The sequence below is a fragment of the Capnocytophaga stomatis genome (genome assembly GCF_002302635.1).
Classification (GTDB): domain Bacteria; phylum Bacteroidota; class Bacteroidia; order Flavobacteriales; family Flavobacteriaceae; genus Capnocytophaga; species Capnocytophaga stomatis.
Genome location: NZ_CP022387.1, coordinates 807,400 through 1,038,085, shown reverse-complemented (window position 1 = coordinate 1,038,085; position 230,686 = coordinate 807,400). Strand labels below are relative to the sequence as shown.

189 protein-coding genes, 5 tRNA genes and 2 other RNA genes (2 of these 196 running past the window's edge) are annotated in these 230,686 nt (G+C 36.6%); 110 read left to right on the top strand and 86 right to left on the bottom strand.

The features are described 5' to 3' along the window. From CGC58_RS04540 to rpoN, 4 genes are all read left to right on the top strand, one after another. Positions 1 to 539, top strand: partial view of an SLC13 family permease gene (locus CGC58_RS04540; protein WP_095895365.1) — the 3' portion only. The gene continues 826 nt to the left of window position 1, outside the view; the window shows 539 of its 1,365 coding nt (coding positions 827-1,365); its start codon lies off the left edge, out of view; its stop codon occupies positions 537 to 539. A 60-nt stretch (positions 540 to 599) separates the two neighbouring features. Beyond that, a complete protein-coding gene (locus CGC58_RS04535) occupies positions 600 to 1,088 on the top strand; it encodes a metallophosphoesterase family protein (RefSeq protein ID WP_095895363.1) in 489 nt (162 codons plus the stop codon). A gap of 106 nt (positions 1,089 to 1,194) precedes the next feature. After that, entirely contained in the window at positions 1,195 to 7,089 is a 5,895-nt protein-coding gene (locus tag CGC58_RS04530) for a T9SS type B sorting domain-containing protein (RefSeq protein WP_095895361.1), read from the top strand. Positions 7,090 to 7,250: 161 nt separating this feature from the next. Beyond that, positions 7,251 to 8,717 carry an RNA polymerase factor sigma-54 gene (gene rpoN / locus CGC58_RS04525; protein WP_095895359.1) on the top strand — a complete coding sequence of 489 codons (1,467 nt, stop codon included), beginning with the start codon at positions 7,251 to 7,253 and terminating at the stop codon, positions 8,715 to 8,717. A gap of 7 nt (positions 8,718 to 8,724) precedes the next feature. Here the strand turns inward: rpoN and CGC58_RS04520 are convergent, their stop codons facing one another. Next, complete coding sequence (locus tag CGC58_RS04520; RefSeq protein WP_095895357.1) at positions 8,725 to 9,246, bottom strand: response regulator transcription factor; 522 nt, start codon at positions 9,244 to 9,246, stop codon at positions 8,725 to 8,727. A gap of 799 nt (positions 9,247 to 10,045) precedes the next feature. Here CGC58_RS04520 and CGC58_RS04510 point away from each other — a divergent pair. Next, complete coding sequence (locus CGC58_RS04510) at positions 10,046 to 10,510, top strand: PH domain-containing protein (RefSeq protein WP_095895354.1); 465 nt, start codon at positions 10,046 to 10,048, stop codon at positions 10,508 to 10,510. A gap of 133 nt (positions 10,511 to 10,643) precedes the next feature. Continuing rightward, positions 10,644 to 11,399 carry a lysophospholipid acyltransferase family protein gene (locus tag CGC58_RS04505; protein WP_095895352.1) on the top strand — a complete coding sequence of 252 codons (756 nt, stop codon included), beginning with the start codon at positions 10,644 to 10,646 and terminating at the stop codon, positions 11,397 to 11,399. On the opposite strand, the gene CGC58_RS04500 is transcribed toward CGC58_RS04505, so the two are convergent. Both CGC58_RS04500 and CGC58_RS04495 read right to left on the bottom strand, forming a co-directional pair. After that, a complete protein-coding gene (locus CGC58_RS04500; protein WP_095895351.1) occupies positions 11,396 to 11,773 on the bottom strand; it encodes a hypothetical protein in 378 nt (125 codons plus the stop codon). The genes CGC58_RS04505 and CGC58_RS04500 overlap by 4 nt on opposite strands. Positions 11,774 to 11,783: 10 nt before the next feature. Beyond that, a complete protein-coding gene (locus tag CGC58_RS04495) occupies positions 11,784 to 12,905 on the bottom strand; it encodes a DNA polymerase III subunit (RefSeq protein WP_095895349.1) in 1,122 nt (373 codons plus the stop codon). Between the two features lie 245 nt (positions 12,906 to 13,150). On the opposite strand from CGC58_RS04495, the gene kbl reads away from it, so the two are divergent. The 7 genes from kbl to CGC58_RS04460 all read left to right on the top strand — a co-directional run bounded on the left by kbl (position 13,151) and on the right by CGC58_RS04460 (position 23,220). After that, a complete protein-coding gene (kbl, locus tag CGC58_RS04490) occupies positions 13,151 to 14,347 on the top strand; it encodes a glycine C-acetyltransferase (RefSeq protein WP_095897114.1) in 1,197 nt (398 codons plus the stop codon). A gap of 102 nt (positions 14,348 to 14,449) precedes the next feature. Next, positions 14,450 to 15,817 (top strand): OmpA family protein, encoded by a 1,368-nt coding sequence (locus CGC58_RS04485; RefSeq protein ID WP_095895348.1) that lies wholly within the window; start codon positions 14,450 to 14,452, stop codon positions 15,815 to 15,817. A 259-nt stretch (positions 15,818 to 16,076) separates the two neighbouring features. Next, positions 16,077 to 19,085, top strand: coding sequence for a tetratricopeptide repeat protein (locus CGC58_RS04480; RefSeq protein ID WP_095895346.1), 3,009 nt, complete (start codon positions 16,077 to 16,079; stop codon positions 19,083 to 19,085). 23 nt (positions 19,086 to 19,108) lie between these two features. Next, on the top strand, positions 19,109 to 20,872 hold the full coding sequence (locus CGC58_RS04475; protein ID WP_095895345.1) for a TonB-dependent receptor: 1,764 nt from the start codon (positions 19,109 to 19,111) through the stop codon (positions 20,870 to 20,872). 72 nt (positions 20,873 to 20,944) lie between these two features. Then, a complete protein-coding gene (locus tag CGC58_RS04470) occupies positions 20,945 to 21,361 on the top strand; it encodes a hypothetical protein (protein WP_095895343.1) in 417 nt (138 codons plus the stop codon). Positions 21,362 to 21,432: 71 nt separating this feature from the next. Then, positions 21,433 to 22,110: a response regulator transcription factor gene (locus CGC58_RS04465; RefSeq protein WP_095895341.1), complete on the top strand. Its 678-nt coding sequence runs from the start codon at positions 21,433 to 21,435 to the stop codon at positions 22,108 to 22,110. A gap of 60 nt (positions 22,111 to 22,170) precedes the next feature. Then, a complete protein-coding gene (locus tag CGC58_RS04460; protein ID WP_095895339.1) occupies positions 22,171 to 23,220 on the top strand; it encodes a sensor histidine kinase in 1,050 nt (349 codons plus the stop codon). A 21-nt stretch (positions 23,221 to 23,241) separates the two neighbouring features. Here the strand turns inward: CGC58_RS04460 and CGC58_RS04455 are convergent, their stop codons facing one another. From CGC58_RS04455 to bioB, 5 genes are all read right to left on the bottom strand, one after another. Continuing rightward, positions 23,242 to 24,486 carry a mechanosensitive ion channel family protein gene (locus tag CGC58_RS04455; RefSeq protein WP_095895337.1) on the bottom strand — a complete coding sequence of 415 codons (1,245 nt, stop codon included), beginning with the start codon at positions 24,484 to 24,486 and terminating at the stop codon, positions 23,242 to 23,244. 30 nt (positions 24,487 to 24,516) lie between these two features. Continuing rightward, entirely contained in the window at positions 24,517 to 24,990 is a 474-nt protein-coding gene (locus CGC58_RS04450) for a regulatory protein RecX (protein ID WP_095895335.1), read from the bottom strand. Between the two features lie 133 nt (positions 24,991 to 25,123). Continuing rightward, a tRNA-Arg gene (locus CGC58_RS04445) sits at positions 25,124 to 25,197 on the bottom strand. A gap of 15 nt (positions 25,198 to 25,212) precedes the next feature. Next, positions 25,213 to 25,662, bottom strand: a complete 450-nt coding sequence (locus CGC58_RS04440) for a GatB/YqeY domain-containing protein (protein WP_095895333.1) — start codon at positions 25,660 to 25,662, stop codon at positions 25,213 to 25,215. Between the two features lie 145 nt (positions 25,663 to 25,807). Continuing rightward, positions 25,808 to 26,899 (bottom strand): biotin synthase BioB, encoded by a 1,092-nt coding sequence (gene bioB, locus CGC58_RS04435; protein ID WP_095895331.1) that lies wholly within the window; start codon positions 26,897 to 26,899, stop codon positions 25,808 to 25,810. A 334-nt stretch (positions 26,900 to 27,233) separates the two neighbouring features. Between bioB and CGC58_RS04430 the strand changes: the two genes are divergently transcribed. After that, a complete protein-coding gene (locus tag CGC58_RS04430) occupies positions 27,234 to 29,042 on the top strand; it encodes a GNAT family N-acyltransferase (protein WP_373309462.1) in 1,809 nt (602 codons plus the stop codon). Positions 29,043 to 29,055: 13 nt separating this feature from the next. Further along, positions 29,056 to 30,444: a leucine-rich repeat domain-containing protein gene (locus tag CGC58_RS04425; protein WP_095895328.1), complete on the top strand. Its 1,389-nt coding sequence runs from the start codon at positions 29,056 to 29,058 to the stop codon at positions 30,442 to 30,444. Positions 30,445 to 30,513: 69 nt separating this feature from the next. On the opposite strand, the gene CGC58_RS04420 is transcribed toward CGC58_RS04425, so the two are convergent. The 6 genes from CGC58_RS04420 to CGC58_RS04390 all read right to left on the bottom strand — a co-directional run bounded on the left by CGC58_RS04420 (position 30,514) and on the right by CGC58_RS04390 (position 38,989). Further along, positions 30,514 to 31,374: a DMT family transporter gene (locus CGC58_RS04420; RefSeq protein WP_095895325.1), complete on the bottom strand. Its 861-nt coding sequence runs from the start codon at positions 31,372 to 31,374 to the stop codon at positions 30,514 to 30,516. An 85-nt stretch (positions 31,375 to 31,459) separates the two neighbouring features. After that, positions 31,460 to 32,608 (bottom strand): gliding motility-associated C-terminal domain-containing protein, encoded by a 1,149-nt coding sequence (locus tag CGC58_RS04415; RefSeq protein ID WP_232748865.1) that lies wholly within the window; start codon positions 32,606 to 32,608, stop codon positions 31,460 to 31,462. Between the two features lie 11 nt (positions 32,609 to 32,619). Then, entirely contained in the window at positions 32,620 to 33,651 is a 1,032-nt protein-coding gene (locus tag CGC58_RS04410) for a hypothetical protein (protein WP_157909190.1), read from the bottom strand. Between the two features lie 40 nt (positions 33,652 to 33,691). After that, positions 33,692 to 35,848, bottom strand: coding sequence for a hypothetical protein (locus tag CGC58_RS04405; RefSeq protein ID WP_095895320.1), 2,157 nt, complete (start codon positions 35,846 to 35,848; stop codon positions 33,692 to 33,694). A 143-nt stretch (positions 35,849 to 35,991) separates the two neighbouring features. After that, entirely contained in the window at positions 35,992 to 37,563 is a 1,572-nt protein-coding gene (locus CGC58_RS04400; protein ID WP_095895319.1) for a sialidase family protein, read from the bottom strand. 265 nt (positions 37,564 to 37,828) lie between these two features. After that, positions 37,829 to 38,989, bottom strand: coding sequence for an AGE family epimerase/isomerase (locus CGC58_RS04390; RefSeq protein WP_095895317.1), 1,161 nt, complete (start codon positions 38,987 to 38,989; stop codon positions 37,829 to 37,831). 242 nt (positions 38,990 to 39,231) lie between these two features. On the opposite strand from CGC58_RS04390, the gene CGC58_RS04385 reads away from it, so the two are divergent. The 7 genes from CGC58_RS04385 (at position 39,232) to CGC58_RS04355 (ending at position 49,039) form a co-directional block, all read left to right on the top strand. After that, positions 39,232 to 39,942: a FadR/GntR family transcriptional regulator gene (locus CGC58_RS04385; protein ID WP_095895315.1), complete on the top strand. Its 711-nt coding sequence runs from the start codon at positions 39,232 to 39,234 to the stop codon at positions 39,940 to 39,942. Positions 39,943 to 40,083: 141 nt separating this feature from the next. Next, positions 40,084 to 42,852 (top strand): outer membrane beta-barrel protein, encoded by a 2,769-nt coding sequence (locus CGC58_RS04380; protein ID WP_095897113.1) that lies wholly within the window; start codon positions 40,084 to 40,086, stop codon positions 42,850 to 42,852. Between the two features lie 100 nt (positions 42,853 to 42,952). Then, positions 42,953 to 43,492 carry a DUF3575 domain-containing protein gene (locus CGC58_RS04375; RefSeq protein ID WP_111970134.1) on the top strand — a complete coding sequence of 180 codons (540 nt, stop codon included), beginning with the start codon at positions 42,953 to 42,955 and terminating at the stop codon, positions 43,490 to 43,492. Between the two features lie 95 nt (positions 43,493 to 43,587). Beyond that, on the top strand, positions 43,588 to 44,814 hold the full coding sequence (locus CGC58_RS04370) for a 3-phosphoshikimate 1-carboxyvinyltransferase (RefSeq protein ID WP_095895311.1): 1,227 nt from the start codon (positions 43,588 to 43,590) through the stop codon (positions 44,812 to 44,814). Between the two features lie 196 nt (positions 44,815 to 45,010). Continuing rightward, the gene (locus CGC58_RS04365; RefSeq protein ID WP_095895310.1) at positions 45,011 to 45,316 is read left to right on the top strand and encodes an HU family DNA-binding protein; all 306 of its coding nucleotides are present in this window, start codon (positions 45,011 to 45,013) and stop codon (positions 45,314 to 45,316) included. Between the two features lie 222 nt (positions 45,317 to 45,538). Next, positions 45,539 to 47,080: an Rne/Rng family ribonuclease gene (locus tag CGC58_RS04360; protein ID WP_095895308.1), complete on the top strand. Its 1,542-nt coding sequence runs from the start codon at positions 45,539 to 45,541 to the stop codon at positions 47,078 to 47,080. A gap of 189 nt (positions 47,081 to 47,269) precedes the next feature. Beyond that, positions 47,270 to 49,039 carry an aminopeptidase P family protein gene (locus CGC58_RS04355; RefSeq protein ID WP_095895306.1) on the top strand — a complete coding sequence of 590 codons (1,770 nt, stop codon included), beginning with the start codon at positions 47,270 to 47,272 and terminating at the stop codon, positions 49,037 to 49,039. Between the two features lie 66 nt (positions 49,040 to 49,105). Here CGC58_RS04355 and CGC58_RS04350 read toward each other — a convergent pair whose 3' ends face one another. The 3 genes from CGC58_RS04350 to CGC58_RS04340 form a co-directional block, all read right to left on the bottom strand. Further along, positions 49,106 to 49,951 (bottom strand): hypothetical protein, encoded by an 846-nt coding sequence (locus CGC58_RS04350; RefSeq protein ID WP_095895305.1) that lies wholly within the window; start codon positions 49,949 to 49,951, stop codon positions 49,106 to 49,108. Positions 49,952 to 50,068: 117 nt separating this feature from the next. After that, complete coding sequence (locus CGC58_RS04345; RefSeq protein ID WP_198540755.1) at positions 50,069 to 52,054, bottom strand: DUF5689 domain-containing protein; 1,986 nt, start codon at positions 52,052 to 52,054, stop codon at positions 50,069 to 50,071. A 48-nt stretch (positions 52,055 to 52,102) separates the two neighbouring features. Further along, a complete protein-coding gene (locus CGC58_RS04340) occupies positions 52,103 to 54,817 on the bottom strand; it encodes a carboxypeptidase-like regulatory domain-containing protein (protein ID WP_095895303.1) in 2,715 nt (904 codons plus the stop codon). Between the two features lie 485 nt (positions 54,818 to 55,302). Here CGC58_RS04340 and CGC58_RS04335 point away from each other — a divergent pair, with 485 nt between their 5' ends. Continuing rightward, positions 55,303 to 55,554 carry a type B 50S ribosomal protein L31 gene (locus CGC58_RS04335; protein WP_095895301.1) on the top strand — a complete coding sequence of 84 codons (252 nt, stop codon included), beginning with the start codon at positions 55,303 to 55,305 and terminating at the stop codon, positions 55,552 to 55,554. 50 nt (positions 55,555 to 55,604) lie between these two features. Here CGC58_RS04335 and CGC58_RS04330 read toward each other — a convergent pair whose 3' ends face one another. The 3 genes from CGC58_RS04330 to CGC58_RS04320 are packed head-to-tail and all read right to left on the bottom strand — an operon-like array spanning position 55,605 to position 57,437. Then, on the bottom strand, positions 55,605 to 56,420 hold the full coding sequence (locus CGC58_RS04330) for a 2,3,4,5-tetrahydropyridine-2,6-dicarboxylate N-succinyltransferase (RefSeq protein ID WP_095895299.1): 816 nt from the start codon (positions 56,418 to 56,420) through the stop codon (positions 55,605 to 55,607). A 37-nt stretch (positions 56,421 to 56,457) separates the two neighbouring features. Continuing rightward, positions 56,458 to 56,982, bottom strand: coding sequence for an adenine phosphoribosyltransferase (locus CGC58_RS04325; RefSeq protein WP_095895297.1), 525 nt, complete (start codon positions 56,980 to 56,982; stop codon positions 56,458 to 56,460). A 35-nt stretch (positions 56,983 to 57,017) separates the two neighbouring features. Beyond that, positions 57,018 to 57,437, bottom strand: coding sequence for a nucleoside-diphosphate kinase (locus tag CGC58_RS04320; RefSeq protein ID WP_095895296.1), 420 nt, complete (start codon positions 57,435 to 57,437; stop codon positions 57,018 to 57,020). A gap of 166 nt (positions 57,438 to 57,603) precedes the next feature. On the opposite strand from CGC58_RS04320, the gene ffs reads away from it, so the two are divergent. After that, an RNA gene (gene ffs / locus CGC58_RS04315) (signal recognition particle sRNA small type) lies at positions 57,604 to 57,702 on the top strand. A gap of 9 nt (positions 57,703 to 57,711) precedes the next feature. On the opposite strand, the gene CGC58_RS04310 is transcribed toward ffs, so the two are convergent. Next, a complete protein-coding gene (locus CGC58_RS04310; protein WP_095895294.1) occupies positions 57,712 to 58,461 on the bottom strand; it encodes a tellurite resistance TerB family protein in 750 nt (249 codons plus the stop codon). Positions 58,462 to 58,510: 49 nt separating this feature from the next. Further along, entirely contained in the window at positions 58,511 to 59,416 is a 906-nt protein-coding gene (locus CGC58_RS04305) for a helix-turn-helix domain-containing protein (protein WP_095895293.1), read from the bottom strand. A gap of 101 nt (positions 59,417 to 59,517) precedes the next feature. On the opposite strand from CGC58_RS04305, the gene rhaD reads away from it, so the two are divergent. The 8 genes from rhaD (at position 59,518) to CGC58_RS04265 (ending at position 72,312) form a co-directional block, all read left to right on the top strand. Further along, positions 59,518 to 60,324, top strand: coding sequence for a rhamnulose-1-phosphate aldolase (rhaD, locus tag CGC58_RS04300; RefSeq protein WP_095895291.1), 807 nt, complete (start codon positions 59,518 to 59,520; stop codon positions 60,322 to 60,324). A 65-nt stretch (positions 60,325 to 60,389) separates the two neighbouring features. Next, a complete protein-coding gene (gene fucK / locus CGC58_RS04295) occupies positions 60,390 to 61,796 on the top strand; it encodes an L-fuculokinase (RefSeq protein WP_095895289.1) in 1,407 nt (468 codons plus the stop codon). 27 nt (positions 61,797 to 61,823) lie between these two features. Next, complete coding sequence (locus tag CGC58_RS04290; protein WP_095895287.1) at positions 61,824 to 63,608, top strand: L-fucose isomerase; 1,785 nt, start codon at positions 61,824 to 61,826, stop codon at positions 63,606 to 63,608. Positions 63,609 to 64,002: 394 nt separating this feature from the next. Further along, positions 64,003 to 67,152, top strand: a complete 3,150-nt coding sequence (locus CGC58_RS04285) for a SusC/RagA family TonB-linked outer membrane protein (protein WP_198540754.1) — start codon at positions 64,003 to 64,005, stop codon at positions 67,150 to 67,152. Positions 67,153 to 67,174: 22 nt separating this feature from the next. Beyond that, positions 67,175 to 68,854, top strand: coding sequence for a RagB/SusD family nutrient uptake outer membrane protein (locus tag CGC58_RS04280; protein WP_095897111.1), 1,680 nt, complete (start codon positions 67,175 to 67,177; stop codon positions 68,852 to 68,854). Positions 68,855 to 68,986: 132 nt separating this feature from the next. Next, positions 68,987 to 70,282, top strand: coding sequence for an L-fucose:H+ symporter permease (gene fucP, locus CGC58_RS04275; protein WP_095895285.1), 1,296 nt, complete (start codon positions 68,987 to 68,989; stop codon positions 70,280 to 70,282). A gap of 189 nt (positions 70,283 to 70,471) precedes the next feature. Continuing rightward, complete coding sequence (locus CGC58_RS04270; RefSeq protein WP_095895283.1) at positions 70,472 to 70,831, top strand: SPOR domain-containing protein; 360 nt, start codon at positions 70,472 to 70,474, stop codon at positions 70,829 to 70,831. A 29-nt stretch (positions 70,832 to 70,860) separates the two neighbouring features. Next, positions 70,861 to 72,312: a sensor histidine kinase gene (locus CGC58_RS04265; protein WP_095895282.1), complete on the top strand. Its 1,452-nt coding sequence runs from the start codon at positions 70,861 to 70,863 to the stop codon at positions 72,310 to 72,312. 29 nt (positions 72,313 to 72,341) lie between these two features. Here the strand turns inward: CGC58_RS04265 and CGC58_RS04260 are convergent, their stop codons facing one another. Continuing rightward, on the bottom strand, positions 72,342 to 73,466 hold the full coding sequence (locus tag CGC58_RS04260; RefSeq protein ID WP_095895280.1) for a formimidoylglutamase: 1,125 nt from the start codon (positions 73,464 to 73,466) through the stop codon (positions 72,342 to 72,344). Positions 73,467 to 73,658: 192 nt separating this feature from the next. Between CGC58_RS04260 and CGC58_RS04255 the strand changes: the two genes are divergently transcribed. The 3 genes from CGC58_RS04255 (at position 73,659) to porW (ending at position 78,262) form a co-directional block, all read left to right on the top strand. Continuing rightward, positions 73,659 to 74,879, top strand: coding sequence for an aminotransferase class V-fold PLP-dependent enzyme (locus CGC58_RS04255; protein ID WP_095895278.1), 1,221 nt, complete (start codon positions 73,659 to 73,661; stop codon positions 74,877 to 74,879). Positions 74,880 to 75,104: 225 nt separating this feature from the next. Then, the gene (locus CGC58_RS04250) at positions 75,105 to 75,662 is read left to right on the top strand and encodes a M15 family metallopeptidase (protein WP_095897110.1); all 558 of its coding nucleotides are present in this window, start codon (positions 75,105 to 75,107) and stop codon (positions 75,660 to 75,662) included. Between the two features lie 92 nt (positions 75,663 to 75,754). Beyond that, the gene (gene porW / locus CGC58_RS04245) at positions 75,755 to 78,262 is read left to right on the top strand and encodes a type IX secretion system periplasmic lipoprotein PorW/SprE (protein WP_095895277.1); all 2,508 of its coding nucleotides are present in this window, start codon (positions 75,755 to 75,757) and stop codon (positions 78,260 to 78,262) included. A gap of 50 nt (positions 78,263 to 78,312) precedes the next feature. Here the strand turns inward: porW and ilvA are convergent, their stop codons facing one another. From ilvA to CGC58_RS04180, 13 genes are all read right to left on the bottom strand, one after another. Next, on the bottom strand, positions 78,313 to 79,575 hold the full coding sequence (ilvA, locus tag CGC58_RS04240) for a threonine ammonia-lyase IlvA (protein WP_095895275.1): 1,263 nt from the start codon (positions 79,573 to 79,575) through the stop codon (positions 78,313 to 78,315). Between the two features lies 1 nt (position 79,576). Next, on the bottom strand, positions 79,577 to 81,046 hold the full coding sequence (gene ilvC, locus CGC58_RS04235) for a ketol-acid reductoisomerase (protein WP_095895273.1): 1,470 nt from the start codon (positions 81,044 to 81,046) through the stop codon (positions 79,577 to 79,579). Between the two features lie 30 nt (positions 81,047 to 81,076). Further along, a complete protein-coding gene (gene ilvN / locus CGC58_RS04230) occupies positions 81,077 to 81,613 on the bottom strand; it encodes an acetolactate synthase small subunit (RefSeq protein ID WP_095895271.1) in 537 nt (178 codons plus the stop codon). Between the two features lie 224 nt (positions 81,614 to 81,837). Further along, positions 81,838 to 83,520 carry a biosynthetic-type acetolactate synthase large subunit gene (gene ilvB, locus CGC58_RS04225; RefSeq protein ID WP_095895269.1) on the bottom strand — a complete coding sequence of 561 codons (1,683 nt, stop codon included), beginning with the start codon at positions 83,518 to 83,520 and terminating at the stop codon, positions 81,838 to 81,840. A 286-nt stretch (positions 83,521 to 83,806) separates the two neighbouring features. Beyond that, positions 83,807 to 84,250: a DUF1016 N-terminal domain-containing protein gene (locus CGC58_RS04220; protein ID WP_232748864.1), complete on the bottom strand. Its 444-nt coding sequence runs from the start codon at positions 84,248 to 84,250 to the stop codon at positions 83,807 to 83,809. Then, complete coding sequence (locus CGC58_RS04215) at positions 84,247 to 84,435, bottom strand: YdeI/OmpD-associated family protein (protein WP_095895268.1); 189 nt, start codon at positions 84,433 to 84,435, stop codon at positions 84,247 to 84,249. Before CGC58_RS04215 ends, CGC58_RS04220 begins: the two co-directional genes overlap by 4 nt. A 12-nt stretch (positions 84,436 to 84,447) precedes the next feature. Beyond that, the gene (locus CGC58_RS04210; RefSeq protein WP_095895267.1) at positions 84,448 to 84,789 is read right to left on the bottom strand and encodes an SMI1/KNR4 family protein; all 342 of its coding nucleotides are present in this window, start codon (positions 84,787 to 84,789) and stop codon (positions 84,448 to 84,450) included. A 152-nt stretch (positions 84,790 to 84,941) separates the two neighbouring features. Further along, the gene (gene ilvD, locus CGC58_RS04205; RefSeq protein ID WP_095895265.1) at positions 84,942 to 86,624 is read right to left on the bottom strand and encodes a dihydroxy-acid dehydratase; all 1,683 of its coding nucleotides are present in this window, start codon (positions 86,622 to 86,624) and stop codon (positions 84,942 to 84,944) included. A 435-nt stretch (positions 86,625 to 87,059) separates the two neighbouring features. Continuing rightward, a tRNA-Leu gene (locus tag CGC58_RS04200) sits at positions 87,060 to 87,145 on the bottom strand. A 23-nt stretch (positions 87,146 to 87,168) separates the two neighbouring features. After that, a tRNA-Gly gene (locus CGC58_RS04195) sits at positions 87,169 to 87,241 on the bottom strand. Between the two features lie 121 nt (positions 87,242 to 87,362). After that, positions 87,363 to 89,150 carry an arginine--tRNA ligase gene (gene argS, locus CGC58_RS04190; RefSeq protein WP_095895263.1) on the bottom strand — a complete coding sequence of 596 codons (1,788 nt, stop codon included), beginning with the start codon at positions 89,148 to 89,150 and terminating at the stop codon, positions 87,363 to 87,365. Between the two features lie 126 nt (positions 89,151 to 89,276). Beyond that, complete coding sequence (locus CGC58_RS04185) at positions 89,277 to 89,711, bottom strand: DUF4268 domain-containing protein (protein ID WP_095895261.1); 435 nt, start codon at positions 89,709 to 89,711, stop codon at positions 89,277 to 89,279. Positions 89,712 to 89,735: 24 nt separating this feature from the next. Further along, positions 89,736 to 90,455: a hypothetical protein gene (locus tag CGC58_RS04180; RefSeq protein WP_095895260.1), complete on the bottom strand. Its 720-nt coding sequence runs from the start codon at positions 90,453 to 90,455 to the stop codon at positions 89,736 to 89,738. 192 nt (positions 90,456 to 90,647) lie between these two features. On the opposite strand from CGC58_RS04180, the gene CGC58_RS04175 reads away from it, so the two are divergent. The 4 genes from CGC58_RS04175 (at position 90,648) to CGC58_RS04160 (ending at position 96,073) form a co-directional block, all read left to right on the top strand. After that, positions 90,648 to 93,005: a hypothetical protein gene (locus CGC58_RS04175; RefSeq protein WP_232748863.1), complete on the top strand. Its 2,358-nt coding sequence runs from the start codon at positions 90,648 to 90,650 to the stop codon at positions 93,003 to 93,005. Positions 93,006 to 93,041: 36 nt separating this feature from the next. Then, positions 93,042 to 93,452, top strand: a complete 411-nt coding sequence (gene ruvX, locus CGC58_RS04170) for a Holliday junction resolvase RuvX (RefSeq protein WP_095895258.1) — start codon at positions 93,042 to 93,044, stop codon at positions 93,450 to 93,452. 51 nt (positions 93,453 to 93,503) lie between these two features. Beyond that, positions 93,504 to 94,799, top strand: a complete 1,296-nt coding sequence (tyrS, locus tag CGC58_RS04165) for a tyrosine--tRNA ligase (protein WP_095895256.1) — start codon at positions 93,504 to 93,506, stop codon at positions 94,797 to 94,799. Positions 94,800 to 94,873: 74 nt separating this feature from the next. Further along, on the top strand, positions 94,874 to 96,073 hold the full coding sequence (locus tag CGC58_RS04160) for an OFA family MFS transporter (protein WP_095895254.1): 1,200 nt from the start codon (positions 94,874 to 94,876) through the stop codon (positions 96,071 to 96,073). Between the two features lie 58 nt (positions 96,074 to 96,131). Here CGC58_RS04160 and CGC58_RS04155 read toward each other — a convergent pair whose 3' ends face one another. The 4 genes from CGC58_RS04155 to CGC58_RS04140 all read right to left on the bottom strand — a co-directional run bounded on the left by CGC58_RS04155 (position 96,132) and on the right by CGC58_RS04140 (position 100,686). Continuing rightward, entirely contained in the window at positions 96,132 to 97,397 is a 1,266-nt protein-coding gene (locus CGC58_RS04155) for a PepSY-like domain-containing protein (RefSeq protein WP_095895253.1), read from the bottom strand. Positions 97,398 to 97,436: 39 nt separating this feature from the next. Then, positions 97,437 to 97,874, bottom strand: coding sequence for a PepSY-like domain-containing protein (locus tag CGC58_RS04150; protein ID WP_095895251.1), 438 nt, complete (start codon positions 97,872 to 97,874; stop codon positions 97,437 to 97,439). 19 nt (positions 97,875 to 97,893) lie between these two features. Beyond that, on the bottom strand, positions 97,894 to 98,340 hold the full coding sequence (locus CGC58_RS04145; RefSeq protein WP_095895250.1) for a PepSY-like domain-containing protein: 447 nt from the start codon (positions 98,338 to 98,340) through the stop codon (positions 97,894 to 97,896). Between the two features lie 159 nt (positions 98,341 to 98,499). Further along, positions 98,500 to 100,686, bottom strand: coding sequence for a glutamine synthetase III family protein (locus CGC58_RS04140; RefSeq protein WP_095895249.1), 2,187 nt, complete (start codon positions 100,684 to 100,686; stop codon positions 98,500 to 98,502). A 269-nt stretch (positions 100,687 to 100,955) separates the two neighbouring features. Between CGC58_RS04140 and serS the strand changes: the two genes are divergently transcribed. The 3 genes from serS (at position 100,956) to CGC58_RS04125 (ending at position 106,616) form a co-directional block, all read left to right on the top strand. Then, positions 100,956 to 102,236: a serine--tRNA ligase gene (serS, locus tag CGC58_RS04135; RefSeq protein WP_095895248.1), complete on the top strand. Its 1,281-nt coding sequence runs from the start codon at positions 100,956 to 100,958 to the stop codon at positions 102,234 to 102,236. Positions 102,237 to 102,441: 205 nt separating this feature from the next. Beyond that, complete coding sequence (ileS, locus tag CGC58_RS04130) at positions 102,442 to 105,948, top strand: isoleucine--tRNA ligase (RefSeq protein ID WP_095895247.1); 3,507 nt, start codon at positions 102,442 to 102,444, stop codon at positions 105,946 to 105,948. 287 nt (positions 105,949 to 106,235) lie between these two features. Next, positions 106,236 to 106,616, top strand: coding sequence for a TraR/DksA family transcriptional regulator (locus tag CGC58_RS04125; RefSeq protein WP_095897107.1), 381 nt, complete (start codon positions 106,236 to 106,238; stop codon positions 106,614 to 106,616). A gap of 65 nt (positions 106,617 to 106,681) precedes the next feature. On the opposite strand, the gene CGC58_RS04120 is transcribed toward CGC58_RS04125, so the two are convergent. Next, positions 106,682 to 107,446, bottom strand: coding sequence for an exodeoxyribonuclease III (locus CGC58_RS04120; protein WP_095895246.1), 765 nt, complete (start codon positions 107,444 to 107,446; stop codon positions 106,682 to 106,684). A 128-nt stretch (positions 107,447 to 107,574) separates the two neighbouring features. Continuing rightward, positions 107,575 to 109,692, bottom strand: coding sequence for a peptidylprolyl isomerase (locus tag CGC58_RS04115; protein ID WP_095895244.1), 2,118 nt, complete (start codon positions 109,690 to 109,692; stop codon positions 107,575 to 107,577). Between the two features lie 302 nt (positions 109,693 to 109,994). On the opposite strand from CGC58_RS04115, the gene CGC58_RS04110 reads away from it, so the two are divergent. The 11 genes from CGC58_RS04110 (at position 109,995) to CGC58_RS04055 (ending at position 120,210) form a co-directional block, all read left to right on the top strand. Further along, entirely contained in the window at positions 109,995 to 110,558 is a 564-nt protein-coding gene (locus tag CGC58_RS04110; RefSeq protein ID WP_095895243.1) for a hypothetical protein, read from the top strand. A gap of 22 nt (positions 110,559 to 110,580) precedes the next feature. Next, positions 110,581 to 111,270: an LOG family protein gene (locus CGC58_RS04105; protein WP_095895241.1), complete on the top strand. Its 690-nt coding sequence runs from the start codon at positions 110,581 to 110,583 to the stop codon at positions 111,268 to 111,270. Between the two features lie 8 nt (positions 111,271 to 111,278). Next, positions 111,279 to 111,695, top strand: a complete 417-nt coding sequence (locus tag CGC58_RS04100) for a hypothetical protein (protein WP_095895239.1) — start codon at positions 111,279 to 111,281, stop codon at positions 111,693 to 111,695. A gap of 66 nt (positions 111,696 to 111,761) precedes the next feature. After that, positions 111,762 to 113,945 carry a S46 family peptidase gene (locus tag CGC58_RS04095; RefSeq protein ID WP_095895237.1) on the top strand — a complete coding sequence of 728 codons (2,184 nt, stop codon included), beginning with the start codon at positions 111,762 to 111,764 and terminating at the stop codon, positions 113,943 to 113,945. Between the two features lie 51 nt (positions 113,946 to 113,996). After that, on the top strand, positions 113,997 to 114,491 hold the full coding sequence (locus CGC58_RS04090; RefSeq protein ID WP_095895236.1) for a hypothetical protein: 495 nt from the start codon (positions 113,997 to 113,999) through the stop codon (positions 114,489 to 114,491). A gap of 147 nt (positions 114,492 to 114,638) precedes the next feature. Next, positions 114,639 to 115,298: a deoxyribose-phosphate aldolase gene (deoC, locus tag CGC58_RS04085; RefSeq protein ID WP_095895235.1), complete on the top strand. Its 660-nt coding sequence runs from the start codon at positions 114,639 to 114,641 to the stop codon at positions 115,296 to 115,298. A gap of 88 nt (positions 115,299 to 115,386) precedes the next feature. Next, positions 115,387 to 115,863, top strand: coding sequence for a CvpA family protein (locus CGC58_RS04080; RefSeq protein WP_095895234.1), 477 nt, complete (start codon positions 115,387 to 115,389; stop codon positions 115,861 to 115,863). A 492-nt stretch (positions 115,864 to 116,355) separates the two neighbouring features. After that, complete coding sequence (locus CGC58_RS04070; protein ID WP_095895232.1) at positions 116,356 to 117,408, top strand: NAD(P)/FAD-dependent oxidoreductase; 1,053 nt, start codon at positions 116,356 to 116,358, stop codon at positions 117,406 to 117,408. Between the two features lie 45 nt (positions 117,409 to 117,453). Then, positions 117,454 to 118,560 carry a sugar-binding protein gene (locus tag CGC58_RS04065; protein WP_232748862.1) on the top strand — a complete coding sequence of 369 codons (1,107 nt, stop codon included), beginning with the start codon at positions 117,454 to 117,456 and terminating at the stop codon, positions 118,558 to 118,560. A 2-nt stretch (positions 118,561 to 118,562) separates the two neighbouring features. Next, positions 118,563 to 118,892 carry a 2Fe-2S iron-sulfur cluster-binding family protein gene (locus CGC58_RS04060; RefSeq protein ID WP_095895231.1) on the top strand — a complete coding sequence of 110 codons (330 nt, stop codon included), beginning with the start codon at positions 118,563 to 118,565 and terminating at the stop codon, positions 118,890 to 118,892. An 88-nt stretch (positions 118,893 to 118,980) separates the two neighbouring features. Next, positions 118,981 to 120,210: a BaiN/RdsA family NAD(P)/FAD-dependent oxidoreductase gene (locus CGC58_RS04055; RefSeq protein WP_095895230.1), complete on the top strand. Its 1,230-nt coding sequence runs from the start codon at positions 118,981 to 118,983 to the stop codon at positions 120,208 to 120,210. 72 nt (positions 120,211 to 120,282) lie between these two features. Here the strand turns inward: CGC58_RS04055 and rny are convergent, their stop codons facing one another. The 5 genes from rny to mfd all read right to left on the bottom strand — a co-directional run bounded on the left by rny (position 120,283) and on the right by mfd (position 126,057). After that, the gene (gene rny / locus CGC58_RS04050; protein WP_095895229.1) at positions 120,283 to 121,851 is read right to left on the bottom strand and encodes a ribonuclease Y; all 1,569 of its coding nucleotides are present in this window, start codon (positions 121,849 to 121,851) and stop codon (positions 120,283 to 120,285) included. 50 nt (positions 121,852 to 121,901) lie between these two features. Continuing rightward, positions 121,902 to 122,007, bottom strand: a non-coding RNA gene (ssrS, locus tag CGC58_RS04045) — 6S RNA. A 61-nt stretch (positions 122,008 to 122,068) separates the two neighbouring features. Further along, positions 122,069 to 122,356, bottom strand: coding sequence for a cell division protein ZapA (locus CGC58_RS04040; protein WP_095895228.1), 288 nt, complete (start codon positions 122,354 to 122,356; stop codon positions 122,069 to 122,071). A gap of 9 nt (positions 122,357 to 122,365) precedes the next feature. Further along, on the bottom strand, positions 122,366 to 122,656 hold the full coding sequence (locus CGC58_RS04035; RefSeq protein WP_095895227.1) for a hypothetical protein: 291 nt from the start codon (positions 122,654 to 122,656) through the stop codon (positions 122,366 to 122,368). Between the two features lie 113 nt (positions 122,657 to 122,769). After that, the gene (mfd, locus tag CGC58_RS04030) at positions 122,770 to 126,057 is read right to left on the bottom strand and encodes a transcription-repair coupling factor (RefSeq protein ID WP_394336610.1); all 3,288 of its coding nucleotides are present in this window, start codon (positions 126,055 to 126,057) and stop codon (positions 122,770 to 122,772) included. Positions 126,058 to 126,394: 337 nt separating this feature from the next. Between mfd and pruA the strand changes: the two genes are divergently transcribed. Beyond that, a complete protein-coding gene (pruA, locus tag CGC58_RS04025; protein ID WP_095895226.1) occupies positions 126,395 to 128,020 on the top strand; it encodes an L-glutamate gamma-semialdehyde dehydrogenase in 1,626 nt (541 codons plus the stop codon). A gap of 521 nt (positions 128,021 to 128,541) precedes the next feature. Beyond that, entirely contained in the window at positions 128,542 to 129,306 is a 765-nt protein-coding gene (locus CGC58_RS04020; protein WP_095895225.1) for a DUF6261 family protein, read from the top strand. 548 nt (positions 129,307 to 129,854) lie between these two features. Here CGC58_RS04020 and CGC58_RS04015 read toward each other — a convergent pair. The 5 genes from CGC58_RS04015 to CGC58_RS03995 are packed head-to-tail and all read right to left on the bottom strand — an operon-like array spanning position 129,855 to position 133,794. Further along, positions 129,855 to 130,547 carry a 5'-methylthioadenosine/adenosylhomocysteine nucleosidase gene (locus CGC58_RS04015; protein WP_095895224.1) on the bottom strand — a complete coding sequence of 231 codons (693 nt, stop codon included), beginning with the start codon at positions 130,545 to 130,547 and terminating at the stop codon, positions 129,855 to 129,857. A 30-nt stretch (positions 130,548 to 130,577) separates the two neighbouring features. Beyond that, on the bottom strand, positions 130,578 to 131,576 hold the full coding sequence (locus tag CGC58_RS04010) for an FAD:protein FMN transferase (RefSeq protein WP_095895223.1): 999 nt from the start codon (positions 131,574 to 131,576) through the stop codon (positions 130,578 to 130,580). 23 nt (positions 131,577 to 131,599) lie between these two features. After that, positions 131,600 to 131,971, bottom strand: coding sequence for a Na(+)-translocating NADH-quinone reductase subunit F (locus CGC58_RS04005; RefSeq protein ID WP_095895222.1), 372 nt, complete (start codon positions 131,969 to 131,971; stop codon positions 131,600 to 131,602). Positions 131,972 to 131,973: 2 nt separating this feature from the next. Further along, positions 131,974 to 132,849: a nucleoside phosphorylase gene (locus tag CGC58_RS04000; protein WP_095895221.1), complete on the bottom strand. Its 876-nt coding sequence runs from the start codon at positions 132,847 to 132,849 to the stop codon at positions 131,974 to 131,976. Between the two features lie 45 nt (positions 132,850 to 132,894). After that, entirely contained in the window at positions 132,895 to 133,794 is a 900-nt protein-coding gene (locus tag CGC58_RS03995) for a DUF1835 domain-containing protein (RefSeq protein ID WP_095895220.1), read from the bottom strand. A gap of 336 nt (positions 133,795 to 134,130) precedes the next feature. Here CGC58_RS03995 and CGC58_RS03990 point away from each other — a divergent pair, with 336 nt between their 5' ends. From CGC58_RS03990 to CGC58_RS03965, 6 genes are all read left to right on the top strand, one after another. Then, positions 134,131 to 134,430, top strand: coding sequence for a thioredoxin family protein (locus tag CGC58_RS03990; protein ID WP_095895219.1), 300 nt, complete (start codon positions 134,131 to 134,133; stop codon positions 134,428 to 134,430). Between the two features lie 167 nt (positions 134,431 to 134,597). Further along, entirely contained in the window at positions 134,598 to 135,548 is a 951-nt protein-coding gene (locus CGC58_RS03985; protein ID WP_095897104.1) for a phosphoribosylaminoimidazolesuccinocarboxamide synthase, read from the top strand. Between the two features lie 79 nt (positions 135,549 to 135,627). After that, on the top strand, positions 135,628 to 136,587 hold the full coding sequence (locus CGC58_RS03980) for an NAD(P)H-dependent flavin oxidoreductase (RefSeq protein WP_095895218.1): 960 nt from the start codon (positions 135,628 to 135,630) through the stop codon (positions 136,585 to 136,587). Positions 136,588 to 136,689: 102 nt separating this feature from the next. Next, entirely contained in the window at positions 136,690 to 138,366 is a 1,677-nt protein-coding gene (locus CGC58_RS03975; protein WP_095895217.1) for a formate--tetrahydrofolate ligase, read from the top strand. Between the two features lie 281 nt (positions 138,367 to 138,647). After that, entirely contained in the window at positions 138,648 to 139,277 is a 630-nt protein-coding gene (locus CGC58_RS03970; RefSeq protein WP_095895216.1) for a hypothetical protein, read from the top strand. 239 nt (positions 139,278 to 139,516) lie between these two features. After that, positions 139,517 to 139,825 (top strand): membrane-binding protein, encoded by a 309-nt coding sequence (locus CGC58_RS03965; protein WP_095895215.1) that lies wholly within the window; start codon positions 139,517 to 139,519, stop codon positions 139,823 to 139,825. A gap of 126 nt (positions 139,826 to 139,951) precedes the next feature. Here the strand turns inward: CGC58_RS03965 and CGC58_RS03960 are convergent, their stop codons facing one another. The 5 genes from CGC58_RS03960 to CGC58_RS03940 all read right to left on the bottom strand — a co-directional run bounded on the left by CGC58_RS03960 (position 139,952) and on the right by CGC58_RS03940 (position 150,229). Next, positions 139,952 to 141,610: an MBOAT family O-acyltransferase gene (locus tag CGC58_RS03960; protein WP_095895214.1), complete on the bottom strand. Its 1,659-nt coding sequence runs from the start codon at positions 141,608 to 141,610 to the stop codon at positions 139,952 to 139,954. Positions 141,611 to 141,612: 2 nt separating this feature from the next. Next, positions 141,613 to 143,070 (bottom strand): SGNH/GDSL hydrolase family protein, encoded by a 1,458-nt coding sequence (locus CGC58_RS03955; protein ID WP_095895213.1) that lies wholly within the window; start codon positions 143,068 to 143,070, stop codon positions 141,613 to 141,615. A 125-nt stretch (positions 143,071 to 143,195) separates the two neighbouring features. Then, the gene (locus tag CGC58_RS03950) at positions 143,196 to 145,082 is read right to left on the bottom strand and encodes an ABC-F family ATP-binding cassette domain-containing protein (protein ID WP_095895212.1); all 1,887 of its coding nucleotides are present in this window, start codon (positions 145,080 to 145,082) and stop codon (positions 143,196 to 143,198) included. Positions 145,083 to 145,172: 90 nt separating this feature from the next. After that, positions 145,173 to 148,400, bottom strand: a complete 3,228-nt coding sequence (locus tag CGC58_RS03945) for a UvrD-helicase domain-containing protein (protein WP_095895211.1) — start codon at positions 148,398 to 148,400, stop codon at positions 145,173 to 145,175. Positions 148,401 to 149,122: 722 nt separating this feature from the next. Beyond that, entirely contained in the window at positions 149,123 to 150,229 is a 1,107-nt protein-coding gene (locus tag CGC58_RS03940; protein WP_095895210.1) for an ISAs1 family transposase, read from the bottom strand. A 271-nt stretch (positions 150,230 to 150,500) separates the two neighbouring features. Between CGC58_RS03940 and CGC58_RS03935 the strand changes: the two genes are divergently transcribed. Beyond that, the gene (locus tag CGC58_RS03935) at positions 150,501 to 151,229 is read left to right on the top strand and encodes a DUF6261 family protein (RefSeq protein ID WP_157909189.1); all 729 of its coding nucleotides are present in this window, start codon (positions 150,501 to 150,503) and stop codon (positions 151,227 to 151,229) included. 169 nt (positions 151,230 to 151,398) lie between these two features. Here CGC58_RS03935 and CGC58_RS03930 read toward each other — a convergent pair whose 3' ends face one another. From CGC58_RS03930 to CGC58_RS03905, 6 genes are all read right to left on the bottom strand, one after another. Beyond that, positions 151,399 to 152,796, bottom strand: a complete 1,398-nt coding sequence (locus CGC58_RS03930) for a TlpA family protein disulfide reductase (protein WP_095895208.1) — start codon at positions 152,794 to 152,796, stop codon at positions 151,399 to 151,401. Between the two features lie 220 nt (positions 152,797 to 153,016). After that, on the bottom strand, positions 153,017 to 153,217 hold the full coding sequence (locus CGC58_RS03925; RefSeq protein ID WP_157909188.1) for a hypothetical protein: 201 nt from the start codon (positions 153,215 to 153,217) through the stop codon (positions 153,017 to 153,019). A gap of 349 nt (positions 153,218 to 153,566) precedes the next feature. Further along, positions 153,567 to 154,316 (bottom strand): uroporphyrinogen-III synthase, encoded by a 750-nt coding sequence (locus CGC58_RS03920; protein WP_095895206.1) that lies wholly within the window; start codon positions 154,314 to 154,316, stop codon positions 153,567 to 153,569. Positions 154,317 to 154,385: 69 nt separating this feature from the next. Continuing rightward, positions 154,386 to 155,045 carry a DUF4271 domain-containing protein gene (locus CGC58_RS03915; RefSeq protein ID WP_095895205.1) on the bottom strand — a complete coding sequence of 220 codons (660 nt, stop codon included), beginning with the start codon at positions 155,043 to 155,045 and terminating at the stop codon, positions 154,386 to 154,388. An 8-nt stretch (positions 155,046 to 155,053) separates the two neighbouring features. After that, on the bottom strand, positions 155,054 to 155,470 hold the full coding sequence (locus tag CGC58_RS03910; protein ID WP_095895204.1) for a DUF4296 domain-containing protein: 417 nt from the start codon (positions 155,468 to 155,470) through the stop codon (positions 155,054 to 155,056). 5 nt (positions 155,471 to 155,475) lie between these two features. After that, the gene (locus CGC58_RS03905; RefSeq protein ID WP_095895203.1) at positions 155,476 to 156,813 is read right to left on the bottom strand and encodes a dihydroorotase; all 1,338 of its coding nucleotides are present in this window, start codon (positions 156,811 to 156,813) and stop codon (positions 155,476 to 155,478) included. 281 nt (positions 156,814 to 157,094) lie between these two features. Between CGC58_RS03905 and CGC58_RS03900 the strand changes: the two genes are divergently transcribed. After that, on the top strand, positions 157,095 to 157,664 hold the full coding sequence (locus CGC58_RS03900) for a hypothetical protein (RefSeq protein ID WP_095895202.1): 570 nt from the start codon (positions 157,095 to 157,097) through the stop codon (positions 157,662 to 157,664). A 49-nt stretch (positions 157,665 to 157,713) separates the two neighbouring features. Here CGC58_RS03900 and CGC58_RS03895 read toward each other — a convergent pair whose 3' ends face one another. Beyond that, positions 157,714 to 158,379, bottom strand: coding sequence for a uracil-DNA glycosylase (locus CGC58_RS03895; protein ID WP_095895201.1), 666 nt, complete (start codon positions 158,377 to 158,379; stop codon positions 157,714 to 157,716). 83 nt (positions 158,380 to 158,462) lie between these two features. Here CGC58_RS03895 and CGC58_RS03890 point away from each other — a divergent pair, with 83 nt between their 5' ends. The 3 genes from CGC58_RS03890 to CGC58_RS03880 all read left to right on the top strand — a co-directional run bounded on the left by CGC58_RS03890 (position 158,463) and on the right by CGC58_RS03880 (position 161,770). Then, the gene (locus tag CGC58_RS03890; protein WP_449384845.1) at positions 158,463 to 160,637 is read left to right on the top strand and encodes an endonuclease MutS2; all 2,175 of its coding nucleotides are present in this window, start codon (positions 158,463 to 158,465) and stop codon (positions 160,635 to 160,637) included. A 452-nt stretch (positions 160,638 to 161,089) separates the two neighbouring features. Next, positions 161,090 to 161,290: a hypothetical protein gene (locus tag CGC58_RS03885; RefSeq protein ID WP_157909187.1), complete on the top strand. Its 201-nt coding sequence runs from the start codon at positions 161,090 to 161,092 to the stop codon at positions 161,288 to 161,290. 171 nt (positions 161,291 to 161,461) lie between these two features. After that, complete coding sequence (locus CGC58_RS03880) at positions 161,462 to 161,770, top strand: hypothetical protein (protein ID WP_157909186.1); 309 nt, start codon at positions 161,462 to 161,464, stop codon at positions 161,768 to 161,770. A gap of 106 nt (positions 161,771 to 161,876) precedes the next feature. On the opposite strand, the gene CGC58_RS03875 is transcribed toward CGC58_RS03880, so the two are convergent. Next, positions 161,877 to 164,099 (bottom strand): NADP-dependent isocitrate dehydrogenase, encoded by a 2,223-nt coding sequence (locus CGC58_RS03875; protein ID WP_095895198.1) that lies wholly within the window; start codon positions 164,097 to 164,099, stop codon positions 161,877 to 161,879. 94 nt (positions 164,100 to 164,193) lie between these two features. Further along, positions 164,194 to 164,835 (bottom strand): O-methyltransferase, encoded by a 642-nt coding sequence (locus tag CGC58_RS03870; protein ID WP_095897102.1) that lies wholly within the window; start codon positions 164,833 to 164,835, stop codon positions 164,194 to 164,196. Between the two features lie 145 nt (positions 164,836 to 164,980). Between CGC58_RS03870 and CGC58_RS03865 the strand changes: the two genes are divergently transcribed. Beyond that, complete coding sequence (locus tag CGC58_RS03865; protein ID WP_095895197.1) at positions 164,981 to 165,916, top strand: peptidylprolyl isomerase; 936 nt, start codon at positions 164,981 to 164,983, stop codon at positions 165,914 to 165,916. Between the two features lie 87 nt (positions 165,917 to 166,003). On the opposite strand, the gene CGC58_RS03860 is transcribed toward CGC58_RS03865, so the two are convergent. From CGC58_RS03860 to CGC58_RS03850, 3 genes are all read right to left on the bottom strand, one after another. Continuing rightward, positions 166,004 to 167,077 carry a hypothetical protein gene (locus CGC58_RS03860; protein ID WP_157909185.1) on the bottom strand — a complete coding sequence of 358 codons (1,074 nt, stop codon included), beginning with the start codon at positions 167,075 to 167,077 and terminating at the stop codon, positions 166,004 to 166,006. A gap of 167 nt (positions 167,078 to 167,244) precedes the next feature. Next, the gene (rsgA, locus tag CGC58_RS03855; protein ID WP_095895195.1) at positions 167,245 to 168,177 is read right to left on the bottom strand and encodes a ribosome small subunit-dependent GTPase A; all 933 of its coding nucleotides are present in this window, start codon (positions 168,175 to 168,177) and stop codon (positions 167,245 to 167,247) included. A 5-nt stretch (positions 168,178 to 168,182) separates the two neighbouring features. Then, positions 168,183 to 169,703 (bottom strand): GH3 auxin-responsive promoter family protein, encoded by a 1,521-nt coding sequence (locus CGC58_RS03850; protein WP_095895194.1) that lies wholly within the window; start codon positions 169,701 to 169,703, stop codon positions 168,183 to 168,185. Positions 169,704 to 169,791: 88 nt separating this feature from the next. On the opposite strand from CGC58_RS03850, the gene CGC58_RS03845 reads away from it, so the two are divergent. From CGC58_RS03845 to CGC58_RS03775, 15 genes are all read left to right on the top strand, one after another. Beyond that, entirely contained in the window at positions 169,792 to 170,586 is a 795-nt protein-coding gene (locus tag CGC58_RS03845; protein ID WP_095897101.1) for a DUF2797 domain-containing protein, read from the top strand. A 3-nt stretch (positions 170,587 to 170,589) separates the two neighbouring features. Further along, positions 170,590 to 171,624, top strand: a complete 1,035-nt coding sequence (locus tag CGC58_RS03840; protein ID WP_095895193.1) for a Gfo/Idh/MocA family protein — start codon at positions 170,590 to 170,592, stop codon at positions 171,622 to 171,624. A 123-nt stretch (positions 171,625 to 171,747) separates the two neighbouring features. Then, entirely contained in the window at positions 171,748 to 173,031 is a 1,284-nt protein-coding gene (locus CGC58_RS03835) for a citrate synthase (RefSeq protein WP_095895192.1), read from the top strand. A gap of 316 nt (positions 173,032 to 173,347) precedes the next feature. Next, positions 173,348 to 174,790 (top strand): WG repeat-containing protein, encoded by a 1,443-nt coding sequence (locus CGC58_RS03830; RefSeq protein WP_232748861.1) that lies wholly within the window; start codon positions 173,348 to 173,350, stop codon positions 174,788 to 174,790. A gap of 77 nt (positions 174,791 to 174,867) precedes the next feature. Next, positions 174,868 to 175,782, top strand: a complete 915-nt coding sequence (locus CGC58_RS03825; protein WP_095895190.1) for a dimethylarginine dimethylaminohydrolase family protein — start codon at positions 174,868 to 174,870, stop codon at positions 175,780 to 175,782. Positions 175,783 to 176,045: 263 nt separating this feature from the next. Next, positions 176,046 to 176,981: a citrulline utilization hydrolase CtlX gene (ctlX, locus tag CGC58_RS03820; RefSeq protein WP_095895189.1), complete on the top strand. Its 936-nt coding sequence runs from the start codon at positions 176,046 to 176,048 to the stop codon at positions 176,979 to 176,981. Between the two features lie 87 nt (positions 176,982 to 177,068). Then, positions 177,069 to 179,561 (top strand): O-antigen ligase family protein, encoded by a 2,493-nt coding sequence (locus CGC58_RS03815; RefSeq protein WP_095895188.1) that lies wholly within the window; start codon positions 177,069 to 177,071, stop codon positions 179,559 to 179,561. A gap of 62 nt (positions 179,562 to 179,623) precedes the next feature. Then, entirely contained in the window at positions 179,624 to 180,181 is a 558-nt protein-coding gene (pyrR, locus tag CGC58_RS03810; protein WP_095895187.1) for a bifunctional pyr operon transcriptional regulator/uracil phosphoribosyltransferase PyrR, read from the top strand. A gap of 46 nt (positions 180,182 to 180,227) precedes the next feature. Then, positions 180,228 to 181,157 (top strand): aspartate carbamoyltransferase catalytic subunit, encoded by a 930-nt coding sequence (locus CGC58_RS03805; RefSeq protein ID WP_095895186.1) that lies wholly within the window; start codon positions 180,228 to 180,230, stop codon positions 181,155 to 181,157. A 4-nt stretch (positions 181,158 to 181,161) separates the two neighbouring features. Next, on the top strand, positions 181,162 to 181,488 hold the full coding sequence (locus CGC58_RS03800; RefSeq protein WP_095895185.1) for a ribonuclease Z: 327 nt from the start codon (positions 181,162 to 181,164) through the stop codon (positions 181,486 to 181,488). A gap of 18 nt (positions 181,489 to 181,506) precedes the next feature. Then, positions 181,507 to 182,220 carry an outer membrane beta-barrel protein gene (locus tag CGC58_RS03795; protein WP_095895184.1) on the top strand — a complete coding sequence of 238 codons (714 nt, stop codon included), beginning with the start codon at positions 181,507 to 181,509 and terminating at the stop codon, positions 182,218 to 182,220. A 5-nt stretch (positions 182,221 to 182,225) separates the two neighbouring features. Continuing rightward, complete coding sequence (locus CGC58_RS03790) at positions 182,226 to 183,137, top strand: ribonuclease Z (protein ID WP_095895183.1); 912 nt, start codon at positions 182,226 to 182,228, stop codon at positions 183,135 to 183,137. A gap of 12 nt (positions 183,138 to 183,149) precedes the next feature. Further along, positions 183,150 to 183,794, top strand: coding sequence for a pyridoxamine 5'-phosphate oxidase (gene pdxH / locus CGC58_RS03785; RefSeq protein WP_095895182.1), 645 nt, complete (start codon positions 183,150 to 183,152; stop codon positions 183,792 to 183,794). A gap of 118 nt (positions 183,795 to 183,912) precedes the next feature. Continuing rightward, positions 183,913 to 183,986, top strand: a tRNA-Met gene (locus CGC58_RS03780). Positions 183,987 to 184,032: 46 nt separating this feature from the next. Further along, the gene (locus CGC58_RS03775) at positions 184,033 to 185,298 is read left to right on the top strand and encodes a tyrosine-type recombinase/integrase (RefSeq protein ID WP_095895181.1); all 1,266 of its coding nucleotides are present in this window, start codon (positions 184,033 to 184,035) and stop codon (positions 185,296 to 185,298) included. Between the two features lie 85 nt (positions 185,299 to 185,383). On the opposite strand, the gene CGC58_RS12800 is transcribed toward CGC58_RS03775, so the two are convergent. Then, entirely contained in the window at positions 185,384 to 185,785 is a 402-nt protein-coding gene (locus CGC58_RS12800; protein ID WP_198540752.1) for a type II toxin-antitoxin system HicB family antitoxin, read from the bottom strand. 41 nt (positions 185,786 to 185,826) lie between these two features. Beyond that, complete coding sequence (locus CGC58_RS03765; RefSeq protein WP_042001797.1) at positions 185,827 to 186,012, bottom strand: type II toxin-antitoxin system HicA family toxin; 186 nt, start codon at positions 186,010 to 186,012, stop codon at positions 185,827 to 185,829. Between the two features lie 281 nt (positions 186,013 to 186,293). On the opposite strand from CGC58_RS03765, the gene CGC58_RS03760 reads away from it, so the two are divergent. Beyond that, positions 186,294 to 187,139, top strand: coding sequence for a GH25 family lysozyme (locus CGC58_RS03760; RefSeq protein ID WP_095895180.1), 846 nt, complete (start codon positions 186,294 to 186,296; stop codon positions 187,137 to 187,139). A 7-nt stretch (positions 187,140 to 187,146) separates the two neighbouring features. After that, complete coding sequence (locus CGC58_RS03755; RefSeq protein WP_095895179.1) at positions 187,147 to 187,710, top strand: 5-formyltetrahydrofolate cyclo-ligase; 564 nt, start codon at positions 187,147 to 187,149, stop codon at positions 187,708 to 187,710. A gap of 15 nt (positions 187,711 to 187,725) precedes the next feature. Here CGC58_RS03755 and CGC58_RS03750 read toward each other — a convergent pair whose 3' ends face one another. Together CGC58_RS03750 and CGC58_RS03745 are read right to left on the bottom strand one after the other, a co-directional pair. Continuing rightward, positions 187,726 to 188,322 carry a lipoprotein signal peptidase gene (locus CGC58_RS03750; RefSeq protein WP_095895178.1) on the bottom strand — a complete coding sequence of 199 codons (597 nt, stop codon included), beginning with the start codon at positions 188,320 to 188,322 and terminating at the stop codon, positions 187,726 to 187,728. Between the two features lie 144 nt (positions 188,323 to 188,466). Beyond that, positions 188,467 to 188,546 (bottom strand) — tRNA-Leu (locus CGC58_RS03745). A gap of 146 nt (positions 188,547 to 188,692) precedes the next feature. Here CGC58_RS03745 and CGC58_RS03740 point away from each other — a divergent pair. The 13 genes from CGC58_RS03740 to CGC58_RS03680 all read left to right on the top strand — a co-directional run bounded on the left by CGC58_RS03740 (position 188,693) and on the right by CGC58_RS03680 (position 200,769). After that, on the top strand, positions 188,693 to 189,634 hold the full coding sequence (locus tag CGC58_RS03740) for a ribose-phosphate pyrophosphokinase (RefSeq protein WP_095897100.1): 942 nt from the start codon (positions 188,693 to 188,695) through the stop codon (positions 189,632 to 189,634). Positions 189,635 to 189,751: 117 nt separating this feature from the next. Next, positions 189,752 to 190,354 (top strand): 50S ribosomal protein L25/general stress protein Ctc, encoded by a 603-nt coding sequence (locus CGC58_RS03735; protein WP_095895177.1) that lies wholly within the window; start codon positions 189,752 to 189,754, stop codon positions 190,352 to 190,354. A 123-nt stretch (positions 190,355 to 190,477) separates the two neighbouring features. Then, positions 190,478 to 190,993: a DUF6452 family protein gene (locus CGC58_RS03730; RefSeq protein WP_095895176.1), complete on the top strand. Its 516-nt coding sequence runs from the start codon at positions 190,478 to 190,480 to the stop codon at positions 190,991 to 190,993. Continuing rightward, positions 190,959 to 191,702, top strand: a complete 744-nt coding sequence (locus tag CGC58_RS03725) for a DUF6048 family protein (RefSeq protein ID WP_095895175.1) — start codon at positions 190,959 to 190,961, stop codon at positions 191,700 to 191,702. The genes CGC58_RS03730 and CGC58_RS03725 overlap by 35 nt, the downstream gene beginning before the upstream one ends. 104 nt (positions 191,703 to 191,806) lie before the next feature. Continuing rightward, positions 191,807 to 193,747, top strand: a complete 1,941-nt coding sequence (gene thrS / locus CGC58_RS03720) for a threonine--tRNA ligase (RefSeq protein WP_095895174.1) — start codon at positions 191,807 to 191,809, stop codon at positions 193,745 to 193,747. A gap of 131 nt (positions 193,748 to 193,878) precedes the next feature. Beyond that, complete coding sequence (gene infC / locus CGC58_RS03715; RefSeq protein WP_111970133.1) at positions 193,879 to 194,376, top strand: translation initiation factor IF-3; 498 nt, start codon at positions 193,879 to 193,881, stop codon at positions 194,374 to 194,376. A gap of 76 nt (positions 194,377 to 194,452) precedes the next feature. Further along, the gene (gene rpmI, locus CGC58_RS03710) at positions 194,453 to 194,650 is read left to right on the top strand and encodes a 50S ribosomal protein L35 (RefSeq protein ID WP_095895172.1); all 198 of its coding nucleotides are present in this window, start codon (positions 194,453 to 194,455) and stop codon (positions 194,648 to 194,650) included. A gap of 134 nt (positions 194,651 to 194,784) precedes the next feature. Continuing rightward, positions 194,785 to 195,129, top strand: a complete 345-nt coding sequence (gene rplT, locus CGC58_RS03705; RefSeq protein ID WP_095895171.1) for a 50S ribosomal protein L20 — start codon at positions 194,785 to 194,787, stop codon at positions 195,127 to 195,129. 119 nt (positions 195,130 to 195,248) lie between these two features. Further along, complete coding sequence (locus tag CGC58_RS03700) at positions 195,249 to 196,037, top strand: tetratricopeptide repeat protein (RefSeq protein ID WP_095895170.1); 789 nt, start codon at positions 195,249 to 195,251, stop codon at positions 196,035 to 196,037. Between the two features lie 4 nt (positions 196,038 to 196,041). Beyond that, positions 196,042 to 196,401 (top strand): hypothetical protein, encoded by a 360-nt coding sequence (locus tag CGC58_RS03695; RefSeq protein WP_232748860.1) that lies wholly within the window; start codon positions 196,042 to 196,044, stop codon positions 196,399 to 196,401. 104 nt (positions 196,402 to 196,505) lie between these two features. Further along, positions 196,506 to 198,791, top strand: coding sequence for a TonB-dependent receptor (locus CGC58_RS03690; RefSeq protein WP_095895168.1), 2,286 nt, complete (start codon positions 196,506 to 196,508; stop codon positions 198,789 to 198,791). 386 nt (positions 198,792 to 199,177) lie between these two features. Continuing rightward, entirely contained in the window at positions 199,178 to 199,891 is a 714-nt protein-coding gene (locus CGC58_RS03685) for a hypothetical protein (RefSeq protein WP_095895167.1), read from the top strand. Between the two features lie 26 nt (positions 199,892 to 199,917). Continuing rightward, on the top strand, positions 199,918 to 200,769 hold the full coding sequence (locus tag CGC58_RS03680; RefSeq protein WP_095895166.1) for a hypothetical protein: 852 nt from the start codon (positions 199,918 to 199,920) through the stop codon (positions 200,767 to 200,769). 346 nt (positions 200,770 to 201,115) lie between these two features. Here CGC58_RS03680 and CGC58_RS03675 read toward each other — a convergent pair whose 3' ends face one another. The 5 genes from CGC58_RS03675 to CGC58_RS03655 all read right to left on the bottom strand — a co-directional run bounded on the left by CGC58_RS03675 (position 201,116) and on the right by CGC58_RS03655 (position 209,303). Further along, the gene (locus tag CGC58_RS03675; RefSeq protein WP_095895165.1) at positions 201,116 to 203,971 is read right to left on the bottom strand and encodes a M16 family metallopeptidase; all 2,856 of its coding nucleotides are present in this window, start codon (positions 203,969 to 203,971) and stop codon (positions 201,116 to 201,118) included. Between the two features lie 156 nt (positions 203,972 to 204,127). Then, positions 204,128 to 206,257 carry a TonB-dependent receptor gene (locus CGC58_RS03670; RefSeq protein WP_095895164.1) on the bottom strand — a complete coding sequence of 710 codons (2,130 nt, stop codon included), beginning with the start codon at positions 206,255 to 206,257 and terminating at the stop codon, positions 204,128 to 204,130. Positions 206,258 to 206,498: 241 nt separating this feature from the next. Continuing rightward, the gene (locus CGC58_RS03665) at positions 206,499 to 207,215 is read right to left on the bottom strand and encodes a ZIP family metal transporter (protein ID WP_198540751.1); all 717 of its coding nucleotides are present in this window, start codon (positions 207,213 to 207,215) and stop codon (positions 206,499 to 206,501) included. 34 nt (positions 207,216 to 207,249) lie between these two features. Beyond that, positions 207,250 to 208,371: a GTP cyclohydrolase gene (locus CGC58_RS03660; protein WP_095895162.1), complete on the bottom strand. Its 1,122-nt coding sequence runs from the start codon at positions 208,369 to 208,371 to the stop codon at positions 207,250 to 207,252. Beyond that, on the bottom strand, positions 208,356 to 209,303 hold the full coding sequence (locus CGC58_RS03655; protein ID WP_095895161.1) for a transporter: 948 nt from the start codon (positions 209,301 to 209,303) through the stop codon (positions 208,356 to 208,358). Before CGC58_RS03655 ends, CGC58_RS03660 begins: the two co-directional genes overlap by 16 nt. Before the next feature lie 267 nt (positions 209,304 to 209,570). Here CGC58_RS03655 and CGC58_RS03650 point away from each other — a divergent pair, with 267 nt between their 5' ends. After that, positions 209,571 to 209,855: a DUF4834 family protein gene (locus CGC58_RS03650; protein ID WP_095897099.1), complete on the top strand. Its 285-nt coding sequence runs from the start codon at positions 209,571 to 209,573 to the stop codon at positions 209,853 to 209,855. Here the strand turns inward: CGC58_RS03650 and lipB are convergent. From lipB to ruvB, 3 genes are read right to left on the bottom strand one after another with little or no spacing between them, the layout of a single operon-like run. After that, the gene (lipB, locus tag CGC58_RS03645; RefSeq protein ID WP_095897098.1) at positions 209,852 to 210,562 is read right to left on the bottom strand and encodes a lipoyl(octanoyl) transferase LipB; all 711 of its coding nucleotides are present in this window, start codon (positions 210,560 to 210,562) and stop codon (positions 209,852 to 209,854) included. The two genes, CGC58_RS03650 and lipB, sit on opposite strands and share 4 nt — an antisense overlap. A gap of 11 nt (positions 210,563 to 210,573) precedes the next feature. Further along, complete coding sequence (locus CGC58_RS03640; RefSeq protein WP_095895160.1) at positions 210,574 to 212,550, bottom strand: putative porin; 1,977 nt, start codon at positions 212,548 to 212,550, stop codon at positions 210,574 to 210,576. Positions 212,551 to 212,601: 51 nt separating this feature from the next. Beyond that, positions 212,602 to 213,624, bottom strand: a complete 1,023-nt coding sequence (gene ruvB / locus CGC58_RS03635) for a Holliday junction branch migration DNA helicase RuvB (protein WP_095897097.1) — start codon at positions 213,622 to 213,624, stop codon at positions 212,602 to 212,604. Between the two features lie 130 nt (positions 213,625 to 213,754). On the opposite strand from ruvB, the gene CGC58_RS03630 reads away from it, so the two are divergent. After that, entirely contained in the window at positions 213,755 to 214,216 is a 462-nt protein-coding gene (locus CGC58_RS03630) for a GAF domain-containing protein (RefSeq protein WP_095897096.1), read from the top strand. Positions 214,217 to 214,279: 63 nt separating this feature from the next. Here CGC58_RS03630 and CGC58_RS03625 read toward each other — a convergent pair whose 3' ends face one another. The 3 genes from CGC58_RS03625 to CGC58_RS03615 all read right to left on the bottom strand — a co-directional run bounded on the left by CGC58_RS03625 (position 214,280) and on the right by CGC58_RS03615 (position 216,964). After that, a complete protein-coding gene (locus CGC58_RS03625; protein WP_095895159.1) occupies positions 214,280 to 214,645 on the bottom strand; it encodes a CCC motif membrane protein in 366 nt (121 codons plus the stop codon). A gap of 167 nt (positions 214,646 to 214,812) precedes the next feature. Then, complete coding sequence (locus CGC58_RS03620) at positions 214,813 to 215,373, bottom strand: anthranilate synthase component II (protein ID WP_095895158.1); 561 nt, start codon at positions 215,371 to 215,373, stop codon at positions 214,813 to 214,815. A 106-nt stretch (positions 215,374 to 215,479) separates the two neighbouring features. After that, positions 215,480 to 216,964: a cellulose synthase family protein gene (locus CGC58_RS03615; RefSeq protein WP_095895157.1), complete on the bottom strand. Its 1,485-nt coding sequence runs from the start codon at positions 216,962 to 216,964 to the stop codon at positions 215,480 to 215,482. A 276-nt stretch (positions 216,965 to 217,240) separates the two neighbouring features. Between CGC58_RS03615 and CGC58_RS03610 the strand changes: the two genes are divergently transcribed. The 11 genes from CGC58_RS03610 (at position 217,241) to CGC58_RS03560 (ending at position 229,304) form a co-directional block, all read left to right on the top strand. Then, the gene (locus CGC58_RS03610) at positions 217,241 to 218,737 is read left to right on the top strand and encodes an SGNH/GDSL hydrolase family protein (RefSeq protein WP_095895156.1); all 1,497 of its coding nucleotides are present in this window, start codon (positions 217,241 to 217,243) and stop codon (positions 218,735 to 218,737) included. Positions 218,738 to 218,797: 60 nt separating this feature from the next. Continuing rightward, complete coding sequence (locus tag CGC58_RS03605) at positions 218,798 to 220,324, top strand: LysM peptidoglycan-binding domain-containing protein (protein ID WP_198540750.1); 1,527 nt, start codon at positions 218,798 to 218,800, stop codon at positions 220,322 to 220,324. Between the two features lie 43 nt (positions 220,325 to 220,367). Continuing rightward, positions 220,368 to 222,053: an MBOAT family O-acyltransferase gene (locus tag CGC58_RS03600; protein WP_095895155.1), complete on the top strand. Its 1,686-nt coding sequence runs from the start codon at positions 220,368 to 220,370 to the stop codon at positions 222,051 to 222,053. 93 nt (positions 222,054 to 222,146) lie between these two features. After that, entirely contained in the window at positions 222,147 to 222,638 is a 492-nt protein-coding gene (locus tag CGC58_RS03595; protein WP_095895154.1) for a lipocalin family protein, read from the top strand. Between the two features lie 123 nt (positions 222,639 to 222,761). Then, a complete protein-coding gene (locus CGC58_RS03590; RefSeq protein ID WP_198540749.1) occupies positions 222,762 to 222,968 on the top strand; it encodes a Sec-independent protein translocase subunit TatA/TatB in 207 nt (68 codons plus the stop codon). A 91-nt stretch (positions 222,969 to 223,059) separates the two neighbouring features. Next, positions 223,060 to 224,100, top strand: a complete 1,041-nt coding sequence (gene mutY / locus CGC58_RS03585; protein ID WP_095895153.1) for an A/G-specific adenine glycosylase — start codon at positions 223,060 to 223,062, stop codon at positions 224,098 to 224,100. Positions 224,101 to 224,144: 44 nt separating this feature from the next. After that, the gene (locus tag CGC58_RS03580; RefSeq protein ID WP_095895152.1) at positions 224,145 to 224,555 is read left to right on the top strand and encodes a single-stranded DNA-binding protein; all 411 of its coding nucleotides are present in this window, start codon (positions 224,145 to 224,147) and stop codon (positions 224,553 to 224,555) included. A 126-nt stretch (positions 224,556 to 224,681) separates the two neighbouring features. After that, complete coding sequence (locus CGC58_RS03575) at positions 224,682 to 225,977, top strand: gliding motility-associated protein GldE (RefSeq protein WP_198540768.1); 1,296 nt, start codon at positions 224,682 to 224,684, stop codon at positions 225,975 to 225,977. 19 nt (positions 225,978 to 225,996) lie between these two features. After that, positions 225,997 to 226,563, top strand: coding sequence for a gliding motility lipoprotein GldD (gene gldD, locus CGC58_RS03570; RefSeq protein WP_095895150.1), 567 nt, complete (start codon positions 225,997 to 225,999; stop codon positions 226,561 to 226,563). 81 nt (positions 226,564 to 226,644) lie between these two features. Continuing rightward, positions 226,645 to 228,834, top strand: coding sequence for a glycoside hydrolase family 97 protein (locus CGC58_RS03565; RefSeq protein ID WP_095895149.1), 2,190 nt, complete (start codon positions 226,645 to 226,647; stop codon positions 228,832 to 228,834). Positions 228,835 to 229,028: 194 nt separating this feature from the next. Beyond that, positions 229,029 to 229,304 (top strand): GlsB/YeaQ/YmgE family stress response membrane protein, encoded by a 276-nt coding sequence (locus tag CGC58_RS03560; protein WP_095895148.1) that lies wholly within the window; start codon positions 229,029 to 229,031, stop codon positions 229,302 to 229,304. On the opposite strand, the gene CGC58_RS03555 is transcribed toward CGC58_RS03560, so the two are convergent. Together CGC58_RS03555 and CGC58_RS03550 are read right to left on the bottom strand one after the other, a co-directional pair. Further along, positions 229,288 to 230,082, bottom strand: coding sequence for an IS5 family transposase (locus CGC58_RS03555; RefSeq protein WP_095894916.1), 795 nt, complete (start codon positions 230,080 to 230,082; stop codon positions 229,288 to 229,290). The genes CGC58_RS03560 and CGC58_RS03555 overlap by 17 nt on opposite strands. 39 nt (positions 230,083 to 230,121) lie before the next feature. Then, positions 230,122 to 230,686 carry the 3' portion of an acyltransferase family protein gene (locus CGC58_RS03550; protein WP_095895147.1) on the bottom strand. The gene runs 341 nt beyond the window's last position, so 565 of the gene's 906 nt are visible here — the last part of the coding sequence; the start codon falls outside the window, past its right edge; it ends in the stop codon at positions 230,122 to 230,124.

Below are 230,686 nucleotides of genomic sequence, written 5' to 3'. Positions count from 1 at the left end.
GGATTGATAAAATAGGTTCTTTTGATGCTGTTGTGGCAATAGCGGCTTCGGTATTGGTTTGTTTGTCAGGAGTTGCAAGCTGGAAACAAGTGCAAGAAAATACCGATTGGGGAGTTCTGATGCTTTTTGGTGGGGGACTTACGTTAAGTGCTATTTTGACCAACTCAGGTGCTAATAAAGCAATGGTAGATGCCGTTGTTTTTCTTGTAGAAGGCAAGCACTTTTTCCTAATTGGGTTACTTGTGGCTGCATTCATAATTTTCCTTACGGAATTTACATCAAACACAGCCAGTGCAGCCTTATTGGTACCTATTTTTATTTCAATTGCCGAGGCTTTGAATATGAATCCGTTAGGGCTTTCTTTGCTTATTGGTTTGGGAGCTTCTTGTGCTTTTATGCTACCTGTTGCAACTCCTCCAAATGCAATTGCATACGGAACGGGAATGGTGGGGCAACAAGATATGATAAAAGCAGGATTTGTGCTTAATATATTGAGTATAATATTCTTATCGGTAATAGCTTACTTGTTCTGGTTCTGATAATTAATGGTTGAAGGAAAGCGTTACGTTTTTTTGAGCCATTTATTTTTATGATTTTATATGAAAATTCTTCTTCTTTCTGATACGCATTCTTACATAGATGACAAAATTTTGAATTACGCCCAACAAGTTGATGAAATTTGGCATTGTGGCGATTTCGGTTCTTTTGAAGTTGTTGAAGCTTTGGAGAAAATAAAACCGGTCAGGGGCGTGTATGGCAACATTGACGGAACAGAAATAAGAAGCAAATTTCCGGAAGTAAATAGGTTTCATTGTGAGGGAGTTGAGGTTTTGATGATTCACATTGGCGGATATCCTGAAAAATATACACCCTTGGCGAAAAAAGAAATTATTTCAAAAACGCCAAAGATTTTCATTTCGGGGCATTCGCATATATTAAAAGTGATATATGACAAAAAATTTCAGCTATTGCATTTGAATCCGGGAGCGGTTGGCAAACACGGCTGGCAAACTGTCCGAACGATGATTCGTTTTGAGATTGATGGGGAAGAAATCAAAAATGTTGAAGTAATTGAATTTGAAAGATAGTTTTTGATTTTTTGCAGAAGAGAGCTTTTGATAAAATATAAATTTTGAGAAAATTTTGTTTTTGAAAGTAAAATGTTATTTTTGAAGATGTTATAATGAAGTTTAGATGAGATTAGTTATTTCCTTTTTGTTGAATATTTCGGTTTGGTTTGTGGCAAACGCCCAAGTTACTCCCACGGTTAATATTTCCGACCATAACGGAAACACAAACACTATTGAAATTGATTGTGATTATAATTTTGTTCAGAATAAAAGTATCACATTAACAGCTAATTATCCTACTATTTATCAAACGCAGGATTACGATGTGGTATCCATAACGTATGCTCCCGTAGCTCCGTTTTCAGCGGGAACGGTGGTGAAGATTGAAAGTGATTTGGGAAAAAAAGACGATGTTTTCAGTAAGGCTTTGTCGCTTCCTTTTGAATTTTGTTTCTATGGGAATCAATTTCAGGAAGTTGTGATAAGTGACAACGGTGTTGTTAGTTTTGGGGCAGGAAACAGTAACGGAGATAGCCCTTATACCATAGCTGGGCAAAATCCGAATTTGGGATTGACCAAAAATGCCATTTTCGGGGTTTATCACGATTTGCAAAATGTGGATAAAGTGCGTACACTTACACAAGGCACGGCTCCTTATCGTCAGTTCATTATTAATTATGATGATATTCCGCAGTATGGCAGTCTTCGCAGGAGTACAACTCAAATTGTGCTATATGAAACTACAGGTGTTATTGAGGTGTATGTGAAGGATAAGCCTCAGAATGATGCTACAAACATTACTGAATTCAGGAAACAAGCACTTATTGGTATTATCAACGCTGACGGAACAAAAGGCGTGACTCCTCCAAATCGCAATACAGGGATTTGGTCGGCAACGCAAGAGGCGTGGCGTTTTGTGCCTTCGGGGACTACAACTATCAATGTGGAATGGTATAATGCAGATAATCAAACATATTTAGGCTCTGGAAATACAATTACTCGAGCACCGACTATTAATACCCGATATGAGGTTCGTGTGACTTATAATTTGTGTTCGCCTATCACGGTTAAAGATGTTGTACAGGTTTCATTCTCAACAGATTTCCCCACAGCAAAAGACGTGGAACGGACATATTGTTTAGATTTGGGCAGTACGCAAATGGTTAATTTAACATCTTTCCAAACGGCAATCAATAGTGACACAACACTTACTTTTTCATATCACGAAACTGAAACACAAGCACATAATAATCAATCTCCTATAGCTAATCCGAATAATTATTCACTAACATCGGACAAAACCATTTATGTTCGTACTTTGCGAAGTGGTATCTGTTACACTGTATCTCGGATAAATCTTCGAACTAATATTCGTCCTAAAATTACAACTCCCACAACACCATTTGATTTTTGTGATGAGAGGAATGATTTGCGAGAAAATATCAATTTGAATAATGTCAACATTCCGGGAGTTAATTACTTGCATAATAGGGCTTTCTTTGAGAATTTAGCAGATGCACAAAACAACGCTAATGCCATTGTTGCGGTGAGTAACTACCAGCTGAATGTTTCCTTGCCAAACAGAGAGAAAACACTTTACGTTCGTGTGTGGAATCGAAACTTTAACGATGCATCGTGTGGGACGGTTTTCCCTATACGGTTGCGTTTAAAACCTTATGTTGAGGTTACTCCGCACGAGGCTTTAATATGTTACGTTTTGGAAGGGCAAGCGATTAATGTTGATTTAACCCAATATGTAGCCAATTTGGTTTCCGGTACTTTAACTTATAATTTGAATAATGTTAAGGCTACTTTTTACAGAAATTCAAGTTACACTAATCCTATTGCCAATCCCACAAATGCTTCGATTGTGATGAACGCTACCTTGTACGTAAAACTTGAATATCCTGACTTTTGCGAGTCACGAACTGTACTGAAACTTACCGCTGATACCGATTGCGATGGAGCTGGCGGAGGCGGTGGAGGCGGCGGTGGAGCTGGCGGCGGTGGTGGAGGACCTATACTTTGCGGTATTACATTCCCAATTAATGTAAATCTGCAAACAGATTATCTTCCGCACTATTTGCCTACTGGGCTTACACCTGCAAATGTTACAATTCTTGGGTTCTATGATGATGCAGCGATGACTTCTTCCATAGCAACTCCAACGCATTACGAACTTACTGAAGATAACACGCCCAAAACCGTATATGTCAAATATCGAATCAATGCCAATGGCACTGAAGCATCGATAAACTTTATAGTAAATGCTTCTGAAGAAGGGACTTTGCCAAAAGATACCTTTACAATTTGTGATGTACAGAACGATGGCAGGGAAGAAGTGCCATTGGTGCCGGAATATCGTAAAATACTTGAAGATTTATATCCGTTTAGCAATCCATCAGTGAGATTTTTCTTGACGAGTGTAAATCGTGGTCTTTACATAACCTCAAGCCCGAAAGACGAAAGTCTTGCAACAGAGTCCGTTGAAGTTAGCGGAACACAAACCACCACCGTTTATGCTTTGGTTTCATTGGAAGGATGTCATTATGAATATGACCTTCGTTTTCTGTTGGAAAAAATTAATGTTCCGGAAGTTCCACTTACGATATGTGATTTTAATGACGATAAACAGGAAATTGTTGATTTGGTTCGTTATAAATCAGATATTGATGCTAAACTCACAGCCGACCAACGCTCATCAACTACAACTGTAAGTTATTATTATTCAGAAAGAGATGCTCATACGGCAACGAATCCTATTGCTGATGAAACGCAAGCTCAGGTAAAAACAGGGCAAATGTCCGTTTTTGCCCGGGTGGAGTTTACGGAAGGCTGCTTCGTTATTGTTCATTTGCGATTTGGTTTTACCACAGCGGTGGATTTACCCACAGTAACAACATTGAATGTTTGTGATATTCTCAATGACGGAACTGAATCGGTGGATTTAAGCAAATCCATAAGCGGAGCCAATGCAAGTTCAACTATTAGTTTCTTCAATAATGAAGCCGCCGCCGATGCAAATGACAGTAACTTCTTATATGGGGTTTATAGCCCGTCTCAAACGGTTTCCATAACGCTTACAACAGCTTCAACCACGGTGTATGTGAGGGTTTTAGACGCGGTTACTAACTGTAAGAAGGTATTGCCTTTGTCCGTTAATCTTATTTCATTCCCCAAAATAGCAAACAATCAGGTTGCGGTTTGTGATTTTGCCAATGACGGAAAAGAGGAAGTTTTGCTTACCGAAGTTAAAGCCCAGTTGGTGGCAAATAATTCAACAACACTTGATGATAGTATGGATTTTTCTCTGTATTTTTCGCAAGCGGACGCTCTGTCGGCAACAGCCTCACAAACCACTGTTACTGCTACACAGAACTTTACGGCTTGGGTGCGTATTACTCCCGCCGGAACGGATTGTTTTTACGTGAAAGATGTTGAATTTAGTTTGGTTTCTTCTCCAAAAGTGCAAAATTTAAACAAAACAATCTGTAATAATAGTAGCCGAAATCTGTCAGGAAATACTTCTGAAACAGTTAATTTGAATGCTTACAGAGAAGAAATTATAGGAAGAACGCTAACTTTGGATGATAATTTCCGTTTCTTTACAAATGAAAACGATGCTTTGAGCGGAACTAATGAAATCGGAACGAATTATACCATTACGAGTTTTCCGATTGTTATTTATGTCCGAACAGAAAACAACACCACGAAATGTTATTCAGTTTCATCAATAACATTTAATGAGCATCCACAATTAGCAGTTTCCGACACGAGTATTGCTTTTTGTGCCGATGGGCAACTTAACGGAAACATCAATTTAACGGAATATCCTGCTAAAATGGTTTCAGACACAACGATTTACGAAGTTACCTATCACGAGTCGCACGCCAATGCAGTGAATGACATTCCAATTACTTCCGATATTACGAATTATTATGTGATTCCAACATCGGTGGTTTGGATGAAATTTGTTAGCAAAGATACGGGATGCTTTGTAATCAAGCGATTAGCAGTGTCAATTTATCCGTCGCCCAAGGTAAATCCTGTGTTTCAAAGTCGTTGTGATACTGATTTGTCTGGAACTTTTACAGAAGATTTAACACAATACGTAACGCAAATCATTACGGGTGAGCCAAATGTGGATTTGTTGTACACATTTACCTATCATACAACTTTGGTTGATGCTCAAAACGGAACAAATGCAGTGGTTTCGCCTACGGCTTACAAATTTTCGTATAACAACTTTCGACCGAATCTTTCCGCTCCGAACCAACTTCGGCATAGTGTTTTCGTGCGAGTTGTAGCCAACGGAGGTATTGGATGTGCTTCCCAATCAGTCATCAATTTTGATGCTTTTCTGAAACCTACTACCAACACCCGAACCACAACGCTCACACTTTGCGATGATAACTCAAATGACGGATTGCAAACGTTCGACTTGACCCAAGCTCAGAACGCTATTTCTACACAAACAGGAGTTGCATTTACGTTCTACCCAACATACGTTGATGCTCAAAATCAGACAAATGCAATTGCTGACCCAACTGCGTACACAAATACAAAACCATATTCCGAAACTGTCTTTGCACGATTTGGAGCAAGTGGCTTCTGTGATGATTGGGCTGCGATAAATCTTGTTGTTTATCCTTATATTCAGGCTGCTGATAGAGTGGTTAATACAGTTTGTGAATTTGACAATAACGGAAATCGAATTACAATAAATCTTCCGCAAGAAGCTGATGCAATGCTACTTACGCAACATTCGGCTCAAAGTTCAATTACGATTACATTCCACGATTCACAGGCTGATGCCGAAAACGGAAATTCGCCTATTACAAATAATCTTGCAAATTATGATTTTCCGGTAGGGCAAAAAGTGGTCTGGGTTCGTTTTACGAATATTGAAGGCTGTTCGGAAGTTCGTTCGCTTAAGCTGGAAAAAGTTGCAAATCCTGCTGTAACTGACGTGAATTTAACTCTTTGTGATGATGATGCGGATGGTGTTTATCCTCTGGATTTGAATACGTTGGATAATCAAGTTACAACTTCGGTTGGGGTGACAGTCACATATTATCAAAGTGAAAATGAAGCTCGAACAGGAACAAATTTGATGAGCAAAACAGGAGTTTACAACGTTCCTCCACATCGTTCAAGTCGTTTGTATGCCCGAATTGAAAACGCGAATGGCTGTATCAGTATTGCTAAAATTTCACTTGTGACCATTCCTTCTTTGAAAGGAAGCATTTCTATTTTAGAGAGTTGCGAAAATAATGTGGGAAGCAGTTTGGTTGCGATTTCATTTGAAAACAGATTGAATTTCGCAAACATTCGTTATGCCGTGAACAGTACGGATATTGCTCAAAGTATGGCTTTTGACCGATTTGAAGACAAAATTGGCTATATCGAAACGAGTCGTTTGCCTGAGAAAACGGCAATTTCACTCACTATTTTCTATGAAACTTGCCAATACACGCTTCCTGAAACGTTCAATATAAGTCACTTACAGCCACTTTCCGTAGTTGAGGTTCCTCAGCAGGATATCGCTTTGGTTGCGGTCGAAGCAAGTGGAGGTCGTACGCCTTATGAGTACATTTTTAACGGAAAATCCTATGATACACCAACTTACGTGATGAAATATTCCGACCCGGGATATGTTGACGCACAGGGCAGAACCGTTAAACAGGTCAATGTTGTGGTGCGTGACGCTTTGGGTTGTGAAGTTACTTTGGATATAGAAAAAGTATTCGTTGATTTTAATGTTCCGAATTTCTTTACTCCTGATAATGACGGAAATAATGACCGATGGAGCCCGAAAAATACCAAATCTTATCCACGAATGATTACACAAATATTTGACCGACACGGACGACTTATCAAAACGCTACGCGAAGGTGAATCGTGGGACGGAACTTACAACGGAACTTCACTTCCGTCAGGAGATTATTGGTATTCCATCGAAACTAACGAACCTCGTGATGGTCGTAAATTTGTAGGAAATTTCACATTGATGCGATAATTTCTTTTTCAAGAAAATTGATTTTTTTAGGACGAGAAACCTGAATCTGTTTGGGTTTTTCGTTTTTTATTGTTTCAAAAACAATCAAATGACCAACTTTATTTTTTTGTCACTTTCTTCTTTTTTATGTATTTTTGCCAACATAATTCAGTTATTAGCAAATGTTAAAACAAAATTTACAACTCAAACTTTCACAAAAACTTTCGCCTCAGCAAATTCAATTAATGAAATTGGTGCAGTTGCCTACGTTGGCTTTCGAGCAGCGTATTAAGCAAGAATTGGAGGAAAATCCGGCTCTGGAATCGGGGCGTGAGGAAGATGAATTTGATGAGTTTGCAGATGAATTTGATAATTCCACAGACGAATATAATGATAGTGAAGTGATTGATATGGAGGATATTAACATTGATGAATATCTCAGTGATGATGAAATTCCCGAGTATCGATTGCAGGCAAATAATTATAGTGATGACGATGAAGAAAAAGAAATTCCGTTCAGTGCCGAAGTGTCGTTCCATCAATCGCTTTTAAATCAGTTGAATACGTTTACACTTTCGGACGAAGATTATTTTATAGCTGAGTTTTTGGTTGGTAGCATTGACGATAGCGGTTACATTCGCCGAACAATTCAAGACTTAACCGATGACTTGGCTTTTACGCAAAATATTTATACAGAGGAAGATAAGGTAAAACAAATTCGTGAGCAGGTTATTTTCAAGTTAGACCCAGCCGGAGTAGGTGCTTTTGATTTGCAAGAATGCCTATTGGTTCAATTGCAACGAAAAAAAGCAACCCCGGCGACAAGTTTGGCTATTGAGATTATAGAAAAAGGATTTGAGCAATTTTCAAAGAAACACTATGCGAAATTACAGCAAAAATTTTCCGTGTCAGAAGATGAGCTCAAAGAGGCTATACAAGAGATAGAGAAACTTAATCCCAAACCCGGAAATTCGTACTCGGGAAGCAGTGTGCAGGTGGAACAAATCATTCCCGATTTTACAATTCGTGTGAATGACAATGATTTAGAACTTAGCCTTAACGGACGAAATGCTCCTGAATTGCACGTGTCGAAAGAATATTCCACAATGTTGGATACATATAAAAGGTCAAAAGAGAAAAGTGCTTCACAAAAAGAAGCAGTCTTTTTTATAAAACAGAAACTTGATTCTGCCAAGTGGTTCATTGATGCCATTAAGCAACGCCAACAAACGCTTTTGGTTACGATGGGAGCCATTATGGAGCATCAGCGTGAATATTTCTTGACAGGAGATGAATTGAAAATAAAGCCTTTGATTCTGAAGGATATAGCTGATAAAGTAGGGATGGATATTTCCACCATTTCTCGCGTGGCAAGCAGCAAATATGTTACAACACCTTATGGCACGAAGTTGATTAAAGATTTCTTTTCCGAATCAATGAAAAATGACCAAGGTGAGGACGTTTCAACACACGAAATAAAGCAAATTTTACAAAAAATCATCGCCACTGAAGATAAAGGCAAACCCTATCCTGATGATGAATTGGCTCAACTTCTTAAAGATGAGGGTTATCCGATTGCTCGCAGAACCGTTGCAAAATATCGTGAACAGCTGGATATTCCCGTAGCAAGACTTAGAAAGGAGTTGTAATTCTGTCTTAAAACACTCTGTTGTCAATTAGATAATTTAGTATTTCAGTAATATTATTCGTTCCTGTTTTTTCGAAAATATTTTTCCGGTGAAATTTCACAGTGTTGGGAGCTATGAATAACAATTTAGCAACTTCTTTTACATTATACCCTTGTGCAGACAGGTATATTACCTCCTTTTCTCGGTCTGATAATGTTATTTTTTGTTTTTTTTTCCAAAAGAGTTTATTCGAGTCAAATTCCCAAGCATCATTTTCATTATAAATAGAAATCTTGTTGTGTTCTCGCTTACCCGATAGCGAAAGTACACAAAGAACCTTATGTATGTGTCCTTTGTCATCTATTAGTATTGGAGTGATTTTGTGATGTATAAGAAAACTATGTATAGGTCTTTTGTTTTGTAATCTTATTGTATAACACATAGTGTAGCAACATTTATCGTGTTCTGCTGGTATTCTATCTAAAAAACTAGAAAATGCAATTTTTACTTTTTTAAACAACTCAATATCTTCTTTTTTTATGCTTTTCAAATAAAAAGAAAAGCATAAGTTACGAAATTTATCAATAGCGTCTTCACAAAAAAAAAGAGAGATTTTTGGATATGTATTCTATTTCTTTTGTTTGATAATTAAATATAACAATACTTTTGTGTGTTGTTCTATCAAATGCTTTTATAGCACCAAAATAAATGAGATTGTCCATATTTATTCCTATTTTTTGGTGCAATATTACGTATAAATATGTGATTTTTATGTTTTTTTAATTTAAAAACTATCCTAAAGGGTAGCTTTAATTTGTCTATGAGTGAATAATTTTGCGGGAGAATGATATATACTTAATTAGTGATATAAGTTAACTGTTTATGATTTTTTAATTTAACAAAAATTAGTTTTATGTAAAGAGAGTTAGAAAAATTTCAGAAAATCAATTAGTTATAGCATTTATGGCAGGTTACAATTTTTCACGATCTATTTTTTCGCTTCTGTGTGTAAATTTGATGTTCTTGAGTGGAAAAGTGGGACGGCTTTGTGTTATTGGTTTTCCGATTCTGTGTTTGAACTGAATGACACGTTGCGACCAGTTGTATAGTTGTATTTCCTTTGTTGAAAAATCCATACATTGTAACTTTTTCTACTTGGGGAGTTTTGCTTCTAGAATTGTTAATAGCAATTTCTGTATTTTTATCTTCACAAAGATACAAACAAATGATTTTCTTGGCGGCAGGGTTTTTTCATTTGTTTATTGGGGTATTTTTTGGTTTGTGGAGCTTTTACTTTGCTATGTTGGGGCTTTTGATTTATATTTTATTTAATTCTTTTGAATTTAATTATGGAACGAAAATTTTTACCAAAATTTGACCTGATTTCAACAATAATAACGATCGTTTTATCATTGGTTATTATCGTGTCTGCAAGTATTTTATTTCAGAATATGGATTTTGGAAGAGCAGTCGTGGTAGGTATTTTACTTGTAGTAACAATTGTTGTCGTTGGTTGTTTTCCTGTGTTTTATGTGGTTACGGAACAAGAAATTGTTATAAAAAGATTGTTCTCTAAGAAAATCATCAAGATAAGCAATATAAAAAATCTTTATAAAATCAAAAATACGGTTTCATATACATTTAGTACAAAGGGATTTTTCGGATATTTGGGAAAAACGATGGACGGTGCTACATCGTATTCTACAAGTTTGAAGCATAATTTGCTTATAGAAACAACTGATAATGAAAAGATTATTGTTAGTCCTTCAAATATTGAATTGTTTGAGAATGAAGTAAAGAAAAATCAACGATGAAATCTCTGTGTATTTCCGAATATATGTATGTTGTTCTGAGAAATACAATCGTTAAATAATGCTTTTCAGTAAAAACGAAAACATCATTCCAGCAAATTTGTATATTTGTGCCCTCAAAATTTTTAATTAAGGAATGACTTTTCTGAAATATGCCTTTTGGTTCATTTGGAAAATATGGTTTTACGTGCTGGTAACCACTATTATACTACTATTGGCTCCCGTTTTATTCGTTTTTACATTGCGAGAAAAATGGTATCCGCAATTTTATTGGGTGGCTCGAAATCTTTGGGCAAAACCAATTCTTTATGGGATGGGTTTCTATCCTGAAATATCTAAAAACCAATCGATTGATGAGAATGGAAGTTATGTGTTAGTTGCAAATCATACCAGCGTAACGGACGTAATGCTGATGTACGTTTGTAGCAAAAATCCATTTGTTTTTGTGGGGAAGAAGGAACTCGCCCGAACTCCCGTTTTTGGCTATTTTTACAAGAGATTTGCTATTTTGGTGGATAGGTCAAGTGCGGAAAGCAGGAAACAAGTGTATGCTTCTGCTAAAAAACGACTTAATTCAGGGCTGAGTATCTGTATTTTCCCTGAAGGAGGTGTGCCGGATGAATCTGTAATGTTGGACAAATTCAAAGACGGAGCTTTTAGCTTGGCTATTGATTTTCAGATTCCTATTGTTCCGATGACGTTTTTTGATAACAAAAGGCTTTATCCCTTCCGCTTTTTTGCCGGAAGTCCGGGGAAGATGCGTGTAAAAGTACATTCATTTGTTCCTACAAAAGGGCTCACCTTTAACGATAAAAATGCACTAAAAGAAGATGTTAGAAACACGATTCTTCAAGAATTGCAAGCAGACGCCAAATCAGTAAATAGTTTTTAGCAAATTAAAAATCCTATTAGGCAGATAATGAAATAAATAGCTATTCCTCTGGCTCCTTCGTAATCTTTTGCTAAACGTTGCCCAAACAGAAAACAAAGCAGAGTAGAGGAGGTAATAACAAGTCCGTAAAATCCGTAATAGACTGATTTTAAACTAAACACTTCAAATATCCCGATTAAAAATAAAATTGTAGAAATTACTTCGGCTACAATGACAAAAAATAGAATCAAGGTAATGTATTTCTCTAAAAAAGTTTCTGAAAGATAATTTTTGTAATAAATTACTGATTCTTTGAAGTTTATGATTTTTTCAAAAGCACTATATCCAAATGTTATAATCAGAAAAAGAAATACGAAAAGCAAGGCAAAATCCATAAAAATCAAATTATTTTGTGTGTAACAATCGTGTTAATTTTATTGATAAATCGGTGAAAATAATTTTTGCATTTCCGTTGCGTTCAACGTGAAAGAGAGCTTCTTCCAGCTGTTCGTGTATTTGTTGTATGTTATTTCCGTGAACAAACGGAGCGAATTTCTTCAGGTCAAACGTAGGGTCATTAAATTCTGAATACACCAAACTTCCTGAATTATAGTTCAGTAACAATGCTTGACGGAAAACTTCAATGCAATACATCAAAAATTGCTTTTGTTTTTCACGTCCTGTGGCTGCAATTTCTTCGCTCCATTGCAATAATCCGTGAATGGAAGATTTGTTTCCTTTGGCTCTGTAAGCGGAACGCACCCAAGTGATAAACCATTTTTCAAAAATATTTTCTTCGTCCGTTTCTTCGAAAAAACGCAAGGCTTTGTTGAAATTTCCTTGAGCCCGAACGGCTAATTTGGTTGCTTCTCCTTCGGAAATTCCTTTTTGGATAAGTCCTTGTTTTATAGCGTTTTCGCTCAAAGGCGGAAATCGTAAAATTTGGCAACGTGAACGAATAGTATCCAAGATAGAAGCCTCGTCTTCAGTTACTAACAGGAAGATGGTTTGTTGAGGCGGTTCTTCCAATAATTTTAGTAATTTGTTGGCAGATTCAGTATTCATTTTTTCTGCCATCCAGATAATCATTACCTTGTATCCGCCTTCGAAAGCTTTCAATGATAATTTTGAAGTAATATCTTTGGCTTCGTTTACTCCGATATTTCCTTGTTTATTTTCAATTCCGAGTTGTAAATACCAGTCGAAAAGGCTTCCGTAAGGTTGTTCTTTCACAAATTTTCGCCATTCGTCCAAAAAAAGCGAGCTAATTGGGTCTTTTTTTACTTTTGTGGTGATTGCCGTTGGAAAAACGAAATGCAAATCAGGATGAGATAAATTGTTGCATTTCAACAGGCAAGAGTCATTGTCTTTACATAAAATGTGAGCTGCGTACGCAATAGCCATTGGCAAAGTTCCGCATCCTTCATTCCCTACGAAAAGCTGTGCGTGCGGAATTCGTTCAGCTTCCACGCTGTCTTTCAAGTACTTTTTTATAGAATCGTATCCTAATATATTGTTAAATGTCATAAAATTCTGCTCGGTTCTTCACTTAAATCAAGCCTCAAAGGTAAGAATAATAGCTGAAAAGATAAAATTTGTGTCTTGTTTGAAATTTTTAAAGAGCTTTTGAAACGTGAAAGATAATCAAGAAGCGAAGAAATATCTTGGTTTTTACAGAAGAATTAAGAATAAAAGTGCATATTTTTTTGAAGTTCTGTCAGAAATTAGCTACATTTGTGCTTTCAAAAACAATCAAAATTAAATTTGGCGTTATGTATGGAAAAATAAAACAACATTTACAAGCTGAATTAGAAGCTATTAAAGAAGCAGGACTTTACAAAAAAGAAAGAATCATAACCTCGAAACAGGGAGCTGAAATCAAGATTTCTTCCGGTGAGGAGGTGATAAATTTCTGTGCGAATAACTATTTGGGGCTTTCTGCTCATCCTGAGGTAATTCAGGCGGCAAAAGATACGCTTGATACACACGGTTTTGGAATGTCATCGGTTCGTTTCATTTGCGGAACGCAGGATATTCATAAGGAATTAGAGAAAAAAATCGCTGACTTTTATGGTACTGAAGATACAATACTGTACGCGGCGGCTTTTGATGCAAACGGAGGGGTTTTTGAACCGCTTTTTACTGATGAAGATGCAATTATCTCTGATTCATTGAATCACGCTTCTATCATTGATGGAGTCCGACTCTGTAAAGCAAAGCGTTTTCGTTATGAAAACAGCAATATGGTAGATTTGGAAGAGAAACTAAAAGAAGCTGATGCTGCGGGAGCTCGTTTTAAAATAATTGTCACGGATGGTGTTTTTTCAATGGACGGATTAGTCGCTCCGCTTGATAAAATCTGTGATTTAGCTGAAAAATATGATGCTATGGTAATGGTAGATGAGTGCCACGCAGCAGGTTTTATCGGTGCCACAGGAAAAGGAACGCTCGAAGCTAAAAAAGTAATGGGGCGTGTTGATATCGTTACAGGTACTTTAGGAAAAGCTCTTGGAGGTGCGATGGGAGGCTATACAACAGGTAAAAAAGAAATTATTGAAATGTTGCGTCAGCGTTCACGTCCGTATTTGTTCTCAAACTCGTTAGCTCCTGCTATTGTTGGGGCTTCTATAAAGGTTTTTGACTTGATATCGAAAGATACTTCGCTTCGTGATAAATTAGAATGGAATGCTGAGTATTTCAAAAAAGGAATGAAAGCAGCTGGTTTTGATATTATTGAGGGTGATAGTGCAATTGTTCCGGTAATGCTTTATGATGCTAAAGTGTCGCAAATAATGGCAGATAAGCTCCTTGAAAAGGGAATTTACGTTATAGGTTTCTTCTATCCTGTTGTTCCTAAGGGGAAAGCTCGCATTCGTGTTCAATTGTCGGCTGCACACTCTAAAGAGCACTTAGACAAGGCAATACGAGCGTTTACCGAAGTGGGTAAGGAGTTGGGAGTTATTAAGTGAAGTTAAAAAAGTAAAAAAAAAGAAGGGGATTTTGTAAATATATCAAAATAATATTTATATTTGTCCCAAAAATAAAGTAGTAATCAAAATTCATTTTTAAGTATGAAGAAAATCAAAGTAACTTTTATTGCTTTGGCTTCAGCTCTTACAGTTGGAGCTTATGCACAGGATGCAAATAATCCTTGGAAGATAGGATTTGGAGTTAACTCTGTTGACGTCCGTACACCAAGCGAGGGGTTTGGTGAACTTATGAAAGACTGGGCAGGACCTAGCGACCTTAACATTCTTCCGGCTGTTTCTCGCCTTTCTGTAGGTAGATATATCGGAAGCGGTTTCTCTGCTGAACTTTCAGGGTCTTTAAACAAAATTGAAAAAGGCTATGGGTACACTGATGGTGTAGCAAAAGTAGACCAATCTTTCTGGGGAGTTGATTTAAGAGCTAAATATCACTTAAATTCTCTTTGGACAGGTGCAAGATGGTTTGATCCGTACCTACAATTAGGTGGAGGATATGCAGCTATCGAAGATGAAGGAAAATTCAGAGCCTTAGGAGGTGGAGGATTAAACTTCTGGTTTACAGAAAATATCGGTTTGAACTTACAAACTGCGTTTAATTCTGCTTTCCAAAAAGATCAGAAAAACCACGATTTCTTCCAACACTCAGTAGGTGTAGCTATCAAATTTGGTGGCAAAGACACTGACGGAGATGGAGTTTTCGATAAAGACGATGAGTGCCCAGAAGTTGCTGGTTTAAAAGAATTCAACGGATGTCCTGATACAGACGGAGACGGAATCGCTGATAAAAACGATGCTTGTCCTGAAGAAGCAGGTTTGAAAGAATTCAACGGATGTCCTGACACAGACGGAGACGGAATCGCTGACAAAGATGATGCTTGTCCTGAAGTAGCCGGTCCAAAAGAACTTAACGGATGTCCTGATACAGACGGAGACGGTGTTGCTGATAAAGATGACAAATGTCCTGAAGTAGCTGGTCCAAAAGAAAATGCAGGATGCCCTTGGCCAGATACAGACAAAGATGGTGTTCTTGACAAAGATGATGAGTGTCCTGAAGTAGCTGGTCCAGCTTCTAACAAAGGTTGTCCTGAAGTTACTGAGGAAGTTCAAAAAACTTTGAATGAGTACGCTAAAACTATCTTGTTCGATACAGGTAAAGCTACAATCAAACCTCAATCAGCTGCAGTATTGGAGCAAATCGTTAGTGTGTTAAATCAGTATCCTAACTCTAGATTTACTATCGAAGGACACACTGACAGCACAGGAAACAAAGCTAAAAACCTTACACTTTCACAAGAAAGAGCTGATTCAGTAAGACTTTACTTAGTTCAAAGAGGTGTTTCTGACACTCGTTTATCTGCAAAAGGATATGGAGTTGAGAAACCAATTGCAAGTAACAAAAATGCAAAAGGAAGAGCTTTGAACCGTCGTGTTGAAATCAACTTGGTAAAATAATTTTATCAGATAAAGAAATTTAGATGAAAATAAAAGAGGTCACCACAAGGGCGACCTCTTTTATTTTTCTACGATGATGAAAATAAAATATTTAGCGTTTTTTTAACTTCTCGAGAAATTATTCTATAAGTAGATGATAATTAGGGTTTTGTTGTGGGATAATTCTTGAAGAAGCCTTTCGTCTATTTCCAAATACAGATGTAAAAAATTGGTTTACAAAACAAAAATCCATAAATTTGGGCGTTAAAAACATTTCTTTATGAAACAAACAATTTTTTCAATTTCTTTTTTCTTGTTCTTTACTCAGATTTTGCTTGGGCAAGAAACAGAAATCCACACAAATTCTTCAGCCAATTTTGAGAAGGCAATGTCTTTGTACAATCGGAAAATGTACAAACCTGCACAGCATTTGTTCAGAACGGAGCAGACCGCATCACTTGATGAAGAAAAACGAATAAAATCTCAGTATTATGTTGCTTCAATTGCAGCTATTTTAGGTGAAACGGGGGCAGATGTTCTGATGAAAAAGTTTATTGAACAACATCCTGAATCTCCATTAAGTACGGGAGCTTTTATGCGAATGGCTGATTATTATTTTCAAAAAGGAAATTATAAAGAGGCTTTGGTTTGGTACAAGCAGGTGAATGATGCAAGTGTAAGTAGGGAGGAAAGAACCAAGTTCTACTTCCAGAAGGGATATTCTTTGTTTACCACTGGCAATCGGAAAGAATCTGAAAAGTATTTGAATTTGGTGAAAAACACCAAAGAATACGGAGCAGATGCAAATTATTATTTAGGATATATTGCCTATGACTCAGACGATTATAAAAAGGCGGAAAGCTACTTTGAAAAAGTACAAGGAGATGAAAGCCTTGACAAAAATGTTTCATATTTTCAGGCAAATATGAAGTTTAAACAAGGACATTTTGAAGAAGCTATCCGTGAAGGACTTAAACAAAAAGACAAAAATAAAAACGCACAGGAGCTTTCGGAACTTAATAAAATTATAGGCGAAAGTTACTTTAATTTAGAAAAATACAATCAGGCAATTCCTTATTTGAAAGAGTACAAAGGAAAAAGAGGAAAATTCTCAAATACAGACTTTTACTACTTGGGATATGCGTATTATAAAAATAAAGATTATACAAATGCCATTGAGCAATTTAACCAAATTATAAGTGGAAATGACGCAGTAGCTCAGAATGCATATTATCATTTGGCTGAATGTTATCTGAATACAGGGCAAAAACAACAAGCCTTGAATGCTTTCCGTAATGCGTATCAGATGAATTTTGATGCTCAAATAAAGAAAGATGCACATTTGAATTACGCTCGTTTAAGTTACGAAATTGGAAATCCGTATGAGAGTGTTCCAGCCGTATTGCTTTCTTATTCAAAGACATATCCTAATGATAAAAAAGAAGAAATTCAATCGTTATTGATTGATTCTTATATTTCTTCAGGAAATTATCAAGCGGCTATTAATTTGTTAGAAAAATCAACAGACTCTAAAGATCAAGAGGTTTACAGAAAAGTGTCTTTCTACCGAGGATTAGAATTATTCAATGAAATTCAATATGAAGAGGCACTCAAATATTTGCAGAAATCTACCGAAAGTTCAGATGCAAATATCTCAGTAAGAGCCTTGTACTGGTTGGGAGAGACTTCATATCTGTTGAAAGATTTTCAAAATGCTAAAAAATATTACACACAATTTTTAAATAAGCCAAATTCTTCAAAAACAAGCGAATATAAAAATATTTATTACAGCTTGGCATATGCTGATTTCAACTTGAAAGATTACAAATCGGCTATTGAAAATTTTGAAAGATATTTGAAAGAAAATCCGAAATCGAATGCTTGGACAAATGATGCTTTGTTGCGTTTGGCAGATTCTTATTTCGTTGAAGGGAAGTATTGGCCTGCAATGGAAAGATACAACAAACTTATTGCAAGTAACACATCAGATGAGGATTACGCTGCTTATCAGAAAGCAATAAGCTACGGATTTGTTGATAGAGCTTCTAAAAAAATAGAGGAATTGGAGAAATTCGTCAAAAAATATAAAAGTTCGAATCTTCGTCCTAATGCGTTATTTGAATTAGGAAATACATACGTTTCGGAAGGAAATACAGCAAAAGGAGTACAATATTACAAACAAATTCAAACAGAATACAAAGGTAACAATTTTGTGCCTCGAGCAATGTTGCGTGAAGGATTGGTTTATTATAATAAAAATCAGAACCAGAATGCTTTACAGGTTTTCAAAACCATAGCCAGAGATTATCCAAAAACGAACGAATCGGCTCAGGCGGTGGCTACAGCCAAGCTGATTTATATCGATATGGGGAAAGTGAGCGAATACGCTTCTTGGGCGAAAGGACTTGGTTATGTGGAGGTTTCTGATTTGGAATTGGAAAGTGCAACTTATGAGGCTGCCGAACGTCAGTATATCCAACAGAATGAAAAAGAAGCAATTGAAGGTTTCGAGAAATACATCAAAGAGTTTCCTAACGGAATGCGCCATACTAACGCACAGTTTTATTTGGCTCAATTGTATTATGCTTCAAATCAGAAATCTAAAGCAGTTTCTCTGTACGAAAGTGTTATCAAAAGCGGAGCTAACGAGTTTACAGAGCAATCTTTAACGAAACTTACGCAAATTCTGCTTGATGCAGGAAGTTATTTGAAAGCCAAACCTTATTTGGAAGAATTGGAGAAAACCGCTACTATCGCTCAAAATAAAGTATATGCACAATCCAACTTGATGCGAGTTTGCTACAATGAAAAATTATATGACAAAGCTATCGAATATGCTAATAAAGTGCTGACGGAGAAAACAATAGATACACGAATTAAGAATGATGCTTACAATGTTTTGGCTCGTTCGCATATTCAGTTAGGAAATGAATTGGAAGCGAGAAAAGCTTATCAGGAAGTAGCGAAAACAGCCACAGGAAGTTTGGCTGCCGAAGCGATGTACTACGATGCGTACTTCAAGCACAAGGACGGAAAATTCAAACAATCAAATGAAGTTATTCAGAAGTTGGCAAAAGACTACGGAGGTTATAAAGAGTTTGCAGCCAAAGGTTTAGTGGTAATGGCGAAAAACTTCTACGGATTAAAAGATTCGTACCAAGCAACGTATATTCTTGAAAGTGTGATTAATAACTTTAAAGATTATCCTGATGTGGTTACTGAAGCTAAAAAAGAGCTTGAAATGGTAAAAGCCGAAGCAGCAAAAAGTAACTCTTCAGTTAAAATGTAATTTATAACCAAAAAATGACAAAGATGAATAGAAATATATTACAGTTTAAAGTATTGTTAATCATTCTTTTAGTGTCTTCTTCAATATCGACGGCACAAAATAAAAAAGATAGTTTAACAACCAAAGTGATTGATGTGGTGAAATCCTACGCACCAACCATTGCAGATGCTTACAAAAAAAGAGAAGATGCAAACATCAAAAAAGATTCCTTGGCTTTGACTAAGAAGCAAATTACCTACTCAATTTATTCAGTTCCAGTGGCATCTACTTTCGTTCCAGAAAAAGGAAAGGCTACAACGATGAAAAAAACTATCAAAAGGGAATATTATCCGGATTCGTATGTGGGAGGAGCTTTCGGTAATTTGAATACATTGTACGGCGATGCTTCAATCAATTTTCCTGTTACTGACGAAAGTAATTTTGCTTTTTTGTTCAATCATTTGTCTTCTAACGGAGAGGTAAAAGATGTTATTTTGGACAATAATTATGCAAAAACTACGGCAGGTTTGCGTTATGATTATCTGGATAAGGACGTAAATTGGGGAGTTAATGCTGATTTTGGAAGACGTGCTTATAACTTTTACGGAGTTCAGAAGGATTTGTATACGGAAGACCAGCTCAAGCAGTTATCAAGCTTGAAACAAGTGTATATCGATTACGGATTAGGCGGATACGCAAAGCTTTCCGATTCTTATTTTGAAGGGGTAGATGTTTCATTTAGAGGTCTTTCTGATAAATTTAATACCAGTGAAATGAATCTCAGGTTAGCTCCGTCATTTCAACTGCCTATCAGCAAGGGAGAACATAAAATTCACTTGAATCTTCTTTTGGATTATTACTCAGGCACTTTTGAAAGAGGATACTTAACAACTGCCGAGCAAAAAAACAAATGGTTATTGATGGGAGTAAATCCGTCATATCACTTCACTACTAATGAGTTGGAGTTGAAATTAGGAGCTACGGTAGCCTATGCGGGAGCCAACCCAACGCAAGAAAGTAATTTCAAAGCCTTTCCTGATGTGGAAGTATTGTACAAATTTTCGGGAGGAAATACGATTCTGCACGGGGCTATTCGCGGGATGTTTCAGCAAAATACATTTGAGAAGTTAACGAAAGTTAATCCGTATTTGGCTCCAACACAGGTGATTAATCCTACAAATGTTAATGTAGATATTTCTGCTTCTATCAAAGGAGAATTAGCAACAGGATTGTACTATAAATTGCAGGGAATTTATAAGCAATATGAAAATCTTCCGTTATTTACAAGCAATTCGGAGGTGGGAACAGCTTCATTAACATTGGCTTATCAGCATAATAATTCGTTCAAATTAGTGTATGATGAGGTAAAAGAATTCGGATTTTTGGCAGAAATAGGCGGAAATATCAACGATGTCTTTTTCTTTGATTTGGAAGGAAGGATTAATGGATATTCAGCTAAAAATCAGGAAGAAGCGTGGAACTTGCCTCGAACAAGAGTTTCCTTGTTTACGGACGTGAAAATTACGGAAGGGCTTTTTGCAGGGGTCGATTTATTTTATGTGGGAGACCGATATGAAATGGATTACGTTTCCTCATTAATCACATTACCGAGCAAATTAAAATTGGACGGATACTTTGACCTGAACCTACACGCAGACTATACAATTAACAAAAAATGGATGATTTTTGCAAAAGCAAATAATTTAACATCAAATAGTTATAATCGTTGGGCGTATTATCCTGTTCAAGGACTTCAGATATTTGCCGGAGTGAAGTATTTATTTGGTTTGAGTAAAAAATCAAAGTAAAATCAAAAAAATGTCATTTTTAATTTTTTGAGTAAAAAAAGTTTCTATTTTTGCCGAAAAAATTAATTACAGATGAATGCACTAGAATTACAAAAAATGTTGGATGACCATTGTAAGGAAATGAAGGACAATATGCCGGGTTTCTTGTTTTATGGTATTTTGAGTACCTCAGATGGTACTACACTTTCTAAAGCCCAAGTTGAAGACAATCCGTTGGCAGATAACATTGAAAGTGGGTCAGCGTTTCATTTAACCATTCTGAATCAAGTAAAAATGGTGGTTGATAGTAATGCAGAAGCCAATTTGGAAATTGATGATATCATCATCGAAACTAATAAAATAGTGTTTATTATTATGGTTTCAGCCTTAGGTAAATTTTTCTCGGTTACTGCACTTGAGCGTGAACACTCAAATTTGGGGATAACGCGGGCATTACTTTATCGTTGTAAGGCAGAGTTCGGAACAATGTTGGACGATTACTTTGATTAGACAGTATTTGTCTGATTTAGGGGTAAAAGCCTATAGTTTTGTTGTAGATTGCTAATTTTTGGAGGGATATTATGAAGAGTTTGAAGATTTTGTTGGTTGATGACGAGCCTGATGTTTTGGAAATTGTAGGATACAATTTGGAAAGAGAGGGTTTTCGCGTATTTACGGCAAAAAACGGATTGGAAGCAGTCAAAAAGGCGGAAAAAGAGCAACCTCACCTTATCATTATGGATGTGATGATGCCAGAGATGGACGGAATAGAGGCTTGTGAGCGTATCCGCAAGCAACCTGAATTATCAAAAACCGTAATTGCTTTTTTGACAGCTAGAGGCGAAGATTATTCTCAACTTGCTGGTTTTGAAGCAGGAGCTGATGATTACATAACAAAACCAATAAAACCTAAAGTACTTGTAAGCAAGGTAAAAGCCTTGTTGCGTCGCTTTAATACTGATGAGGAAAACGGCTCAATCCTGAAAATAAATAATCTTGTTATTAATAGGGATGAATACAAGGTAACTTATAAAGAGGAAGAAATGGTTTTACCGCGTAAAGAATTTGAACTTTTGTGGTTATTAGCCTCACAACCGGGGAAAGTCTTTAAACGAGAAGATATTTTAGATAAAGTTTGGGGTAGTGAAGTAGTTGTTGGGGACAGAACAATTGATGTTCATATCCGCAAGCTGCGAGAGAAGATAGGAGATGATTACTTCAAAACAGTTAAAGGTGTGGGTTACAAGTTTGTAGCATAATTAATAGGATTTTAAATTGGGGATTAGTGAAAAGAGCTAATCCCCTATCTTTTTTAGAATATGTGGAAATTAAAAAAATCGTACCGATTTGCGTTAAGGTCATCTTTCTTTGTTACAATTTTTTCCGTCTTTTTGCTCGGAATTGTAATTTTTGTATTTAAAAATATTCCCGTTTGGATTGTAATTCCTTATGCTTTAACCTTGTACGTGATTTGCTTTTTCATATTGCAGTACCGTGTGGAAAAATTTATGTACAAGCGAATTAAGAGAATATACCAAGACGTTTCTCTTCTGGAAAGTTCCAATATCGGAAATAAGCCTATTACCGCAGATGTCGCTTCCTTAAGTAAAGAAATTAACAGATTTGCACGTAGGAAAAAACTTGAAATAGAGAGCCTTAAAGTTCAGGAAAAATATCGGAAAGAATATATAGGAAATATTTCGCACGAGCTAAATACGCCTCTTTTCACGGTACAGAGTTACATTTTGACTCTTTTGGAAGGAGCTGTGGAAGACAAATCCATACGGAAAAAGTATCTTTCGCGTGCTGCAAAGGGAGTTGAACGCTTGATTTATGTGGTTAAGGATTTGGAAATGATTTCAAAATTAGAAACAGGAAAGCTCAACCTTGATTTTGAAGAGTTTGATATTGTTGAACTTATCCAAAACGTATTTGAAATGCTGGAAATGCGTGCCGCCAAAAGAGAAATTTCACTTATTTTTGATAAAAAATATCCCCCGATGTATGTATATGCCGACCGTGAACGAATACAGCAAGTGGCTGCAAATCTGGTAGTTAATTCTATTAAATATGGGAAATACAACGGAACAACGGAAGTGAGTATTGAAGTTTTGCCAAAGCGAAAACTAATGGTACGCATTATGGACAATGGAGAAGGCGTTACGGAAGAGAATTTGTCGCGTTTGTTCGAGCGTTTTTACCGTGTTGATAAAAGCGGAAGCCGTAAAGAGGGTGGCTCGGGATTAGGGCTTTCCATTGTAAAGCACATCATTGAGGCTCACAAACAGAAAGTTTATGCGGATAGCGTTTACGGTGTAGGCTCTGAATTTTCTTTTACGCTGGATATGCCCAAAAATGAAAAGCAATAACAAAACCGCTTGATTGCGAAATTAATTCTGTTCTGATTTTCCATATTTTGAAAAATTATGTCCAGAAGGTTCTTGAAATACTCGCAGGTTAAACGTGGGGACAATGGCAAGGATATGGTCAAAAATATCTGCTTGTATTTGTTCGTAAGTAACAAACTCTTTTACCTTTGAGAACATATAAATCTCAATCGGGATACCCTTTTCTGTGGGTTGTAATTGTCTGACAACAAACATCATATCCAGATTTACAAAGCCCGATTCCCGAAGGTAATTTTCTACATATTTCCGAAAGGTTCCGATGTTGGTTAGCCGTATTTGGTTAAAATATTCCGTTTCATTGGTGTTTACCTCATTAATCGTTTTGATTTTTTCTTCGATATATTCCGCAATCAGTCGTATTTTTTTGAACGTTTCAATTTCCTGTTCCGACAGAAAGTGAACTGATTCAATATCAATGCTTACGTGGCGTTTTATGCGTCTGCCTCCTGAGAGTTCCATTCCTCGCCAATTGGTAAAAGACTCGGAGGTAAGTTTGTAAGTGGGAATAGTGGTAATGGTTCTGTCCCAATTTTGTACCTTTACGGTGGTCAGCCCTATGTCAATTACGGTTCCATCGGCTCCATCTTTTGGGGAAGCAATCCAGTCGCCTACAAAGAGCATTTTGTTGGCAGAGAGTTGAATACCAGCAACAAATCCCATAATCATATCTTTGTAAACGATTAATAAAATCGTAATCATAGCCCCCAACCCCGTGAGAATGTCAATAAAGTTTTTGTTGGCAAAGATTGAAATTATGGCAACCGCACCTAAGGAATAAAGGATTACTTTGGCAAGCTGTATGTAGATTTTGATAGCTATTTCCGTGCCTTTCACGTGAATATATAGCTGTTCCAGAGCGTTGAGTACAGCATTCAAAAATAAAACCAGAACAATGATGAAATAAGTGCTTATTAAGGTTTGGATGAGCCATCGTATTGCTTCTGAGGCTATTATGTTGTGAAGATAAAGTAATAAAAGTCCTGGCAAAAAATGGGCAAACTTGGCAAAGACCATATTTTCCATAAAGATATCGTCCCATTGTGTGGCTGTATGCCCAACCAATTTCGGAATGGTTCGTCTCATCACATAAGTTGCAAGTTTGTCTACAAACCAAGCTACAATCAATATAGCAACGAGCGTAACAACGGATTGTGTAATAACAGCCCAAAAGTTACTAAAACCGTAATTTTCAAGTAAATGAATGCTCTGTGTCCTAAATTTTTCCATAGTATTGAAGCAAGAAATCAACTAACCAATTTAATCGTACAATTCATTTATTTTACTGTACACCAAGTCCGATTCCCACCCGCGATAAAGTAGGTAATCGGCAAGTTTTCGTTTGGCTTTGTAAATATTTTTCTCCTTTATTTCGGCTTGTTTTTTTTCTGATAAGATTTCAAAAGTTTCCATATACTCCTCATCATCAATCTCTTTTAGGGCAGATTGAATGATGTACTGAGAAAGCCCTCGGCGTTTGAGTTCTTGCCCAATACGAACACGTCCCCATTTTTTGTACCGAAATTTCCCCCGTGCAAAACTCTTGGCAAAACGTTCTTCATTCAAGAAATTGTTCTGAATTAAATGCACTACAATTTCATCAATGGCAATAGGAATCATACGCATCTTTTGGAGTTTATCGATTACTTCTTTGTGGTAACGTTCTTGATAAGCACAAAAAGCTTCTAATTTTCGTTTTGCTTCTTCAACGGTATAAGTTTTGACTGTATCCATAGAAAGCAAAGGTAAGAAAATTTTGAATAGATTTACGAAGAAAAAATTTTTGGTAATAATTGAACTGTTACAATAATGAAGATGTTATAAGAAAACAAAAAACAACCCATTGTAAAACAATGAGTTGTCTTTGTGACCGCGAGAGGATTCGAACCCCTAACCCTCAGAGCCGAAATCTGATATTCTATCCAGTTGAACTACGCGGCCTCCTAAAATAGTATGCTATGACAATAAATTTTTTACAATAGTTGAAATGAGCTTTCCGTCGGCTTTTCCTGCTAATTTTTGTGTGGCAACTCCCATAACTTTGCCCATATCTTTCATTCCCGAAGCTCCAACGCTTGATATAATCGCTGAAATTTCCGCAATAACTTCTTGTTCAGAGAGTTGTTTCGGTAAGAATTTCTCAATAACAGCAGCTTGTGCTAATTCAGGCTCTGCTAAATCGTTACGTCCTTGCGAGGTGTACAAAGCAGCACTGTCATTTCTCTGTTTTACTAACTTTTGCAGAATTTTTAATTCTTCTGCCTCTGAAAGTTCTGCTGAGGCTCCTGCTTCTGTTTTAGCCAGTAAAATTGCCGATTTAATAGCACGCAAAGACTCCAAAGCTACGGTGTCCTTAGCTTTCATCGCTTCTTTCAAAGCATCCATTACCTTTGTTTGTAAACTCATCAGACTTAATCTTAAAAGATGTGCAAAAGTAATATGTTTTAAGGTAAATAACAAGTCATTTTACAAAAAAAACTCGGAAAAAAGAAAGATTGAAAGCTTTTGAGATTTTTCTACCTTTTTTACAATCAAATAAATGAGAGCTTTTCTACTCCTTAATTCTTGTTTTTCGCTTGTTTTCGTTGCGTTCAATTTTGTGAGCAGGGCGTGTCCATTTCGGATTTTCACCCAAATCAGCGTACTCTGAATCTTCCGCTTCCACTGTTGTGGGTTGTGCGTGTTTTTCAAAAGGCTTCTGCGGACGCATTCCTAACATTTCAAACATCATCATATCTTCGTTGATGTTAGGGTTAGGAGTTGTTAAAAGCTTGTCTCCCGCGAAGATGGAATTCGCCCCTGCAAAGAAACACATTGCTTGTCCTTCTCTGCTCATTTGCGTTCTTCCTGCTGAAAGACGTACCTGAGTTTCAGGCATTACGATTCGTGTGGTGGCAATCATTCGCACCATATCCCAGATTTCAACAGGTTTTTGGTCTTCCATCGGTGTTCCCTCCACAGCAACCAAAGCATTTATCGGAACAGACTCAGGTTGAGGATAAAGCGATGAGAGAGCTACAAGCATTCCGGCACGGTCTTCCAGAGATTCTCCCATACCGATGATTCCCCCGCTACATACTGTGATGTTTGTTTTTCGCACGTTTTCAATGGTTTGTAGTCGGTCTTCATAACCTCTTGTCGAGATTACTTCTTTGTAATATTCTTCCGATGTGTCCAAGTTGTGATTATAGGCGTACAAGCCGGCTTCGGAAAGTCTTTTTGCTTGATTTTCAGTAATCATACCCAAAGTACAACAAACTTCCATATTTAGTTTGTTGATGGTACGTACCATTTCCAAGACTTGGTCAAATTCTGGTCCGTCTTTTACGTTACGCCAAGCGGCACCCATACATACTCGTGAAGCTCCGGAAGATTTTGCTCGCAAGGCTTGTGCTTTTACGTGTGAAACGCTCATCATTTCTTCAACTTCTACTCCTGTATGGTAGCGGGCTGCTTGTGGGCAATATCCGCAATCTTCGGAGCATCCACCTGTTTTTATTGAAAGTAAGGTTGATACTTGTACAATGTTGGGGTCGTGATGTTTACGATGTACTGTGGCTGCTTCATAAAGCAAATCCATCAGGGGTTTTTTGTAAATAGCAATAATTTCGTCTTTTGTCCAATTATGTCGAGTTTCACACATATTCTTAATGAATTTATTTTTTTATTATACAATGAAAAATATCAAAGACAGAATGAATTTCTGATAAAACTTTTTCGAGTTGCAAAAATAATAAATATAATGAGTTGTTAATTCTTTTTGATAAGTTTTATGCAAAAAAGTGAAGAATCTTGAAAAATCAATTTAAAATAATTTTCATTCTGTTTTTGTTTAAAAGTTTAATAATCAATATTTTGTTTTTGATTTTGTTGGTCTAAGCAATAGCCTAACAGTAAAACTTTTTATTTTTAAAATTAAATTCTCTACCTTTGTAGCTCGTTAAATTGTTAATAAAAACATAAGAATATTCAAAAATATGGGGCTTGTAAGTGCAAAAGAGGTGGCTAAGGCTATAAACCTTGACAAATATGGCTTTATGGGAACTTTTGGAGGCTGGGTATTGATGAAATTACTTCGGCTTTCAAAACTTAATGCTATTTACGACAGAAACAAACACTTACAAGGACTTGATTTTTTAAATACGATTTTGGATGAGTTTGAAATTCAGTTTCAAATTCCTGAAGAAGATTTACGAAATATTCCTAAAGACGGGGCTTTTATCACCATATCAAATCATCCGTTGGGAGGAATTGACGGAATATTATTATTGAAGTTGCTTTTGGAAAAACGTCCTGATTTCAAGATTATGGCGAACTTTTTACTGCAACGCATTGAACCTTTGGCTCCGTACGTGATGCCGGTAAATCCGTTTGAAAATCACAAAGATGCAAAATCAAGCGTAATCGGATTTAAGCAAACAATCAAGCATTTGCAAGAAGGAATGCCTTTGGGGCTTTTTCCGGCGGGTGAGGTTTCCGTTAGTCGTGAAGGCAAACTTGTGGTTGATAAACCTTGGGAGGAAGCAGCGATGAAACTTGCGAAAAAAGCTCAAGTGCCTGTTATTCCTATTTATTTTCACGCCAAAAACAGCCAATTGTTTTATTCGCTTTCAAAAATTAGCGACACATTACGTACCGCAAAATTGCCTTCGGAGTTGCTAACTCAAAGAAAAAGAACGATTTATATCCGAATTGGAAAACCAATATCTGTCAGCGTACAAGAAGAATACAAGGATATTGAATCATACACAGAATTTTTACGCAAGAAAACTTACATCTTAGCAAATACATTTGAACAAGACAGAAAGTTCATTCCTTTGGCAGCCGTATTAAAGGCGAACAGAGTTCCGAAAACTCCTGAGGAAATTATTAAGCCTGTTGGTACGGAGTTGATAGAGAGGGAGATAGATTCTATTACTCAGAAAGGACATCGTTTGTTAAAATCCAATAATTATGAGGTTTTTTTAGCTCCTTACAAGGATATTCCAAACATAATAAAGGAAATAGGAAGGCTTCGGGAGATTACATTCCGTGAAGTAGGGGAGGGAACAAATGCTTCTATCGATTTGGATTCGTTCGATGAATATTATCATCATTTGTTTTTGTGGGATGTGGAAGCTAAAAGAGTTGCGGGAGCTTATCGTATGGGATTGGGAGCTGAAATTTTTCCAAAATATGGAATAGAAGGCTTTTACACACACGATTTATTCCGCTTTGAACCAGAGCTTTACGATATGATGAGCAAAACCATTGAAATGGGACGAGCGTTCATCATTCCTGAATATCAGCAAAAACCGATGCCGTTATTCCTTTTGTGGAAAGGGATAGCACACACTACATTACGTTACCCTGAACATCATTATTTGTTGGGAGGAGTGAGCATAAGTAATCAGTTTTCAAACTTTTCAAAATCTTTGATGATTGAGTTTATGAAGTCGAATTTTTATGACCCTTATATAGCTCAGTATGTGCGTCCTAAGAAAGAATTTAAGGTGAAAATTAAAGATGCCGACAAAGATTTCATTTTTGACGAAACTCAAGCCGACCTTAATAAATTTGATAAAATTATCGATGAATTAGAACCCGGAAATTTACGCTTGCCGGTTTTGATTAAGAAGTATATTAAACAAAATGCTAAAGTAATAGCTTTTAATGTGGACCCGATGTTCAATAACGCAATTGATGGTTTGATGTATATCCGCATTGCTGACCTTCCTGAAAGCACAATGAAGCCGGTTATGGAAGAATTTCAGGCAGAATTGGAAGCAAAAATGAAAGCCAATTAACGGAAATTTTACTATGCATAGAAATTACAAACTCAAAATATTTCTCGTTTTTGCTTTAATATTATTTGCAAATACTGCTAATGCTCAGCAATATACAGAGCTTTTTCTCATTGAGAATAACATTTTGAAAGGCTGCAATTTTGAGAAAATTCCTACTAACGGGAAGATAAAAATCCCTTATTTTGTTAAGAAAATTGAGAAAGAAGTTTTTAAAGATTGCAATCGGTTGCAATTGGTTGAAATTCCAAATACGGTAGAATTTATTGAAGAAAAGGCTTTTTTCAATTGTACCAATTTGGCTTCGATAGATATTCCGGATTCAGTTACCCGAATAGGAAAAAATGCATTTGATTCCTGCGTGAATTTAACTTCTGTAAAATTCGCAGAATCTTTGCAAATTATTGAAGATGAGGCTTTCAAATCCTGCTACAATATAGAAAATATCAAACTTCCGAAATCTGTTACTTCATTAGGAAAGGGAGTTTTTACAGAATGTTCCAATCTGAAAAATGTGGTACTTTCAGACAAAATTTCTGAAATTCCTCAAAAAGCATTTTATCAGTGTAAAGGGCTCAAAACCATTCAAATACCGTCAGGAGTTACTCATATTAGAGCAAGTGCATTTGCTTTTTGTGAGTCGCTGAATTCTGTTAAAATTTCAGGGAATTTGGAATACGTTGGTAATGACGCTTTTGAGCATTGCAAGTCATTAAAAGAGGTGTATTTGCCTGATTCTGTGACGTATATTGGTGTGAGTGCTTTTTACAATTGCTCACGATTGGAGTCAGTTATTCTTCCAAAAAATCTGACACATATCAAAAATGATACTTTTTTGGATTGTCATCGTTTGAAAACTGTGATTTTACCGGAAAAATTGGAAAAAATAGGAATGCATTCTTTTCGTAATTGTTACAGTATCACACATATAGAATTTCCTCAAACTGTTACGGATATCCTTTTCGGAGCTTTCAATGATTGCAGAAATTTGCAAGAGGTAAAACTATCCAAATCATTGAGCCATATTGGTTCTTTTGCGTTTGCTAATTGCGTAAATTTGAGGAAGATAGAAATTCCTAATTTGGTTACTGAAATCGGAGATAAAGCTTTTTACGATTGTAAAAGTTTGACTTCGGTGAAGTTGTCAAATCAAACTCAAGTTGTTGGTGTTCAGTCGTTTTATGGCTGTTCTTCTCTCAAAAAAATAAAACTTCCTGCTACTGTTACAAAAATTGGTTTAGAAGCTTTCCGAGATTGTTCTTCCTTACTTGAAATGCGTTTAGATGCCACAACGCCACCCGAAGTAACACGAACAATAGGCTACAAAGGAATTATAATCGTTCCCAAGAAAAGCAAAGAAATTTATCAGGAAAATCCACTTTGGAAAGATAATATTTTTAAGTGAGAAATTCGTAGATTTTATTTCAATAAGTGTATGTTGTTTGTAGTCAGATGTTTGAGTTCTGTTGTTTGATTATTTCCGTCTTGCTTTAATAATTCCGTTGAGGGCAATAGCCAAAATCATCACGGCAGAAGCCACATAAAAAATGGGATTCATATGCTCTGATTCGCCAAAGATGAGATAAGCGAAAACAATTCCGTAAACGGGTTCCAGATTTACCGCCAAAACCAAAGTAAAGGGAGAAATATAACGCATCAAACGAATAGATTCAAACATCGGATAGGCAGTGAAAACACTTGCCAGAAGCAAAACCCACCAAAAATCATTTGATGAGATTTCTGAAATTCCGTTTAAATCTCCCGTAAATAGAAAATAAATGGTAAGAACCAAAAAACCGCCAAAAATTTCATATGTAATGATATTTCCTGAAGACGTCTGTCCGTGCAGTTTTCCGTTGAAAACGCTGAATAACGCCCCGAAGGCTGCACACACAATTCCGTAAAAAATCCCTTCCTTGTAGCGAATTTCTGTTTTGAAAATGAGTAACATACAGATGGTTATGATAATTCCCAACACAATTTCAGACCAGTCAATACGTCTTCGGAACACCAAAGGCTCAATAAGGGCAACAAACAGTGTGGCAGTGGAAATACAAGCCAGCGTAATGGATACATTTGAAACTTTTATGGAATGGAAAAAGAATAGCCAATGGATAGCCATCAAGCAGCCAACACCAATGAGTTTGATAGCCAATGATTTATTTATGAAGATGTTTCCTTTTTGAAAGATACTTACAAAAGCAATCAAAAAACAGGAAGTTAATAACATTCTGTGCCACACAAGGTGATTTGCTTCTAAGGAGATTAATTTTCCCAAAATAGCTGTAAATCCCCATAAAAAAACGATGAAGTGTAAACGTAATTGAGTTAACATTTATTTTTATGTTTTTGTTTAAGCTTAATTTCTGTAATAATTAAACGAAATCGCGAAAATACAAAAACTTTGGAAAAAAGATTGATTATAGGTCAAATTCAGTATCTTTTCTCATATAGAGATATCCTGATTTTTGTTTTCCGTCTTCAAAGGTAATGATAAAGAAATAAGTGCCGTTAGGTAATGGTTTTTTGCTTACGGTTCTTTCGTGTTGAGAAAATCCTTGAAAACGTTGATCATCCAACATATAATTTTCTTTTTCATACACTTTTGCTCCCCAACGGTTAAAGATACGGACGGTATTTTTCTGGTTACAATTTATGTAGTATTTTTTGAGGTCTTCAACTTCCCACGTGTCATTAACGCCATCGTTGTTTGGAGAGAATCCATTCGGTATGAACATATTTTCAAACAAAGTTGCACAGGAATCCTTAGCTACTACTTCAAGAAGAAGGCTTACTGCTTCACTTTGACATCCGTTAGAAGTTTTACAAACTACGTAATAGGTTGTATTTTCGGTAGGATTTATTTCAGAAGTTGTGATTTCTTGTGTAAGTGCTACATCGGCGAACCATTGTACTTTGTCAGTACCGCAAGAAACGCTTGCCAAACTTACTGACTCTCCAATATAAATTCGTGTAGGGAAAGCCGAAGTATTTGGTGTGTTGGGCTTGGTGTTTCGCTCAATAGTTACCTCAGTACGTGAGCTTTGTACTCCGCCAACGGTTTGTTGTACCCAATACGGCACAGCATTTCCTTCAGGAATGTTCTGAGTATCAACCATAATTGTGGCAGCAGTTTCGCCTGTGCTCCACAGTAGTGAACCACTAAAATCGGAGGCTTGCAATGTAGCAGTGCCTTTGTGGCAATCATACGTGATATGTATTTTAGGAGGCGTAATTTCACCGGTTACGGTAATCATTCCCACCTTGCTATTGGTAGAACAGCCATTGCTTACACTTACTTTGTAATAATAAGTGCCTGCTTCAAGCCACTGTACTTGCACTTGTGAGCTGTTGCTCGTGCCTACAAAACGAGCTTTTGAGGGCGGACAATTACCTGAGGTTTTGGCAAAATCTACTGCGGAATCATATAGTTCCCAAACATATCTATCACCTGCCTTAGGCAATACGGAAAGCGTGATAGCCTCACCAACTTTGGAAGTTTGTGAAAACGCAACCACGCTCGCCATAAAGCAAACGCTAAATAAGATATGTTTGAGAAATTTATACACAGTTTATTTTTTTATGGTTTTGGAGAAATAAATTGCAAACCTGTACCAGCTGTAACAGTTGCTCTCGCTTTTAAAGTTTGGATAGCTTTGTCGGCAAAATCATTTTCCTCAGAGCAATCAGTTACTTTAACATCTTTAATGTTCTTATTAATCCCTGTTGTGGCATCTGCAAGTAAGGTTATAGGTTGGTCAACAAGACCTTCTTCTTTACCATTGTTGATAACTAACTCTAGGTAAATAGAAACACCTTCAGAAGGATCAATTAGTTCATCTGCTACAATTTCAGGGAAATCAATTGGCTGATTTATGTCAGCTACATTTATGGTCTTTAGTACTTGACTTATATTGTCTCTATTGTATCCCCACTTTAGGGTGGCAGTTTGACCTGTCTTAAGCCCTTCTAGTTTTATTTGAGGCACGAAAGACTTGTCGTAATTTACAGCAGTTAATTCATAAAATAAGGATTGTTCACCATAGTTATATGCTACTTGATCGCCCTCAATTTCAGCAGATTTTATTGTTCCTAAACAAACCTCTACATTACTTAACGCACTTGATGCTTGGGTTTGTTTACCATTATTCATATTACGTAATTCAATAAAAAAAGCGTTTTTAGGTTGAATTTTCAGAACCTTTAGGTTGTTTGCTGTTGTACAATTCGCCTTAGGGGTGTGGTTAACTACTAAGTAAGATGTTCCTGCAACATTTGTCCACGCGAGCTCAATACTTTTGCTTTCTGAGTTAGCATCATTGTAACTTCCTGTAGTCACTTTTATTTGTCCGCCACCCTCTGTGTATGCTCCTGTGGTCAATAAGTTTCCATCGTTGATGAAAGTAGTATTATTTGTAGCAAAGAAGTGATATTTTCCTTCCGGTCCATCAACTGTATATGTGTATTTTTTTCCTACTATAGGATTTTGAGCATTATCAACACAATTGACGTTTTGTGTAGGAGCTGTTCCCTTTGTAGCTCTATCTTGTGCTTGTGCATAAGCACCTGTTGATACAATGGCTAAAGCCATACTTAAGATTAACTTTCTCATAAATAAAAAATTAAAAAATGTTCAATATATGTTTTTATAATTAGTTACTAAAATTGATTTGCGGTCGGGGAATAATCCGTACTTCTCGGGTTACGTAGTTGTATTTTTGTCCGTTACATTCCAGCCAATAGGTAATATTATACGTTTTGTCGGTGGAAGTATCGTTTTCAAAAGAAATACCCGTGTGAGTAGAGGGTTGCCCCGTTCGTACGTTGCTCAAATTGTTATTGATAGTCCATTTCAAAACGGGGTTTGGGCAACAAGGTACGGGGTTTATGGTTACGTCGAGCGTTGTGTCCCCTGAGGGCAACACGTAACTATTTTCTGATACATTTGTATGTCCGCTACCCTCATCGTAAACCGCTGAAACGATTTCGGGCAAACACCACGTAATGTTTTCGGGCGTTGTGAGGGTTATAGAGGGTTTTACCACATTAACCACTACCTTTTGGTTGGTAAAAAATGTTTTACAACCGTTTTTATCACTAACCCATAAGAGTTCGTAAGTAAACTCGCCTTCATCGTTGGGGGGATGGTTTATGGTTAAACTATTTTCATTTTCTGCCAATGTTTCGTCAATTTCTATGGGAGGATTTCCTGTTTTGGCAGCTTTTATTTTTACGGTAAAGGGAAGTTCCCCCGTAAAGGTAACCCACGGAATTTGTGCTGCTGGAGTGTTTAAGCACAAGGTAGTGTCCTGTCCTGAAAATACGGCAGTGGGTAGCGGTTTTATGGTGATAATATCGGACTGGTTCAGTTGGTTAGTACAGCCGTTGCCGTCAGTAATGGATACGTATTGGTAATGGAATTCCCCCGCTTGGTTAGTGTTGATGGGAATTTCAAAAATATTACTATTACTTTGATATTGTTGCGTAACGCCATCAATTGTATAATTTAAAGTAAAAGGTGGTTGCCCACCGCTACCATTATTTACCGTTATCGTAATTTTAGCGTTATTTTCGTCTTGGCAAAATGATTTTTTACTGGGTTTTGTTTTGGCTGTTGGTTGGTTTCGTACGATTATCTTTATAGGATTGGAGGTAACACTTTCCGTTTGTTGGGACATTCCTATGTTTTTGAAAGTAACTGAAGCCCGTCGATATAAATAATATGTACCTGTTTGGTTAAAGGGGGCAGTTTGGGGATTAGGGGTAAAATCTTTTTGTGTTGCTCCATTGATGTCGGTAGGTACTCCACCGATGCTGGTTGTGTAATACCACTGGAAGGCAAAGGTTGGGGTAAAACCGTACTGGTTTCTTCGGTTGAAATCATCTCCCGTTACAGGCGTTCCGTTACTTCCCCCCGCACAAAGGGTTTGTTCTCCCGAAATGGTGTTTTCGATGATTTTGTCAGAATCGCTGGTTTCAAACAAATACCAAAGAGGCAAACCTCCGTTATAAAATTCGTAAAACATTAGGCTATTGCCCGAAAGGTTAATAATCTGATTGTTTACGGGATTCCATTTAGGTTGTGATATATTATTCCAATTATCATAAACTAATGTATTGTCTATTTTTAGTCTTGTTCCATCATCGGCTCCTAAATTCACATAATACAATCCCTTGCGGGTTGAACGCATCAAAGCCCGAGTCAAAAAAAAATCGGGACTGGCAAACATTCTAACATCGGTACTCTCTTGTGAATAAATTTCAAACGTTCCAGAACTTTTTTTAATATTAAAGGACTCAGGCAAATCAAAGTACCCCAAATATTTATAAGAGGAAGGAGGTGCGTTGGTATTATCTGTACCCTTATAAAAATGCGTACGCCATTTGTTGTTTATGGCAGGTGGAACATCTTGGGAGTCAGCGGTATTTTGTCCGCTTACAACTGAAATGGTTAATGTTGTATTATTAAACCATCCATCATAATAAATACGTACTTGTCCCGATTGATTGGGTGTGAAGTTATTCCCACTAAGATTCAGTAATTGTTGATTAAAGCAGACTCTTATATGCGGGCTATTAACACTGTAAGTGATGCCTCCTATCACATTAACCAAAATGTAATTTTCATAGTGCCGCTTTACCCCACTAATAGTAACGGGAGAGGGTAGTCCATTAGAGGTGTCCCAAACAAATGTAACTGTTCCCCCTACCTGAGGTACATTGCTGTTACACTGTGCATACAAAAAGTCCGCTCCCAAAAGGAAGAATATACAAAGTAGGTATGTAGTTATTTTGGTTGAGTTAGCCATTTTTGGATTGCAGTACAATACACAATCAGGGGCAAAGGTAAGTCAAAAAAATAAAATGACAAAATACAAATAGTGGAGAAAAGAAAAAATGTTCTTCGTACTACTTCATACGAAGAACATTTTTTAAAAGGTTTAGCTTAAAATTACTTCATAGGGATTAACTCCGCAATCGGTATCTTCTGGAAAAGCAAATCGCCTGCACCTTCGTACAAAATCCCGATGTATTTATCTTCGATTAATGACATACACGAATATCCAAAGCCTCCGTTAGCGTACAGCTTGATTTGAGGTAGCTTATTCCACGTGTTTCCCTCATCATCGCTGGCTTTGATGGTCATATTCACACGGCTTTTGGCGTCTGCTGGGTTGGAAAAAAACAGATATTTTTTACCGTTTTTATCAAACGAAATGATACTTGCCATACAATTCGGTTCGGTAAGTGCGATGCGTGAAGTGCTGTGTTCCACCCAAGTTTTTCCAAAATCGCGAGTGATGGCAACCGAACGTCCGTGAAATTCATCGGAGAGCGTGTAATTCTGACGATTGCGGTCGTCACGCATATTGAGCATAATACTTCCGTCAGAGAGCTGAACTACTTGAGCCTCTGTGGTGTGCGATTTTGCTCCCGTTCCGCAGTGCCACGTTTTTCCGTGGTCTTCACTGTATATTAAGGTAGAATGCGGAACTTGGTTTTCGTCTTTGTATTGTGCGGCGAACATTATTTTTCCGTCTTTAAGAGTAATTCCGCTACCGGGACCATTAAAGAAAAGATACCATTTCGGGTCTTTGGTTTGCGGAGTGATGCTGATGGGGTCGCTCCACGTAACGCCATCGTCTTCACTTTTTACGAGCATCAGCTGACCAGTTTCGTGAGGCGTCATTCCGGGACGAGAAGCCCACCACGCCATTTTGTCTTTGTCGTGCCCGTGTAGCCAAAGTGCCGCTACCCAAATGGTGCCTGTGGTTTTATCGACCAATACGGCAGGGTCGCCAATTCCGTTAAGCTGATTTGACAATCCGCCCCATTCGCCCAAATCCATAATTTCCTTCATCGGTTCCCACGTTTGTCCGCCATCGGTGCTGCGGCTCATTCCTACGTTTACGTCTTCCTGCAAGTCTTTACAATTGTTATAACGATTGTCATACACGGCGATGAGCGTACCTTTGTTGGTCGTTGCCAGTCCAGGAATACGATAGCACTCAATGCCATCTTGTTTTTTACTTCGGAGCGTAATCCCGAAGCGTTGTGAAGGACTTTTCGGATTTACATACACATATCGTGAGCCGTTTGATAAAAATTCAATCTGAAAAACCTTTATTTTATTCAGAAGATTCGGATTTTCCGTGGTTTTTGCTGTTATCCAAACGTAAATATCTTTCATTTTAGGTAAATAACTGCCTTTCAGAAGGGATTCCGATTTGATTACGTTTGTAGATGCAAACAATTCTGCTTCTTTAAAGTTTTCTTTATCACTTAAATAGACGGATATTTCACTTAAGTCGAAAGATTTTAATTCTGATTTAAGCAAAACTTTTACTTCTGTGATGGAGTTTAGATTTTTGGTGGCTAACTTAAACGAAGTCAGCAAATTGTCTTTGCCTGTTGTTAAAGGCATTTCGGGTTGTGTAAATTCGCCTCCGCCGATTACGTTTTTTTGGCTTCCGCAAGCCGACAAAAGAACAAAAGCGAATAAAAGATAAAAAATTCGATTCATTATGATAGTTTTTATTTGTTTTCATATTTGTACTTTTGTCTTGAAACAAAAGTACCAAAAATTCAAGTCTGTGGATACTTTGCTAAAAATCAATTTATTCCACTGAAAATCTCCGAACTTGCTCCCTACGGTCGCTTCGAACAGCGGATATTTTCTGCGTTCCATTCATTGATTTTCTTAACGCTTCGTCTCCAATGCCAATAAAAGTGCAAAAAACACTGAAAATCAATACTTAAATCATAAAAATATGTGTTAAGTACTGAACTCAATATTGTTTTTCAATCTGTTCAAAGGTTTTCCAGCATTGGAACATCGCTCTTGGCACATGGAAACAGCCTTTCCATTTTCCGCCTTTAAGCGTGAGTAGCGGTTTGCCTTCCCGATTCAAATAACCGAACCATTCGCCGTGCTTAGGGTCAGAAAAATGCGACCAAGCGTACGCGTGTACCTTTTCATACCACGCCCAGATTTCGGCATTTTGGGTGTGCAAATAAGCCTTTGAAAGTGCTACCAAAGTTTCCAAATGCACCCACCAAAGTTTTTGGTCCCATTCCAATTGCTGAGGCGGATTTCCTTTGGCATCCATAAAATACAAAATACCTCCGTGTTCCTCGTCCCAACTGTAATTCAATATATTAAGAATGGTTTGTGTAGCTTTTTCGATAAGCGATTTGTCGCCACGACGCACGGCAATATCAATCATAAACCACATTGCTTCGATGCCGTGACCAGGGTTAAGCAATCGTCCGTTGAAACTGTCTTCTTTGCTTCCGTCAGGGCGAACGTTTTCAAAAATGATACCCGTTTCAGCATCTAAAAATACATTCATTACTTCATTGATGCTGAAATCTATCGTTTTGTTGATTTCTTCTTCCGAAAGAACGCTTTCCAGTTCCAGTACCAAATTCGACAGAATCATCGGGAGCGAAAATCCTTTCAGAGGACGAACGTCAGTAGTTTTTTCGTACTTTCCTTTCGGGTTGTTTTGTTTTTTTAAGATATTGTGATAAGTACTGACTGCCAGTTTTTTATAAGTTTCGTCACCCGAAGCCTTCGCGTATTGGCTGAACGCCATTGCAGCGAAACAATCCGAGAAAATATTGTAAGGTTGCACCAAAGGTTTGCCGTCACGAGTAAGGGCAAAGTAAAAATTTCCGTCGGCGTCCATTGCGTGATTTTTCAGAAATTCAACTCCCGATTTTGAAATTTCAAGCCATTTTTGGTTTTTCTCCACCTGATTGTAAAGCATCGCGAAAGTCCACGCTTGTCGTCCTTGCAGCCAGATGAACTTATCCGTATCAAAAACCTTTCCTTCACGGTCAAGACAGGTGAAATATCCTCCGAATTCCTTGTCCAATGAGTGTTTTTCCCAGAAAGGAACCACATCTTCCAATAATGTTTTTTTATAAAGTTCGCTGTATTTCATATGCTAATAAAAAGTTTCTATTTTCTAAAAAATGGATAAAAAGAGATTTTTATTCTGTTTTTGTTAAAAAATTTTGTTCATTAAACAGAAAATATTAATTTAGCCTTGTCGTTTTAACGTAAAATAAAAATCACTTTTCAAACAAGGCAAAGGTAAGAATTTTTTTTTGATAATTATTTAATTTTTAATGTTTGAATTTTTGAATTATCAGAAGAATTTCTTATTTTTTGTTTTTTTTAATTATGAATATGAAACTCCAACCACTTGAAAGTATAACATTAGTTGACCGAATCGAACAACGTATTACTGAGTATATTAGGGAAAATAACTTGAAGCCGGGCGATTCTCTGCCTAAGGAAATGGAACTCGCCGAATGGCTCGGGGTAAGCCGAACTGCTGTTCGCGAAGCCTTGTTGCGAATGCGTACTATGGGGCTTGTTGAGTCAAAAAAACATCGGGGAATGGTTTTGAAAGAGCCTGATTTGATTTTCAATATTCAAAGGACGATTGAGTCTAAAATGCTGGACGAAAGTACGTTGCAGGATTTGTTTGAATTTCGTTTGATGTTTGAAATCGGTATGGTGGATTTTGTTTTTGCTCGAAAGACGGAAGAGCAGGTTCAGGAGCTGGAAGCACTGGCAAAACGTGCTAATTACGAGTATATTGATAATTATTTTTCGTTGCAAGATGAATTTGCCTTCCACAGTACGCTTTACAAAATGGCGAGTAATCAAACATTATTACGTTTTCAGGAATTGTTACTTCCTGTTTTTCAGTATGTTCACGATTTGCAAGAGAAGGAAATTTGTAATCTGAATAAGGAAAATAATTTGATAACACACATAGATTTGGTAGAAGAACTTAAAAATGGCACTCCACAATCGTTCAGAGAAGCGATGCGTATGCACTTAAATCCTCATTTTGAAAGAATGAGCACACGAAGAGTGATTTAGCATTTTATTAAAGATATATGGATGAGGATGGGTGAAATTTGCTTAAAATTTCACTTTTTTTGTTTTTCTTCCAATAAATATGCTTTGGAGTTAATAAAAATGAATTATATTTGCCCTGAACTTCAAGTTAAAACAACCAAAATGAATAAGAATTACGCATTGCTATTGTTGCTGTTGATGAGTTTTTCTGCATTTTCTCAGCAATTTACTATTACAGGAAAGGTTTACGACAAATCTACTCAAAAGCCACTTGAGGCTTCTACCGTGTTTTTAAAATCGGTAAAAGATTCTACTTTAGTGAATTACACCATTTCCGATGCCAAAGGTATTTTCAACCTAAAAGGTAAAAGCCAAGAACAAGAGCTGGATTTGTTCATTACCCACGTCGGGAATGCTCCTTATAAAAAACGCATTACCACCCCGAAAGGCGCGCTTGATTTGGGTCTTATTCAAATGGAAACACAAGCCGAAGAATTAGAAGGAGTTACAGTGCTTTCCGAGGCTATTCCCATCACAGTAAAAAAAGATACGCTTGAATTTAATGCCGATGCTTTCAAACTTCGTCCCGATGCCACGGTGGAAGAATTACTCAAAAACCTGCCGGGAGTAGAGGTCGATTCCAAAGGGAAAATCACTGTAAACGGAACTCCCGTAAATGAAATTTTGGTTAACGGAAAGCCTTTTTTTGATGACCCCAAAATCGCTACAAAGAATCTCACCAAAGAAATCGTTAAGAAAATTCAGGTGAGCGACACCAAAACTAAGGAACAGAAATTCACCAAAGAAGAAGGCGACCCGAATAACAAATCGATAAACATCGTACTGAAAGAGGACAAAAACAAAGGCTATTTCGGGCGGGCAACAGTAGGTTATGGCAGTAAAGACCGTTACGAAATCAATGGTTTCGGGAATTATTTTAAAGATAAAACTCGGGTTTCGGTGCTTGGTAGTTCCAATAATATCAATACTTTAGGTTTTGAATTTGATGAAATTTTCGGGATGATGGGCAGTGTGGAAACTTTTTCTGTTTCGGGAAGTAGCATATCTGCGAACGGAATGAATTTCGGCGGAAGCGACGGTTTCAACAAATCGCACGTGGCAGGAATCAGTTATGTAGATGAGTACGGAAAAGATTTGGAAGTTGATGGCAATTATTTTTACACCCGCAATGATGGCGAAACTTACTCGCGAAACGACCGTGAAACCACGTTACCCGACCGCCATTATTTTTCACGCAACGAACAGTGGGGCAATTCGTGGGGAGACACGCACAATTTCCGAGGGGAATTGGAGTACAAAATTGATTCATTGACACAAATTTCCGTGCGTCCGCGAATTTCCGTAAGCAGAAGCAACAGCGACAACAAAAGCGAAGAAGCGTCGTACGACAGCAACAGAAATCCTGTAAATCAGAGTCTTTCCAAAAGTAATTCGCACAACCATAATGTGAATTTTGAAAATAGAGTTTCTTTTAATCGGCGTTTTAAAGGCACGAGAGGTTCGTGGGGAATTTCAGTAGGAAACAATAACAGTCGTTCGGAACGGGAGCAAGAATTGTACAACACACGCGAAATTTTCGGAATTCATCCGTTTACGCAAATTCGTGACCAACATCAAAATACTGACAACCAAAATGATAGCTATAATCTTTCGGCGAAGGTTCGTTATCCGATTTTTAAAGATTTTCTGTTGCGAGCAGGATATGATTTTTCAAAATCCGATACAAAAAACAATGTAAATACTTATGATGCTGATGCTTACGGAAATTACATCAATTTTAATACGGTATTAAGTTCTGATTTTCTGACGGAAAACACACGACACAAACCTCAATTGGGAGTGGAATGGCGAAGCGGAAAAATTCGTATAAGTGGCGAAGTGGGAATGGTTTACAACAGACTTGAAAATCACGACTATTTGCGAAATTTGGAGCTGGATAAAACATTCCAAAACCCGGATTTCCGATTTCGGGTGAATTATGAAGTTAAAAAAGGTGCAAGTATCAATTTTAATTACGATACCAGCACGCGTGTGCCGAGTGTAAATCAGTTGCAACCTATTGAAAACGTGAATAATCCGCTTCATACGTTTGTCGGAAATCCGGATTTGAAACCTACTTTTTCACATCAATACCAGCTCTATTACAGCAATTATAATTGGGAAACACGTAGCGGATGGTTTGCTAATTTTAGTGCTGATTTTCAAAAAGATAAAATCACTTCTGTAACGCTAACCAATGATGATTTAACCCGAAAAACTACCTATACCAACATTGATGGCGATTTTTCGATATATGGAGGAATCAATTTTAACAAGTCGTACAAGGTAGAGAAAAATAAAATCGGCTATCGGTTAGGTAGTTGGGGAAATATCAACAAAAATAACCTTTTTAGTAACGGAACACGTTATGCTATAACTAATTACAGTTTAACGCCATCGGTAAGTTTGGAATACAATTACGATGAAAAAGTAGATTTGAATTTGAGCTACTCGCCTTCATTTACCAAAGCGACGTATGATTTGGATGTATTTAAAAATCAGGATTATTCAAGACAAAGCGCTTCTTTCAAGATAACGACTTATGTACCTAAAAATGTGATTTTTGGAAGTGATATTGAGTTTTCCTACCTGCCGTATATGGGCGAAGGTTTTAGAAAATCGTACCTTTATTGGAATATGAGCTTGGGATACAAGTTTTTAGGGGAGAAAGCTACCTTACAATTCAAAGCTTTCGACTTGCTGAACCAAACCGTAGATGCTTGGCGAACCATCACGCAAGATTACGTACAAGATTCGCAAAAATTGATGTTAAAACAGTATTTTATGCTTAGTTTCTCGTACAAATTCAATAAAGTAGGTGGTAAAGGCGACCAAAGCAGACGACGAAGCAGCATACGAGTTCTTAGGTAGTATCACAATATTAATTGTTATTTAAAAAGAATATAAATAATTTTGTTTTTGTTTTTAATTTGATACTTTTGCACTGATAATTTTAACAGAAACTTTATTTATGAAAAGATGTTTTATTTTTCTGCTACTGATTTCTTCCTTAGCGATGTATTCGCAGGAAACTTCGGCTAAATTAAGTCCGGAATTTAAAAGGAATGAACTTAAGTTGAATGCTCTTTTCTTACTTTTTGAAGGAGTGGAATTTTCATACGAACGTGCTTTGAATTATGACTGTTCAATAGGAGGTTCTTCTTTAATTTTTACATACAAAGATTCCGATTTAGACTCAGGAATGAATTACAATGTAACTGCCTTCGGAAGATATTATTTCGGTAAGAAACCCGTGTCGGGCTTCTTTGGGGAGGTCTTTACGACGTTTCTTAATAGGGATTACTTTGTAGATGACCATCCGAGAGCATACCGCTCAAGAAGACAGACAGAAACAAACATAGCCTTCGGTTTAAGCCTCGGTGTGAAATGGATAAGAAATCGATTTACTTTTGAGTTGAGTTCCGGAATGGGACGTATTCCTCGCTCAGCTTCTGACGATTATACTCCTTTCATAGGTCGGGGAGCTTTGGCTATTGGTTATCGATTTTAATTTGAAATATAAATTTTATAAATTGCCTGAAGAACAATAATATATTTTGTTGTTTTTCAGGTATTTTTTATTTTTGTGATGAATTCAAGCAAATTATGGACAGAAAACTGCAAAAATCTGAATTAATTTCCGGAAAGAAAATTGAAATTTCGGGTTCAAAATCGGAAACAAATCGTTTGTTGTTGTTGCAAGCTATTTATCCTGAGCTTGTTATAAAAAATGCTTCCGATTCAGACGATTCCGAAGTAATGAAAAAAGCACTTCAGAAACAATCCGGCGAAATTGACATTCACCACGCGGGAACTGCGATGCGTTTTTTGACTGCTTTTTTTGCCTCTCAAAAGGGGAAAGAGGTGGTTTTGACAGGTTCGGCTCGAATGAAACAACGCCCGATTCACATTTTGGTGAAAGCTCTTCGAGATTTGGGAGCAGAGATTTCGTATTTGGAAAATGAAGGTTGTCCACCATTATATATAAAAGGAGGGGAATTGAAGGTCAGCGAGGTGTGTATGTCAGCCGATGTAAGCAGCCAGTACATTTCGGCTTTGTTGTTGATTGCTTCTTCTCTTTCTAAAGGGTTGAAAATTAACTTAATAGGGGAGGTGGCGTCAGCTCCTTACATTAAAATGACATTGGCTTTACTTTCTGAAATTGGCGTAAGTTCTGATTTTGAAGGAAATACGATAAGTGTCCGACCTCTGGAAAATCTCCATAAGAAAGAAATTACTGTAGAATCGGATTGGAGTTCTGCTTCGTATTGGTATTCTTTTGTAGCTTTGTCGGAGATTGGAACATCTTTAAAATTAAGTAGTTATAAGAAAAATAGTTTGCAGGGCGACAGTATTTTGTCTGAAATTTATGCTTTTTTTGGTGTGGAAACCGTTTTTTTGAATGATGAAATTGAACTTCGTAAAATTCAATCGGTTGAAAATGTGATTTTTAAGTACGATTTGCGGAATGCACCCGATATAGCTCAAACCATTGCCGTAACTTGTTTCGGGTTGGGAATAGCTTGCGAGCTTACGGGGCTTCATACGTTGAAAATCAAGGAAACTGACCGTTTGGAGGCTCTAAAATCCGAATTAGCGAAATTGGGTGCAAGTATAGAAGTTTCTGATAAGGCTCTGTTCCTAAAATCGGGAGGAACAATTAATGAAAATGTATCTATCGAAACTTACAATGACCATCGTATGGCAATGGCTTTTGCTCCACTGATGCTCAAAACAAATATAATAATTTCTGATTCTGAGGTAGTTTCAAAATCTTATCCTGATTTTTGGAAAGATGTAGAAAGCGTAGTAATCCAGAAAAAAGAGCATTAAGGAAAGTAATTTTTGATGTTAAATCTTTATTTTTAAGTCGCTTAAAATCAGTAATTTAAATTGTGTGTTTATTTAAAACTGCTAAAAATGAGGGTTTAAATGAAAAAAAAATGCTAACCTTGTGTTTTTTAAATAATTAATTTGTATCTTTGCACTCCGATTTTATTTAAAAATATTAATATAAAAAATATATAAAATGACAAAAGCAGAAATCGTATCAAAGATCGCTGATAAGTTAGGTCTTGATAAAAATGACGTTCAAGCAACAGTAGAAAATTTTATGGAAGAAGTAAAAGCTTCTTTGGAAAGTGGTAACAACGTGTATTTAAGAGGTTTTGGTAGCTTCATCATCAAAACAAGAGCAGAGAAAACAGGAAGAAATATCTCTAAAAACACAACATTGAAAATTCCTGCACACAACATACCTGCTTTTAAACCAGCAAAAGTATTTGTTGATGGAGTAAAAACTAAAGTTAAAGTAAAATCAAGCAAAAAGAAATAATTAAAAAAGGATAAGCTATGCCAAGCGGAAAAAAAAGAAAAAGACATAAAGTAGCAAATCACAAACGTAAAAAAAGAGCGAGAGCTAATCGCCATAAGAAGAAAAAGTAGTTTTTAACTACTTTTTTCTTCTTTTTGAGGAATGTTCTTTGAAAAAAAACTGATATGAATGAAAAAATGTTCATAATCAGTTAAATAGTGTTTAACAAAAATCCAAAAAAGAGTGAATAAAGAATTAATCATTCGTTCTGGTTCCTCTTATGTAGATTTTGCTTTATTGAAAGAAGGAAGGCTAATTGAGCTTCACAAAGAAGAAGGTTCAAACGGATTGGGAGTAGGCGATATTATGCTTGCCAAGATACGTAAACCTATTCAGGGGCTTAATGCTGCTTTTGTAGATGTAGGTCACGAAAAAGATGCTTTCTTGCATTATCACGACTTGGGTCCGCAACTTGCCTCATTATTAAAATTTGTGAAGCAGGTAATTTCAGGGAAACAGAAAGATTATTCTTTAAAAGACTTTCCCTTGGAACCAGACATCAACAAAGATGGCAGTGTGGTTGATGTTCTGAAGGCAAATCAGCCTATTTTAGTTCAAATTGTGAAAGAACCGATATCGACCAAAGGTCCGAGGATAAGTTCGGAGCTGTCCATCGCAGGAAGATATTTGGTTTTGGTTCCTTTTTCGGACAGAATTTCCATCTCTCAAAAAATAGAAAGCAAAGCTGAGAAAGAGAGACTTCGACGACTTCTGCAGAGCATAAAACCCAAAGGATTTGGGGTGATTGTTCGCACTGTTGCAGAGGGTAAGAAAGTTGCAGAGTTAGATAAGGACTTGCAAGTTTTATTCGAACGTTGGGTTTTGATGTGTAGGAAAATACATAAGGCGGTGTTTCCGTCGAAGGTGATGAGTGAAATTAACCGAACGGGAGCTATTCTCCGTGATATGTTCAATGACACTTTCACTGGGATTCACGTAGATAATGACCTATTGTATGAACAGGTTGTAAAATATGTTCAGAATATTGCACCAGGTAAGGAAAATATCGTTAAACATTACCGCTCATCGGTTCCGATTTTTGAAAAATTCCATATCGAGCGACAAATAAAAACAGCCTTCGGACGCACCGTTTCGATGACAAAGGGAGCTTATTTGGTTATAGAACACACAGAGGCTCTGCACGTTATTGATGTAAACAGCGGAAATCATTCAAACAAGGCTAACGACCAAGAGTCCACGGCTTTGGCTGTAAATTTGATTGCTGCCACAGAGATTGCAAGGCAACTCAGGTTGAGAGATATGGGAGGAATTATCGTGGTGGATTTCATCGATATGTCAAATACGGATAATCGAAGAATTCTTTTTGACCATCTTCGTAAAGAAATGGAGGAAGATAGAGCAAAACATAAGGTGTTGCCTCCGAGTAAGTTCGGGCTGATTCAGATTACACGTCAGCGGGTACGCCAAGAACTAAACATCAAAACTAAAGAAGAAAATCCAAGTAAAGAAGGTGAAGTAGAAGCACCTATCGTTCTGATTGATAAAATTAATACAGAACTTGAAGGCATTATTAAAGAGGGAACTTACAAAGGAAGAATAGTGCTTAATGCACATCCTTTTATTGCGGCATATTTGACCAAGGGATGTAATTCCATTCGTTTTAAGTGGTTCTTAAAATACAAGCGATGGATTCAGATTATGCCACGCGACGCGTATTCTTATTTGGAATATCGTTTCAAAACAAAAGCAGGAACACCTCTTTAAAAAGATATAAAAAGGCTTTGCGAGAAATCGCAGAGCCTTTTTTAGTTTTTGTGAGTTTGTTGGCACTTCGTTCTTTATTAAAATAAAAAACAAAAACGGCATAAAAAGTGAGAAATAATTTACTACCTTTGTCAGAACCAATTGTCAAAATAAATAATATTCAAAATAAACTACAACAATTTTTACACAATGAATACACCAGAAAAAATATCTCTTTTAAGAAAGCAAATGCAAGCTGAAAATATTGATGCATTTGTCGTTTTCAGTGCTGACCCGCATTTAAGTGAATATCTGCCGGCAGAATGGCAGGAACGAGTTTGGATTTCAGGCTTTACAGGTTCGGCGGGTTTTGTGGTCATAACCAAAGATAAAGCTGGGCTTTGGACTGATTCACGTTACTTCGTACAAGCTCCGATTGAGTTAAAAGGCTCAGGCATTGAATTATTCAAAGAAGGAGTGGAAGGAACGCCCGACTACACCGAATGGCTTATTTCAGAACTTCCGAAGGGAGCCACAGTGGCTTTGAATGCTTTGGCAACATCACATTTAGCTTGGGAAAAGTTAGAAAAAGCATTGAAAACCAATGGTATAAAACTTGTGAATAATCCGCTGTTAAAGCAAATTTGGACGGGCAGAGAAAAAGAAGCAGTTAATCCTGTCTTTGTACATCCCGATAAATGGGCGGGGCAATCAGTAGCGGACAAGTTAAAATCTATTCGCAAGAAAATGGCAGAAAAGCATACTGATTTACATATAATTACAGCTCTTGATGATGTGGCTTGGACGCTGAATCTCAGGGGAAGCGATGTAGCTTATAATCCGGTTTTCTTGGGATATGTTGCGTTGTCTGAAAAAGAGGCTATTTTATTCGTGGATAAAACGAAAGTGAATAATGAAGTAGAAAATCACTTAAAATCGGCAAACGTAACAATAAAAGAGTACGATGATTTTTTCAAATATTTGGCAGAGATAAAAAATCAAAAAATATTAATTTCTCCTAATGCCAATCAGGAGATTTTCAATGTTTTACAGAAAGAAAATACTTTGGTACAGGCTCCACCTCCCGGAAATCTGATGAAGGCAACTAAAAATGAAACAGAGTTGGAAGGATTCAGAACGGTGATGGTGCGTGACGGCGTGGCGATGGTTAAATTCTTGTATTGGCTTACGCATCAGGTAGGTAAGGAGCCGATGACGGAATACAGCATAGGCAAGAAGTTACACGATTTCCGTGCCGAAGGAAAGAATTTTGTAGGAGAAAGTTTCGGAAGTATTGTTGGTTATCAAGGAAATGGAGCAATTGTTCACTATTCTGCCCCAAAAGAAGGAAGTAAAGAAGTTTTTGCAGAAGGAAGCATTCTGGTAGATTCGGGAGGGCAATATTTGGAAGGAACAACGGATATCACACGGACTATTCCGCTTGGCAAGATTTCACAGGAGTTTGTTGATGATTGTACATTGGTGTTGAAAGGAATGATTCAACTTGCTATGGTTCAGTTTCCTAAAGGAACTAAAGGTGTGCAATTAGATGCATTTGCACGTATGTCTTTATGGAAAAATAAGAAGGATTACGGACACGGTACGGGACACGGCGTGGGTAGCTTTATGAACGTACACGAAGGTCCTCAAAATATCCGAAAAGATATGAATCCGCAGGAGTTGCTGGTGGGAATGGTTTGCTCGGATGAGCCTGGTTTTTATTTGGAAAATAAATATGGCATACGTCACGAAAACTTAATTGCTGTGCGTGAGGTGGAAAGCAACGAGTTTGGAACATTCTATGATTTTGAAACCTTAACTCTTTGTCCGTTTATGCCTAATTCAATCAATGTGAAATTACTTTCCGAAGAAGAAAAACAATGGTTGAATAATTATCATAAAACTTGTCAGGAAAAATTAGCTCCACATTTGGAAGGTGCTGTAAAAGAATGGTTTTTGGAAATTGTAAAACCAATTTAAAAGTTTAATCAATAGAAATAAAAGCCTTTGAAATTCAATTCAAAGGCTTTTATTGTTTTTAAAATATTAGAAACGGAAAATTCCGCCTATTCCCAAGATGGTTTCAAAAAAGAAGAATTTTTGATTCGCTTTATCGGTAATATTTTTTGTTGTGCGGATATCATACATATTGATGTATCCGCCTTTAAGTTCACCAACAAGCAGGAAATGTTTCAAGAAAACTAAGTGAAGTCCTGCTTTGGCACTTAAGCCATAACCAGCAATATGAAATTCGTCATAACGTTCTTTATTGAGTAACTTTGTATTTGAGCGTGGATAAAGAACACCAGTACCTAATCCTTCGGTTAAATTCACTTGAAATGCGTCTGTATTTCTGATGCCAAATAATTTTGAAATATCATCAACTCGTGAAAATTCTATTGTAACATAATTTAATCCGTCGGTATGCTCAAAAGTTAGAAAATCTTCGGTAAGTACTTTATCTTCATTGTTATATGTTCCGTCGTGAGAAGTTCCGCTTCCGCTAATGTAGCCATTTATTTTAACGGTTTGGTCTTGCTTCATTACGTACTTCATATGGTCAACTCCTGCCGAAACAGAGTAATTATCGCTGATGAAATATCCTATTCTTGCATTTGTTTGAGGGATAGTCATTCGCAAAGGATTGATATAGTCAATGTGCCATCCTTTAGGTCTGTCAATAGCTGAAACATCGCTGAGAATGAAGTTGTAGTCACTGCCTTTGAATTGAATATCCGATTTGCTGTAATAACCTCTATTTCCACCCCAATAGACGAAAAATTTACCTTTGTTATGAGCTGTATATCGCTCTGGGCTTACTTGTGTTGTTTGGGCAAATGTTGAAAAGAAACTTAAACACCCGATAAAAAATACAATTATGCTTTTTCTCATATGTAAAAAATTAAAATTAAGGGGTGCAAAAGTATCATATTTATACTTAAAAGCAAAATGAATTGATTAAATAAAAAAAAGGAGGCTTTTGAGCCTCCTTTTATAAGTTTATATTTTTTATTCAGTCCATTCGATGTCATCAATAACGATTTGATTTTGAGTTGATTTTAGTGTTATTACAGTGCTTCCTGACTTGTTAATCTCTAAAGTATGAGTACCCGAAGCGTCTTTTTTTATTGAAACTTCGTTTAGCTTTTTATCACTAGTTTCATTACCATCATATATAACTAAATTTCTATCTTTGGTACTTGTGTAAGCTGCTTTGTATTTGAATTTTAATGTTTTAACTCCCTTTGAAAAAGTTATTTTTATATAAGGATTATCTTTGTGGGAGTGTATCATTAACCCTTTTCCGTTGATACCATAATTGTCCATATCTAAGCGAGCCTTATAATGAATTGTGGCATTCTCTACAGTCAAACTTCCAGTATTGCTATACTTATTTGCATCAGTACCAGTTGTATTAAGGCTTTCAAAATCAAAGACATTACCTGTTGTGTTTCCTCCGGAGTTGCCACCGTCATTGTTGCCTGAAGCGGCTCCGAAAACTAAATCAGCTTCTTTGGAGTATACAATTTCTTTTATGGTGGTATTAGTTTTAGGATTGGTGTAATCTTCAAAAGTTCCTGTTACAGTAATCTCCTGTCCTTCAATTTTTAGTTTGTCTTTTGCTTCTTTTGAAATATTGTCGAAAACAGATTTTGGAGCATAAATTTGAATCATTGTATTGTCGGAAAGCTTGAAATAAGGCTTGCCGCCATTAATAGTGATTTTTCCGTGAAGTTTCACTTTTTTTCCTACCACGTAATCAGAAGCAGTTGCTGTTGAAGCCTCAAGCTCAGTAACAGAAACATTTGGTGTTGTGCCGAAAACCAAATCGGCTTCTTTGGAATATACAATTTCTTTTACGGTTACGCCAGTATTGGAATTTGTAAAGTCTTTAAATTCACCAGTAACGGTAATTTCCTGTCCTTCAATCTGCAATTTGTCCTTCGCTCCTTGTGAAAGATTATTGAAAACAGAATTCGGAGCGTAGATTTGAATCATTGTTCCGTCCGAGAATCTGAAATGAGGTTTGTTTTTCTCAATAACAATTTTCCCGTGAAGTTTTACTTTTTTTCCTGCAACATAATCAGAAGCTGTTGCTTTTGAGTCTTCTAACTCGGTAACTGTAGTTGTTTCAGAATTACTTCCGCTACCAACAACGATGATATCTTCCTGAGGATTATTTATCATAAATTGATAGGTAGAACCGTACTTTGTCAGAACTCCTGTTACATCCAAAAGACCTGAAGCCACAGGCTCATTGATGAATTTTGCATACTTACTGGTTCTGAAAGTGATGGTTTTGCCATTGGCGTCAATCAAGTTGTAATTTGTTCCGTTTTGTGCGTCATTTTTAGCTACGTGATACGTTTTGCCGGAAGCACTACTTTCAAAGGAAACATTTTTTAGTGTAATTAATTGATTTACATTTGCATTTGTTTTCAAAACGTCAATCGAAGCATCTGATTTTGTAAGTTCGGCTCTTGCTTTCAGAGGTTCTTGCAGATTGTAAACGTGTTTTTTATAAACCGCTTCAGCCATTTGCCCTACGCTTTTTCTTCCACTGCCACTGGTGTAAATGTTGTACCCGATTTCTAACCCTCCGTTATTGATTTGTGTGGTCAGTCCTTTCAAACGAATTTGAACTTTAGCTCCCACAGGGAATTCTGTGTACAATCCACTTTTATTGATGGATACTGAGACTCCTGCCGTTTTGTCAGCATTTTGGATATAAATTTTCTTGTAGAAATTTCCGCCTTCATCGCTCGAAACTACATACCCTTCAATAGCATCATTGTTTTCATAAGTAGCTACATTTGTGGTTGCAGAAGCCGTCGCTTGAGCAAAAGTTACTATGTTTCCGTCAAAAGAAGGAATATCTTTTTTTAAGTCTCCCAAGTTTGGAAGCTCGTAATCAGTGTCTTTTACGCAGGAAATAATCCCGATAGTTGAAAGTAAAAGTACACCATAAATTGAAATTAGATTTTTCAGTTTCATAATCTTATCTGATTAAATTACTCAATAATTCAAAAAATATTTTAGTTATTACATACTTACAGCCAAATTGACCATATATGTTCGTCCGTAACCTACAAAATAACGCGGACCAAACGAAGGCACGCCATTGGCATTATCCCGAACCATATCGCCGTAGTTGGCAGTACGAGATTGTTCAAATCCGCCCGAAACAAATTCTTTTCCAAGAACATTGTTGATGCTGGCAATCAGGCTGATATAAGTTTTCTTCACTCTCCACGATTTTCCACCTACGATGTTTAACAAAAAGACATCATCCAAGCGTTCTTGTTTTAGTAAGTTACGAGCAAGAGTTTTATCAATATTGGTGAAATAATTTTTCGTGTCAGGGTCAATAAAAAAGTTTCTGGTGCGATTGATAGCAGAAAGAGAAATGTAATTTCGAGCTAATAAATTCGCCGTTGCTCCCACCCACCAATATTTTGGGTCACGATATTCCAAACCTAAGGAATACGCTTGCTGCGGACCGCTTGGTACGCGATAGTTTTTCAAGTGCACTTGGTCGATTTCAACCACACCGATTTCTCCTGAAGAAACGTACATTTTCGGGTTGTTTACGTAAGTGTGCTGACCGATTGCCGCAACTGCGGTTAATTTTAAAGTGGGAATAATCTGAGCTTCTGCCCCAAACTCCAAACCAAAATGTCTTTTTTTGATGTTATCAACCGTTTGAGAAACAAAATCACTTGATATTTCATCAGTCAATGTGGTTTCGGTAAAGAAGAAATTCGTTTCCGAAGTATTCTCAATATGAGTGAAATAACCTGTTAATCGTGATTTGAAGTAAGGCATTCTCAAAATATAACTTCCATCAACAGTATAGGCTGTTTCGTTTTTTAAATTCGGAAGTAATCTGTTGGAATTTCGTATGTTAGCGAATGTATTTCGCACTGATTGCGGAGTGTTCAGGTATCCTGTGTTTAACTGAAATACGTGACGACCAGTAAGGGCATAGGTAAGTCCTGCTTTGGTACTCACGCCATTAAAGGTTTGTTTAGTACTTTTTCCGTAAGAATCAGCGAAAAGAGGATAATTAAATTTTCCTTCACGTTGATAATCAGTATAGTGGTAACGACCAGCCACAAAAAGTTCTAATTTTTTGAAATTGAATTCCAATTGTGTGAAAAACTCGCCTACGTTGCTTTTCAATCCGTAAAAATAACTCCATTTATCACCTACTTTTTTCTGAAAATCAGTGTCATTTGCGTCATAAGGCTTGTTGGCGAAGTAATCATAATTCATAAAATGCGAGCCTCCTAACAAATCATCAACTTCAGCATAATTTTCAGAAGAAATATTTCGGTAAACAATGCCCGAGGTCCATTTTATTTTCTCGTGAATTGGCGTAGAAAAGTTGATGTTTCCCGTGAAAGTACGTTCGTCATTCACATCGTTGCTTATGATGAAAGCACTTCGTCCGTTAGTTGTGTTACTGTTTGCGTAATAGATTGAATTCCAGTTTAATTGCGAATTATTCAAGAAATATTCCTTTTGTAGATTTGCCAAATTCCAATTTGCTCCCGATTCTTGATTGATGTAATAACTTGGCAAATTTTTGTAGTAGTTTGGCTCAGGATTTTGAGCGTTTGCGTAGCTAAGTCGCGTATTTCCAATCTTTCCGAATTGGTAACCCAAATCAATATTCAAGCGAGTATTGTCCTTGTTATAATTGTACGACAAAACAAAAATAGGCTCGGAAACGATTCTATTTCTTGAATTTCGGATATCGCCACCTTGTTTTCCCCAATAAGGATTGTACTGATATCCGACCAAGTCAATCACTTCGCGAGTTAGCGGAGAAGTTTTTCCTCTGCGAATGGGTGAAAACATTCCGATAGCATTGATACTGTGATGGTTATTAAATTGATACTCCAAAGCTCCAAAGAAAGAATAGGCATTGTAAAGCGTTCCATCAACCCAGCTTCCGTTTGCAGCCCAACGACGCGATGCTGATAAACTGTAAGCCAGTCCGTTAGATTGAATTCCGGAATTGTAAGTAGCCATAATTCTTCCTACATAGCTTCGGTTTCCTGCAGAGGTAGAAAAACGAAGACCCGTGCGATTCAGTGACGGACGAACATTGATGTAATTTGAACCCGACATCCCCCCGAAAGTGTAATCCGATTTGTTAATTCCTTGGCTAAGTTCCTGATTTCTGGTAACATCGTTTAATCCTCCCCAATTAGCCCATTGTGCTCTTCCGTTTTCAACACGATTCATCGGGATTCCGTTGATAAGCACTGTAACATCTTTAGAATCATAGCCTCTTGGTTTGAAAAAAACAGAACTAAAATCATAAGCCGCACGTCTCATAAAAATGTCCTGAGAGCTTTGCAGCAAGCCCGAAATCATATCAGCTCCACTTTCGTCATCTTCCAATTCAGTTTCGGATATAACAACAAGTTGCTCGGCTTCTCGTGCCAAATCAGGCTCCAAATAAATTTTTGAAATGGTAATTTTGGGGCTGGAAGCGTTTATCGGCATTCGCATTTCGTTAAATCCATTAAGTGAAAAACGAAAAACGTAACTACCTTCAGCAAGTTGTATGGAAAAATATCCGTTGCTATCCGTAAAACTTTCAATTGAAGTTTCCTCTACAACAATTTTGACATTTTGCAGAACCTCTTTTGTCTGATAATCAACAACTGTTCCTTCTACAACGGACTGCGAAAAAACAGGAGCCGACAAAAGCATCATTAAACAAAAATAAAATATTCGATACATATTAAATAAATTTTTTAAGTATTTATCATTTAAAAGAGCAGAACGTAGCTCTACAAAATTAAATTAAAACTGCGTCAATTCCAAATATTTAACATTGTTTTGGGTTTGTGAAAAATATGTTTTTGGAAAAAGGCTCGCAAAGGTAAGTAAAAAATACGATTGACTTATAATGTAAAAGCAAGAAATTTGTCAGAAAACAGATTGCACGAGAGATAAAAATTAATTCTGTTTTTTTAAAATTAGAAAGAGATTCTTTTCTATTTATGTTGTAATTTTGTTTTTGAAAGAGCGAGAAATCAATGATTTTAACAGTGTTATCAAAATAATTCGAGATTTAATAGAGAAAAAGTGATGATAAATAAAAGGAAATTTCGGCTGAAATTACAACATTGAGTTGATTTTTTTGAAAAAAGTATTGTTAATTAAATAAATATCACTACCTTTGCCCCTTGAAAAATTTAAGAAGATAAAAAATATACATTGCAATGAAAAAAGGAATACATCCAGAGTCTTACAGATTGGTAGCTTTTAAGGATATGTCAAACGAGGACATCTTCATTACAAAGTCCACCATTGATACAAAAGAAACTATTGTAGTTGACGGAGTTGAGTACCCATTAGTGAAATTGGAGATTTCGAGAACTTCACATCCTTACTACACAGGAAAATCAAAACTTATTGATACTGCCGGACGTATCGACAAGTTCAAAAGCAAATATGCTAAATTCAAAAAATAAGAATTACTTAAAACATAAAAAAACCTCCCCGAAAAGGGAGGTTTTTGTTTTTATACCGATACGCTGTATTCTCGTAAGGCATCATTTAAAGATGTCTTTTTATCGGTAGATGCTTTTCTTTTCCCGATAATTAAAGCACAAGGTACTTGGAATTCTCCGGCAGGGAATTTTTTGGTATAGCTTCCCGGTATAACTACCGAACGCTCAGGCACGTAACCTTTTAATTCTACTGGGGTTTCTCCTGTAACGTCAATGATTTTGGTTGAGGCAGTAAGTACCACGTTAGCCCCCAGAACAGCTTCTTTTTCAACACGAACACCTTCAACCACAATACAACGCGACCCGATAAAGGCTCCGTCTTCAATAATCACAGGTGAGGCTTGCAATGGTTCCAGAACGCCACCAATACCGACGCCACCACTCAAATGCACATTTTTGCCAATTTGAGCACAACTACCTACAGTAGCCCAAGTGTCCACCATTGTGCCTTCATCTACATATGCACCAATGTTTACATAACTCGGCATTAGGATAACTCCTTTTGAAATATATGCTCCGTGACGTGCAACCGCATTGGGAACCACACGGATGCCTTTTGCTTCGTAGTTTCTCTTCAAAGGTATTTTGTCGTGATATTCAAAAATGCCAGCTTCAAGGGTTTCCATTTTTTGGATAGGGAAATAAAGTACTACGGCTTTTTTTACCCATTCGTTCACTTGCCAGCCGTTTTCGGTAGGCTCGGCTACACGTAACTCGCCACTATCCAGCAGATTGACAACTTCTCGGATGGCTTCTTGTGTGTCTTCTTCTTGCAGAAGTTCACGATTTTCCCAAGCATTTTCTATCTTTTTACGTAATTCTGTCATAAACAATTAATGATTAATATTTCAATAAATAAGTTTTTTAATATTTCAAAATGCTGAAAACATCGTGATTTTTCAGTTTTTTTATGCCATCAAGAAATGTTAATTCTATCAGAAAATTTAATTGTACGATATTTCCGCCGAGTTTTTCAACCAATTTAACAGCAGCTTCCGCAGTGCCTCCCGTTGCCAAAACATCATCGTGTATGAGTACGTTTTCTCCCTTTTTGATGGAATCGGAGTGGATTTCAAGTTGGTCTTGACCGTACTCCAAATCGTAAGTTTGAGCGAGTGTTTCAAACGGAAGTTTTCCCGGCTTGCGAACGGGTACAAATCCGGCGTTTAATCGTTGAGCGAGCAGTGTTCCGAAGAAAAAACCACGGCTTTCCATCCCTACAACTTTGTCAATTTTCACATTTCCAAGATGCTTCAAGAACAAATCCATAGCTTTGTTCATCGCCTCTGGGTCTGATAGAATTGGTGTAATGTCCTTAAAAACAACGCCTTCCTTTGGGAAATTTTGTATGTCTCTGATTTTATTTTTTAAATAATCTACTTCGTTCATTTATATTTATGATTTAAAGCCTGAATCGGGCTTTTTTAAAAAATTTCTCTTCCTGAAAAGTGGAAATTACTTTCTATTTCGGCATTTTCATCGCTATCCGAGCCGTGAACGGCATTTTCAGTAACAGATGTTGCGTATTTTTTACGAATTGTGCCTTCAGCAGCTTCGGCAGGATTTGTTGAACCGATTAATTTTCTGAAGTCTGCCACAGCGTTTTCTTTCTCAAGAACTGCAGCCACGATAGGACCTCTTGTCATAAAAGTAACTAAGGTTTCAAAGAACGGACGTTCTTTATGGATTGCATAAAAATTTTCCGCATCACGACGTGTTAATTGTGTGAGCTTCATTGCTTTAATTTTGAATCCGGCTTCGGTAATTTGATTGAAAATAGCTCCAATATTTCCGCTTTCAACGGCATCGGGCTTAATCATCGTAAGTGTTCTATTTGTTGCCATAAGATGAATGTTTAAAAATTTGTTATTATTTTTTTTGCATCAAAATGCTGTAAATCAATTCTTATTTTGAGCTTTTTTCTTCCTCGGAGGAAATCTTCGACCTACAAATATACACTTTTTTTAATAAAAAAACTTGCTTACTAAATAAAAGTACGTATATTTGCACCGGCAAGTCCTACACGACCAGCTCCTACAAAATCCTCCAGGGTGGGAACACAGCAAAGGTATGTGGTTGTAGCGGTGCGATGTAGGTAGCTTGCCATTTTTTATTGGATTAGATTCCTCTTTCTTTCAATATTTGTTCATAGGCTTTCTGCACTTGTTTGAACTTTTCTTCAGCACCTTTTTTAATAGCTTCATCTTGTGTTATCACTCTGTCAGGATGATATTTTTTAGCCATTTCGCGGTATGCTTTTTTTACTTCGGCATTGGAAGCATTTCTGTTGATTTCCAGGATTGTATATGCGTCACGAATACTTTCAGTTTGATTATGAACGAACATTGCTTTAATGCTTTCAAAATCACTGTATGAAATTTGAAAATAGCGAGCTATTTCGTGTATTTGTTGAATTTCAGAATCGCTTACAATTCCGTCTGCTTTTGCAATACCAAAAAGAAAATGAATTATTTGCAGGCGTGTCGCGTAAGGAGTTCTCGTCTTCAAATAAGTACTTACTCTGAAGGCAGAAATTTCCCGACCTTTTACAAGCTCGTTAAAAGTGCGAAAAACAGCATTGGCACGTTCTTTTCCGTACATCTCTACAAAACGTATGCGTACAAAATCCAATTCGGCTTGGCTTACCTGTCCGTTTGCTTTTATTACTAAGGAGCATAATGACAGTAAGTTAACTTCAAAATCAGCAGGGCTTGCACTCTGATTTTGATGATTTTGGAAAGTAGGGCGAAAAGTAGAACTACCAATATTAATTTGGGAATTCTTAAGGAAAAGACCTAAAATGAAACCCATAACAGCTCCGGGGAGCTTGAAAAATAAATAACCTATTATGGCTAAAATCCACTGCATTTTCTAATTTTTTGGCAAATATAAGCTTTTTACGCTATCTCGTACAATTTTAAAAAATACGTTTCCTTGTTTTGCAATATTCTCCCGGGGAAACGCCTCTGATTTGTTTGAAAATTCGGGAAAAATGGTATCTGTCGGCAAAACCTAACTGGTGTGCGACTTCTTCAATCGGAATGTCGTTATGGTCAAAAAGCCCGCACGCATTGTTGATTTTTCTTTGCTTGATGAAAAGTTGCAACGGAGTTTTCATCACGTCGTGAAAAAGCCTTGCAAATGAGTTTGTTGCCATATGAACGAGCGAAGCCAAGTGCTCGTTGGTGTGATTTTGAGCAATGTTGCGGTCAATATAACGTATTACAGTAAGAACCCGATTATCCATACGAGCGGAATTCCATAATGATTTGTCTAACAATGAAATAAATTCAAAAATAAGTGATTGAAGATACATTGTGGCAGAAAAATCAAAAATATTTCCCTTTTTGAGGTTTTGGGTTAAATTCTCTAATTTTTCTTTTTGAAAAGGACTTAATTCAATGGTGTAAATCCCTTCCTTAACATAATCAAACGGAATTCCAAGGTTAAAATGGATATATAAATGTAATAATGAATGCATCGCAATGAGCTGCTCATTTTCGTCTTCATCTACACGTTTGCCCTCAACTTCCTCATCATATATGTTTTCCTTTTTCTTTGAGAAGAAACACGAAAAATAAGGCGTGTTAGGTGAAATGATATAAAGCGTATCGGGAGACATTACGTACTCTTTTTGGTCATAACCAATGATTCCGCCGTAATTTTTATTCCAATAAATTCTCCAATAAGGAAAAGCCATATCTGTTGTGTCCCATTTTCTTAATTGCCAATATCGGCAGCACCATAGTTTCAATCGGACAGAGGTAAAAACCTGTTCCACTTTTGAAGGGTCGCCACGTTGAGTCAAATTTTCCTTTCCCATTTTGAAAAAATGTTTAAAACAGATACAAAAATACAAAAATTATTCATTTTTCAATCAATTAGTTTTGAATAATTTTGTTCCATAATTCAAAATATACTTTAATGGAGACACATCAACTACCTAAATCTGTACAAAAAGAGATAGCTAAAGTAAGTGAAGTAGCACAATATTTGTGGCAACGCGAATGGGCTGAACGCAATGCAGGAAACATTTCAATAAACCTGACAGAGCATTTCTCTCCATCCGATTTTGATTATTTAACCAGTTATGTTTCGTGCAGGCAACTTCCTTTAGAGGCTGCTAACCAAACGTATTTCATAACAGGAACAGGCTGCTACTTGCGTTCGCTTATTAATAACATTGAGGAGGCGTCTTGCATCATTCACGTTAATGGTTCTGCTTCAGGATATGCAATTATCTGGGGAGGAAAAAGCAAGCCTTTTGCACCAACAAGCGAATTAATTTCACACATAAAGATTCACTGCTTTAATCAGAAATTTAAACCTACCTACAAGGCTGTTTTACATACACATACCATTGAATTAATCGTGCTAAGTCATCATCAGCTTTTCCAAGATGAAGCCAAATTCAATCATTCACTTTGGAAACTTTGTCCTGAAATACGCGTGTTTGTTCCCAATGGAGTTCATTGCTGTCCGTACGCTTTGTCCGGAACGGAGGCTTTAGCTGATATTACTATCGAAGGTCTTAAAAATCACGATGTTATCTTGTGGGAAAAACACGGAGCGTTGGCTACGGGAGAAGACGTTGTAAAAGCCTTTGACTTTTTAGATGTTGCCAACAAAGGAGCCAAAATGCTATTGATGGCTTGGGCGGCCGGCTTTGAGCCTCAAGGAATGAGTGATGAGCAACTCAATGAATTAGAAGTAAATTTTTTAAAGAAATAACTACCGAAAAAGGAACTTTTTCATAACCAAACCAAATTACCAACAACCAAAAAACAAATTTACCAATGAATCCGTTAGCTATCATCTTTGATTGTGGAGCAACTAACGTTCGGGTAGTGGCGATTAATATGCAAGGCGAAATCGAGGCTTTGCAGTCCTACCCGAACCAAACGGAGACAGATCCTAACTACCCCGAGGGGCGGATTTGGGATTTTGATGCCATTTGGAACAAATTGCTTCGAGCTTGTAAATCAGTAACAAGCCAAATTGATCCTAATCGCATTGTTGGAGTCACCACCACTACTTTCGGTGTTGATGGGGCTTTTGTTGATGCAGAAGGAAAATTATTGTATCCCATCATATCGTGGCAATGTCCCAGAACAATACCTATTTTAGATAATATAAGTAAGTATCTTCCTGTAGATGAACTATATACTGAATCAGGAGTATTTCCGTATAATTTCAACACCATAAACAAACTGATTTGGTTCAAGGAAAATCGTCCTGAGATTATTGACCAAACCGAAGTATTTCTATTTATGCCTTCACTTCTTAATATGAGACTTACAGGAGCCAAGTGCAATGACAATACAATGATGGGAACTTCGATGCTGACAAGTGTAGCAAGTCAAAATTTTTCGGAAAAAATCTTTGAAAAATTACAGATTTCTCCAGCTATTTTTGGAAAAGTAGGGGCATCGGGCGATGTTGTAGGGAAGGTAACTTCTTCTGCTTCAAAAGAAACCGGGCTTCCTGAGGGAACTCCTGTATATCTTGCAGGGCACGATACGCAATTTGCCATCATCGGGTCAGGAGCGGATATTAACCAGCCTGTGCTAAGTTCAGGAACTTGGGAAATTTTGATGACCCGAAGTGAAAAAGCCACTTCTACTCCTCGTGAGTTGGATTTGGGAATTACCACCGAATTTGATGCCGAAAAAGGAAAATATAATATCGGAGTGAATTACATTGCTTCAGGAATGCTTGAATGGATAAAACGAAATTTCTACGGAAGCTTATCTGGTTCAGAGTGTTATGAAACAATGATTCGTGAGGCTTCACAAATTCCTCAAGGAGTTGAAGGAGTGAAGTTAAATCCTGATTTTTACGCTACACAAGGTGCTTCTGGCGGAAGTATCGAAGGGCTTACCTTGCACACTACTCGTGGGCATATTTACCGAGCAGCATTGGAAGCCTTAGCTTTTAAATTAAAAGAAGCGTTGAATTCTGTTGAAAAAGCGGGTAATTTTAAAGCCGAATCTATCATTTGCGTAGGAGGAGGTTCAAAAAATGCTTTGTGGAATCAAATTCGTGCTGATGTTTGCGGTATTCCCGTTAAAGTTATCGAACAGAAGGAAACTACCGTTCTTGGAGCGTCTTTCTATGTATTTACTTCTGCAGGATTTTTTAAATCTATAAAAGAAGCACAACAAACTATAAAAGAGAGTAACATTTTTTATCCCAATAAATAAAATTATATTTAAAAAGAATAACTGACTATGAAAGAACGATTGATAGGGCGTTTGCCCAAAATTGGAATCCGTCCGGTAATTGACGGACGCGAGCGAGGCGTACGCGAGTCACTCGAAGTGCAAACAATGAAAATGGCACAGGCTGCTGCCAAACTTATCGAAGAAAATTTACGTTTCCCGAATGGGCAAAAAGTGGAATGCGTTATTGCTGATACAACCATCGGGGGTGTTGCCGAGGCTGCAATGTGTGCCGATAAGTTCCAGCGTGAAGGAGTGGGCGTGTCGCTAACTGTAACCCCTTGCTGGTGTTACGGAACGGAAGTTATGGATACTGACCCGCTTATCCCGAAAGCTGTTTGGGGCTTTAACGGAACGGAAAGACCTGGAGCTGTGTATCTTGCTGCTGCATTGGCTGGCTATTCGCAAAAAGGATTGCCTGCATTTGGAATTTACGGACACGAAGTGCAAGATGCAAACGATACTTCTATTCCTGAAGATGTACAGGAAAAAATCCTCCGATTTGCCAAAGCGGGAATTGCTGTGGCGTATATGAAAGGAAAATCGTACCTTTCACTCGGTTACTCCTCTATGGGAATTGCTGGTTCAATGGTGGACATTCATTTTCTGCAAGATTATTTCGGAATCCGAACAGAGTTTGTCGATATGACTGAAATTTTGCGTCGTATTGATGAAGGTATTTTTGACCAAGAGGAATACAAAAAAGCAATGGAATGGACAAAAAAACATTGCAAAGAAGGAATTGACATCAACAAACCTCATAACAAAATTGACGACAAACGTAAGGAGTACGAATGGGAAATGGTAGTAAAAATGACCATTATCATTCGTGATATGATGATCGGCAACCCAAAACTAAAAGAAATGGGCTTTGGAGAGGAATCACACGGGCGAAATGCTATCGTATCGGGCTTTCAAGGACAACGCCAATGGACGGACTATTTGCCAAATGGCGATTTTGCAGAAGCCATTCTTAATTCATCTTTCGATTGGAACGGCATCCGTCAGGCATTTGTGGTAGCGACTGAGAATGACTGTCTTAACGGAATTTCAATGCTTTTCGGACACTTATTAACCGGAACGGCACAAATATTCTCAGATGTTCGTACTTATTGGAGTCCTGAGGCAGTAGAGCGTGTAACAGGCAAAAAGCTAACAGGAAAAGCTAAAGACGGTATTATTCACCTTATTAATTCAGGGTCAACCACTTTGGATGCAACGGGCAGAATGCTTACTTCCGATGGAAAAAATACAATGAAACCATATTGGGAAGTAACAGAAAAAGATGTTCAGGCGTGCTTGGAAAATACGCTTTGGCCTCAAGCTGACCACGAATATTTCCGCGGCGGAGGTTATTCCTCACAGTTTAAAACCGTCGGAGAAATACCAGTGACGATGTGCCGACTCAATTTAATAAAAGGAATCGGGCCTGTATTACAAATAGCTGAAGGTTGGACTGTGGATATTCCTGATGAAATTCATAAAGTACTTGACGAACGCACCAACCAAACGTGGCCTACAACTTGGTTTGTTCCGCGTTTAGATCCAACTAAGGATAATTTCAAAGATGTATATTCTGTGATGGCATATTGGGGTGCAAATCACGGAGCTATTTGTTACGGACATATCGGGGCTGACTTGATTACGTTGGCGTCAATGCTTCGTATTCCAATTCAGATGCATAATATTGCCGATAAAGATATTTTCCGTCCGTCAGCGTGGAGTGGCTTTGGAATGGACAAAGAAGGTTCGGACTATCGTGCCTGTCAAACTTACGGAGCACTATATAAATAGATGAAATACGAAACCTTGTCAGAGTGAAAAAGCTTTGATAAGGTTTTTTATTTGTTGATATTCAATGGGTTTTCTTGTTGTTAAAGGCAAAACCTTAGAAAAGAATCGGATATAGGAAAAGTAATTCGAAAGTAATAGATTGTATTTAAAAATATTTCGGAAGAATTAAGTATTAAATTTTTTGAAAAATAGATTTCGTTTTTGTAGATTTGTGCGATTTTAAAATTATTTGTTTTCAAATTTTTTAGAGTTGATAGTGATAAGTGAATTAAATCATAATTATTTAAAAATTTAATGTAAAAAATGTTTGTGAAAATATCTATTTTTAACATTTTGAGAGAGTGAATCAATATTATAGAACTATATTAACAACAATTTTTAAAATAACCAAAGTATGTTTAAACAATTATTTGCAACATTTGTGCTGATGCTCTTGGCGTTGCCACTGTCAGCACAGGTAAAGGTAACTGGAAAGGTTACCGATGAAAACAACAGTCCGCTGCCTGGTGCTAGCATCGTGGTAAAAGGGACTACAAGCGGAGTGAGTTCCGATTTCGATGGAAACTATGAAATCCAAGCCAAACAAGGCGATGTACTCGAAGTCTCGTTCATTGGCTTTCAAACCCAAACCAAAAAAGTAACGGAAGGGGGGGGTAAATCATTAATTATCAACTTCTTACTAAAAGAAGACGCCCAACAACTCGATGATGTGGTAGTGGTTGGGTACGGAACACAGAAAAAAGAGAATTTAACGGGAGCGGTGGCAACCGTTGATGCAAAAGTATTAGAAAGCCGTCCGCTCACTACCATCGGACAAGGGTTACAAGGATTAGTCCCTAACTTAAATATCGGAGTGGGTAATGGTCGTCCAGGAACAGGTGCCAATTTCAATATTCGCGGTTTTACTTCCATCAATGGCGGAAATCCCTTAGTACTTGTTGATGGAGTGCAAATGGATCCTAATCAAATTAACCCGAATGACGTAGAGAATGTAACCGTACTTAAAGATGCCGCTTCGGCAGCTATCTATGGGGGGCGTGCCGCTTTTGGGGTAGTGCTTATCACTACCAAACAAGGAAAAAAAGGAGCTCCGCTTCAAGTGGACATCTCCACAAATTATTCGCTTACACGCCCTACACGTTTGCCTAAATTGGTAAATTCGTTAGAATATTTAACGATGTATATACAAGCCGATGAAGTTGGAAGGCTTACAGGAGGGGCGAGCGGAAGCCAAGGCTTTGGACAAGAAGACATTGACAGGGTAAAAAAATATATGGCTGACCCACGTCCTGAAAATGCGGTGTATATTGACCCTACCAATCCGCGAAAATACCGTTATGTAGGCAATACCGATTGGATTGAGGAAATGTACCCTGGTTGGGCTCCGCAATCGCAACACAACATTTCTCTTTCAGGAGGCTCAGAAAAAACTACTTATATCGCCTCTGTTGGAATGTTCGAACAACAAGGACTTTTCAAAGTGTCTAATCAAAAATTTAATCGTTACAATTTAAATCTCGGGCTAACTACTGATGTTACCAAGTGGCTTACTCTTGGAGTTAAAACAAGCCTAAATCGCAAACAAAACGACCAGACTTCAAACGGGCGTAATGGTGTTGAAACAGAACGTTTTGCAAGTGATTTAAAACCTTTGATGCCAGTGCGTCACCCTGACGGAAATTTCTCAGGACAAGGTAGTTTTACCAATCCGTTCGCGATGATTGCCACAGGAGGAAGAGAAAAGTACGCTTCTGATGATATATGGGTAACAGGAAATTTTGTATTCAAACCCATTAAAAACGTAAAAGTGGTAGGGGACTATACTTGGAATTCGTATAGAAACAATAGTAAAACAAACGTAAAACGTTTCAAAGAATACGGAGCACCTACCGATGGTGTTAGTATTTTTGACCCTACAAAGGCTGCTGATTTGGGCTTCTTCCCACACACCAATACTTCCCGAGTAGATGAAAGTAGCAGCCAAGATATCTACAAAGCAGCTAACATTTATGCACAGTACGAAAACACCTTTGCTGAAAAACACTATTTCAAAGCAATGGTAGGGTATAGCCAAGAAGAAAAACACAACGAATCTTTTTGGGTAAGTGTGAAAAACCTCATCAATCAAGATTATCCGTACCTGAAACTAAACAACGATGATAAACCTGGCGTAGGTAGTGGAATTTCTGACTGGGCTTTGATAGGTTCTTTCTTCCGTTTGAACTACGTATTTGCTGAAAAATATCTGTTAGAAATCAACGGGCGTTATGACGGTTCTTCCAAATTCAGCAAAAATAACAGATATGTATTCAGCCCTTCGGCTTCGTTGGGTTGGCGTATTTCTAAGGAAGGATTTTTTGAGCCTCTAACCAAAGTAGTAAGTGATTTGAAATTCCGTGTGTCCTACGGTGATTTACCCAACCAATATGTGGGAGGAAATTACCCGTATTTGGCAACAATGGGCTATGGAGCACAAACAGGCTATCTGTTCGGCAATGCAGGACTTCCTTACGTAAATGCTCCTGGATTAGTGAGCGATAACTTTACTTGGGAAACCGTAGAAACGCGTAACATAGGGGTAGATTACGGCTTCTTTAACAACCGCTTATCAGGTTCGTTTGACTATTATATCCGAAATACTAAAGGAATGTTGGTGAACGGAGTTCCTTTGCCCAAAGTGTTGGGAACAGGGTCTCCACAGCGAAATGCTGCCGATTTGGAAACCAAAGGATTTGAGTTTTCCATCGGCTGGAAAGACCGAGTTTCCGAAGATTTTAGTTATAATATAAGTTTCAATTTGGCAGATAGTCGTTCATTCATTACCAAATTTGATTTGAACCCAACAGGAAATATAAATCAATATTATGTTGGTAGAGAAATTGGAGAAATATGGGGATATACCTCTAATGGTTTGTACCAAACCGATGAAGATGCCGCTAAACTTGATAAGAAAAAATTGGCCGGTTACAAATGGTTGGCTGGTGACGTAAAATTTGAGGATTTGAATGGTGATGGAAAAATCAATAATGGAGATAATACCTTAGATAATCCTGGTGATATGAGCATTATAGGAAACAACCGTTCACGTTACACTTTCGGGGTAAATATGGGAGCTAATTACAAAGGATTCGATTTTTCGTTATTCTTACAAGGTACGGCAAAAAGAGATTATGCTTTGGGTGGCACTTATTTTTGGGGCTTTACCAACCAATGGGCAGTACCTACTACCGAGCAATTGGATTATTGGACACCTGAAACCCCAAATGCTTACTTCCCAAGACAACGTTTCGGGGGAGGAAACTTCCAAACCTCTACACGCTACTTGCAAGATGCTTCTTACTTACGTGTAAAACAAATCACATTGGGTTACACCTTGCCTAAGGACGTAATGCAAGCCATTGGAATGAGTAATTTGAGGGTTTATGTAACAGGAGAAAATGTAATGGAATTTACCAAACTCATAAAATCATACGACCCTGAATTGCTTAATCAGATTTACCCACTTAACAGAGTATTTACCTTTGGGGTACAAGCACGATTCTAATAATTTTAAAAAGAACAAAACAATGAAGAATAAAATTAAACATATCGCAATAGGATTATCGGCTGTGCTGACAATCGTTTCTTGTAAAAACGATGATTTTTTGGACAAGTTTCCTCCTGATGCGTTTACCGAGCCTTCCTATTTTAAAACAGAACAAGAATTGAGTTTTTTTGCTAACCGATTCTACGGAAGCTTGCCTTTGAGCATCTTACAACATAGAGATGTACAGTCGGATAATATGGTACCTAATAGTCCTGATGACTTTTTATTTGGGACATACACAGTTCCCTCATCAGGAGGAGGTTGGGACACAGGTGCTTGGAATGGCATACGAAATTGTAATTTCTTTTTAGAAAATTACCAAAAAGTTCCAGGGACAACCAAAGAAAAATATGCGGCAGAGGTTCGTTTTTTCAGGGCGTTATACTATTGGGAAAAAGTAGTTCGCTTTGGTGATGTGCCGTTAATACTCAAAAAAGTAGGTGATGCCTCACCTGAAATATATGGTCCAAGAGAACCTCACAAAAAAGTGATGGACGAAGTTTTGAAAGACCTTGATTTTGCTATTGAGCATCTGCCCGAAAAGGCAAATGCAGAGGCAGGAAGGTTACACAAAGATGCTGCCCTTGCTCTCAAATCAAGAATTGCACTTTGGGAAGGTACTTTCCGTAAGTATCACAATTTAGGTGATGAGCGTGTATTTTTGGAAGCAGCCGTTGATGCCAGTGAAAAACTGATGACAAAAGGATATGAAATCTATTCCACAGGAAAGCCAAATGAGGATTATCGCAATTTATTCATTCAGGATAATTTGGCAGGCAATAAAGAAGCTATATTCCACAGACATTATCTGCGTGCTGTTGAAACTGGAAGACACGAATATAGCCGTTCAGCCAAAGGCTCTAACAACGGATGTAGCAAGGATTTTATGGAGTACTACCTCTTTAAAGATGGAAAACCAATTAGTACTACCTCTTATACCTATGACGACAGCACCCCAAGCAAAGAAGCTGAAAACAGAGATCCACGCTATGCACAAACCGTAGCCACACCAGGGTTCGTAAAAACGAGTTCTACCCCGCCAGTGATTGTAAATCTCCCAGAAATAGGCACACCAGTAACTACCACAGGGTATTGGTTTATCAAAGGAATGTCAAGCGATCCAAAACAGGAAGAGGCGTACAGTAGTGATACGGATATGTTCATCTTTCGATATGCGGAAGTATTGTTAAACTACGCCGAAGCCAAGTACGAATTGGGTACATTGTCACAAGCTGATTTGGATAGAACTATCAACAAAATCAGAGACCGAGTGGCTATGCCACACCTGACAATGGGAGTAGCAGCAGACACTAATGCCAGTGATTATGGGTATGACGTAGCTCCCATTCTTTACGAAATACGCAGAGAGCGTCGTGTAGAGCTTGTAGGAGAAGGTTTCCGATTTAATGACATCTTACGTTGGAAGGCTGGAAAACTGCTTAACAATCCGAAAACTATAAAAGGAATGAAATTAACAGATGAGTTGAAAGCGGAGTATAATAGCCCTGCCGTTAGTCAACTTCCTGTTGACGACCAAAAATATCGGATTGTTTATCCAGCATTTCCTAACGGACGCACTTGGGACGACAAAATGTACCTATACCCCATACCAACAGATGAGTTAAAATTGGTTGGGTACGAGCAGAACCCAGGTTGGTAATAATCAATTTTAAACAAGCGAATTTTCATTGCATACGAAAAGGGATTAGCGACAGTTAATCCCTTTTTCTTTCAAAAACCTTTGAAAATCTTTGAAAAAAATCGTAACTTTACCCCATTAAATACCAACCATATGAAACCAAAAATTGTTGAAAGAAAGTACATATTCCCCTTTGTACTTATAACGAGTTTGTTCGCTCTTTGGGGATTTGCTAACGACATTACCAACCCAATGGTGGCTGCGTTCCAGACAGTAATGGAAATTCCGGTGAGTAAAGCCGCCCTTATTCAGTTTGCATTTTATGGAGGCTACGGAACAATGGCAATTCCTGCTGCGATTTTCGCACAAAAGTACAGTTATAAAAAAGGAATTTTATTAGGGTTGTTGCTGTATTCCGTTGGGGCATTGTTGTTTTATCCGGCGGCACAGTGGCAAGAATTCTCTTTCTTCCTAATTTCTCTTTATATTTTAACTTTCGGGCTTGCCTTTTTGGAAACCACAGCAAATCCTTATATTCTTTCAATGGGAAGCGAAGTCACTGCTACTCGAAGGCTGAATTTGGCACAGGCATTCAACCCAATGGGTTCGCTTTTAGGAATGTTCGTAGCTTCAAATTTTGTTCTTTCTAACTTGGAATCAGATAAGCGTGATAGTGCTGGAAATCTGATATTTGAAACTTTGCCTCAAGCGGAAAAAATGTCAATCCGAACCCACGACTTGGGCATCATCAGCCAGCCTTATATTCTTCTCGGATTTTTTGTTTTGTTGATGCTCATTGTCATAGCTTTAGCAAAAATGCCCGAAACACGCCAGAAAGTTAGTGAAAAAATAGATTTCTTAGGAAGTCTTAAGCGATTATCAAAAAATAGGGTGTATCGTGAAGGAGTTATTGCTCAGGTTTTTTATGTGGCGGCACAAATTATGTGTTGGACGTTTATTATCCAGTATGCTGAAAATATCGGTTTGGATAAAGCTACTGCTCAGAGATACAATATTTTAGCGATGGCTATTTTTCTCTCTTCACGATTTGTCAGCACCTTTTTAATGAAATACGTAAAGGCTTCGTTTATGCTCACTATTTTTGCCATCGGCGGATTTGTTTCTATTTTAGGTGTTATTTTTATTGAAGGAATGTTGGGCTTGTATTGCTTGATTCTCACCTCAGGATTTATGTCGCTGATGTTCCCTACGATTTACGGACTAGCTCTTGAAAAAACAGGTAAAGACACAGGATTGGGAGCTGCGGGCTTGGTTATGGCTATTGTGGGAGGTGCGTTAATGCCTCCTTTGCAAGGAAGTATCATTGATTTGGAAAGAATTGGAAATTTTGCGGCTGTAAATGTCTCTTTTGTGCTTCCGCTGTTGTGCTTTTTGATTATAGGAATTTACGGATTCCGAGTGTATCATAATGAAAAATTAGGCTCATAATACTTTTAATTGTTTTTTATTGCAAAAATCTCTATGAAATTTTCTTTCGTAGGGATTTTTTCATTTTTCAAGAAATTATTTTTCTTCTAATTCTTTCTCGCAAAGCAAATTGTATTAATGAGAAAATAATTTGTCTTTTGCCTTAAAATCACTATTTTTGCCTTCTATTCATCAAAATAAAGAAAATTTATGGTTCGTTTGCAAATTGTTTTAGGATTTGTTTTTTCGTTTGTGGTTTCTTCGTTGTATTCGCAAGTAACTATTAATCAGGAAAATAATATTTCTGAATTGATGGAACTAAAAAAAGAAGTTGCTAAAAATGAAAGTGCCTATCAGATACAAATTTATAACGGAAACATTGCAGGAGCTAACGAAGCTTTGGCAAAGGTCAAGGAACAATTAAAGCAATATCCTTCTCAGCTAATTTTTGAAACTCCAAATTACAAAATCCGAATTGGAAGTTTCAGAACCCGTCTTGAGGCTGAAAAACACTTAGTTGAAGTAAAAAAAGTATATCCGGCTGCTTTTGTAATGGCTCCTAAAAAATAGTTTTGGAGTGAAAATCTGAGGGTTTGGCTATGTTTAAGAAAAATTCGCTTCGGTTACGTATCTTCTTGAGTATGACCTTTTTGATATTGATTGCTTTCGCTACGATTGCCGTGGTGATGATTCTTCAATATCAAAAGCAGGCGGTTGAGTACCACGATGAGCGACTAATTGACAAAGAAAGCCAAATTAAAACACAAATTCACTACGTTCTCTCACAAACTACATATCCGGTTGAAACTTCATATATTTCATTGATTTTCAGGGAATCAATATATAATATTGCTAATATTTTAAACGTAAATTTTGATTTATATGACCTAAACGGAAATCTTCTGAAAAGTTCGCGTGCGGTACTTGGCGATAACAAAGACACTTTGAAAATTTCAAAGGATATTTTGCAGAAACTCGCAACGGATATTGATAAGCGTTTTTCGGAACATAAAGAGCTGGAAGGCAGGGGCTATCAAACTTCGTATGGATATGTTAATGACTTGCAATTCAAGCCAATAGCTATTTTAAATATTCCTTATTTTGAAAATGATACATTCAATGAAAGAGCTTTGGAAGGGTCTTTATATAATCTTTCTATGGTGTATTTTTCATTGTTGGTTTTAGCATTGGTTTTGGCATATTTTATTTCTTCTTATATAACTAAGTCGTTGAAAACCATTGAGAAAAGGCTTGAGCGAACTCGGCTTTTGGAACGAAATGAAAAAATCATATTAAAATCACCAAGTACAGAAATAGGGCAATTAGTAGGGGCTTATAACAGTATGATTGACGAAATTGAAAACAGTAAAGTGCTGTTAGCCAAGTCCGAACGAGAGCAAGCGTGGCGGGAAATGGCAAAACAAGTGGCTCACGAAATAAAAAATCCGCTTACTCCAATGCGGCTTTCGGTACAAAGTTTTCAGCGGAAATTTGGAAAACAACCTGAAAATAGTGAAGAAGTAAATGAATTTTGCGAATCAATGATTCAACAGATTGATATTCTGAGTAATATATCAACGGCTTTTTCAGCTTTAACCAATATGCCGGATAAAAATGATGAATATTTCAATATCATCCCGATTGTTAAACGAACGCTGGATATTTTTGATTCTAAGTATATTACGTTCGTTTGTGCAGAAAAAGAAATCACCGTTTTATTTGATAAAGACCAAATGGGACGTGTTGTAACTAATTTGGTGAAAAATGCCTTGCAAGCAACTGAAGGACAGTTGAATAGAAACATTCTGGTTTCTTTGACCAAATCAAATAATTTTGTTGAATTATCCGTAAGTGATAACGGAGTTGGTATTTCTGCCGAAAATATGGACAAAATTTTTGAACCCAAATTTACTACAAAATCTACGGGAAGTGGTTTGGGGCTTGCAATGGTAAAAAGCATCGTTTCGTCCTATAACGGAACAATTTCCCTGACTTCCAAAGAAGGGGAGGGAAGCACATTTACTGTTCGATTGAAAAGTGAGGAAAGTTAGATTTTTTTTCCAATTAATTTTAATTCTTTCTATTGCATTGATTTTCTGTAAGATTTCCACCATCTTTCAGGGATAGTTCCTTGAGTAGCCTCAATATATTCTTTTTGATTGCAAGGCATTAATCCCAAAGGCAAATGATTCTGATGTCCTGAAAATTTATCGCTTCCGGGTTTCATCCACCAACGTCCAGTGGCATTGCTTTTGAAAAATTCAATTTGAACATCATCAATCGGGACGATATATTTTGTGTAATTGTCGTCATTTACGATGGGTAATTCTTTGATTCTGAAGTTGTATCCTTCATTGAAGTACCAAATCATTTCAGCTACTAATTCCGAGGCTAATTCTGTTTGTGGAATATCAAAAATTCCGTAAACTTGCACGTTGTTACTAATGCCTACATAACGAGAAATGGTGCAAATTTCACGATTCGAAAATCCGTTTACATAGCCCGTTTCACTATTAATATCACGAGCCTGAACGCTTGTCATATCCACGCTCACAAGGTCTGCATCACGCATTGCAGGTTCTATTGATGGGAGGTCATTCACTACATTTCCTAATCGGTGAGCATCGAAACACATTTTGTCAAGCAAATCCAATTCTTCTTGTGCCACGTAGTAAGATTGATACCCTAAATTAGTGAAATCGAATAAGTTATTTGGAGTTTCAGTTAAAATTCTGCTAAAATAAGAATTTTCGGAAAAAAGTTCTTCTTCATCGTTGAAATCAAATTTTGCATCGACACTCACCAAATTTACCATTTGTTCCAAATCGTCAAAACTTCGGTATAAAGCATATGTCAAGTGCTGTTCGCCTCCAACTACAATTGAAGTGATTCCTTTTTTTGTCAGATAACTAACCATCTCTCTAATAGCAAAATACGTGTCTTTTTCCGACGGACTTTCTATCAGATTTCCTAAATCTGCCATTGTAAAATTCCAATTTCCTACATAAAGTGAATACAATTTCTTCCGAAAATCTGTCATTTTTCGGGTGTGGCTTTCAATGCAGAAAAGAGCTATTTTTACTCCTTCCAAATCAGGTAATCCATCTTCCAGAAGATATTTTTTTATCTGAAAACCAATCTGTTGCTGTCTATACGTTTGCGAAGTAATTGAATCTGAAATAGGTTGTAAATAAAATAATGGCATCTTTACGTGTTAAAAAATTAGTTATCAGTTATGTTTTGAAAATCGTTTTCTACGAAAAATGATAAAAGTCTGAAAATGTGCATTTTTTAAAATCGGGCTAAGCCACAAAGTTACATTTTATTTTCAATTCGATTATAAATATCACAAAAAATAAATACTTTTGCTTCTGATAGAATTTAAAACGATACATTGATGAAATCTATTCAAGAAATCCGAAAAGATTTTCCTATACTGGAACGAAAAGTAAATGGTAAACCTCTAACATATTTTGATAATGCAGCTACTTCACAAACACCTGTGCAAGTGATAGATAGCATTGTAAATTATTATTCTTTTTTGAACGCTAATATTCATCGCGGAGTACATACTCTCAGCCAAGAAGCTACCGATGCTTATGAAAAAGCTCGCATCAAATTGCAGAAACATTTCAATGCAAAAAAGTCATCTGAAATTATTTTTACTTCCGGAGCTACACAAGCTATCAATCTGGTAGCCAACGGATATGCTTCAATTTTGAAAGAAGGAGATGAAATTATTGTTTCGGCATCGGAGCATCATAGCAATATCGTTCCGTGGCAATTTGCTTGCGAGCGAAGTGGAGCAACTTTGAAGGTTATTCCGATGGATAAAAAAGGAATTTTAGACCTTGAGGCATTTGAGAAATTGTTGAGCAATAGAACAAAATTAGTGTGTGTGCAGCACGTTTCCAATGCGTTAGGGAATATTCATCCTATTGAAATTATCATCAGAAAAGCTCACGAAAAAGGAGCTGTTGTATTGGTAGATGGTGCTCAATCTGCTCCACACATTCAGGCTGATGTTCAGGCTCTTGATGTTGATTTTTACGCTGTATCTGCTCATAAAATGTATGGTCCTACGGGTGCGGGCATACTTTACGGAAAAGAAGCATTATTAAACGAACTTCCTCCGTATCAAGGTGGGGGAGAGATGATTAAAGAGGTTAGGTTTGAAGGTTCAACTTACGCCGATTTGCCACATAAATTTGAAGCAGGAACGCCCAATATTTGCGGAGGAATTGCTTTCGGGAGTGCGATAGATTACATTCACGAACTTGGAGTTGAAAATATAGCAAATTACGAACACAAATTGTTGGAATATGCCACTCAAAAACTCAAAACAGTTGATGGAATTGAAATTTACGGAAACGATGACCTTACTAAACGAACAGCAGTTATTTCATTCAATTTGAAAGGGATACATCCGTATGACGTAGGCACGATATTGGACAAATTAGGAATTGCCGTCAGAACGGGGCATCATTGTGCACAACCAATTATGGAATTTTATAACATTCCAGGAACTGTTCGAGTGAGTTTTGCAGTCTATAATACTTTCGAAGAAATAGATGCTTTTGTTGAAGGGCTTAAAAAAGCTCAAATGATGTTGCAATAACTCGAAGAAATCGAAAGGTTTTATGAAAAAATAAAGACTTTAAAAATGAAAAATTTCCTTTTTCTTATATTTCTTGTATTGTTATTTTCTTGCAAAAATAATAACCAAAATGCTTCTCCAAAAACAAAAACAGACGTAATTGAAGCAGAAAAAAAGTCTGAGCCGGAAAATATTTCTTTAACAGAAGTTTCTGACAATGAGAAGGTTGCTTCTGAAGAAGAAAAAATGGAGTCGCCTCACAGTGATTTTGTGAATATCAAAAGCTTGTCAAATGATTTTATTTTGGATATTAAGTATGCCACGGAAGATAATTTTTTGAAGCAAGCTGTGTATGACTGTCCCGAATGTTACTTACGCAAAGCTACGGCAAAGGCTTTAGTGGCTGCTAGTGAAGAGTTTAAAGCTTTAGGATTTCGGCTTAAATTGTTTGATTGTTATCGTCCTCTTTCGGTACAGAAAAAAATGTGGGCAATTTTGCCGGGAACGCATTATGTGGCAAATCCTGCAAAGGGTTCAAAACATAATCGAGGAGCTGCGGTGGACTTAACTCTGGTGGATGTGGCTGGAAATGAATTAGATATGGGCACTCCTTTTGATTTTTTCGGGAAAGAAGCCCATCACACTTACACAAATTTGCCGGAAGAAGTGCTGAAAAATCGGAAGCTTTTGAAAGACATTTTAAACAAACACAATTTCAAATCAATTTATTCCGAATGGTGGCATTATGAGTTTCGACCTGAAATGAACTCAAAAGTAGAGGATTTTGTATGGGAATGTGAGTAACTTCATTTCCTAATAAAAAATTAAAAGTCTTTTTTTTTCAAAAGAAAAACAGTAATTTCGTAACTTGATAAGAGATTTTCAGGAAACAAAAAATGAAAAAACATACACAATATCTTACTTTAGTCGTTGTAATTCAGTTGTTTATTTTTGGCTGTACTCCTAATGCAAACACATATTACAACCGACAAATGCAACCCATCGTTACTAAGTACAACGTGCTTTTCAATGGAGAAGAAGCTTTTGATTTGGGCTTGAAAGAACTTCAGCAGCAGTATCAGGATAACTTCAGTGAGATTTTACCTGTGGAGCCTATCAAAATGTCAGGAAAAATTCAATTGGACGGCATTGAAAATCCGAATTTTGAACGAGCAGAAGAAAAGGCTATCAAAACAATTCAGCTGCATTCAATGGTTTTCAAGGGAGTTCAGCGGAATTATAAAATTGACGATGCTTATGTGTTATTAGGGAAAGCTCGCTATTACAACGAACGTTTTCTTCCTGCGTTAGAGGCTTTTAATCACTTACTTACGAACTACGGAAAAAGCGAACGCATCCCTGAAGCCGCCATTTGGGCTCAAAAAACAAATCTTCGGTTAGGGAAAGACAAAATCGCAATTGAAAAACTTCACGAATTACTGTCTGTTGAAAAATTACGCAAGAACGATAAAGCTGAAGCCTACGCAACATTAGGGCAAGCGTACATCAATCAGGAAATGTATCCTAATGCGGCTGAAGCTCTTTATTTGGCAGGAAAATTTACTAAAAATAATCTCCTCAGAGGGCGATATTATTTCATTGCAGCTCAGCTTTATGAGAAACAAAAACAACGAGATTCGGCGGTGGTTGCCTACGAAAAAGTGATTAACCTGAATTGGAAAATTTCACGAAAATTATGGATGGAAGCCCAAGCAGGCAAGGCTCGTAATAAAGATTTCTCTCCCGAAGAGAAAATTGAGTTTTTAGAGTATTTGACGAAATTAGAAAAACGCTATGAACATAAAGATTTGTTAGATGTTCTTTACTTCACGCACGGTTCTCTTATTCAAGAAAATAGCAAAGCAACCGCCACCGATTTCTATCGTAAATCTTTGAAAAACAACAAAGAAAATAATCCTCTTAAAGCAAAAACACACGAACGTTTGGCAGAAATTTTCTTTGAACAGAAAGATTATACAGGAGCTTATCATCACTTGGACAGTACTTTAGCTTACATTCCGGAACATACCTTTGAGCGTCTTTACATTGAGCGAAAAAAAGAGAATTTGGCTAAAATCACGGAGCTCGAATACACTGTAAAACAGAATGATAGCGTCATAAGAATCGCAAAATTACCAAAAGAAGAGCAATTGATTTTCTTTCAGAAACATATTGATTCTTTACAAAAATCTGCGGAACAAAAGCAACTCAATTCTTCCTCAGATGATTTAGGTTCAGGATTTTATGTTCAAAATATGCCTGAACAGCAAGGAGGAAAGTTCTATTTTTATAACCCAATGGCAATAGCCTACGGAAAGCAACAATTTCAGCAATATTGGGGAAATCGTGCCTTGGAGGATAATTGGCGTTGGTCATCGAAAGAGAAAAATATAGTTGTGCAATCTGCGGAAGTTTCTGAAAATGAGAAGAGTATTTCTGATGAAAATTCTTTAACGACTGAATTTTTCATTGAAAAGTTACCAAAATCGGAAGTAGAAATAATACGATTGGAAAAAGATAGAAATCAGGCTTTGTATCAATTAGGAGTTTTGTATAGGTCTAAGTTTGGTGATAATGAATTAGCTATCAGTCGTTTGGGAAAATTATTGGAAGCCAATCCTGATGCCAATTTGGAAGTAGCCGCATTGTATGAATTGTACAAAAACTATATTGATTTGGATAGTTCAAAATCGGAAGATTTTAAAAATCAATTATTTAATAAATTTCCGGAATCGGATTATGTAAGCATTTTGAAGGGAAATATATCTTCACAACAACAGAAAGACCAAAAGGCTCAGGAACTTTTAGAAGCTCTTACCGCTGATTTTGAAAGTGGAAAAATTGCAGAAACATTGCGTACTTTGGAAGATAATAGGCTTTCTTTCCACGAAACGGCTGTTGCTCCTAAATTGGAAATGTTAAAGGCTGATGCTGTCGCTCGTTTGTATGGAATTGCATCGTATCGTCAAGTACTTGAGCAAATTACGATAAATTATCCTGAAACTGATGAAAGTAAGTTAGCCAAGGAATTATTAGAAAAATTAAGTGACACAGAGAAGGAAGATTTTGTTACTGACGAAAAAACAAAGTCTTGGAAAGTAGTTATCGTTGGTACTTCTTCGGAAAATCGACAAGAGATTAGAAATCAGCTCATTGAAAAGTCGGCTACAATTTCAGATAAAATTTCTGTGTCAGAAGATATTTACAATTCTGAAGAAACTTGGCTTGTCATTCACGGACTTCAAAACCGAAATACAGCAGAAAGTATCATCGAAAAACTACAAGAAATTCAAGTAAATCATAAGTTTACCAACTTCGCTATTGCAACTGAAAATTATCGTTTGGTGCAAATCAAAAAGAATAAAGAAAAATTTTTTGAGTACGAAAATGGTTTAAAAAAATAGAAATTCTATATTGAAAAGAAAAAGGCTATCAAACAGATAGCCTTTTTTTATCACACCAAAAATTGGAACAAATCGGGTTTGTTGTTGAGGTAATCGCCGTAGAAATTGTGTTTTTTCATTCGGTCGATAAGAGGTTGTAAATCAGATTCGTGTTTTAGTTCGATACCTACCACGGCAGGACCATTTTCACGATTATGCTTTTTGGAATATTCAAAATAAGTAATATCGTCAGTTTTACCGAGTATTTCCGCCACAAATTCTTTCAGAGCTCCGGCACGTTGTGGGAAACGCACGATAAAATAATGCTTCAAATTGGCGTAAAGCAGGGCACGTTCTTTAATTTCTGCCGTTCGGGTGATGTCGTTATTGCTTCCGCTGATAACACAAACCACATTTTTACCTTTAATTTTTTCTTTGTAGAAATCCAAAGCCGAAATAGCCAACGCTCCCGCAGGTTCTACCACAATGGCATCGCGGTTGTACAAATCCAAAATGGTTTGGCATACTTTGCCTTCGGGTACCAGCACGATGTCGTCCAGAAATTGTCGGCAAATTTCAAAATTCAAATCTCCCACCTTTTTAACCGATGCACCATCTACAAATTTGTCAATTTCAGTGAGTTCCACAGGTTTTCCTGCTTTTAGGGCTTCTTGCATTGAAGGAGCTCCCAAAGGCTCAACCCCGATGATTTTTGTTTGTGGTGAAAGCATTTTGAATATTGCCGAAAGCCCCGCCGAAAGTCCGCCTCCACCGATAGGCACAAACACGTAATCTATTGGGCTTTGAGCTTGGTCTAATATTTCCAGCCCGATAGTTGCCTGTCCTTCAATAACTTTTTCATCATCAAAGGGCGGTACGAACGTTTTTTCGTTTTCTTGGGCAAATTGTATTGCGGCATAGTTCGAGTCGTCAAAAGTATCGCCTTGCAGAATGATATTAACATTTTCTTCTCCAAACATTTGCACTTGTTCTATCTTTTGCTGAGGCGTGGTTACGGGCATATAAATATCGCCTTTAATCCCCAACATTCGGCAGGAAAGAGCCACTCCTTGGGCGTGATTTCCAGCACTTGCACAGACGATTCCTTTCCGTTTATCTTCTTCCGAAAGTGAACTGATTTTGTTGTAAGCTCCCCGTATTTTGTAGGAGCGTACCTGTTGCAAATCTTCTCTTTTAAGAAAAACCTCAGCTCCGAATAACTTTCCGAGCCGAATGCTTTGCGAAAGCGGAGTGGTAGTTATTACCGATTTTATCCGCAACATTGCTTTCTGAACTTCCTGAACTTGTGGTATGTATGTCGTTTTTGTTTCCATATTATTTTATACGTTTCATATCGGTCATATAGGTTCGTAGGGTGTTTCCTATTTTTTCTATCGGGTGATTTTGTATGGCTTTGTTTACGGCTATCAGTTGCAAATTATCGACCTGATTGGATGTTGAAAAATCACGCCCAAGGATTTCTTTTTCCAACGCATTGATATAATCAGAAAGCAATGGACGACACGCATTATCAAACAGATAGTTTCCGTATTCGGCGGTATCGGAAATGGTTTTGTTCATTTCGTACAATTTTTTTCGAGCAACGGTATTGGCTATAAGTGGCAATTCGTGAAGCGATTCGTAGTAAGCCGACTCTTCCTTCATTCCCGATTCGGTCATTACCTCAAAAGCCAATTCCACTCCCGCCTTTACGATGGCAACCAGAAGCGTTGCGTGGTCGAAATAGGTTTGTTCGGAGATGGTTTCTTGGGTAGCGGGTGTTTTTTCAAAGTCCGTTTGTGCCGTAGCCACCCGCCACGCAAGTAGATTTTTATCGTCATTTGTCCAATCTTCCATCATTGTTTTTGAAAAATGACCGCTCAAAATGTCGTCCATATGTTTTTCAAAAAGTGGACGCATTTTCTTTTTTAAATCTTCGGAAATGGTAAAGGCTCTCACTTTGGCAGGATTTGATAGGCGATTCATCATATGGGTAATTCCGCCGTGTTTTAGGGCTTCGGTAATGGTCTCCCAGCCATACTGAATCAGTTTTGAAGCGTACTCGGGGGCGATTCCTTCTCGTTTCATCTTGTTGAAAGCCAGTATAGAACCCGTTTGAAGCAAGCCGCAGAGCATCGTTTGTTCGCCCATCAAATCCGATTTTACTTCGGCTACAAAAGAAGAACGCAACACCCCTGCCGTATGGCTTCCCAAAGCTGCGGCATACGCCTTTGCCCACTCAAAGCCCTTGCCTTCGGGGTCGTTTTCGGGGTGTACAGCAATCAAAGTAGGCACACCGAATCCGCGTTTGTACTCCTCACGCACTTCTGAGCCAGGCGATTTGGGAGCGACCATAATCACCGTAATATCTTTACGTATTTGCATTCCTTCTTCCACAATGTTGAAGCCGTGCGAGTACGAGAGTGTCGCACCCTCTTTCATCAAAGGCATAATGTTGTTAATCACGGAAGTATGCTGTTTGTCGGGTGTTAAATTACAGACCAAATCCGCCTTTGGGATAAGCTCCTCAAAGGTTCCTACCTTAAAGCCGTTGGCTGTTGTATTGGTGTACGAAGGGCGTTTTTCGGCAATGGCACACTCACGCAAAGCATAGGAAACATCCAAACCTGAATCACGCATATTCAGCCCTTGATTCAATCCCTGAGCTCCTGCCCCCACGATGACAATTTTCTTTCCTTTAAGTGCTTCAACCCCTTGACTGAAATCACTTTTTTGCAATAGTTCGCAAACGCCCAATTGAGCTAATTTATCTCTGAAATTCAATGTGTTAAAATAATTTTTCATTTTTTTTCTGACTTTAATTAAAAGGTGTTATTATTGGCTATCTGTCTCATATTTATCAAGTAAGGAAGATACTTTCATTTCCGTTTTGGAAACAGCAATCCGTGCCGAACCCGAAAATTGCATTATGCCGTAGGGTTTGAGTTCCTTGTAAAGTTGCTCGATGCTTTCGCGTGTGCCTGTTTTTGAGATTACGTAAAAATCCCTGTAAACCGTCGCTATGGTTGCGTTATTCCGTTGAATGATAGCTTGTACGGGGGTTTCTTCATCAAAAAGCGAAGTTGCGGGCATCTTGAAAAGTGAGTTTTCCAAAAAGACGATTTCTTCATCAGTATGGTAAAATACTTTTATGATTTCGATTTGCTTTTCAATCTGTTTTACAATGTGTTCCACCCATTTTTGTGTGGTGTGAGTAACGATTATCATTCGGAAAACATTCTCGATTTCGGACTTTGATACGTTGATGCTTTCCATATCGATGTGTCTTCTGAGGAAAATCCCCGTTACTCTGTTGAGTAGCCCAAGCTGATTTTCCGAATATATGGTGATGGTGTATGTTTTATTTTCCATATCTACAATTTTACGTTTTTAAGTTCAATATTTTGGGGTTCAATGTTTCAGATTCAATGTTTTAAGGTAATGTAAGATGTCTTAAAAAAGGTTTTTGTGTCAGGCTGAGCGTAGTCGAAGCCTTGTAATTATAAGGCTTCGACTACGCTCAGCCTGACAATCGGAACTATCATCATACTTTTTTATACGCCCCAACGTTTTATTATTCATTGTTCATTACCCCTTTATTTCAATCGCACTTCCGAAACCGAAGCTCCCGTAGGCACCATCGGGAATACGTTATTTTCTTTTTCGACACGAACTTCCAAAAAGTAAGCCTTGTCGCAGGCGAGCATTTCTTTAATGGATTCCTCTAAATCAGTGCGTTGGGTTACTAATTTGGATTTGATATGATATCCTTCGGCAATTTTGATAAAATCAGGATTTGTCATTTCGGTAGAAGCATATCGGCGGTCAAAAAATAATTCTTGCCATTGGCGTACCATTCCTAAAAATTCGTTATTAAGTACTACGATTTTCACAGGAATTTGCGATTGGAATATCGTCCCTAATTCCTGAATGGTCATCTGAAAACCGCCATCACCGATGATTGCAACTACTTGTTTTTGAGGAACTCCAAGTTTTGCCCCGATAGCTGCCGGAAGCCCGAATCCCATCGTTCCCAATCCGCCCGAAGTGATTTTACTGCGTGTTTGTTTGAACTTACCATAACGACAAGCAATCATTTGATGTTGCCCTACATCCGAAACGATTACAGCTTCCTCTCCCGAATGTTTGTTTATCAATTCGAGCACTTCGCCCATAGTCATCCCGACTTTTTCGGGATATAGCTCGTTTTTGATAACTATCTTATATTCATCTTTATCGTACTGTTTGAACGCATCTCGCCAATGTGTATGTTGCTTCTTCTCAATCAAAGGAATTATTTTTTGCAAGGCTTCTTTTACGTCCGCCAGAACGGCAACATCGGTTTTTACGTTTTTGTCTATTTCGGCAGGGTCGATATCAAAATGTATGATTTTGGCTTGCTTGGCGTATCTGCTTAAATCCCCCGTAACGCGGTCGTCAAAACGCATTCCGAGAGCGATAAGCACATCACATTGATTGGTAAGCACATTTGGGGCATAATTGCCGTGCATTCCCACCATCCCAACGTAATTCGGATGACTTGTAGGTAAGGCGGAAAGCCCAAGAATAGTGGCTGCTGCTGGAATATCTGCCTTTTCCAAAAAGGTTTTCAGTTCATTTTCAGCCTCTGCCAGAACAATTCCTTGCCCGAAAATCACGTATGGTTTTTGTGCATTATTGATGATTTGTGCTGCTTCTTCAATTTTAGTTTGGTCAATTTCAGGAACAGGTTTGTAACTTCTTATGCCGTTACATTTTTTATAGTTGAAATGAGCAACTTGGTCAAATTGAGCACTTTTCACGATGTCGATAAGTACTGGTCCGGGTCTTCCTGAGCGAGCAATGTAGAAGGCTTTAGCGATGACTTCGGTAATTTCATCGGCTTCGGTGATTTGGTAATTCCACTTGGTTACGGGCGTTGAAATCCCGATGATGTCCGTTTCTTGGAAGGCATCTGTTCCTAATAAGTGCTTGGCTACCTGTCCGGTAATGCACACTAACGGAGTGGAATCGATTTGAGCATCGGCAATTCCGGTGATGATGTTGGTAGCCCCTGGTCCGGAAGTTGCGAAAACCACCCCGACCCTTCTCGTAGCACGAGCGTAACCTTGAGCTGCGTGAATAGCTCCCTGCTCGTGGCGAGTGAGGATATGCTTCAACTGATTTTGGTATTTGTAAAGTTCGTCGTAAACGGGCATTATGGCTCCGCCTGGGTATCCGAAAGCCAAATCTACGCCTTCGGCTAATAAACTTTTGATTAAAACTTCTGCTCCTGTCATCTTATTTTATGTTTTGATTCTGATTCTATTTTGCGTTTTTCTGTTGTGTTATAGCCAATTCTATATAATTTGTCTTTTTTCTGTTCTTTTGTCTTGAAACAAAAGAACCAAAAATTCAAGACTTTGGATACTGCACTAAAAATCAATTCATTCCGCTGAAAATCTCCAAACTCGCTTCGCTCAAACAATGGATATTTTCTACGCTACATTCATTGATTTTCTTAACGCTTCGTCTCCAAGGTCGTTAGCTCACTCTTGAAAAGAACGACAATTTAATGTGGGTTAGTTATATTTCTCTGATTAATTCTTCTTCGGGTGGTGCTTTTTCGTTAGAAACTTTTAGAACTCGCTGAAAATGAGACCAACTCAATTTGGCGAACAGTGTTCGCCATTTCTCTATTTCGGGAAAAGTCAAATAAAATTGACGTATTTCTCTCAAAGTTCTGTAACTATATCCTTTTCCAAATTCGTTTGTCAATTCTGCGGACAAATTCTGCAAAACTTCCTTTCCGTATTTGGCTCGATTTTCACCATTTTGTTCTTCTTCCACAATTCGTCTGCCAATTTGCCAATAGGCTTCCACCATTGCCGAATTGATAGCCGCATAAGCCCGTTGCCTCGCCTGTGATAGAATATTTTTTATTTCAGCAATATAGTCCCTCTTATACAAATAGTTTTCTTTCATCATATTAAATTTCACGTTGAAACGTAATAAACCTTTTTTCTTCACTTATTGCCTTTTTTCAACAACATTTCGAGCATTTTTTGTAAGCGTTTTTCTTTGGTTTCCTGCTTTTTAGCTTCGTTTATCCATTTGATATACTCATTTCGGTGCGAAGGGGGCATTGTCTGAAACACCGCATACGCCTCGGGCGTTTCTTTCAAAAAATTTTCTATATCGTTATTATTGGTCATTTTTTTGGTAATTTACTCTTTTTCAGTAATTTCGCTATTTTGGGCGATTTCATCAAAGCTATCGACGATTTTGCCCACACTGCCATCGTCCGTGTAATATTCCCAAACGGACATATTATCTTGAATATTAAAATATAAGCGAACACCATCGCCACCATCGGCAAACATAAAACTATTTTTAAGCCTCTCTATATCAATACTTTCTCCGTCCATATCGTGTCGGCGTACGGCATTGTTTTGTATCCGCTTGTCTTCACTTGCCCAAATTTTGACATATTCCCAGCTTTGTAAACCTTTTCCTACGGACTCGGTCAGGCGATTTTTGTTGTGTAAATCAATTTCTTGGTCGTTCATTTCCAGTAATATAAATAATTCAAAACCCGCCAATAATTTTTGTACGAAGCAGGTAATTCAAAGCCATTTTTCTGCTCAATTTCTTGGATTCTTTGCATATTTATTTCCGTTTTTTCTTGATTAAACTCATTAACTTAATTTTTGCTTTTCAACTAAAACTCATCGGTTACACACCCTTGCGAGGCAGAACTCACCGTACGGGCGTATTTGTAAAGCACCCCGCGTTTGGCGGTTTCTTTCAGTGGTTTTTGCACGAAATTTTTGCGTCTTTGGGTGAGTTCTTCCTCAGTGAGATGTACGTCAATGGTATTTTTTATCGCATCAATGGTGATTAGGTCGCCGTCTTGTACCAAAGCGATATTTCCGCCGTTTTGGGCTTCGGGCGAAATATGCCCCACCACAAATCCGTGTGAACCGCCCGAAAATCGTCCGTCGGTAATGAGTGCCACTTTTTTGCCCAAACCTGCTCCCATTATGGCGGAAGTCGGTTTTAACATTTCGGGCATTCCCGGTCCTCCTTTCGGTCCTTCGTAACGAATTACCACCACCGTTCCTTCGATTACTTCGCCTTTGGCAATTCCTTCATTAGCCAGAAATTCCCCTTCATAAACTTTGGCTTTGCCTGTGAAAGAAAGCCCTTCTTTACCCGTGATTTTCGCCACCGCTCCTTCGGGGGCTAAATTTCCGTAGAGAATACGAATATGCCCCGTTTCTTTAATTGGTTTTTCCAACGGGAAAATAATTTCTTGATTTTCAGGAAGTGGTGAAACATTAGCCAGATTTTCGGCTATGGTTTTTCCTGTAACCGTCAGGCAATCACCGTGTAATAATCCTTTTTCGAGCAAATATTTCATTACGGCAGGAATTCCTCCAATGTGATGCAGGTCTTCCATAACGTATTTTCCGCTAGGTTTGAGGTCGGCAATGAAAGGCGTGGTTTCGCTCAGTTGGGCAAAATCATCAATAGTCATCGGAATTTGAGCTGCTTTTGCAATGGCTAAAAAATGTAATACCGCATTGGTAGAGCCACCCAAAGCCACCACCAAACGAAAGGCGTTTTCGATGGATTTTCGGGTAACAATATCGGAGGGTTTAATGTCGTTTTCTTGCAAATAACGGAGATATTTCCCGACTTTGAGGCATTCGTTTTTTTTGGCATCGCCCGAAGCAGGTGTTGAAGAATTGTACGGCAAACTCATTCCGAGGGCTTCAATTGCCGATGCCATTGTATTGGCGGTGTACATTCCACCACAAGCTCCCTCACCAGGACAGGCTTTGTGAATGACTTCCCGATATTCTTTTTCGTCGATTGTACCTGCCACTTTTTGTCCCCAAGCCTCGAAAGCGGAAACTACGTCGAGTTTCTTTCCGTTGTGGCAACCCGCAGCGATGGTTCCGCCATACACCAAAATCGAAGGGCGATTCAGCCGAAGCATCGCCATCAAAGCCCCAGGCATATTTTTATCGCAGCCCACCACCGTAACGAGTGCATCGTAGCACATTGCCTGCACTACGGTTTCAACCGAATCGGCAATAATATCGCGAGACACAAGCGAATAACGCATTCCGTAGGTTCCCATTGAAATTCCGTCCGAAACGCCTATGGTGTTAAATATAAGCCCCACCGAACCCGATTCTTGTACGCCTTCTTTAATTTTCAAAGCTAAACCATTGAGGTGCATATTGCAGGGATTTCCTTCATAGCCCGTACTTGCGATGCCCACCAAAGGTTTTTGTAAATCGCTGTCAGTAAGTCCCAAAGCGTGGAGCATCGCCTGTGCGGCGGGTTGGGTGTCGTCTTGTGTTACTTGCTTGCTGTATTTGTTTAATTCCATTTTATTTCCTAATTTTTTCGTCAGTTTTAAAAAGAAAAACCTGCATCAGTTTGGGTTGATGCAGGTTTTTTTATTTCGTTTACAGATATAAAGCCTCGCATCAATAGGTGTTATTGATGATAATAATAAGGCTAATAATGCTGTAAAAATATATTCTTGTCATTTTTTGAATTTTCCGAGCGACAAAAGTAATAAAATATATTAAAACTCCAAATATTATTGAGAATAAATTTTGAAAAGGATTGATTTTTTGTTTTTTATCTTTTTTGAAATTTTTAAAAATTAGTGGGAAGCTATTTGCTTCTTTCAGGATTTGTGGTCAGAAGATTTGTGAAGATTATTAAAAAGGAAAAGTTGTTGATACTAAGTGTATTAAATTTTTGCAATAAAAAAATCGCAACACTTTCAATATTAAAGCATTACGATTTTTTCGTGTACTCGGAGCGGGACTTGAACCCGCACAGGCATTGCTGCCCACTGGATTTTAAGTCCAGCGTGTCTACCGATTCCACCATCCGAGCCTCTGTATTAAGGCAATAAAAAGAGCGAAAAACGGGGTTCGAACCCGCGACCTCAACCTTGGCAAGGTTGCGCTCTACCAACTGAGCTATTTTCGCGTAAAATGTTTCTCTCAAAAGCAACCCTTATCCGATTGCGAGTGCAAAGATAAGAACATTTTTTTACTTGGCAAATATTTTTCTTTCTTTTTGAAAAATATTTTTCTTTCCGAAGAGTATTTTACATTCTTTCAGGAACTTGTATTCCTAACATAGCGAAAGCCGATGCAATAATTTCGCTTATTTTTTTACAAAGCGATACCCGAAATTCTCTTTTTGCCACATTTTCTTCTCCTAAAATGGATACATTCTGGTAAAATGAATTAAAGTCTTTCACCAAATCATATACGTAGTTGGCAATGACCGCAGGGCTGTACAAATCTGCTGCGTTTTGCACCACTTCGGGGAAAAGCTCCATATTTTTGAGCAAAGTTTTCTCCTTCGGATGTAACTCTAAAATCGATTCATTATTTGATTTTGAAACTCCTATTTCGTTGTATTTCCGCAAGATAGACTTTATTCGGGCATAAGTGTACTGAACAAAAGGACCTGTGTTTCCTTGAAAATCAATGGATTCTTTCGGGTCAAAAAGAATGCGTTTTTTCGGATCAACCTTCAGAATGTAGTATTTCAAAGCCCCCAAACCGATGGTGTGGTACAGTTCCTTTTTCTGATTTTCATCGTATCCGTCCAATTTCCCTAATTCTTGCGAAATTTCCTCAGCAGTTTGCTCCATTTCAGCAATTAAATCGTCGGCATCTACCACTGTTCCTTCACGGCTTTTCATTTTTCCGCTCGGCAAATCCACCATTCCGTAACTCAAATGATACAGATTTTCAGCCCAATCAAAGCCTAATTTTTTTAGAATTAAAAACAGAACTTTAAAATGGTAATCTTGCTCATTTCCAACGGTATAAACCATTCCTTTTACATCTGGAAAATCTTTTACACGCTGAGTTGCCGTACCAATATCTTGGGTGATGTACACGGAAGTTCCGTCGGAGCGGAGGACTAATTTCTCGTCCAAACCATCGGCGGTTAAATCGCACCAAACCGAACCGTCTTCTTTCTTGAAGAAAACGCCTTTTCGTAAGCCTTCTTCAATGATGTCTTTCCCTAATAAATATGTGTCGCTTTCGTAATAATACGAATCAAAATCAACGCCTAAATTTTTGTAAGTGGTTGAAAATCCGTCGTAAACCCATTGATTCATTTCTTTCCAAAGCGAAATAACTTGCTCATCGCCAGCTTCCCATTTTCTGAGCATTTCTTGTGCTTCTAAAAATATAGGTGCTTGTTTTTCAGCTTCTTCTTTAGTTTTTCCTTCGGAGATAAGTTGTTCAATTTCAGATTTATACGCCTTATCGAAAGCTACATAATAATTCCCGACAAGTTTATCGCCTTTAAGCCCCGAATTTTCAGGTGTTTCGCCATTTCCAAAACGTTGCCAAGCAATCATTGATTTGCAGATGTGTATCCCTCTGTCGTTGATAATCTGAGTTTTATACACTTTATGTCCGGCTGCTTTTAAAATTTCTGCTACCGAATATCCTAATAAATTATTGCGGATATGCCCCAAATGCAGCGGTTTGTTGGTGTTTGGCGAAGAATATTCAACCATTATGGTCTTTTTGGAATTGGGCGTCGCCAAACCAAAATTATTTTCGTTTTCTATACTTTTCAGAAAATCAATATAATAAGAATCAGAAATTACCAAATTCAAAAATCCTTTAATCACATTGAATCCGCTTACTTCAGATACGTTTTCTTGCAAAAAAGCTCCGATTTGTTGCCCAATTTGTTCGGGATTTCCCTTAATCTGACGCAACATCGGGAAAATTACAATCGTAATATCGCCTTCAAATTCCTTTTTAGTTTGCTGTAATTCAACGTTTTCAAACTGAATGCCAAAAAGATGCTCAACTGCCTTTTGTGTATGTTGTTTTAGTATTTCTTGTAAATTCTGCATATCTGAAATATTTTTTCATTGTAGCCCGCAAAGATACATAATTTCCAAACGAATTTCTATTGCAAGAGCTTTTTATGGGTAAAATAATTTTCTATTTTTAATGTTAATGGTTTGAAAATAAAATTGTTAAAAATTTTCTTTTATGACATCTTCGTATTCATACCAAAATTCTTCAAACTTGGACATTTTCTCATACAGGAATTCCATCGTTTCTCGCCAAGTGTCTTTATTGTGAATGTTTACGTTTTCTTTTTGGACGTAAATACGGCTGATTTCCTTCTTGTTATCTAAAAAATAGCAATCCTCAAATATGGCATCCGGCAGATATTCCTCAAGAAGGATACTTTTTAAAGAAATTAGTTTTTCGTAATATAATATTCTGTTACTTAGTATGTTGTCTTCAATGTCTAAAGATACGATAGCCTTTTTTGTGTCAAAATAGAACTTAAAACTAAAATCTTTTATTTTAGTGTTGTATAGCACCCACTTGCGAGGGAAAGATTTACCAAAAGAAATCCAGAAATCCTCACGCAATTTTTTTGCTTCTGCTTTGCTGTACATAAAAAAATTAAAATTTTTCGGCGTTTAGAACTTAACGTTTAATGCTTTTTGTTGTAGTTTTTCGTCTTTGATGAATTCAAAAATGTACTGATTTTCAGTTTTGTAAAATACACCGTGATTGCCGTGTTCGTCCTCTGCAATATAAATATTAGGTAAGGAAGTTTGTTTTATTTTCAGAATTATTTTCGGAGTGTTATCAATTAGTTGGAAGCCTAAACTATTGGGTTGAGCATACAATATTGGTGCATCGTTGGTTTTTGGTTCTATTTTGTTTTCGGTTATGGATTTTACGGAAGAAATTGGCTGCGTAGAGGCATCGTGCTTGTGATTTTGCTTGAAGTTTGCCAATTTGTTTCCCGCAGAAAAAGCATCTCGAAGGGCTTCTTGATAAGCTTTTTTAAACTCTTTTTCTCTGCTTTTTCCTATTTCGGAAGTGAAAACTTGTTTTCCTTTGCAATCAGTTAGGATTAATTGAAGTTTTGTGATGAACATTCCTGATGTATTTAAAACATTCGCTTTTAGAGAATTACAAGGGTTTTTGATGATTTCTTCAGGCGTTTCATTTTCAAGAAAGACTTTGAAATTTTCTTTCTCAAGAAGAAATTTTGTTAAGCTATTTAATTGAAAATCATTTGCTTTCTTTTGAAATTCAAATTGATTGGGAAGTATCACATAAATATTGCTATTTTGCCCAAATCCTAAAAAGGGAAAAAATGCTATTAACAAATAAAAATAGGTTTTCATAAGCTTATGTTTAAAAAATTCAGAGCAAAAGTAAAAAATAATAACTTTCTTTCAAAAAAGCAGTGCAAATTTTGAAGTTTAAAATCAGAAAAAGTGAATTTCAATTGAGAATATTGCACATTTGAGCGACTCATAAGCTTATTAATTGCAAGATTTTAAAAAAAAGCATACTTTTGCAATGAAATTGAGTGAGTGAATCGTATTTTTATAAAAATATTATTTTTCGTCTTAGGACTGGTTGCCTGCAACAAAAAAGGAAATTCTGTTAAGGGTGACGTGTTGTTATTCCCTGAAAATACACAAGTTATCTATCGGGTTAATCACAAAAATAATTTTTTAAGTGCTATTGAAAACAACGAATTTTGGAAGGAAAACAATCCCAAACCATTACGTGCTTACGAAACAAAACTGCTAAGAAGCCTCCCTACAGACCATAACATATGGGTAGCTTTTACTGCTTACAAAAACTTTTTCGCCATCACTAAAAAAGAAGAATCAGATACGCTAAGCATCTGGAAAAATGCAAACGCAACAATCCAAAAACAATCACAATTCGGGAAAGAATGGTATTATACTGTTGTGGATAACAGACTGATAATTAGTAATTCATCGGAAATTGATTCGTTTTTCAAAACCGAAATTGAAACGCAGGAAAAGTCTGAAAAACAAGCCGTTTTGGAGCAACTCCAGAAGATTGCCACAACAGATTGCAGTGCTAACCTATTTATGCAGAAGGAGCAAGCAAATCAGTTTTTTTCTCCTTTTTTCAAAACTGACATCACAAAACCATTCAAATATTGGCTTGCGTTGGATTTGTTTTTGGAAGAAAACGATTTGAGATTCAGCGGAATGGCAGTTGCTCAAAACGATTACAAGGCGGATATGTTATTGGAAGCGAAACCTTACGAAAGCAATCCTGCTGAAATAGTACCTTCGCACATTTTGGGAATGACCTCTTATTCTTTTGAAGATGCGGGAAAAATATCTCTTCCTGATTCGGTTAGTGCTTCTTTCCAAAAAACACTCAACGGATTGGTTTTTGCACAAACTATCGACGGGAAATTTGCAGCTGCTTCGTCTTTTGATGTAGATGAAACTTTGCTGCAATTACCAATTTTATCTGAAGAACCACAAAGTGAATTCCCTGTTTATGAGTTAAATAAAGACTCTTCATTGGATTTTTTCAGTGCTTTTGACCCGAATTTTAAACCGAAATATGTATCTGTACACGATGACTATTTGGTTTTTTCAAAAACAAAGGAGGTTCTCAGTTCGGTTATGAATGACATTGGACGAAAAAATACGCTTTCTGAAAACAAATCGTACGAATTATTAGAAAAAAATACGGCTTCAAATATGAGTTTGACACGTGTTGCGAATTTGTACAATAGCAGTGAATTTCGTGAGAAATATCCCAAAATTGCTCAAAATTATCGTTGGGCGGTTTTTCAGCAAACGTGTCAGAATGAGTATTATATGTTTAATTTTGTGAGTAAAAAGCAAACTAAAACTTCTATTACAGATAAGATTAAAGAACGCTTTCAGTTCGCGTTGGATGCTGATATGATTATTCCTCCTGCCATATTGCTGAATCACAGGACTAAACGCAGAGAAATTGCTGTTCAAGATGAAAATTATGACCTCTATTTGATTGGAAATAACGGAAGTTTGTTGTGGAAAAAAAGATTAGATGGTAAAATACAAAGTCCTATTTATCAGGTGGATTTGTTTAAAAATGGCTTCTTACAAATGGCCTTTACAACGGAACATTCTATTTGGGTGGTGGACAGAAATGGAAACAATGTAGCTCCTTTTCCTAAAAAGTACAAAGGTAAAATTACTCCGCTTGAAGTGTTTGATTATGACAAGAATAGAGAATACAGATTTTTATTTGCAGAAGGAAAAACGCTGCATATGCTTGACAAAAAAGGTGACGTTGTAGGCGGATTTTTAAGAAAGAATACCGATGCAGCTCCGCTGTTTACCCCGAAGCATTACCGAGCGGGAGATAAAGATTTTTTGGTTTATCTGTCTGATAACGGGAAGTTTAATGTACTGCATCGTAACGGGGAAATACGCATACCTATTCAGGGGAAATATGATTTTTCAAATAATCCGCCGTTGTTTTTTGATAATCGATTTTTGTTTTCAACCCAAGACGGAAACCTCACACGAATAGACCTAAATGGGAATATCGCTAAAACGGAAAGAAATTGGGATAGAAATCACTATTTAATTGGAAATCAATATACAACGTCTTTTCTTTCAGCAAATACATTATCAATAGGAAGTGTGAAAATTGAAATTCCTGATGCAAAATATGATAAACAGAAACTTTTTAGGGTGCGAGGCGTGAATTATGTTTCGGCAAATGATGTTCAAAATCAGAAAGTTTACCTGTGGAATGAGCAAGGAAAGCTTATGCAAGATTTTCCTTTGGAAGGGGTTTCTGCGATGGATATGGATGTTGATTTGGATAAATCTATTTGGGTTGTTTTGGGAGCGACCAAAAACAGAGTAAGTGTGTATGAAATAAAGGAATTGAAATAACCTGTTGATTTTCATTTTATTAAAATAGAAATAATTATGTCTCGAATTTTAGCGATAGATTATGGAAGTAAGCGTTGCGGTATCGCTGTGACAGACCCGATGCGTATTATTGCCTCAGGACTGACTACGGTTGCAACAACGGAATTAATTGCCTTTCTGAAGAAATATGTTTCCGAAGAAAATGTGACAGAAATAGTTGTGGGGCAACCCAAACGAATGAATAACGAATCTTCTGATATTGAGACGGAAATTCAAAAAAAAATAGAACTTCTTGAGAAAGAATTTCCTGAAATAGTAATCGTTCGTGAAGATGAGCGATTTACTTCTAAAATGGCATTTCAGTCAATGATTGATAGCGGATTGAAAAAAAAACAACGCCAAAATAAAGCCCTAATCGACGAAATTAGTGCAACTTTGATTTTACAAAATTATATGAGTAGAAAGTAGGTTGTCAGTTTTTTTATTATTTTTGCCGATTGTTTATAAAAAATGGTTACAATGAAAAACTTTGTAGAAGAACTTCGTTGGAGAGGAATGATTCAGGATATAATGCCTGAAACAGAGCAACATTTATTGGAAGGAATTCGTTCAGCGTATGTTGGGATTGACCCCACAGCCGATTCATTACATATTGGACATTTGGTGGGAGTGATGATTCTCAGGCATTTCCAAAACTGTGGGCATAAACCTTATGCTTTGGTTGGAGGAGCCACAGGAATGATAGGTGATCCTTCGGGAAAGTCGGTTGAAAGAAATTTACTTACGGAAGAAGTCTTGGCTCACAACATCGAAGGAATCAAAAAGCAATTAGCTAAATTCTTGGATTTTGAAAGTAAAGAACCTAATAAAGCAGAACTTGTGAACAATTACGATTGGATGAAAAACTTCTCGTTTTTGTCCTTCATTCGTGATATTGGGAAGCACATCACCGTGAATTATATGATGGCAAAAGATTCTGTAAAAAAGCGTTTCGACCCGAATGAAAACACGGACGGAATGTCATTCACTGAATTTTCATACCAATTGATTCAAGGATATGACTTTTTGCATCTTTTCCGAGAGAAAAACTGTACGCTTCAAATGGGAGGTTCTGACCAATGGGGAAATATCACCACAGGAACCGAACTGATTAGAAGAATTGCCAGTGGAAAAGCCTATGCAATGACTTGTCCGCTTATCACAAAGGCAGACGGAACGAAATTCGGAAAATCCGAAGGCGGAAATATTTGGCTCGACCCAGAGAAAACATCGCCGTATAAGTTTTATCAGTATTGGATAAATACTTCCGATGAGGACGCCGAGCGATATATTAAAATCTTTACGATGCTTTCCAAAGAAGAAATTGAAAGTTTGACCGCAGAACATAAACAAGCTCCTCACTTGCGTGTGTTGCAAAGTAAACTCGCTGAGGAGATTACAGTTTTAGTTCACGGAAAAGAAGAATTGGAAAAGGCAATTCAGGCATCGAAAATTTTGTTCGGAAATTCAACATCAGATGATTTGAAAAAGTTGGATGAGCAAACTTTTCTTGATGTTTTCGACGGTGTTCCGCAAGCTGAGCTTTCTCGTGCAGATATCGAAAACGGGCTGGATATGATAGCTATACTTTCTGCCAAAACCGAATTTATTAAAAGTAATTCCGAGGCTCGTAGGGCACTGAAGGAAAATTCCATTTCAATAAACAAAGAAAAAGTATCAGAGGATTACGTAGTTACAGAAAAAGATTTGATAAACAATCAGTTTGTTTTGCTTCAAAGAGGTAAGAAAAATTATTTTGTAGTCAGAATAAAATAAAAAAATAATGAAAAACCACGAATTGAAAGTTCAGTTCGTGGTTTGTTTTTTCAAACAAATTTAAGGATAATATTATGTCAAATTCTTGGAAAACAGCGATTATCGGCACATTAATCCATTTGTTTTTGGGTACGGTTTATGCTTGGAGTTTTTTTCAAGTTCCAATAATGGAAAACACAAGTTGGAACAATACCGAAACCACAATGGCATTTAGCTTAACAATTTTAACATTGGGAATTACTGCATCGTGGGCAGGACGAAAATTAGGAATTTACGGACCACAGAAATTAACAATCGCAGGAGGAATTTTATTTGGATTGGGATATATTTTAGCTTCATATGCTTTGGAAAGTGTGAATTTATGGCTGTTTTATCTCTGTTTCGGGCTGATAGGAGGATGTGGCTTGGGGCTTGCGTACGTAACTCCGGTTGCTGTAGTTAGCCGATGGTTCAAGAAAAATCAGGGATTAGCGACAGGAATGGTGGTAATGGGCTTCGGTTTGGGAGCTTTTATGATGTCCAAAATATTGGCTCCGCTTTTTTTTGAACTGACAGAGCAAAATGTAGCTTTGAGCTTCCGATATTCAGGGATTTTGTTTCTGGCAGTGATTCCTTTGCTGGGAATGCTTTTAAAATTTCCTCCTCAAGCTGAAGTGGCTTGTGCAAAGAAAGAAATTTCTGAATCAAAAAGTTCAAGCAAAAAAACAATTCTGATATGGTTGATTTTTACATTGAATATTATTGTAGGAATGATTTTTTTATCTTTTCAATCACCTCTTCTTCAAGAACTTATTCAGAAAGAAGGACAAGTTGATAAAGAATATTTAATGCAAGTGGGTGCAACATTAATTGCTGTAAGTGCATTTTTCAACGGAATTGGGCGTCTTGTTTGGGCGAGTTTGTCAGATAAAATTGGGCGTATCAATACTTTCAAAATGCTTATCGGGCTTGAAATAGGATGTTTCATTTTGCTGATTTTTACCCAGAATGTAATTCTTTTTTCCGTGTTGGTTTGCTTGGTGCTTCTCTGTTACGGTGGAGGTTTTGGTATATTACCTTCTCTTGTTAAAGATGAATTTGGAGAAGCTAAAATGTCCAAAATGTACGGAAAAATGCTGACGGGTTGGGGAGTTGGAGGTTTGGTAGGAACGCTGACCACTGCTTTTTTGAAAGATACATTCAATGAAAATGCGGGTGTTTACGTGTTTGTTACAGGGCTTGCAGTTTCGGTTATAGCTTTTTTGTTGAGTTTTTTGATAAAATCAAAGAAATAATTTTGGAATACGAAAATAAAAAACCCTCAATTTTTGAGGGTTTTTTTTGTTATTTCTTTTAGTCTAATCTGATGAAGTTACCGTTCAAATCAAAAATTAAATCTTTTTTGAATCCTACAAGCTCTACTTCGTAAGAATTAGCTTTCTTCTCAATGCTGTTAAAAGCGTGTCTTGAGTAGTATGTTTGCACATACCTTACTATTGCAGCAGGAATGAATCCTGTTGGAATGGATTGTCTGTCAGGAGCATCAACATTTATCCAGTTACCGTTAAAGTCAAAGTCAATATCAACGCCATTAACCAAGTCATACTCTACTTTGTTGGATTCTACTTCAATTTTTTTAACAGCAACCGAAGGGAAATAAGCAGCCAAGAAGTTATTAGCACTTGTTTGAACTATTTGTGGAACTGTTCCTACAATAGTAGTGTTACCTGTGCCAGCATTTCCGTTTCCTCCGTTGTTATTACCTGCCCCGATAGGTTGCCCGTTAGCGTTAAAATGGATATCATTTTTGATTCCTACAAGCTCTACTTCATAACCTGTAACAGTTTTTTCAATTCCGTTGATGGCGTTGTTAGGATACGCTGTTCTTAAGTGATTAAGAATACTTTGCGGAATAAAAGCTGTGTTTGACAAAGCTTGTCCGTCACGAGCATCAACGTTTATCCAATTACCTTTTAAATCAAAATCAATGTCAGTACCATCAGCCAAATCATAATCTACCTTATTTGATTCTACTTCGATTTTGACAACGGCTGTTGAAGGGAAGTAAGCCTTTAGGAAGCTGTTGGCATTTGTTTGAACTACTTGCGGAACTGTTCCTATAATAGTGGCGTTACCTGTTCCTGCATTTCCGTTTCCTCCGTTGTTGTTACCTGCTCCGATAGGTTGTCCGTTAACATCAAAATAGACATCATCCTTGATTCCTACAAGGTCTACCTCGTAACCTGTTCTCTTTTTCTCAATGCTGTTGATGGCATTGTTAGGATAAGTTTTTGTTACGTGGTTAACGATGCTTTGAGGGATGAACTCCATTGAAGTGACCAAAATGGACAAATCCTGTCCGTCACGTGCATCAACTTTAGTCCAATTTCCATTCGCATCGAAGTCAATTTCCACTCCGTTCGATAAATCAACAGAGTACGCTCCATTGCTCTCTTTTTCAGTTCTGATAACATCAGCATTACTGAAATGCTTGCTTACGAATGACTGTGCTGCAACTGGCAAGTTATTGTAAGGAATCAAATCATCCTTGTCGCAAGAAAAAGCCATTAAGGACGTCGCAAGAGCAACGATAGCCAATTTTGAAAAAAGTTTTCTCATAATTATGTAAGATTTAAATTTTTAAAATTTAGTTTTCTATTATTTTTTAAGTCCGGTGAAATTTCCGTTTTTGTCAAAAGTTAGCTCTTGAGCCAAGCCTACAAGTTCCACTTCGTAGCCGGTTATCGTTTTTTCAATGCCGTTGATACCATTTTTGGGATAATTCTGAGCTACATATGAAGTGATTGCATCAGGAATAAAAGATGTGTCTGCAATAACCTGTCCGTCAGCGGCACTTACACTCGTCCAATTTCCTTGTGTATCAAAATCAACCTCCGTTCCGTTTGTAAAACGAACGTCATAGCTTCCGTCATTGTCTTTTACAGTTTGAGAAACTTTAAGTCCGGAGAAGTGTTTGTTAATAAATGATTGTCCTACGTTAGGTATATCATTGAGACCTATTACTTTATCGTTACTTCCACCACAAGAAACCAAAAACGCCACTAAAGCAAATATGTATAATATGTTTTTCTTCATAACTTTAAATGTTTAAGATTTAATCATCAATTCTTAAAAATTTTCCGGCGCGGTTGAAATCTAAATCAAGCCCGTTAGAAAGTTCTACTTCGTATCCGTACTTACGTTTTTTTATTTCCTTTACGAAGGTATTTGGAAAATTTTTCTGTACGTGTTGAGCTATTCCGGCAGGGATAATTCTGGCAGGAACCTCATTTGTTCTTGATTTAACTTCTTCCCAATCTCCGTTTGAATAAAATTCCACTTCCGAACCGTCATTGAAAACAACTGTGTATTCTTTTTTAACTAAATAATCTGTATCTACCCAAACAGAGGCGATATCTCCTTCTGAAAAATATTCCTTGATAAAAGATTGTGCTTTTGCAGGTAATTGGTTGAAGGAAATGAATCTATCATCTTGTGCAGAAGCAAAAGTTACACTAAATAAAGCTACTAATAATGTTCCGATTTTTTTGAATGTTTTCATATAATAAAAATATTTATTTGTTTACAGTGGCAAAGATATATTTAGATTTGGGAAAGATTTAGGAATGCAAATAAATGTACGAAAAAAAAATTAATTTTTAAAAGATAAATAAAAAAAGCACTTTTAAAAAAAGTGCTTTTTTGTTCAGAAAGAAGAATTTTAGTTCGTGAATAACAACTCACGATATTTTGTTAATGTCCAAAGTTCGTCATCCACCATTGTTTCCAATTTGTCACAGTGATAGCGAATTTCGTCAAAATAAGGTTTTACTTTATTACAATAAGCATTAGCCTTTTCTTCCGCAGTTGTTAATTTGTTTGCTTGTTTTCGGGCTTCAATCATTGCATCTACTTTGGTGTGAATCATTTTGATATGATTTGAAATGCGTTTGATTAACTCTATTTGTTCATCAGCAACTCCTTGATAATCACTTCCGAAGATTTCTTTCAATCCTTTTACATTTTCAATAAGCGTGTTTTGATATCTCACAGCGGTCGGAACTACATGATTTCGAGCAATATCTCCTATTAATCTGCCTTCGATTTGGATATTTTTCGTGTATTCTTCCAATTCAATTTCATATCGAGCTTCTATTTCAACTCGGGTCATCACTTTCATTTCTTCAAATAGGGCGATGGCTTTTTCCGAAATATTTGCTTTAAGTGCTTCAGGAGTTGTTTTGTTGTTGCTCAGTCCTCTTTTTGCAGCCTCTTTTTCCCAAGCCTCGCTGTATCCGTCTCCTTCAAAACGAATTTTTTTCGATTGTTTGATATATTCACGCAACGCATTGAAAATCGCTTCGTCTTTTTTAAGTCCTTTATTTTCAATTAAATAATCTACTTCTTTTTTGAATTCGATAAGCTGTTTGGCAACAATTGTGTTGATGATAGCCATCGGTTTTCCGCAATTTGCTTTTGAGCCCACGGCACGAAACTCGAATTTATTTCCTGTAAAGGCGAATGATGAAGTTCGGTTTCTGTCGGTATTATCCAAAAATAAATCAGGAATTTTTCCTACAACGTTGAGTTTTAGGTCTGTTTTTTCCTCCGGAGAAAGTTTTCCTGTGGAAACATCTTCCAATTCGTCTAAAACTTTGGTTAGTTGTTCACCGATAAACACGGAAACGATAGCCGGAGGAGCTTCGTTTGCTCCCAAACGATGGTCGTTACTTGCCGAAGCCACTGAAGCTCTGAGCAGTTCCTCATAATCACAAACGGCTTTTATCGTACAGATGAAAAAAGTTAAGAATTGTAGATTTTTTGTTGGAGTTTTTCCTGGAGCAAGCAAATTTACACCCGTGTCAGTGGCTAAAGACCAGTTATTGTGCTTGCCCGAACCATTCACGCCGGCGAAAGGTTTTTCGTGGAAAAGAACTACAAAATCGTGACGTTCAGCAACTTTGTTCATAACATCCATCAATAATGAATTTTGGTCAACAGCCAAGTTAGCTTCTTCAAAGATAGGAGCTAATTCAAACTGATTGGGAGCAACTTCGTTATGTCTTGTTTTTGCAGGAATTCCCAAAAGTAAGCATTCGTGCTCTAAATCACGCATATAGCTCAATACTCGGTCAGGAATTGAACCGAAGTAATGGTCATCCAACTGTTGCCCTTTGGCTGCTTGTTGTCCTAAAAGTGTGCGTCCTGCAAGTATAAGGTCAGGGCGTGTGTTTGCTAAGGCTTTATCTACCAAAAAATATTCCTGCTCCCAACCTAAAGTAGGAGTGACTTTCGTTACATTTTTGTCGAAATATTTTGCAACTTCTGTGGCGGCTTGGTCAATGGCTGCCATCGCTTTCAGTAGAGGAGTTTTATTGTCAAGTGCTTCTCCTGTGTATGAAATGAAAATCGTTGGAATACAGAGAGTTGTTCCGTAAATGAAAGGTGGGGAGGTTGGGTCCCAAGCAGTATAACCACGAGCCTCAAAAGTGTTTCGGATTCCTCCATTCGGGAAACTCGATGCGTCCGATTCTTGCTGAACCAATTGCCCACCACCAAACTTTTCAATGGCTTTATCTCTTCCCACAGGCTCAAAAAAAGCATCGTGCTTTTCGGCAGTTGTTCCTGTTAAAGGCTGAAACCAATGCGTGTAATGTGTTGCTCCTTTTGAAATTGCCCAATCACGCATTGCAGCAGCTACTTGATCGGCTACTTTGCGGTCAATTTTTATTCCGTAATGAATTGAGTTCATTACACTTTCAAAGGCTTCGGTGGTCATATACCTACGCATAGCCTCTTCGTTGAATACATTTTTTCCGAAAAGTTCGGAACGTTTTCCTTTTTCTGTTATTACTACCGGTTTCCTTGAACCGACTTCTTTTAAAGCGTTAAATCTTAAATTAGGCATAAGTGTGTGTTTTTATGGGGGCAAATGTAAAAATAATATGATAATTTGCAATGAAACCCCTTTAAAAAATGATGTTGATGTTTAAAAATTTATATTTTTATTCACAATTGCTCCACAAGAGAAATTCTTCTGTTAAAATATTTTAGTATATATTCGGACATAAAATATGCTTTCTTTTTGGTAAAAGAACATAGCATTACGATATATTTTTTGCCTTTGTAAAATATTGTTGTACTTTTGTGACTCAAAACAAATAAAATATAGGCAATATGTTGCAACTTACTTTTGTTAGAGAAAATAAAGAAAAAGTTTTAAGCGGACTTAAAAAGCGAAATTTCAAAGATTTACATATCATTGATGAAGTTATTGATTTAGATGAGAAGCGAAGAGCCACACAAGCCGAATTGGATGGCGTTTTGGCAGAATCTAACGTTATTTCTAAGGAAATTGGAGAGTTGTTTAAATCAGGGAAAGCTTCCGAGGCTAATGCTTTGAAAGAGAAAACAATAGAATTAAAAGATAAATCCAAAAGTCTTTCCGATGCCTTGTCCGAAATTTCGGAAAACTTAAACGAACTGTTGTATCGTATCCCAAACATTCCCAACGAGTTAGTCCCGTTCGGAACTTCCGAAACCGATAACGAAGTAGTTTTTCAAGCTGGTGAAATCCCGAATTTGGACGAAAACGCACTTCCTCATTGGGAACTCACAAAAAAATACGATATCATTGATTTTGAGCTTGGTGTAAAAATTACGGGAGCTGGTTTTCCTGTTTACAAAGGCAAGGGAGCCAAGTTGCAGCGGGCATTAATCACCTATTTTTTAGATAAAAACACCGAAGCAGGCTATCAAGAATTTCAAGTGCCGCACGTGGTAAACGAAGCATCAGGCTACGGAACGGGGCAACTTCCTGATAAAGAAGGGCAAATGTATCACGTTGGGTTGGACGACCTCTATTTGATTCCTACCGCCGAAGTGCCTGTAACCAATTTTTTCAGAGATGTGTTACTTACTGAAAATGAGCTTCCTATCTGCTGCACGGCATACACGCCTTGTTTCCGCAGAGAAGCGGGAAGTTACGGGGCTCACGTTCGCGGGCTAAATCGCTTGCATCAGTTTGATAAAGTGGAAATTGTACGCGTGGAACACCCCGAAAACTCGTACAAAGCATTAGATGCAATGGTTGAGCACGTGAAATCTATTTTGAACGAGTTGAAGTTGCCGTATCGCATTTTGCGTCTGTGTGGCGGTGATTTGGGCTTCACTTCGGCATTGACTTACGATTTTGAAGTCTATTCCACGGCACAACAAAAATGGCTGGAAATCAGTTCAGTATCTAACTTTGAGACGTTCCAAGCTAACCGATTGAAATTGCGTTACAAAGATGCCGACGGAAAAAACAAATTGGCTCATACGCTTAACGGAAGTTCGTTGGCATTGCCCCGCGTTTTGGCAGGAATTTTAGAAAATTACCAAACCGAAGACGGCATCGCAATCCCCGAAGTATTACAAAAATACACCGGATTTGACAAAATCGAACTCGAAAAATAATGAAATTTGTTGATCATTCATAATCAAAAACCTGAAATTGATTTAAACGTATCGATTTCAGGTTTTTATCTTATTACAGAAATAAAAAAAGCCTCAAAAAAACGGTTTATCCCATATTTTTTTAGTAATTTCGCATCTTTAAAATAACATTGAGGCATTTTTTGCCCAAAACGTACTTAATCACAGTGAATTAGAAGTTAAAAAAATGAAATTTACAGAATACAAAAACTTAGATTTATCGGTTATTGCCCAAGAGGTATTAAAATACTGGCAAGAAAATAACATATTTGAAAAAAGCATCAAAACGCGTGATGGCAAAACGCCTTTCGTGTTTTTTGAAGGACCACCATCGGCAAATGGGCTTCCAGGGATTCACCACGTGATGGCTCGTGCCATTAAGGATATTTTCTGTCGTTATAAAACTCAGAAAGGATTTCAAGTACACCGAAAAGCAGGCTGGGATACGCACGGACTTCCCGTAGAACTCGGCGTGGAAAAAGAACTGGGCATCACCAAAGAAGACATCGGAAAGAAAATCTCGGTGGAAGACTACAACAAAGCGTGCAAAGAAGCCGTGATGCGTTACACCAACATCTGGAACGACCTTACCGAGAAAATGGGCTATTGGGTGGATATGGAAAATCCGTATATTACCTACAAATCCAAGTATATGGAGTCGGTATGGTGGCTTCTCAAACAGATTTACGACCAAGGACTTCTGTACAAAGGCTACACCATTCAGCCGTACTCGCCCAAAGCAGGAACAGGACTTTCTTCGCACGAGCTAAACCAACCCGGGTGCTACCGTGATGTTTCCGACACTACGATTGTGGCTCAATTCCGTGTGAAAACTTTTTCATATCAGCTTGTAAATCAATTCAAAGATTTAGGTAGAAATGTGTTTGTGTTGGCTTGGACAACCACCCCTTGGACACTTCCGTCAAACACCGCTTTGGCAGTAGGAAACGACATTGATTATGTGTTAGTTAAAACATTTAATCAATATACTTACGAACCAATTTACGTAATTTTAGCAAAAGATTTAGTATCAAAGCAATTCGGAGGTAAATTCGCAGAAGGCGAGAATACCGAGATATTTGACCGAATTGAGAAAAAATACAACGAAATTCCTAACAGAGAAGATGCTTTGGATGTTATCAATTTAGGGATTTTGCAAACCAACGAAATGAAACACGCTAAAATTCCCTACCAAATTTTAGCCGAATTCAAAGGTTCGGATTTGGCGGGAACGCAGTACGAGCAACTAATTCCGTGGTTTTTACCTGCCGAAAACCCAGAAAATGCGTTCCGCGTGATTACAGGCGACTTCGTAACCACCGAAGACGGAACAGGAATTGTACATATCGCTCCTACCTTCGGGGCGGACGATGCACGTGTTGCCAAAGAAAACGGAATCCCGCCAATGCTTGTCAAAGACGAAAACGATAACTTGGTTCCTTTGGTAGATTTGCAAGGAAAATTCATCAAAGGCGAAAATGTTCCTGAAATTTTCGGCGGAAAATACATCAAAAACGAATATTATGACGTAACTCCCTCTCCTTCGGGGAGGGCTGGGGAGGGGATTCCCGACAAAAATTGGGACGTAGAATTGGCGATTTTATTAAAAACTGAAAATAAAGCCTTTAAGGTAGAAAAATACGTCCATAGTTATCCGCATTGTTGGCGTACGGATAAGCCCGTTTTGTATTATCCGCTGGATTCGTGGTTTATCAAGATTACCGATGTGAAAGAACGTCTTTTCGAACTGAATAAAACCATCAACTGGAAGCCAAAAGCCACTGGTGAAGGGCGTTTCGGAAATTGGTTACAAAACGCCAACGATTGGAATTTGTCGCGGTCGCGTTACTGGGGCATTCCGCTTCCGATTTGGCGAACCGAAGACAAAAAAGAAGAAATTATCATCGGTTCGGTGGAAGAATTAAAGGCTGAAATTCAGAAATCTATCGCGGCAGGATTGATGAGCGAAGATGTATTTGCTGAATTCCAAGTAGGAAATATGTCCGATGAGAATTACGAAAAAATTGACCTGCATAAAAACGTAGTGGACAGCATTATTTTGGTTTCGGCTTCGGGCAAACCGATGAAACGTGAAAGCGATTTGATTGATGTTTGGTTTGATTCGGGAGCGATGCCGTATGCACAATGGCATTATCCGTTTGAAAACAAAGAAATGGTGGAAAACACTTGGAAAACCGCTGATTTTATCGCCGAAGGAGTTGACCAAACACGCGGTTGGTTCTACACACTTCACGCCATTGCAGGTTTGGTGTTCGATGGAGTTTCATATAAAAATGTGGTTTCAAACGGATTAGTTTTGGATAAAAACGGACAAAAAATGTCCAAACGTTTGGGCAATGCCATTGACCCATTTGCTACTTTGGCAGAATACGGAGCTGATGCTACACGTTGGTATATGATTTCGAATGCGAATCCTTGGGATAATTTAAAATTTGATTTAGAAGGAGTTGCCGAAGTAAGGCGTAAATTCTTCGGAACGCTGTACAATACATATTCCTTCTTTGCTTTGTATGCCAACACGGACGGATTTACACACAAAGAGACTGAAATTCCGCTGGCAGAACGTCCTGAAATTGACCGATGGATTTTATCGGAATTGCATACGCTTATCCAAAAGGTGGACGAAGCCTTTGCCGAGTACGAGCCTACGCGTGCCACGCGGTTGATTTCCGATTTCGTGCAGGAACATTTGAGTAACTGGTACGTACGTTTGTGTCGCAGACGTTTCTGGAAGGGAGAATATGAGGCAGATAAAATTTCAGCGTACCAAACTTTATATACCTGTCTTTTGAACGTTGCCAAACTGATGGCTCCTGTGGCTCCATTCTATGCCGACAAATTATACCGAGATTTGATGGCAGGAACCGAGCAAGAAACCGCTGAAAGTGTGCATTTAACCGATTTTCCGAAAGCAGACGTCTGCCTTATTGATAAAAAGTTGGAAAGCAAAATGGAAAAAGCCCAAAACATTTCATCATTGGTGCTTTCGCTTCGTAAAAAAGAGATGATAAAGGTGCGTCAGCCGTTGCAAAAGATAATGATTCCGATTGCCAATGAGGTTGAAAAATCGGAAATTGAGGCCGTTGCCGATTTGATAAAATCGGAAGTAAATGTGAAAGAAATCGAACTTCTGGAAGATGCTTCGGGGGTTTTGGTAAAGCAAATCAAGCCGAATTTCAAAACTTTAGGACCTCGTTATGGTAAAGATATGAAATTGGTTGTTGCTGCCATTCAGCAGTTTACGCAAGAAGATATTCAAACCATTGAAAAAAATGGTGAAATTATTGTGAAATTAGCAGAAAAAGACGTACCTTTAAGCATTGAAGATGTTGAAATCACAACGCAAGACATTGAAGGTTGGCTTGTGGCAAGTTCCGGAGGTTTGTTGGTGGCATTGGATATTCACATCACGGAAGAGCTTAAAAAAGAAGGGATTGCCCGTGAGTTAGTAAACCGAATCCAAAATATTCGCAAGGATAGTGGTTTTGAAATTACGGATAAAATCAATATTCATTTGCAAAGTGATAAAGCTTTGGAGGAAGCTGTTTCGGTGAATTTGCAATATATTAAAAACGAAACACTTACCAATGAACTTACCTTTGCGGAAACCCTTTCAGGCGAACCGATTGAATTTGATGGTGTTACAACTAAAATTGTAGTCGAAAAAGTATAGTGTGAAAAAAAGTTCTGTTGTTAATAGTATAAAAATCAATTTTTGAGGTTGATGGGGTTCTGTTAATAATAGTGAAATCACTTACCATAATGTTGGGGGAGTAGCTGTTACTGTGTTGAAGGCAACTTTGATAGACTTTGGGAAATATAACCAGCATACGTGTTCTGTTGGGACAGGTGGATTCTATTGAAGGGAGTGATTTAGAAATTTAAATTTCACAATCAAATAAAGAGTTTAACAGTTAAAAAGTTGTTTTATGCAGCTTATAGCTCAAATAAAATATGATTATGGAAGAAAACGTTAGAGTTCGATATTCCGATAAGGAATTAGAGGAGTTTAAGGCTCTTATCGAAGAAAAAATTAAAAAAGCTCAAGCAGATTTGGAACTTCTCAAAAGTGCCTATATGAATAGTGCAACAAATGGGACGGAGGATACTTCGCCTACTTTTAAGGCTTTTGAGGAGGGTTCGAAGGTGACAAGTAAGGAAGAAAACACCACTTTGGCAATTCGTCAGGAGAAGTTTATCCGTGACCTTAAAAATGCACTCATCCGAATAGAAAACAAAACGTACGGAGTTTGCAGAGTAACAGGTAAACTGATTGATAAACGACGCTTGCTCGCTGTTCCTCATACCACTTTAAGCATTGAAGCGAAGAACTTACAATAATTTCAAAGAAAAAGTCAGATAGAATTGAGTTTATTTCTCAGTTTTATCTGACTTCTTTGCAAAAATTAATCCTTAATTTCTACCAAAATGGGGCAGTGGTCGCTATGTTTTGCTTCAGGAAGAATCAAAGCTCGTTGCAATCGATTTTCGAGGGGTTGTGCTACTAAGTTATAGTCAATTCGCCACCCTTTATTATTGTTGCGGGCATTGGCTCGGTAGCTCCACCACGAGTAATTGTGAGGTTCTTTGTTGAAATGACGAAAACTGTCAATAAATCCGCTTTTCATAAAATTGTCCAGCCATTCACGTTCCACAGGCAGAAAACCAGAAACATTGGCATTCCGTATAGGGTCGTGAATATCAATGGCTTTGTGACAAATGTTGTAATCTCCGCAGATAATCAGGTTTGGGTATGATTCTTTTAACGAATCAATATACTTTTGGAAATCAGCCATAAAGGTTAGCTTGAAATCCAATCGGTCAATGTTTGTTCCTGATGGCAAGTAAAGGCTCATTACGGAAACTGTATCAAAATCAGCACGGAGTATGCGTCCTTCAACATCCATATAGTTAATTCCGCTCCCGATTTCAATGTGATTCGGTTTTATTTTTGATAATATCGCAACTCCGCTATATCCTTTCTTTTCGGCACTATGCCAGTATTGGTATTTATAGCCTAAATCTTCAAAGGCTGTTTTTTCAATTTGTGATTCTAAGGCTTTGATTTCTTGCAGGCAAAGTACATCAGGATTGGCACTTTTTAACCACTCTATCAGCCCTTTAGTCATTGCGGCACGTACGCCATTTACGTTGTAAGATATAATTTTCATCGGGGATCTATTTTTTGAAATTATTTTGGGGAGGCAAATGTAAAAATATTTTGATTAATAAGATGGATTCTTATAAAAATAAAAAAGGAAGGTACAACGCCTTCCTTTTCTATTTTCTATGTTTGTTCTTAGTAGAATGAGCTAAGATTTTCTTTTATCTCAGATGAATTTTTAAGGGCATTCAAAACTTCTTCTGAAGCACGTCCTAATTTCAGTCCTTCTAAAGTTTTTGTGTATGAGTTATAGTTCTCAATAGCAGGAGCTTTTGCGGTAGAAGTTACTTCAATTACGTACACTCCGTTTTCTCCTTCGATTGGCTTAGAAACCTGACCTTGTTTCAAAGCGAAAGCTGTACCCACAACTTTTGGCTCACGCCCTTCACCGATGATTGTAGGATTATTCATTGACAAGCCCGTAGCTGTTTTCACTTCGCCTTTATTTGCAGAAGCGATGGCATCTAATGAGCTTCCTTTAGCTTTTTCTGCAAGGATTTCGGCTTTTTTCTGACGAATTAAGATTGGCTTCACAAAAGGAGCGGCATCTTGAACTGAGCTAATTCCTTTTTCACCTTTTTTAGTAAGTTGAGCAACGATGTAGTTTCCTCCCGAAGTGAATTTGCGAATATCGCCAACTTTACTGTCTTCTTGGAAAACCCATTGCACAATAGAACGATTATTTCCTAAACCGATGATATATTCATCATTTTGTTTAAGATTATCCGCACGAAGTACAGATAAATCCGATTTTTTTGCAACTTCTCCAAAGTTTTTAACATCAGCCAAAGCATCAATTTCAAATTTTGAAACCTTTGAGAATAAGTCGTTTAATGTAGCTTCAGAAGGCTCAATTTTACGAGTGATGGTTGCAATTTGTACCGCATCGGTTTTTTCTGTAATTTTTACAATATGAACACCGAAGTCAGTTTCAACAATGCCGATATGTCCCGTTGGGTTTGAGAAAACAAAATCTTCAAAAGGCTTAACCATTCTTCCTTTGGTGAAAAATCCTAAATCACCACCGCTGTAAGCAGCTCCCGGCTCTTCCGAATTTTCTCTTGCTAATGCAGCAAAATCAGCATTTGGAGCTTGTGCAAGAGCTAATATTTCTTTAGCCTTAGCTTGTGCGTCTTCTTTAGTACGAGTAACGTTCTGATTTGCAGCTTGGCTTCCTACGTAAGGAATCAAAATATGACTTGCTTTTACAGCTCCGTTGGTTTCTTTGGCAAGCATACGTGATAATTTCAGGCTACCTCCGTCTTCATATGGTCCGAAAACTTTTCCTACAGGAAGTGTGAATAAAGTATCGGCATAGCTGGAAGATAACTGATTTTTAGTCACAAACAAGGAATCATAAGGAGTATCAGAGTGTTTATCCACAAACTCACGAATGTTGGTTGTTTTTGCAAACCCTGCAATTGTATCGTTTGAATTAGTTTGGCTATTGAAAACAACCTCAAGAGAAAGTAATTTGCTTAAAGCGTCTTTACTTGCTTGAATATCAGTGTCTGATGCCTTTTCGTTTACAACGATGTATTGAATGTTGCGGAAAGCCTCTTGCTTGAATTGCTTCTCGTGTTTGTTGATGTATGACTTTATTTCACTGTCACTTACGGTAATTGTGCTGTCAGGAATTGAGCTGTATTGTAAAGCAACAAACTTGATGTCAGCTTTATCTTGTTCTTGGTGGTAAGCGATTTCAGCTTCAGCGTTAGTAACACCTAATCCTCCGCGAATTAAGCTGAAGTACATTTGTTGTTTCGCACCTTCGATAAGAGCTTCTTCCTGCATTTTCCATTGTTGGTAAGCTTGCGGATTGCTCGCTTTTAGGGTTGCTAAGTAATTGATGAATTTTGACGGGTCAAAGACACCAAATTCATTTGCAAATTCCTGATTTTGAGCTAATGGGCTTTTTGATAGAATTGAAATGATTTGGTCTTTTTCAACGCTCAGACCTAATTTTTCAAATTGTTGTTTTAAAAGAATGTTACGAACGTTTTGTTCCCAAACATATTTTGCAGCTTCAATGGTGCTTGCTTGTCCGTTTGAATTTTGAATAGTAGCTTCTACTTGGTAGCGGAAAGCATCAATGGAAACATCTTCTCCGTTAACGGTTCCTACTTCTGTGGGGTGCGAATTGCTAAATCTTCCTGAACCAATAAAGTCAGAAATTACAAAAGCAAATAATGCCAACCCAATAATAATGATGAGAAATACTGTACGGTTTCTAATTTTTTCAAGAACTGCCATCTTTCGTTATCTAATTTTAGTATTGTTAATTTAGTCGGCGAAAGTAATACTTTCTGAGCAATAATAAAAATATCTTTTAAATATTTTTTAAAAAAGGATTTTCTTAACTTCCTTGACTAAAGTGAAATTAGTTCGTTTTTCAAGAAAAGTATAACTTCTGTTTGGCTAAAAAAATCTGCTTAAAGAAGAATTTTTGACTTTAGATATTGAATAATTCCTAAAAAGTAGAATAAACAAAATTGGTTAAATTGCTACTTTTAAGCCGTTTTTTATATATTTGCCTTTTTAAATCTTAATTTTTTATGAAAAGATTTATTGCTATTGTTTTTACACTATTAGGATTTGGTGCGGTTCAGGCACAAAATGCGAGTGTTGAAAAAGATATTATTGGCGTTCAAATAGGGATATTTGAAACGAATGTTTACAACGAGCATAGGCTTTCCGATGCGGTGGCTTTGCGTTCGCAAGTATCCTTATATGGAGGTTTTCGAATGGGAGCTGCCTATGATAAAGCTGCTTTTTGGCTCACACCGGCTATCTCCTTAGAACCTAAGTGGTATTACGGGCTGAATCGTCGCATCAAAAAAGGGAAAAATATCAGTAATAACTCGGGAAACTATCTTTCGCTCAGAACCGAATTTTCTCCTGATTGGTTCATCATCACTAATGACAATAGTTTAACTAACGATTACAATTCCATTGCCGTTATACCCACCTTTGGAATTCGTCGTAGTTTTAGCCGAAACTTCAACTACGAGTTCAATGTCGGTTACGGCTATGTACAAACACTCGGAAAAAAACCGAACACGACGGGAGGCACTTTCTGGCTGAGCTTTAAAATCGGATACGACTTCTTTAAACGATAAATAAAACTAAAAAACGCAAAATATGAATAAAAAACAACATTCTAAAGTTTGGAATGAAATCAAAACGAACGATTCTTGGTCAATTTTTAAAATAATGGGAGAGTTCGTAAACGGATACGAAAAGTTAAGCGAAATTGGTCCGTGTGTGTCAATTTTCGGTTCGGCACGTACCAAGCCCGATAGCAAATATTACAATTTGGCAGTGGAAATCGCTGAAAAAATTGTAGAATCAGGTTTTGGGGTAATTACGGGTGGAGGTCCTGGAATTATGGAGGCAGGGAACAAGGGTGCTCGGCAAGGAAATGGTTCGTCAGTAGGTTTAAACATTGATTTGCCTTTCGAGCAGCACGATAATCCGTATATCGACAGAGATAAAAATTTGAATTTCGATTACTTTTTTGCTCGTAAAGTGATGTTTGTCAAGTATTCACAAGCTTTTGTTGTGATGCCTGGCGGATTCGGAACAATGGACGAACTCTTTGAAGCTATCACGCTTATCCAAACGCAAAAGATTGATAAATTCCCAATTATTTTGGTGGGAAGCGAGTTTTGGCAAGGATTAGTTGATTGGTGCAAAAAAACACTTTTGGAGGAATTTCAGAATATTTCTCCCGAAGATATGTTCCTTTTCAAAATTGTTGATTCGGCAGATGAAGTTATCGATATTATTGAGAAATTCTATTTGAAATACAATTTAAGACCTAATTTTTAATAAAGTTTATGAAAACAAAATTACCAATTTCAGCAATCGTAGGCACTGTAAGTGTGGTGATTATCATTATTATGGTGATGATGTTCGGTTTGCCAATTTATAACGTATGGCAACAAGAAATGGCAGGAAAAGCCGAAATGGCAAAAGCCGAGCAAAACCGTAAAATCCTCATTGAGGAAGCCAAAGCTCGCCTTGAAGCCGAAAAACTCAATGCACAAGCCGAGATTGAAAGAGCAAGAGGTATGGCAGAGGCAATGAAAATCGAAAACGGAACGCTCAATTCTGTTTACAATCAGTATTTGTTTATCCGAACGCTTGAAAAGTTGGCAGATAAAGGCAATCTTCCGCAGATAATTTATATGCCTTCCGAAGGATTGGTTCCTGTGATGGATGTTTCTAAAAAACCACAAATTACGAATAACTAATCTTTAAAGAAAGTTTCATATTCTTTGAGATGACACTTTTTTATAACGAAAAGAAAATAACTTACAATGAAACACTTAAAACTTTTACTGTTACTCTGCACGGTTTCGCTCTATGGGCAACAGGGCGGAATGTGGATTCCTTCGCTTTTGGAAGGAATGAACGAAAAGGAAATGAAATCGCTGGGAATGAAGATGTCGGCTGCCGATATTTACAGCGTAAACCATTCGTCGCTTAAAGATGCGGTGCCGCACTTCGACGGAGGCTGTACTTCCGAGGTGATTTCACCCAAAGGATTGCTTCTTACCAATCATCACTGCGGATACGGCGAAATTCAGTCGCATTCCTCTGTGGAAAACGATTATTTGGCTCACGGTTTCTGGGCGAAAACTCTTGCCGAAGAACTGCCTAACCCTGGCGTAACTGCAACGTTTATTGTTCGTATTGAAGACGTAACGGCTGCCATCACCAAAGGCACGGAAAATGTTTCCGGTGAAGGCGAAAAAGCCAAAATCATTGAAAAAAACATTTCGGAATTGGTGAAAAACTCACCGAAAGAAGTGTGGCAGGAAAACCGCGTGCGAGCTTTCTACAACGGAAACCAATATATTTTGTTCGTGGTGGAAATCTTCAAAGATGTGCGTTTGGTGGGAGCTCCGCCGTCTTCCATCGGGAAGTTTGGTTCGGATACCGATAACTGGGTGTGGCCTCGTCACACGGGCGATTTTGCTCTTTTCCGCATCTATGCCGACAAAAATAATCGTCCTGCCGAATACTCGAAAGACAACGTTCCGTACACGCCAAAGCATTATTTCCCGATTTCGTTAGACGGAATTTCGGAAGACGACTTTACGATGGTTTTCGGATATCCGGGGCGTACGCAGGAATATCTTCCGGCAGTTGCTGTGAAACAAATTGTGGAGGTTTTAAATCCTGCTAAAATCGGGATTCGCGATGTGGTGCTAAAAGTACAAGACGGCTATATGCGTAAAGACCAAGCTATTAAGATTAAATATGCTTCCAAATACGCACGCGTGGCAAACTATTGGAAAAAATGGATTGGTGAAAGTCAAGGACTGAAAAAATCTGACGCAGTGGCTTTGAAACAAAAGCAGGAGGCAATCTTCCAAAAAAATCTTCAAAAAGCAGGAAAATCAGCAGAATACGGGCATTTGCTTTCGGATTTTTCTAAAAAATATGAGGAAATTCAGCCGTATGCCTTAGCGAATGATTTATTCAGCGAATTTGTGTTGCGAAACATCGATTTGCTCACCAACGGCTATCGCATTTGGCAATTGGAAAACATTCTGCAAAACCGTGGTGCACAATCGTTTGAAGACAGAAAGAAAAACTTGCAGACTGCTTTCAAAAGCGTATTTAAGGACTACGAAAAAGCTGTGGATAAAGACGTTTTTGAAAAAGCAGTAGTTTTCTATGTGGAAAATATGCCAAAACAGTTTCTGCCCGAAACTTTACAAAAATTTGACGCTAAAGCGCTGGCAGAGAATCTTTACGAAAATTCGTTGTTAGCTACGGAGTCGGGCGTAGAAAAACTACTTGGAGCTTCGTCCGAAAATTTCGTTCAATTGGTTAAAAACGATGTTGGGATGCAGTTTGTTTCGTCCTTAATAAATAGCTTTGCCAAAGATGTTGCTCCAACTTACGAGCGGTTAAATGCTGATATTCAAGCCTTACAACGCACATATATGAAAGCAATTTTGGAATTTTCTCGTCCCGAAGACCGAATTTTCCCTGATGCAAACAGCACATTACGAGTTACTTACGGAAAGGTAAAAGGCTACGCCCCAGCCGATGCGGTATATTACAGTCCGGTAACTTATTTGGAAGGCGTGATGGAAAAATACGTTCCGAACGATTATGAATTTGATGTTCCGCAGAAATTACGCGAATTGTACGAGAAAAAAGACTTCGGAGCTTATGCCGATAAAAACGGAAAAATGCCAGTTTGTTTCATTGCAACGAACCACACCACGGGTGGAAATTCGGGAAGTCCTGCCATCGATGCACACGGAAATCTCATCGGGCTGAACTTCGACCGCGTTTGGGAAGGTACAATGAGCGATATTCATTACGACCCTGAAATCTGTCGTAATATTATGGTGGATATTCGTTACGTGCTTTTCATTATTGATAAATACGCCGGAGCGAAACATCTCATCGATGAAATGAAACTCGTTCACCCGAAGAAAAATACTTCTTCTTCGAAAAAATCAAAGAAAAAACGGAAGTAAAAAATTCTGTGAGGGCATTATAAGTGTGAAATCCGTAAAAATGAGAGTTTTATGAAATCAGATAGTTTATACTTTGAAAAACAGAGATTTACTCCTATTTGGGTAGGCGTTCCACTTTTGATATTATGGTCGTATTTTGCTGTTAGGGCATACCAACAAATATTTCTTGGTAAACCTTTTGGAGATTCTCCAATGTCAGATGTGGGTTTGATTCTGTTTAACCTCGTTTTGTTAGTGATTATCTCCGTTTTGTTTGTTCTTAAGCTAAAATTAACAATAACAACAGAGGCTATTCAAGTACAATTTTATCCGATATATACAAGGAGAATTCTTTTTAAGAATGTCCGAAAAGTAGAAATTATTGATTATAAAATGGTAAGTTCGGGTATCAGAGTTAGTTTGAAATATGGTACAGTGTATAGAGTCAGAGGAAATAAAGGACTGTTTATAACATTAAAAAACGGAGAAACTCTCCTAATAGGTATTCAAAATGAAGAGGCTCTTTCTCAAAATGAGATTTTAAAGTCATATTTAGTTGCTAATTAAGAGATATTGAGGGCTTTCGTGTTAATTAATTCGAGAGCCCTTGTTTTGTATAACTAAATGCAGCTTTTTCCATTGTTTGTATTGTCCAAAAGGTAATAAATCGTAACTTTGCGGAGTTCAAATTTTATTTAAAAATCTATAACAAATATGAAACTAAATAAATATATCGACCACACACTTCTAAAAGCAAACGCTACTGTTTCTGAAATAGAAACCCTTTGTAAAGAGGCAATTACGCACGATTTTTTTTCGGTTTGTGTCAATAGCGGATATGTTTCTTACGCCAAAGAATTTCTGAAAGGTACGAACGTAAATGTTTGCAGTGTTGTTGGTTTTCCGCTTGGAGCGATGAGTACGCGTTCCAAAGTGTTTGAAACTGAGCAGGCTATTGCCGATGGAGCTGACGAAGTTGATATGGTAATCAATGTAGGTTGGTTACAATCGGGCGAGGTTGATAAAGTACGTGAGGAAATAGTTCTCATTAAAAAAGCTTGCGGAAACAGAGTGCTGAAAGTTATTTTGGAAACTTGTTATCTGACTGATGATGAGAAGCGTTTGGCTTGCAAATTGTCGGTAGAAGCGGGAGCTGATTTTGTGAAAACTTCCACAGGATTTGGCACAGGGGGAGCAACTCTTTCAGACGTTCAACTTATGAAAGAAGCCGTTGATGGAAAAGCAAAAATAAAGGCTTCGGGCGGAGTTCGTGATTTTAAAACAGCAATGCAATACGTTGATTTAGGAGTGCAACGCATCGGAACGTCCAACGGAATTGCGATTGTAAGCGGAGGAACAGGAACAGGATATTAATCTGATATTGTTAGGAATATGATGATTCGGGAAATTGTTTTATAACGTCCGAATTGTCATATTTCTGTTTTTTTATAATAGAGTGTAGATGAATACAGTAGATGTTATATTGTTGATTTTCTTGGGTTTTGGCTTGATTCGAGGTCTTTGGAGAGGAGTGATTATTGAACTGGCTTCATTGCTCGCCATTGTTTTAGGAATTTACGGAGCGATTCACTTTTCGTTTTACATTGCCGGAATTTTAAATCAACATTTTTCGTTTGATAAATCCACAACTGAAGCTCTTTCATTCGCTTTTACGTTGATATTGATTATGTTGGCTGTGATGTTACTGGCAAAGTTGCTAACCAAAATCGTAGAATCTGTTTCTTTAGGATTTTTTAATAGATTGGCCGGAGGGATTTTCGGCGTTTTGAAAATGGCTGTTATCGCTGGTTCGCTGTTTTTGATGCTTGAAAAAACGTGGCAAATAACCAAATGGATACCCGAAGAAACTCTGTTAAACTCTGTTTTTTATGAGCCTATAAAAAGCATAGGCGAACTGTTTTATAAAAATATTTTCTAAACGGAATTAGTTTTTATTTTGTTAAAAAACATTAATAAAATTTTAAAAAACATTTTTTGTTGGGCATATTTACTAATGTTTTTTGAAAATACTGAATGAATGTATATATTTGCGAAAGTTTTCTGCAAGGAAGAGTAAATTTATTCAGTATGTCGGAAAAATACAGAAAATAATTTTTGGGGAGTAATGTTGTGAGGCGGAGCGGACAGAATTTTTGCGAATTTTCGCAAAACCAAAAGTTAAAGTATGGTACTTCAAAATATATCGCTACGTAAGTGCGTGGCTGCCCTCTCATAAAGGCAACATCTTTCAGAAGGTGCATTATCTTTCCTTATCTTTAAAAATTTTAAGTCTGTTTTGCTTGGCAAGGCTGAATGAAAAAAATGAATTTCAGGCTTTTGTGTGGAAAATTGAAAATGTTTTGAAAAGTAGATAACTTATTCAAATTGAATGATTTAATGTAATGTTGAACTGTTTTTTTAATATAAAAAAATGAAAGAAACGGATATCATAATTATTGGGGCGGGACCCACAGGGCTCTTTGCTGTTTTTGAGGCGGGATTACTCAGATTAAAATGCCACTTGATTGACACATTGCCACAACCGGGTGGACAGTTGGCGGAGTTGTATCCCAAAAAACCAATTTTCGATATTCCTGGTTACCCGAGCGTGGGAGCTGGTGAACTTGTTGATAATTTGATGGAACAAATCAAGCAATTTCAGCCGGAATTTACATTGTCGGAAACAGCGGAAACCATTGATAAGCTTGAAGATGGAACGTTCATAGTTACAACAAACAAAGGAACGAAGGTCAAAGGAAAAGCGGTAGCCATCGCAGGGGGATTGGGAACGTTCGAGCCTCGAAAACCTGAACTTCAGAATATTGCTGATTATGAGGAAAAAGGAGTTGAGTATTTTGTCAGAAATCCGGAGCAGTACGCAGGAAAACGCGTGGTAATTGCAGGTGGAGGAGATTCAGCTTTGGATTGGAGTATTTATCTTGCAAATATCGCTAAATCAGTGACTTTGGTGCATCGACGAAACGAATTTCGTGGAGCTTTGGATTCCGTAGAAAAAGTGAAGGAACTCAAAAACGAAGGAAAAATAAATTTGATTACTCCCAGCGAAGTTGTTGAAATTAAAGGAAATGGAAAGGTAGAGTCGCTCATTTTAGAGAAAGAAGGAGTTCGGCAAGAAATAGAAACCGATTATTTTATTCCGTTGTTCGGGCTTACGCCAAAGTTAGGACCCATTGCCGATTGGGGACTTGAAATTGAAAAGAATGCAATTAAAGTAAATAATGCCCTTGATTATCAAACAAATATAGAGGGGATTTACGCTATTGGAGATATCAATACATACCCCGGAAAATTGAAATTGATTCTTTGCGGATTCCACGAAGCAACGTTGATGTGCCAAAGCATTTACAATCGCTTAAATCCAGGAAAAAAATATGTTCTGAAATATACAACAGTAGCAGGAGTTGACGGTTTTGACGGAAGCCGTAAGGAAGCCGAAAAAGCCGTAGTAAAATCAATAGAATGAGACATTTGAAAAGCATATAGAAATACTAACGAAAGATTAATGAAGATGATGAGAGAAATAAATAAATTTTACTTATTTGCCCTATTATTCACAATAAGTATAACTGCACTACAAGCTCAAACAGATACAATAAGCCCTAAGAGATTGTCACTCAAAGGGAAAGTTAAAAAAATTGAAGATTTTTCCTATTTTTTGGAAGCAAATCCGAAAGGAAAGAGAACCATTGACGGAAAAAGGTACAATATTTACCCTTTCGTTGAGGATTGGAATATTGAGAAAAACGAATCGAAGTACACAAAAACAAACGTTTCATATGAATTTGACAGAACAGGAAAGAACACAAACTCAGTTACTTATTATGCAGAAGGTAACCCGTTCGGGGAAGTTAATTTTGTGTATGATTTAGGAGGTAAGTTAATTAAAAGCCAGACGAATTTCAAAGTTTCCGACGGAGATTTTATAGTCAACAAACAATATGTTTATGACGATAAGAAGCGTTTGGTGAAAATTGACGAGCACGAAGGAGACCAGTTGCTAAAATCGATTGCTTTCACATACGATGATTTGGGCAATTGCATCGGAAGAAGTAAAAAAATAGGCAAATTTTTATCTCTTGAAGATGAAATGCAAAGTCTTGAAAAACAGGAACAAACTTTAGGGCAGGTTCGTATGGAGTATATCAAAAAAGAAACATACAAATACAATAAAGCCAGAAAAGTTACTTTTTCAGAGGAATCTTTCCCCGAGCGAAAAGTATTCTTGAGAACTGAAAATGAGTATAATAAGAAAAACAAGTTAGTTAAGGCAAAATTCCTAAACGAAGAAAATGAGGAGACTATCTGTTCTTACAATTATGATGAAATGGGCAGATTGGTGCAAACTGTCTGCACTGCAAAGGACAATTCCGATTTTTATTTGGAAATGAACGTCCTCTATAAACCATCTGGCAAGGTCGAAACCATAAAAACGAAAACAGATGTGATTTCTAAAAAAGTTTTTGACGAAAACGGATTGCTACAACTTCACAGAACTCCGGAGTTTGACCATAAGTACAGATATTCTTTCGATAGAAAAGGCAATTGGAAAGAAGCTGTGCTTTACGAAAATGGAGTTCCCACTAAAATTAGAGTTCGAAAAATAGAATATTATTAAAAATGAATGATGTTACTCTGAAGATAACAGACCGCGACGGTGTACTACACGAGCTAAAAGCTCCTACGGATATGAATATGAACCTGATGGAGGTAATGAGGGCTTACGAGATTGCTCAAGATGGGGAGATAGGCGTTTGTGGAGGTATGGCAATGTGTGCTTCGTGTCAGTGTTATGTGCAAAATGACGTGTTATTGCCGGAAAAATCTGATGAGGAAGAAGCTATGCTTTTTGAGGCGTATCACGTACAAGAAAATAGCAGATTAGGATGTCAAATCCCTGTAACAGAGGATATAGAAGGTTTGGAAGTGATTTTGGCTCCATATCCGTAGAAATTAAAAGCAATTTGTAGAATTTTGATTTGTTTGAATTCTGTAAATCAGATAAATACAGAAATAATTCTATTTTTATTATTATAGAATGTTTGATATAATCGTCATAGGTGGCGGAGCAGCGGGATTTTTCTCAGCAATCAATTGTGCTGAGAAAAATCCTTTTTTAAAAATAGCCATTCTCGAAAAAGGAAAAGAAGTACTTTCTAAGGTAAAAATCTCAGGTGGAGGACGTTGTAATTTAACGCACGCCGAATTTATTCCTCAGAATTTGGTTAAGAATTATCCAAGAGGAGAAAAAGAGTTGTTGAGTCCTTTCCATCGTTTTATGTGTGGCGATGTGATGGATTGGTTTGAAAGTAGGGGAGTGGCTTTAAAAACAGAAGAAGACGGACGTGTTTTTCCTCTTTCGAACAATTCACAAACGATAATTGATTGTTTTACAAGATTGGTGAAACAGCTTGGTATAGAGTTGTTTACTTCTCAAAACGTGGTTCGATTTTATCAATCAGATGTTGGTTGGAACGTGGAAACGAATACACAAACTTTTTCTGCTAAAAAACTAATTGTAACCACTGGAAGCAACCCGAAAATCTGGAAAATATTGTCAGAATTAGGGCATACGATTGTACCTCCGGTTCCTTCTTTATTTACATTTAATACCTCGGATTTATTTATAAAAGATTTGTCAGGAATTGCAGTCACTTCAAAAGTTTCACTTCGAGATGAAGAGGGTAATTCTTTGAAAATAAAGAATGTAGCTCCTTTGTTGATTACTCATTGGGGATTTAGCGGTCCCGCCATACTGAAACTTTCGGCTTGGGGAGCAAGGATTTTAGCAGAGAAGAATTATAAGTGTATTCTGGAAGTGAATTGGCTTGTGACTGATTCAGAAGAGATTCGTACAGAGGAAGTTATTTCTATATTACAAGAAATAAAACAAAATCACCCTCGAAAAATGCTACAAAACACGACCTTTTTTAATCTCCCTAAACGATTGTGGAACAGATTGTTAGAAAAAGGAGGTGTAAATCCAAATGAGCTTTGGTCGGAAATAAGCAAAGCTCAAATTCGTAATTTAGCACAAACCTTGACCTGCTCTCGGTTTAAGATAGAAGGAAAATCAACTTTTAAAGAAGAATTTGTGACGGCAGGCGGTGTTTCTCTTTCTGAAATTAATTTTAAAACATTTGAAAGTAAGCTGTTTAAAGATTTGTACTTGGCAGGAGAAATCATTGATGTTGACGCTATTACAGGCGGATTTAACTTCCAAAATGCTTGGACGGGCGGTTATTTAATATCTGAATCCATTGGTTGATTTCCGTTATAGTACAAAAAAACAGCCTGAAATTTTATGAAATTTCAGGCTGTTTTTTATTGGAGCAATAGCTTACTTAGCAATATTTACTGCTCTTGTTTCTCGGATAACGGTAATTTTTACTTGTCCCGGATAGGTCATATCCGTCTGGATTTTTTGCGAAAGATTGAATGAAAGCTCTGCTGCTTTGTCATCGCTAACTTTTTCACTTTCAACAATTACACGTAATTCACGTCCCGCTTGAATAGCATAGGCTTTCTTGACTCCTTGGAAAGAAAAAGCAGCATCCTCCAAGTCTTTTAAACGCTGAATGTACGAATCTAACACCTGACGACGAGCTCCCGGTCTTGCCCCGCTAATGGCGTCACAAACCTGAACGATAGGTGAAAGGAGCGAAGTCATTTCAATCTCGTCGTGGTGAGCTCCAATAGCATTGCAAACTTCAGGTTTTTCACCATATTTTTCAGCCCATTCCATACCCAATATTGCGTGAGGTACTTCAGTTTCAACTTGTGGCACTTTTCCGATGTCGTGTAATAATCCTGCACGTTTCGCTAATTTTACGTTTAGCCCTAATTCGGCTGCCATCAATCCGCATAATTTGGCAACTTCGCGCGAGTGCTGGAGCAAATTTTGACCATATGAAGAACGATATTTCATACGCCCGACGCACTTAACCAATTCCGGATGTAGTCCGTGAATTCCTAAATCAATTACGGTACGCTTACCGATTTCTGCGATTTCATCTTCGATTTGCTTTGTTGTTTTTTCTACAACTTCTTCAATACGAGCAGGGTGGATACGTCCGTCTGTTACTAATTTATGTAGTGAAAGTCGTGCAATTTCCCTGCGAACAGCGTCAAAACAAGATAAAATAATCGCCTCAGGGGTGTCATCTACAATAATTTCAACACCGGTGGCAGCTTCCAAAGCACGAATATTTCGACCTTCACGCCCAATGATACGCCCTTTGATATCATCTGACTCTAAGTTGAAAACAGAAACACAATTGTCGATTGCTTCTTCTGTTCCTATTCTTTGTATTGTGTTGATAATTATCTTTTTAGCTTCTTGGCGAGCAGTCAATTTAGCCTCTTCAATGGTACTTTGAATGTAAGCCATTGCATCTGCCTGTGCTTCACTTTTCAGTGAATCTGTAAGTTGTGTTTTTGCTTCCTCTGCCGAAAGTCCGGAGATTAGCTCTAATTGTTTCACTTGGTTTTTGTGCAGACGCTCAATTTCTTCCTGTTTTTTATCAATGTTTTGTAAGCGTTGTTCGGCTTCTTTGTTTTTATTGTCTAAATCTTCTTTAAGACGCTTGTTTTGAGCTAATTCGTTAGAAACTTGTGATTCTTTATCACGAATACGCTTTTCGGCTTCCGCCATTTTTTTGTCCTTACTCGCAATTACTTTTTCGTGTTCGGATTTTAGTTCCAAAAATTTCTCTTTCGCTTGTAAAATCTTATCTTTTTTGATGTTTTCTGCCTCATTTTTTGCGTCTTTTAGCAATGTGCTTGCTTCCGTTTGAGCATTTGTGATGATTTTTGAGGCGTTTTTCTTTTCTAAAACTTTTGCGATTGCAAACCCGATAATTAGTCCGAAAATGGTTGCAACTACAATTCCTAATATAAGTGTCGTCATTTGTTAATAAAAATTATAAATAAAAAAGCCTACATTGATAAGAGTTTTGTAAACTCCTAAAACAGGTTTAGGGCTACTGAGTTGGTCAAGTATCCGTTCTGTGACGGCTCGCTCTAACAACTCCACTTACCCTTTATTAAGTTGTAAATGTTGAGTTTACCAAAAAGTGCAATCAATGTAGGCAGTAATTTTGCTATTCTAAAGAACTTGTTTTGTTTCAAATGATAGAATCTATCATTTTGCTAATATTTTCTAATTTTTCTTTAATTGTTAAATCTTGATTACTTTCATCAATCTTAGCTTGCTCAATTTGTGTAGCCAAAACGATGGTACACATAGCCAAGGCATCTCTTTTATCTTTCAATTCATAGTTTCGTTCAAAATTATGAATCATTTCATTAATTTCTTTTGCAGCCTTTCTGAACCCCTCTTCCTGATGTGGTTCTATGACCAATGGATAAACTCTATCAGCGATAGAAAGCTTTATTTTCAAGGTGTTATCCATTTTTAAATTTTATTTTGAAAGCTGAGCGATGCAAGCGTCAATTTCCCGAATTAAAGCGTTTATTTTTAATTTTGCTTTTGTTTTGTTCTCATTACTGCCGAGAATACTATTTGCAATTTTTGCGGCTTCGTTTTTTTCTTTCCAAACCAAAATCTCATTCTCTAAAATTTCTTTTTCTTGAGTTAGTGTCTCAATAGTTTGGATAAGTTTTTGGTTTTCAGATTTTAACCTATCTACTTTTTCCTTCAAAGAAGTCGCCTTTTCTTCAAGTAACTCCACCAAATTGCTGATATTACTCATTGCAAATTCTTTAATATTCTCTGGTTTGCAAAGTTAAAACAGAAATATGTAAAAAGCAATTTTTTAACAAACTAATTATTTTTTTGAGCTTTTGCTATTAATCAATTGAGTTTTTATTTTTCAAGTAATTGCATAATATTTAAGGCTTTATCTACTGAAGTGATTCGTTCAAAGATGAGCAACAATCGCAGTCCGTTGCGGGTTTCTTTTTCCTGCATTTTGCATCGGTCGGGGAAGCGTTGTACAAATTGCAACACCTTGTGAAAACGTGGACTTTGATAAAACGGACTTTGTTGGTCGGAAATAAAATAGCCTGTCATTTTTCCTTTTTTCATCACTAACTTTTCGATGCCCATTTTGGTCGCAATCCATTTTAGGCGTACGCTATTGAGTAAATCAACGGCTTGCGGAGGCAGTTGCCCGAAGCGGTCAATCAGATTCTTTTCGTAAGTTAATAAATCGGCTTCCGAAGTGATGTTACTCAGTTCATTATAAAGATTTAAGCGTTCGGCAACTCGGTTTATGTATGTGTCGGGGAACAAAAGTTCAAAATCACTGTCGATATGCGTATCACTTAGGTACGATTTGTCTTCTTCTTTGGTTTGATACAAGTCGGAAAATTCGTTTTCTTTTAGCTCCACGATGGCTTCTTGCAGAATTTTCTGATAGGTTTCAAACCCGATTTCGTTGATAAATCCGCTTTGTTCGCCACCGAGTAGGTCGCCCGCTCCTCGTATTTCCAAATCTTTCATAGCGATGTTAAAGCCACTTCCCAAATCGGTGAATTGAGCAACGGCTTGTATACGTTTTCGAGCATCATCGGACATTGCCACAAGCGGAGGCGTGATGAAATAACAAAACGCTTTTTTGTTGCTCCGTCCCACACGCCCACGCATTTGGTGCAGGTCAGAAAGCCCGAAATTATGAGCGTTGTTAATGAAAATGGTATTGGCATTCGGCACGTCCAACCCGCTTTCAATAATGGTTGTGGCAACCAACACATCGTACGCCCCGTCCATAAAGGCAAGCATTGTTTCTTCGAGTTTTTTGCCGTCCATTTGCCCGTGTCCGACAGCGATTTTGGCATCGGGAACCAGCCTTTGCAACATTCCAGCTACTTCGCGGATATTTTCCACCCGATTATTGATGAAAAAAACCTGTCCGCCCCGCTGAATTTCATATAAAACCGCATCGCGAATGATTTCCTCATTAAAATGAATCACTTGACTATCAATAGGATAGCGATTTGGCGGAGGCGTGTTAATAACCGAAAGGTCGCGAGCCGCCATCAAGCTGAATTGAAGCGTACGCGGAATGGGCGTTGCCGTAAGTGTCAGTACGTCAAGGTTTTCTTTTAGCGTTTTGAGTTTGTCTTTTACGCCCACGCCGAATTTCTGCTCTTCATCAACGATTAAAAGCCCTAAGTCCTTGTATTTCACGCTTTCATTTACGATTTGATGCGTACCGATGATGACATCAATCGAACCTTTTGCCAAATCTTCCAAAATTTGTTTTTTTTCTTTGGCTGTACGAAAACGATTCAGATAATCAATCCGTACAGGAAAATCTTTCATTCGGTTACCAAACGTCTGATAATGTTGAAATGCCAGAATGGTAGTTGGCACAAGCACTGCCACTTGCTTGCCGTTATCGACCGCTTTGAAGGCAGCCCGAATGGCAACTTCCGTCTTCCCGAAGCCAACATCGCCACAAACAAGCCTGTCCATCGGTTTTTGGCTTTCCATATCGGCTTTTACTTCGGCGGTGGCCTTGCTTTGGTCGGGCGTGTCCTCGTACAGAAACGAAGCTTCCAATTCGTTTTGCATATAACTGTCGTGAGCAAAGGCAAAACCGCTGGCTTCCTTCCGCTTGGCGTAAAGCTGAATGAGGTTAAAGGCGATTTCTTTTACTTTGGCTTTGGTCTTCTGTTTCAGGGCTTTCCACGCTCCCGAACCCAATTTGTAAATCTTCGGAGGTTTGCCGTCTTTGCCGTTGTACTTGGTGATTTTATGCAGAGAATGAATGCTTACGAAAAGCACATCGCGGTCGCCATAGATGAGCTTGATGGCTTCTTGCATTTTGCCTTCAACTTCAATTTTTTGCAAGCCTGCGAACTTCCCGATGCCGTGGTCGATGTGCGTAACATAGTCGCCAACAGTTAGTTGAGTGAGTTCTTTGAGTGTAATGGCTTGCTTTTTGGCATATCCGTTTTTTAAGTGGAATTTATGATATCGTTCAAAAATCTGATGGTCGGTGAAGACGTTGATTTTGTTGTCCGAATCTACAAATCCGCTGTGGAGCGACAAAATGGCGGTTTGATAATGCACTTTTTGCTCCATTTCCTTGAAAATATCGTCAAAGCGTTTGGCTTGTTGCTCAGTGGAACAAATAATATAGTTAGTGAAACCTTCGGCGTGTTTTTCGTTCAAATAAGCGATGAGAAGTTCAAACTGTTTGTTAAAAGCGGGTTGCGGACTGGTTCTAAACGGAATTGTTTCGGACGGAAACAACGAATTTGCCCCTGAAAATAAACTCTGGAAGGTTTTTATCTGCTCGGTAAGGGTTGAACTTTGGCAGAAGAGCATTTCCGGAGCAAGATGTTTGACTTCTTTTGACATTTTATCGTAAATATCGACTGCTTTTTGAAATAAACGGTCGATTTTTGCCTGAAAAGCGTCAATATCTTTGCCAATGAAAAGCGTTTCTTTTGAGATATATTCAAGAAATGACTGTCGGACTTCCTCACTCTCTTTATTTTCCACATTCGGAATGATAGTAATTTGAGAAAGCTGCCGTGTAGAAAGCTGAGTTTCCACGTCAAAGGTTCGGAGGCTTTCAACTTCATTTCCGAATAATTCAATACGGTAAGGCTCGTTATTGGAGAATGAAAACACGTCCACAATACCGCCACGTACGGAAAATTCTCCGGGTTCGGTAACGAAATCGGTTCGGTTAAAATTGTATGTGAAAAGCATTTCGTTGAGAAAATCCAACGGCAGAGCATCTCCTTTTTTGATTTTTAACGTATTCTTTTCGAGTTGTTTGCGTGTAATTACTTTCTCAAAAAGAGCTTCGGGATAACTCACTACAATCAAGGGCGTTTGCTGTGAGCCTAATCTGTTCAACACTTCGGCACGAAGCAACACATTGGCATTATCCGTGTCCTCAATTTGATACGGGCGTCGGTAACTGTCAGGGAAGAAAATCACGTTTTCATCGCCTAACAAACTTTCCAAATCGTTCAAAAAATAAGCGGCTTCTTCTTTATCGGAAAGCATCACGAATAAATTTCGGTTTGTGTTTTGATAAAGATTGGCAATGATAAAGGATAACGAAGCTCCTGCTAAATGATTAATAGTTAAACAGCGTTCGCCTTTTTCTATTTTTGAAAATAATTGAATGTATGATGTATTCTCAGAAATTTTTTGAAGAATGGGATTCGTTTTCACAAAAATTTTTCTGCAAAATTACTATTTATTTTGGGAATGAACCAAAGTGAAATCGGTTTTTTATTTGAAAAAAGATGAAGAAGGAAAAAAAATGTTGAAATTTCTACATTGAATTTTCTTCGGATTAAGCTCGCTTTTGAAAGGGCTAAAAACCAACAAATTTAAAAAGAATGGTTTCTTTTTTTTGCAGTTCGTGTTTTTTTCTTAACTTAGCCGAAACAAATAGTAACGTAAAAGAAAATGTTTATAGCTTTTGCGTTGTATCATCAAACTTAAATAATTAATTACAATGGGAAAAGGATTTTTTAAAGTGCCGAAAGCTGTAAACGAGCCGGTAAAATCGTATGCGAAAGGAACGCCCGAGCGTGAGGCTGTTCTCAAAGCGTATAAAGAGTTATGGAACAGTACTATAGATGTTCCTCTGTATATTGGAGCGGAACAAATCAGAACTGGCAAAACCAAAAATATGACTGCCCCGCACAATCATAAGCACGTGGTAGGTACATATCATCTTGCGGAGAAACAACACGTGGAGAAGGCAATCGCAACCGCTTTGGAGGCTCGCAAAAAATGGGCAGCCCTTCCTTGGCAAGAGCGTGCTTCCATCTTTTTGAAAGCAGCCGAACTCATCGCGGGACCTTATCGGGCGAAAATCAATGCCGCCACTATGATTGCACAATCAAAAACCATTCATCAGGCGGAGATTGACTCGGCTTGTGAACTTATCGACTTCCTTCGTTTTAATGTGGAATTTATGGCGAATATCTACAACGACCAACCGATATCTACAGACGGGGTTTGGAATCGGGTAGAATATCGTCCGTTAGAGGGATTCGTGTATGCGGTTACGCCTTTTAACTTTACTGCGATTTCGGGTAACCTTCCGGCAAGTGCCGCCCTAATGGGGAACGTAGTAATCTGGAAGCCAAGTAACGCCCAAGTATTTTCAGCAAACGTAATTATGCAAATTTTCAAAGAAGCCGGACTTCCTGACGGGGTAATCAACTTCATCAATGGCGACGCTGCAATGATTACCGAAACATTACTTGCCAGTGCTGACTTCGCCGGAATTCATTTCACGGGATCAACAGGTGTGTTCCAAGACATCTGGAAAAAAATAGGCAATAACATTCACAATTATAAGACCTACCCGAAAATTGTAGGCGAAACCGGAGGGAAAGATTTCATCGTTGCACATCCGTCGGCGATTTCTAAACAAGTGGCGACGGCAATCACACGCGGGGCATTCGAGTTTCAAGGTCAAAAATGTTCGGCAGCATCACGCGTGTATCTTCCCAAATCGAAAGCTGATGAAATTTTAAACTTTGTTAAAGAAGACGTGCTTTCTTTCAAGATGGGTTCTCCGGAGAATATGGAAAACTTCATTACTGCGGTGATTCACGAAAGTTCTTTCGATAAATTGGCAAAATATATCGACCAAGCAAAAAAAGACGCCGATGCTGAGGTTTTCGTTGGGGGCGGTTATGATAAATCGGAAGGATATTTCATTGAGCCTACGGTTATTGTAACTACAAATCCGAAATACGCAACTATGGAAACGGAGCTTTTCGGTCCGGTGGTGACAGTTTATGTTTATGATGACAATAAATGGGAAGAAACACTCAAATTGGTAGATGAAACTTCGGAGTACGCACTTACGGGAGCTGTTTTCTCACAAGACAGATACGCTCTTAGCCAAGCAATAAAGGCGTTGGAAGATGCAGCCGGAAACTTTTACATTAATGACAAGCCAACCGGAGCTGTGGTAGGGCAACAGCCTTTCGGTGGAGCTCGTGCATCGGGGACAAATGACAAAGCAGGTTCTGCTCAGAACTTATTGCGTTGGGTTTCACCTCGATTGATTAAAGAAACCTTCGTTTCTCCTACGGATTATCGTTATCCGTTCTTAGGATAGTCTGTTTACAAATAAATAAATCTTTGCCAAAACTCATTTGGCAAAGATTTATTCTAAAAATATGCAATACAACTTTAAAAAACATCTTCACGACACAGAAAATAACTTACAGAACTTCAAAAAACGATTTCTCAACATAAAAATAGCAGAAATAAAGTGTAAAATCATTTTCTTAACTTGAGAAATGATAAAATGAATTTGATTTACGAAATCTCAACCTGAGAAAATGCAAAATAACATTAAAAGAGCTTTTCTCAATCTGAGATTTCATCAACTGAAACCAATTTGCTATTTCTCAACTTGAGAAATCATAAAATGAATTCAGTTTGCGTTTTCTCAACTTGAGACGAGCTGTTTTAAATATTTTTTAGCTAATTTCTTATCAAAATTCATATCAAAAAGAGTAAAAATACCAGAAATCAGTTTGAAAATATAGTCTCATAAAAGTTATTGACCATTTCTCAATACAAAATGACAATAATTAAACTCAAAAATACTTAATTTTAAAAAAATATATCATTATGAAAAATTATAAATTGACAAGCATTCATCTTTCCGGCTTAAAGAATACGGAATTTGCCCAATTATTGGTGCGTTTTTTTGAAGATTTTGAAACTTCGGGGTTGGATTTGGAAACAGATACGGATTTCAAACGACTTTTTGAGCTTATCAAGTCCAAAAAACCGACCTTTGATGAAGCACTTGACCAAGTTAGAGGTAGCGAAGAGTCTGATAAAATTAAAAAAGCCGATAAAGAAAGAGATAATTTGCTTAAATCACTTCGTTCGGCTACAAACGCCTATAAGTATTCAAATAACCAAAAAGAAAAAGACGCTTTTGCAACCGTTAGTTTACTTCTTTCAGAATATAAGAACGTAGAAAATGACGGGTATGAACAAGCTACTTATCGTTTGTCAAATCTCACCGAGAGATTGCAAAATGAAGAATATAAGGAAGCTGTTAAGGAATTATCTTTGGGTAAATTTGTTGCAAATCTGGCTGAAGCTAATAGAAAATTTAATGAAGTATTTTCTATTCGCTCTTCCAAAGCAATACAAAAACCATCTTACAATGTGAAAGAGCTCAGAAAAGAGCTTACCAATATTTATAAAGATTTAGCGGACTATACTTTTATTTTGGCTCGTATTCGTAATGATGATTTCTTCACAAAAGCACTCGGGGTTATCAATAACGGACGTAAATACTTTGCAGATACAATCATAGCTCGGCGTAATGCTGCCAAAACGAACTCAAAAAAGGATAAAAATAAGCCCGAAGAACAATAAAAGAGCCTATTTTTGATTGAAAATTTGATTTTATATTATTTTTTAAAGGCTTTAATAAGTGAGTTTTAGGTGTATGGTTCTCATTTAATCATTTCACATCACTTATTAAGGCTTTTTCTTTTTTGTTTGGATTTGAATATGTATGTCCTTCGTCAGTTCGAGTGCATTTTATCGAAGTGTAACGTAGATAAAATGTGTATCGAGAACTATTACTCCTCGATACAATTTGTTTCACTTCGTTTCACAAATCACTCGGAATGACGTAGATGAAAAAGATTTTATTTTTTTATAAATCAATATGAAAAATAGTTTTTTTTGTTTGAAATATAATGTATTTGCATCATCTGAAAATATTTTGCCTTTTACATTTACAAGAGAAGATTTTTTCAAAGAGAAATAAGGTAAACTGAACTAAAATCACCTTTTCCCAAAATGGGAAAGAATAAAACAAAACCTACTTCCCGAGAAAAGAAGTAGGTTTTTGTATATATTACTTATAAGCATTGTTTCTCAACAGCGGATTTGTTCAATCGTATGAGTTTGAGGCATTAATTTCCTATGTTTTTGATAATATCAATGTTTATTTCGGCAGAAAGTTTTCCGGCTTCGACAACGAACTTTTCGTAGGAAGAAGCATCTCCTTCGCCGGCTTTATCGGAAATGGCTCGGAGCATAATAAACGGAGTTTTTAGCAAATAGCAAGTCTGTGCGATGGCTGCGGCTTCCATTTCAACTGCTTTGGCTTTGGGGAAGGTATTCTCAATTTGTTTTAGGCGTTTGGGGTCGGAAATGAAGGAATCTCCGCTTACTACCAGTCCGCAATGCAATTGATTACTGTGTTTCTCGGCTACGGATTTGGCTAACTGAAACCATTTATCGTCAGGAAGATATGCAGCCGGCATCTGTGCTTGTTGCCCGATTTCATATCCGAATGCGGTGACGTCAACGTCGTGATGGCGAACCTCGCTCGCTAAAATAATATCGTGAACGGAAGATGTTCCTAATCCGCCCGCAGTTCCTGTATTGATAATCATATCCGGTTGGAAGTGTTCAATGAGTAAAGTTGTTCCCACGGAAGCACTTACCTTTCCTATTCCCGAAAGAAGCACTACAACGGAAACGCCGTGCATTTTCCCCTCGTGAAATGCAAACGAACCGATTGTGGTTGTCTTAATATCGTTTAATTCTTTCTTTAATGTATTTATTTCGAGCTCCATCGCTCCTATGATACCGATTTTCATTTTTGATTGTGGATATTTTTGGGCTGAGATTTAGTCGTTTAATTCTTGAAATCCTTTTGTCATAAATGTTTTGACCTCATTGTTTTCGTTATAAACCAATAACACGTTTAGTTCCGGGTGATTTTCCAAAAAGGACTTTGTTTCTTCCAAACCCAGTATCATAAACATTGTGGCGTAGCCGTCTGCATACATAGCCGAGCTTGTTATTACTGTGGCACTTAATAAATTGCTTTGTTTTGCCTGTCCGGTTTTAGGGTTGATGGAATGCACGAATTTTTCGCCCGTCAGGCTGTCAGTCCATATTTTCCGATAGTTTCCTGAGGTTGCCAATCCTTGATTTTCGAATTTCACGGTAGTAATCAGGTCTCTTTTTTCTGAAGGGAGGGTAGGGTCTTCAATGCCGATAGTCCATTTTTTATTTTCGATGGTATTTTTGCCACTGAGGAATAGTTCTCCGCCAACTTCCACGATAAAATTGTGAATGTTTTTGGCTTTTAGAAAATCGGCGATTACATCTACGGTATATCCTTGGGCAATGGCATTGAAATCAAAGAAGATAGCAGGGTTTTCTTTCTCAATGTATTTTTCTTCAGTCAGTCGCACTTTGTGAAAGCCTACAAAGTTTTTCAAACTATCGATTTCCTTTTGAGAAAGATTCTTTTGAGTTTTGTTTTTCCCAAATCCCCAAGCGTTTACTAAGATTCCTATCGTAGGGTCGAATAAACCTTCGCTTTCTTGCCATATTTTTTGAGAAGCGAGGAAAACTTTTTCAAAATGTGTGTCTATTTTCACTTTCTCACCCTGATTAATCTTTGAAATAATCGATTCAGGACGATAGGTGGACATTGACAAATCAATAACTTCCAAAATGGAATCAATGGCGGGTTTTAGGTTTTCGTCGCTGTTTGAAATGTATTTAATTCCGTATGTACTCCCTTGTGCTTTTCCTTTGATTATGAGTGTTTTATCTTTTTTGGAAGAACAGGAAAACAACGCTGCCAGAATTGCAAAAAAAAGTATTTTTTTCATTCAAAAAAATAAATGTTTCTCAATTAAAAAATTTCCAAAAGTCCTTTGAAATTCACTTGATAAGGTTTGTTTTTGTAAATAGGAAATTCCTCATTTTCAATGTTTGTGAGTCCCACGCCGGCAAAATATGCTTTCGCGTTGTGAGTTTCAGCGTGTTTTTTGACGATTTGCATCAGTGCGGGGTCATACGCATCAGGGTCTTCTCCGTAAGGAACAGCCCGAACGATTATGAAATGTTTCTGATTTTTTTTATCTACACAAACAAACTGCGGGTCTTTCTTTAATTGGCTGTTTACCAGAAGAAATTCCCAATGTAGCTCATCACGTAAAGCCGTTCCCACAATGTTCATTGCCAAGTTGTGTAACTCTTGTCCAGTCAATGCAATAGCCGACATTTTTATACGTTTTTAGCTATTTGGTTCAACCCGAAAACAATTAATTTTTCAACTGCTTGTTTGGTGTCTTTAGTGAAAGTCCCATTGGCTCGATTAGCGATGATTACATTTAGCGAAACAGCCTGATGCCCTAACAATTTCGATAATCCGTAAATTGCGGAAGTTTCCATTTCCAAATTCGTCATTCTGAAGTTATTATATTTGAAATTGTGTAGTTTGTCATTCAATTCAGAATCTTGCACAGCCAATCGGAGTACACGCCCCTGAGGACCATAGAAACCGGGAGCCGTTCCCGTGATACCTTCAAAAACTTCAGAAGTGAGTAGCTTTTTCTTCAATGTTTCGCCACAAGCCACGATGTATGGACGTCCTTTGTTTTCATTCCAATTGGTGTGTTTTATGAAAGCGTCTTCAATGTCTTTTTCTGTAACTTGATGAATGTCAAGGTATGAGTGTAGCATATTATCCATTCCCAATCCGTGGGATGAAAGCACAAAGCTATCGACGGGAATATCAGCTTGTAGCGAACCTGAAGTTCCAAAACGGATGAAATTCAACGAAGTAAGCTCTTTTTTAGGCTGCCGTGTTTCCAAATCAATATTGAAAAGTGCATCCAATTCGTTGATAACGATGTCAATATTATCAGGGCCAATTCCCGTAGAAATTACCATTAGGCGTTTTCCTTTGTAAGTTCCTGTATGTGTGCAGAATTCTCTTTTTTGTACTTGATGTTCAATCGTATCAAAATGAGCACTAATGCGTGCTACTCTATTCTGGTCGCCAACCAAAATGATGGTTGTGGCTACTTGTTCGGGCTTTAAATTCAGATGATAAATACTTCCATCAGGATTTAAAATCAATTCAGACTCTCGAATCATATTTCGTTGTATTAATGATGTTATTGATTTTGAGGTATATTTAAACTATAATTTCAGAATTTTGTTCGATGTGTCGTAATACAGGAAATCATATTTTAAACTGCCTCCTAAGTATTCATTTTCATTTCGTAAAATGGGATACATATTTGTTTCGTTTTTCAAAACGCTTCCTCCTTGAATATTGATTTTCAGAGGATTTAATGAAGAAAATAAAGGTTTAAGTTTTTCTATAATTCCTTCATATTGCATTGCCGAATAACCAAAATTGGGCTGAATTTTAACCAAATGATTGATGAATACATTTTTATCTCCTTTAAAACCGATAGATTCTTTAAGAGCTTCGTTTTCAATGATATTCAGTCCGTTTTTTACGGAAGGAAATCTTTTTAAATGGATTTCAAGAATTGAAGGAAGTGCTGTGAGGTTGGTTTGTGTGTTTTTGATGTGTTTTTCTAATTGTAAAGGAGATTCGCTACAATAAAGTTGCCAAATATAATCAGCGTACTCAACGTCATCTTGGTTGAAGAAAACTCGATTTTCGTACTTTATTTTTAGTTCTTTTTGTGTTGGTTTGCTGTTTGTGTGATTTATCCACGAAATTTGTATATCTTTTCGATATTTTTTTAGCCAACTCATTACGGCAATCATATTTATTTGGCTTTGTAAGTCCTCATCAAACCACAAAACTGCCTCATCTTGTGTTTTTTGATTGCATAAATTCCGATATTCTTTCAGTACACTCTCAATAAAAGAAGATTTTCCTGTTTTGTACTCATTTTTGAAGAAATTGTAACGATTTTTCCAAAAATTCTCACTGCCAACATCCGTAGAAGTTCTTCCTTCGCAAAGCATTTCATTCCAAGTAATTACTTCCGAATTTGTATCCATTTTTTTCAGTACTTCAGAAGCATTTTTGTTCCCTATAATGTGTAGTACTTTTCGCATAATCGTGATTTTTTTAGTTTATACGCATTGGCAAACCTACGAAAAAAAATAATTGGTTGGTCAAAATTTTATGCTTTTTAGCATTGTTAAATTTTTATTGATGAAAAATTTTTAAGGTCTTCTTAGTGAATAAATTTTTGTTAATATGTTTGTTATTAGTGTTTTATGGTGATTTCTTTAACTGAGTTCAGAACGAATTATTGTGTCAATGATTTTTTATTTGTTAATGAGATAAAACTTATTAAAACTGGACGAAAAACATAAAATTTTATTAAAAAAATGATATTTGTTATCAAAAGTCGTATATTTGTCCTGTTTTAATTGAGGAAAAAATCTATGGAAAAATTTGGTGACGTAATTGATGTAAATACTCCCGTTCTTATTTGTTTTTTTGCAGATTGGCACGAGCCTTCAATGCATATGAATGCCGTTTTGAGAGAGATTCTTTCAATAATGGGCAATCGTGTGAAGGTTGTTAAAATAGATGTAGATAAAAATAAAGAACTTACAAAGGCACTGAAAGTGAACGGATTGCCTACGCTTGTCATTTATAATAAAAGAGAGCTTGTGTGGAGAGAGGAAGGCTTTCAGGACAGCGATGTAATTTCCTTAGAGTTGAGTAAATACATAAATTAGGTCAGAGATTTCCAAGTCCTTGAAAAAGCAAAATTACGAAGTACAACAGCCGTTATTGGTTGTTTTTTTTTGCCTTTTCAAGTTAATTTTCTACTTTTGCGTGCTAAAGAAAGGCTTTCTTGAAGGCTAATAATCAAAAGTTTAAATTAGTTGAATGTTCAAATATTATGAGTAATACAATTACAGCTACCAATTTTAATTTCCCTGGTCAAAAGTCGGTGTATAAAGGGAAAGTGCGTGAGGTTTATCACCTTGAAAATGATCTTTTAGTGATGATTGCCACTGACCGTCTTTCGGCTTTTGATGTGGTTATGCCAAAGGGAATTCCGTATAAAGGTCAGATTTTAAATCAGATAGCGACCAAGTTTATGCAACAAACAGAAGACATCGTTCCGAATTGGCTTGTCGCAACTCCTGACCCTAATGTGGCGGTGGGGCATTTGTGCGAACCTTTCAAGGTGGAAATGGTCATCCGTGGTTACTTGGCAGGGCACGCAGCACGCGAGTACAAAGCAGGGAAACGAAAACTTTGTGGCGTATCTCTTCCTGAAGGAATGAAAGAAAATGATGTTTTTCCACATCCGATTATCACACCTGCCACCAAAGCCGATAACGGGGAGCACGATGAGGATATTTCAAAGGAAGATATCATCGCAAAAGGAATCGTGAGTGCTGAGGATTATGAAGTTTTGGAAAAATATACATATGCACTTTTTGCACGAGGAACAGAAATTGCAGCTCAACGAGGACTTATCTTGGTTGATACCAAATATGAATTCGGAAAAACAAAAGATGGAAAAATCGTGCTGATTGACGAAATTCACACACCTGATTCTTCCCGATATTTTTATAAAGAAGGCTACGAGGAGCGTCAGCGAAAAGGTGAGCCGCAGAAACAGCTTTCGAAAGAATTTGTTCGTCAGTGGCTTATTTCCAACGGATTTCAAGGAAAAGAAGGACAACAAGTTCCTGAAATGAGTGATGAATATATAAACACTGTTTCAGAGCGTTACATTGAACTTTATGAAAATATAATGGGAGAAAAATTCGTTAAAGCCGATGTTTCAAACATTGAAAAACGTATTTATGACAATGTGATGAATTATTTGAAAAAGTAATTTATAAGAGAATAAAATTAACCAAAAGCTCAATACTTGGAGTGATACACTTTAAGTTTTGGGCTTTATTTTTAGAAAAATGAAAACAAGAATAACAGAAATTTTCAACATAAAATACCCGATTGTTCAAGGAGGAATGGTTTGGGCAAGTGGCTGGCGATTGGTGTCGGCAGTTAGTAATGCAGGAGGTTTGGGACTGCTTGGGGCGGGGTCAATGTATCCGGAAGTGCTTCGGGAACACATCCAAAAATGCAGAAAAGCAACTGACAAACCTTTCGGGGTAAATATTCCGATTATGTATCCTGATATCGATAAATTGATGGAAATCATTATTGAGGAAGGGGTGAAAATTGTTTTTACTTCGGCAGGAAATCCAGAAATTTGGACATCGGTACTTCAAAAAGAAGGAATAAAAGTTGCTCACGTGGTAAGTAGTTCAAAATTTGCGTTGAAAGCTCAAAATGCAGGTGTTGATGCCATCGTGGCGGAAGGCTTTGAAGCCGGAGGACATAACGGACGTGAGGAGACCACAACTATGACACTTATTCCTTCGGTGAAACGGCATAGTAACGTTCCGCTTATTGCTGCGGGAGGTATTGGCACGGGTAGGGGAATGCTTGCTGCAATGGCTCTCGGAGCCGACGGGGTGCAAATTGGTTCTCGTTTTGTTGCAACCAATGAGGCTTCTTCACATATCAATTTCAAACAACGTGTTTTGGAGGCGGACGAAGGAGATACAATTCTTACTTTGAAAGAATTAGCTCCTGTTCGTCTGTTGAAGAATCCGTTTTATGAACAAGTTTTGGAGCTTTACCGAAGTGGAGAGGCTTCGGCTGAGAATATCAAGAAGCTTTTGGGAAAAGGACGCACCAAAAAAGGAATGTTTGAAGGTGATTTGACGGAAGGCGAGCTTGAAATTGGTCAGATCGCTTCTGTAATTGATAAGATACAGCCTGTTTCGGAGGTTTTTCAGGAAATCATAGATGAATATAACTTTGCTTTATCAGAATTGAATCAACTCGGAAAGCTTAACTTTTAAAAACGTTTTGTGATTTAGATTGTTTTCTAAAAAAAATATGTGTACCTTTGGAACTCAAATTGTAACATTTTTTAATTTAAAATTACTTAAAAGATAAAACATATGAGTTTTCCAACCGATTTAGAAATCGCACAAAATGCGAAGATGCAACACATTAAGGAAGTTGCCAAAAAACTGAACATCAACGAAGACGATTTGGAGCAATACGGGAAATACAAAGCCAAATTGCCGCTTACGCTCATCGACAAGGAGAAAATCAAGAAAAACAAACTGATTTTAGTTACCGCCATCACGCCCACACCTGCGGGAGAAGGTAAAACAACCGTAAGTATCGGGCTTACCGAAGGGCTCAACAAAATCGGGAAGCAAGCCGTGGCGGTTTTACGCGAACCCAGCTTAGGTCCTGTTTTCGGGATTAAAGGCGGAGCCGCGGGCGGAGGCTACTCGCAAGTAGTTCCGATGGAGGACATCAATTTGCACTTCACCGGCGACTTTTCCGCTATTGAAAAAGCCAACAACCTGCTTGCTGCTGTTATCGACAACAACATCCAAAGCAAAACACATTCCATCGGGATTGACCCACGCACCGTTGTTTGGAAACGCGTGATGGATATGAACGACCGCGCTCTTCGCCAAATCGTTATCGGGTTGGGCGGAAGTGCAAATGGTGTTCCCCGAGAGGACGGATTTAACATCACGCCTGCTTCCGAGATTATGGCAATCCTTTGTCTGTCAGAAAACTTCTCGGACTTGAAACGCCGTATCGGAAACATTTACGTCGGGAAGAAATTCGACGGTTCCCCTGTTTTCGCTCGTGATTTAAATGTTGTGGGAGCGATGGCTTTGCTCTTAAAAGATGCCATCAAACCGAATTTAGTGCAAACTTTGGAGAATAATCCTGCCATTTTACACGGAGGACCTTTCGCCAGCATCGCACAAGGAACGAACACAGTTCTGGCAACGAAGATGGGAATGTCGCTCAGTGAGTACACCGTTACGGAAGCCGGTTTCGGAGCCGATTTAGGGGCTGAAAAGTTCTTGGACATCAAGTGCGTTTCTGCGGGAATTGCTCCCAACGCTGCGGTAATCGTTGCCACAGTGCGTGCATTGCGTCACCACGGAGGTGCCGTGAAGGAGGAATACAATACATCAAGTCTCGAAAAGGTGAAAAAGGGCATCGGAAACTTGGAAAAACACATCGAGAATGTGCAGAAGTTTGGCTTAAAGGCAGTCGTGGCGATTAATAACTTCCCGAACGACAGCGAAGAGGAAATCAAGTACATTCAAGAAGTATGTCATAAAAAAGGTGTTAAGGCTGTGGTTTCCAAAGGATTTGCACAAGGTGGCGAAGGAACAAAAGAGCTTGCCCAAGCTGTGGTTGAAATCGCCGAAAGCGGAGAAAGCAACTTCAAACCGTTGTACGACCACGCTATTTCAATCGAAGAGAAAATCGAAACAATTGCCAAAGAAATTTATGGAGCAAGTAGCGTGAATTACACTTCAAAAGCTCGTACCCAACTGAAAAACATCAACAAACTTGGTTTCGATAAGATGCCTGTTTGTATGGTAAAAACGCCAAAGTCATTAAGTGATGATGACAAGAAGTTGGCACGTCCTACCGATTTTGAAGTAACGGTACGCGAGTTCGAGTTTGCTTCGGGTGCAGGTTTTGTCATTCCTATTTTGGGAGATACGATGCGTATGCCGGGCTTGCCAAGCGTTCCCGCTGCCGAAGGAATGGATATCGATGATAATGGCGTTATCACCGGACTTTCTTAAAAGAAGCATTACAAAATGGGCAAGAAGGATTAACAATTAGTAGTTAGTGAATAATCTTTAGTAATTAGTGATTAGAGAACGGGAAACATTTCTCTCTTACTAAAGAAGCTGACTTCTGTTTTAATCCTTATTCCTTATTTCGTAAGAGATATAAAAATAACATTCGTTAATTAGTTAATTATAAGTTAATTGATTGGCGAATGTTTTTTTATTTTATAAATTTGCCTATCGATAGTTCCTAAATCATAGTCAATACTAAAAATAGTAAAAATCTAAAAATTATGACCACGAAGAAATTTGCCAAATATTTAGAAAAGCAATGTAAAGCAATAATCAATTTTTCTTTAGAACCTATCTTTGAAGAATATATCATTAATGTAAACGGAAAGCGTGTAGGCGTGGTTTACAAAGAGAAATTCTATGTAATGTACGCTCCTGTTTTTGATAAATTCAAGAAAGTAATGCCTAACGCAGTTCCTGTAAATCCGTTTGGGTGGGCATATCATAATCTTGTTGAAATAGAAAACCTTGAAAATGTAGAAAAACTGAAAGAAATAGTGTTGGCTGTTTATGATGATATGTATTTTAATAAGGAATTTGTTGCAGATATTTCAACTTATTTTTATAGTTATCAAAACTATCCTGATGTGATTAAGCATATATATGATAGTCATATTACTTTCCTTCGTTTTTGTTATGACAAAGGATTGTTAAAGATAAACTGGGTTGATGGAGAGAATAGAATTTTAAAATTTTACTTTAACAATAATGATTTAACTGAAGACGGACATAAAATATTTCATAACCTATATATAAAATGGTTGAAATATAATGAAAAAAATGATGAAAGGTCTGAAATCAGAGGTAAAGATGTAAAAAGATTGGAGAAATATTATCAGGAATTGATGTAAAAACTAATTTTTGATATGGAATGAACTAAAAATTACATTAACTAAGGATTGGGAGACATTTCCCAAGTGTTGGGAAAGATAAAAAATGCTTTGGGAAAGATGGATTATCTGTTAGGAAACCTTTCCTAAAGAGTGGGAGAGATGAAAAATTACTTGGGAGAGATAATTTTGAAAGGAAATTATCTTGAAAATATAAAAAGTAAAATCAATTTATTATATAATTATTAAAATTATTTGTTATGCCGAAATCGTATGCTGAAAAAATGGCACAAGTTAAAGTGCTAATTGATGGACTTAGAGAATCAAAAGATTCCCTACCCGCAGGAATTACAGAAGAAACTATTAATGAGTTGGAAAACTTACGAAATGAAGTGGAAAGACTCAACAGCGAGCAAGAACGCTTAAAGGCTGAGCTAAAAAGAAAAACAGAAGAGGCTACTCAGAAGATGAAAGAGATGGATGAACGTTCGTCCAAGATGAAAAAACGTATAAAAATTGATTACGAACAATCAATATGGCGTAAATACGGAATAGAAGACAAGAGATAAAGAGTAGTTAAAGTGTAAATACTAAAAATCCAAGATTAAAATTCATTCTTAATCTTGGATTTTTCTTTTGTATATATTCGCTGAAACAATAGTGATGATTACTTATTATTCTTTTAGAATGATAATCTAAAATTGGAAGTAGATAAAAGGATGTAAATCTGCCGAATAGGCTTGGTAACAGATGACAACTATAACAACCGCGATAGCTCCTTTTACGGCAATGTGACTTTCTGAAAAGATATGCTCCACTGCATCTTTCCACTTCTGAGGAAGCCAATGGGTGATGTATCCGATGAGCATAACGAAGAAGACATCTTGATAATGCACCAGCACTTGCCAAGCGGAATCCCAGCCCATATTGTTATTCACTTGGTCGAACCATTGGGCGATAGATTCCATATCCTTGCCACGAAAGAAAATCCGTGTAAAGGTGATGAATGCAAAGGTGAAAAGGATTTTCCAAGTAGTGGCAATCCAATGTGTGGATTTTTCATAAGGACTTATCTTTCTCCAATACTTGTAAACGAGAATTCCCACGCCGTTTAATCCTCCCCAGATGACGAATTTCCACGAAGCACCGTGCCAAAGTCCCCCGATGAGCATCGTCAGCATTATGTTAATGTTAGTAACCACGTGGCGTTCTATGTTTCGGCTAATGTACATCAATCCTGAAACAAGGATAAGAATGAATCCTACCAAAAACGTGAAGTAAAGGTCATTGACAGCAATAGTTATGCCCACAATAAAAATTAATGAGATGATAACTGTCCCTGCCGAACTATTGCGATTGCCTCCCAAAGGAATGTAAAGATAATCTTTTAGCCAAGTGGAAAGAGAAATGTGCCAGCGTTTCCAGAAATCTCCACAATTTATAGCTTTGTAAGGAGAGTTAAAGTTGATAGGAAGCTGAAAGCCCATAAGCAAAGCCAAACCGATGGCAATATCGGTGTAGCCAGCGAAGTCTCCGTAAATTTGCAATGAGTAACCGATTAAAGCCATCACGTTGGAGAATCCGGAGAACATCGTGGGATTGTCAAACACACGGTCTAAGAAGTGCATCGCTATGAAATCGGCAAAAATCATCTTCTTGATAAGCCCTTTGAGAATCATAAACGTTCCTTTGTTGAAGGCTTCGGCAGTAACTTCGGTCTTTTTGATAATTTGCGGTACGAAATTCTCTGCGCGAACGATGGGGCCGGCGACTAACTGAGGGAAAAAGCTCACGTAAAAGCCAAAATCAAGAATAGATTTAAGCGGGGCTGTTTTTCTACGATAAATATCCACCGTGTAACTTATCGTTTGGAAAGTGTAAAATGAAATACCTACTGGGAGAATAATCGTATCTGCTCGGAAATATCCCTGCGAGTCAAATCCATTTCCCCAATACGCCAAGTAATTAAAAACCTGATGATTGGTGTGAAAAAGAGCGTTGTAGGTATCTGTGAAAAAGTAAGCGTATTTAAAATAAGCCAATACGCCTAAATTAATAATGATGCTGATAACTACGGCAATCTTTCGGCGATGTTCCTGCGTTTGTTGGTGAATAAAATTCCCCAAATGGAAATCAGTAACAGTGCTAAAGAGAAGCAGAAAAACAAATAATCCGCTTGCTTTATAGTAAAAGTAAAGACTTGCAAAGAGTAGGAAAAGATTCCTAAGGCGTATTCTTCGATAAACAAAAGAAAAGATAGTATATACAATGGCAAAGAATATCCAAAAATCGATTCGGACAAAGTTCAGAGGACTTTTTTCATCAAAAGAAAAGAAATTTGTAATAAAATCCATATCTATTCAATTGCCAAAATATCGTTATGCAGATGTTGGAAGAATAATTCCGAAATGATTTGCGTTCCTTTTGGTTTTAAATGCACGTAGTCAGAGGCTGCCATACCTTTTTCCACCCAAGCCACCATTGAGTTTTCACCTCCCATTGCTTCGTAAATGCTCCAGAAAGCAACGCCGTGATTGACGCACTGAGTTTTCATCTCCTCATTGAGCTTGATAAGAAAAGGATAGGTAATCATCTTACCATTCTCGGAAGTGGACATATCTCCCGGTCCGATGACAATCACGGAAGCATTCGGGTTGCTTCGTTTTACCCATTTGATGTTCTGCATTAGCGAACGGACGTAATCGGTAATTTGTTTTTCTTGCTCGATGTAAGGAATAGTATTCCCTCCGAATTGAAAAATGAAGATGTCGGGCTTTCGTTCGGCGGACATTTGTCGGAAGTTCTCGTGATTAAGCCTTGTGAATATCCTTCCCGCCTCGCCTCGCATCGCGACATTATCCATACGCACACCTTTTGCCTCGTCGAGCGTGATGCCGTAAAAGTCGGGACTTGTGACACCTTCGAGTTCCACCTTGATTTCTTGCGGAGTTTGGTCAAAATCCAGTTTGAAATTGTGATATTTTCCGTCTGCTTTCAGGAAATCTTCTTTTAAAAGTTTTCCATTTTGATAGACGGTTATTTTGGTAGGGTGGGAACAATTCCCGTAATGCAGCCCGAATTTCGTGAACTTCCGCAAACGATTATAAGCCGTTGAGGAAGGTTTAACGGTAAAAGAGGCTTTTTTAACTGTAATGGTATCAGCAGGATTATAGTCCGTGAAACGTGAAAGAGTGGCATACAGACCATACTTTTGGTGTGGGACTTTTTTCCTTTTGAATCGGTCAAATGACGCAAACCGAAGCCAATTATCACTTGCTTGAATGTTTACACTATTTTGAGTATAGGCAACTTTAATAGGGATGAAACCAGGTCCGCCACCCCCGAAAAGAGCTTGAAAACGATTGCGGACATATATGGTAATGCGGTCGCCTTCTATCTGTGAATCGCCGTAATGAATGATTTGGCAATTAGGTTGTTGCAGCTTTTCTTTTAATTGAGATATGAACTTCGCGGAGTTTTCCGGATAGTAAATCTTTCCTTCCGTACTGCTTGCCAATGTGGAATCTTCCTCCTCATTGGAAGACGCAACCGAATCTATTTTCGCCGGAGGAGTTTTCTCCTTTTCCTGTTTCTTTTTTGTAACTTCCTCAATAATTTGATTGGCTTTTGAGTTTTTGGGAGAGTTGTCCTTTAATAAAATATCAGAAGTCGGGTATTTTATCATTGTATTTCCCAATACAATTCCTTCTTTCACAGAACCTTGCGAGGTTTTATATTGCCCACTAATGAAGGTAACTGCAAAAAGTGCTAATAACACACCGATAAAGAAGATTGCTATTTTCTTAGGATTCATTCTTTTTTCTAACGTTTTAAATTGCGAAGGTACATTTTTTTAATTATTTACAAAATTTTTTATGAAAAAGAAGGAAAGCAACACTCCAAACTGAGAATTATTCTGTGCCAATGATTAATCTTGAATTATCCCATTAATTCCTCCCATTCCAGCATTAATTTCTCTAATTCTTTCTTTTTTAAATCATAACTTTTATAGAAGTCATCGCTCTGAACCTCTTGTCCCATTTGGTGGTTCATTTGTTCCAAGTCTTTTTCGATGTCCGTTATCAGATTCTCAATTTTGTTGATTCTGTTTTGTATTGTTTTCTGTTGTTTTTGCTGCTCGAAAGATGGTTTTTCTTTCTTTTCTACATCTTTTACCTCTGAGGAAACATCTTTACTTTGTTCAATTTCTCGGAAATTTTCAACGGCTCGTTGTTCCAAGTAGAAATCAATGTCGCCCAAATATTCTTTGATGTTTTTATTTTTGAATTCATAAACTTTGTCCGTTAATCCTTGCAGAAAATCACGGTCGTGCGAAACGATAATGAGCGTTCCTTCAAAGTTTTGTAAGGCTTTCTTCAGAACATTTTTTGATTTGATATCCAAATGGTTAGTAGGTTCGTCCATTACCAGAACGTTAAAATCCGAAAGTAGCATTTTAGCCAAAGCCAAGCGATTACGTTCTCCTCCCGAAAGGACTTTTACTTTTTTTTCCACATCATCACCTCGAAATAAAAAAGAACCTAAAATATCTCTGATATTCATTCGGTTGGTGTCGTTGGCGGCGTGAAACATCGTATCAACTACGCTCATTTCTCCGTCCAGATATGCAGCCTGATTTTGAGCGAAATAACCCAATTGTACGTTGTGTCCTAATTTTATATTTCCCTCAAACGGAATTTCGCCGACAATCATTTTGGCTAACGTTGTTTTTCCCTGTCCGTTTTGTCCTACAAAGGCGATTTTGCTTCCTCTTTCAATCAGTAAATCAATGTTTTGCAAAACTTCCTTTTCTCCATAATTTTTGGAAGCATTTTGAATTTCCAAAACCACCTTGCCCGGAGTTACCGAAACAGGAAAACGAACGTTCATCACGGCATTGTCTTCCTCATCAACTTCGATGCGTTCAATTTTGTCCAACTTCTTTATAAGCGACTGAGCCATAGAGGCTTTTGTAGCTTTTGCTCGAAATTTTTCGATGAGTTTTTCAGTTTGTTGTATCTTCTTTTCCTGATTTTTCTGTGAAGCCAATTGTTGTTTACGTATTTCCTGACGAAGTTCCAGAAATTGCGAATAAGGTTTGGGATAATCGTAAATTTTCCCTACTGAAATCTCTATGGTTCTGTTAGTTACATTATCCAAAAACATTTTGTCGTGCGAAACGATAACCACAGCTCCTGCATACGTTGTCAGAAACTGCTCCAGCCAAATGATGGATTCAATATCCAAGTGGTTGGTAGGCTCGTCAAGTAACAGAATATCATTGTTTTGCAGAAGTAGTTTTGCCAGCTCAATTCGCATTCGCCAACCTCCTGAAAATGTGTCTGTTTGCTTTTGAAAGTCTGAACGTTGGAAACCAAGTCCGAGCAATACTTTTTCTGTATTTCCTTGATATTGATAACCTCCGATAATATCATAACGATGTGTTATTTCGCTGAGCGTATCCATCAAATTATGATAAGATTCGCTTTCGTAATCCGTTCGGAGTTCCATTTCGCCGTGGATTTCGTCCATTTGGTTTTCCAAACGTTTTATCTCCTGAAAAGCTTGGTAGGCTTCTTCAAGAATTGTTCTTCCGTTTTCAAAATCAATATCTTGCTTTAAAAAACCGATGTTTACCTCCTTATCTGTGGCAATAGTTCCGGAGTCGGGTTTGAGCTCCTTTGCCAGAAGTTTCAACATTGTAGATTTTCCAGCTCCGTTTTTTCCGATGAGTCCCACACGGTCGCCCGCATTAAGCATAAAAGCAACATTTTCAAACAAAAACTCCCCCTGAAATGATACGGATAAATCGTGTACGTTCAGCATATATTGATTTTAATGAAAAAAATTCAGCGGGTGCAAAGATAGTCATTAAACTCAAATAAAAGAAAAGTGATGAGAAAAAAAATCTCATTTTTAACTCTTTACTATTTTATCTTCATCTAAATAAATTAAATATTTGCCGATAACTTCCCAACCTAAATCGGAAAGGATGTTGGCGTAGGTTTGCATTTGTAAATGATGCTTTTCGTTGGGTTTTCCTGTTTTATAATCAATGATTACAGCTTGTTTGTTTATCGGATTGAATGCAATTCGGTCAGGGCGGAAGAATTTTCCTGATTTATCAATGAATTCTTTTTCAATGAAGTAGGTGTAATTTTCAGAAAAGTACTCACTAATTTTTTCATCTTGTATTAATTTTAAAAGTTGTTGCAGAACAATTTTATACTGCTCATCGGTTAGGATACCTTCAGCCAAAGCATTTTTTAAGACAGGTTCCAAATCATAATGATAAACAACTTTTGCCAGAAGCTCGTGCATTAAGTTTCCTTTCTCAATAGATTCTTTTCGAGAAGTATCCCAAAGAAGAGAAGCTCCCGTAGCAATTTTGTAATTAGGTGTTGCCCAACCCTTTTGAAAATAAATTAATCCCTCTGTGGTTGATGTTTGTTTTTTGTCTTTAACAGGAAAAACAGGACTTCCGAATTCGTATTTTAAGAAATCATCATTCCATTGCCCTTTCTCTTCGATAAAACTTTTAAAAAGAGAACCATAGGTTTCGGATTTTGTATCGGACTCCGTGTTTTTCTTTTCAGCAGCCTTTGGCAAAGATGTGATTACATATAAAAAAGATTCCGGACGTGTCATCGCTACATAAAGAACGTTAATCTGATCTAATAAATGTTGCTCGTGATGCTGACGAATGATTTCTTCTGCTTTTGGCTCGAAATTTACAAGAGATTTGCTACTTTGTACCAAAAGCGTTTCAAATCCGTTGAAATCCTTGCTCGATACAGGATACCAAATCGTTTCGTTACGCGATTCGATGAGTTTACTATCTGCGAAAGCGTAAATAATAACAGGAGCCGACAAACCTTTACTTTTGTGGACGGTCATTATGGTAATTGCGTTCAAACCTTCCGGAAGACTTATGCTTAACTTTTCTTTCTCTTCTTCCCAAAATGTTAAGAATTCCGATAATCCGCCCTTGTGTGTATTTTTAAAATCAAATATCAAATCCAGAAAATGCGTGAGGTAAGCATCTGATTTTCTTGATAAATCAAAACAATTTATAAGCAAAGTAACTCCTTCATACAAGGAATGTGAATGAAACTCATTTGCAGAAAAATTATGGTCGGCAAAAAATTTTTCAACAGGCTCATTCATATATTTTGTAATGAAATTATGCACCTGCTCAATGCTTTTAAGTCCTGCATACTCAAAAAGCATCTTAACCTTAAGCTCCTGACTATTTTTGTTATGCAATAAATGCAACAACGAGATTAAAAATTGTATGGAAACAATATTCTTAAGCAATAATGAATCAGGAGAAATGATATTCTTTCCTTTTGAGGACAAGAAAGAAGCAACCGCGGAGCCTTCCCTATTTGTGCGAACCAAAATGGTAATATCTTTATCTTCTGCTCCCGATTTGTTGGCGTGATTGATTGCCTCAAAAATTGCGTTACAGTACGTTATTTCTTTTTCTGTAAAAATATCAAAAATACTACTTTCGTCAGAGGTGTTTTCTTCAAAATCTTCTGCAAGGTCGGTTGCTTTTAAATCCACAAACTGAATGCTTAAATATCCTTCCGGCAAAAGTTTATTTCGTTTTGTTTCAGGATAATTCTGCATTGCATTTAAGTACAACTCTCTGTATTTTTCCGATTGAAACTTGTTTGCAATGAAACTAAAGAAATGATTGTTGAAATTGATAATAGTTTCAAGGCTTCGGTAATTATCTTCTAAATTTATGGTTTGCCCCTTGATGAAAAAAGGATTTTCTTCATTGGAATACAAACTCATAAATTGTTCTGCCTTTCCGCCACGCCATCGGTAGATGGATTGTTTCGCATCTCCCACCAATAATAAACTTCCTTTTTGTTTTGCAATGCTTTCACTTTGCACAGCATTTAAAATAAGCGGAATAAGATTTTTCCATTGCAAAACGGAAGTATCTTGAAACTCGTCAATGAAATAATGTCTGTAACGTTCTCCGATGCGTTCGTATATAAACGGAACAGGCTGAGAAGCTATTTCGCCGGAAATAACCTCATTAAATTCCCAAATCGGTAAAATATTTTCTTCGTCTTTTATGAGTTCTATTTCATTTTGAATACGATTGAGCAAGGCTAAAGGCACAACAAACCGAAGTGCATTTTTTGAGAAGTTAAACAGACCAAAGGCTTCCTTAACAGATAAAAAATAAGAGAAAATCTGTGGCTGAAGGCTATCAATTAAATCTGTGTCCAAAAATTTTGCATTGGTTTTAGCGTACAAAGGTTCTGTAGCTAATTTTTCCTGCCAGGCAGCTCCCCAAGGAAGTTCTCGTTCCGGATTTTCATTAAGTTTTTCAAAAAAATTATATACGTAACCGCCTTTAAAAGCAGATTTATCCAAATTATTTTCATCTAACAGATTTAAAAATGAAGCGGCTGTTTCTTTTATTGTTGCAACCGATTCATTTTTTTTCTTGAATAAATTCTTTTTTAAGGCTTTGAAATCTTCTAAATCTTTCTTCTTTAAATTGCTGAGTTCCCAGTGATGATTTTCATTGGTAAGCATACCGGCTACCCGAAAAAGTTCTCCGGCAATATCCCAGTTTTTATCTTCTTTTATCTTATCATTTGAAAATTCTGTAAGCAAATTAGTTAATTCTTCATCAGTTCCTGCCAAATTTAGCAAATTATCAACTGCACGTTGCAATAATGTTTTGGCATCTAACTGAACTTCAAAAAATTGATTCAGGTGCAAATCAAAAGCAAAGCTGCGAATTAGTTGGTGATTAAAACCGTCGATGGTACTGATATTAAAAGAAGCGTAATTATGCAGAATGTGTTTAAGTACATCTTCCGAACGCATTTTTAGCTCCATTGGTGCAAGTTTCAGTTCTTTACAAAGTTCTTTGAACATTGCATCGGGTTCGGATAGGCTTTTTTCATCTGAAAATACGGTGAGATATTCTATAATTCTGTTTTTCATCTCAAAAACAGCCTTGTTTGTGAAGGTTATTGCCAGTAAACTTCTGAATAACTCCGAATTTTTGCTCGATAAGATGATTTTCAAGTATGATTTGGCAAGACTGTACGTCTTCCCCGAACCCGCAGAAGCATTATAAATGGTATAAGAAGATGAAGATTGCATACTAAAATTTTGGTGCTAAAATAAGAAAAAAGCATAAACAATAAAAATTATTTGCTTTAGCTTGTTAGTGATTTATAATGAATTGTTTTGAACTCCCGCAGATTTTGCAGATTTTTTGATATTTTAATTTTAAAACTCGCAGATTACACAGATTTTCTCAGAAAAAAATAAAAATAATCTGAGTTTCTCTGCGAACTCTATGGAAAATACTTTTTTTATTTGAGAATGTATGTATTTTTTGATATTTTAATTTTAAAACTCGCAGATTACACAGATTTTCGCAGAAAAAAATAAAAATAATCTGTGTAAATCTGCGAAATCTGTGGGAAACATTTTTTTCATACAGAAATGTACAAATTCTTACAAAAAAAGAATAAAAAAATCTGAGTTTATCTGCGAACTCTATGGGAAATACTTTTTTTATTTGAGAATGTATGTATTTTTTGATATTTTAATTTTTAAACCCGCAGATTTCGCAGATTTTCGCAGAAAAAAATAAAAATAATCTGTGTAAATCTGTGAAATCTGTGGGAAACATTTTTTTCATACAGAAATGTACAAATTCTTACAAAAAAAGAATAAAAAAATCTGAGTTTATCTGCGAAATCTGCGGGAAATAAATTTTTTAAATCGGATTGTTTGCAATCTTCCGTAAATAAAAATTTTTGAAGAAAGACGCTTTGCAATCTTGCGTAAAAAAAACTTTTTTAAAGAAGATTAGGTCAAACGCATGAAAAATTTTGGATAATATCTTTTAAGTAATCTGTATTGTAGGCGGCTTTGAGTCTTCGTTTCTTTAAGCTTAATTTATCTTTTTGATTTTTAATCATTTGTAAGGCTAATTTCCGCAGAGCAGATAGGTTTTCAGCCGAAAATCCTGCTCTGGCTCGGCACGAATCCTCCCGAAATGTTACATCCAAATGCCAATGCAATTTATTCTCAATCCCCCAATGCCCACGAACTAATTCATTGAAATAATCCGCAGATAAGCCCTCTTCACTGCTGATGTAATACCTCGTTTCTTTCTGAATATCAGCACCTAAATGCCTTTCAGATTCAATTTGAATCAGGGTTTTCAACCCCGCCCAAACCGATAAATTTTCATCAAGCAACACATCTTTCGCTTGTAAAATACGGCATTTACGAGTTTCAAATCGAGACGAAGAATATTCCCATTCTTCTGAAAAACAATCACTTGACCTGGCTTTAAATCCGCAGACCACATCCTCAAATAATTCTGATTGATTCGATTTTAAAGACAGTAAATAATGCCCTTTTTTCGCCATAATTACAGATGCTATTTCTTTCTGACAGCCCATCGCATCAATGCTAACTACCGCATTTTCAATATCTAAACTATTGATGATTTCAGGAATAGCCGTTATTTCATTGGATTTGTCTGCTACTTTTTTCTGTCCGATGCAAAGTTCGTTTTCGCTCACCCAAGCATTTACAATGTAAAGCCCTGTATTTCCACGACTTCTAGGATTTACACCTTTAATCTTTTTACCATCAATGCAAATTTGTTTTTCGCCAAGCGTGTCCAAAATGGCTTTACCACAATCCATTAAGCATTTGTTTAAAACGCTAGTATCCAGCGAACTAAAAACTCGATTAAAGGTATCGTGGGAGGGTACTCCGTTGGGAAGCTTACAATATTCACGCACAAAATCAGGGTGATTTTCAGCAAATAATACCATATCTTCGTAGTCTTCGCCGTTGCTCAAATAGGTGAAAAGCCCAATGAGAAGTATGTCAGAAAGAAGATGATTGCATTTGTTCACCATACGAAAATCCTCAATGTCAGAAAAATAACTCACTAAATCCATAAAAACAAAAATATTAAATTTCGTGCGTTTGACCTAAAAGAAGATTGTCTGTAATCTTGTTTCAAAAACTTTTTTTAATGACAGACGCTCTGCAATCTTAGTATAAAAAAATATTTTAAAGAAGGATTGCAAACATTCCTGAATTTGAATTTCATAAAATTATGTTTTAGGCAGACGTATAATTCTTAAAATATTGTCAATTAATAAAATAAATCTTGAAATGGCTTGTTTTTTGCTGTATGTAAATTACATAATTATAAACTTAATTGATATGGAAAAATTAGTAAAAATCAAAAACATTTATTTAACAAGGTTGAATAATGCACAGTATTTACACTTTATGATTGAAGTGGAAAAATTAGTTCGAACTGCTACGCTGGAAAAACTGCAAATAAGCGAAAAATTATTTCAAAGATTGCAGGAAAACATCAAAATTCTAACAGAAAAAGCGTACGAAAATCGTTCCGAACAACAAACTAAAGAGTTATTGAAGCTGGATAAAGAACGTGATAACATTGTCAGATATGTGTTGGCAAATATTCGTAACGAACGCAAGTCGTACATTGTTAAACGCAAAGAAGCTGCTGAAAGCCTATATGAAGCAACCAAAAATTACAAAAATGTGCCTTCAATGGGATACAAAGAAGAATCGGTTGCCATTCGTGCCTTATTAAGCGACCTTGCCATAGAAAAAAATGCTAAAGACATCACCACATTAGGGCTTGCCGCAACATTGGAACATCTTAGAACATTGAACGAAAGCTTTGAAGAACAATTGGGCGACCGAACTTTTGTGCAATCTTCCAAAGAAACAGGAAGCACGAAAAAGGTTCGTAAAGAAACCAATCTCATTTATGATGAAATTGCCTTGAGAGCTCAATCGCAAAGCATCGCAATTCCGTCAGAAGAGGCGAGTACTTTTGTTACAGTGTTAAACAAACTTATTGACGATTCTTTAGTTTTAAGCCGCTCCAAACAAAAACCTGAGGCTTCGGAATAGGTAGGAAACAATTTGCAGAAAAGTTAATCTGCTTAAAAAGAGAAAATCAAGCTAAGTAAATCATTTAATGAACCTTACTTAACTTGATTTCTTATGTAAACAAAAAAATTATTCAAATTTCTGTTTTACAAATATTGAGCTGTGTTTTTTTCAATAAGAATTGTTGTGATTACAGTCCTAATTGAGTGAAAAGCTCAACGATTTTTTTGTTTGACGGTCTTGGAGCATCTGCACTAACGATTTTTCCTTCGGTGTCAATCAAAATAAAACGCGGAATGCCTGAAATAAGGTAATTTGTTACGAAATCAGATTTCCAATCATTATCTGCAATAAGTTGCGTACCTACCAAACCTTGGTCAGTAACAAATTGTTTCCATTTTTCGTAATTTCTTTTTTCATCAACCGAGATGCTCACGAATTCAATGTTTTTTCCGTGATATTGTTTTTCAAGCTCTTTTAAATGAGGAATTTCACCAATGCAAGGACCGCACCACGTAGCCCAAACGTCCACATAAACTACTTTTCCTTTAAAATCCTCAAGCGACGTAGTTCCCCCTTTGTGATTCTCGAAGTTGAAAGAAGGAGACGGCTTGCCAGCTTCTAAGGCTTTGATTTTCTCGTAGCGTTCGTTAAGAACTTTTTTGAAATCCTCGTTTGTAACATTGCTAACCAAGTCATTATAGAAAAAGTCCAAAGTTTTTGCATCAGGAATGCCACCACTCATTATTTGAGATGATGCGATGCTGTTTTTGATGTTTCTACTTTTTGTTTTCTTGAAATTCTCAATGATAAGGTCTCTGTATATTTTTTCAGAGTCTTCATCGCTCATTTCTCCTTCGGCAACTCCTGTGGTTCTCTTTTCGTACTCGTCAGAGATGTCTTTTTGGAATTTTGACATTATAAGGTCGGCATATCTTGGTGAAAAATTAAAATCAGCCTCGTTGTCAAAATCAGTTGTTGTTACTTTTGGGAAATTATCAGAAACTTTGAAGTTGTTATTTTTGATAAAATATCCGTGATAAAATTCGTAGTTCGCAAGCCAGTAATCTTTTCCGTAGTTGATGTTTTTTAACTCGTTTTCTTTAAAATCAGCAACAGAAGGCGTAATTGCGTTAAGCATTTCCTTTTGCTTATTTGTAAGCTCGTTTACTTTGTTGAGAAATTCGGGCTCCTCAAATGAGTATAGATGTTTTCCCAAAGCTCTTAATTCCTCACCTGTTGTTTTGTCTTTATCGGCAAGGTAATTGTTTTCTACAGCCAAATCACCTGTGTATGTGATAGGTTCCATCGTCTCATTATCTGTGCTGAAGGATACGTTTTTGCCTTTGTGCAGATAAATATGTTTACGACCTATTCTGTACATACCATTGTGTGCAATGTGTAATGTGTCGGAAAATGACCCATCGGCATTGATGGCAATTTCTTTTTCAAAGTCGTGGCTTTTTACAGTAATCTTTTCGCCTTGTGGTTTGGCAAATTTTCCTGAAAGAACTACGTAATCAGGTGCTTTTTTTTCGCACGCTTGGAGCAAAATAACGGCTAAAAGTGCGGTGATACTTCTTTTCATTTGAAATAAATTTGTAAATTATAATGCCACAAATTTACAAATTGTTATTAAATAAAAAAGTGTTTTTTGCATTATCTGCTGATGAAAATACGAAGATTTGTTTTATTTTCGGAAATTCCGGTTTTGTTTACGGAATAAGGCTTAATTTTTTATCAAATTGAAAGATTATTTTTAAGGCAGAAAATTATTGGTTTGCTTGTATAAATTTAAAGAAAGGAAATTATAACTTGTTGATATTGTCTTTTTTCCAAAACGTAGCTACAAGAATTGCTACAACAAAGATGATGATTTCAATAACTCCGAAAGAAAAATCCGAAATAATACCTTTAACGCCCATATAAATCATTATCAGTATAATAACGATATTTTGCCGTTTGTTAGATGCATTTTGCTGCGGTAATATGTTGTTGTTTTGTTTCAAAATGAAATTGTTATTTTCTGTTTGTATTAATTTTAAGAGAGTAATTTCCCACAAAAGTAGATTAAAAAAACATCTAAAACAAATTACTTGCAGCTGAGTGAGAAGAATTTATAAATGAGGTGCTTAGAAATAAATTTTTTGAAGTAGTTTTTTCTTGCAAACTGTCTGCCGGTAAAAAGGGGAGGAGTATTTAAAATTTTTTGTTGGCTACCCAGAGTGTTTGGATTTGTTTTGCTTAACGTTTAGCTTGCTTGTGATTTTGGCAGACGGATATAAAAGTAAATCCCAAACACACAACTTTTTTGGTTTATGCATTTGGGATTAATCGATTGTATGTAAAAGTTTTAAGCTATTTTTTTCCGTTTACTTTGCTGATGTATTGTTCCAAAGCCATTGTCATTGACGGAGTTTCAGGCGACGGAGCTTTTATGTCGATAACAAGTCCAGCTTCCTCTGCCGCTTTTAATGTGGAGTCGCCATATACAGCAATTCGCGTCTTTTTTTGGCTGAAATCAGGGAAGTTCTTGAATAAAGATTCAATTCCCGCCGGGCTGAAAAAAGCCAAAATATCATATTTAAAATCTTTTATTCCCGACAAATCGCAATGAACAGTTTTGTAGAAAACAGCTCTTTCCCATTTGATTTTTAGGTCATTCAGTGATTTTGTAATTTCAGGTTTTTGTGTTTCTGAACCTGGAAATAGGAAATTTTCGTCTTTGTATTTTTTTAGTATAGGCAACAAGTCCGAAAATTCTTTTTTACCTACGTATATTTTTCTTTTTCTGTAAGTTATGTATTTTTGCAGATAGAATGCAATCGTTTCGGATTGGCAAAAATATTTCATCGTATCAGGAACTTTAAAACGCATTTCCTCCGCAATTCTGAAATAATGATCTACTGATTTTCTGCTGGTTAAAATGATAGCAGAGAATTTTGTCAAATCGATTTTCTGCATACGAATGTCTTTGGCAGTCATTCCTTCAACCTTGATAAAAGGAATAAAATCTATTTTGACTTTTTGGTTTTCAATAATTTGAGCGTAAGGTGAACCTTCCATTTTAGGTTCCGGTTGTGAAACTAAAATTGTTTTTACTTTCATAAAATTGTTCTATTGTTCGTCTAAGCTTAATTATATCCTATAAAAGATATGAATAAAGCAAATTAATTTCTATAAAAAATCACTTTTATAGATTAAAAATACGTAAGGTGCTATTTCAAAGGTGCAAAGATACAAAATAAAATAAACAATGTAGGGTTTTATTGATTTTTGATTCATTTTAATTATGTTAATCCAGCTTAAAATGTTGATAATTAGTAGTGTTGTCAGAAGTGTGTAAAAGTAAATTTTATGTAATGAAGTTGAGTACATCAGAAAAAATAACAATGTGATTATCAAAACTGAAGCATAACTGGAATAGGCAATTCGGCTAAAAATATAAATTTTGCTAAATCCTTTTAATTCAAATAAATAGCTTATCCATTTTTGAAACAATAACTTAGCTGACAAAAAACACAAAATGGCAAAAGCTATATCCAAAAAAAGGAATCCCATACTTGGGGAAAGATTTATGTTGAAAAATTGCCCCCAAATGTAGAAAAACAAACTCAGTGAAAACCATTGCAAAAAAAATGAAATCACTGTGAAAAGCTGTACTTTCCGTTCTTTCTTTTCGTAAATGATGATATATTTATTATTAAAAGGAAGTTTCAAATATTCTGAAAAATGATGCGGATAAGCGGCTTTCAGAAGAGCAATTATCACGAAAATGAAAAGAAAAAGTGGGAATACCCAAGATAAGAATGCTTCTTGCAGTAGTTTGGATTCCAATGTGTTATCTAATTTATAGGTTCGATGTTTTCCAATGAGTCAATAACCGGAATTTCATCATCGGAAGGGATTTTCTCTGTTTGATGCGATTTTTCTGAAAATTTGTCGCGTTCTTTTTGCAGTCGTGCATCTACACGTTTTATGATGCTATCATATTTTTTAGGGAAAGAAGCGTAGTAAATCATATTTTCTACAAAAGAAAGACTGTCTATTCCGTGTTTTTTGTAAATAACTTCATCAATGTTGAAGTTAATGGTGTCCATTAGTTGATAATCTACACTTTTTATGGCATCAAATACGGCTAAATCGTACATTAATCCCTCCATTTCCTTTTCAGAAAGCAATTTTTCTGGCTTGGAGATTATATTTTCTCCGCACGATGTTAATAAAAGTGCAAGTATGATGTAAAAATACTTTAATTTCATAAAGGTTAGCGATTGAAAGTAATCCGTATTCCTTGCGGAATTGGATTGACTTTTCCGTTTTCATAAACTAAATTTCCGCCGACAAAGGTAGCAATTATTTTTGAATGAAATGTATTCCCTTCAAAAGGTGACCAACCGCATTTGTACAAAATGTTTTCTTTACTTACTTGCCAAGGATTGTTCAAGTCAACCAAAACCAAATCGGCGTAATAGCCTTCTCGAATGAATCCGCGGTCTTTTACTTCAAACAAAATGGCAGGATTGTGGCACATTTTTTCTACAATTTTTTCGATGGAAATTTTCCCATTTCGTACATTTTCAAGCATTGCCACGAGAGAGTGCTGTACTAAAGGACCTCCTGAAGGAATTTTTGAATAAATGTCATTATGTTTTTCTTCAAGTGTGTGCGGGGCGTGGTCGGTAGCAATCACGTCCAATCTGTCATCTAACAAGGCTTTCCATAATGAAGAGCGGTCGTTTGCAGTTTTTACGGCAGGATTCCATTTGATGAGGCTTCCTTTTTGCGTGTAATCTTCATCGGAAAACCACAAATGATGTACGCACACTTCGGCGGTTATTTTTTTGTCTTTCAGAGGGATATCACTTCTGAAGAGTTCTGTTTCCTGAGCTGTGGAAAGATGAAAAACGTGTAACCTCGCACCTGTCTTTTCTGCTAAACGAATGGCTTTTGATGAGGATAGAAAACAAGCTTCGTGGCTTCGGATGAGTGGATGTTTTTCCATCGGAATGCGTTCGCCATAACGCTGAGTGTACAATTCCGTATTTTTGCGAATGGTTTGCTCGTCTTCACAATGAGCGGCGATGACCAAATCAATATTTGAAAAAATATTTTCGATAATTTTTTCATCATCTACCAACATATTTCCTGTTGAAGAACCCAAGAAAAGTTTTATCCCCACGCAAGCATTGCGGTCTAATCGTTTGAGTTGCTCTAAATTATCATTCGTTCCGCCAAGGAAAAATGAATAATTCGCAAACGATGTTTTGGAAGCTATTGCAAATTTCTCTTCCAATAGTTCAATGGTTGTAGTTTGCGGAACGGTGTTAGGTTGTTCAAAGAACGTTGTAACGCCACCAGCCACAGCCGCAGCACTTTCTGTAGCGATGTTAGCTTTATGCGTGAGTCCGGGTTCGCGGAAATGCACTTGGTCGTCAATTACGCCGGGAAGTAAATATTTTCCGTTGGCATCAATAATTTTGTAATTATTTTCGGCAGAAATTTCAGAAGCGATTTTCTCTATGCGATTTCCGTTAATTAATAAATCGCTTTTAAAAATCTGATTTTCATTAACTATATGTGCGTTTTTGATAAGTGTTTTCATAAACCTGAGAAGTGAATAAGTTACGCCAAAGATAATAAATTATTCCTTTGAACGCAAGTTTTTAAAAAAGACTAAAAAACAGAATTGTTAAATAAATACAAATTTGAAAATGTTGAATTTATAAATCATTTTATGTAAATAATTGAAAATGAATATCTTGTTTGGAATAAAGTTGTCGTTTATGTTTATTTGCTGATAATGAAATTCTTAAAATTTTGTGATATTATTATTTGATATGTTTTATTTGTTATATTTGTGCCAGATAATTTAAATATAAATAGATGAAAATGAAACTTTACACATTTATTATCGCGTTGTTTTTAGTGCAAATATCTTTTGCTCAGGAAGATACAACAATCCCTAAGGATACACTAACCACAGTGTTGCCTGCTACTAAAACTGAAGCTGAGCTAAAAGCTGAAAAAGAAAGATTAAAAGCCGAGCAAAAAGCTCAAAAAGAAAAAGAAAAGGCTTTGAAAGCTGAGGAAAAAGCAAGAAAAGCAGACGAAAAGGCTAAAAAACAAGCCGAAAAAGCCGAACAAAAAGCTAAAAAAGCAGAGGAAAAAGCAAGAAAGGCTGAGGAGAAAGCCAGAAAAACTGCTGAAAAAAACAAAAAAAACTTGGCTAAGGCTAAGCAAGAAGTTTTAAAAATAGAAACTCAAATCAAAAAGAAAGAGAATGAATTGGCTCGTGAGCAAAATAAATACAATGTGAAGCTGGCTAAGGGAAATCTTTCTCCAAACGATGAGGCTAAGTTTAAAGGTAAAATTCTTAAAAAGGAACAGGATATCAATAACTTACATCTTAAGTTGATAAAAGCTCAAGGAAGAGTTAATAAATATTCTGAATAATAATTGTTAGAAAAACAAAAAGGTCGCTTAAAATAGGCGACCTTTTATTTTACCATTGAATTGGGGATTTTCCTACGGAATTTAAAAAATCATTAGTTTTACTAAAGTGTTTATTTCCAAACCAATATCCTCGATTGGCACTCAAAGGTGATGGATGCCCGGAGGTTAAAATACAATGTTTGGAAGCATCAATCAAAGCAGATTTTTTCTTGGCATATCCGCCCCAAAGCAAAAATACAACCTGATTGCTTTCTTCTGAAACAGCACGAATAACCGAATCGGTAAACGTTTCCCAACCCTGATTTTGATGGCTTCCTGCTTGATTTGCACGAACTGTCAGTGTAGCATTCAAAAGTAAAACACCTTGTGAAGCCCATCGTTCTAAATTTCCGCTTATCGGATAAGGAATGCCCAAATCTTGTTCAATTTCCTTGAAAATATTAATGAGTGAAGGCGGATGTTCAATGCCGTCTTGTACGGAAAAACAAAGTCCATTTGCTTGGTTTACACCGTGATATGGGTCTTGCCCTATTATTACCACTTTTACATTTTCAAAAGGACAGTGTTCAAAGGCTGAAAATATTTGACTTCCCTTTGGGTAGCAAACCCCTTGAGCATATTCATTTTTTACGAAGGTGACTAATTTTTGAAAATAATCTTTTTCAAATTCCGTTGATAAATGAGCTTTCCAAGAGGGATGAATGTTTACTTCCATTTTTTTAATATTTTTGCAAATTAAAGTTCAAAAGTAAAAATTAATTTTTGAAATATAAAATTTTCAAATTTACATTATCATAAATGATTCATTCAAAAACACTTGAAGATTTAGAATTTGGCACGGTATTGCACCAAGTTTCTGAAATATGCCAAACCGAATTGGGGAAAAAATATGCTTTGCGAATCAAGCCTTTTGAGGATAAAGAAACGCTACTTTTCGCTTTGCAGCAAACCAATGAATATTTGTCTTCTTTTCAGAATAATAACGTAATTCCGGCTCACAGTTGCGAAAAAGTAACGGCAGAGATAAAACTCCTTCAAATTGAGAATACTACGCTCGAAATTGCAGGTATCCGAAGGCTTTACACTTTGTCGCAAACGGTAAATACACACATTCTTTTCTTCCGTAAGTTTAAAGAATTATACCCAGTATTGCATCAAACTTTGGAAAGCATTGTGTACACCACTGAAATTGTAGAGGCTATTGAAAAAATCATTGATAAGTTTGGAGAAATCAAAAATGAGGCATCACCTACTTTGGCTAATATTCGTAAGGAAATCAGTCAGTTAAAAGGAAAAATCAATGAGAGTTTTAACAGAGCGTTGGCAGAATACAATGCTTCGGATTACTTGGATGATATTCGCGAAACAGTGGTAGAAAATCGCCGTGTGCTTGCTGTTAAAGCTATGCATCGCCGAAAGGTACACGGAACGGTGTTAGGAAGCTCAAAAACAGGAAGTATCGTGTATATCGAGCCTAAACAAACCGAGATGTACTCTCGCGAACTTACCAATTTGCTTTATGACGAAAAGGAAGAAATTCAGCGAATTTTAAAGCAACTTACCGCATTTTTGAGCGAATTTGTGTCGCTTTTCAGAGATTATCAAAGTTATATTACAGCAATCGATATTATTTACGGAAAAGCAAAATATGCGTTGAATATGAATGCGTTACTTCCTGAAATTACCGATGAGCGAGTTTTGGATTTGAAAGAAGCCTACCATCCGTTGCTTTATTTGAATAATCAAAAAAAAGGAAATCCTACTTATCCGCAAAATATTCAGCTTTCCGACCAATCCCGGATTATTGTCATTTCAGGACCTAATGCAGGCGGAAAAAGTATTACGTTGAAAACCATAGGGTTATTACAGTTGATGCTACAAAGTGCGATGCTTGTTCCTGTACACCATCGTTCGAAAATGTGTTTGTTCAGCAGAATATTAACCGATATTGGAGATAATCAATCCATTGAAAATCATTTGAGTACATATAGTTATCGGTTGAAAAATATGAACTATTTTTTGAAAAAATGCAATGCTGAAACTTTGTTTTTGATTGATGAATTCGGAACAGGAAGTGACCCCGAATTGGGCGGAGCCTTAGCAGAAGTGTTTCTCGAAGAATTTTACCATCGGAAAGCATTTGGCGTAATTACAACGCATTATGCGAACTTAAAAATACTTGCCAATGAACTTCCACACGCTACCAATGCGAATATGTTATTCAATGACAAAACGTTAGAGCCGATTTATAAACTTATTGTGGGTGAGGCGGGTAGCTCATTTACTTTTGAGGTGGCACAAAAAAATGGAATTCCGTTTGGATTGATAAATCGGGCGAAGAAAAAAATTGAAAAAGGAAAAGTACGTTTTGATGCTACCATCGCTAAGCTGCAAAAAGAACGCAGCAAAATGGAAAAAACTACTGAAAATCTGAAAGATGAGGAAATAAAAGCACGAGAAGAAGCCAAACGTTTGGAAGAATTGAATGAAAAAGTAAAATCCAAATTGGTGAATTATCAAGAATTATACGACCAAAATCAGCGAATGATTTATTTGGGTAATAAAATTGATGAAGTTGCCGAACGGTATTTTTATGATGGTAAAAAACGTGCATTAGTTTCTGATATTCTGCGGATTATAGAAGGTGAAAACGCAAAACGAAAACAAATTTCAAAGTTAGAAAAACATAAACAAAAGGAACAGAAAAAGAAAATCGAAGAGGAAGTCCAAAAGGAAATGGAAGCTATTCGCATACAGAAAAAAGCCGAGAAAAAGGAAAAAATAAAACAAGAAAAGGTTGCTAAAGAAAAAATGCAACGAGCTTTGAAAGTTGGTGACCGTGTGCGAATTAAAGATAGCAGAAGCGTGGGAAGCATCGACAAAATTGAAAAAGATAAAGCGTTGGTAAATTATGGTATGTTTACTACTTCTGTTGCTCTTTCCGAATTGGAGTTGGTGGAGAAAAAAAGTTAAAAAAGTATTTTTATCCAATTTATTTAATTTGTTGATTATTAGCTATTTAAATAATTTTGTAATCTGATTTTAGTTAATGAAAGGTTAAAGTTGTTGCATATATTCTTCTATCGCAGTACTTTAGCACTCGTTAGTTTATAAATGGGACGGGAGTTCCAGAACTAAGTTTTTTTCATGCTATATTAGATTTTAATTAAATTATTAGAGAATAGGCTGTCGGGGAGATAGCCTTTCTTTTTTTGTAAACCTCAAAAATACACACCTTATGTGTGTAAAAATTATATGCTTTTTGTGTAAATTACACATATTTCTTCAGTGTGTAAAAGGTATTTTTAAAAATTTGTTTCTTCTTTTTATTCTGATATTCAGTATTTTGTGAAATTATTTTGAAGTTAATGCCGATTTGGTATGCTTTTTTCAATATAGATAATGCAAGCAAAAATTCAAGTATTATGACAACACAAAACATAACATCATCAGGATTAAGTAAACTATCAAATATGAATCCAATAGTGATTTATGATGGTATAATGGAAATGATTTTTCAGGAAGAAAGTAAAACTTCTGAAAAAGTTGTCAAACAAAGAAATATGTTTGCAATAATAGGTAATACTTACGAAAAGTTTAAAAAACTTTTAAGAATAAGCAAGTAAATAAGCATAAGATTGGTATAAATAAGATTAGTACAAAAAACAAAAAATTAGAAAAAAATTACTCATTACAGTCAATTGATTGTTAAAACAAAAAATTAGAAAAAACTAAATTACAATTAAAATCTTTACTAAGCAGAAAAAAACAATTACTTAAATTAAAAATTAAAACTTATGAAAAAAACTTTGTTTTTAAGCGTATTGGCGTTAGGGAGTATGACGGCCTTCGCACAGAAGAGTGATGTAAACACAGAAAGAGCAGCTGTAGTGTCTGTTCAAGAAGAGGAGTTTACAGAAATTGAAAAGGATAAACTGCCAGTAGCTGTAGTTGAAGCTTTCGAGAAAACTTACGATGGAGCAACTATCAAAAAAGCGTATGTAAATGCAAAAGAAGAGTACAAAATTGAGGCTGCAGATAGCAATTCAGAAGATTTTGTTACTTATTTCGACAAAGATGGAAATTTGTTGAAAAAAGATAATTAGGAGTTAGTAGTAGTATTTATATGCATTGTGAGAAAAGGACTTTCTACTTGAAGAAAGTCCTTTTTTTGAGTTGAGAAAAACGCTCCGGGAGGAGCGTTTTTTAATTTTATGAAAAAAGAATTTTATTAAAAGTATTACTTGGTTGCATCACCGCGTATGTTTTTTCTTCATCAGGGAAGTAATAACCATTTATGGTAATGTTTTTTCCTTGAACTTGGGCAAGTTCTGAAACGATACGCTCTTCATTGTCTTTCAGTTGCTTAGCTACTAGTGCGAATTCTTTAGCCAAATCGGTATCTTTCGTTTGTGAAGCTAAGGCTTCTGCCCAATAAAGTGCTAAGTAAAAATGACTTCCGCGATTGTCCAACTGACCCAATTTTCGTTGTGGAGACTTGTCATTTTCCAAAACTTTTTCAGTTGCTTCACCCAACGTATTTGCTAAAATCAGAGCTTTCGGGTTGTTAAATGTGTTTGCCAAATGTTCCAACGAAACTTCTAATGCCAGAAATTCCCCCAGCGAATCCCAACGCAAATAATTTTCTCCCAAAAATTGTTCTACGTGTTTTGGAGCGGAACCTCCAGCACCTGTTTCAAATAATCCGCCTCCGTTCATAAGTGGCACGATAGAAAGCATTTTGGCACTTGTTCCGAGTTCCAAAATAGGGAATAAATCCGTTAGATAATCACGCAAAACATTTCCTGTAACCGAAATAGTGTCTTCTCCTTTTACCAAACGTTTTAGAGTGAAAAGCGTTGCTTCCTCTGGTGAAAGTATCTTGATTTCCAATCCGTTTGTATCGTGATTAGCCAAATATTTTGTTACTTTTTTGATAAGTTCGGCATCGTGAGCACGTTTTTCATCTAACCAAAAAATAGCGGGCGTTTTTGTGGCTTTGGCTCTTGAAACAGCCAATTTAACCCAATCTTGAACAGGAGCATCTTTTACTTGACACATACGCCAAATATCGCCAACTTCCACATTTTGTGATAGATATACAGTTCCGTCCTCGCCAATAACATTTACAACACCATTTTGAGGAATCTCAAAAGTTTTGTCGTGCGAGCCATACTCTTCCGCTTTTTGAGCCATCAAACCAACATTCGGAACTGTTCCCATTGTGGTAGGGTCAAAAGCTCCGTTTTCTTTACAGAATTTGATAACTTCCTTATAAACACCGGCATAGCTGCTATCCGGAATTACAGCCAAAGTATCTTGCGTTTCTCCTTTTGCATTCCACATTTTTCCTGAGTTACGAATCATTGCAGGCATTGAGGCATCGATTATTACATCACTAGGAACGTGTAAGTTAGTGATTCCTTTGTCAGAATTTACCATTGCCAGAGCAGGGGCATTTTCCAAAGCTGTTTCAATATCTTTTTCTATTTTTTCTTTTTCGGAAGCTTCCAAATTTGCGATTTTTGCAATGACATCTCCGAATCCGTTGTTGGCATCAATTCCTATTTTTTTGAATGTATCGGCGTGTTTTTCAAAAACATCAGCAAAGAAAGTGCGTACAGCGTGCCCAAAAATGATAGGGTCGGAAACCTTCATCATTGTGGCTTTCATATGAAGAGAAAACAAAACTCCCTTATCCTTAGCTAATTGCACTTGTTGTTTTAGAAATTCAAGTAAGGCTTTTTTACTCATTACTGCCGCATCGATGATTTCACCTTCTTGCAGAACCGTTTTTTCTTTCAGAATAATTTTTTCGCCCGAAGTTGTTGTTAGTTCAATTTTAACATTATCAGGTTTTTCCATCGTAACGGATTTTTCACTATGATAGAAATCACCTTCCGACATTGTGGCGACTTGCGTTTGCGAATCTTTTGACCAAGCTCCCATACTGTGAGGATGTTTTTTAGCGTAATTTTTTACAGCTTTCGGAGCTCTTCGGTCTGAATTTCCTTCACGAAGTACAGGATTTACGGCACTTCCTTTGACCTTGTCGTAACGAGCCTTGATGAGTTTTTCGGCTTCCGTTTTAGGTTCTTCGGGGTAATCAGGGAGGTCGTAACCTTTTGATTGTAATTCTTTTATGGCTGCTACTAATTGAGGAACAGAAGCACTAATATTAGGAAGTTTGATGATATTGGCTTCGGGTTGAGTTGCCAATTTTCCCAACTCGGTTAAGGCATCTTCCACCTGTTGTTCTTTTTTCAGAAAATCAGGAAAATTTGCCAAAATACGACCGGCTAATGAAATGTCTTTCAATTGAAAATCAATTCCAGATGATTTTGTAAATCGCTGAATGATAGGCAACAAAGAGTGCGTTGCCAAAAAAGGAGCTTCATCCGTTTTCGTATAAATAATAGTTGCTTTTTTGGACATATTTATGTTATTTTTTATTTCGTAAGAAACAAAAGTATGGAAAATAATTTGAATAAAGTAATCTTTCGAAACAAAAATCGAAAATAAACTTCGTTTAAATCACTCGCGACACGGTTAATCCGTCGCGGATAGGCAGAAGCACAGTTTCCACACGTGAATCTTCTTTCAATTTTTGATTGTAAGCCAACAAGGCTTTGGTTTGTTTGTCGTTTGGTTTGACTTCTTCTACTACTTTTCCGCTCCAAAGCACATTGTCCGAAAGAATTATTCCTCCCGAATTCATTTTATTGATAACCAAATCAAAATAATTAGCATAATTTTGTTTGTCAGCATCGATGAAAACCAAATCAAAGGTCGTTTCCAATTTAGGGATAATGTCGATTGCCTGTCCTAAATGCTGAATAATTTGATTTCCTTTTCCACTTCGGTCGAAAAATTCTCTTTGTAAGTCTTGTAATTCTTCTTTTATGTCAATTGTATGCAAAATCCCGTCTTTTCGCAAGCCTTCTGCCAAGCAAAGTGTGGCGTATCCGGTATATGTTCCGATTTCCAGAATAGTTTTCGGCTGAACAATTTTTGATAGTAAACTTAGTACACGCCCTTGAAAATGACCACTTAACATTCTTGGTTGCAGAACGTTTAAATGTGTACGGCGTGATAGTTCTTGCAGTAATTCAGGTTCGTTTTCAGAATGTTGTGTTGCGTAATTTTCTATTTTTTCAGGCAAAAAATGCATCTTTTGTAATTTTTTTTGAAATAAAATTATTTTTCTGGCAAAGATATGAAACATTTTTTAGCTGTTGATTCTCTGAAAAAAGAATTTATTTGTTCTTTCTTTAAATCTTCGTTATTTTTGCAGAGATATTTTAAAAATAAAAGAAATGCAAAACGGAATTTATGCAAAATTTAAGACAACCAAAGGAGAAATTTTGGTTAAGCTAACGCACGATAAAACTCCCGGAACGGTAGGAAATTTTGTTGCATTGGCGGAAGGAAAGCAAAAAAATAGTAGCAAACCTCTTGGAGAGCCTTATTACAATGGATTGAAATTTCATCGAGTAATTTCTGATTTTATGATTCAAGGAGGTTGCCCGTTAGGAACAGGAACGGGAAATCCTGGTTATCAGTTTGATGATGAGTTTGTTTCAGATTTGAAGCACAATAAACCAGGTATTTTATCTATGGCTAATGCAGGTCCTGGTACTAACGGAAGTCAATTCTTTATCACGCACGTTCCAACACCTTGGTTAGATGGGAAACATACCGTTTTCGGGGAAGTAGTTGAAGGGCAAAACGTAGTAGATAGCATCGCTCAAGGAGATAAAATTGAAGAAATTAGCATCTTCAGAGTAGGTGAGGAGGCTGAAAAATGGGACGCAGTACAAGCTTTTGAAAATTTTAATGCCGAAAAAGAAAAACGCGTAGCCGAGTCTCGCAAAAAAGCAGAGCAAGCATTAGCTTCTGAAACTGAGGGATTTGAAAAAACAGAAAGTGGGTTATTTTATAAGATAACCAGCAAAGGAAATGGAAAACAAGCTCAGGCAGGTGATGAGGTCGCAGTTCACTATACGGGAATGCTACTTGATAAAACGGTTTTTGATTCTTCTTATCGCCGAAACCAACCACTAAACTTTACTGTAGGCGTAGGGCAAGTAATTGAAGGTTGGGATGAAGGGATTTTGTTGCTTCGTGAAGGAGATAAAGCTCGTTTTGTAATTCCAGCCGATTTAGCTTACGGAAGCCGAGGTGCCGGAGGAATAATTCCGCCTAATGCTCCTCTTATTTTTGATGTTGAATTAGTTAAAGTCATTGACTAACAAATTCATATTCAATAAAAATAATCGTAAAATAAAAAAGCTGACCTCCAAAAGAAGTCAGCTTTTCTATTTGAGAAAACATTATTATTATTTTTCTAAACCGAATACTACTCTGAAAACGTGTTTTACTTTTTTAGAGAAGTAAGAGAAATATGATTCAGCTTTGTTTGTTGTTCCATCAAGGAAAACTACATCTGGGTCATATTTTCCGTTGCTATCTTCATTGTATTTCAAGTCAGCAACTTTTTTACCAGAGCTTAATACATCTACTTTTACAAAATTGTTCATATCCTCAACAGAGTAAACATCTTTGTTTAAAGCTTTAAGTCCCGCGATATCAGCATTTACTTTAATCTCCAAATTTTCAAAATTTACTTTAAATTCTAAATCTTTAAAGTTGTCAAAAGCCAACGCTTTAAAATCCACTTTATCTGTTGAAATAGTAGAGTTATTGGTCAAATTGATAACACCATTAACAGTTGTTGTACATCCGTCAGGTGCACTTGTATTTGAAGTGAAGTTATATACAGAACCATTCTTTTTCAAACTAATAGTTGTTGTGAAAGGGTTTCCGTAAATGACAACCTCTGCATTTTCAATGAGTGTTGGAATTAAACCATAAGAAATCCCTTGAATATCAACTTCAATGATTTTCTTGTTATCAACTGTTATTGTAGCTTTACCTTTTGTTGGTAAACTGTTTGTGCCAATGTTTAGGCTTGTATAATTTTCAAGAACCAATGTAGCATTATTGGAAGCTGTGGTGTTGAATGCAGGAAAATGAAGGGTAACATTGTTACTGTTGGTAGTTTTACCCCATTTTTTTGCAGAGCTATCCCAAGTGTATGTACCTAAGAGTTTCTCATAAACGAAGCCTTCTTTTTGTCCTACATACTGTTCTTTAAATTTACCATCCAAAAACTCATACCAAGTTTTGTTATTCGTTGTTGCTGAAGTTAAAAAGAAGTTGTCATAGAGAAAATCAGAAAAACCGCTGTATTTCAGTTTTTTAAGACAATCGTAAAAATTCGCTATTGTAGTTTCAATAGATTGTTGTTCGGCACTGCGTGCAGTTATTTTTGAAGCATCTTGCTCTTGCACATTCTCGCTTTCGTTTTTTGAACAACCCACAAACAAGACTGCCCCTAATAAAGCAATCATCAGTTTTTTTGTTAAATTTTTCTGTTTCATTATAGTGCGTGTATGATAGTTATTGCGGGCAAATTTATTACTTTTTTTTGGGAATAAAAACATATTATCCCTAAAAGAGAAAATTTTAAGAGTTTTAATTTGTTAATATAATGAAAATTAATTACTTATGTGTTTGATTATTTTTCGCCAATTCGGTAATTTTCGTCTTCTCCTTTTAAAATTTGCAGATAACTTTTGTAACGTGACCAAGCGATTTCATCTTTTTCTAAGGCTTCTTTCACAGCACAATCGGGTTCATCAATGTGTAGACAATTATTAAATTTACATTCTGATTTTAAAGCGAAAAATTCCGGAAAAAAGTCTCCTAATTCTTCGTCTTCAATTTCCACAATTCCAAAGCCTTTTATACCCGGAGTGTCAATTATTCTTGCTCCGAAGTCGAGGTCGAACATTTCTGCAAAGGTTGTAGTGTGCTGTCCTTGTTGATGTTGCTCTGAAATTTCTTTGGTTTTTAGGTTTAAATTGGGTGCTATGGCATTTATCAAAGTTGTTTTTCCAACACCGGAATGTCCGGATATGACACAAGTTTTATTTTTCATCAAATCAATTACTTTGTCAATATTTTTACCACTGATGGCTGAAATCCCTAAGCATTCATAGCCAATTTTGCGATATATCGAAGCCAAATACTTGATTTCAATCAATTCTTCCTCATTGTAGGAATCTATTTTATTGAACAGAAGTACCACGGGAATGTGATATGCTTCCGCAGTAACCAAAAAGCGGTCGATAAAAGTGGTGAAAGTCGGCGGATTATTCAATGTAATAACTAAAAATGCAACATCAATGTTTGAAGCAATGATATGCGTTTGTTTTGAAAGATTTACAGATTTGCGAATGATGTAATTTTTTCGTTCGTGAATTTCTTGGATTACGCCATTTCCTGATTCCTCAAGCTCGAAACTCACAAAGTCGCCAACAGCCACAGGATTAGTGTTTTTAATCCCTTTAATGCGGAATTTTCCTTTTATTCGGCATTGATAGAACGTTCCGTCAGATGATTTTACGGTGTACCAACTTCCGGTGGATTTATATACAACTCCGTTCATATAAATTAGCTTATTGATTGAAGTTGAAGTAGTTCCTCAATGTACTGACGATTGTTTGATAATCTTGGAACTTTATTTTGTCCCCCAAGTTTGTCTTTGTTTTTTAACCAATCGTGAAACAGATTTTCCCGAGCGATGTGAATTTTTGGCATATTTAAGGTCATATTGTTATAGCGTTTCGCCTCATAGTCTGAGTTTAATTTTTTCAGCTCTTCGTCCAAAATTTCCGTAAATTTTTCAATATCACTTGGTTTTTTGCTAAATTCAATAATCCATTCGTGTCCGCCTTTCAGCTTGTCCTGCATAAAAATAGGGGCAACTGTGTAATCAATTACTTCGCTATTGGTTGATTTGCAGGCTTTTTCTAATCCTTTTTCTGTATTTTCGATGATGAGTTCTTCGCCAAAAACGTTGATAAAATGTTTTGTTCGCCCTGTGATTTTAATTCGATATGGAGAAACAGAAGTAAAGCGAATAGTATCACCAATTATGTAACGCCAAAGTCCTGCATTTGTGGTAATTACCATTGCATAATTCTTTCCGAGTTCAACCTCTGACAACGGAATGACTTTCTGCTGATTTGTGCCAAAAGTTTCCATCGGAATAAATTCGTAGAAAATCCCGTAATCAAGCATTAAAAGCAACTCGTCCGAATTGTTTCGGTCTTGAATTCCAAAGAAACCTTCTGAGGCATTGTATATTTCGTAATATCTGAAGTTGTCCGAAGGAATGATTTTTTTATACTGTTCTTTATAAGGAATAAAACTTACTCCTCCGTGAAAATAAACTTCTAAATTTTTCCATATTTCCAGTAAATTTTCCTTTTTTGTTTCTTCCAAAATACGATTTAATAAAACCAACATCCAAGAAGGAACGCCTGCCATACTTGTAACGTTTTCGCTTCGAGCTTCTCTCACAATGGCGTTGAGTTTGCTCTCCCATTCGCTCATTAATGAAACTTTGTTACTTGGGGTGCAACTGAACTCTGCCCAGAAAGGTAAATTTTCAATCAAAATTGCTGATAAATCACCGAAAAATGTTCCGTTTTCCTCATAAAGTTCTTTACTTCCTCCAAGTCGTAAGCTCTTTCCTTTGAATAAGTTAGAATTTTCGTTGTTGTTTAGGTACAAGCAAAGCATATCTTTACCTGATTTGTAATGGCAATTCTGTAAAGCCTCTTCACTAACGGGAATAAATTTGCTTTTTGCATTGGTAGTTCCGCTACTTTTTGCAAACCATTTGATAGGAGTATTCCAGAAGATGTTACGCTCACCTCTTCTTGCTCTCTCAATGAAAGGCTCGAATTCTTCGTAAGTTACCAAAGGCGTGTTTCTTGTAAATTGGTCATAATTTTCGATTTCTGAAAAACCGTATTTTTTTCCAATTTCAGTGTCTTTTGCAGAATTTAATAATTCTGACAGAACGCGCTCTTGAGTTTGATGCGGATTGTTTACAAATAGCTCAATTTGGTCAATACGCCGTTTTAAAAACCACGAAGTTATAGAATTGAATAGTGTTAATGGCATTTTTTTATTACTTTTGAAAAAAATCTGTCATTTGTACCACAGAGGTCAGATTTTATTAAAATCGGGTAAAGTTAAAAAAAAATTAAATATGTTTCAAGGTGTATTACAAAAAATGCTTACTGAGATGGCGAATCCGGTTCGTTACTATTTGCAACTTCAGAATGATTTTTTGGTTGTTAATGAGTTGATTAATAGGAAAATCAAACTGCATTTTTCTCATTTTCAGTGTTTGAATTGCGGTAGTGAGGAACCTATCTTTCGTCAAGGATTTTGTAAAAAATGTTTTTTTGAAGTTCCTCAAGCAGCTGATTGGATTATGCATCCGGAGTTGAGCAAAGCACATTTGGATATTGAAGAACGTGATTTGAATTATGAAAAACAAATGCAATTGCAGCCTCATTATGTTTATTTGGCAAATTCAAGCAATGTGAAAGTTGGTGTTACTCGAAAATCGCAAACTCCTACACGATGGATAGACCAAGGTGCTCACGAGGCTTTGATTGTTGCAGAGTTACCAAATCGGTACTTGGCTGGCATTACGGAAGTAGCTCTAAAACAACATATTTCGGATAAAACCAATTGGAGAAAAATGCTTACTAATTCTATTGAAAATGTTGATTTAAAGGAAATTAAGTCAGGATTATTTCCTTTTATTCCGGAAGAAGCCAAGCCGTATGTTTTGGGAAATATGGATGAAATACACATACATTTTCCCGTGAAAAAATATCCAACACAAGTAAAAACACTAAATTTATTGAAAACACCTACATACGAGGGAATTTTAACAGGAATTAAAGGTCAATATCTTATTTTTGAGGATGATACAGTTTTTAATGTTCGCTCAAATGAAGGTTTGGTTGTGGGATTAACTATTACTGATTAAAAAATGAAAAAAGTAATTAATGTAGGGCTGGCTTCTTTTGGAATGAGCGGAAAATTATTTCACGCTCCTTTCATATTTAATAATCAACATTTTAAATTAACTGCTATCGTAGAGCGACATAAGAGTGACTCAAGGGAAAAATATTCTGAATCTAAGTTGTATCGTTCTTATGATGAGTTACTTAATGATTATGAAGTTGATTTGATTGTAGTTAATACGCCTGTACAAACACATTTTGATTATGCAAAAAAAGCGTTAAGCCTCGGTAAAAATGTTTTGGTAGAAAAGCCATTCACAGTGAACGCTTCGCAAGCGGAAGAACTTTATCAATTGTCGAAGATAAATAATTGTTTTTTAAGTGTTTATCAGAATAGAAGATGTGATGGAGATTTTCTGAAAGTCAAAGAAATTGTGGCGAGCGGAGTGCTGGGAGATTTGAAAGAAGTTGAGATACGTTTTGACCGTTTTCGCACGGAAATTAGCGGAAAAATGCATAAAGAAACATCGGAAGGATCAGGAACTTTGCACGATTTAGGAGCTCACTTAATCGACCAAGCCTTACAGTTGTTTGGGTTGCCAAAGATGATTTTCGCTGATTTGGGCTTCTTTCGGGAGAAAACGCAAACTAACGATTATTTTGAGCTGATTTTGTTCTATGAAAATGAACTTCGTGTGCGATTGAAGTCTTCAACGATGGCAAAGGAAAAACAATGGGAGTATATTCTGCACGGAGATAAAGGAAGTTTTTTACAGCAAAGATTTGATGCTCAGGAAAATGAACTTGCCGAAGGAGTTGAACCGACACAAGAAAAATGGCTTCCTAAAATAGTTAATCCTAACGGAATTTTGCATACAGCTGAATTTCGAGAAGAAACAACGGCTCAAAATGGAAATTATATGAATTTTTACAACGATTTGTACGAATCAATTATCTGCGGAAAACCAAATCCTGTGCCAGTTGAACAAGTGATAGATGTGATGAGAATTATTGATAAATCTTTGGAGAGTTTTAAAATTGGAAGTAAAGTTTATTTCTGATTTTCAGTGAATTAAAATAATTGAATTTTTCTATTCTGAAAAAACTTCATAAAAATAATTGAATTTTGAAAAAAAACCTATATATTAGCGACGTTTAAAACATTTCTAATAAACTATAACACTATGTCGGAAACAGTAAAACTAACATTTGAAGGAAAAGAATACGAGTTCCCTATCGTTGTGGGGACTGAAAATGAGAGAGGAATAGATATTGATAAACTCCGTGCTTTGACGGGGTTAATCACTTTGGATTCAGGTTATAAGAATACGGGGTCTTGCAAAAGTGCCATTACTTACTTGGACGGAGAAAAAGGAATTTTAAGATACAGAGGTTATAATATTGAGGAGTTAGCTGAAAAAGCGGATTTCCTGGAAGTAGCTTACTTATTGGTTTTCGGTGAGTTACCTACTAAATCGGAATATGATAAATTCATCAAAACCATTCATAAATACACTTTGGTTCACGAAGAGATGAAAGGTATTTTGGACGGATTCCCGAAAACGGCTCACCCAATGGGGATTTTATCTTCGCTTACCAGTGCTTTGACGGCATTCAACCCCAAATCGGTGGATGTTTCTTGCGAAAAAGACGTGTACGAGGCTGTGTGTAAGGTGATTGCAAAAATTCCGGTGCTGTCTTCTTGGGTGTATCGTAAGCGTGAAGGACTTCCGCTAAACTATTATAACAACGAATTAGGTTACATTGAGAACATTTTGCAAATGACTTTCTCAATTCCTACTGAGAAATACGTAATGAACCCGAAAGTGGTGAGTGCACTCAACAAACTACTTATTTTGCACGGCGACCACGAGCAAAACTGTTCTACATCAACGGTTCGTTTGGTGGGTTCGTCGCACGCGGGACTTTTTGCAACCATTGCATCGGGGGTTTCGGCACTTTGGGGGCCGCTTCACGGAGGTGCAAATCAAGCAGTTGTGGAAATGTTAGAGGACATCAAAGCCGATGGAGGTGATGTTGAAAAATACATCAAAAAAGCGAAAGATAAAGATGACCCGTTCCGACTTATGGGCTTCGGGCATCGTGTGTACAAGAATTTCGACCCGCGTGCTAAAATCATCAAGCAAGCTGCCGACGAAGTCTTACATTCATTAGGCATTGATGACCCAATATTTGACATCGCTAAGCATTTAGAGAAGGTAGCTTTGGAAGATGACTACTTCAAATCAAGAAATTTATACCCGAATGTCGATTTTTACTCAGGAATTATTTATCGTGCGTTGGGAATGCACGTAGAAATGTTCACCGTTTTGTTTGCTATCGGGCGTTTACCGGGTTGGATTGCACAATGGAAAGAAATGCGCCAAGGAAACGAACCAATCGGAAGACCAAGACAGATTTATGTTGGGCAAACTGAACGAAAATTTGTCGATATCAATAAAAGATAATAACAATTTCTTATTAAAAAGCCTCGTTTCGTTCGGGGCTTTTTTGTTTTTACGGCAAAAAATAAATCTATCAGAATAAAAATATAATCAATAAGCTAAAAATAAATTCCTATCTCGCAAAATAAATAAAGCAAATCAGTAAAAAAATATAGTAAAACAAAAAATAAGTAAAGAGCTAAACAAAATAATATAGGAACTAAATAAAATAAGTAAGTAAAACGATAAAATAATATAGTTCCAAAGAAAATAAATAACGGAAATTAAAAAATAATATACGAAAACGTAAAATAAGTACGGTAATAAAGAAAATAGGGGTATGAAGTGTTTTTCTATGGTAGGGATAGCTCAAAAATATATCAGAATTATAGTATTTTTAATATGTTTTACTCCTTTTGTGGTGTATAGTCAGATTTATAAATATGATTATGTGTCGTATCAGTCGGTAAATAAAAGAAAAGCTGCCAAACTTAACGGAAAATGGGGATACATTAACAAAAGAATGAAAGTAGTTATTCCGTTTGAGTTTGATGAAGTGAAAACTTTTAAAAGAAGATTGGCTTGGGTGCGAAAGAATGATAAATGGGGATTGGTAACCAGAAGAGGAAAAATGAAAACTGCTCTTATTTATGACAGTGTTGAAGATTTTACCGAAGGATTAGCTTTGGTTAAGCGTGATAATAAGTATGGTTATATCAATAGAAAAGGAAAAGAGGTGATTGCACCTCAATATACTTCGGCAAAACCCTTTGAAAATGGGAGAGCTAAAGTATCTATAGGGAGTAATATGGGATTTATCGACAAAACAGGAAAAGAAATTATACCGATTATTTATAATAGGGTGGGTGATTTTTCTGAAGATATGGTTTGGGTCGGAAATCAGAAGGTAGGTGTTATGGATAATTTAGGGAATATGATAGTTCCTTTAAAATATAATGTAATTAGTAACTTTTCTGAAGGATTTGCACGGGTAACTTCAAAAGGTAAAACAGGTTTTATTGATAAAAAGGGACGTGAAGTTATTCCTTTGAAATTCAATTTTGCATATTCGTTTAATAATGGAATGGCTGTGATAAGAAATGGAGATGAAGAGGGAGCAATTGACATTTCCGGAAAGGTGGTTGTACCAACAATTTATGAATATGTAGATACTTTTAGTGAAGATTTAGCATACGTTAAAATAAATAATAAATACGGATATGTAAATAAGCAAGGCAAGTTAGTAATCCCGATGATTTATGATGGAGCTTATCCTTTTAGTGATGGAACTGCAAAAGTTACGAAAGGAGGCATAACATATCTGATTGATAGTACAGGAAAAGAATTAAGTATTATCAAAGAAGAAAATACAAAAAAGCTAAATAAGAGACTTACAGCGGTAAAAAAAGATGGAAAGTGGGGAATTTTTAAGCGAAAAAGAATGATAGTTCCTTATAAATATGATGATATAAAAAATCTAACATCTGATGGATTGATAGCAGTTGTTCAAAATGGTAAAAAAGGATTTATAAATAAGAAAGGGAAAGAAGCCATTCCGTTAGTGTATGATAATATATCGGGAAACTTTCTTGGAGGTATAGCAAAGGTAGGTATAAATGGCAAACAAGGCTATATAAATACAAAAGGAGAAGAAATTATCCCCATACAATACGATTGGGTAAATGATTTTTTTAATGATAAAAAAGGAACATTAACTGTAGAACGCGATGGAAAGCGATTTGAGATTAATATGCGAAATGAATGTGTAGCAGACTGTCCTTAACATACCTAATTATCATAAATAAATTAAGAATATTACAATATAAAGTTGGTATATAACAAAGAAAAATCATATCTATTATGTTAAAAGTCAATGTTAAAAACGAAACGAACCGATTAAAGGCGGTTATCCTCGGTACTGCTCAAAGTAATGGAGCAACTCCGACAGCCGAAGAGGCGTATGACCCAAAATCGTTAGAGCATATCAAGGCTGGGACGTATCCTATCGAAAAAGATATGGTCGCTGAAATGGAAGCCTTCAAAACTGTGCTGGAAAAGTACGGAGTTACGGTATATCGACCGGAAATCATCGAAAATTGCAACCAAATCTTTACGCGCGATATCGGTTTTGTGATAGATGACATCTTCATCAAAGCAAATATATTGCCTGATAGAGAAAATGAATATCAAGCTATTGAATACATTGTAAACCAAATCGAAAAATCGAAAGTAGTTATTCCTCCTGATGAAGTACACATCGAAGGTGGGGACGTAATGCCTTGGAATGACCACATTTTCATCGGAACTTACAAAGGAAGCGACTACAAAAATTACATCACTGCCCGAACTAATATGCAAGGCGTGCAATTTATCAAGGATTTATTTCCGAATAAAATCGTAAAAGAGTTTGATTTGGTGAAATCTAACTTGGAAGCGAGGGATAATGCGTTACATTTGGACTGTTGTTTCCAACCTGTGGGCAGAAATAAAGGAATTATCTACAAAAGTGGTTTCCGTGAAGAGGCAGATTATGTATATTTGCTGGAACTTTTCGGAAAAGAGAACTTATTTCACATTACAAGAGACGAAATGTATCATATGTATAGCAATATTTTCTCGATTGCTCCCGATGTAGTGGTTTCCGAGCAGAAATTCACGCGTCTGAATAACTGGTTGCGAGATAATGGCTTCGTAGTGGAGGAAATTCCATACTATGAAATCTCAAAACAAGAGGGATTGCTCCGATGCTCTACCTTACCGCTCATCAGAGAGTAGGAAGTTCATAAAATAAGGAGAGTAGTAGAGAAAGAAGAATAAAATTTTTCTGTTAGAATAAGCGATGTGTTTTTCAACGAGAACGAACCTCTTGTCAAAATAAGCGAACTACTTGTCAGGCTGAGCGAAGTCAAAGCCTTAAATTCCCCCTTTTAAGGGGGGTAGGGGGGATGTCCCAAAAAAAAGTATTATTTTTTATAAAATAAAGAAGTCATCATAAGAAAAAATAAAAATCTATCATAAAAAAATAAAAGAAATATCAAATGAATAAACAAATAACTGATTCTATATTAATGGTTCGTCCTGTTGCGTTTCGGATGAACGAAGAAACAGCAGTGAACAACTATTTTCAAGAACAGATTGACTTGAAAAATGAAGAAATCAATAAAAAAGCACAACAGGAGTTCGATGATTTTGCTCAGAAGTTGCGAAATATTGGTGTGAATGTCATCGTAATTGATGATATCAAGGAACAAGATACGCCGGACTCGATATTTCCGAATAACTGGATTAGTTTTCATCAAACAGGGAACTTGGCATTATACCCGATGTTTGCCGAAAATCGTAGAAGGGAACGCAGAGAAGACGTGTTGGATTTACTCGAAGAGAAGGGGTACGTCATTGAAAATGTATACGATTACACCGAAGCCGAGAACGACGATGTTTTCTTAGAGGGAACGGGCTCAATGATATTAGACCGTGTAAACCGAAAAGCGTACTGTGCTTTATCGCCTCGTGCTGATGAAGAATTGTTTATTGAGTTCTGCGAAGATTTTGAGTACACGCCTGTAATTTTCAAGGCATATCAAAAAGTGGACGGAACTTCGAAACTTATTTATCATACCAACGTGATGATGTCCGTTGCCGAAACATTTGCTATCATTTGTTTGGATACTATTGAAGATAAAAAGGAACAAAAAAGCGTAACCACGCATTTAAAAGAAGATGGTAAGGAAATTATTACCATTACCGAAGCTCAAATGCAACAATTTGCGGGCAATATGTTACAGGTTCAAGGAAAAGATGGTGCGTACCTCGTGATGAGTGGTGCGGCGTATCGAAGTTTAAATCCGGAGCAGATAAAAAAAATAGAGAAGCATTGCAAAATATTACATTCTGATTTAGAAACTATTGAGACTTGCGGTGGCGGAAGTGCACGCTGTATGATGGCAGAAATTTTCTTACCGAAAGAAAACTGAACAAAAAAATATTAATTTTGTAGGGTTTTAATCTTACACAAAAAAATGCATAATTTTGTTGGAATTACGAACTTTTAATAGAGAAGTATGAAATCAAAAAATAGAAAAAACAACGCTGAAAAGGAGAGTAAAGCAACCGTTTCAAGTGTTCAATCTCCAAAAGAGAATGCCTCTATGAATTTGTTGGTAAGTATTCTGTTAATAGCTTACGGATATGTTACAGTGCTTACTCCCAATTGGTTAGCATTTGATTCCAATGCTCCTAAATTCTATACATTTGCTATTCTGAATTTGATTGTAGTAGCGTTGGTGTCTTCTATTAAAGATTTTAGAGAAAAATCTCAAATGCTTTTCGGATTTTTTACCAATAAAATAGGAATTGCGTATGGTGTAATTATTTTATTTTCAATACTATCTTTTACTAAAGTAATTAATGTAGAAGAAGCAATTTTGCATTTTTTCAAAGTTTTTACGGCTTTTTCGGCTGCGTGGATGGTTTCTGCATTAGTGATTTACAATCCTAAAGCGGTTACTTCATTGGCGATTGCAATGACAATTTTGCTTTTCTACGATTCATTAAAAACTTTTGAAGGTGTATCAAAAATAATCAAAGGAACGGGAACTGATGGTGATATAAAATCCTCATATTCAAATAAAAACATACTTGCTTCGGCTATGTTTATCAAAATTCCGTTTGCTGTTTGGCTATTTTATTTCAAGAAGAATGCTTTGCGAATTTTCGGAGGAGTTGGAGTTGTAATTGGCACGCTTTCAATATTTTTTATGAGTACACGTGCTTTTTACATAGCTACGTTTGTAATTCTTTTTGTTTTAGTAATTTACGCCTTAATAAATTATTTTTTATTGAAGAAAAAACAAACGGCAATTAATGTTGGGATGCACGCTCTTTTTGTAGCTATTGCTTTTGGAGTGTTTTCGTTTGTTCAGGGAGTGATGTATCCGAAGGCAGTTCGGGAAAATACAAGTTTTACGGCTCGTTTGGCAACAATCGGAGATGAAGGAAACATAAGTAACAATCTCAGGAAAACAGCTTGGACAACAACAATTACCGAGATGATTCCTAATGACCCGCTTTTGGGCGTTGGAATCGGGAATTGGAAGGTGAGATATCTGGAATATGAAAATTCACATAGCCCACATTATATTTATATGTATAAGGTTCATAATGACTTTCTTGAACTTACGTCTGAAACTGGAATTATTTCAGGGTTAGCCTTTTTGAGCATATTTTTGTTGATGGCATACTACTTTCTTCGGGCGACTTACAAAAATAAAGACGAAGGACAAGAAAAATGGCTATTTTTGCCACTTCTTGGACTATTTTCATATTCGTTTGATGCCTTTTTCAATTTCCCGCAAGACCGACCCGAAATACAGTCACTTTTTGCGATATATGTAGGTTTGGGAGTTGCTTTCGCTGTTATTTATTTCAGAAAAAGTGAGGTTAGGGAATTCAGAAAAGTTAGTTTGCCAGTTGTTGGATTCGTGGCTGTCGTGGCAGTTGGGGCGAATCTGGCAAATGTTTTGGTTGAAAAAATGTACTTTGATTCTTCAAAAATCCAACGAATGGTAAAGGAAGAGCAACAAGGAATCAGGAAAGTAAAATCGCCATCAACATATTTGGTTCAGAATTATCCTAAAATACCAAATTTGACAGCTGTTGCCGAACCAGTGGATGTTGAAAAAGCTCGTTATTTGATTGATGAAAAAAAATTTGAACAGGCACGCGAGGTTCTTTCTTCTATAGATTATCATCCTTGGGACGGGCGTCGGGAGTATTTTATTGCAGTGTCATATTTTATGGAGGAAAACAAAAAAATTGACAGTATCTATAAATATGCACACCAGGCGAGAATGATAAAACCTAACTTCTTCGGAAACACAAATTTAGAGACTTATGCTTTGAACAATATGGGAAGAGAAAAGGAATCCATTGAACTATGGAAGGAGTTTCTAAATCTGAAAAAATCTTCTGAAGAACAACCCAAATGGAAGCAAATATTAAAAGAAAAGTTGCACGTTGATGTTGACAGAGACGGAGAAAAAGCCAAACGTTTGGAAGCTCAGGCTTGGAATGCGTTGGCGTATTTGCAGGAAAAAAATAATTTAATAGAAGATGCAAAGGCAACATTAGATACAGCTTTCGTATATTTGCCTAACGATAAAACAATTGCAGATAATCGTAGTAAGATTACCTCAAGGATTCATATTCAGGAATTTGCACCACTTTTTAATAACGCTGCTCAGTTATACCAACAGAAAAATTATACAGGAGCAATTACTGAATTTACAAACTTTTTGGAGAAGGTTCCCGCACATATTGAGGCACTTAGGCTAAGAGGAATTAGTTATTATTACACTCAACAGTACGAAAATGCCATCAAGGATTTTGCCCGAATGGAAGAATTAGGAACGCCGGTGAATGCTTTGATAAATAACTTCCGAGCATCTTGCTATTATATGTTGGGAAATAAAGCGAAAGCAAAGGAGTTTTTCCAAAAGGCTGCAAATGAAGGCAATGCAGATGCACAAAAGAACTTACAAAATTTGACTTTTTAACAGTTAGGAAAAATAAAGAATGGAAGAAATAACAAATTTGTTGTTTCAATAAAAAATGAATGATGAGTACAGAGAATAAATACAAAAAGCAATTACTTTCAGATACTGAAATGAATGTAATTTTACATCGTTTGGCGTGTGAACTAATTGAAAATCACGGAGATTTTTCAAATACAGCTTTTGTTGGAATACAGCCAAGAGGAGCTTTTTTAGCGAAACGTTTGGTTGCATTACTTGAGGAGAAATACAAAATCAAAAATATTTCCTTGGGTTTGCTGGACATTACCTTTTTCCGTGATGATTTCCGCAGAGGAACCAAACCTTTGGAAGCCAATTCCACCAAAATTGATTTCATAGTTGAAAATAAACGAGTGGTTTTTATCGACGATGTGCTTCATACAGGAAGAAGCATTCGTGCGGCACTGACAGCGATTCAGTCATTTGGGCGTCCGTCGGAAATAGAACTTTTGGTACTTATCGACAGACGTTTCAGTCGGCATTTGCCTATTCAGCCCGATTACAAAGGAAGGCAAGTAGATGCGATTAATGAAGAACGCGTCGTGGTAAAATGGAAAGAAAACGATGGTGAAGACGCCATTTATATTATGAATAAAGGATAAGGATTAAGAAGGTTTTATTTTCTTTTAAAAAAGTATATACAATAATATGAGTCAGTTAAGTGTAAATCATCTGTTAGGAATTAAATATCTGACAGAAAAAGACATACAATTAATCTTTGAAACCGCCGACCATTTTAAGGAGGTTATCAACAGACCGATAAAAAAAGTTCCTTCGTTGCGTGATATTACCATCGCGAATTTGTTTTTTGAAAACAGTACCCGAACCAAGCTTTCATTTGAGTTGGCTGAAAAGCGTCTTTCTGCTGATATAATAAATTTTTCGGCATCGCAATCCTCTGTGGCTAAGGGAGAAACGCTAATAGATACGGTGAATAATATCCTTGCGATGAAGGTGGATATGGTGGTTATGCGGCATCCTAATCCAGGGGCAGGAGTGTTTTTGTCGAAACACGTAAAGGCTTCTATCATAAATGCAGGCGACGGAGCTCACGAACATCCTACGCAAGCCCTATTGGACTCGTATTCTATTCGAGAGAAATTGGGCGATGTTGCAGGAAAAAAAGTGGTGATTGTGGGCGATATATTGCATTCACGAGTGGCATTATCCAATATTTTTGCGTTGCAATTGCAAGGTGCTCAAGTAAAGGTTTGCGGACCAAAAACGCTCATTCCTAAATACATACACGAATTGGGCGTTGGTGTAGAAACCGATTTGCGTAAAGCGTTGGAATGGTGCGATGTAGCCAATATGCTTCGGATACAAAATGAACGTCTGGATATCAGCTATTTCCCTTCCACACGTGAGTATGTTCAGCAATACGGACTGACCAAAGAAATATTGAATTCATTGCCCAAAGAGATTGTTGTGATGCACCCTGGACCTATAAACAGAGGTGTGGAAATCACCAGTGAAGTGGCTGATTCTGAGCAGTCAGTGATTCTTCAACAGGTGGAAAATGGAGTAGCAATCCGAATGGCGGTAATTTATTTGTTGGCTTCGAAAATAAATCAATAATAGTATGACTAAGGAAAAGGATATAAAAGTTTTAAAAATCTCAAAATCAGAACTTCCGGATTTCATTTCAAATTTTAAAAACGATGAAAATTTAAAATCGTTCCATTTGATATTGGATTTGTTGTCGGTTAAAGATTTGGAAAACAAGGATTTAAAACCTTTTGTTGAGATTTCAAAATTTCACAATAAAACAAATAAAAAGTCGATTGTTATTGTAAATGACGAGATTACGTACGGAAATATTCCCAATGATGTAAATGTAACTCCCACATTGCAAGAGGCTTACGACATTATTGAAATGGAAGAAATTCAACGAGATTTGGGTATTTAAATATAACCAGATTATTTTATGAAAAAGTTACTGTGTTTGTTGAGCTTTTTTATGGTTACTTGTGTCTTCTCACAAAGTGTAACTCCTCGGTTTGGGTTAAATGTTGATCAAGCCTCTTATAGTAGCAAGGTGGATACTTATCCTGGTATCACCTATAATTATAGATGGGTATTTCCTACTTATCAATTTGATTTTGAAAGGCTTGATTATGGAAATGGGAAAAGTTACAAGATAGGTTACCATATCGGAGCAAATGTGGAATTTCCGATTTTTCGTTTTTTGGATGTAGAGTCAGGAGTGTTTTATATTACACGAGGTGAAAGTATTAAGGGGAATGCCAGAGAATCAAATTCCGAAGTTATCAGAGGAACCTATACCGACCGTACAAACATTCATACAATTTATACGCCGCTGAATTTAAAATTTAATGTTAGAGTGTATAATGATTTGTATTTCAATGTTCTGGTTGGGGGTTATATGGATGTCTTTTTGTCAGGAAAACGAAAATTCAGTATAAGGTCGTATTCTGAAGAAACAGAGATTCCTTTCGGGAATGATGGTTACAAACGTTACGGATTTTCTCCAACATTAGGTGCAGGAATTACCTATAAGCCCTTTGTATTTCGTTTTACTTTTGATGGTTGGACAAATTACGCCAGTGAAGCAAAAACAATTTCAACATCAAGTTTTACTTTTTCAGTAGGATATAAATTTGATTTAAGGAGAAAATAAATTTGATGGAAATCACTATTTTAGGCTGCCATAGTGCTACGCCTCGGGCAAATGCTCGTCCGTCTTCGCAAGTTTTGGAAATGCGGGGACACTTATTTTTGATTGACTGTGGGGAAGGCTCGCAAATGGCGCTACGTAATGCTAATGTTAAGTTTTCACGTATCAAACATATTTTTATTTCGCATTTGCACGGCGACCATTTTTTCGGTTTGCCCGGACTTATTTCTACTTTTCAGCTTTTGGGCAGGGAAACCGAATTGCACATTTACGGACCGAAAGGCATCAAGGAAGCCATATTGCTACTGCTGAAATTGGGCGGAGCGTGGTCATCTTTTTACATACATTTTCACGAGTTGGAATCAGATGTTTCCGAGATATTATTGGACGATGAAAAGGTGCAAGTAAGAACCATTCCTTTGAAACATCGTGTCTATACTAACGGATTTTTATTTCAAGAGAAGCAAACCGAACGCCGTTTGAATATAGATGCTATTCAAAATTACGGAGTGCAAATATGTGATTATCAGAATATAAAAAACGGAAAGGATATTGAATTGGAGAATGGAGAAATTATTCCGAATGAAATTTTAAGCTTCAACCCGATTTCTCCACAAAGTTATGCCTATTGTAGTGATACACTGTATTTTGAGTCGCTTGCTGAGGAAATTCAGGGAGCGAGAGTGGTTTATCACGAATCTACATTTTTAAAACAACATAATGATTTGGCAATCAAAACGATGCATTCCACAGCTTTTCAAGCGGGATTGACTGCCAAAAATGCTAATGCGGAAACTCTCATCTTAGGACATTATTCCTCAAGGTATTCCGATAAAAAATTATTTTTAGATGAGGCACAAGAGGTTTTCCCGAACACACTTTTGAGCGAAGACGGAAAGAAGTTTGTTTTTCATAATTAATGAATGATAACAATGCAAGAAGATTTAAGCAAATACCGAAAAAGTTACGAAAAGCAGGAATTGTTGGAGGTAAATGTTCCTGATAATCCGATACAATTGTTCCAAACTTGGTTTTATGAAGTGGAGGAAAACGGCGGTGTTGAGGAAACTAACGCAATGTCTGTTTCTACCATCGGGTTGGACGGTTTTCCAAAAACGAGAGTTGTTCTCTTAAAAAAATACACTTACGAAGGATTCATTTTCTATACCAATTATTTGAGTGAAAAGGGCAAAGCGATTGCTCAGAATCCGAATATTTGTTTGTCTTTTTTTTGGGCAAGTATGGAACGACAAGTGATTATCAAGGGAGTAGCTGAAAAGCTGGCAGAAAATCTTTCCGATGGATATTTTGAATCCCGACCTTTGGGAAGCAAGCTCGGAGCATTGGTTTCTCCGCAAAGTGAGGTTATTCCGTCAAGGGAGTTTTTGGAAAATGAATTACAAAAATTGGAAGAAATATACACAGATGAAGTGCCTCGACCGAAACACTGGGGCGGATTTTTAGTCCGACCACAGTCTATTGAATTTTGGCAAGGACGTCCCAATCGCTTGCACGACCGCATCCGATACACGCTCACCGAAGATTACGACTGGAAAATAGAGCGTTTAGCACCTTAGGATAGTATTTTCCGAATTTTTACATAAAGAAAACGAGAAAAGTATCTTGAAAATTTGGTAGAATTAAAAAAAAATATTAACTTTGCACCCGCAAACTCGGATAGAGTGATTATGAATTGGCGAGGTAGCTCAGTTGGTTAGAGCGTTGGATTCATAACCCAAAGGTCACGGGTTCAAATCCCGTCTTCGCTACAAGGTTATAACTATTTGAAAAATACGCTTTTAGGCGTATTTTTTTATGTTGAATATTACCCATTTAATCCGTGCCGAGTATAAAAGCGAGTATAACCTTTGTTCGCTTGAACCTTACGATATGAAGCCTTACAAGAAGCCTCAAATATTCCCTAAAATCGTTTCGGAAAGTCCTTTGTCTGCTTTTTCAGATAAGCAAAAGCAGGAAATTATGGCTAAATACAAACGATGGTATGTTTACTATTATTTCCGAAATAAGGACGGGAAAATGGTAAAACAGCCATCAATCTACTACAAAATTAATCAGGAATACAAAGAGTTTGACGAACGTTACAAAGCCTTTCATCGGTTGCGAAACATCGTTGAAAAGTTGCTGAAAGACGGATTTTCTCCGTACGAAGGCGAAGATACAGAAAACAAATATACTTGCTCATCCGCATTAGATTACGTGCTTGAAATTAAAAAAAATATTGTCAAAGAAAGTACATTCAAGGAATACAAAAGCCGTGTAGAGCAGTTTAAAAAATACCTCAAAGCGAGAGGTTTGCACAACTCTAACATTGCGGATATTACCAAAAAAGACATCAACGACTATCTCAACTATGTGCTAATAAAATCCAGCCCGAGAAATCGAAACAATACTCTTACTGTATTGAGTGCTGTTTTCTCAACGTTGGAGGAAAACGAACTTATAGCCCACAATGTAACCGATAAAATTAAAAAGTTACAAGCCAAGCCCGAACGCAACAAAACTTATACAAAAACTCAAGAAAATGAAGTTTTTGCACTTATGCAACAAAAGGATAAGGATTTGCTTTTGTTTGTAAAGTTTGTATCCTATAACTTTTTGCGTCCCATTGAAGTATGTCGTTTGCAAGTGAAAGATATTGATTTTACAGACGCAACACTAAATGTTCGTGCAAAAAATAAATTAGTTAAAACCAAAATCATTCCTGAAATTCTGATGAAAGAAATTCAGCATTTCAGAGGATTGAACCCTGATTTTTATTTATTTGCTCCAAAAGGGGCAAATTATTGGACAACCAATGAAACTGACAAGAGAGATTATTGGAGTAAACGATTTAAAGACATCAAAGATGAATTAGGGCTGGGCAAAGATTATGGATTGTACTCATTCAGGCATACATTCATTACAAAGTTATATCGAGAACTCCGTACTCAATATGGGCAAATGGAAACTTATGATAAGTTGATGCTTATCACTGGACATTCAACACTTTTAGCTTTACAACAGTACTTACGTGATATTGATGCTGAACTTCCTGAAGATTATAGTCATCTATTCAAATAGTTTTGTATTAACGAATTGCATCGCAGTTGTAAAAAAGCCTTGAAAACTGATTCAAGGCTTTGTCGTTAATTTAAAAGTTCAAAAGTTAAGCAAAACATATTTGCTTTAAATCATCTGCCAACTTATGTAATCCATTTTGGATTTGCAAGGCTTTTTTTTCTGATAATTCAATATTTGTTCCGGATAATCTCCTTAAATGACTTGGATTTATTCCTAAATATTTCGCTAATTCACTTTTATTGAATAAGGAATAGTATTCAAAAAATGTATTCAAGTCCAAGTAATAAGCAATCTTTGCATTTCTTAATTCGGTAGCTTGTGTTGTATTTCCCTCCTCCTCTAAGTAATCTGCTTGTAAATCAAGTACTTCTTTGAAGTTTTCTTTTACTTCCTCAATAGTGTCTCCTGCAGTTGCAACACCTTTCAAATCTTCAGAATATGCAGAATATCCTGTTGCCGATTTCTCTAAAATTAATCTGATTTCCATAAGCGATAAATTCAAAGTTTAACTAATTTAAAGGGCAGGGCTTATTTAAGCCCTGCCTGTTTCAGAATAGACTGCTCTGTACCCTTCTTCAACTCTGTAGCTGGATGTCTTGGTAAAATCACAGTACCTGTTTTGGTCTCGTGTTTGTATAGAGAATGTTTTTTGCCTTCTCTATGCAGAAACCAACCATCTTCTTTTAAAAGACGTAACATTTCTGATACCTTCATTTTTATATGAACTTTAAATTAACACCGCAAATGTATGAAACATTTTTGTTTCTTGCAAATATTATGAAACATTTTTGTTTCTTTTTTTATTTCATTTTAATTCCGTGTAGCTTTATCTCGTCAAAAGATTGTTTCAAACTATTCATATCTTTACTCACTAATTATTTAGTCTCTTTTCTTTTTTTGTGTTAGATTCAAAAAAGTAAATTTAAGAAACATTTTTTTGTTTTTATTCATATATTTGCAAGGTTTACTTAGCAAGATTTTTTAATATAAACTCAATGAAAAAGCGAAGAAAAATATCTGTCCAACGGAAAAAGAAAAGTTCTTTGAGGAATGTTTTTCTGTTGCTTTTTTTGTTACTGCTTGGTGCTGGGATAGGAGGGGTTTTATATGTTAGGCATCATTATCCTGCACATTATCAGAAAATTATAAATAAGATATCCTCGAAGAAGAAAAATACAATATACGAAAGACAACGAATCGAACAGATAATAAACAGACATAAGGATAAAACTTTTGGTATAGACTTGTCTCATTATCAGGAGAAAGAAGATATTGTGTGGGATAGTCTTCATTTGAACAAAGGAGCAATTCGGTTGGAGTTTGCAATATTCCGAGCCACGATGGGGAACAACACAACCGATAAAAATTTTCCTTATTTTTGGAAAAAAGCAAAAAAACACAAATTGATACGTGGTGCGTACCATTATTATCGTCCCGATGAAGACCCTGTTTTACAGGCGAATTCTTACATCAAAGTTGTAAATCTCGAAAAGGGAGATTTTCTTCCGATTCTGGATGTGGAAAAACTTCCAAAACACAAAACAAAACAGCAATATTTGGAGGATATTCAAATATGGTTGGATATCGTTGAAAAAAAATATGGAGTAAAACCGATTATCTACACTTATATCAGCTTCTATGAAGATTATTTGTACGGAAAATTCAAAAAATATCCTCTTTGGATAGCAAATTATAACAACGTTCCCGTTCCAACATCTCTTTATTCTTGGAAAATGTGGCAATTTACTGAGAATGGAATCACTCCGGGTTCAAAAGTGAAGATAGACCTAAATATATACAACGGAAATCGGGAAAAAATGAAGGAAATTCTAATCTTTTAGCGTCAAAATGAATAAAAAAGAGCTCAGAAACCATTATATGCAGTTGCGGTCTGAAATTTCTCAGGCAGAACTTGATGAAAAAAGTCTGCAAATAGCCAATCAATTGCTGAAAATGCCCATTTGGGATTTCAAAACGTATCATATTTTCCTTCCAATACAGAAAATGCACGAGGTAAATACGGAATACATCTTAAATATTCTTTATGGAAAAGATAAAGATGTCATTCTGCCAAAAATGAACAAAGAAGAGAAATCATTAAGTCATTTTCTTCTGACAGAACAAACAATTTTGAAGAAAAATAGTTGGGGAATAGTGGAGCCACAAAACGGGTTTAAGGTTTCTCCTTCAGAAATAGATGTGATTTTTGTTCCTTTACTCGCTTACGACAGAAAAGGAAACAGAATAGGCTATGGTGGAGGGTATTACGACCGATTTCTTTGTGAATGCCACTCGAATTCACTCAAGATAGGTTTGTCTTTTTTTTCTCCGGAAGAAAAAATTGAAGATGTGTTTGAGTCTGATTTTCCGTTGGGTTATTGTGTTACTCCGCTTGAAATTTTCAAGTTCTGATTCAAGAAAAAATGATTATTTTTTAGGAAATGCTTTTTTGTGGAATATAATTAATAATCCCACTGCAACCGAAATAGCTGAGTCTGCTACATTGAAAACAGGTTCAAAAAAGCGAAACCTTTCTCCTCCCCAAAAAGGAAACCAATCGGGTAATTGAGTGTCTATCAGAGGGAAATAAAACATATCAACAACCTTTCCGTGAAGTAACGTCCCGTAAGGATTGTCCGAAAAAAGAGTTGCTACATTTCCGTAACTGTGGTCAAAAATAACTCCGTAAAAAACAGAATCAATGATATTGCCTAAAGCTCCGGCTAAGATTAAAGCAATCGAAACGATTAAAATATTAGGTTGTTTCTTTTTAACCGAATCAAAAAGCCAATATCCGATTCCGAAAACGGCAATAATCCTGAAAAGTGTCAGGAAAAGTTTTCCGTATTCTCCAGGGATTTTTGTTCCCCACGCAGCTCCTTCATTTTCAATGAATAGTATCTGAAACCAACTGAAAACCTCTACTTTTTCATTCAATACGAAGTTCGTTTTGATGTAGATTTTACTCCATTGATCAATAATCAGAATTACTAAAATGATAAGAAATGCGTGTTTTAATTTCATAATGTTTCTAAGCTTTTTGTGCGGGTTACAAAAATATGCCTTTTGTATGAAAACCCAAAATCTTTTTTGTAAAGGATTTATTCGGAAAGTCAATTATAAAATAAGAATCCCTCAATAATCATTGATTATCAAGGGACTTTGTTGTACCTGAGGAGGGAATCGAACCCTCACTCCGAAGAACACGAGTTTGAGTCGTGCGCGTCTACCAATTCCGCCACTCAGGCATCTCCTTCATTATTTCGGGTGCAAAGATACATAAGTTTTTTTTATATGCAAAAAAAAGTAGAGAAAAATACAAAAAATTATTTTTTAATTCATAAATTTGCACCCGCAAAGCGGAGATAAATCAATCATACACCTTAAATATATTATGGCATATATAGTACCAGAATCAAAAATTTTTGCTTGTACACAAAGTGTTGAGTTGGCAAAGAAAATTGCGGAGAAGTACGGAACTCATTTGGGGGAAGTTAAAATTTCGCGTTTTAGTGATGGAGAGTTTCAGCCTTCTTTTGAGGAGTCTGTGCGTGGGGCAAGGGTTTTTATTATTGGTTCAACTAATCCGAGTTGTGAAAACTTAATGGAAATGTTGTTGATGTTGGATGCCGCAAAAAGAGCTTCGGCACGTCACATTACGGCAGTGATGCCTTATTTCGGATGGGCTCGTCAGGATAGAAAAGACAAACCAAGAGTGCCAATTGCTGCGAAGTTAGTAGCAAATCTTTTGGAATCGGCTGGAGCTACGCGAATTATCACAATGGATCTGCACGCTGACCAGATTCAAGGTTTTTTTGAGCGTCCGGTTGATCATCTGTATGCCTCAACGATTTTCTTGCCTTATCTTCAAAGTTTAGGTCTTGAGAAATTGTGTATGGCTTCACCGGATATGGGAGGTTCAAAAAGAGCCTATGCTTACTCCAAATACTTGAACAGTGAGGTTGTAGTTTGCTATAAACAACGCAAGCAAGCTAACGTGATTGAAACTATGGAGTTAATCGGAGAGGTAGAGGGAAGAAATGTAGTTTTGGTTGACGATATGGTTGATACGGCAGGTACTTTGGTAAAAGCAGCCGAGTTAATGAAAGAACGAGGAGCCTTGAGTGTCAGAGCGGTAACAACTCACGCAATCCTAAGTGGAGGGGCTTATGAGCGTATCGAAAATTCACAATTGGAAGAGCTTATTGTTACGGATTCCATTCCGTTGAAAAGAGAATCTGAAAAAATTAAAGTGCTTAGCTGTGCAGATTTGTTTGCAGAAGTTATGCATAGAGTACACGAGAATACATCAATAAGTTCAAAATTTATAATGTAAAAAATCTTTATAGAAGTTTTATAAGTTTAGTTTTTTGAAATTTTTATAAATAAGAAAAGAATGTAGTTTTGTTTGAAGGCTACAAATTAGAAAAGTAAATAATTAAATAATTTTTATATGCAATCAATTACAATCAAAGGATCTCAAAGAGAAAGCGTGGGCAAAGCAGCGAGCAAAGCCTTACGTAATGCTGGACAGGTACCTTGCGTGTTATACGGAGGAGACAGTGTTCTGCATTTTTCAGCACCAGAAGCAGCTTTCAAAAGCATTGTTTACACTCCAAACGTGTACACTGCTGCGATTGAATTAGGAGGAAAGTCATATTCTGCTATTTTGCAAGACATTCAGTTTGACCCAGTTTCTGACAAAATCATTCACGTTGATTTTTACCAATTGCACGATGATAAAGAAATCACAATTGAAGTGCCAATCAAAATCACTGGAACTTCTCCGGGAGTTATGGCTGGTGGAATCTTGCGTATTGTTAACCGCAAGCTAAAAGTAAAAGCTCTTCCTGCGAAATTACCTGATTTTGTTACAGTTGATATTTCAGGAATGGAAATGGGTAACAAATTATATGTTACAAAATTATCACAAGAAGATTACAAAATTATGCATCCGGACAACACTGTTGTTTGCCAAGTGAGAATCTCACGTGCTGCGATGAAAGCTGCACAAGAGGCTGCAAAAGCAGAAAAAGGAGCAAAAAAGAAAAAATAACATTTCTTCATTTTAATAATCTTAGCCGTTTCTCTTTGGGGAGCGGCTTTTTTGTTTTATGCATTAATAAGTTTTTTCTTTTTGTTAATTAATTCTTACCTTTACCCCCTTAAAATAAGAAAAATGAGAATTTTTAAACGATTTATATTACCTGTAGTTCTGCCCATATTAGTGCTGATGGTTTTTTGGGCTTGTGAATCAGATGATTTGTGTGACCGTCCTGTGAATACGCCACGTTTAGTTGTTCGTTTTCACGATGTTAATGATGCTTCCAGCGTAAAACCTGTAAATAATATGATTGTTTATGGAAAGGACAGTAATCTGATTTTGACAAATGCCACAACCGATTCCATTGTTCTGCCTTTGAAAATAGAAGCTTTGAGTACGACTTTTGTTATGGTTAGCGATGCGGTTTACGATACGACGTCAAGCACTATTACTTCAGGAAATGTTGCTACGGTAACTTTTACTTATGGCGTTGAAGAAGAGTTTGTTAGCAAGGCTTGCGGGTTTAGGGTGGTTTATAACACACTCAAAGCTTCGGTGGAATCTTCTGATGATTCTTGGATAAAATCAGTTAATGTTAAAAATACAAATGTAAGAAATGAATCAAGTGCTCAAATACATCTTTATCATTAATTTCTTGTTTTTTCAATCTGTTTTATCTCAATCAGTTGCGGAAGAAAATAAGATTGAAACTCCTTCGTATAAACAGCGTTATGGATTGAGAGTGGGAATGGATATCAGCAAACCCATTCGGTCTTTTCTTGATAAGGATTATTCTGGAATTGAATTCGTGGGAGATTATCGTATCAACTATAAATATTACATTGGGGCAGAGCTCGGAATGGAGCAAAAAAACACCCAAGAGGATTATTTTTCATATAAAACAAAAGGTCAATTCATTCGTTTTGGGGTTGATTATAACACTTACGGGAATTGGTACGGAATGGAAAATATGATTTATGTGGGAGGAAGATATGGTTTCTCACTTTTTTCTCAAGAGCTTAATTCTTACACAATTCATAAAGATAATCAATACTGGACAGAAAATGTTGTTGGGAAAAATCCTGATTGGTTAAGGGTTTACGATGGGCGAACTGCACATTGGCTGGAGCTTGTTTTGGGAATGAAAGTTGAACTTTTGAAGAATTTTTTCGCAGGGGCGAGCGTTCGTTTAGGATTCTTGGTTGTGAATGCACAAGGTGATTTTCCAAATTATTGGATTCCAGGGTTTAATCGCGTTAGAGAAGGAAGCAGATTTGGAGCTACATATAATTACAGTTTGTCCTATTTAATTCCTTTGTACAGAAAAGAAAAGAAAAAGGAAGAGGTAGAAGATAGATAAAACTTATTCTTCAAGTTTTCAGAGGAGTATTCTAAATTTCTTTCCTAAAAACATCAAAAAATTGATTTAATTTTAATACATTTGCTGTTTCAAAAAATATATATATGATTAAGATTACACTACCAGACGGTTCAGTTAAAGAGTTTGCACAAGGAACAACACCTTACGAGGTTGCTTTGAGCATCAGTGAAGGGTTGGCAAGAAATGTATTATCAGCAAGTTATGACGGAAAAACCATTGAAACCACCACGCCTTTAACCACCGACGGAAGTCTAATTTTATACACGTGGAACGATATTGAAGGGAAGAAAATTTTCTGGCACTCGTCGGCTCACATTTTGGCTCAGGCTCTGGAAGAAACCTACCCCGATATTAAATTAACAATAGGTCCTGCCATTGATAACGGATTCTATTACGATGTTGATTTTGGAAAACATAGTTTTTCAGAGAAAGACATTCCTGAGATAGAGAAAAAAATGCTTGAAATTGCCAAAGGAAAACACTTGTTTTCAATGCGTTCGGTAAGCAAAAAGGAAGCGTTAGAATTTTACAAAGAAAATCCATACAAAACAGAACTTATTGAAAATCTGGAAGATGGTTCAATCACTTTCTGCGACCACAGCACGTTTACCGACCTTTGTCGTGGCGGACATTTGCCCAACACAGGCTTTGTCAAAGCCGTGAAAATCCTCAGCATTGCAGGGGCGTATTGGCGTGGCGATGAAAAAAACAAACAACTCACACGCGTTTACGGAATTTCTTTCCCGAAACAGAAAGATTTAACCGAATATTTGACTCTTTTGGAAGAAGCTAAAAAACGCGACCACAGGAAGTTAGGTAAGGAATTGGAGCTCTTTACTTTCTCAAATAAAGTGGGACAAGGGCTTCCACTTTGGCTTCCGAAAGGAGCGGCACTTCGCGAACGTTTGGAGCAATTCCTACGAAAAGCACAAAAACAAGCTGGTTATGAGCAAGTTGTATCGCCTCACATCGGGCATAAGGATTTGTACGTAACTTCGGGGCATTGGGAGAAATACGGAAAAGATAGCTTTCAGCCCATTGCAACGCCCAACGAAGGTGAGGAATATCTGTTGAAACCGATGAACTGCCCACACCATTGCGAAATTTACAATTCAAAACCTTGGAGTTACCGTGATTTGCCGAAACGTTTTGCCGAGTTTGGAACGGTGTATCGATACGAGCAAAGCGGTGAGCTTCACGGACTTACACGTGTTCGTTGCTTTACGCAAGACGATGCCCATATTTTCTGTACGCCCGAGCAGTTGGACGAGGAATTTAAAAACGTAATCGATTTGGTGCTTTACGTGTTCGGGTCGCTTGGTTTTGAGAATTTTACGGCACAAGTTTCGTTGCGAGACCCCGAAAACCCAGCTAAATATATCGGTTCGGACGAAAATTGGCAAAAAGCCGAACAGGCAATTATCAATGCCGCAAAAGAAAAAGGACTGAATTACGTGATAGAAACCGGAGAAGCAGCCTTTTACGGACCTAAATTGGATTTTATGGTAAAAGATGCTTTGGGCAGAAGTTGGCAACTCGGTACAATTCAGGTGGATTACAACCTGCCCGAGCGTTTCGATTTGTGGTACAAAGGTTCTGATAATGAATCGCATAGACCAGTAATGATTCATCGAGCTCCTTTCGGAAGTATGGAGCGTTTCGTAGCGATTTTATTGGAACACACCGCTGGAAATTTCCCACTTTGGTTAATGCCAAATCAGGCTATCATTCTTTCGTTGAGTGAAAAATATGAAAATTATGCTCAAAAAGTTTTGAAATTATTAGAAAATTTCGAAATTCGCACCCTGATTGACAATCGTAACGAAACCATCGGAAAGAAAATCCGCGAGGCAGAAACGCAAAAAATTCCGTTTATGCTGATTGTTGGCGAAAACGAAGAAAAAGAAGGAACGGTTTCTGTCAGAAAGCACGGAGGCGAGAGTTTAGGAAGCCTTCCAATTGCCGATTTTGCCAAAATTGTACAAGCAGAGATTGATAAAAGTATAAAGAAATTTAAGGAGTAGAAATTAGAAAAGTCAAAAAAGAAGATTCATATTTTTGGCTTTTGATTAATAAAAAGTTACTAATCAAAAAATAAATAGTTATTAATAAGAGAGTTAACACACAGGGTAGAGACGACAAACAACCTCACAGAATTAATAGAGATATTCGTGTTCCAGAGGTTCGTTTGGTAGGGGAGAATGTTGAAACAGGCATATATCCCACTCGTAAAGCATTGGAAATTGCAGAGGAACTTGAGTTGGATTTGGTTGAAATCTCGCCAAATGCAACGCCTCCTGTTTGTAAAGTGATTGATTATAAAAAATTCCTTTACGAGCAGAAAAAACGTGAGAAAGAAATTAAAGCAAAAGCTACTAAAGTGGTTATCAAGGAGATTCGTTTCGGACCTCAAACCGATGAGCACGATTATGAGTTTAAGAAAAAGCACGGCGAAAAATTTTTGAAAGAAGGCTCAAAAGTGAAAGCCTATGTGTTTTTCAAAGGAAGGTCTATCATCTATAAAGACCAAGGAGAAATTTTGTTGTTACGCTTAGCTACCGATTTGGAGGAGTTCGGCAAAGTGGAACAAATGCCAAAATTGGAAGGAAAAAGAATGACAATGTTCATTGCTCCCTTGCCTAAAAAGAAATAATTTGTATATTTGCACCCGCTTTTGCAGAGAAAGCAATTATAGAATAACGAAATAATATCAAAAAATTAGAAGCAAAATGCCAAAAATTAAAACTAAATCTGGGGCTAAGAAACGCTTTCAAGTTACAGGCTCAGGAAAAATTAAAAGAAAACACGCTTACAAAAGTCACATTTTGACAAAAAAATCGACAAAACGTAAGCTAAAATTAACACATACCACATTGGTTCACACCAATGATGAGGCGAGCATCAAACGTCAGTTAGGATTAAAATAATCGTAACGCTTTGTTGCAGGGGTATTTCAAAGCAGTAACGCTTTTAGCCCCAAAGGGAATTTAATAACCGTGGAGTGGGTTCAAAAAGCGTCAAAAACAGTAACAGACCACCTACTACAAAAATTTAAAAATTTATGCCAAGATCAGTAAACGCAGTAGCTCGTAGAGCTCGTAGAAAAAAAATAATGAAGCAAGCCAAAGGTTTCTTTGGTCGCAGAAAAAACGTTTGGACGGTAGCCAAGAATGCTGTTGAAAAAGCAATGCAGTACGCTTACAGAGACCGCCGTAATAAAAAGAGAACTTTCCGTGCACTTTGGATTGTGCGTATCAACGCGGGTGCAAGACTTCACGGATTGTCATACTCTCAGTTTATGGGCAAACTCAAAGCTAACAATATTGAACTTAACAGAAAAGTTTTGGCTGATTTAGCAATGAATCATCCAGAGGCTTTCAAAGCTATCGTTGAAAAAGTAAAATAAACGTTTAACAAAAGATATTATTTCGCTGAAAAAAATCCTGACAAACCGCTGTCGGGATTTTTTATTTTGGCAAAACGAATATATTTCTGTACCTTTGCTCCCCAAAATTCTGAATCGGAATGGCAAAAAAAAGAAAATATCAAGAGGAATGCGATTCCTACATTGGTGATGAGAACGAAATTATAGTTCCTTTTAGTGACGAAGTCGTTGAAGTTGCAGCCGAAGCACAATTGATTGATTTATCGGATGTTGAGGAAGTAAACCGCGTACTTTCCCGATTAGAAAAGACCGAACCGCTTTTTTTTGATTTGGCAAGTTTTGGCGAAGGCTCTACTTATTCTCAAAGTATCACACTTGCTTACTATATTAAAGTGCTTACCGAAGTTAGGAACTTTGACAAAGCCCTTTCCTTGGCGGAAATTGTGCTTCAAAACTTGGAATTAAGCCCTTGGAATCCCATTCCGATGGCACATAACCATATCGGAACTATTTTCTTTAAGAAAAAAGAATACGCCACGGCTATCACACATTATGATAGTGGATTAAAACCTTTTTTTGAACAAAACTGGGAGGCTGATTCAGAAGCAATGAACCTATATCTGTATAAAGCATTGTGTTTGCTATATTTAGGAAAGGAAAAGGAAGCTGTTGAATGTTTTCAATCAGCTGAAAAATATGATAAACCAGCTGAAAACCCAATGGAGGATTTTTCGAATAGTGTTTGGATTTATTTCTTCCTGAAAAAATATCACGAGAACAAAAACGACAACGTGGCTACTGAAAAATATCAGCAATTATTTGTTGCAAAACTAAAAAATAAAACTTTTGCACGTGTGAAATGGGAGCTGAACCATTTTCAAATCCCTGAAAAATACACAGATGAAGTTTTAAGCAATATAGAAAAATAAGATTTTGAAACTCCGAAAGGTACATAAAAGTTTCTTTACTTTCTGCTTGCTTTTCAGTATGTTGAAAGTAGCTTTTCCGATTGGTGAGTTCTTCCACGAACATCATTGCCATCATTCGGCGGAGGAAATGTGTGCCCACGCAACAGGGAAAGAATGCCATCACGAAGCACATTTTTCTCATTTCCATAAACATCATCACGATTGTATTTTTCATCAACTTCACACGTTTTTCATACAATCGTATTTCATTTATAACATACCTAATAAAGATATAGTTGTTGAGTTTTTCACAAGGAAAGACGAAACAACCAATATTGATGTTTATATTTCTACACGAGGACCTCCTTCTAAGATGATTTCGTAATAAATTGATAAATATTATGTCGTGATTTCGGCATAAATTTTCGTGCCTTTATGTGTACAATACATAGAGAGGTTACTTTATTATCCTTTTAAAAGAAATTAAATATGCGAAATATTTTTTGTCTTTTGATTTTCAGTGTGTATGGTTGCATTTACGGGCAGCAAACACTCCGACTGAAAATTGAAGATGAACAAAAACAACTGCTTGTTGGGGCAGTGATTCATTTTGCTGGGAAACACTACGTTTCAGATAGCCAAGGGAATGTCTCTGTTTCGAATTTAAAGAAGCAAACTTACTTACTTAAAGTCACTTATTTGGGATTTGAGGACTATCAAACGAAAATAGAAATCCCACAAGAGCAGCAGTTAGTAATTCAATTGAAAGAAAGTGTAAATCAATTGGACGAAACTGTCATTTATCAGCAAAGCAGAATGACATCTCGCAATAATGTTGCCTATGTTTTGGGAAAGAATGACTTACAAAAGAAATCGGGGGAGTCATTAGCGGAATTGCTTGCTTCGGTTCGGGGAGTGTCGATGATACAAAGCGGAGCCACTATCGCAAAACCGGTCATTCACGGGCTACATAGCAACCGAATTCTCATACTTAACAATGAAGTTCGGCAAGAAGGGCAACAATGGGGCTCAGATCACGCTCCTGAAATCGACCCTGCGATGGCAAATCGCATTGCTGTGGTGAAAGGTGCCGATGCTGTCCGCTATGGTTCCGATGCTTTGGGAGGAGTGGTGATTATTTCCCCAGACAAACTCCCTTATGGAGATGCTCTTCACGGAGAAGTTTCACCCTCTTTCGCATCTAACGGACGAAAAGCGGCAACTTCCGTAAAGCTCGAAACAGCTGTGCCAAACCTTCCGCAATGGGCGTGGAGAGTGCAGGCAAGTGCGAAACGTTCCGGCGATGTTCAGACAGCTGATTATCATCTGAATAATACGGCTCAGCAAGAAAAGAACTTTTCCGTTGCAACGGGCGTAGAAAAGGAGAAATGGGGCGTAGAGGCTTTTTATAGTCGGTACTACAATGAAACGGGAGTTTTCTACGGTTCGCATATTGGGAATTTAGATGACTTACTTGCCCGATTTGAAATCGGACGTCCGATAACAACATATCCCTTTTCCTATCAAATAGAGGCACCTAAGCAAGAGGTTACGCATCATCTGCTAAAGGTTAAGGGATTTGCGCGACTTCCTTTCGGAGGAAAGTTAACAGCTCAGTATGCTTTCCAAAACGATATCCGAAAAGAATTCAACGTTCGCCGATTGGAGAGAACTCGAATTCCGGCTTTGAATATGGAACTCTCAACTCATTTATTTGATGTTTCTTGGGAGAATCATTATGGCAGATGGAAGTCACAACTTGGCGTAAATAGCTCACATCAGGTCAATTATAATTCCCCTGGTACGGGAGTTGTGCCGGTGATTCCGAATTTTGCGTCTGTCGGTTACGGAGGTTTCGCCGTTCAGAAGTATGATGGAGGAGCGTGGGAGATAGAAGGCGGACTTCGTTACGATTATAAGTCGTTCAATGCCGATGGTTACGATGCTTTTTCGCAACGTTACGGCGGAAATCATTCGTTTCATAATGTAACGTACTCGGTTGGAGCAAACTATAATCCAAGTCGGCAATGGTCATTCACATCTAACGTTGGCGTTGCGTGGCGTTCGCCTCACGTGAGCGAATTGTATAGCAATGGGCTTCATCACGGGGCTGGAACGTACGACATCGGGGATGCAAATTTACAATCGGAGCGAGGGGCAAAATGGATTACGTCAGTGAGGTTCGAGCAGGAAAAATTCTTGATTAATGTGGATTTCTTTGCACAAATCATCAGGAATTATATTTACGATGCTCCGACCGGCGAGACCAAGACGCTTTTTTCGGGAGTATATCCGATTTTCCGTTATTCGCAAGCGGATGCTTTCTTCCGAGGGGTGGATTTAGAGGCAAGCTATCAGTTTCTTCCGCAATGGAAGTACGGGTTGCAGGGTTCGGTAGTGTATGCTAATGAGCTCAAAACGAAGCGATATTTCCCCTTTATTCCTTCGGAAAGAATCCAACAGGAGTTACATTGGGAATTGCCGAAGATAGGAATGCTTCACAATGTTTACCTTTCGGCGAGGCATAAGTTTGTTGCAAAACAATTGCGTTTCGACCCAAATCAGGAGTTGGTAGCCACGACGCCGAATGCGTATCATTTGTTCGATGTTGGGGGAGGTTTCCGCCTTCCGTTTGGGAAAACACAATCGATTGCGGTACATTTTTCCGTTGAGAATCTTTTTGATAGATTATATAAGGAATACACAAACCGTTTCCGATATTATGCTCACGACTTAGGGAGAAACGTGCAACTTCGATTGACATACAAGTTCTAAATGAAGAAAAGAATGAGTAATGTGGAGCGAACAATGAACAATGTAGAGTGAACAATGAGCAATGTAGAGTGAACAATGAGCAATGAAGAGTGAACAATGAGCAATGTTGGTCGAAATGTTTTTTATATCGGAAATAAAGTTTTCTATCTTGCGAAAGAGATTTCCTAAGTAGGGAAAACAATTTCCGATGTGAAGCAGACGATTTCTGATGTGAAGCAGACGGTTTCTGATGTGAAGCAAATGGTTTTCTGTATGAAGCAAGTTGTTTCTTTTAAAAGAAAAGATGATTTTAATGTAAAAAGGAATGTTTTTTAACTGAATAATGGTATTTCGGTAATAGAAACTTTCAAAACGAATTTAATAACAAATAAAAGTAAAATTAAATAATGAAAAACATAGTTAGATTTGGTTTTTTAATAACCATTTTAGTGGCTTTGATAGGTTGCTCTAAAGAACCTCCAGCACCTACTGATGAATCAATAGATAAGGGACACGAAAATCCAGATAGGGTAGAGTTTATCTTTACTAAAGTTATAAAGAATGGAGATGATTTTTCATTTACAGATGTTGTTCAAAAACGTATCTATCAGATGAATGGAGTCGCTGGAGTTCAACCACAAGGTGATGATATTGTATGGGAAGCTGGTACACATTACCATCTTGAAATTATATATTATAATAAGGCTGGTACACGTATGAATGGAGAGTTTGTAACTGCAGAAATGGCTCCGATACATCAGCATTTCTTTCTTTTGAAAGGAAAAAAGACTGAGCAGATGAATGCTATTGTAACTTACACTTACCGCGATACCAATCCTGAAAGCGGAATATTAGGTCAAAATGGAGTAACACTTCGTAAACGTAGTTGGGATAAAAACAATCCTGAAGCAATTGACCCGATAGGTCTGAAAGGTATTTTTTCAGTAAAGCAAGAAATTGGCAAGGTTGATTTGCAAGTTACCTTAGCTCACTTTTTGGGAGCAGAGCGTGGCTTCAACAAATTGAAAGACGGAGCTATTCAAAACTATAATGAACTGCCTTCAAGTAATTTTTTCTCGTCAGATGCTACAGTAATCATTCCAATAAATATCAATAAATAAAAATAATTAACAAAATAGAATAAAATATGAAACGTATAGTAAATAAAATAGTAGTTGCAGTAGGTTTAATTACCACTTTAGTAAGTTGTTCAAAAGATAATAATGAGGTGGTTACTCCTGATTTGAATCATCAAGAGCCCGAATTTCATAAGGTGGATTTCATTTTCACGGAAGGACATACTCACGGACTTTCATTTCACGGTGACCCCAAATATGAAGGAGTCAAATACTTGGTTAATCAGCAAAAAGTAACTTTTGAGTTTAAAGATAAAAAATGGGAGGCTTCAGGTGCAGATGTCATTCGTTGGAGACAGAGCTCTTATTATGGTTTAGAAATCGTTTATTATAATGAAAAAGGAGAGCGTATCAATAGCGAATATATTGAACACGCTAACTCACATCAGCATTTCTTTCAGTTTCAGGATGTAAAAACAATTAAAACAGGAGAGCTACCAGCTGATAATAACACAATAGCTTCTTATCTATACAGAGATACAAATCCTGAAAATAAGTATTATACCAAGGGCTCTGATGCACGTTTGTTAGATAATCCAGTAGGTTTGAAAGGATATTTTCACGTTAAACAGAATTATTTAACATTTAACTTAAAAGTTACATTAGCTCACTTCCTTTCAGGGAATAAGAAACAAGGTAAAAAGTATCTTGCTTATAATGAATTACCTTCACCAAATATTGCAGCAAGAGAGTTTGAAGTACAAATTCCAATTCGTATCTACAATGATCGTTTAGAAAAGGAGAGTGTTACATTACAAGATATGGCAGATGAGTTTAAAATAACTATTCAAGAAGCTGAAAAAGAGTTGGAAACAATAATTGAGGCAGATATAGACCCTGAGTCAAGTCAAGTTTGGATGTGATTTTTCAATTCGATTGGCTATAATAAAAAATCTATTCTAAGGAAATTCTTAGAATAGATTTTTTTTACTTTATACAATATTTCACTTCACATAATCAAAGCCAATATCGAAGCTGATGAAGATATTATATTGGAAGTTGACCCACACGGTGAAAGAGCAAGTCCTGTTTATATGTAATTCTTTAGATACTTGAACTTTATTTCGGGTAAACAATCAAAAATAAATTCCCTCAGAAAGTTTAAAAATACTTCTGGGGGAATTTTTTATTTCAGAAATTTGAAAATAAAAAAACTATCCTAAAGATTTCCTTGGGATAGTTTTTCTAAAATGATTAACCGATTAATGTTTATTTCACTTCATCAGGAAGTAAAATGAATTCAAATAATCTGTCTTCTTTAAGGTATTTGTTAGCAACTTTTTGAACTGATTTGATTGTCACTTTTTCCAACTCTTTCAAGACTTTATCCGGGTCTTCTACAGGTTTTTGTAGTTGATATCTATCCAAAATGTAACCTCCCCAGAAAGAATTTTCTTTTACGATAAGTTCCATTTGACGTTTTTGCTCAATTTTAAACTTATCCAAGTCCTCTTGTGTAGGTCCGTTCTTTTTGATTTTTTCAACTTCTTCCAAAGCAGACTTTATTAAAGATTGATATTTGTCAACAGCCGTTCCAAAAGCAATTTGAACTGTATATCTATCTTTCGGGAATTTGGAGTATGAAACATTTGCTCCTGTTCCGTACACTCCGCCTTCGTTTTCACGTAAACGCTCTAATAATCTGAAAGTTAGTACGCTTTCCAAAGCCTGCATATTGATGTTTTCCATATCATTGTATTTGTAGTCTCCGTTGTAAGAAAGAACTACAGATACTTTTTGCTCTTGACCTTTTTTGGTAGTGTGTTTGAATCCTTTTTTAGGTTCGTAAAGTCCTAAGTCTTTGCCTTTTTCCTTGCGTTTTAGATTAGGAAGAGCAGCCAAATAATTCTCTAAATAAGGTTTGATTTCATCTTCAGTGAATGAACCCGTAATCACAAAAGTAAAGTCCGAAGCATCAGCGAAACGCTCTTTGAAAATGCTTAAAGCACGGTTTTTGTCAATTTTTTTCAAGTTGGCTTCTGTGATAGGAGTACGGCGGATATTTCCGTTGTACAAACGTTTTAGCATATCTCTTCTGAAAACGAAATTAGGGTCATTTTCTTGGTTTGCCATAGATGAAATGCTTCGAGCGATGATGCTTTGGAAAATATCGTCATCAATTCGTGGCTCTGTAAAGAAACCGTAGATTAGCTCAAATGCCGTTTTAAGACCTTCTTTGTCGCTACGTCCGGAAACACCTTCGTTAAGTTCGCCTATGTAAGTACCAATTGATACGTTTTTGCCTGTCATATATTTTCTGAACTCAATAGAATTCAATTGACCTAATCCGCTGGCATTCACTAAAGTATTTGCGTGTGAAGCAGAGAAATAATCATTATCTCCGTACAATGAAGTTCCTCCTGGGCTGTATGAGCGAATCAATATTTGGTCATTTTTAAACGTTGTAGGCTTAAGAATTACTTTTACACCGTTGCTCAAAATCAATTCTTTAGCATTAACTTCTGTCAAATTTTTAGAAGAAACGATGCTTCCTTTTTGAGGCTGTTTTGTAAGTAAAGGCAAATCCGAAGTTTTGTCTTCATAAGCAGCGATATTTTCTGCTTCAACTTGAGAAATCCAGCTATTTACTTGACTTTCATTAGGTAATGAGTTTTTATCTTTTTCAGGAGCCATTATCAAAATATCACGATTGATATCAACGTAATATTGTTTTCCTAAAGCTTCTACTTCTTTCAGTGTAAGTGTAGGAAGTAATTTTTTAGTAAGCTGATAACTATCTTCGTTGCTCATAGCTGGCTCATCTTCAAGGTAGTAGTTAAGGTATCTATCTACATACTCTTCTGATTTTTTCTTGCTACGTTCAGTGTACGAAGTCTCGTTTGATTTTTGAATAATGGTAATTGCTCGGTCAAATTCTGTTTTTGTAAATCCGTGTTTTTGAACGCGTTCAAGCTCACGTACTAACGATTTGAAACCTCTTTCAAGTTCATTTGGTTTAGCTACCACTGTTGCTCCGTACATATCCAATCCGCCGAGGAAGCCACTGATGTTAGCATTCGCACTCAAGAAAGGAGCGTTAGCAGACTGAAGTATTTCGCCCAAACGAGCATTTAGCATTTGCCCGTAAACCGATCTCATAAGTAACTGACGATAATCTCCCACGGTTTTCGCTTTTGTTTCAGGGTGTTTTATCATAATCTGAGCTACTGTAGCTGTCATTTCAGGGTCAGTTACTGTCATAAACTGATTTTTGTTTAGCAAATCTACTTTGTAAACTTCTCTTTTCGGAGCGTTAGGCACGGTTTTCATATCAGAAAACAAGCGTTTAACTTCTTTTTCTATATGAGCTACATCGATATCACCTACTACAATAAGTGCTTGTAGGTCAGGTCTGTACCATTCTCTGTGGAATTTTCTTAGCTCTTCGTAAGGAGATTTTGTAACGACTTCCTCCGTTCCTATAGGAAGGCGATTCGCATAACGAGAACCATTGAAAAGCATTGGGAAATATTGGTCACGCATACGCTGAGAAGCTCCTCTTCCTCCTCGCATTTCTTCCATAATTACTCCTCTTTCTTTATCAATTTCTTCGGAAGTTAGCAAAGCTTCTTGAGCCCAGTCACGCATTACAAGTAATCCGTTTTTAAGTAATTCAGGGTCGTCAGAGGCAATTGGTAATTGATAAACCGTTTGGTCGAATCCGGTGTAAGCATTTAAATCTCCACCAAATCGAACTCCTGCTTTTTGTAAGTAATTAACTAATTCATTTTTAGGGAAATGCTTTAATCCGTTGAAGTTCATATGCTCCAAAAAGTGAGCCAATCCCAACTGAGATTCTGTTTCCAAGATGGAACCCACTTTAATAGCCAGATACATAGTAACTCTGTTCTTAGGTTCCACATTTTTACGAATAAAATACTGAAAACCATTGGATAAAGTGCCTGTTGTTACTTCATTATCAAAAGGTAAAGCCTTATCAAGGGATAAGGAATCTTTTGATATAACGGAAATTCCGCTATTTCTTTCCAAAGAGCTAGCTTCAACACTTTGGAAGAGCATTGTGCCTAAAAAAGCCAATGCTGCTGATTTTACAAACTTCTGCATACAATAAAATATTTAACTTAAATGTTTTGAGGCAAATGTAGGAATATAAAACAGATAATACAAATTTTAGACAGAGCTTTTTCAGAGGGTTTTTAAAATAAAAAAGTGTCTCTTTTTTGATAAGAGACACTCAGGTTTATGATTGAGAATTATTTTCTAAAATGAAAGCGTTAATCCTGCCAAATAATTGATTTCGGCTTGAGGGAAGTAAGCAGCTTTTCCGTCTTCGAAAGTTCCGTTAGCTACATATTTTGCATTCAAAATGTTGTTAGCGGTAACTGAAATCACTATTGATTTGCAGAATTTTAACGGATTCATTTCATAAGATAAATGCAAATTGTTAACGAAGTAAGATTTAAGTTTTGAGTTTTCTTCGTTGATATTGCTCATATATTGCTCTCCTACGTATTTGGTTAGTAAGGTTGCTCCAAAGCTTGGTATAGGCTTGAAAGTTAGTGAACTTCCTGCAACAAATTCAGGAGAGTACGAAAGTTTCGTATTTCCGATATTTACTGATTTTCCGTCTTTTATGGTGTGGAAATCAATGTTTTTATTTCTGCTGACAGATACATTTGGTTGCCAAATCCATTTGTCGGAAAGTAATAAAGTAGCATCTACTTCAAGTCCGGCTCTGTAGCTGTCTCCGCTGTTATCACGAATCGGATAACCTTTGTCATTCAAGCGACCGGTAAGCACCAATTGGTCTTTGTAAAGCATATAATACAAATTGGTGTTGATTTTCACTTTTGAAGTGTTATATCTCCATCCTAATTCAAAATCGTTCAATTTTTCAGGTCGAGGCACTCTTAGTGTTGTAGAAGGGTCTGTTTCTAATGCTTTTTTGTACTCTTTGTGTGCCGCTTTGTAATCGCTACGATTAGGTTCTTTGGTGGCTTTGGCATATGATAAGTAAAAATTATTATTTCCGTTTAAAGAAAAACTAACGCCTATTTTAGGATTGATGAAATTAAAAGCTTTGTCGGCTTTGTATTCATCGGCTTTGTAGTGAACATATCTGTATTGAATATCAGTAAATAAATCCCACTGAGGAGCAAATTTCCAAGTCATTTTAGCAAAAGCCGAACCATCTTTTTTGTATCCCCAACTTTCATCTACAATTTCTTGATAAGGTTTTGAAGCCTCTTCCGACCATACTCTTTCATCGAAATGCAACCCATCATATTTGTTGAATGCTCCTCCGAATATCAAATCAATGGTATTCTTTTTGAAGTTAGAAGAAAATGTAGCTCCGTAGAAATCGTTATCCAAAGCATAACGAGTGATTTGATGTTTGTCAAAATTTTCTCCGCCCCAAGTTTCGTACATTTCCCAGTAACCTTCGCCTTTTGTGTAATGAAGTGCCAGATTGGTTGTCCAATTCGTATTCCATTTTTCCACCCAATGCAATTGAGCGTGGTCTTGCTGATAGTTATCGGTTTCATTGTCGTAGAAACGAGTATTGCCATCAGCATCTTTATATTTTCCGGCAGGATTGTACTTTCTGTTCTTGTTCAAAGTAGCTTCGTCGATTCCCATCCAAGTAAGTTGCGTTTTTTCTTTTCCGCCGAAAACCAAACCTTTAATTAACGTATTTCCGTAAGAATAAGCTCCTTGCAAGAAATAGGATTTCAAGTCAGATGAAGCTCTGTCTCTGTATCCGTTAGAATTGATTTTTGAAAAACGGCCCGAAAGCTCAAAACGCTCATTGATTTTCCCAGTTGAGAGTTTCACCATATGCTTATGTGTGTTGTAACTTCCGTAGAAATTTGCAATTTCGGCATACGGATTTTCCGAAACGGCATCGGTAAGGACGTTCAAACTCGCCCCGAAAGCACCAGTCCCATTGGTTGATGTTCCTACCCCACGTTGAAGCTGAATGTTCTCGGCAGAAGAAGCAAAATCGGAAAGATTGTACCAGAAAGTCCCTTGCGATTCCGAGTCGTTGTACGGAATACCGTTGATAGTCACGTTAGTACGATAAAGGTCACTTCCGCGAACTGAAAGATAAGTTGCTCCGAAGCCTGTTCCGTCTTCCGAATATGAAACTACGTTAGGCAAATGCCCCAAAAGCATCGGGATTTGTTGTCCTTGATTGCGTTTTGCAATTTCTGATTTGGAAAGATTAGAGTAAGTTACCGGAAGGGTTTGTTTTGCCCTTACTGCCGAAACCAAAACTTCATCTAATTTGATGGTTTCTTGTAGTGTAGAATCTTTTTCCGATTCGATGTTTTGAGCATAAGCCGAACTTATAAGGCTCATCGCTCCCATAAAAAATAATTTTTTCATCAGTAAAATGAAATTTTTACAAAATAAAAGAGGCAATTATTTTATGGAATGAATAAAAAAAGCCTGTTTCTGCTACCCAAAAAGCAAAAACAAGCCGATTATTATTGACTTCTTTTCCTTAGACTGCATTACCAGCCCAAGTTCTATGGGTATAATCTCAGCCACAAGTGCAGCACCCCTTTGAGACGGGCACAAAATTATAAAAAAAAGTCAAGATACAAAATAGATTTACGACAATCAATTAAGTAAAGTAGGCAGCTACGAAACCTAAAATAATTGTACCAAGCTTAATATGATTAAATTTATGATTTTCAGATGTTTCAAATAAAATAACCGATGAAATATGTAGGAAAATCCCGATAACTATTGCCGATATTTGAATGTGATAATTCCCTAATTGAGGAATGAATTCCGCTAACAGTGTCCCAAAAGGAGTCATTAAAGCAAATAATATTAAGAAAATAAAAGTTTTTTTGAATCCGATTCCAGAGTCTAAAAAGAAAATAGTCAGTACCATAGCTATGGGAAGGTGATGTATAAAAATTCCGTAAACCATATTGTGGTGATGGTGTAACGGAAATCCTTCCAAAATAGAGTGGATACTCAAACTGATAAAAAGTGACCAAGGAAATGCATTTTTAAGCTCAGAATGTGGATGGTGCATATGCCCGTGTTCGGCACCACGCGAAAAGAATTCTAACACTATTTGAAGTAAAATTCCAACAACAATCCATACGCCAATTTCTTTGCCCGAACTGTGATTGTGGTTGCAATGTTCGTCGTGGATGTGTTCTAACGAATGAAAAACTTCTGGAATAAGCGTAAAAACAGTCATTGCGAGCAAAAATGCCCCACTGAAAGCCAGTAATAATTTTATATTTCTTTGATTTTTCGGTTTGAAAATAAGTACAGTTGCAAATCCAAAAACGATGGATAGAAAAGGTAAAATATAATTCATTATTTTAGGTAAAATGATGTAAATAAGTTAGTTATTAAATATCTTTTTTATAAGTAGCACGTTTTGCGTAAACCACAGGCTGAAAGCTTTTCCAAAGTTGTTGAATAGCCAAATTGTCTTCCAGTTCAGGAGTTATTATGCATTTATTAATACCATTTCTCTCAAAAACAGGATGATAATAATCAAAAAGCAATGCGGGAATTCCTTTACTTTGATATTCAGGAGCCACCCCGATTAAGAAAAATTCAACCATATCGTGTTTCTTTTTTGCTTTTAACAGATGCCAAAATCCAAAAGGGAACAAACTTCCTTTGGCTTTTTGCAAAGCCTTTGCAAAAGAAGGAAGAACGATGGCAAAGCTGATTAATTTTCCTTCTTTATTTTCAATAAATCGAATATATTCAGGATTTATAAACGGAATGTATTTTTTCTTGAAATAATCCTTTTGGCGTTCATTAACAGGAACATAGGAGGATAATTTGGAATAACTTTCGTTGTACAAATCAAACATTGCATCCACGTACTTAAGCACTTCTTCCTTCGTATTTGCAGGAATAACACGAACTTCGTAACGTTTTCGGATTGCTTCAGCAGTTTTTCTGAATAATTCAGCATTTACGCTACTCAACAGGAAATAAGTTTCGATGTACCCCTTTTCTTTGGTCATTCCCAATTTTTCCAGATGCTCTTTGTAGTACGGAAGATTATACCAAGTTATTGTGCTGGCAATGTGGTCGTAACCTTCTGTCATAACCCCCACTTTATCCATATTGGAAAAGCCCATAGGTCCTTCCATATACTTTAGTTGATGTTCTCTGCCTTTTTCCGAAACTTTATCCAGCAGAGCTTTGGTAACATTCACATCGTCAATCATATCCAGCCATCCGAAGCGTATTTTAGCAATATTTTGGCGAATATCGTACTGGTTTATGATAGCAGCAACGCGACCTACAATTTCATTTTTTTTGTAAGCCAGATAAAAGAAAGCTTCTGCATTGTCAAAAGCAGGATTTTTTGTTTTATCGAAAGAAGCCAATTCCTCATCAATAAGAGGAGGAATCCAGTACGGATTATTTTTATATAAAGAGAAAGGAAATTTTACAAATTGTTTTAATTCTTTTTTAGAAAATATTTCTTTAACTAAAATATCAGCCATTTTTTCTTTTCTTTTTTGGGTTTTCTCTGTCTTCCTATTTTGGTAGGTTTTAATTTTTCTTCTTGTTGTGACTTAACAAATTTTTTGTGATTATCAATACGATATGAAAAACCGAGTAAGGCTGAATATCGTGAAGGAGTATTTTTCCAGCTTGCTCCTAAATCAACATTTACTTGAATGTCTTTTGTGAACAAGTAAGCACCTCCTAATCGTGTGATTTGGTCGCTATAATAACCACTTTGAATACCTTCCGATTCTACAAAAATGCTGAATCTGCCATTGTCCAAATTATGTGTTAATGTTAAAATGTAGCCCAATTCGGGATATTTACTTAAAAAACGATTTGCTATCAAATTCCCGACCAAAACCACACGAGATGAAGGCTGGCTTTGGAGCGAAACAACCACTTTTGGAGAAAGCCTGTCAACTTCTTCGTAAAAGTAACGTTTATTTGGCAAAAAATTCATTCCGGCGTAAATCCCCACAGCAGGAATTAGTTTTCTCCAATGAAAAGAATTGTTTGCTTTCCAACTGTAAATGTTGGGTTTATCATCTGTGTTAGGAGTGTAAATCAAGTATTTAGCTCCAATAGTGTTGTTTACAAAACCGAAATTGTTAGTTCTTTCATCAACAAAACGATAATAATGCACATTATCGTAAGCAGCTGTACCATTGAGCATTAACTCTAATCTGTCCGACAAAATGCCATATCTCACGGAATAATTTAGCCCCAAAATGGTCATATCGGTAAATATTTCCTTATGGTTACGTTGCTCAATCCACAAACCGCCCTCAAATTGCAAAACGCGTCCGCCAACCGAATAGGCACTTTGTGAGTTTCCAGGCAGGTTTGAGTTGATAATATCCGTATATTGCCCTCGTACTGAAAGAGGTAATGTGATGATTAACAATGTGATAAAAAGGCGATTCATATCAAAAGAAATTTAAGTGAAAAAGAAATACGATAATTAACGAAAAAATCAATATTTGCTAACTATTTCCCTTTTTTCAATCTGCAAAGATACTCTTATCTGTTTAAAAAACAATACTTTTTGTTTGAAAAAGATAAAATAATGGAATTTAAAATATTAATTTTCAGCAGAAATGATAAATCCATTTGCGGGAAGATTTTATAAATTTTGTTTTCGTATTGTCAATTGCTGATTATTTTTCCTATTTTTGCCCGAAACTTACAAAAAATGATTACAGAAGCTTCTTTATCAGGATTTATAAAAACTTTGTTTGTTATCCTTTTGGTTATCATTGGATTACGTGTTTTGATGCGAGTTTTAGCTCCGTATATGATGAAGTATTTCCTAAAAAAAGTGGAAAAGAAGATTGGAGAACAATTTCAACAAGCTCAAAATCAATATCAACAGAAAACCCAAGAAAATCAAACGATAAACGACAATAACGCTCAATCAAAGAACCCACAATCAAGAAAGAAAGTGGGTGATTATATTGATTATGAGGAAGTTGATTAATCTTGCAGATTAACAAACTCAGCTTCAAAGAGTTCCTGAAAATATTTGGTAATTTTTTCTTTCACTTCATCAATCGGAACTTCTTTTTTTCCGAGCTCTACATTAAGAGAGGTTACAGCTTTACCACGAATGCCACACGGAATAATGTTGTCAAAATAACCTAAATCGGCATTGACATTAAATGCAAATCCGTGCATCGTAACCCAGCGAGAGCTTCTTACTCCCATTGCACAAATTTTTCTTGCGAAAGGTGTGCCTACATCAATCCAAACGCCCGTTTCTCCTTGACTGCGAGTGGCTTCTATGCCGTAATCTTTTAAAGTCAGGATAATAGTTTCTTCTAAAAGGCGAAGATATTTGTGGATATCTGTGAAAAAATTATCCAAATCTAGAATTGGGTAACCGACAATTTGCCCCGGACCGTGGTACGTAATATCGCCTCCTCTGTTGATTTTGTAAAACTTCGCACCCTTTTTCTCAAGCGTTTTTTCATCAACTAACAGATTGGAAATATCGCCACTTTTTCCCAAAGTGTACACGTGCGGATGTTCTACAAAAAGGAAATAATTAGATGTCGGAACTTGAATGTTTTCAGCTCTGTTTTTTCGTTTTGTTTCTATAATTGACTCAAAAAGAGTTTCTTGGTAATCCCAAGTTTCTTTGTAATCTTTATTGCCTAAATCTTTAAAAAGAATTTTTTTGTTCATTTTTTTAATTTTTAAGAGAATAAATTCCAAGAAATTCCCAATCGTAAAATTAAATCACGATAAGGTTGCTGAGGTGCAGAATAATAATTGTAATATTGTTTGCCAAATATCGTATCCATTATAAACGGATTGAAATGTTCTATTGAAAAATATATTCGCATAGTTCGCACTTTTGCATTTAAGAAGAAATCAAACATCGGGAAACCTCCTGTTTTTTGCGTGTTTTGTGCCTCAAATTCAGCTAATAACGGATTGTATCGGTTTGAATAATATTTCGTGAAATAATTAAAACCAATGCCTGTTTGCAAATACATTGCTTTGTCAAATAAATCCGATGCGAAATAAAACGTATTTCGTGTAACAAAAGTAGGCACGTTTAATATTTGCTGATTATCTTGTGCTACACGTTGGAAAAGCAAAGTATTATCCAATCGGAATTTCCCCAAGGCAAATTCTTTTTGAAGTTTGAGTTTCAAATATTGAATATTTCCTGAATATTGTGAAGGAAGCGATTGAGCTCTTTTGTCTTCAACATCAGTATTTTGAACCTGAAAAAATGTATAATTTTTTATATTTGAAATACTTGCCGATGCGTTTCCCCATTGCGTTTTTAACTCTCCGAAAATTGTCTGAACTTGCTCTTTATCAAAGCGGTCGTAGTTGTTCCAATTGTAATTTTTGTAGTCACTTTGGTAAAGTAAAAAATTGAAATTTGGCAAGGAAGAATGCAAACTGACTCCAGCCAGAATCCTATTTTTCTCATCAAAATTATACGAGAGTTTTCCGTTTAATTTCGTTCCGGTTATTTTTCCGATAAAAGTTTGCTCTCCTTCCGCATCGATTGAAAAGCCACCTACTTTTTTGTTCCATTGAAGGGCTAAACTCAGGTCAGTGTCTTTGATTTGATGTCGTTGCAATTCGCCGGAAATATAGAAAGCATTTCGGAAAAAATAATTATAAAAATAGGCATTTCCGTACACAAATGTTTTTCCGAGATAAGGCAATTCAAGCTCGGCACCTACTGTGTTTGTCATTTTTTGAAGTTGCATTCGGTCGCTGATATCTTTTGTTACAAAAGCATCTCCAAAGAATTGATTTACATTACTTTGGTTGAATTTATAGTATTCTGTTTCGTATAAAAACCTATGACGGAAACGAATTTGTTTGTAAGAAGCCAAAGAATCTTTGTTTCGTAAAAAAGCATAATCGTGCTGAAAAAAGTAGCGTTTGCTTTCACGTAAATTTTCAGCATCTGGAAGGAAAATATCTATTACAGCTCTGTTTTTGAACTGTTTATCTCCTGACTCAAATTGTTCTACAGAAGTAATTCCTCCGTTTTCTTGACTTTCAATATCGTGACCCGCATAATGAGCAAAAAGAGTATATTTTTTATTTGGGGAAACATAGGAAAATCCTAATCTTAGGTTTCCGTTACTTGCCAAAATTCGTTGGTATTTTCCTAATGAACGAAGCCCTTTATAACCTACAAAAATATTTAGAGTTGGTTTTAAATTTACTGAAAATAAGACGTTTACCATTTGTCCTTGTTCCATTCCCGTTTTGTAAGTGATATCGGTGAGGGGAGTAGGCGATAGGTAATATTTAACCTCCTCAGGTGTCAGATAAAATTGCTTTTTGGCTTCTGCTCCCATTGAAGAAAGATAATCCAAGTTTTGGAAATCATATTCCATAGCATTGTAAGGTTGCCCCATATTTGAAAAAGGCATTTTCCCAAACATATCTTTTTCCCAAGCATTACTCTTATAAAATTTTTGAATAGTAAGCGAGGTGTCAATCGCCGTTGTATCACGCAGATAAGAGATTGTTTTATAATCGTTTGCCGTAAAAGTAATGCTGTCCTTTTTCTTTTTAGGACGCATCGATTTAAAATTGATTCCTCCTTTTTTAGGTGCGTCATCCTCTTGTGCCACCACTAATATGGGGAACAATAAGAATAATAGGGAGAAATATTTTATGAATATTTTCATATGGATTTTGCTATTCGTTTGATTTTGAACAGTTTTTAATTTATTGCCAGATTAAAAGAGTGTTCCTTGAGTATTCGGATTTATTTTTCCTAAATGTTTGTAAGCCAGCTCGGTAACTTCTCTTCCGCGTGGCGTTCTGACGATGAATCCTTCTTGAATTAGGAAAGGTTCATAGACTTCTTCAATGGTTTCGGCACTTTCGGAAACAGCCGTGGCGAGAGTGGTAATCCCCACAGGGCCACCTTTGAATTTGTCAATGAGCGTTGCCAGAATTTTATTATCCATTTCGTCCAATCCGTGTGCGTCCACATTGAGGGCTTTTAATCCGAATTGCGTGATTTTTATGTCAATTTTTCCATCTCCTTTGATTTGTGCAAAATCCCGAATTCGTCGCAACAAAGCATTGGCAATACGAGGAGTTCCTCGGCTGCGGCTGGCAAGTTCTATGGCGGCTTCCATCGAGATGGGAACTTTCAAAATAGAGGCACTTCTTTGCACGATGTCAGCAAGTAATTCCGTTGAATAATATTGCAGACGACTTTGAATGCCGAACCTTGCTCGCATCGGTGCGGTTAGCAATCCTGAACGAGTTGTGGCACCAATTAATGTAAACGGATTTAGGTTGATTTGAACTGTTCTTGCATTTGGCCCCGATTCAATCATTATATCTATTTTATAATCCTCCATCGCCGAATATAAATACTCTTCAACTACAGGACTTAATCGGTGAATTTCATCAATGAACAACACATCTCGTTCTTCCAAATTAGTGAGCAAGCCAGCCAAATCTCCTGGTTTATCAAGCACAGGGCCGGAGGTTATTTTGATGCCAACCCCTAATTCGTTTGCTAAAATATGGGCAAGCGTTGTTTTTCCTAATCCGGGAGGTCCGTGAAAAAGCGTGTGATCAAGAGCCTCGCCACGCATATTTGCAGCTTTTACAAATATTTTAAGGTTCTCCAAAACAGCTTCTTGTCCCGCAAAATCATCGAATGACAGCGGACGCAAAGCTCTTTCTATATCAAGCTCTTGAGCGGAATAATTCTCTTTATTTGGGTCTAAATTTTTATTCACTTTTTGTCGGTAATTCAAAAATTTGAATGTGTTTATTCAAAGCTACAAAGATATTATATATTATGGGATATACAAAATATCAATTATTATTATCTTTTTTATTATTTTTGCAGATAATTTTACAGAAAAGATGAGTATATTTAAAGATTTAGAATCAAAAATTGTTTTTATTTGCAAGAATGAGGCAGATTCGCGAGATACAAAAATGCAAAAAATTTGTGATTTACTTCAGTCAGAAGTCTCTCACTATAATTGGGTTGGGTTTTACTTTGCCAATCACGAAAGCAAAACCTTACATTTGGGAGCCTTTGCTGGCGAACCCACTGACCACACGGTAATTCCTTTTGGTAAAGGCATTTGCGGACAAGTAGCCGTTTCAAATCAAAATTTTGTAGTTCCTGATGTAAAAGCTCAAGATAATTACATCGCTTGCAGCATTACCGTAAAATCCGAAATTGTTGTTCCTCTGTTTGTTAACGGAATAAATATCGGACAAATTGATATTGATTCACATACGTTAAATCCTTTTACTAAAGAAGATGAATCCTTCTTGGAGTTTGTAAATCAGGAAGTTTCCAAATTGTTTAGCTGAAAAACAAAGCCTTGAAAACTAATCTTCAAGGCTTTTTTATTTAAAAATAGATAAATGAATTTTTTATTGATTTTGAGCATTTTGCAATATTTCTTCATATTGTCGCATAATTTCACTCCAATCTGTTGTGAAAAGGCTATAAAGTATCCATAAAAATACCAAAATGTTAATACCTAAAGCAACAAAAGCTACTATTCTGGCTGTTTTAAGCTCATCGTATCCTGTGTAAGCAGAAGGGTTTTTCTGATACTGACTTACTCTATTTGATGCAATTACAACGGCAATGATGGAAGGGATAATTCCTACACAACAACAAAGCGAAAAAACAGCTCCTAAAATCGCCAAAACGTAAATTAAGGTTGTACTGATAGACTTTTTAAAATCAGAAGGTTGCCCAAAGTTTAAATTGAATGTGTCATTTGTTTCCATAAAAACAGAATTAAATTTGTTAAATATTTTGCAAAATTATTTAATTTATTTTTAATTTCCAATACACAACCGATAATTTCTTTGAAAGGCGATATGTTTTATAATTTGCTGATATATAATACTTTTTAAATGAAGTGAAAAATTATGTGATATGATTAATTTGATAATCAGATGTTTATCCAGTTTTTTAATATTGTTTTACCAAGCGGAGTTAAAACCGACTCGGGGTGATATTGCACGCCTCGCACATCATATTTTTTATGACGGAGAGACATAATTTCTCCGTTTTCATCTACTGAGGTAATTATCAAATCTTCAGGTAATGGATTTTGCACCACCCACGAATGGTAACGACCTACTTCAAATTCCTTTGGCATATTTTTGAAAAGAATATCATCCTCAACAATAGTGATGGGAGTTGCTACACCGTGGTGAACCTTTTCAAGATTAGTGAGCTTACCTCCAAAAACTTCTCCAATGGCTTGCTGACCCAAACATACGCCTAAAATACTTTTTGTAGGAGCAAACTTTTCAATGATTTGTTTCATTAATCCAGCCTCGTCAGGAACGCCAGGACCTGGTGAAAGCAATATTTTGTGATAATTCTCAACCTCATCCAACGTGACTTCGTCATTACGCTTTACAATCACTTTGCAATCCAATTCCTCCAAATAATGAACCAAATTGAAAACAAAACTATCGTAATTGTCGATTACCAGTACTTCCATTTAACTTTTACCTAATTAAATGATACAAAAAAATGTTTCGTAAAATGAAACATTTTCTGCCAAAAAACATCTTTTTTGAAAAATATGAAAGAAAATTTTTATAAACTTACGCCTTTGAGGTTAATGATTTAAAGAATACAAAACCAAACCCTAAAGTTAGCATACAATGGAAAGGAAACATCCCGAAATCATTCAGCCTCACAGCACTATAAAGCCCAAAAATGAAATAAACCATCAACATAAATTCAAAAATCATATTTGGGGAAAGCTTCGTGTTGATGTACTTGTTATTTTTCCAACTATCAGATAATGCACTGATATTGAATTTTGGTGTACGTACAAACTCACTTTTTTTGCCTGTGTGACCTTCCAAAACGGCAATCGTATTGTGAAAAGAAAAGCCCAAAGCCACAGAAAAGAATGTGAAAAATAACTTCACATAATCAAGAAAATCATCAAATGTTTTACCTTGTAAGTTTTTGTAAGTTACCCAGTAACAGACAAATAGGATAACCGTACTGATGATAAAGAAGCTCGTCACCTCGAAAACCCAGTCCATATGCCCATATGTGTTTTTGATATAAAGCATTGGAACACTTAGTATTGAAACAATAAAAACCCACAAGAACATCGAGCTATTCAGAAGATGCATTACTCCGTGGAATTTTGTTTTCCAGCCGATATTCTTTGCAGAAAGCACCCTTGATACCGATTTTCTGAAGTTTTCAGCTCCTCCTTTATTCCAACGGAATTGCTGTGAACGTGCTGCCGAAATTACCACAGGCAATTCTGCAGGAGTTTCAACATCTTCTAAGTATTTGAATTTCCAGTTTTTAAGCTGAGCTCGGTAACTCAAATCCAAATCCTCGGTTAAAGTGTCGCCTTCCCAATTTCCTGCGTCATAAATACATTCTTTTCGCCAAATGCCCGCAGTTCCGTTGAAGTTGATAAAATGCCCTTTTGAACTACGTCCAACCTGCTCCAAAGTGAAGTGAACATCCAAAGCAAGTGCTTGTATTTTTGTTAGGATTGAATAATCACGATTTAAATGCCCCCAACGAGTTTGCACCACGCCAATTTCAGGGTCTTTGAAGTAAATCACTGTTTTTTTGAGCCAATCGGGCTGAGGCATAAAATCCGCATCGAAAATGGCAATAAAATCTCCTTTTGCGATAGCTGTACCTTCTTTTAAAGCTCCGGCTTTGAATCCTTTACGGTCTTCTCTGCGGATATGTTGGATGTCTAAACCTGTTTTTTGCAAATTTTGGATTATTTCAGCCGTTTCGGCAACAGATTCATCTGTGGAATCGTCCAAAACCTGAATTTCCAGTTTATTTTTTGGGTATTCCAATTTTGCAATGTTCTCCAACAAACGCTTCACTACATACTTTTCATTGTAAAGAGGTAGCTGAATGGTAACGTAAGGAATTTCTCTGGGGTCAAGCAAATTAAACTTGGGTGCTTCGTTGTTTTGCTTTCTGTGTTTCAAGTAATTATAAAGTAAATTCAACATTGAAAGGCTGTACAGAAAAATAAGAAGCAACGCCAAACAGTAAATTGTGATAATAATGTAGTTGATTATCATTCCCATATTAGATTTATCTGAAAGAATATTCGGCAAAGATATGGTATTTTTTTTACCTCGAAATAAATTAACGTTTATTTTTTTTGAATTAAAAATATTTTGAAGTTAATTGTTTGATTTTTAGTTGATTAAAAAGTAGTGTTTTTGAAATTTTATTTTTGTAAAATCCCGAAATTAAGCAAATTTTGAGCGAATAAAAAGGCCGAAAGTATGTAGCTGATTTTATTGCACAATTCGCAGAAATGATTACTTTTGCACCCCAAAATAATCTTAATATATTAGGTGAACAAATCCTATTTTATACAAGCCTTTTTAATAATTTTACTTGCAGCACTATTTTTTATAGGGTTCAAGAACGTATTGCCCAAACGGATTTTTCCTGAAACTTCAAACCTTACAGAAAATGTAATTGTTGATAGCTTAATGCTTGAAGCAATATCTGATTCTGAGGAAGTTGAGCTGGTTGAGGAACAAATTTCGGATACCATTACTTTTGCAGAAAATAGTGATTTTCTCAGTACATTTTTTAAAAAACTTCAAGAACTTGAGGAGTCAGGAAAGGGAAGCGTCCGCATTGGTTACTTTGGAGATTCTATGACGGATGGAGACCTTATTGTGCAAGATTTGCGACAACTTTTTCAAGATGTTTATGGCGGCTTAGGCGTTGGTTTTGTGTCGATTACTTCCGAGTCAGCGGCTACAAGAGGTAGCGTTAGGCATTCGTATTCTAACAATTGGAGAACGCAATCTTTTGTAAACGTGAAAAATCCTCAGCGTCCTTTTGGAGTGAGCGGAAGGGTTTCGTTTGTAAAAGATTCAACGGCAGTCACTTGGCTTGAGTACAAAGCTTCAGGGCAAAAACACGTTACCGAGATTTATTCGCCTGTGTTGTTCTACGGAAGTTCCGAAAATAAGAAGGCTTCCGTTGAAATTTCGTATAGCGGAGATACAACCAAAGTGGTAAAACCTCTTGTTACGGATAAGAAACTTAATGCTTTAAATCTTTCTGATAAGAATGTTAAAGGTTTGAAAATTAGGTTTATAGAATCGGATTCCATTCCTTTTTACGGAATTAATTCAGGTGATAAAAAAGGAGTACATATTGATAATTTTTCAAGCAGAGGAAATTCAGGATTGCCTTTATCGCTCCTAAACGCTTCCTTGATGCAGGAATTTGAGAAACATTTGGGTAGCTACGATTTGATAGTCCTTCACTTTGGAGCTAATGTTTTGAATTACGGAAAGTTAGATTATTCTTGGTATGTAAGAGGAATGAGCAAGGTAGTTAATCAAATTAAGGTTTGCTTCCCGAAAGCTTCCGTGTTGATTGTATCTTCTGCCGATAAATCAACCAAATATGAAATGGAAATGAAAACCGATTTGGCTGTTGCTCCGTTAGTTGAGGCACAACAAAAATACGCTGAAGAAACTCAGTCAGGATTTATCAATCTGTACGAACTTATGGGCGGAAATGGTTCAATGGTGAAATGGGTAGAAGCAGAACCTTCATTGGCGACGAAGGATTATACACATTTCAATATCCGAGGGTCTAAAAAAGTAGCCGAATTGATTTACAATGAGTTAATGGGAAAATATCAGCGGTTTAAAGAAACTAAGCAGTCAAAAAATATCAAAGCAGAAACAGTTATAGAAGAATTTGAAGAAAAAATAGATACTACAGAAATCAAAAAAGACTCAATTATCTTGAAGGATACAATTGAGGTGAAAACAGATAGTATTTTAGTTCCGGAAGAAAAAGAAATTGAAATAGTGGAATAAAAATTGCTATGAAACAATTCTTGAATTAAAAGGATTGTTTTTCAATTAAAAAACACAAAGATGAATATAGGTATAAAAAGTATAAAAATAATTGGCTCAATAGTTTTACTAATTGTAACTATATCTCTGTATTTCAGAGTTTTTTGCAAAGTTTTTTACACAGAAACCGATACAACTACGCAGGTTGATTTTGCTGTGTCCAACACTATCCAAACGGATATGTCGTATCATCAGTTGGCGTTACTTGATCAGGATTTTATGGAGAAAGATACGCTTCGTTCTCCTTCGGAAAATCAAAATTTCTATAATTTTGAAACGTTAAAACCTTTTTTTGAAAAACTTGCGGCTTTAGAAACATTTAATGACCGTAAATTGAATATCGTACACATCGGAGACTCTCATATTCAAGCAGATGCGATGACAAATCTGATACGACAACGGTTTCAGCAACAGTTCGGAAATGCAGGATTGGGCTTTGTTTTTCCTTATTCGTTAATGCGTACCAATGGCGGTCGGAATGTTCGTTTTTCGTCAAATGTGCCTTGGGAGAACAAAAAAATAACTGAAATTAGGAAGTTCGGCGATGTGGGACTTTCGGGATATTCCTTCACGACTCAAAAAAGTAATTTTTTAATTGAATTGGAGCTGAAAAATAAGGATTATAGCTTCAATACGCTGAAAATCATTACTCCGGCTAATCAAAGAATGTTTGAACTGGCAACCAATAAAGGAGCGATATCTCTTAAGCCAACTCAACCCAAAACAATTTCTCACAAGGTTAAAAAAGGAGAAACTCTTTACGCCATATCCAGAAAATACAAAACAACGGTAGCAAAAATTCAATCCAACAATAAGTTGAAAAACAACAAGATAAGAGTTGGTCAAACTTTGAAAATTCCTACTTCTCAAATGGAATCAAAGCCTGTGGATTTGTCAAATTTTAATATTTTGAGCAATACCACTCCGCCGTTGTTTAGTTACTATATGTATGAAAATCTGGATATTTCAGATAAGATTTACCTGACTCCCAATCCTAAAAGTAATAATTTTGAGCTGAACGGCATTGTGTTGGAAAATGACCAATGTGGAGTAATTTATCATAACATTGGTGTGAATGGAGCTCACATTTCGGATTATAATAAATCACAGTTGTTTTTTGAACAGCTAAAGGCTTTAGAACCGGATTTAATCATCATTTCTTTAGGAACGAATGAAAGTTTTGGGAGATTATCCGCTTCGGAGTTTTATTCTCAAACAGAGCGTTTTATAGATTTGATTCGAGCTAATTACGGACAATCTCCGATGATTTTGACGTCGCCTCCGCCATCACTTCTAAAGAAACAAAATCCGAATCCATTACTTAAAGAATATGCAAATATTTTGATAAATAATTCTGTGTCAAAAAATTATGCTGTTTTTGATTTATATCAAGCCATTGGAGGAAAAGATTCGATGGAACGATTGATAAATCTTAACCTAATTGCCAAAGACAGAATTCATTACACAAGAAATGGTTATGAAGAGCAGGGAACGCTGTTTTTTGAGTCACTGATGAATAATTACGAAAATTCAAAAATAGCAAACTAATTGATTATTAGTGTAAATAACAGATAAAAACGAACTAAAAACATTGAATATAACAAATCTACAAAATTGGTTTTTTGAACATTTGAATTTTACTTCCGAGCAAGTAAAAAGCTGGTTTACTTATGACCCGAATAATCCGTTACTTTTTAATAGTGGTTTGTTTTTGGGAATGTTTTTGGTTTTCTATTTGGTGTACATCATAACCAAAAAGCATTCGCATTTCCGTACGGTTTATGTGATTTTATTTTCATTGTTTTTTTACTATAAAGCGGGCGGAAACTATTTCGTTTTGTTAGTAATTTCATCCATATTGGATTACTTTTTTGCAGGGCAAATTCATAAAAGTGAAAATCCTCATAAACGGAAAATATTTCTGATAATCAGTATGGTAGCTAATCTTGGATTGTTAGGATATTTTAAATACACTAACTTCCTGATAGATAGCTTTAACAATCTGTTTGAAGGAAGTTTGGCGTTTCAGGATATTATTCTCCCGATAGGAATTTCGTTCTATACTTTCCAAACGATGAGCTACACAATTGATGTTTATCGTCGGGAAATTGAGCCGGCAAAATCGTTTTTGGATTTCACATTCTTTGTGTGTTTTTTTCCTCAGCTTGTTGCAGGGCCAATTGTTCGTGCAAAAGAATTTATTCCTCAGATTTACAAAAAGATAGAACTTACAAAACAAGAAACCTCTTTGGCATTATTTCTCATTATTGGAGGTTTGCTAAAGAAAGCTGTAATTTCGGATTATATTTCGTTAAACTTTGTTGATAGAGTTTTTGAATCGCCAAATAGCTACACTTCTTTTGAGAATTTGATGGCTGTTTATGGATATTCTTTGCAAATTTATTGTGATTTTTCAGGATATTCCGATATGGCGATAGGTTTGGCTTTGCTGATGGGCTTTACTTTGCCAACTAACTTCCGAACGCCGTATCAATCGCAAAACATCACAGAATTTTGGCGTAGATGGCATATTTCGCTTTCTGCTTGGCTGAAGGATTACCTGTATATTTCGGTGGGAGGAAACAGAAAAGGTACTTTTTTAGGATATTTCTTTCCGGTTTTGTTTTTTGGTTCTACGCTGATATGGGGATTTTCCCAGCTTAAGCATAGCAAAATTCCGCTGATTATTGCTGGGGCAAGCGTTCTCATTTTTATCTTTACGTTACTGATTTCCAGAAATAAGAAAAAAACAGTGTATTCCAATTTTAATCAGATGACTACGATGCTACTCGGAGGTTTGTGGCACGGAGCGAGTTTGCGTTTTATTGTTTGGGGAGCTTTGCACGGATTGGCATTGGCTATTCATAAAACATTTGTTGAGTTTTTTTCGAATAAAAAATCAATTGAGAACAAAGAAACTAACTGGTTTTCAAGAATATTTTTTACTTTTCTAACATTTCATTTTGTGGCTTTTTGTTGGATATTTTTCCGCTCGAAGGACTTTGGAATTGCTATGGATGTGATTAATAACATAGGAAGTCTTACTTTTGATTGGCATCAATGGCTTGTAATTGCCGAAGGTTACAGAAATGTATTTTTGCTTCTGTTTATTGGCTTTGTGTGGCATTTTTTTCCGCAAAGCTTGAACGAAAAGTTAAAACTTTTCTTTGGAAAAATGCCTATTTTGGTGAAGTCTTTAATCGTGGCATTTGTCTTCTGGATTGTTTATGCAACGGCTTCCAGCGGGGCACAACCTTTCATATATTTCCAGTTTTAAGAAGAAATAGTTTTGTTAATATTTAGTTAATTAGAGGCTTTTCTTGAAACTATATTGTAGCTTTGCAATTGACATACTTTTGTAGAATTTAAGATGAAAAAGATTATATTTTTACTATTTGTTTCAATATTAGCGTCTTGTGCCAGTTTTTCTGTTGTTTCAAACCCGAAACCGAGCAAGCCCAGTGTATCAAACAAAATCATTGACGGAAAATGGATGTTGGAGTCAGTTACTCATAATCAAAGAGGTAAGTTCGAGATTACTTTGCTGAATGATACTTCCAAAGAATGTTTTGAAGGAAGCACTTGGGAATTTACTCCCAGCAACAATCGCGGAACGTACAACATCATCAAGGAGGATTGCTCAACTGGGGAACGAAATTTTGTTTTTGTCATTCAACGAAAAATAGGAACTTCCGGATATTATGAATTTATGCTTAAACCCACAAATGAAGAATACCAATCCGAAACAAATAAAGGCATTACGTTACAGTTAACTCACCTTTCCGAAAGAACAATGATTTGGGAACAAACGGTAAGTATTGAAGGTAAAGCATTTGTAATATCAATGAATTTTGTTAAGTAGTTTATTTGTATCTTTCTTGAAGTCAGTTATTTGTGTTTTAAGATGTAATTAAAAATATTAATTTTCATTTTTTCAGAAATAAAATTTATATATTTGCCTTTCAAAAGATAAAAACTGAATATTATGGCTTTGACAAATATACCCTTGTTTATTGGTAAATTAGGAGCTCCTGAAATTATCTTGATTATTGTTGCCCTTTTAATTCTTTTTGGAGGGAAAAAGATTCCTGAGCTTATGAAAGGATTGGGTAGTGGTATCAAGGAGTTTAAAAATGCTTCGAAAGAGGAAACTAAAAATGATTCTACTGAGATAGAAAAGAAAGAAGAATAACAATTAATTAAAATCGAAAAAAAATCAAAAAGCCGAAGTTTTTAATTTTGGCTTTTATTTTTGTTTTTCAGTATCTTATATTCAGATTATTTTGGACAACCAATTTTTTAAAAATCAGCTTATTGAGTGGTATCAAAGCCAACGAAGAGATTTACCTTGGCGTAAAACGAAAGAACCTTACAAAATTTGGTTATCTGAAATTATTTTGCAGCAAACTCGTGTAATTCAAGGACTTCCGTATTATGAACGATTTGTTGAAAATTTCCCCTCTGTTTTTGAATTGGCAAATGCTGAGCAAGAGCAGGTTATGAAATTGTGGCAAGGATTGGGATATTATTCCCGAGCTAAAAACCTACATCACACAGCCAAAAAAATTGCATTTGAATTTGATGGAGTTTTTCCAAAATCGTACAAAGAACTAATTAAACTGAAAGGCATTGGGGATTACACAGCAAGTGCGATTGCTTCTATCTGTTATTCAGAACCTTGTGCGGTTGTAGATGGAAATGTGTATCGTGTTTTGGCTCGTGTATTTAATATTGAAATTCCTATTAATACTTCTGAAGGAATTTCTTATTTTAAAGAATTGGCAAACAGTTTGTTATACGAAAAAGATGCAGGAACTTACAATCAGGCATTAATGGATTTTGGAGCAACTCAATGTAAACCTCAATCTCCTGATTGTCAATCTTGTATGTTTTCCGATAAATGTTTGGCAAAATCTCTGCAAAAAGTAAATGAATTACCAAGAAAAAATGGAAAAATAAAAATCAAAAAAAGACTTTTTAACTATTTGGTTTTTATTGATAACAAAGGGTTTACCTCATTGAATAAAAGGTATCAGAAAGATATTTGGCAAGGACTTTATGAATTTCCTCTTCTTGAATCGGAAAATGAGCTTTCACAAACAGAAATAACCGATAGAGTGAAAAAGGAATTTGGCTTATTTTCAGATATTTATCTGTTTAATGAAAAATCTATTGTGCATAAATTATCGCATCAACATATATACACGCGATTTTGGATAGTTGAAATTGAGGATATTTTGAGTAATCCTGTTGATATTAAGGAGGTTACCTCTTATCCTGTTTCCGTATTGACAGCAAATTTCATTAAAGAATTTTGGTTTTAGAAAAATAAATTCTATTTTTGGAGAAAATTAAAACCTTGTTTATTATGAATGGAACGTTAAATAAAGTAATGCTTATCGGTCGTTTGGGAGACAATATCAAATTGACGTATTTTGAAGGCGGGAACTGCATTGGGCGTTTCCCTCTGGCTACCAACGAGGAATATGTGAATAAGGCTACCAATGAAAAGGTTGTTGAAACGGATTGGCATACGATTGTTGTGCGAAATAAATTGGCTGAAGTTATCGAAAAATACACAACTAAAGGTGATTTGATTTATGTTGAGGGCAGATTAAAAACTCGCCAATGGCAAGCGGAAGACGGTTCAATGCGTTATGCAACAGAAGTTTACGTTACCGATATGAACTTATTGCCAAACCGAAGAGAAGGACAAAATCCTCAAACTCCTCCTGCTGAAGGCAATTTTAGTAAAGAGGACAATGGTATGCCTTTTTAATAACATTTTTGATTTTTGCTTGAGAAATGATTAATCAAGCTGAATATTGTTTAACTAATTTATACGAATTTGGACTTAGAGCCTCCCCTTAATTTATTTTCAACTTTTTTGGCGACCTTTAATCGGATTGTTTTGCTATTTGAGATACCTGATTTTTCGATTATTGTGCAATTTGCTGTTTTTCTGATTCTTCTGTATTGTTCTGCTCTCATTTCAGGTTCGGAAGTGGCACTTTTTTCACTTTCCCCAACCGAAGTAAATACAGCCAAAGAAGGAAGTTCTCCTTCAGGAAAAATCATTGTAAAGCTACTTTCCAATCCTAAAAAATTGTTAGCTACTATTTTGATAGCCAATAATTTGGTGAATATTTCAATTGTTCTTCTTTTCGTGGATTTGGGCAATTTTATTTTTGGAAAAGTTGAAAGTGAGCTGGTTAGAGCTATTTTGGATGTAGGTCTTGTTACGTTTATGATTTTGCTTTGCGGAGAAATTTTACCCAAAATATACGCCAATCGTAATAATATTTCGTTTGCAAGTAAGGTAGCTTATCCTATTTATGTGTTGGATGTGATTTTGACTCCGTTAAGTATACCTATGAAAAATTTTACAAGCTGGATTCAGAATCGATTTGGCAAGAAAACAACAAATTTTTCTGTTGGTCAATTATCTCAAGCTCTGGAACTTACATCTTCAGAAGATACAACGCACGAAGAGAAGAAAATATTGGAAAGCATCGTTTCGTTCGGGAATACTGAAACTCGGGAAGTTATGGTGCCTCGTATTGATATTTTTGCCCTAAATGAGGAACTTTCTTATCAGGAAGTTCTTGCAGAAATTGTGAAAATTGGCTATTCTCGCATTCCCGTGTACGGAGAAAGCCTGGATAACATCACCGGAATTATTTATATTAAAGATTTGCTTCCTCATTTAGAAAAAGCTGATTTTGATTGGAATAGCGTAAAAAGAAAGGCATTTTTCGTTCCGGAAAATAAAAAGTTGGATGACTTGTTAGGCGAGTTTCAAGAAAAGAAAATACATTTGGCTGTAGTTGTTGACGAATACGGCGGAACTTGCGGAATTATAACTTTGGAAGATATTATCGAAGAAATTGTAGGAAATATCAACGATGAGTTTGATGATGAGGATGTTACGTATTCAAAAATAGATAATAATACTTTTGTTTTTGAAGGAAAAACCACTCTGAAAGATTTTTACAGAATACTTCAACTAACCGATGAAGATGAAGCTGTTTTTGAGGAAAAACGAGGAGAAGCAGAAACTTTGGCGGGATTTTTGTTGGAAGTTTCAGGGAATTTTCCGCAGAAAAACGTACCTATTCACTTTGCCAATTACGTTTTCACGGTGGAAGCTTTTGATAAAAAACGAATTAAACAAATTCGGGTTCGTAGAACGGATAAATAATTTTGTCTTTTTCTGAAAAATGAAGAATATTGTATTTATATTGCTGATATTTAGTCTTTTATTTTTTGCTTCTTGCGGTGGAGAAACTTTTCCAAAACCGAAGGCTGCTCTTCGTTTGGAATATCCGCAAGCCGAATACAAGAAATATTCCAACAATTCCGATTGTTCGTTTACATTTGATGTAAATTCACTTTCGCACGTAAAACAAAAAGGAAAATCTTGTGATTTAGATATTGAATATCCTAAGATGAAAGCTACTATCTATCTGTCGTACAAGAAAGTAGATAACAATATTCGCAATTTGTTGCGTGATGCACAAAAATTTACGTATGACCACACCATTAAGGCGGACAATATTGCTTCAACCGTTTTTGTAAATGATACTACTCGAGTTTATGGAATGTTCTATCAAGTTTACGGAAATGCAGCTTCTCAGGCTCAGTTTTATGCAACGGATAGTGTTTCAAACTTCATTTCGGGTTCGGTTTATTTTAAAGTGACGCCAAATTACGATTCCATTCAGCCAGCCAGCAATTATTTGGAGAAAGATGTTCGTCGAATTATGGAAAGTTTAAAATGGGATTAATCTTATTTTTTCTTTCTGAAAAAGAAATCTTTTCATATTTTTGAAAATTGTAAAAAGAAATATATCAAAAAAATAATATTTATGAAAAAATTATCTATTTTTTTAGCATTAATTGCGAGTATTTCAATTAATGCACAGCAATCTTTGAAATCTCCTGACGGGAATTTAGCTTTGAATTTTTCTGTTCAGGGAGGAAAACCACAGTATTCGCTTAGTTATAAAGGAAAACAAGTTATCAAACCGAGTTTTTTGGGATTGGAGCTGAAAGGCGAAAATAAAATGGAATTCGGCACAGAAATTCACAGAAATGATAAAAATGCCGAAAATTCTTTATATGATAACTTCAAATTGATTTCGAGCAATACTTCCACTTTTGATGAGACTTGGGAGCCTGTTTGGGGCGAAGAAAAACAAATTCGTAATCATTACAATGAGTTAGAAGTGTCTTTACTTCAGGAGGTTACGGACAGGAAGTTAGTTGTTCGTTTTCGTTTGTTTAATGATGGATTGGGTTTCCGTTATGAGTTTCCCGAACAAAAGAATCTGATTTATTTTGTTATCAAAGAGGAAAAAACGCAATTCGCGATGCCTGAAGATTTAACCGCTTTTTGGTTGGCTGGCGATTACGATACGCAGGAATACGATTATACTACATCTAAATTGTCGGAAATCAGAGGATTGCATAAAACTGCAGTGACTTCAAATGCTTCACAAAAGGTGTTTTCCGAAACGGGTGTGCAAACTCCTTTAATGCTGAAATCAAATAAAGAGAAATTGTATATTAACATCCACGAGGCTGCGTTGATTGATTATTCGGCAATGAATTTGGATTTGGATGATTCTAATTTCGTGTTTCAAACTTGGCTTACGCCTGATGCTCAGGGAAATAAAGGATATATTCAAGCTCCTTCCAAATCGCCTTGGAGAACTGTTGTGGTAAGTGACGATGCTCGTAAAATATTGGCTTCCAAGCTTATTTTAAATTTGAACGAACCTTGTGCAATTGAGGATACTTCTTGGATTAAGCCTGTTAAATATATGGGAGTTTGGTGGGAGATGATTACCGGAAAAAGTTCTTGGGCGTATGCCGATGTGCCAAGTGTTCAACTTGGAGTTACTGATTTTTCAAAATTGACACCTAACGGAAAACACGCAGCAAACAACGAAAATGTAAAAAGATATATTGATTTCGCTTCAAAACACGGATTTGACCAATTACTTGTAGAAGGCTGGAATGTTGGTTGGGAAGATTGGTTCGGAAAATCAAAGGATTATGTGTTTGATTTTGTCACTCCTTATCCTGATTTTGATGTAAAAATGCTCAATGAATACGCTCGCAGCAAAAATATGAGACTGCAAATGCATCACGAAACTTCAAGTTCTATCCGAAATTATGAGCGTCATCTGGATAAAGCATATCAATTTATGGTGGATAACGGTTATAATGCAGTGAAAAGCGGTTACGTGGGCGATATTATTCCGCGTGGAGAGCATCATTACGGGCAGTGGATGGTAAATCACTATCTATATGCCATTAAAAAAGCTGCAGAATATAAAATTATGGTTAATGCTCACGAATCGGTTCATATGACAGGTTTGCACAGAACGTATCCTAATTTGCTGGCACAAGAATCGGCTCGCGGAACAGAGTTTCAGGCTTTTGGAGGAAGCAAACCTAATCACACCACTATTTTGCCTTTTACCCGATTGATGGGAGGACCTATGGACTACACTCCGGGAATTTTTGAAATGCAAATTAGTAAGCTGAATCCTGAGAATCATTCGCACGTAAATACTACTTTGTGTAATCAGTTGGCTTTATACCTTACAATGTACAGCCCTTTGCAAATGGCTGCGGATTTGCCAGAGAATTATGAACGTTTCTTAGATGCCTTCCAATTCATTAAAGATGTTGCGGTAGATTGGGACAGAAGCATTTATTTAGAAGCTGAACCGGGGCAATACATAACTGTTGCTCGAAAAGCAAAAGGCACTAATAACTGGTTTGTTGGAAATGTGGCTGGTTACGAGCGTTTTCATTCAAAAATAAAATTAGATTTCTTAGATGCCAAAAAACAGTATATTGCTACTATTTATAGCGATGCTCACGATGCTGATTATAAGACTAATCCGCAGGCGTACACTATCCGAAAAGGAATTGTAACCTCAAAAACGAAATTGAATCTTACTTCCGTTCCTGCCGGTGGATATGCAATTAGCATCATTGAAGTAACTAATAAAAATCAATTAAAAGGATTGAAAAAAATGTAATTCCTTTTATAATTGTGAATTATAAAATTTGAAAGGATTTTAGAATTTAAAATTGCTTGATTATTAGTATTTTAATTCCTAAAATCCTTTTTGTTTGGTGGCTTAAAAATTACATTTAAAATAACTTTTTTGCAATAAAAATTTGTATATTTCAAATATTTTTTTTGTAAAAATTAATTGAAAAAATAAAATTTATGGGTATTATTGCAACACTTATTATTGGAGCCATCGCAGGATGGTTAGGAGGAACTATCTATAAAGGTAGTGGATTAGGACTTATCGGGAATATCATTGTTGGTATTCTGGGTAGTGGAGTAGGCTCTTGGCTTTTAGGAAGTGTGTTCAATATCTCACTTGGAGAAGGTTGGGTTGGTTCTATCTTGACGGGAGCCATCGGAGCTATTGTTATCTTATTTTTGATAAATTTGATATTTAAAAAGAAGAAAAACTTGTTTAAACTTTTCGAATAAATGTTAGTATAATCCCTAGATACAACATAGCCATCCAAGTTGTGTTTAGGGTTTCATATCTTATAATCAATCCTTTAAAACCATCAAGCCACGCAAAACTTCTCTCTATTTTAAACCGATTTTTATATAATTCTTCGTCAAAATAAATATTTTCATTTTGTCCATTTCTGGGATTTTGTTTGATATTAGGTATTATTTCTTTTTCCTGTAAAAAACTTTTTAAGTCTCGGCTATCAAAACCTGCATCTGCATTGACAAACAAGCCTTTATGCTCTATTTTCGCTTCCTCCAAAAGATTCAAAATCTCTTTTAAAACAAAGTCTATATCATTCAAATCGTGATGATTACCGGATTTTGGACTACCCATTGCTAAAATTTGCCCCAAATTATCACACAGAAAGATAGAATTCGTGGTCTTTGACTTTTTTCTTAACTGATAACCAACAGATTGCCCTCCCATTCGACATCGAGTATGACTACCATCAAGTTGGACGCTTGATAAATCTAATTTTCTCCGATTCTCAAGCAACAAATTAAGCCAAATTCGCTTAAAACTACCATCTTTACTCCATTTATTGAAATAATAATAGACTGTTTGATAGCTTATTTTTTGGTCTTTAAAATACACTTCTACCGGAAGTTCCCTCCACTGGCAACCTGTTTTTAATCGTTTGACTATCAGAAGAAAAATTAATGATAAATCAAATTTTGTTTTAAATCCTCTTTTTCCAATACTCAAATGGGAAATAATCCATTTTTTTATTATATCTTTGCTCAAAGTTCCTTGATTTTCATTTTGTTATGCAAAACAAAAATGCTAAAAATTCTTGGAACTTTTAATTTTCCTCTTAAAAAGTTTAGACAGGTTTTTTATTAAAAAGTAAAAATAATAGTGAGTTACGTAAATTTCCAGAGATAATTTGCCTAAATAAATGAAATAATTTTTGATTTTAAAGCTGAATTTATTCAATTTGTCAAAAATGAAATAAAAAGCGAAAATTCCTGCGATAGCCACAGCATATGTATGAAGTGCGTAAAGTATATTTTTTGTGGTTTCAGTAAGTGAAGTTTCTTCCAAAAAAGTATTTTTTCCTGATGCTTTTATTAATGAAACAAGCAAAGGAAAAGCAAAAACGCTAATCAATCCTATATTGTTTGCGTATTTTAACCAAATTTGTTGATGCTTGTTTATTAAGTATCCTAAGGTGAAAAACAGCAAATACCAAGTCAGTTCAGGCAAACCGTAAAAAGGTTTGGAAGTAAAGAGAACTCCGCTAACGAAAAACAGAAGTAAAATCATTCCGATTAAAACCAATTCTTCATTCTGTTTGCTTATTTTCAATGCTATAAATAATAAAAGACAAAGAAAAAATAATATCCAC

What these genes read in the sequence shown, in the direction of transcription:
- ilvB (WP_095895269.1), bottom strand. Translation starts at nt 83,520, where the DNA reads ATGACAGGAGCAGAAGTTTTAATCAAAAGTTTATTAGCCGAAGGCGTA.
- CGC58_RS04470 (WP_095895343.1), top strand. Translation starts at nt 20,945, where the DNA reads ATGAATGCACTAGAATTACAAAAAATGTTGGATGACCATTGTAAGGAA.
- CGC58_RS03730 (WP_095895176.1), top strand. Translation starts at nt 190,478, where the DNA reads ATGAGAATTTTTAAACGATTTATATTACCTGTAGTTCTGCCCATATTA.
- CGC58_RS03725 (WP_095895175.1), top strand. Translation starts at nt 190,959, where the DNA reads ATGAATCAAGTGCTCAAATACATCTTTATCATTAATTTCTTGTTTTTT.
- pyrR (WP_095895187.1), top strand. Translation starts at nt 179,624, where the DNA reads ATGAGTACAGAGAATAAATACAAAAAGCAATTACTTTCAGATACTGAA.
- CGC58_RS03900 (WP_095895202.1), top strand. Translation starts at nt 157,095, where the DNA reads ATGAAAATGAAACTTTACACATTTATTATCGCGTTGTTTTTAGTGCAA.
- CGC58_RS04450 (WP_095895335.1), bottom strand. Translation starts at nt 24,990, where the DNA reads ATGGATACAGTCAAAACTTATACCGTTGAAGAAGCAAAACGAAAATTA.
- rpoN (WP_095895359.1), top strand. Translation starts at nt 7,251, where the DNA reads ATGTTAAAACAAAATTTACAACTCAAACTTTCACAAAAACTTTCGCCT.
- lipB (WP_095897098.1), bottom strand. Translation starts at nt 210,562, where the DNA reads ATGAACAAAAAAATTCTTTTTAAAGATTTAGGCAATAAAGATTACAAA.
- CGC58_RS04380 (WP_095897113.1), top strand. Translation starts at nt 40,084, where the DNA reads ATGAATAAGAATTACGCATTGCTATTGTTGCTGTTGATGAGTTTTTCT.
- CGC58_RS04255 (WP_095895278.1), top strand. Translation starts at nt 73,659, where the DNA reads ATGAAATCTATTCAAGAAATCCGAAAAGATTTTCCTATACTGGAACGA.
- rpmI (WP_095895172.1), top strand. Translation starts at nt 194,453, where the DNA reads ATGCCAAAAATTAAAACTAAATCTGGGGCTAAGAAACGCTTTCAAGTT.
- CGC58_RS04475 (WP_095895345.1), top strand. Translation starts at nt 19,109, where the DNA reads ATGAATAGAAATATATTACAGTTTAAAGTATTGTTAATCATTCTTTTA.
- rhaD (WP_095895291.1), top strand. Translation starts at nt 59,518, where the DNA reads ATGGAGACACATCAACTACCTAAATCTGTACAAAAAGAGATAGCTAAA.
- CGC58_RS04280 (WP_095897111.1), top strand. Translation starts at nt 67,175, where the DNA reads ATGAAGAATAAAATTAAACATATCGCAATAGGATTATCGGCTGTGCTG.
- CGC58_RS04345 (WP_198540755.1), bottom strand. Translation starts at nt 52,054, where the DNA reads ATGAAACTGAAAAATCTAATTTCAATTTATGGTGTACTTTTACTTTCA.
- CGC58_RS04350 (WP_095895305.1), bottom strand. Translation starts at nt 49,951, where the DNA reads ATGAGAAAAAGCATAATTGTATTTTTTATCGGGTGTTTAAGTTTCTTT.
- CGC58_RS04140 (WP_095895249.1), bottom strand. Translation starts at nt 100,686, where the DNA reads ATGCCTAATTTAAGATTTAACGCTTTAAAAGAAGTCGGTTCAAGGAAA.
- CGC58_RS03840 (WP_095895193.1), top strand. Translation starts at nt 170,590, where the DNA reads ATGAAAAAAGTAATTAATGTAGGGCTGGCTTCTTTTGGAATGAGCGGA.
- CGC58_RS03920 (WP_095895206.1), bottom strand. Translation starts at nt 154,316, where the DNA reads ATGAAAGTAAAAACAATTTTAGTTTCACAACCGGAACCTAAAATGGAA.
- CGC58_RS04185 (WP_095895261.1), bottom strand. Translation starts at nt 89,711, where the DNA reads ATGTACAGCAAAGCAGAAGCAAAAAAATTGCGTGAGGATTTCTGGATT.
- CGC58_RS03740 (WP_095897100.1), top strand. Translation starts at nt 188,693, where the DNA reads ATGGCATATATAGTACCAGAATCAAAAATTTTTGCTTGTACACAAAGT.
- CGC58_RS04495 (WP_095895349.1), bottom strand. Translation starts at nt 12,905, where the DNA reads ATGACATTTAACAATATATTAGGATACGATTCTATAAAAAAGTACTTG.
- CGC58_RS03680 (WP_095895166.1), top strand. Translation starts at nt 199,918, where the DNA reads ATGAAACGTATAGTAAATAAAATAGTAGTTGCAGTAGGTTTAATTACC.
- CGC58_RS04480 (WP_095895346.1), top strand. Translation starts at nt 16,077, where the DNA reads ATGAAACAAACAATTTTTTCAATTTCTTTTTTCTTGTTCTTTACTCAG.
- CGC58_RS04365 (WP_095895310.1), top strand. Translation starts at nt 45,011, where the DNA reads ATGACAAAAGCAGAAATCGTATCAAAGATCGCTGATAAGTTAGGTCTT.
- ruvX (WP_095895258.1), top strand. Translation starts at nt 93,042, where the DNA reads ATGTCTCGAATTTTAGCGATAGATTATGGAAGTAAGCGTTGCGGTATC.
- CGC58_RS03930 (WP_095895208.1), bottom strand. Translation starts at nt 152,796, where the DNA reads ATGAAAAGAAGTATCACCGCACTTTTAGCCGTTATTTTGCTCCAAGCG.
- CGC58_RS03990 (WP_095895219.1), top strand. Translation starts at nt 134,131, where the DNA reads ATGGAAAAATTTGGTGACGTAATTGATGTAAATACTCCCGTTCTTATT.
- rplT (WP_095895171.1), top strand. Translation starts at nt 194,785, where the DNA reads ATGCCAAGATCAGTAAACGCAGTAGCTCGTAGAGCTCGTAGAAAAAAA.
- CGC58_RS03735 (WP_095895177.1), top strand. Translation starts at nt 189,752, where the DNA reads ATGCAATCAATTACAATCAAAGGATCTCAAAGAGAAAGCGTGGGCAAA.
- CGC58_RS04040 (WP_095895228.1), bottom strand. Translation starts at nt 122,356, where the DNA reads ATGGATAACACCTTGAAAATAAAGCTTTCTATCGCTGATAGAGTTTAT.
- CGC58_RS04150 (WP_095895251.1), bottom strand. Translation starts at nt 97,874, where the DNA reads ATGAAGAAAAACATATTATACATATTTGCTTTAGTGGCGTTTTTGGTT.
- serS (WP_095895248.1), top strand. Translation starts at nt 100,956, where the DNA reads ATGTTGCAACTTACTTTTGTTAGAGAAAATAAAGAAAAAGTTTTAAGC.
- ileS (WP_095895247.1), top strand. Translation starts at nt 102,442, where the DNA reads ATGAAATTTACAGAATACAAAAACTTAGATTTATCGGTTATTGCCCAA.
- CGC58_RS03685 (WP_095895167.1), top strand. Translation starts at nt 199,178, where the DNA reads ATGAAAAACATAGTTAGATTTGGTTTTTTAATAACCATTTTAGTGGCT.
- rsgA (WP_095895195.1), bottom strand. Translation starts at nt 168,177, where the DNA reads ATGAACGGAGTTGTATATAAATCCACCGGAAGTTGGTACACCGTAAAA.
- CGC58_RS04355 (WP_095895306.1), top strand. Translation starts at nt 47,270, where the DNA reads ATGAATACACCAGAAAAAATATCTCTTTTAAGAAAGCAAATGCAAGCT.
- CGC58_RS03655 (WP_095895161.1), bottom strand. Translation starts at nt 209,303, where the DNA reads ATGAATCGCCTTTTTATCACATTGTTAATCATCACATTACCTCTTTCA.
- CGC58_RS04290 (WP_095895287.1), top strand. Translation starts at nt 61,824, where the DNA reads ATGAAAGAACGATTGATAGGGCGTTTGCCCAAAATTGGAATCCGTCCG.
- CGC58_RS03620 (WP_095895158.1), bottom strand. Translation starts at nt 215,373, where the DNA reads ATGGAAGTACTGGTAATCGACAATTACGATAGTTTTGTTTTCAATTTG.
- CGC58_RS03865 (WP_095895197.1), top strand. Translation starts at nt 164,981, where the DNA reads ATGCAAAACGGAATTTATGCAAAATTTAAGACAACCAAAGGAGAAATT.
- CGC58_RS04535 (WP_095895363.1), top strand. Translation starts at nt 600, where the DNA reads ATGAAAATTCTTCTTCTTTCTGATACGCATTCTTACATAGATGACAAA.
- ilvD (WP_095895265.1), bottom strand. Translation starts at nt 86,624, where the DNA reads ATGGAATTAAACAAATACAGCAAGCAAGTAACACAAGACGACACCCAA.
- CGC58_RS04020 (WP_095895225.1), top strand. Translation starts at nt 128,542, where the DNA reads ATGAAAAATTATAAATTGACAAGCATTCATCTTTCCGGCTTAAAGAAT.
- CGC58_RS03615 (WP_095895157.1), bottom strand. Translation starts at nt 216,964, where the DNA reads ATGGGAATGATAATCAACTACATTATTATCACAATTTACTGTTTGGCG.
- CGC58_RS04485 (WP_095895348.1), top strand. Translation starts at nt 14,450, where the DNA reads ATGAAGAAAATCAAAGTAACTTTTATTGCTTTGGCTTCAGCTCTTACA.
- CGC58_RS03965 (WP_095895215.1), top strand. Translation starts at nt 139,517, where the DNA reads ATGCCGAAATCGTATGCTGAAAAAATGGCACAAGTTAAAGTGCTAATT.
- CGC58_RS04160 (WP_095895254.1), top strand. Translation starts at nt 94,874, where the DNA reads ATGTCAAATTCTTGGAAAACAGCGATTATCGGCACATTAATCCATTTG.
- CGC58_RS03670 (WP_095895164.1), bottom strand. Translation starts at nt 206,257, where the DNA reads ATGAAAAAATTATTTTTTATGGGAGCGATGAGCCTTATAAGTTCGGCT.
- CGC58_RS03860 (WP_157909185.1), bottom strand. Translation starts at nt 167,077, where the DNA reads ATGATTGCTTTATTAGGGGCAGTCTTGTTTGTGGGTTGTTCAAAAAAC.
- CGC58_RS03650 (WP_095897099.1), top strand. Translation starts at nt 209,571, where the DNA reads ATGATTACAGAAGCTTCTTTATCAGGATTTATAAAAACTTTGTTTGTT.
- CGC58_RS03755 (WP_095895179.1), top strand. Translation starts at nt 187,147, where the DNA reads ATGAATAAAAAAGAGCTCAGAAACCATTATATGCAGTTGCGGTCTGAA.
- CGC58_RS04405 (WP_095895320.1), bottom strand. Translation starts at nt 35,848, where the DNA reads ATGGCTAACTCAACCAAAATAACTACATACCTACTTTGTATATTCTTC.
- CGC58_RS03945 (WP_095895211.1), bottom strand. Translation starts at nt 148,400, where the DNA reads ATGCAATCTTCATCTTCTTATACCATTTATAATGCTTCTGCGGGTTCG.
- CGC58_RS04460 (WP_095895339.1), top strand. Translation starts at nt 22,171, where the DNA reads ATGTGGAAATTAAAAAAATCGTACCGATTTGCGTTAAGGTCATCTTTC.
- CGC58_RS03910 (WP_095895204.1), bottom strand. Translation starts at nt 155,470, where the DNA reads ATGAAATTAAAGTATTTTTACATCATACTTGCACTTTTATTAACATCG.
- CGC58_RS03805 (WP_095895186.1), top strand. Translation starts at nt 180,228, where the DNA reads ATGAGTCAGTTAAGTGTAAATCATCTGTTAGGAATTAAATATCTGACA.
- CGC58_RS04310 (WP_095895294.1), bottom strand. Translation starts at nt 58,461, where the DNA reads ATGCAGTGGATTTTAGCCATAATAGGTTATTTATTTTTCAAGCTCCCC.
- CGC58_RS04285 (WP_198540754.1), top strand. Translation starts at nt 64,003, where the DNA reads ATGTTTAAACAATTATTTGCAACATTTGTGCTGATGCTCTTGGCGTTG.
- CGC58_RS03875 (WP_095895198.1), bottom strand. Translation starts at nt 164,099, where the DNA reads ATGTCCAAAAAAGCAACTATTATTTATACGAAAACGGATGAAGCTCCT.
- CGC58_RS04250 (WP_095897110.1), top strand. Translation starts at nt 75,105, where the DNA reads ATGGAGTCGCCTCACAGTGATTTTGTGAATATCAAAAGCTTGTCAAAT.
- CGC58_RS03995 (WP_095895220.1), bottom strand. Translation starts at nt 133,794, where the DNA reads ATGCGAAAAGTACTACACATTATAGGGAACAAAAATGCTTCTGAAGTA.
- CGC58_RS03950 (WP_095895212.1), bottom strand. Translation starts at nt 145,082, where the DNA reads ATGCTGAACGTACACGATTTATCCGTATCATTTCAGGGGGAGTTTTTG.
- CGC58_RS04330 (WP_095895299.1), bottom strand. Translation starts at nt 56,420, where the DNA reads ATGACAGAATTACGTAAAAAGATAGAAAATGCTTGGGAAAATCGTGAA.
- CGC58_RS04320 (WP_095895296.1), bottom strand. Translation starts at nt 57,437, where the DNA reads ATGGCAACAAATAGAACACTTACGATGATTAAGCCCGATGCCGTTGAA.
- CGC58_RS03760 (WP_095895180.1), top strand. Translation starts at nt 186,294, where the DNA reads ATGAAAAAGCGAAGAAAAATATCTGTCCAACGGAAAAAGAAAAGTTCT.
- CGC58_RS04305 (WP_095895293.1), bottom strand. Translation starts at nt 59,416, where the DNA reads ATGGGAAAGGAAAATTTGACTCAACGTGGCGACCCTTCAAAAGTGGAA.
- CGC58_RS03765 (WP_042001797.1), bottom strand. Translation starts at nt 186,012, where the DNA reads ATGAAGGTATCAGAAATGTTACGTCTTTTAAAAGAAGATGGTTGGTTT.
- CGC58_RS04155 (WP_095895253.1), bottom strand. Translation starts at nt 97,397, where the DNA reads ATGAGAAAACTTTTTTCAAAATTGGCTATCGTTGCTCTTGCGACGTCC.
- CGC58_RS03560 (WP_095895148.1), top strand. Translation starts at nt 229,029, where the DNA reads ATGGGTATTATTGCAACACTTATTATTGGAGCCATCGCAGGATGGTTA.
- CGC58_RS04100 (WP_095895239.1), top strand. Translation starts at nt 111,279, where the DNA reads ATGAAAACAAAATTACCAATTTCAGCAATCGTAGGCACTGTAAGTGTG.
- CGC58_RS04385 (WP_095895315.1), top strand. Translation starts at nt 39,232, where the DNA reads ATGAATATGAAACTCCAACCACTTGAAAGTATAACATTAGTTGACCGA.
- tyrS (WP_095895256.1), top strand. Translation starts at nt 93,504, where the DNA reads ATGAAAAACTTTGTAGAAGAACTTCGTTGGAGAGGAATGATTCAGGAT.
- CGC58_RS03870 (WP_095897102.1), bottom strand. Translation starts at nt 164,835, where the DNA reads ATGCATTTTTTGCCTGAAAAAATAGAAAATTACGCAACACAACATTCT.
- CGC58_RS04335 (WP_095895301.1), top strand. Translation starts at nt 55,303, where the DNA reads ATGAAAAAAGGAATACATCCAGAGTCTTACAGATTGGTAGCTTTTAAG.
- CGC58_RS03960 (WP_095895214.1), bottom strand. Translation starts at nt 141,610, where the DNA reads ATGGATTTTATTACAAATTTCTTTTCTTTTGATGAAAAAAGTCCTCTG.
- CGC58_RS04105 (WP_095895241.1), top strand. Translation starts at nt 110,581, where the DNA reads ATGAATAAAAAACAACATTCTAAAGTTTGGAATGAAATCAAAACGAAC.
- CGC58_RS03795 (WP_095895184.1), top strand. Translation starts at nt 181,507, where the DNA reads ATGAAAAAGTTACTGTGTTTGTTGAGCTTTTTTATGGTTACTTGTGTC.
- CGC58_RS04060 (WP_095895231.1), top strand. Translation starts at nt 118,563, where the DNA reads ATGAATGATGTTACTCTGAAGATAACAGACCGCGACGGTGTACTACAC.
- CGC58_RS03640 (WP_095895160.1), bottom strand. Translation starts at nt 212,550, where the DNA reads ATGAAAATATTCATAAAATATTTCTCCCTATTATTCTTATTGTTCCCC.
- fucP (WP_095895285.1), top strand. Translation starts at nt 68,987, where the DNA reads ATGAAACCAAAAATTGTTGAAAGAAAGTACATATTCCCCTTTGTACTT.
- CGC58_RS04340 (WP_095895303.1), bottom strand. Translation starts at nt 54,817, where the DNA reads ATGTATCGAATATTTTATTTTTGTTTAATGATGCTTTTGTCGGCTCCT.
- CGC58_RS04465 (WP_095895341.1), top strand. Translation starts at nt 21,433, where the DNA reads ATGAAGAGTTTGAAGATTTTGTTGGTTGATGACGAGCCTGATGTTTTG.
- CGC58_RS04005 (WP_095895222.1), bottom strand. Translation starts at nt 131,971, where the DNA reads ATGTCGGCTATTGCATTGACTGGACAAGAGTTACACAACTTGGCAATG.
- CGC58_RS04055 (WP_095895230.1), top strand. Translation starts at nt 118,981, where the DNA reads ATGTTTGATATAATCGTCATAGGTGGCGGAGCAGCGGGATTTTTCTCA.
- CGC58_RS03660 (WP_095895162.1), bottom strand. Translation starts at nt 208,371, where the DNA reads ATGGCTGATATTTTAGTTAAAGAAATATTTTCTAAAAAAGAATTAAAA.
- CGC58_RS04420 (WP_095895325.1), bottom strand. Translation starts at nt 31,374, where the DNA reads ATGTTAACTCAATTACGTTTACACTTCATCGTTTTTTTATGGGGATTT.
- CGC58_RS03825 (WP_095895190.1), top strand. Translation starts at nt 174,868, where the DNA reads ATGTTAAAAGTCAATGTTAAAAACGAAACGAACCGATTAAAGGCGGTT.
- CGC58_RS03690 (WP_095895168.1), top strand. Translation starts at nt 196,506, where the DNA reads ATGCGAAATATTTTTTGTCTTTTGATTTTCAGTGTGTATGGTTGCATT.
- CGC58_RS04265 (WP_095895282.1), top strand. Translation starts at nt 70,861, where the DNA reads ATGTTTAAGAAAAATTCGCTTCGGTTACGTATCTTCTTGAGTATGACC.
- CGC58_RS04530 (WP_095895361.1), top strand. Translation starts at nt 1,195, where the DNA reads ATGAGATTAGTTATTTCCTTTTTGTTGAATATTTCGGTTTGGTTTGTG.
- CGC58_RS03815 (WP_095895188.1), top strand. Translation starts at nt 177,069, where the DNA reads ATGAAATCAAAAAATAGAAAAAACAACGCTGAAAAGGAGAGTAAAGCA.
- CGC58_RS03895 (WP_095895201.1), bottom strand. Translation starts at nt 158,379, where the DNA reads ATGGAAGTAAACATTCATCCCTCTTGGAAAGCTCATTTATCAACGGAA.
- CGC58_RS03850 (WP_095895194.1), bottom strand. Translation starts at nt 169,703, where the DNA reads ATGCCATTAACACTATTCAATTCTATAACTTCGTGGTTTTTAAAACGG.
- pruA (WP_095895226.1), top strand. Translation starts at nt 126,395, where the DNA reads ATGGGAAAAGGATTTTTTAAAGTGCCGAAAGCTGTAAACGAGCCGGTA.
- CGC58_RS04430 (WP_373309462.1), top strand. Translation starts at nt 27,234, where the DNA reads ATGGGGCTTGTAAGTGCAAAAGAGGTGGCTAAGGCTATAAACCTTGAC.
- CGC58_RS03970 (WP_095895216.1), top strand. Translation starts at nt 138,648, where the DNA reads ATGACCACGAAGAAATTTGCCAAATATTTAGAAAAGCAATGTAAAGCA.
- CGC58_RS03800 (WP_095895185.1), top strand. Translation starts at nt 181,162, where the DNA reads ATGACTAAGGAAAAGGATATAAAAGTTTTAAAAATCTCAAAATCAGAA.
- CGC58_RS04180 (WP_095895260.1), bottom strand. Translation starts at nt 90,455, where the DNA reads ATGAAAACCTATTTTTATTTGTTAATAGCATTTTTTCCCTTTTTAGGA.
- ilvC (WP_095895273.1), bottom strand. Translation starts at nt 81,046, where the DNA reads ATGAAAAATTATTTTAACACATTGAATTTCAGAGATAAATTAGCTCAA.
- bioB (WP_095895331.1), bottom strand. Translation starts at nt 26,899, where the DNA reads ATGTGTGAAACTCGACATAATTGGACAAAAGACGAAATTATTGCTATT.
- CGC58_RS04115 (WP_095895244.1), bottom strand. Translation starts at nt 109,692, where the DNA reads ATGGCAGTTCTTGAAAAAATTAGAAACCGTACAGTATTTCTCATCATT.
- CGC58_RS03835 (WP_095895192.1), top strand. Translation starts at nt 171,748, where the DNA reads ATGTCGGAAACAGTAAAACTAACATTTGAAGGAAAAGAATACGAGTTC.
- CGC58_RS04070 (WP_095895232.1), top strand. Translation starts at nt 116,356, where the DNA reads ATGAAAGAAACGGATATCATAATTATTGGGGCGGGACCCACAGGGCTC.
- CGC58_RS04375 (WP_111970134.1), top strand. Translation starts at nt 42,953, where the DNA reads ATGAAAAGATGTTTTATTTTTCTGCTACTGATTTCTTCCTTAGCGATG.
- CGC58_RS03595 (WP_095895154.1), top strand. Translation starts at nt 222,147, where the DNA reads ATGAAAAAGATTATATTTTTACTATTTGTTTCAATATTAGCGTCTTGT.
- CGC58_RS03890 (WP_449384845.1), top strand. Translation starts at nt 158,463, where the DNA reads ATGATTCATTCAAAAACACTTGAAGATTTAGAATTTGGCACGGTATTG.
- CGC58_RS04505 (WP_095895352.1), top strand. Translation starts at nt 10,644, where the DNA reads ATGACTTTTCTGAAATATGCCTTTTGGTTCATTTGGAAAATATGGTTT.
- CGC58_RS03700 (WP_095895170.1), top strand. Translation starts at nt 195,249, where the DNA reads ATGGCAAAAAAAAGAAAATATCAAGAGGAATGCGATTCCTACATTGGT.
- thrS (WP_095895174.1), top strand. Translation starts at nt 191,807, where the DNA reads ATGATTAAGATTACACTACCAGACGGTTCAGTTAAAGAGTTTGCACAA.
- fucK (WP_095895289.1), top strand. Translation starts at nt 60,390, where the DNA reads ATGAATCCGTTAGCTATCATCTTTGATTGTGGAGCAACTAACGTTCGG.
- CGC58_RS04010 (WP_095895223.1), bottom strand. Translation starts at nt 131,576, where the DNA reads ATGAAAAAAATACTTTTTTTTGCAATTCTGGCAGCGTTGTTTTCCTGT.
- CGC58_RS03675 (WP_095895165.1), bottom strand. Translation starts at nt 203,971, where the DNA reads ATGCAGAAGTTTGTAAAATCAGCAGCATTGGCTTTTTTAGGCACAATG.
- CGC58_RS04110 (WP_095895243.1), top strand. Translation starts at nt 109,995, where the DNA reads ATGAAAAGATTTATTGCTATTGTTTTTACACTATTAGGATTTGGTGCG.
- CGC58_RS04145 (WP_095895250.1), bottom strand. Translation starts at nt 98,340, where the DNA reads ATGAAAACATTCAAAAAAATCGGAACATTATTAGTAGCTTTATTTAGT.
- CGC58_RS03580 (WP_095895152.1), top strand. Translation starts at nt 224,145, where the DNA reads ATGAATGGAACGTTAAATAAAGTAATGCTTATCGGTCGTTTGGGAGAC.
- CGC58_RS04125 (WP_095897107.1), top strand. Translation starts at nt 106,236, where the DNA reads ATGGAAGAAAACGTTAGAGTTCGATATTCCGATAAGGAATTAGAGGAG.
- CGC58_RS04455 (WP_095895337.1), bottom strand. Translation starts at nt 24,486, where the DNA reads ATGGAAAAATTTAGGACACAGAGCATTCATTTACTTGAAAATTACGGT.
- argS (WP_095895263.1), bottom strand. Translation starts at nt 89,150, where the DNA reads ATGCAGAATTTACAAGAAATACTAAAACAACATACACAAAAGGCAGTT.
- CGC58_RS04215 (WP_095895268.1), bottom strand. Translation starts at nt 84,435, where the DNA reads ATGACCAATAATAACGATATAGAAAATTTTTTGAAAGAAACGCCCGAG.
- CGC58_RS03880 (WP_157909186.1), top strand. Translation starts at nt 161,462, where the DNA reads ATGAAAAAAACTTTGTTTTTAAGCGTATTGGCGTTAGGGAGTATGACG.
- kbl (WP_095897114.1), top strand. Translation starts at nt 13,151, where the DNA reads ATGTATGGAAAAATAAAACAACATTTACAAGCTGAATTAGAAGCTATT.
- CGC58_RS04095 (WP_095895237.1), top strand. Translation starts at nt 111,762, where the DNA reads ATGAAACACTTAAAACTTTTACTGTTACTCTGCACGGTTTCGCTCTAT.
- CGC58_RS04390 (WP_095895317.1), bottom strand. Translation starts at nt 38,989, where the DNA reads ATGAAATACAGCGAACTTTATAAAAAAACATTATTGGAAGATGTGGTT.
- CGC58_RS03565 (WP_095895149.1), top strand. Translation starts at nt 226,645, where the DNA reads ATGAAAAAATTATCTATTTTTTTAGCATTAATTGCGAGTATTTCAATT.
- CGC58_RS03625 (WP_095895159.1), bottom strand. Translation starts at nt 214,645, where the DNA reads ATGGAAACAAATGACACATTCAATTTAAACTTTGGGCAACCTTCTGAT.
- CGC58_RS04410 (WP_157909190.1), bottom strand. Translation starts at nt 33,651, where the DNA reads ATGAGAAAGTTAATCTTAAGTATGGCTTTAGCCATTGTATCAACAGGT.
- rny (WP_095895229.1), bottom strand. Translation starts at nt 121,851, where the DNA reads ATGACGACACTTATATTAGGAATTGTAGTTGCAACCATTTTCGGACTA.
- CGC58_RS04510 (WP_095895354.1), top strand. Translation starts at nt 10,046, where the DNA reads ATGGAACGAAAATTTTTACCAAAATTTGACCTGATTTCAACAATAATA.
- CGC58_RS04065 (WP_232748862.1), top strand. Translation starts at nt 117,454, where the DNA reads ATGATGAGAGAAATAAATAAATTTTACTTATTTGCCCTATTATTCACA.
- CGC58_RS04090 (WP_095895236.1), top strand. Translation starts at nt 113,997, where the DNA reads ATGAAATCAGATAGTTTATACTTTGAAAAACAGAGATTTACTCCTATT.
- CGC58_RS04260 (WP_095895280.1), bottom strand. Translation starts at nt 73,466, where the DNA reads ATGCCATTATTTTATTTACAACCTATTTCAGATTCAATTACTTCGCAA.
- CGC58_RS04425 (WP_095895328.1), top strand. Translation starts at nt 29,056, where the DNA reads ATGCATAGAAATTACAAACTCAAAATATTTCTCGTTTTTGCTTTAATA.
- CGC58_RS03955 (WP_095895213.1), bottom strand. Translation starts at nt 143,070, where the DNA reads ATGAATCCTAAGAAAATAGCAATCTTCTTTATCGGTGTGTTATTAGCA.
- deoC (WP_095895235.1), top strand. Translation starts at nt 114,639, where the DNA reads ATGAAACTAAATAAATATATCGACCACACACTTCTAAAAGCAAACGCT.
- CGC58_RS03775 (WP_095895181.1), top strand. Translation starts at nt 184,033, where the DNA reads ATGTTGAATATTACCCATTTAATCCGTGCCGAGTATAAAAGCGAGTAT.
- CGC58_RS04000 (WP_095895221.1), bottom strand. Translation starts at nt 132,849, where the DNA reads ATGATTCGAGAGTCTGAATTGATTTTAAATCCTGATGGAAGTATTTAT.
- CGC58_RS04325 (WP_095895297.1), bottom strand. Translation starts at nt 56,982, where the DNA reads ATGAACGAAGTAGATTATTTAAAAAATAAAATCAGAGACATACAAAAT.
- CGC58_RS03665 (WP_198540751.1), bottom strand. Translation starts at nt 207,215, where the DNA reads ATGAATTATATTTTACCTTTTCTATCCATCGTTTTTGGATTTGCAACT.
- CGC58_RS04370 (WP_095895311.1), top strand. Translation starts at nt 43,588, where the DNA reads ATGGACAGAAAACTGCAAAAATCTGAATTAATTTCCGGAAAGAAAATT.
- CGC58_RS03790 (WP_095895183.1), top strand. Translation starts at nt 182,226, where the DNA reads ATGGAAATCACTATTTTAGGCTGCCATAGTGCTACGCCTCGGGCAAAT.
- CGC58_RS03605 (WP_198540750.1), top strand. Translation starts at nt 218,798, where the DNA reads ATGAATATAGGTATAAAAAGTATAAAAATAATTGGCTCAATAGTTTTA.
- pdxH (WP_095895182.1), top strand. Translation starts at nt 183,150, where the DNA reads ATGCAAGAAGATTTAAGCAAATACCGAAAAAGTTACGAAAAGCAGGAA.
- CGC58_RS03750 (WP_095895178.1), bottom strand. Translation starts at nt 188,322, where the DNA reads ATGAAATTAAAACACGCATTTCTTATCATTTTAGTAATTCTGATTATT.
- CGC58_RS03590 (WP_198540749.1), top strand. Translation starts at nt 222,762, where the DNA reads ATGGCTTTGACAAATATACCCTTGTTTATTGGTAAATTAGGAGCTCCT.
- CGC58_RS12800 (WP_198540752.1), bottom strand. Translation starts at nt 185,785, where the DNA reads ATGGAAATCAGATTAATTTTAGAGAAATCGGCAACAGGATATTCTGCA.
- CGC58_RS04210 (WP_095895267.1), bottom strand. Translation starts at nt 84,789, where the DNA reads ATGAACGACCAAGAAATTGATTTACACAACAAAAATCGCCTGACCGAG.
- CGC58_RS04400 (WP_095895319.1), bottom strand. Translation starts at nt 37,563, where the DNA reads ATGAATCGAATTTTTTATCTTTTATTCGCTTTTGTTCTTTTGTCGGCT.
- ilvA (WP_095895275.1), bottom strand. Translation starts at nt 79,575, where the DNA reads ATGGAAACAAAAACGACATACATACCACAAGTTCAGGAAGTTCAGAAA.
- CGC58_RS03980 (WP_095895218.1), top strand. Translation starts at nt 135,628, where the DNA reads ATGAAAACAAGAATAACAGAAATTTTCAACATAAAATACCCGATTGTT.
- CGC58_RS04015 (WP_095895224.1), bottom strand. Translation starts at nt 130,547, where the DNA reads ATGAAAATCGGTATCATAGGAGCGATGGAGCTCGAAATAAATACATTA.
- CGC58_RS03935 (WP_157909189.1), top strand. Translation starts at nt 150,501, where the DNA reads ATGGAAAAATTAGTAAAAATCAAAAACATTTATTTAACAAGGTTGAAT.
- CGC58_RS04120 (WP_095895246.1), bottom strand. Translation starts at nt 107,446, where the DNA reads ATGAAAATTATATCTTACAACGTAAATGGCGTACGTGCCGCAATGACT.
- CGC58_RS04500 (WP_095895351.1), bottom strand. Translation starts at nt 11,773, where the DNA reads ATGGATTTTGCCTTGCTTTTCGTATTTCTTTTTCTGATTATAACATTT.
- CGC58_RS03940 (WP_095895210.1), bottom strand. Translation starts at nt 150,229, where the DNA reads ATGGATTTAGTGAGTTATTTTTCTGACATTGAGGATTTTCGTATGGTG.
- CGC58_RS03905 (WP_095895203.1), bottom strand. Translation starts at nt 156,813, where the DNA reads ATGAAAACACTTATCAAAAACGCACATATAGTTAATGAAAATCAGATT.
- ilvN (WP_095895271.1), bottom strand. Translation starts at nt 81,613, where the DNA reads ATGGAAAATAAAACATACACCATCACCATATATTCGGAAAATCAGCTT.
- CGC58_RS04440 (WP_095895333.1), bottom strand. Translation starts at nt 25,662, where the DNA reads ATGAGTTTACAAACAAAGGTAATGGATGCTTTGAAAGAAGCGATGAAA.
- gldD (WP_095895150.1), top strand. Translation starts at nt 225,997, where the DNA reads ATGAAGAATATTGTATTTATATTGCTGATATTTAGTCTTTTATTTTTT.
- CGC58_RS03830 (WP_232748861.1), top strand. Translation starts at nt 173,348, where the DNA reads ATGAAGTGTTTTTCTATGGTAGGGATAGCTCAAAAATATATCAGAATT.
- ctlX (WP_095895189.1), top strand. Translation starts at nt 176,046, where the DNA reads ATGAATAAACAAATAACTGATTCTATATTAATGGTTCGTCCTGTTGCG.
- CGC58_RS03985 (WP_095897104.1), top strand. Translation starts at nt 134,598, where the DNA reads ATGAGTAATACAATTACAGCTACCAATTTTAATTTCCCTGGTCAAAAG.
- CGC58_RS03975 (WP_095895217.1), top strand. Translation starts at nt 136,690, where the DNA reads ATGAGTTTTCCAACCGATTTAGAAATCGCACAAAATGCGAAGATGCAA.
- CGC58_RS03885 (WP_157909187.1), top strand. Translation starts at nt 161,090, where the DNA reads ATGACAACACAAAACATAACATCATCAGGATTAAGTAAACTATCAAAT.
- CGC58_RS04270 (WP_095895283.1), top strand. Translation starts at nt 70,472, where the DNA reads ATGGTTCGTTTGCAAATTGTTTTAGGATTTGTTTTTTCGTTTGTGGTT.
- CGC58_RS03630 (WP_095897096.1), top strand. Translation starts at nt 213,755, where the DNA reads ATGAGTATATTTAAAGATTTAGAATCAAAAATTGTTTTTATTTGCAAG.
- CGC58_RS03845 (WP_095897101.1), top strand. Translation starts at nt 169,792, where the DNA reads ATGTTTCAAGGTGTATTACAAAAAATGCTTACTGAGATGGCGAATCCG.
- CGC58_RS04080 (WP_095895234.1), top strand. Translation starts at nt 115,387, where the DNA reads ATGAATACAGTAGATGTTATATTGTTGATTTTCTTGGGTTTTGGCTTG.
- porW (WP_095895277.1), top strand. Translation starts at nt 75,755, where the DNA reads ATGAAAAAACATACACAATATCTTACTTTAGTCGTTGTAATTCAGTTG.
- CGC58_RS04035 (WP_095895227.1), bottom strand. Translation starts at nt 122,656, where the DNA reads ATGAGTAATATCAGCAATTTGGTGGAGTTACTTGAAGAAAAGGCGACT.